General features: G+C 62.6%; 205 protein-coding genes, 4 tRNA genes, 2 pseudogenes and 1 riboswitch (2 of these 212 running past the window's edge). Of the genes and pseudogenes, 87 read left to right on the plus strand and 124 right to left on the minus strand.

The features are described from left to right. The 4 genes from CKW35_RS10065 to trmJ form a co-directional block, all read right to left on the minus strand. Positions 1-840, minus strand: partial view of an IscS subfamily cysteine desulfurase gene (locus CKW35_RS10065; RefSeq protein WP_016484971.1) — the 5' portion only. The gene continues 375 nt to the left of window position 1, outside the view; the window shows 840 of its 1,215 coding nt (coding positions 1-840); it begins with the start codon at positions 838-840; its stop codon lies off the left edge, out of view. A 46-nt stretch (positions 841-886) separates the two neighbouring features. Further along, positions 887-1,378 (minus strand): Fe-S cluster assembly transcriptional regulator IscR, encoded by a 492-nt coding sequence (gene iscR, locus CKW35_RS10070; protein WP_008092572.1) that lies wholly within the window; start codon positions 1,376-1,378, stop codon positions 887-889. 178 nt (positions 1,379-1,556) lie between these two features. Beyond that, on the minus strand, positions 1,557-2,342 hold the full coding sequence (cysE, locus tag CKW35_RS10075) for a serine O-acetyltransferase (protein ID WP_095115819.1): 786 nt from the start codon (positions 2,340-2,342) through the stop codon (positions 1,557-1,559). A gap of 3 nt (positions 2,343-2,345) precedes the next feature. Beyond that, positions 2,346-3,101 (minus strand): tRNA (cytosine(32)/uridine(32)-2'-O)-methyltransferase TrmJ, encoded by a 756-nt coding sequence (gene trmJ / locus CKW35_RS10080; protein ID WP_016484969.1) that lies wholly within the window; start codon positions 3,099-3,101, stop codon positions 2,346-2,348. Positions 3,102-3,252: 151 nt separating this feature from the next. On the opposite strand from trmJ, the gene suhB reads away from it, so the two are divergent. Next, positions 3,253-4,071 carry an inositol-phosphate phosphatase gene (gene suhB / locus CKW35_RS10085; protein WP_019472646.1) on the plus strand — a complete coding sequence of 273 codons (819 nt, stop codon included), beginning with the start codon at positions 3,253-3,255 and terminating at the stop codon, positions 4,069-4,071. Between the two features lie 169 nt (positions 4,072-4,240). On the opposite strand, the gene CKW35_RS10090 is transcribed toward suhB, so the two are convergent. The 6 genes from CKW35_RS10090 to queA form a co-directional block, all read right to left on the minus strand. Continuing rightward, entirely contained in the window at positions 4,241-4,783 is a 543-nt protein-coding gene (locus CKW35_RS10090; protein WP_016501403.1) for a glycine zipper 2TM domain-containing protein, read from the minus strand. A gap of 122 nt (positions 4,784-4,905) precedes the next feature. After that, on the minus strand, positions 4,906-5,814 hold the full coding sequence (gene secF, locus CKW35_RS10095; protein WP_016484966.1) for a protein translocase subunit SecF: 909 nt from the start codon (positions 5,812-5,814) through the stop codon (positions 4,906-4,908). A gap of 10 nt (positions 5,815-5,824) precedes the next feature. Beyond that, positions 5,825-7,687, minus strand: coding sequence for a protein translocase subunit SecD (gene secD / locus CKW35_RS10100; protein WP_016484965.1), 1,863 nt, complete (start codon positions 7,685-7,687; stop codon positions 5,825-5,827). A 63-nt stretch (positions 7,688-7,750) separates the two neighbouring features. Continuing rightward, positions 7,751-8,086 (minus strand): preprotein translocase subunit YajC, encoded by a 336-nt coding sequence (gene yajC / locus CKW35_RS10105; RefSeq protein WP_016484964.1) that lies wholly within the window; start codon positions 8,084-8,086, stop codon positions 7,751-7,753. A gap of 42 nt (positions 8,087-8,128) precedes the next feature. Beyond that, positions 8,129-9,244, minus strand: a complete 1,116-nt coding sequence (tgt, locus tag CKW35_RS10110; protein ID WP_016501406.1) for a tRNA guanosine(34) transglycosylase Tgt — start codon at positions 9,242-9,244, stop codon at positions 8,129-8,131. Between the two features lie 14 nt (positions 9,245-9,258). Continuing rightward, on the minus strand, positions 9,259-10,308 hold the full coding sequence (queA, locus tag CKW35_RS10115) for a tRNA preQ1(34) S-adenosylmethionine ribosyltransferase-isomerase QueA (RefSeq protein ID WP_016484962.1): 1,050 nt from the start codon (positions 10,306-10,308) through the stop codon (positions 9,259-9,261). Between the two features lie 107 nt (positions 10,309-10,415). Between queA and CKW35_RS10120 the strand changes: the two genes are divergently transcribed. The 4 genes from CKW35_RS10120 to CKW35_RS10135 all read left to right on the plus strand — a co-directional run bounded on the left by CKW35_RS10120 (position 10,416) and on the right by CKW35_RS10135 (position 13,241). Continuing rightward, positions 10,416-10,500 (plus strand) — tRNA-Leu (locus CKW35_RS10120). Positions 10,501-10,808: 308 nt separating this feature from the next. Continuing rightward, positions 10,809-11,456, plus strand: coding sequence for a trypsin-like peptidase domain-containing protein (locus tag CKW35_RS10125; protein ID WP_060517701.1), 648 nt, complete (start codon positions 10,809-10,811; stop codon positions 11,454-11,456). Between the two features lie 115 nt (positions 11,457-11,571). Beyond that, the gene (locus CKW35_RS10130; RefSeq protein WP_016484960.1) at positions 11,572-12,051 is read left to right on the plus strand and encodes a GNAT family N-acetyltransferase; all 480 of its coding nucleotides are present in this window, start codon (positions 11,572-11,574) and stop codon (positions 12,049-12,051) included. Positions 12,052-12,347: 296 nt separating this feature from the next. Continuing rightward, on the plus strand, positions 12,348-13,241 hold the full coding sequence (locus CKW35_RS10135; protein WP_016484959.1) for a bestrophin family protein: 894 nt from the start codon (positions 12,348-12,350) through the stop codon (positions 13,239-13,241). Between the two features lie 16 nt (positions 13,242-13,257). Here CKW35_RS10135 and phnE read toward each other — a convergent pair whose 3' ends face one another. From phnE to CKW35_RS10155, 4 genes are read right to left on the minus strand one after another with little or no spacing between them, the layout of a single operon-like run. After that, a complete protein-coding gene (gene phnE / locus CKW35_RS10140; protein WP_095115821.1) occupies positions 13,258-14,025 on the minus strand; it encodes a phosphonate ABC transporter, permease protein PhnE in 768 nt (255 codons plus the stop codon). Then, on the minus strand, positions 14,022-14,849 hold the full coding sequence (locus CKW35_RS10145) for an ABC transporter permease (protein ID WP_060517650.1): 828 nt from the start codon (positions 14,847-14,849) through the stop codon (positions 14,022-14,024). The genes phnE and CKW35_RS10145 overlap by 4 nt, the downstream gene beginning before the upstream one ends. Next, positions 14,843-15,652 (minus strand): phosphonate ABC transporter ATP-binding protein, encoded by an 810-nt coding sequence (locus tag CKW35_RS10150; RefSeq protein WP_095115823.1) that lies wholly within the window; start codon positions 15,650-15,652, stop codon positions 14,843-14,845. Before CKW35_RS10150 ends, CKW35_RS10145 begins: the two co-directional genes overlap by 7 nt. Beyond that, positions 15,649-16,503 (minus strand): putative selenate ABC transporter substrate-binding protein, encoded by an 855-nt coding sequence (locus CKW35_RS10155; RefSeq protein ID WP_016484955.1) that lies wholly within the window; start codon positions 16,501-16,503, stop codon positions 15,649-15,651. The genes CKW35_RS10150 and CKW35_RS10155 overlap by 4 nt, the downstream gene beginning before the upstream one ends. 126 nt (positions 16,504-16,629) lie before the next feature. On the opposite strand from CKW35_RS10155, the gene selD reads away from it, so the two are divergent. Together selD and mnmH are read left to right on the plus strand one after the other, a co-directional pair. Beyond that, entirely contained in the window at positions 16,630-17,664 is a 1,035-nt protein-coding gene (selD, locus tag CKW35_RS10160; protein ID WP_016484954.1) for a selenide, water dikinase SelD, read from the plus strand. Then, a complete protein-coding gene (gene mnmH, locus CKW35_RS10165; RefSeq protein ID WP_060517653.1) occupies positions 17,664-18,776 on the plus strand; it encodes a tRNA 2-selenouridine(34) synthase MnmH in 1,113 nt (370 codons plus the stop codon). The genes selD and mnmH overlap by 1 nt, the downstream gene beginning before the upstream one ends. A 123-nt stretch (positions 18,777-18,899) precedes the next feature. On the opposite strand, the gene CKW35_RS10170 is transcribed toward mnmH, so the two are convergent. The 15 genes from CKW35_RS10170 to hmpA all read right to left on the minus strand — a co-directional run bounded on the left by CKW35_RS10170 (position 18,900) and on the right by hmpA (position 32,422). Next, entirely contained in the window at positions 18,900-19,286 is a 387-nt protein-coding gene (locus CKW35_RS10170) for a lysozyme inhibitor LprI family protein (RefSeq protein WP_016484952.1), read from the minus strand. A 20-nt stretch (positions 19,287-19,306) separates the two neighbouring features. Further along, complete coding sequence (locus CKW35_RS10175) at positions 19,307-19,846, minus strand: hypothetical protein (protein WP_095115825.1); 540 nt, start codon at positions 19,844-19,846, stop codon at positions 19,307-19,309. Between the two features lie 105 nt (positions 19,847-19,951). Continuing rightward, complete coding sequence (locus CKW35_RS10180) at positions 19,952-20,515, minus strand: GNAT family N-acetyltransferase (protein WP_016484950.1); 564 nt, start codon at positions 20,513-20,515, stop codon at positions 19,952-19,954. 196 nt (positions 20,516-20,711) lie between these two features. Further along, positions 20,712-20,963 (minus strand): DUF3077 domain-containing protein, encoded by a 252-nt coding sequence (locus CKW35_RS10185; RefSeq protein WP_060517655.1) that lies wholly within the window; start codon positions 20,961-20,963, stop codon positions 20,712-20,714. Then, on the minus strand, positions 20,960-21,181 hold the full coding sequence (locus CKW35_RS10190) for a hypothetical protein (RefSeq protein WP_095115827.1): 222 nt from the start codon (positions 21,179-21,181) through the stop codon (positions 20,960-20,962). The genes CKW35_RS10185 and CKW35_RS10190 overlap by 4 nt, the downstream gene beginning before the upstream one ends. Positions 21,182-21,666: 485 nt before the next feature. Beyond that, positions 21,667-22,050 (minus strand): YkgJ family cysteine cluster protein, encoded by a 384-nt coding sequence (locus CKW35_RS10200; protein WP_016501425.1) that lies wholly within the window; start codon positions 22,048-22,050, stop codon positions 21,667-21,669. 126 nt (positions 22,051-22,176) lie between these two features. Next, positions 22,177-23,304 (minus strand): hypothetical protein, encoded by a 1,128-nt coding sequence (locus tag CKW35_RS10205; RefSeq protein WP_095115831.1) that lies wholly within the window; start codon positions 23,302-23,304, stop codon positions 22,177-22,179. A gap of 115 nt (positions 23,305-23,419) precedes the next feature. Beyond that, positions 23,420-24,628 carry an alanine transaminase gene (gene alaC, locus CKW35_RS10210; protein WP_019473730.1) on the minus strand — a complete coding sequence of 403 codons (1,209 nt, stop codon included), beginning with the start codon at positions 24,626-24,628 and terminating at the stop codon, positions 23,420-23,422. Positions 24,629-24,962: 334 nt separating this feature from the next. After that, positions 24,963-25,850, minus strand: coding sequence for a heme o synthase (gene cyoE, locus CKW35_RS10215; RefSeq protein WP_016484944.1), 888 nt, complete (start codon positions 25,848-25,850; stop codon positions 24,963-24,965). An 11-nt stretch (positions 25,851-25,861) separates the two neighbouring features. Further along, positions 25,862-26,194 (minus strand): cytochrome o ubiquinol oxidase subunit IV, encoded by a 333-nt coding sequence (cyoD, locus tag CKW35_RS10220; protein ID WP_016484943.1) that lies wholly within the window; start codon positions 26,192-26,194, stop codon positions 25,862-25,864. Further along, on the minus strand, positions 26,194-26,820 hold the full coding sequence (gene cyoC, locus CKW35_RS10225) for a cytochrome o ubiquinol oxidase subunit III (protein ID WP_095115833.1): 627 nt from the start codon (positions 26,818-26,820) through the stop codon (positions 26,194-26,196). Before cyoC ends, cyoD begins: the two co-directional genes overlap by 1 nt. Before the next feature lie 3 nt (positions 26,821-26,823). Next, positions 26,824-28,842, minus strand: a complete 2,019-nt coding sequence (gene cyoB / locus CKW35_RS10230; protein ID WP_016484941.1) for a cytochrome o ubiquinol oxidase subunit I — start codon at positions 28,840-28,842, stop codon at positions 26,824-26,826. 3 nt (positions 28,843-28,845) lie between these two features. Beyond that, positions 28,846-29,787, minus strand: a complete 942-nt coding sequence (gene cyoA / locus CKW35_RS10235) for a ubiquinol oxidase subunit II (RefSeq protein ID WP_016484940.1) — start codon at positions 29,785-29,787, stop codon at positions 28,846-28,848. A 560-nt stretch (positions 29,788-30,347) separates the two neighbouring features. Beyond that, positions 30,348-30,854: a disulfide bond formation protein B gene (locus CKW35_RS10245; RefSeq protein ID WP_016484939.1), complete on the minus strand. Its 507-nt coding sequence runs from the start codon at positions 30,852-30,854 to the stop codon at positions 30,348-30,350. Positions 30,855-31,243: 389 nt separating this feature from the next. Beyond that, positions 31,244-32,422 (minus strand): NO-inducible flavohemoprotein, encoded by a 1,179-nt coding sequence (gene hmpA, locus CKW35_RS10250; protein ID WP_023047741.1) that lies wholly within the window; start codon positions 32,420-32,422, stop codon positions 31,244-31,246. A 154-nt stretch (positions 32,423-32,576) separates the two neighbouring features. Between hmpA and norR the strand changes: the two genes are divergently transcribed. The 15 genes from norR to CKW35_RS10325 all read left to right on the plus strand — a co-directional run bounded on the left by norR (position 32,577) and on the right by CKW35_RS10325 (position 72,216). Then, entirely contained in the window at positions 32,577-34,133 is a 1,557-nt protein-coding gene (norR, locus tag CKW35_RS10255; RefSeq protein ID WP_016484937.1) for a nitric oxide reductase transcriptional regulator NorR, read from the plus strand. A gap of 189 nt (positions 34,134-34,322) precedes the next feature. After that, a complete protein-coding gene (locus CKW35_RS10260) occupies positions 34,323-54,797 on the plus strand; it encodes a BapA/Bap/LapF family large adhesin (RefSeq protein WP_095115835.1) in 20,475 nt (6,824 codons plus the stop codon). A gap of 63 nt (positions 54,798-54,860) precedes the next feature. Continuing rightward, the gene (locus tag CKW35_RS10265; protein WP_095115837.1) at positions 54,861-56,297 is read left to right on the plus strand and encodes a TolC family outer membrane protein; all 1,437 of its coding nucleotides are present in this window, start codon (positions 54,861-54,863) and stop codon (positions 56,295-56,297) included. Then, complete coding sequence (locus tag CKW35_RS10270; protein WP_016484934.1) at positions 56,294-58,462, plus strand: type I secretion system permease/ATPase; 2,169 nt, start codon at positions 56,294-56,296, stop codon at positions 58,460-58,462. The genes CKW35_RS10265 and CKW35_RS10270 overlap by 4 nt, the downstream gene beginning before the upstream one ends. Beyond that, entirely contained in the window at positions 58,459-59,643 is a 1,185-nt protein-coding gene (locus CKW35_RS10275) for an HlyD family type I secretion periplasmic adaptor subunit (protein WP_023048372.1), read from the plus strand. The genes CKW35_RS10270 and CKW35_RS10275 overlap by 4 nt, the downstream gene beginning before the upstream one ends. Positions 59,644-59,847: 204 nt before the next feature. Beyond that, complete coding sequence (locus CKW35_RS10280; protein WP_016484932.1) at positions 59,848-60,747, plus strand: chemotaxis protein; 900 nt, start codon at positions 59,848-59,850, stop codon at positions 60,745-60,747. A gap of 88 nt (positions 60,748-60,835) precedes the next feature. Continuing rightward, the gene (locus CKW35_RS10285) at positions 60,836-61,147 is read left to right on the plus strand and encodes a hypothetical protein (protein WP_016484931.1); all 312 of its coding nucleotides are present in this window, start codon (positions 60,836-60,838) and stop codon (positions 61,145-61,147) included. Further along, positions 61,144-61,878, plus strand: coding sequence for a YkgJ family cysteine cluster protein (locus CKW35_RS10290; RefSeq protein ID WP_095115839.1), 735 nt, complete (start codon positions 61,144-61,146; stop codon positions 61,876-61,878). The genes CKW35_RS10285 and CKW35_RS10290 overlap by 4 nt, the downstream gene beginning before the upstream one ends. A 256-nt stretch (positions 61,879-62,134) precedes the next feature. Continuing rightward, entirely contained in the window at positions 62,135-63,298 is a 1,164-nt protein-coding gene (locus CKW35_RS10295; RefSeq protein ID WP_016484929.1) for an efflux RND transporter periplasmic adaptor subunit, read from the plus strand. Continuing rightward, positions 63,295-66,387, plus strand: a complete 3,093-nt coding sequence (locus CKW35_RS10300; RefSeq protein ID WP_095115841.1) for a multidrug efflux RND transporter permease subunit — start codon at positions 63,295-63,297, stop codon at positions 66,385-66,387. Before CKW35_RS10295 ends, CKW35_RS10300 begins: the two co-directional genes overlap by 4 nt. Positions 66,388-66,396: 9 nt before the next feature. After that, complete coding sequence (locus tag CKW35_RS10305) at positions 66,397-67,071, plus strand: heavy metal response regulator transcription factor (protein WP_023047985.1); 675 nt, start codon at positions 66,397-66,399, stop codon at positions 67,069-67,071. Further along, positions 67,046-68,449, plus strand: a complete 1,404-nt coding sequence (locus CKW35_RS10310) for a heavy metal sensor histidine kinase (RefSeq protein WP_016484927.1) — start codon at positions 67,046-67,048, stop codon at positions 68,447-68,449. The genes CKW35_RS10305 and CKW35_RS10310 overlap by 26 nt, the downstream gene beginning before the upstream one ends. A 287-nt stretch (positions 68,450-68,736) precedes the next feature. Then, the gene (locus CKW35_RS10315) at positions 68,737-68,961 is read left to right on the plus strand and encodes a hypothetical protein (protein WP_023047986.1); all 225 of its coding nucleotides are present in this window, start codon (positions 68,737-68,739) and stop codon (positions 68,959-68,961) included. Positions 68,962-69,167: 206 nt separating this feature from the next. Then, positions 69,168-70,502, plus strand: coding sequence for an OprD family porin (locus CKW35_RS10320; protein ID WP_016484925.1), 1,335 nt, complete (start codon positions 69,168-69,170; stop codon positions 70,500-70,502). Between the two features lie 223 nt (positions 70,503-70,725). Further along, positions 70,726-72,216 (plus strand): sensor domain-containing diguanylate cyclase, encoded by a 1,491-nt coding sequence (locus CKW35_RS10325; RefSeq protein WP_016484924.1) that lies wholly within the window; start codon positions 70,726-70,728, stop codon positions 72,214-72,216. On the opposite strand, the gene CKW35_RS10330 is transcribed toward CKW35_RS10325, so the two are convergent. Beyond that, entirely contained in the window at positions 72,213-72,689 is a 477-nt protein-coding gene (locus CKW35_RS10330) for a PA2169 family four-helix-bundle protein (RefSeq protein WP_016484923.1), read from the minus strand. The two genes, CKW35_RS10325 and CKW35_RS10330, sit on opposite strands and share 4 nt — an antisense overlap. A gap of 201 nt (positions 72,690-72,890) precedes the next feature. Here CKW35_RS10330 and CKW35_RS10335 point away from each other — a divergent pair, with 201 nt between their 5' ends. Then, positions 72,891-73,112 carry a DUF3820 family protein gene (locus CKW35_RS10335; protein WP_016484922.1) on the plus strand — a complete coding sequence of 74 codons (222 nt, stop codon included), beginning with the start codon at positions 72,891-72,893 and terminating at the stop codon, positions 73,110-73,112. Between the two features lie 119 nt (positions 73,113-73,231). On the opposite strand, the gene CKW35_RS10340 is transcribed toward CKW35_RS10335, so the two are convergent. From CKW35_RS10340 to ptsP, 3 genes are read right to left on the minus strand one after another with little or no spacing between them, the layout of a single operon-like run. Continuing rightward, positions 73,232-74,971, minus strand: coding sequence for a PTS fructose-like transporter subunit IIB (locus CKW35_RS10340; RefSeq protein ID WP_095115843.1), 1,740 nt, complete (start codon positions 74,969-74,971; stop codon positions 73,232-73,234). Next, complete coding sequence (pfkB, locus tag CKW35_RS10345; RefSeq protein ID WP_060517667.1) at positions 74,968-75,915, minus strand: 1-phosphofructokinase; 948 nt, start codon at positions 75,913-75,915, stop codon at positions 74,968-74,970. The genes CKW35_RS10340 and pfkB overlap by 4 nt, the downstream gene beginning before the upstream one ends. Beyond that, positions 75,916-78,768 (minus strand): phosphoenolpyruvate--protein phosphotransferase, encoded by a 2,853-nt coding sequence (gene ptsP / locus CKW35_RS10350; RefSeq protein WP_095115845.1) that lies wholly within the window; start codon positions 78,766-78,768, stop codon positions 75,916-75,918. A 284-nt stretch (positions 78,769-79,052) separates the two neighbouring features. Here ptsP and cra point away from each other — a divergent pair, with 284 nt between their 5' ends. Together cra and CKW35_RS10360 are read left to right on the plus strand one after the other, a co-directional pair. Beyond that, positions 79,053-80,048 carry a catabolite repressor/activator gene (gene cra, locus CKW35_RS10355; protein WP_024717667.1) on the plus strand — a complete coding sequence of 332 codons (996 nt, stop codon included), beginning with the start codon at positions 79,053-79,055 and terminating at the stop codon, positions 80,046-80,048. A gap of 2 nt (positions 80,049-80,050) precedes the next feature. Continuing rightward, positions 80,051-80,839: a TatD family hydrolase gene (locus tag CKW35_RS10360; protein WP_095115847.1), complete on the plus strand. Its 789-nt coding sequence runs from the start codon at positions 80,051-80,053 to the stop codon at positions 80,837-80,839. A 79-nt stretch (positions 80,840-80,918) separates the two neighbouring features. Here CKW35_RS10360 and ampE read toward each other — a convergent pair whose 3' ends face one another. The 3 genes from ampE to CKW35_RS10375 form a co-directional block, all read right to left on the minus strand. After that, positions 80,919-81,749, minus strand: coding sequence for a regulatory signaling modulator protein AmpE (gene ampE / locus CKW35_RS10365; protein ID WP_024717666.1), 831 nt, complete (start codon positions 81,747-81,749; stop codon positions 80,919-80,921). Then, entirely contained in the window at positions 81,746-82,318 is a 573-nt protein-coding gene (ampD, locus tag CKW35_RS10370; RefSeq protein ID WP_016484915.1) for a 1,6-anhydro-N-acetylmuramyl-L-alanine amidase AmpD, read from the minus strand. The genes ampE and ampD overlap by 4 nt, the downstream gene beginning before the upstream one ends. Positions 82,319-82,406: 88 nt before the next feature. Continuing rightward, complete coding sequence (locus tag CKW35_RS10375; protein WP_095115849.1) at positions 82,407-84,563, minus strand: DUF1631 domain-containing protein; 2,157 nt, start codon at positions 84,561-84,563, stop codon at positions 82,407-82,409. Positions 84,564-84,803: 240 nt separating this feature from the next. On the opposite strand from CKW35_RS10375, the gene nadC reads away from it, so the two are divergent. Further along, on the plus strand, positions 84,804-85,652 hold the full coding sequence (nadC, locus tag CKW35_RS10380; protein ID WP_016484912.1) for a carboxylating nicotinate-nucleotide diphosphorylase: 849 nt from the start codon (positions 84,804-84,806) through the stop codon (positions 85,650-85,652). A 59-nt stretch (positions 85,653-85,711) separates the two neighbouring features. Here the strand turns inward: nadC and trxB are convergent, their stop codons facing one another. Then, complete coding sequence (trxB, locus tag CKW35_RS10385; protein ID WP_016484911.1) at positions 85,712-86,674, minus strand: thioredoxin-disulfide reductase; 963 nt, start codon at positions 86,672-86,674, stop codon at positions 85,712-85,714. Between the two features lie 331 nt (positions 86,675-87,005). Between trxB and cysZ the strand changes: the two genes are divergently transcribed. Continuing rightward, a complete protein-coding gene (gene cysZ / locus CKW35_RS10390) occupies positions 87,006-87,734 on the plus strand; it encodes a sulfate transporter CysZ (RefSeq protein WP_095115851.1) in 729 nt (242 codons plus the stop codon). A 177-nt stretch (positions 87,735-87,911) separates the two neighbouring features. On the opposite strand, the gene CKW35_RS28840 is transcribed toward cysZ, so the two are convergent. Both CKW35_RS28840 and CKW35_RS28845 read right to left on the minus strand, forming a co-directional pair. Further along, complete coding sequence (locus CKW35_RS28840) at positions 87,912-88,343, minus strand: methyl-accepting chemotaxis protein (RefSeq protein WP_371262304.1); 432 nt, start codon at positions 88,341-88,343, stop codon at positions 87,912-87,914. A 156-nt stretch (positions 88,344-88,499) separates the two neighbouring features. Beyond that, positions 88,500-89,252: pseudogene (locus CKW35_RS28845) on the minus strand (PAS domain-containing protein); the annotation flags it as partial. A 154-nt stretch (positions 89,253-89,406) separates the two neighbouring features. Between CKW35_RS28845 and CKW35_RS10400 the strand changes: the two are divergent. Further along, the gene (locus CKW35_RS10400; protein WP_016484908.1) at positions 89,407-90,597 is read left to right on the plus strand and encodes a glycosyltransferase family 1 protein; all 1,191 of its coding nucleotides are present in this window, start codon (positions 89,407-89,409) and stop codon (positions 90,595-90,597) included. Positions 90,598-90,661: 64 nt separating this feature from the next. Here the strand turns inward: CKW35_RS10400 and CKW35_RS10405 are convergent, their stop codons facing one another. After that, the gene (locus CKW35_RS10405) at positions 90,662-91,144 is read right to left on the minus strand and encodes a glutathione peroxidase (protein WP_016484907.1); all 483 of its coding nucleotides are present in this window, start codon (positions 91,142-91,144) and stop codon (positions 90,662-90,664) included. Positions 91,145-91,288: 144 nt separating this feature from the next. Next, positions 91,289-91,774 (minus strand): peptidylprolyl isomerase, encoded by a 486-nt coding sequence (locus CKW35_RS10410; protein ID WP_016484906.1) that lies wholly within the window; start codon positions 91,772-91,774, stop codon positions 91,289-91,291. Here CKW35_RS10410 and CKW35_RS10415 point away from each other — a divergent pair. After that, positions 91,773-92,075, plus strand: coding sequence for a DUF3565 domain-containing protein (locus tag CKW35_RS10415; RefSeq protein ID WP_024717665.1), 303 nt, complete (start codon positions 91,773-91,775; stop codon positions 92,073-92,075). The two genes, CKW35_RS10410 and CKW35_RS10415, sit on opposite strands and share 2 nt — an antisense overlap. Positions 92,076-92,106: 31 nt before the next feature. Next, a complete protein-coding gene (gene pta, locus CKW35_RS10420; RefSeq protein ID WP_016484905.1) occupies positions 92,107-94,194 on the plus strand; it encodes a phosphate acetyltransferase in 2,088 nt (695 codons plus the stop codon). Positions 94,195-94,311: 117 nt separating this feature from the next. Here the strand turns inward: pta and CKW35_RS10425 are convergent, their stop codons facing one another. The 8 genes from CKW35_RS10425 to CKW35_RS10470 all read right to left on the minus strand — a co-directional run bounded on the left by CKW35_RS10425 (position 94,312) and on the right by CKW35_RS10470 (position 106,818). Next, complete coding sequence (locus tag CKW35_RS10425; RefSeq protein ID WP_016501466.1) at positions 94,312-95,034, minus strand: OmpA family protein; 723 nt, start codon at positions 95,032-95,034, stop codon at positions 94,312-94,314. Between the two features lie 109 nt (positions 95,035-95,143). Next, positions 95,144-95,788 (minus strand): MBL fold metallo-hydrolase, encoded by a 645-nt coding sequence (locus CKW35_RS10430; protein WP_024717664.1) that lies wholly within the window; start codon positions 95,786-95,788, stop codon positions 95,144-95,146. A gap of 144 nt (positions 95,789-95,932) precedes the next feature. Beyond that, a complete protein-coding gene (locus tag CKW35_RS10435; protein WP_016484902.1) occupies positions 95,933-96,625 on the minus strand; it encodes a sensor histidine kinase KdpD in 693 nt (230 codons plus the stop codon). After that, positions 96,622-98,229: a tetratricopeptide repeat-containing response regulator gene (locus CKW35_RS10440; protein ID WP_016484901.1), complete on the minus strand. Its 1,608-nt coding sequence runs from the start codon at positions 98,227-98,229 to the stop codon at positions 96,622-96,624. The genes CKW35_RS10435 and CKW35_RS10440 overlap by 4 nt, the downstream gene beginning before the upstream one ends. A gap of 159 nt (positions 98,230-98,388) precedes the next feature. Next, complete coding sequence (locus CKW35_RS10445; RefSeq protein WP_016484900.1) at positions 98,389-101,106, minus strand: LuxR C-terminal-related transcriptional regulator; 2,718 nt, start codon at positions 101,104-101,106, stop codon at positions 98,389-98,391. A 420-nt stretch (positions 101,107-101,526) separates the two neighbouring features. Further along, the gene (locus CKW35_RS10455; RefSeq protein ID WP_016484899.1) at positions 101,527-102,891 is read right to left on the minus strand and encodes a DUF1329 domain-containing protein; all 1,365 of its coding nucleotides are present in this window, start codon (positions 102,889-102,891) and stop codon (positions 101,527-101,529) included. Between the two features lie 25 nt (positions 102,892-102,916). Next, entirely contained in the window at positions 102,917-104,803 is a 1,887-nt protein-coding gene (locus tag CKW35_RS10460) for a DUF1302 domain-containing protein (RefSeq protein WP_016484898.1), read from the minus strand. A gap of 332 nt (positions 104,804-105,135) precedes the next feature. Then, on the minus strand, positions 105,136-106,818 hold the full coding sequence (locus CKW35_RS10470) for a fatty acid--CoA ligase (RefSeq protein ID WP_095115853.1): 1,683 nt from the start codon (positions 106,816-106,818) through the stop codon (positions 105,136-105,138). Between the two features lie 161 nt (positions 106,819-106,979). Between CKW35_RS10470 and CKW35_RS10475 the strand changes: the two genes are divergently transcribed. The 3 genes from CKW35_RS10475 (at position 106,980) to CKW35_RS10485 (ending at position 109,848) form a co-directional block, all read left to right on the plus strand. Further along, complete coding sequence (locus CKW35_RS10475; RefSeq protein WP_070086912.1) at positions 106,980-107,945, plus strand: 2-hydroxyacid dehydrogenase; 966 nt, start codon at positions 106,980-106,982, stop codon at positions 107,943-107,945. Between the two features lie 52 nt (positions 107,946-107,997). Continuing rightward, on the plus strand, positions 107,998-108,996 hold the full coding sequence (locus CKW35_RS10480) for a class I SAM-dependent methyltransferase (RefSeq protein WP_023049459.1): 999 nt from the start codon (positions 107,998-108,000) through the stop codon (positions 108,994-108,996). A gap of 39 nt (positions 108,997-109,035) precedes the next feature. Further along, positions 109,036-109,175: riboswitch (yybP-ykoY riboswitch) on the plus strand. An 88-nt stretch (positions 109,176-109,263) separates the two neighbouring features. Further along, positions 109,264-109,848, plus strand: a complete 585-nt coding sequence (locus tag CKW35_RS10485) for a TMEM165/GDT1 family protein (RefSeq protein ID WP_016484894.1) — start codon at positions 109,264-109,266, stop codon at positions 109,846-109,848. 137 nt (positions 109,849-109,985) lie between these two features. On the opposite strand, the gene CKW35_RS10490 is transcribed toward CKW35_RS10485, so the two are convergent. The 5 genes from CKW35_RS10490 to CKW35_RS10510 all read right to left on the minus strand — a co-directional run bounded on the left by CKW35_RS10490 (position 109,986) and on the right by CKW35_RS10510 (position 113,777). Then, the gene (locus CKW35_RS10490; protein WP_016484893.1) at positions 109,986-110,801 is read right to left on the minus strand and encodes a M48 family metallopeptidase; all 816 of its coding nucleotides are present in this window, start codon (positions 110,799-110,801) and stop codon (positions 109,986-109,988) included. A gap of 202 nt (positions 110,802-111,003) precedes the next feature. After that, a complete protein-coding gene (locus CKW35_RS10495; protein ID WP_083283754.1) occupies positions 111,004-112,593 on the minus strand; it encodes a M60 family metallopeptidase in 1,590 nt (529 codons plus the stop codon). Between the two features lie 105 nt (positions 112,594-112,698). After that, on the minus strand, positions 112,699-113,319 hold the full coding sequence (locus CKW35_RS10500; RefSeq protein WP_016484891.1) for an SOS response-associated peptidase: 621 nt from the start codon (positions 113,317-113,319) through the stop codon (positions 112,699-112,701). A gap of 15 nt (positions 113,320-113,334) precedes the next feature. Then, the gene (locus CKW35_RS10505) at positions 113,335-113,595 is read right to left on the minus strand and encodes a putative signal transducing protein (protein WP_016484890.1); all 261 of its coding nucleotides are present in this window, start codon (positions 113,593-113,595) and stop codon (positions 113,335-113,337) included. Continuing rightward, positions 113,595-113,777, minus strand: a complete 183-nt coding sequence (locus CKW35_RS10510; RefSeq protein ID WP_016484889.1) for a CPXCG motif-containing cysteine-rich protein — start codon at positions 113,775-113,777, stop codon at positions 113,595-113,597. The genes CKW35_RS10505 and CKW35_RS10510 overlap by 1 nt, the downstream gene beginning before the upstream one ends. Positions 113,778-113,898: 121 nt before the next feature. On the opposite strand from CKW35_RS10510, the gene CKW35_RS10515 reads away from it, so the two are divergent. Then, the gene (locus CKW35_RS10515) at positions 113,899-115,068 is read left to right on the plus strand and encodes a 1-acyl-sn-glycerol-3-phosphate acyltransferase (RefSeq protein WP_080640993.1); all 1,170 of its coding nucleotides are present in this window, start codon (positions 113,899-113,901) and stop codon (positions 115,066-115,068) included. A gap of 121 nt (positions 115,069-115,189) precedes the next feature. Here CKW35_RS10515 and CKW35_RS10520 read toward each other — a convergent pair whose 3' ends face one another. Next, positions 115,190-115,450, minus strand: a complete 261-nt coding sequence (locus CKW35_RS10520; RefSeq protein WP_016484887.1) for a hypothetical protein — start codon at positions 115,448-115,450, stop codon at positions 115,190-115,192. Between the two features lie 159 nt (positions 115,451-115,609). On the opposite strand from CKW35_RS10520, the gene CKW35_RS10525 reads away from it, so the two are divergent. Beyond that, entirely contained in the window at positions 115,610-115,816 is a 207-nt protein-coding gene (locus CKW35_RS10525; protein ID WP_016501484.1) for a hypothetical protein, read from the plus strand. A 167-nt stretch (positions 115,817-115,983) separates the two neighbouring features. On the opposite strand, the gene CKW35_RS10530 is transcribed toward CKW35_RS10525, so the two are convergent. Beyond that, entirely contained in the window at positions 115,984-116,568 is a 585-nt protein-coding gene (locus CKW35_RS10530; RefSeq protein ID WP_016484885.1) for a YajG family lipoprotein, read from the minus strand. A gap of 145 nt (positions 116,569-116,713) precedes the next feature. On the opposite strand from CKW35_RS10530, the gene CKW35_RS10535 reads away from it, so the two are divergent. Together CKW35_RS10535 and mqo are read left to right on the plus strand one after the other, a co-directional pair. Continuing rightward, entirely contained in the window at positions 116,714-116,947 is a 234-nt protein-coding gene (locus CKW35_RS10535) for a hypothetical protein (RefSeq protein WP_060517690.1), read from the plus strand. A gap of 600 nt (positions 116,948-117,547) precedes the next feature. After that, a complete protein-coding gene (gene mqo / locus CKW35_RS10540) occupies positions 117,548-119,056 on the plus strand; it encodes a malate dehydrogenase (quinone) (RefSeq protein WP_016484883.1) in 1,509 nt (502 codons plus the stop codon). Positions 119,057-119,112: 56 nt separating this feature from the next. Here mqo and CKW35_RS10545 read toward each other — a convergent pair whose 3' ends face one another. The 3 genes from CKW35_RS10545 to CKW35_RS10555 form a co-directional block, all read right to left on the minus strand. Next, positions 119,113-119,403 (minus strand): PA4642 family protein, encoded by a 291-nt coding sequence (locus CKW35_RS10545; RefSeq protein WP_016484882.1) that lies wholly within the window; start codon positions 119,401-119,403, stop codon positions 119,113-119,115. Between the two features lie 68 nt (positions 119,404-119,471). Continuing rightward, positions 119,472-119,942 (minus strand): hypothetical protein, encoded by a 471-nt coding sequence (locus tag CKW35_RS10550; protein WP_016484881.1) that lies wholly within the window; start codon positions 119,940-119,942, stop codon positions 119,472-119,474. Positions 119,943-119,992: 50 nt separating this feature from the next. Beyond that, a complete protein-coding gene (locus CKW35_RS10555) occupies positions 119,993-120,550 on the minus strand; it encodes a hypoxanthine-guanine phosphoribosyltransferase (RefSeq protein WP_012270498.1) in 558 nt (185 codons plus the stop codon). Between the two features lie 160 nt (positions 120,551-120,710). Between CKW35_RS10555 and upp the strand changes: the two genes are divergently transcribed. Both upp and CKW35_RS10565 read left to right on the plus strand, forming a co-directional pair. Then, on the plus strand, positions 120,711-121,349 hold the full coding sequence (gene upp / locus CKW35_RS10560) for a uracil phosphoribosyltransferase (protein ID WP_016484880.1): 639 nt from the start codon (positions 120,711-120,713) through the stop codon (positions 121,347-121,349). A 2-nt stretch (positions 121,350-121,351) separates the two neighbouring features. After that, positions 121,352-122,626, plus strand: coding sequence for a uracil-xanthine permease family protein (locus tag CKW35_RS10565; protein ID WP_016484879.1), 1,275 nt, complete (start codon positions 121,352-121,354; stop codon positions 122,624-122,626). 132 nt (positions 122,627-122,758) lie between these two features. Here CKW35_RS10565 and hemH read toward each other — a convergent pair whose 3' ends face one another. After that, the gene (hemH, locus tag CKW35_RS10570) at positions 122,759-123,775 is read right to left on the minus strand and encodes a ferrochelatase (RefSeq protein ID WP_016484878.1); all 1,017 of its coding nucleotides are present in this window, start codon (positions 123,773-123,775) and stop codon (positions 122,759-122,761) included. A gap of 13 nt (positions 123,776-123,788) precedes the next feature. After that, positions 123,789-124,694, minus strand: coding sequence for a TIGR01777 family oxidoreductase (locus CKW35_RS10575; RefSeq protein ID WP_016484877.1), 906 nt, complete (start codon positions 124,692-124,694; stop codon positions 123,789-123,791). Positions 124,695-124,881: 187 nt separating this feature from the next. On the opposite strand from CKW35_RS10575, the gene CKW35_RS10580 reads away from it, so the two are divergent. The 5 genes from CKW35_RS10580 to CKW35_RS10600 all read left to right on the plus strand — a co-directional run bounded on the left by CKW35_RS10580 (position 124,882) and on the right by CKW35_RS10600 (position 129,954). Then, the gene (locus tag CKW35_RS10580) at positions 124,882-125,868 is read left to right on the plus strand and encodes an NAD(P)/FAD-dependent oxidoreductase (RefSeq protein ID WP_095115855.1); all 987 of its coding nucleotides are present in this window, start codon (positions 124,882-124,884) and stop codon (positions 125,866-125,868) included. A 100-nt stretch (positions 125,869-125,968) separates the two neighbouring features. Then, positions 125,969-126,937, plus strand: coding sequence for a DUF523 and DUF1722 domain-containing protein (locus CKW35_RS10585; RefSeq protein WP_016484875.1), 969 nt, complete (start codon positions 125,969-125,971; stop codon positions 126,935-126,937). Continuing rightward, positions 126,927-127,826 (plus strand): MerR family transcriptional regulator, encoded by a 900-nt coding sequence (locus tag CKW35_RS10590; protein ID WP_095115856.1) that lies wholly within the window; start codon positions 126,927-126,929, stop codon positions 127,824-127,826. The genes CKW35_RS10585 and CKW35_RS10590 overlap by 11 nt, the downstream gene beginning before the upstream one ends. Next, the gene (gene phrB / locus CKW35_RS10595) at positions 127,817-129,244 is read left to right on the plus strand and encodes a deoxyribodipyrimidine photo-lyase (RefSeq protein ID WP_095115858.1); all 1,428 of its coding nucleotides are present in this window, start codon (positions 127,817-127,819) and stop codon (positions 129,242-129,244) included. The genes CKW35_RS10590 and phrB overlap by 10 nt, the downstream gene beginning before the upstream one ends. A gap of 11 nt (positions 129,245-129,255) precedes the next feature. Continuing rightward, a complete protein-coding gene (locus CKW35_RS10600) occupies positions 129,256-129,954 on the plus strand; it encodes an SDR family oxidoreductase (RefSeq protein ID WP_023047683.1) in 699 nt (232 codons plus the stop codon). A gap of 108 nt (positions 129,955-130,062) precedes the next feature. Here the strand turns inward: CKW35_RS10600 and CKW35_RS10605 are convergent, their stop codons facing one another. The 6 genes from CKW35_RS10605 to hemA form a co-directional block, all read right to left on the minus strand. Beyond that, positions 130,063-130,581, minus strand: a complete 519-nt coding sequence (locus CKW35_RS10605) for an acyloxyacyl hydrolase (RefSeq protein ID WP_024717663.1) — start codon at positions 130,579-130,581, stop codon at positions 130,063-130,065. Between the two features lie 104 nt (positions 130,582-130,685). Next, on the minus strand, positions 130,686-131,483 hold the full coding sequence (gene murI, locus CKW35_RS10610; RefSeq protein ID WP_016484870.1) for a glutamate racemase: 798 nt from the start codon (positions 131,481-131,483) through the stop codon (positions 130,686-130,688). Continuing rightward, positions 131,476-132,231 (minus strand): molybdopterin-synthase adenylyltransferase MoeB, encoded by a 756-nt coding sequence (locus tag CKW35_RS10615; protein ID WP_016484869.1) that lies wholly within the window; start codon positions 132,229-132,231, stop codon positions 131,476-131,478. Before CKW35_RS10615 ends, murI begins: the two co-directional genes overlap by 8 nt. Further along, positions 132,225-133,055 carry a peptide chain release factor N(5)-glutamine methyltransferase gene (gene prmC / locus CKW35_RS10620; RefSeq protein ID WP_016484868.1) on the minus strand — a complete coding sequence of 277 codons (831 nt, stop codon included), beginning with the start codon at positions 133,053-133,055 and terminating at the stop codon, positions 132,225-132,227. The genes CKW35_RS10615 and prmC overlap by 7 nt, the downstream gene beginning before the upstream one ends. Continuing rightward, complete coding sequence (gene prfA, locus CKW35_RS10625) at positions 133,055-134,137, minus strand: peptide chain release factor 1 (RefSeq protein WP_016484867.1); 1,083 nt, start codon at positions 134,135-134,137, stop codon at positions 133,055-133,057. Before prfA ends, prmC begins: the two co-directional genes overlap by 1 nt. Further along, on the minus strand, positions 134,134-135,411 hold the full coding sequence (hemA, locus tag CKW35_RS10630) for a glutamyl-tRNA reductase (protein WP_016484866.1): 1,278 nt from the start codon (positions 135,409-135,411) through the stop codon (positions 134,134-134,136). The genes prfA and hemA overlap by 4 nt, the downstream gene beginning before the upstream one ends. Positions 135,412-136,311: 900 nt before the next feature. Here hemA and CKW35_RS10635 point away from each other — a divergent pair. From CKW35_RS10635 to CKW35_RS10675, 9 genes are all read left to right on the plus strand, one after another. Next, on the plus strand, positions 136,312-138,033 hold the full coding sequence (locus CKW35_RS10635) for a tetratricopeptide repeat protein (protein WP_016484864.1): 1,722 nt from the start codon (positions 136,312-136,314) through the stop codon (positions 138,031-138,033). A gap of 4 nt (positions 138,034-138,037) precedes the next feature. Continuing rightward, positions 138,038-138,655, plus strand: a complete 618-nt coding sequence (gene lolB / locus CKW35_RS10640; RefSeq protein WP_016484863.1) for a lipoprotein insertase outer membrane protein LolB — start codon at positions 138,038-138,040, stop codon at positions 138,653-138,655. Between the two features lie 4 nt (positions 138,656-138,659). Further along, positions 138,660-139,520: a 4-(cytidine 5'-diphospho)-2-C-methyl-D-erythritol kinase gene (ispE, locus tag CKW35_RS10645; protein WP_016484862.1), complete on the plus strand. Its 861-nt coding sequence runs from the start codon at positions 138,660-138,662 to the stop codon at positions 139,518-139,520. 20 nt (positions 139,521-139,540) lie between these two features. Further along, a tRNA-Gln gene (locus tag CKW35_RS10650) sits at positions 139,541-139,615 on the plus strand. A 48-nt stretch (positions 139,616-139,663) separates the two neighbouring features. Beyond that, positions 139,664-140,605 (plus strand): ribose-phosphate pyrophosphokinase, encoded by a 942-nt coding sequence (locus CKW35_RS10655; protein ID WP_003247410.1) that lies wholly within the window; start codon positions 139,664-139,666, stop codon positions 140,603-140,605. A 118-nt stretch (positions 140,606-140,723) separates the two neighbouring features. Next, complete coding sequence (locus CKW35_RS10660) at positions 140,724-141,317, plus strand: 50S ribosomal protein L25/general stress protein Ctc (protein WP_016484861.1); 594 nt, start codon at positions 140,724-140,726, stop codon at positions 141,315-141,317. Positions 141,318-141,396: 79 nt separating this feature from the next. Continuing rightward, positions 141,397-141,981 carry an aminoacyl-tRNA hydrolase gene (gene pth / locus CKW35_RS10665; protein ID WP_009686183.1) on the plus strand — a complete coding sequence of 195 codons (585 nt, stop codon included), beginning with the start codon at positions 141,397-141,399 and terminating at the stop codon, positions 141,979-141,981. Positions 141,982-142,004: 23 nt separating this feature from the next. Beyond that, entirely contained in the window at positions 142,005-143,105 is a 1,101-nt protein-coding gene (ychF, locus tag CKW35_RS10670) for a redox-regulated ATPase YchF (protein ID WP_095115861.1), read from the plus strand. A gap of 173 nt (positions 143,106-143,278) precedes the next feature. Continuing rightward, entirely contained in the window at positions 143,279-144,283 is a 1,005-nt protein-coding gene (locus tag CKW35_RS10675) for a SulP family inorganic anion transporter (protein WP_023048693.1), read from the plus strand. A gap of 144 nt (positions 144,284-144,427) precedes the next feature. Here the strand turns inward: CKW35_RS10675 and ppk2 are convergent, their stop codons facing one another. Then, a complete protein-coding gene (gene ppk2, locus CKW35_RS10680) occupies positions 144,428-145,246 on the minus strand; it encodes a polyphosphate kinase 2 (RefSeq protein ID WP_023048692.1) in 819 nt (272 codons plus the stop codon). Between the two features lie 105 nt (positions 145,247-145,351). Continuing rightward, complete coding sequence (gene ycaC / locus CKW35_RS10685) at positions 145,352-145,972, minus strand: isochorismate family cysteine hydrolase YcaC (protein ID WP_016484856.1); 621 nt, start codon at positions 145,970-145,972, stop codon at positions 145,352-145,354. A 268-nt stretch (positions 145,973-146,240) separates the two neighbouring features. On the opposite strand from ycaC, the gene CKW35_RS10690 reads away from it, so the two are divergent. From CKW35_RS10690 to CKW35_RS10705, 4 genes are all read left to right on the plus strand, one after another. Further along, positions 146,241-146,630: a nuclear transport factor 2 family protein gene (locus CKW35_RS10690; RefSeq protein WP_095115863.1), complete on the plus strand. Its 390-nt coding sequence runs from the start codon at positions 146,241-146,243 to the stop codon at positions 146,628-146,630. A 93-nt stretch (positions 146,631-146,723) separates the two neighbouring features. After that, the gene (locus CKW35_RS10695; protein WP_016484854.1) at positions 146,724-148,223 is read left to right on the plus strand and encodes a cytosine permease; all 1,500 of its coding nucleotides are present in this window, start codon (positions 146,724-146,726) and stop codon (positions 148,221-148,223) included. A gap of 13 nt (positions 148,224-148,236) precedes the next feature. Then, entirely contained in the window at positions 148,237-149,667 is a 1,431-nt protein-coding gene (locus CKW35_RS10700) for an aldehyde dehydrogenase family protein (RefSeq protein WP_095115865.1), read from the plus strand. Positions 149,668-149,884: 217 nt separating this feature from the next. Next, positions 149,885-151,102 (plus strand): DUF3422 domain-containing protein, encoded by a 1,218-nt coding sequence (locus CKW35_RS10705; protein WP_095115867.1) that lies wholly within the window; start codon positions 149,885-149,887, stop codon positions 151,100-151,102. Positions 151,103-151,234: 132 nt separating this feature from the next. Here CKW35_RS10705 and CKW35_RS10710 read toward each other — a convergent pair whose 3' ends face one another. The 3 genes from CKW35_RS10710 to CKW35_RS10720 form a co-directional block, all read right to left on the minus strand. Next, on the minus strand, positions 151,235-153,646 hold the full coding sequence (locus tag CKW35_RS10710; RefSeq protein ID WP_016484851.1) for a DUF3772 domain-containing protein: 2,412 nt from the start codon (positions 153,644-153,646) through the stop codon (positions 151,235-151,237). Positions 153,647-153,702: 56 nt separating this feature from the next. Then, positions 153,703-154,755 carry a bifunctional DNA-binding transcriptional regulator/O6-methylguanine-DNA methyltransferase Ada gene (gene ada, locus CKW35_RS10715; RefSeq protein WP_095115869.1) on the minus strand — a complete coding sequence of 351 codons (1,053 nt, stop codon included), beginning with the start codon at positions 154,753-154,755 and terminating at the stop codon, positions 153,703-153,705. A 147-nt stretch (positions 154,756-154,902) separates the two neighbouring features. After that, positions 154,903-155,529: a DNA-3-methyladenine glycosylase gene (locus CKW35_RS10720; RefSeq protein WP_016484849.1), complete on the minus strand. Its 627-nt coding sequence runs from the start codon at positions 155,527-155,529 to the stop codon at positions 154,903-154,905. 171 nt (positions 155,530-155,700) lie between these two features. Here CKW35_RS10720 and CKW35_RS10725 point away from each other — a divergent pair, with 171 nt between their 5' ends. Further along, entirely contained in the window at positions 155,701-156,216 is a 516-nt protein-coding gene (locus CKW35_RS10725) for a sigma-70 family RNA polymerase sigma factor (protein ID WP_016484848.1), read from the plus strand. Further along, a complete protein-coding gene (locus CKW35_RS10730) occupies positions 156,209-157,159 on the plus strand; it encodes a FecR domain-containing protein (protein WP_016484847.1) in 951 nt (316 codons plus the stop codon). The genes CKW35_RS10725 and CKW35_RS10730 overlap by 8 nt, the downstream gene beginning before the upstream one ends. A gap of 29 nt (positions 157,160-157,188) precedes the next feature. Here the strand turns inward: CKW35_RS10730 and CKW35_RS10735 are convergent, their stop codons facing one another. From CKW35_RS10735 to CKW35_RS10740, 3 genes are all read right to left on the minus strand, one after another. Further along, the gene (locus CKW35_RS10735; protein ID WP_095115871.1) at positions 157,189-158,349 is read right to left on the minus strand and encodes an MFS transporter; all 1,161 of its coding nucleotides are present in this window, start codon (positions 158,347-158,349) and stop codon (positions 157,189-157,191) included. Positions 158,350-158,431: 82 nt separating this feature from the next. After that, positions 158,432-158,569, minus strand: coding sequence for a hypothetical protein (locus CKW35_RS28365; RefSeq protein WP_016484845.1), 138 nt, complete (start codon positions 158,567-158,569; stop codon positions 158,432-158,434). A gap of 190 nt (positions 158,570-158,759) precedes the next feature. Beyond that, positions 158,760-159,974, minus strand: coding sequence for an MFS transporter (locus CKW35_RS10740; RefSeq protein WP_016484844.1), 1,215 nt, complete (start codon positions 159,972-159,974; stop codon positions 158,760-158,762). Positions 159,975-160,165: 191 nt separating this feature from the next. Here CKW35_RS10740 and CKW35_RS10745 point away from each other — a divergent pair, with 191 nt between their 5' ends. Together CKW35_RS10745 and CKW35_RS10750 are read left to right on the plus strand one after the other, a co-directional pair. Next, positions 160,166-161,089 carry a FecR domain-containing protein gene (locus CKW35_RS10745; RefSeq protein WP_095115873.1) on the plus strand — a complete coding sequence of 308 codons (924 nt, stop codon included), beginning with the start codon at positions 160,166-160,168 and terminating at the stop codon, positions 161,087-161,089. Positions 161,090-161,184: 95 nt separating this feature from the next. After that, positions 161,185-161,261 (plus strand) — tRNA-Met (locus CKW35_RS10750). 107 nt (positions 161,262-161,368) lie between these two features. On the opposite strand, the gene CKW35_RS10755 is transcribed toward CKW35_RS10750, so the two are convergent. After that, entirely contained in the window at positions 161,369-161,983 is a 615-nt protein-coding gene (locus CKW35_RS10755; RefSeq protein WP_016484842.1) for a LysE family translocator, read from the minus strand. A 246-nt stretch (positions 161,984-162,229) separates the two neighbouring features. On the opposite strand from CKW35_RS10755, the gene CKW35_RS10760 reads away from it, so the two are divergent. Further along, entirely contained in the window at positions 162,230-163,147 is a 918-nt protein-coding gene (locus tag CKW35_RS10760) for a LysR substrate-binding domain-containing protein (protein WP_016484841.1), read from the plus strand. Here the strand turns inward: CKW35_RS10760 and CKW35_RS10765 are convergent. The 3 genes from CKW35_RS10765 to CKW35_RS10775 form a co-directional block, all read right to left on the minus strand. Continuing rightward, positions 163,087-163,662 carry a D-Ala-D-Ala carboxypeptidase family metallohydrolase gene (locus CKW35_RS10765; protein ID WP_016484840.1) on the minus strand — a complete coding sequence of 192 codons (576 nt, stop codon included), beginning with the start codon at positions 163,660-163,662 and terminating at the stop codon, positions 163,087-163,089. The two genes, CKW35_RS10760 and CKW35_RS10765, sit on opposite strands and share 61 nt — an antisense overlap. Positions 163,663-163,727: 65 nt before the next feature. Then, positions 163,728-164,183 (minus strand): ribosomal protein S18-alanine N-acetyltransferase, encoded by a 456-nt coding sequence (gene rimI / locus CKW35_RS10770; protein ID WP_016484839.1) that lies wholly within the window; start codon positions 164,181-164,183, stop codon positions 163,728-163,730. Next, a complete protein-coding gene (locus tag CKW35_RS10775) occupies positions 164,180-164,965 on the minus strand; it encodes an energy transducer TonB (protein ID WP_095115875.1) in 786 nt (261 codons plus the stop codon). Before CKW35_RS10775 ends, rimI begins: the two co-directional genes overlap by 4 nt. Before the next feature lie 211 nt (positions 164,966-165,176). On the opposite strand from CKW35_RS10775, the gene mksB reads away from it, so the two are divergent. The 3 genes from mksB to mksF are packed head-to-tail and all read left to right on the plus strand — an operon-like array spanning position 165,177 to position 169,991. Further along, positions 165,177-166,466, plus strand: a complete 1,290-nt coding sequence (mksB, locus tag CKW35_RS10780) for an Mks condensin complex protein MksB (protein WP_016484837.1) — start codon at positions 165,177-165,179, stop codon at positions 166,464-166,466. Then, positions 166,456-167,163, plus strand: a complete 708-nt coding sequence (mksE, locus tag CKW35_RS10785; RefSeq protein WP_016484836.1) for an Mks condensin complex protein MksE — start codon at positions 166,456-166,458, stop codon at positions 167,161-167,163. The genes mksB and mksE overlap by 11 nt, the downstream gene beginning before the upstream one ends. Beyond that, complete coding sequence (mksF, locus tag CKW35_RS10790) at positions 167,160-169,991, plus strand: Mks condensin complex protein MksF (RefSeq protein ID WP_095115877.1); 2,832 nt, start codon at positions 167,160-167,162, stop codon at positions 169,989-169,991. The genes mksE and mksF overlap by 4 nt, the downstream gene beginning before the upstream one ends. Positions 169,992-170,440: 449 nt before the next feature. Here mksF and CKW35_RS10800 read toward each other — a convergent pair whose 3' ends face one another. The 5 genes from CKW35_RS10800 to rplU all read right to left on the minus strand — a co-directional run bounded on the left by CKW35_RS10800 (position 170,441) and on the right by rplU (position 174,128). Further along, a complete protein-coding gene (locus tag CKW35_RS10800) occupies positions 170,441-170,902 on the minus strand; it encodes a CreA family protein (protein WP_016484834.1) in 462 nt (153 codons plus the stop codon). Next, the gene (gene proB, locus CKW35_RS10805) at positions 170,899-172,017 is read right to left on the minus strand and encodes a glutamate 5-kinase (RefSeq protein ID WP_016484833.1); all 1,119 of its coding nucleotides are present in this window, start codon (positions 172,015-172,017) and stop codon (positions 170,899-170,901) included. The genes CKW35_RS10800 and proB overlap by 4 nt, the downstream gene beginning before the upstream one ends. 85 nt (positions 172,018-172,102) lie before the next feature. Continuing rightward, the gene (cgtA, locus tag CKW35_RS10810; RefSeq protein WP_016484832.1) at positions 172,103-173,329 is read right to left on the minus strand and encodes an Obg family GTPase CgtA; all 1,227 of its coding nucleotides are present in this window, start codon (positions 173,327-173,329) and stop codon (positions 172,103-172,105) included. A 188-nt stretch (positions 173,330-173,517) separates the two neighbouring features. Further along, positions 173,518-173,775, minus strand: coding sequence for a 50S ribosomal protein L27 (gene rpmA, locus CKW35_RS10815; RefSeq protein WP_003247464.1), 258 nt, complete (start codon positions 173,773-173,775; stop codon positions 173,518-173,520). A 38-nt stretch (positions 173,776-173,813) separates the two neighbouring features. Then, complete coding sequence (gene rplU, locus CKW35_RS10820) at positions 173,814-174,128, minus strand: 50S ribosomal protein L21 (protein WP_003247466.1); 315 nt, start codon at positions 174,126-174,128, stop codon at positions 173,814-173,816. Positions 174,129-174,372: 244 nt separating this feature from the next. On the opposite strand from rplU, the gene CKW35_RS10825 reads away from it, so the two are divergent. From CKW35_RS10825 to CKW35_RS10835, 3 genes are all read left to right on the plus strand, one after another. Then, positions 174,373-175,341 (plus strand): polyprenyl synthetase family protein, encoded by a 969-nt coding sequence (locus CKW35_RS10825; protein ID WP_016484831.1) that lies wholly within the window; start codon positions 174,373-174,375, stop codon positions 175,339-175,341. A 164-nt stretch (positions 175,342-175,505) separates the two neighbouring features. Beyond that, a complete protein-coding gene (locus CKW35_RS10830) occupies positions 175,506-175,847 on the plus strand; it encodes a zinc ribbon domain-containing protein YjdM (RefSeq protein ID WP_016484830.1) in 342 nt (113 codons plus the stop codon). 84 nt (positions 175,848-175,931) lie between these two features. After that, entirely contained in the window at positions 175,932-176,177 is a 246-nt protein-coding gene (locus tag CKW35_RS10835) for a hypothetical protein (RefSeq protein WP_016484829.1), read from the plus strand. A gap of 136 nt (positions 176,178-176,313) precedes the next feature. On the opposite strand, the gene CKW35_RS10840 is transcribed toward CKW35_RS10835, so the two are convergent. The 5 genes from CKW35_RS10840 to CKW35_RS10860 form a co-directional block, all read right to left on the minus strand. Continuing rightward, positions 176,314-176,931 carry an FKBP-type peptidyl-prolyl cis-trans isomerase gene (locus CKW35_RS10840; RefSeq protein ID WP_016484828.1) on the minus strand — a complete coding sequence of 206 codons (618 nt, stop codon included), beginning with the start codon at positions 176,929-176,931 and terminating at the stop codon, positions 176,314-176,316. Between the two features lie 85 nt (positions 176,932-177,016). After that, on the minus strand, positions 177,017-177,322 hold the full coding sequence (locus CKW35_RS10845) for a DUF6482 family protein (protein WP_016484827.1): 306 nt from the start codon (positions 177,320-177,322) through the stop codon (positions 177,017-177,019). A 128-nt stretch (positions 177,323-177,450) separates the two neighbouring features. Continuing rightward, positions 177,451-177,939, minus strand: coding sequence for a TIGR00645 family protein (locus tag CKW35_RS10850; RefSeq protein ID WP_003247486.1), 489 nt, complete (start codon positions 177,937-177,939; stop codon positions 177,451-177,453). A gap of 197 nt (positions 177,940-178,136) precedes the next feature. Further along, positions 178,137-178,475 carry a hypothetical protein gene (locus tag CKW35_RS10855; protein WP_016484826.1) on the minus strand — a complete coding sequence of 113 codons (339 nt, stop codon included), beginning with the start codon at positions 178,473-178,475 and terminating at the stop codon, positions 178,137-178,139. A gap of 161 nt (positions 178,476-178,636) precedes the next feature. Next, positions 178,637-181,075 carry a Lon protease family protein gene (locus CKW35_RS10860; protein WP_016484825.1) on the minus strand — a complete coding sequence of 813 codons (2,439 nt, stop codon included), beginning with the start codon at positions 181,073-181,075 and terminating at the stop codon, positions 178,637-178,639. Between the two features lie 250 nt (positions 181,076-181,325). Here CKW35_RS10860 and CKW35_RS10865 point away from each other — a divergent pair, with 250 nt between their 5' ends. The 4 genes from CKW35_RS10865 to CKW35_RS10880 all read left to right on the plus strand — a co-directional run bounded on the left by CKW35_RS10865 (position 181,326) and on the right by CKW35_RS10880 (position 184,752). Continuing rightward, entirely contained in the window at positions 181,326-181,814 is a 489-nt protein-coding gene (locus CKW35_RS10865) for a DUF3015 domain-containing protein (RefSeq protein ID WP_016484824.1), read from the plus strand. A 70-nt stretch (positions 181,815-181,884) separates the two neighbouring features. Further along, complete coding sequence (locus tag CKW35_RS10870; RefSeq protein WP_095115881.1) at positions 181,885-183,738, plus strand: DUF4105 domain-containing protein; 1,854 nt, start codon at positions 181,885-181,887, stop codon at positions 183,736-183,738. Between the two features lie 91 nt (positions 183,739-183,829). Then, the gene (locus CKW35_RS10875) at positions 183,830-184,186 is read left to right on the plus strand and encodes a hypothetical protein (protein WP_016484822.1); all 357 of its coding nucleotides are present in this window, start codon (positions 183,830-183,832) and stop codon (positions 184,184-184,186) included. Between the two features lie 68 nt (positions 184,187-184,254). Next, positions 184,255-184,752: a GreA/GreB family elongation factor gene (locus CKW35_RS10880; RefSeq protein WP_016484821.1), complete on the plus strand. Its 498-nt coding sequence runs from the start codon at positions 184,255-184,257 to the stop codon at positions 184,750-184,752. A 33-nt stretch (positions 184,753-184,785) separates the two neighbouring features. Here CKW35_RS10880 and gdhA read toward each other — a convergent pair whose 3' ends face one another. From gdhA to CKW35_RS10895, 3 genes are all read right to left on the minus strand, one after another. Beyond that, the gene (gene gdhA / locus CKW35_RS10885; protein WP_016484820.1) at positions 184,786-186,126 is read right to left on the minus strand and encodes an NADP-specific glutamate dehydrogenase; all 1,341 of its coding nucleotides are present in this window, start codon (positions 186,124-186,126) and stop codon (positions 184,786-184,788) included. Positions 186,127-186,347: 221 nt separating this feature from the next. Further along, positions 186,348-188,015, minus strand: coding sequence for an energy-dependent translational throttle protein EttA (gene ettA, locus CKW35_RS10890; RefSeq protein ID WP_016484819.1), 1,668 nt, complete (start codon positions 188,013-188,015; stop codon positions 186,348-186,350). Positions 188,016-188,317: 302 nt separating this feature from the next. Beyond that, positions 188,318-188,722 carry a hypothetical protein gene (locus CKW35_RS10895; RefSeq protein WP_016484818.1) on the minus strand — a complete coding sequence of 135 codons (405 nt, stop codon included), beginning with the start codon at positions 188,720-188,722 and terminating at the stop codon, positions 188,318-188,320. Positions 188,723-188,938: 216 nt separating this feature from the next. Between CKW35_RS10895 and CKW35_RS10900 the strand changes: the two genes are divergently transcribed. From CKW35_RS10900 to CKW35_RS10920, 5 genes are all read left to right on the plus strand, one after another. Next, on the plus strand, positions 188,939-192,769 hold the full coding sequence (locus CKW35_RS10900; RefSeq protein ID WP_016484817.1) for a bifunctional diguanylate cyclase/phosphodiesterase: 3,831 nt from the start codon (positions 188,939-188,941) through the stop codon (positions 192,767-192,769). 283 nt (positions 192,770-193,052) lie between these two features. Next, positions 193,053-194,306 carry a serine hydroxymethyltransferase gene (gene glyA, locus CKW35_RS10905; protein WP_012270418.1) on the plus strand — a complete coding sequence of 418 codons (1,254 nt, stop codon included), beginning with the start codon at positions 193,053-193,055 and terminating at the stop codon, positions 194,304-194,306. Between the two features lie 136 nt (positions 194,307-194,442). Further along, on the plus strand, positions 194,443-195,036 hold the full coding sequence (locus CKW35_RS10910) for a hypothetical protein (protein WP_016484816.1): 594 nt from the start codon (positions 194,443-194,445) through the stop codon (positions 195,034-195,036). 120 nt (positions 195,037-195,156) lie between these two features. Continuing rightward, complete coding sequence (locus CKW35_RS10915; RefSeq protein WP_016484815.1) at positions 195,157-195,723, plus strand: hypothetical protein; 567 nt, start codon at positions 195,157-195,159, stop codon at positions 195,721-195,723. Positions 195,724-195,824: 101 nt separating this feature from the next. After that, on the plus strand, positions 195,825-196,781 hold the full coding sequence (locus tag CKW35_RS10920) for an arsenic resistance protein (RefSeq protein WP_016484814.1): 957 nt from the start codon (positions 195,825-195,827) through the stop codon (positions 196,779-196,781). 5 nt (positions 196,782-196,786) lie between these two features. Here the strand turns inward: CKW35_RS10920 and CKW35_RS10925 are convergent, their stop codons facing one another. Next, complete coding sequence (locus CKW35_RS10925; protein WP_060519445.1) at positions 196,787-198,760, minus strand: choline BCCT transporter BetT; 1,974 nt, start codon at positions 198,758-198,760, stop codon at positions 196,787-196,789. 164 nt (positions 198,761-198,924) lie between these two features. Then, entirely contained in the window at positions 198,925-199,809 is an 885-nt protein-coding gene (locus CKW35_RS10930; protein WP_016484812.1) for a homocysteine S-methyltransferase family protein, read from the minus strand. Between the two features lie 118 nt (positions 199,810-199,927). Between CKW35_RS10930 and CKW35_RS10935 the strand changes: the two genes are divergently transcribed. Then, positions 199,928-200,749, plus strand: coding sequence for an ABC transporter substrate-binding protein (locus CKW35_RS10935; RefSeq protein WP_023047457.1), 822 nt, complete (start codon positions 199,928-199,930; stop codon positions 200,747-200,749). Then, the gene (locus CKW35_RS10940) at positions 200,746-201,567 is read left to right on the plus strand and encodes an amino acid ABC transporter permease (protein WP_095115885.1); all 822 of its coding nucleotides are present in this window, start codon (positions 200,746-200,748) and stop codon (positions 201,565-201,567) included. The genes CKW35_RS10935 and CKW35_RS10940 overlap by 4 nt, the downstream gene beginning before the upstream one ends. Positions 201,568-201,618: 51 nt before the next feature. Here the strand turns inward: CKW35_RS10940 and CKW35_RS10945 are convergent, their stop codons facing one another. After that, positions 201,619-202,548: a malate dehydrogenase gene (locus tag CKW35_RS10945; RefSeq protein WP_095115887.1), complete on the minus strand. Its 930-nt coding sequence runs from the start codon at positions 202,546-202,548 to the stop codon at positions 201,619-201,621. Between the two features lie 235 nt (positions 202,549-202,783). On the opposite strand from CKW35_RS10945, the gene CKW35_RS10950 reads away from it, so the two are divergent. Then, positions 202,784-203,377 (plus strand): hypothetical protein, encoded by a 594-nt coding sequence (locus CKW35_RS10950; RefSeq protein WP_095115889.1) that lies wholly within the window; start codon positions 202,784-202,786, stop codon positions 203,375-203,377. Between the two features lie 541 nt (positions 203,378-203,918). On the opposite strand, the gene CKW35_RS10955 is transcribed toward CKW35_RS10950, so the two are convergent. The 3 genes from CKW35_RS10955 to CKW35_RS10965 form a co-directional block, all read right to left on the minus strand. Further along, complete coding sequence (locus CKW35_RS10955; RefSeq protein WP_024717660.1) at positions 203,919-204,146, minus strand: hypothetical protein; 228 nt, start codon at positions 204,144-204,146, stop codon at positions 203,919-203,921. Between the two features lie 612 nt (positions 204,147-204,758). Next, the gene (locus tag CKW35_RS10960; protein WP_095115891.1) at positions 204,759-205,229 is read right to left on the minus strand and encodes a helix-turn-helix domain-containing protein; all 471 of its coding nucleotides are present in this window, start codon (positions 205,227-205,229) and stop codon (positions 204,759-204,761) included. Further along, on the minus strand, positions 205,226-206,632 hold the full coding sequence (locus tag CKW35_RS10965; RefSeq protein WP_256583386.1) for a type II toxin-antitoxin system HipA family toxin: 1,407 nt from the start codon (positions 206,630-206,632) through the stop codon (positions 205,226-205,228). The genes CKW35_RS10960 and CKW35_RS10965 overlap by 4 nt, the downstream gene beginning before the upstream one ends. 763 nt (positions 206,633-207,395) lie before the next feature. On the opposite strand from CKW35_RS10965, the gene CKW35_RS10970 reads away from it, so the two are divergent. Continuing rightward, entirely contained in the window at positions 207,396-207,689 is a 294-nt protein-coding gene (locus CKW35_RS10970; protein WP_095115893.1) for a transposase, read from the plus strand. Then, positions 207,686-208,549: an IS3 family transposase gene (locus CKW35_RS10975; protein WP_095115895.1), complete on the plus strand. Its 864-nt coding sequence runs from the start codon at positions 207,686-207,688 to the stop codon at positions 208,547-208,549. Before CKW35_RS10970 ends, CKW35_RS10975 begins: the two co-directional genes overlap by 4 nt. Before the next feature lie 127 nt (positions 208,550-208,676). Here CKW35_RS10975 and CKW35_RS10980 read toward each other — a convergent pair. The 5 genes and pseudogenes from CKW35_RS10980 to CKW35_RS27850 all read right to left on the minus strand — a co-directional run. Continuing rightward, positions 208,677-209,240, minus strand: a pseudogene (locus CKW35_RS10980) (Fic family protein); the annotation flags it as partial. 618 nt (positions 209,241-209,858) lie between these two features. Next, entirely contained in the window at positions 209,859-210,884 is a 1,026-nt protein-coding gene (locus CKW35_RS10985) for a hypothetical protein (protein ID WP_095115897.1), read from the minus strand. A 267-nt stretch (positions 210,885-211,151) separates the two neighbouring features. After that, positions 211,152-211,385 (minus strand): hypothetical protein, encoded by a 234-nt coding sequence (locus CKW35_RS10990; RefSeq protein ID WP_095115899.1) that lies wholly within the window; start codon positions 211,383-211,385, stop codon positions 211,152-211,154. 266 nt (positions 211,386-211,651) lie between these two features. Continuing rightward, positions 211,652-211,867 carry a hypothetical protein gene (locus CKW35_RS10995; RefSeq protein WP_095115901.1) on the minus strand — a complete coding sequence of 72 codons (216 nt, stop codon included), beginning with the start codon at positions 211,865-211,867 and terminating at the stop codon, positions 211,652-211,654. 564 nt (positions 211,868-212,431) lie between these two features. Beyond that, positions 212,432-212,620, minus strand: a complete 189-nt coding sequence (locus CKW35_RS27850; RefSeq protein WP_143499769.1) for a hypothetical protein — start codon at positions 212,618-212,620, stop codon at positions 212,432-212,434. Between the two features lie 595 nt (positions 212,621-213,215). On the opposite strand from CKW35_RS27850, the gene CKW35_RS11000 reads away from it, so the two are divergent. The 3 genes from CKW35_RS11000 to CKW35_RS27855 all read left to right on the plus strand — a co-directional run bounded on the left by CKW35_RS11000 (position 213,216) and on the right by CKW35_RS27855 (position 215,769). Continuing rightward, a complete protein-coding gene (locus tag CKW35_RS11000) occupies positions 213,216-213,599 on the plus strand; it encodes a DUF2513 domain-containing protein (RefSeq protein ID WP_095115903.1) in 384 nt (127 codons plus the stop codon). A gap of 357 nt (positions 213,600-213,956) precedes the next feature. After that, entirely contained in the window at positions 213,957-215,264 is a 1,308-nt protein-coding gene (locus CKW35_RS11005) for an AAA family ATPase (protein WP_095115905.1), read from the plus strand. After that, on the plus strand, positions 215,218-215,769 hold the full coding sequence (locus CKW35_RS27855; RefSeq protein ID WP_143499771.1) for a hypothetical protein: 552 nt from the start codon (positions 215,218-215,220) through the stop codon (positions 215,767-215,769). The genes CKW35_RS11005 and CKW35_RS27855 overlap by 47 nt, the downstream gene beginning before the upstream one ends. A gap of 141 nt (positions 215,770-215,910) precedes the next feature. On the opposite strand, the gene CKW35_RS11010 is transcribed toward CKW35_RS27855, so the two are convergent. The 21 genes from CKW35_RS11010 to CKW35_RS11105 all read right to left on the minus strand — a co-directional run bounded on the left by CKW35_RS11010 (position 215,911) and on the right by CKW35_RS11105 (position 227,946). Next, positions 215,911-216,264 carry a hypothetical protein gene (locus CKW35_RS11010; protein ID WP_095115907.1) on the minus strand — a complete coding sequence of 118 codons (354 nt, stop codon included), beginning with the start codon at positions 216,262-216,264 and terminating at the stop codon, positions 215,911-215,913. Between the two features lie 59 nt (positions 216,265-216,323). After that, a complete protein-coding gene (locus CKW35_RS11015) occupies positions 216,324-216,785 on the minus strand; it encodes a hypothetical protein (protein WP_095115909.1) in 462 nt (153 codons plus the stop codon). Beyond that, entirely contained in the window at positions 216,782-217,384 is a 603-nt protein-coding gene (locus CKW35_RS11020; protein ID WP_095115911.1) for a tail assembly protein, read from the minus strand. Before CKW35_RS11020 ends, CKW35_RS11015 begins: the two co-directional genes overlap by 4 nt. A gap of 71 nt (positions 217,385-217,455) precedes the next feature. After that, positions 217,456-218,394 carry a hypothetical protein gene (locus tag CKW35_RS11025; RefSeq protein WP_256583387.1) on the minus strand — a complete coding sequence of 313 codons (939 nt, stop codon included), beginning with the start codon at positions 218,392-218,394 and terminating at the stop codon, positions 217,456-217,458. A 3-nt stretch (positions 218,395-218,397) separates the two neighbouring features. Continuing rightward, complete coding sequence (locus CKW35_RS11030) at positions 218,398-218,997, minus strand: hypothetical protein (RefSeq protein ID WP_095115912.1); 600 nt, start codon at positions 218,995-218,997, stop codon at positions 218,398-218,400. Next, entirely contained in the window at positions 218,994-219,296 is a 303-nt protein-coding gene (locus CKW35_RS11035) for a hypothetical protein (RefSeq protein ID WP_095115914.1), read from the minus strand. Before CKW35_RS11035 ends, CKW35_RS11030 begins: the two co-directional genes overlap by 4 nt. A 336-nt stretch (positions 219,297-219,632) precedes the next feature. Beyond that, complete coding sequence (locus CKW35_RS11040) at positions 219,633-221,432, minus strand: DUF927 domain-containing protein (protein WP_095115916.1); 1,800 nt, start codon at positions 221,430-221,432, stop codon at positions 219,633-219,635. Next, positions 221,419-222,309 (minus strand): toprim domain-containing protein, encoded by an 891-nt coding sequence (locus CKW35_RS11045; protein WP_095115918.1) that lies wholly within the window; start codon positions 222,307-222,309, stop codon positions 221,419-221,421. Before CKW35_RS11045 ends, CKW35_RS11040 begins: the two co-directional genes overlap by 14 nt. Beyond that, on the minus strand, positions 222,306-222,533 hold the full coding sequence (locus CKW35_RS11050; protein WP_095115920.1) for a hypothetical protein: 228 nt from the start codon (positions 222,531-222,533) through the stop codon (positions 222,306-222,308). Before CKW35_RS11050 ends, CKW35_RS11045 begins: the two co-directional genes overlap by 4 nt. Continuing rightward, the gene (locus CKW35_RS11055) at positions 222,530-222,808 is read right to left on the minus strand and encodes a hypothetical protein (RefSeq protein WP_095115922.1); all 279 of its coding nucleotides are present in this window, start codon (positions 222,806-222,808) and stop codon (positions 222,530-222,532) included. Before CKW35_RS11055 ends, CKW35_RS11050 begins: the two co-directional genes overlap by 4 nt. 3 nt (positions 222,809-222,811) lie before the next feature. Further along, the gene (locus tag CKW35_RS11060; protein WP_143499773.1) at positions 222,812-223,156 is read right to left on the minus strand and encodes a hypothetical protein; all 345 of its coding nucleotides are present in this window, start codon (positions 223,154-223,156) and stop codon (positions 222,812-222,814) included. Beyond that, positions 223,153-223,368, minus strand: a complete 216-nt coding sequence (locus CKW35_RS11065) for a hypothetical protein (protein ID WP_095115924.1) — start codon at positions 223,366-223,368, stop codon at positions 223,153-223,155. Before CKW35_RS11065 ends, CKW35_RS11060 begins: the two co-directional genes overlap by 4 nt. Then, positions 223,365-223,658, minus strand: coding sequence for a hypothetical protein (locus CKW35_RS11070; RefSeq protein WP_095115926.1), 294 nt, complete (start codon positions 223,656-223,658; stop codon positions 223,365-223,367). The genes CKW35_RS11065 and CKW35_RS11070 overlap by 4 nt, the downstream gene beginning before the upstream one ends. Then, complete coding sequence (locus tag CKW35_RS28370; protein ID WP_177434963.1) at positions 223,655-223,804, minus strand: hypothetical protein; 150 nt, start codon at positions 223,802-223,804, stop codon at positions 223,655-223,657. Before CKW35_RS28370 ends, CKW35_RS11070 begins: the two co-directional genes overlap by 4 nt. Next, a complete protein-coding gene (locus tag CKW35_RS28375; RefSeq protein WP_177434964.1) occupies positions 223,804-224,358 on the minus strand; it encodes a hypothetical protein in 555 nt (184 codons plus the stop codon). The genes CKW35_RS28370 and CKW35_RS28375 overlap by 1 nt, the downstream gene beginning before the upstream one ends. Further along, positions 224,355-224,708 (minus strand): hypothetical protein, encoded by a 354-nt coding sequence (locus CKW35_RS11080; protein WP_095115928.1) that lies wholly within the window; start codon positions 224,706-224,708, stop codon positions 224,355-224,357. The genes CKW35_RS28375 and CKW35_RS11080 overlap by 4 nt, the downstream gene beginning before the upstream one ends. Then, a complete protein-coding gene (locus CKW35_RS11085) occupies positions 224,709-224,966 on the minus strand; it encodes an AlpA family transcriptional regulator (RefSeq protein ID WP_095115930.1) in 258 nt (85 codons plus the stop codon). It lies immediately after the preceding gene. 95 nt (positions 224,967-225,061) lie between these two features. Next, positions 225,062-225,850 carry a DUF6387 family protein gene (locus CKW35_RS11090; protein ID WP_095115932.1) on the minus strand — a complete coding sequence of 263 codons (789 nt, stop codon included), beginning with the start codon at positions 225,848-225,850 and terminating at the stop codon, positions 225,062-225,064. Positions 225,851-225,905: 55 nt separating this feature from the next. Next, positions 225,906-227,228: an integrase arm-type DNA-binding domain-containing protein gene (locus CKW35_RS11095; RefSeq protein WP_095115934.1), complete on the minus strand. Its 1,323-nt coding sequence runs from the start codon at positions 227,226-227,228 to the stop codon at positions 225,906-225,908. Positions 227,229-227,388: 160 nt separating this feature from the next. Next, a tRNA-Thr gene (locus CKW35_RS11100) sits at positions 227,389-227,464 on the minus strand. 71 nt (positions 227,465-227,535) lie between these two features. Beyond that, positions 227,536-227,946, minus strand: a complete 411-nt coding sequence (locus tag CKW35_RS11105) for a pilin (protein WP_016484801.1) — start codon at positions 227,944-227,946, stop codon at positions 227,536-227,538. Positions 227,947-228,162: 216 nt separating this feature from the next. Between CKW35_RS11105 and CKW35_RS11110 the strand changes: the two genes are divergently transcribed. Both CKW35_RS11110 and CKW35_RS11115 read left to right on the plus strand, forming a co-directional pair. Continuing rightward, positions 228,163-229,371 carry a type II secretion system F family protein gene (locus CKW35_RS11110; protein WP_070086710.1) on the plus strand — a complete coding sequence of 403 codons (1,209 nt, stop codon included), beginning with the start codon at positions 228,163-228,165 and terminating at the stop codon, positions 229,369-229,371. Between the two features lie 2 nt (positions 229,372-229,373). Further along, on the plus strand, positions 229,374-229,410 hold the 5' end (the start) of the coding sequence (locus tag CKW35_RS11115) for an A24 family peptidase (RefSeq protein WP_070086709.1). 830 nt of this gene lie beyond the right edge of the window; the window shows 37 of its 867 coding nt (coding positions 1-37); it begins with the start codon at positions 229,374-229,376; its stop codon lies off the right edge, out of view.

Below are 229,410 nucleotides of genomic sequence, written 5' to 3' on the forward strand. Positions count from 1 at the left end.
CTGCTTGAAGAAGCGGTCGCTCAGGGCCTTGATGCGCACGTTTTCGGCGGCCATTTCCTGCTTGGCGATGGCGAAAGCTTCGCCCATGCCGACAATCTGGTGGGTTGGCAGGGTGCCCGAACGCATGCCGCGCTCATGGCCACCGCCGTGAATGATGGCTTCAAGGCGTACACGCGGCTTGCGGCTGACATACAGCGCGCCGATGCCTTTCGGGCCGTAGGCCTTGTGCGCCGAGAACGACATCAGGTCGACTTTCAGCTTTTGCAGGTCGATTTCGACCTTGCCGGCCGACTGGGCAGCGTCGACGTGGAACAGGACGCCGCGTGCGCGGGTCAGTTCACCGATGGCGGCGATGTCGTTGATCGAGCCGACTTCGTTGTTCACGTGCATCAGCGAGACCAGGATGGTGTCGTCGCGCAGCACCGCTTCTACCATGGCCGGGGTGACGATGCCGTCTTCGCCCGGTTCCAGGTAGGTCACTTCGAAACCTTCACGCTCCAGCTGGCGAGCAGTATCCAGGACCGCCTTGTGCTCGATCTTGGAGGTGATGATGTGCTTGCCCTTGGTCTGATAGAAGTGCGCGACACCCTTGAGTGCGAGGTTGTCGGACTCGGTGGCACCGCTGGTCCAGACGATTTCGCGCGGATCGGCGTTGATCAGTTCGGCAACCTGACGACGGCCGTTCTCGACCGCTTCCTCGGCTTTCCAGCCGAAGACGTGGGAGCGCGAAGCCGGGTTACCGAAGTTCCCGTCGACCAGCAGGCAGTCGGCCATTTTCTGGGCCACACGTGGGTCGACCGGGGTGGTCGCAGAGTAATCGAGGTAGATCGGCAACTTCATTTGTCTCTCCTATCAGGCGGTGGCGTCGCTCGTCGTCCCAGGGGGATCAATCGACGGCTGACGTCTCAATCTTGTCCAGCTGGGCGGTTCGGCCTGCGACACGACGCAGGTCCTGGCGCTGGGCAACTTCCTGCACCTCACGGCGCATGACGAGGTCGGCCAGGCTGATGCCGCTGAGGAATTCATGGATCTGCTGGCTGAGGTCGCACCACAGGTGGTGAGTCAGGCAGGTATCACCGGCATGGCAGTCCCCAAGGCCCTGGCACCGGGTAGCATCGACCGATTCATTGACCGCATCGATGACCTGGGCCACCTGGATGGTTTCCATGCCCCGCGACAGCTGGTAGCCACCGCCTGGACCGCGCACACTGGAAACCAGGCTGCTACGGCGCAGCTTGGCGAACAGCTGTTCCAGATAAGAGAGGGATATGCCCTGGCGCTCGGAAATGTCGGCCAAAGACACCGGCCCATGCTGCGCGTGCAACGCCAGGTCAAGCATGGCAGTCACGGCGTATCGGCCTTTGGTAGTCAGTCGCATGGCTATTGGGTACCACGGGAGTTTCGGGATGTGTCGAGTATGCGATTCCCGAGCATTTAAGTCAACTATTAGACCTACTGCTTTAGTCGGGTTTGCATCAGGGAGGCGGGCGCGATTGTAGCAGACGAGGGGCGTGAGCACACGCCCCGTATGTCACCATGGGTTCAGTGCGGCGTAATCAATGCGACTGAGTGTCGCGCTGGACCACCTGGGCAACCTCGGTGAAATCATCTTCCGGCAGCGCGGGCAGCTCCTTGGCGCAGTAATCGCTACCCATCTTGGTCAGGGCGCCACACATGCCCTCCAGCCGCTCGTCGACCGCCTGTAGATGATCGAGCATCTGGCCGATGGCACGCGCCACCGGGTCGGGCATGTCACCACTGACACCGTAGGCATCGAAGCCTATCTTCTCGGCCATGGCCTTGCGCTTGGCCTCGACTTCGGTGTCCTCGCTCTTGACGATGATGCGCCCCGGGATACCCACCGCCGTAGCGCCGGGCGGTACCGCCTTGGTCACCACCGCGTTGGAGCCGATCTTGGCCCCGGCGCCGACGGTGAACGGGCCCAGCACCTTGGCCCCCGCCCCCACCACCACGCCGTTCTCCAGGGTAGGATGGCGCTTGCCTTTATTCCAGCTGGTACCGCCCAGGGTCACGCCCTGGTAAAGGGTGACGTCATCGCCGATCTCGGCGGTTTCGCCGATGACGATACCCATGCCGTGGTCAATGAAGAAACGCCGGCCGATTGTGGCACCGGGGTGGATCTCGATACCGGTCAGCCAGCGCCCGAAGTTGGACACCAGCCGGGCCAGCCACTTGAAATCACGCTTCCACAGGGCACTGCCCAGGCGGTGCAGCCAGATGGCATGCATACCCGGGTAGCAGGTGAGCACCTCGAAGGCATTGCGCGCAGCCGGGTCACGGTGGAATACGCTTTGAATATCTTCACGCAGGCGTTCGAACATCTGTCAGTCCTTCCGTTTATGCGGCTCGCCCCGGACCACTTTCTGGGTCTCGGTGAGGATGCCGCGCAAAATGCTCATTTCCGAACGCTCGACCGCCACCCGCCCATAAAGCCGGCGCAAGCGCGGCATCAGGTGCTTGGGCTTTTCGGGGTCGAGGAAGCCGATGCCCACCAGGGTTTTCTCCAGGTGGTCGTAGAACAGCTCCATTTCGTCCATCGTCGCCAGCTCGCTGGCGTCAACCTTCTCGACTTTGCCCGGCGCTTCGCCGGCGGCCAGCCAGGCCATGCGCACCTCGTAAGAGAGCACCTGGACAGCGGCCGCAAGGTTCAGCGAGCTGAAGTCGGGGTTGGAGGGAATGTGCACGTGGAAGTGACATCGCTGCAGTTCTTCGTTGGTCAGGCCGGCGTGTTCACGCCCGAACACCAGGGCGATCTCTTCACCACCCTTGGCATGCTCCACCGCCTTGGCCCCGCACTCGCGCGGGCCAATCAACGGCCACGGGATGCTGCGCTCACGGGCGCTGGTCCCCATAACCAGGTTACAGCCGACCAGCGCCTGTTCAAGGCTGTCGACCACCTGGGCGTTATCCAGCACGTCGTCGGCACCCGAGGCGCGGGCACTGGCATCCAGGGCGGGGAATTCTTTCGGCTGTACCAGCACCAGGCGCGACAAGCCCATGTTTTTCATGGCACGCGCAGCGCCGCCGATGTTGCCGGGGTGGCTGGTACTGACCAGAACAACACGAATATTTTGCAGCAAGGTGTTGTGCTCACAGATGCAGGAATCAGGGCATCCGATCTTACAGAACCGACAGACGTAACGCCATGAAAGCAAATGTGACACTTCTGCCGACAAAGTTTTCTGCTAGAATGATCGGCTTTCTTCTTTAACATCTCCAGGTGACCCGCCCATGCAGCCTATGCTGAATATCGCCCTGCGCGCCGCTCGCAGCGCCAGTGAACTGATTTTCCGCTCCATCGAACGCCTGGATAGCATCAAGGTGGACGAGAAAGAGGCTAAGGACTACGTTTCCGAGGTTGATCGTGCCGCCGAGCAGAAGATCGTCGACGCGCTGCGCAAGGCCTACCCGAACCACTCCATCCAGGGTGAAGAGACGGGCATGCACGCGGGCACCGGCGAAGAAGGTAAAGACTACCTGTGGATCATCGACCCACTGGACGGCACCACCAACTTCCTTCGCGGCATTCCCCACTTTGCCGTCAGCATCGCCTGCAAATACCGTGGCCGCCTTGAGCACGCCGTGGTGCTCGACCCCGTACGCCAGGAAGAATTCACCGCCAGCCGCGGCCGTGGCGCCCAGCTCAATGGCCGCCGCCTGCGTGTAAGCTCGCGCACCAGCCTGGAAGGCGCCCTGCTGGGTACCGGCTTCCCGTTCCGTGATGGCCAGATGGCCGACATGGACAACTACCTGGGCATGTTCCGCGCCCTGACTGGCCAGACCGCCGGCATCCGCCGCGCCGGCTCCGCCAGCCTGGACCTGGCCTATGTGGCCGCTGGCCGTTTCGACGCCTTCTGGGAGTCGGGCCTGGCCGAGTGGGACATGGCAGCCGGCGTGCTGCTGATCCAGGAAGCCGGTGGCCTGGTGAGCGACTTCAACGGTGGCCACGACTTCCTCGACAAAGGCCACATCGTTGCAGGCAACATCAAGTGCTTCAAGGCCGTACTGACCGCTATCCAGCCACACCTGCCGGAAAGCATGAAGCGCTAAGCGCGGATTGCCAGAAAGCCAAAAGCACCCCTCGGGGTGCTTTTTTTATACCTGACAGCTTCGCATTGCCTGAGCCGGCCTCTTCGCGGCTAAACCCGCTCCCACAGGGATCGCATTACATGTGTGGGAGCGGGTTTAGCCGCGAAGAGGCCGGCTCAGGCGACACCGATCACTGGGCAGCTTCGCTCAGGATCAACTTGCCATTCTTGTCCAGAGGAATGGTCGCCCCTGGCTCGCGGTCCATCTTCACCTTGCCTACCTGATCACCGATGGAGTAGGTCACGTTGTAACCCACCACCTTCTCGCTGATGTCGTTGACCGTGTTGCAGCGTGTTTGTGTGGTGGTATAGGTGTCACGCTGCTGCATGCCTTCTTGAACCTTGTTACCGGCATAACCACCACCGACCGCACCGGCCACGGTAGCGATCTTCTTGCCGGTGCCGCCGCCAATCTGATTGCCCAGCAAACCACCCGCCAGCGCACCGACCACGGTACCGGCAATCTGGTGCTGGTCCTTGACCGGCGCCTGACGCGTCACGGCCACGTCCTTGCACACTTCACGCGGGGTTTTCACCTGCTGCTTGATCGGCTGCACGTCCGTCACCTGGGCGACTTCGGGGCCTTTGTTCACCAAGCTGTAGGTCGCCACAGCACCTCCGGCAGTTACACCGACAGCACCCAGCACCGCACCCACCAGCATTGATTTGTTCACGTGAACCTCCTGATCGTACCAGCGGGTCTCAACCCGCGCTTCTCCCAGCCTTGGAGCAAAAAAAAAGGCGCGAGTTCAACACTCGCGCCTTTTTGCTCGCCGTACGGCGTAGGGACGGGGCCTTATGGGCGCTCGTCCACACCTTCAGCCTTGACTGGAGGGATCAGGTCTTCGCTGTTCAGGTTCAGCCAGATCAGTACCACGTTGGCGATGTAGATCGACGAGTAGGTACCGGCCATGACACCGATGAACAGGGCCAGCGAGAAGCCGAACAGGTTGTCGCCACCGAAGAACAGCAGCGCGGCAATGGCCAGCAAGGTCGAAACCGACGTGGCGATGGTGCGCAGCAGTGTCTGGGTGGTCGAAACGTTGATGTTCTCGATCAGCGAGGCCTTGCGCATGACGCGGAAGTTCTCACGCACCCGGTCGAACACGACGATGGTGTCGTTCAGCGAGTAGCCGATGATCGCCAGCACCGCCGCCAGCACCGTCAGGTCGAAGGTAATCTGGAAGAACGACAGGATACCCAGGGTAACCACCACGTCGTGGATCAGCGAAACGATCGCACCCACGGCGAACTTCCACTGGAAGCGGAAGGCCAGGTAGATAAGGATGCCGCCCAAGGCCATGAGCATGCCCATGCCGCCCTGGTCGCGCAGCTCTTCACCCACCTGCGGGCCTACGAACTCGACACGCTTGAGGGTAGCCGGGTTGTCGCCGCCGGCCTTCTGCAAGGCAGCGGCCACCTTGTTACCCAGCTGCGGGTCGTCGCCCGGCATACGCACCAGCAGGTCGGTGGTAGCGCCAAAGCTCTGCACCACGGCCTCGTGGAAGCCGGAATCGACCAGCTCGGCACGCACCGCCTTGAGGTCGGCCGGGCGCTCGTAAGTCAGCTCGATCAGCGTACCACCGGTGAAGTCCAGGCCAAAGTTGAGACCCTTCTGCCACCAGCTGAACAGCGCCAGTACGGTGAGGAGCACGGTAATGGCGAACGCAACATTGCGCACGCCCATGAAGTTGATGGTTTTCATCGCAGCTCCCTCAAACCCACAGCTTCTTGATGTCACGCCCGCCGCAGGTCAGGTTGACCATTGCACGGGTCACCATGACGGCGGTGAACATCGAGGTGAAAATCCCGAGGGACATGGTAACCGCAAAGCCTTTGACCGGGCCGGTACCCATGGCGAACAGGATGCCGCCGACCAGCAGGCTGGTCAGGTTGGCGTCGATGATCGCGGTGTAGGCGCGGTTGAAGCCTTCGTGGATGGCGCGCTGTACCGACATGCCGGCTTTCAGCTCTTCGCGGATACGCGAGAAGATCAGCACGTTGGCGTCCACCGCCATACCCATGGTCAACACGATACCGGCAATACCCGGCAGCGTCAGGGTAGCGCCCAGCAGCGACATCAGCGCCAGCAGCAATACCATGTTGCCCGCCAGGGCGATGGTGGCAATGACGCCAAAGCCGCGGTAGATGGCGATGATGAACAGCGAGACGAACAGCATGCCCCACAGCGAAGCATCGATACCCTTGGTGATGTTGTCGGCACCCAGGCTTGGGCCAATGGTACGTTCTTCGGCGAAGTACATCGGCGCGGCCAGACCACCGGCACGCAGCAGCAGGGCCAGCTCGGACGATTCGCCCTGGCCATTCAGGCCAGTAATGCGGAACTGGCTGCCCAGCGGCGACTGGATGGTTGCCAGGCTGATGATCTTCTTCTCTTCCACGAAGCTTTGTACGGCAACGTCTTTCTCGACGCCGTCGACGGTCTGCTTCACATAGCGGGTCACCGGCTTCTGCTCGATGAAGATCACCGCCATGCTGCGGCCAACGTTGCTGCGGGTAGCACGGCTCATCAGCTCGCCACCGTGGCCATCCAGGCGGATGTTCACTTGTGGGCGGCCGTGCTCGTCAAAGCTGGCCTGGGCGTCGGTTACCTGGTCACCGGTGATGATCAGGCCGCGCTCGACCGGGGCAGAACGGCCGCCTTCACGGAATTCGAACACTTCGGTCGTGGCCTTGGACGCACCCGGTTCGGCACCAAAGCGGAACTCCAGGTTGGCGGTTTTACCGAGGATACGCTTGGCTTCGGCAGTGTCCTGCACGCCTGGCAGCTCGACCACGATACGGTTGGCGCCCTGGCGCTGTACCAGCGGCTCAGCCACGCCCAGCTCGTTGACACGGTTGCGGACGGTGGTGAGGTTTTGCTTGATCGAGTATTCGCGGATCTCGGCAACTTTTGCCTGAGTCAGCGCCAGACGCAGCACGGCGAGGTCGTTGCGCTCGGTGGTGGTCAGGTCGAAATCATTGAAATTCTTGCGGATCAGGGCACGGGCCTGTTCGCGGGTTGCATCGTCAGCAAAGCCCAGCATGATGCCGCCATCCTGCTGGGGCAGGCTGCGGTAGCGGACGCGCTCTTTACGCAGCAAGGTCTTGACCTCGCCTTCGTAGACTTTCATGCGGGCCGTCATGGCCTTGTCCATGTCCACTTCCAGCAGGAAGTGCACACCACCGGACAGGTCCAGGCCCAATTTCATCGGGCTCGCACCCAGGTTGCGCAGCCATTGCGGGGTAGTCTGGGCCAGGTTCAGGGCCACGACATAATCATCGCCCAGTGCCTTGCGCACGACATCCTTGGCTGGCAGCTGGTCTTCCTGGTTGGTCAGGCGAATCAGCCCGCTGCCCTTCTCACCCAGGCTCGCGCCCTTGACGGCGATCTTGGCATCGAGCAGCGCCTTGCTGACGCGATCGAGGTCGGCCTGGTTTACCTGCAGCGCCGAACTGGCACCGCTGATCTGCACCGCCGGGTCATCCGGGTAGAGGTTAGGAGCGGAATAAATGAAACCGACCACCAGTACCAGCACGATCAGTGCATATTTCCACAGAGGGTATTTGTTCAGCATCACGCCGCCCGTTCAAGACGCGGGGCGCGTTGCGCGCCCCGACTGGAAAATAAAACCGGTAACTCAGATAGCCTTGAGCGTACCTTTTGGCAGGGTGGCCGCGATGGCGCCCTTCTGGAACTTCAGCTCGACAGTGTCGGAGACTTCCAGCACCACGAAATCATCGGAAACCTTGACGATCTTGCCGGCGATGCCGCCGTTGGTGACAACTTCGTCACCTTTCTGCAAGTTGCCGAGCAGGTTCTTCTGCTCTTTGGCGCGCTTGGCCTGAGGGCGCCAGATCATCAGGTAGAAGATGACCAGGAAACCGACCAGGAAAATCCACTCGAAGCCGGTACCGGCTGGGCCAGCGGCAGGTGCTGCAGCGTCCGCGTATGCGGCGGGGATGAAGAAGCTCATTGGGCACTCCTAATGTAATTTTCTAATAATGGATGCAGACAGTCAGTCCAAAGGCGGTACAGGAAGCCCGCGCTTGGCGTAGAAGGCGTCGACAAAGGCGGCCAATTTACCCTGTTGAATAGCCTCGCGTAAACCGGCCATCAAGCGCTGGTAATGGCGCAAGTTGTGGATGGTATTCAGCATGCTGCTCAGCATTTCGCCGCACTTGTCCAGGTGATGGAGATAGGCACGGGAGAAGTTGGTGCAGGTGTAGCAGTCACAGGTCGGATCCAGCGGCGATTCATCATGGCGATGGAACGCATTGCGGATCTTGATCACCCCTGTATCGACAAACAGATGGCCGTTACGTGCGTTACGCGTAGGCATCACGCAGTCGAACATGTCGACGCCGCGGCGCACACCCTCAACGAGATCTTCCGGTTTGCCTACCCCCATAAGGTAACGAGGTTTGTCAGCAGGCATCATGCCCGGCAGGTAATCCAGCACCTTGATCATTTCGTGCTTGGGTTCGCCCACCGACAGGCCGCCGATGGCCAGGCCGTCGAAGCCGATGTTTTCCAGGCCTTCCAGCGAGCGCATGCGCAAGTCCTGGTACATGCCACCCTGGACGATGCCAAACAGCGCCGCCGTGTTGTCGGCGTGGGCGTTCTTCGAACGCTGGGCCCAGCGCAGCGACAGTTCCATGGAAGTACGTGCCACGTCGTGCTCGGCCGGGTACGGGGTGCACTCGTCGAAGATCATCACCACGTCCGAGCCCAGGTCACGTTGCACCTGCATCGACTCTTCAGGGCCCATGAACACCTTCGAGCCATCGACCGGCGAGGCAAAGGTCACGCCCTCTTCCTTGATCTTGCGCATGGCGCCCAGGCTGAACACCTGGAAGCCACCGGAGTCGGTGAGGATCGGGCCTTTCCACTGCATGAAGTCGTGCAGGCCGTTGTGCTTCTTGATCACCTCGGTGCCCGGGCGCAGCCACAGGTGGAAGGTGTTGCCCAGGATCATCTCGGCGCCAATGGCCTCGATATCGCGTGGCAGCATGCCCTTGACCGTGCCATAGGTGCCCACCGGCATGAACGCCGGGGTTTCCACCGTGCCACGTGGGAAGGTGATGCGACCACGACGGGCCTTGCCGTCGGTAGCCAGCAGTTCGAAGGACATTCGACAGGTGCGACTCATGCTTGATCCTCGGGGCCGCGTGGCGCCGGATTGCGGGTGATGAACATGGCATCACCGTAACTGAAGAAGCGGTACCCGTGCTCGACCGCCGCCGCATAGGCGGCCATGGTCTCGGGGTAACCGGCGAAGGCCGAGACCAGCATCAGCAGCGTGGACTCCGGCAGGTGGAAGTTGGTGACCAGGGCATCGACCACATGGAACGGTCGGCCCGGGTAGATGAAGATGTCGGTGTCGCCGCTGAAGGCCTTGAGCACGCCATCGCGCGCCGCGCTCTCCAGCGAACGCACGCTGGTGGTGCCGACCGCGACCACCCGGCCGCCACGTGCGCGGCAGGCCTCGATGGCATCGACCACATCCTGGCCCACTTCGAGCCATTCTTTGTGCATGTGGTGGTCTTCGATCTTGTCGACCCGCACCGGCTGGAACGTGCCCGCGCCCACGTGCAGGGTAACGAAAGCCCGCTCCACACCTTTGGCAGCAATCTTTTCCAACAGCGCTTCGTCAAAGTGCAGGCCCGCAGTGGGCGCGGCAACCGCACCGGCGCGCTGGGCGTACACGGTCTGGTAGCGCTCACGGTCGGCGCCCTCGTCGGGGCGGTCGATGTAGGGCGGCAGCGGCATATGGCCGACGCGGTCGAGCAGTGGCAGCACCTCTTCGGTGAAGCGCAGCTCGAACAGCGTGTCATGGCGCGCGACCATTTCGGCCTCGCCACCGCCATCAATGAGGATGACTGCGCCTTCTTTCGGCGCCTTGCTGGCACGCACATGGGCCAGCACCCGGTGGCTGTCGAGCACGCGCTCGACCAGCACTTCCAGCTTGCCGCCAGAGGCTTTCTGGCCAAACAAGCGCGCCGGGATCACCCGGGTGTTGTTGAACACCATCAGGTCGCCGGGGCGCAGGTATTCGAGCAGGTCGGGGAATTGCCGGTGCGCCAGCGCGCCGGTCGGCCCATCGAGTACCAGCAGACGGCTGCCATGGCGCTCGGCCAACGGGTGGCGGGCGATCAGGGAATCAGGGAGTTCGAAGGAAAAATCGGCGACGCGCATGATGATGTTCGGTTCGGCAGGGCCGGGAAGTTTAGCCCAATGTGTGAAAATTGACCATGAAAGCCGATTGACCGACTAGCGGCAGCTCTCTATACTGCGCGCCACACGCCCTGATGGCGGAATTGGTAGACGCGGCGGATTCAAAATCCGTTTTCGAAAGGAGTGGGAGTTCGAGTCTCCCTCGGGGCACCAAGATCCGGAAAAAACCGACCTTACTGGTCGGTTTTTTTATGCCCGAATTTTGATCTGATGCAGAGCGTGCGGCTTGCACGGTCACGTCAGGAGCGGCACGAAATAATTGACGGCACCCTAATGACTCCGGGGCCTGTAGCCATGTCTGCATTCTATTGGCCGCAGTCGGGATTAATACTTAAGCTGTCATTCGTCGGATATATGCCGAAAGCATTGCTGGCGTAATGGCACTTAGCCATAGTTGCGCTCCCATTTCTCCACGCCCTGTGTGACCCATGAAAACAATCGCGCCCTGCATGGCGGCAATGATGCTGCTCAGTGGGTGCAATGGAGTGCCAACGTCGTACGTTTCAGACCCCGTCTACAGCCAGGCTTTCGTGGTCACCTCGGGTGCGCCGCTGCCGATGTTGCTGATGGCCAGTGCCATCCAGTGGAACGAGGATTACGCAGTAACCGCCAAACACACCCCCTTCCTGCGCAACGTGGTCCACGAGGGCCTCGGCGATGTGGTGTTCTTCAAGCACAAGGCCAGCAGCGTGCCGCGCTGGCGCCAGTACGTGCCTGGGGAAGCGGTGACGGCGGTAGGTTTCAACAGCTTTATGATGCCGATGCAGGGTAAGGGCCATGCCTTGCCGTCATTGGTACGCCTTGAAGGCACGCCTGGCAGTGTCTTCTACTCGGTGCATGACGGCCCGATCACCAAGGGCATGTCGGGCGGGCCCGTGTTTGCGGATGACGGCACGGTAGTGGGCATCAACGTCGCCATCATTCCCACCAGCGAGATTGACGCCGGCAAGCGTCCCGACCTGGCCGGCAAGGACCGTATCAGTGTGTTCATGTCGTTCAGCGAAATCGACAAGGAATGGCGGCGCTATCAATACCTGCTGGCGCACAAGACAAAGCCCCAGGCACCGGCTTCGGTCAAAGGCTATGTGGCGGTGGCCGCCAAGCCTTGAGTTGACTGGCGGCTCGCATCTGCGGCTGCAAAGGGGCTTATGATGCAAGGCTGATGGCCTCTTCGCGGGTTCACCCGCGAAAAGGCCCGATCCGCCAGCGCAAGAGGGACCTGCCATGCACCTGACCCACCGCCCCATCCACCCTGACGACATCCTCGTCATCTGCAACTTCCCGCAGGGCCCGGACGAACTGTTCTACATGTTCCCCAAAGCCACCTATCCCTTCACCCCTGCCCAGCTGAGCGACGCCATAGCCCAACGCAGCGGCTCCACGGTGGTGGAAGGCAACGGTACTGTCCTGGCCTTTGCCAACTTCTACAAAGCCGAACACGGCGGCGCGTGTGCCCTTGGCAATGTGGTCGTGGCCCCTGCCGCCCGCGGCCATGGCGTAGCGCGTTACCTGGTAACCACCATGATCGACCTCGCCCGCCAGCATTACAGCGCTCGGGAGGTGTGGGTGTCATGCTTCAATCACAACACCGCGGGCCTGCTGCTTTATCCACAGCTGGGCTTCACACCGTTCGGCATCGAGGAGCGGCAGGCGTGGGACGGCACGCGGGTAGCGTTGGTGCAGATGAAGCAAATACTGACTTAACCGAGCTGGATCAGCGGGCCATTGCATGTGGCTGAACGAGAAGGTCCACCCCCAGGGCACGAATGACCCTCAAGACAGTGTCAAAACGACGTATTCTTATGGATACACCCATTCAAGGATTGAAGCGACCTACCCTGTCGTTTTTCCGCTGAATCAGGAATTCAGGCAAATCCTCTAACTTGGTCAGACTTTTCTCTTCACGTCAGCTTCTAAATCCCTTGCAACATTCGGCACGCGAACCTTCGCCCCCCCCTCGACGTCCCATCCTCCATCACCCACGCCTTGAGGTTACCCGCGTGAAAGACATCATCACCCGCAAGTACCGCCTGGTCGTGAAGACCATCGGCTACATCGGCTGGTCGCTGTTCTGGCTGCTGATCTGGGATGTGCTGGTCACCATCGACTTCATGCTGTTTCTCAACAGCAAGTTCACTCTACCGCTTATCCCGCTGACCCTACTGGGCTCGGCGCTGGTGGTGCTGGTGAGTTTTCGCAACAGCAGCGCCTACAACCGCTGGTGGGAGGCACGCACGTTGTGGGGGGCGCTGGTGAACGGTTCGCGCAGCTTCGCCCGGCAGACGCTGACCCTGATCGACGACCCGGATGATGGCCTGAACCCGGTCAAGGCTACCCTGCTGCGCCGCCATATCGCCTACGTGAACTGCCTGGCGGCGCACTTGAAGGGGGAACGCTGCCCCGAGGAGCTGATGGCATTCATCCCGCCCGCAGAGTTCGAACGCCGCAACCGTTCAAACAACTTCGCCAATGACATTCTCGGCGGCTCGGCGGCCTTGCTGGCGCGAGAATACAAAGCCGGGCGGCTGGACAGCATTCGCCTGGCCCGGCTGGAGTCGACCCTGGTGGACCTGTCCAACGCCCAGGGTGGCATGGAGCGCATTGCCAACACACCGTTGCCCTACCCTTACGTGTATTTCCCGCGGCTGTTCATTACTTTGTTCTGCCTGATCGTGCCGGTGGGGCTGGTGGAGTCGCTGGGCTGGTTCACACCGCTGGCATCGACGGTGGTGGGGTTCATGCTGCTGGCTATCGAGCGGATCGGCACGGATTTGCAGAGCCCGTTCCGTTTCAGTGAGCACCAGATCCAGATGGATACCATTTGCGAGACGATCGAACGTAATCTGGAGTCGATGCAGCGGGAAGCGCAGTGTGCCGAGGCAGTGGATGCGTGAGGGATTTTGCTAGGTGTCAGGCCCGTACATAACGCTGGCGCACCACGTCGCTCAACACATCCACCAGCAACACCAGCACCAGCATCCCGATGATCACCGTGCTGGCCTGGGCCTCCTGGAACAGGCTCAAGGTGGTGTACAGCATCTGCCCCAAGCCACCCGCCCCGACAAACCCCAGCACACTGGCCATACGGATGTTGTTTTCCCAGCGATACAAGCTGTAGGCCAGCAACTGCGGCCACAGGTTAGGCAAGGTGCCAAAACAGAACGCCGCCACCTGGCTGCCGCCCTGCAGGCGGATAGCCGCTGCCGGCTCCGGTGGTGCGTTCTCCAGCGCCTCGGCAAACAAGCGCCCCAGGACGCCAGCGGTATGCAGCGCCAGGGCCAGGGTGCCCGCATTGGGACCGAGGCCTGCCGCCAGCACTGTCAACGCCGCCCACACCAGTTCCGGGATGGCCCGCAGGGCGTTCAGCAACAGCCGCGCCGCGCCTTGTAACGGCCAGCCGAAACGCCCCGCCGCCGGCAGCGCCAGCAGTATCCCAAGCACCATTGCCAACAAAGTCCCCAGGCCTGACATGGCCAGTGTCTCCAGTGCCCCACGCCAGACCGCCTCAAGGTGCCCGGCAGACACATCTGGCTGCAGGAAACGCCCGGCATATTCGCCCATCTGCCCCAACCCGCCGTTGCCGACCAAGGCGCGCAAGTCCAGTTCCAGGAAGGCGAACGAGGCCACTACCGCCACCGCGATGGCGCCAAGCAGCAGCAGGTTGATGGCGCGGTTCATGCCAGCCTCCAGCGCAGCAAGCGGCTGAGCAGGTCGGCCAGCATCACCAGCAGCAAGAACGTCAGCAGCATGCTCGCCACTTGCGCACCATCGAACATACGCATCGACAGGTCGATCTGTTGGCCCAGCCCGCCCGCCCCGACAAAGCCCATCACCACCGACGCCCGTACCGCACACTCCCAGCGGTACACGGTGTAAGACACCACTTCCGATGCAGCATTGGGCAGGATGCCGTAGAGAAACGCCGCCAGCCGGCCACTGCCCGCCTGCAACAAGGCATGCGCAGGGCGCTGGTCGACCGACTCGAAGATTTCGGCGTAGACCTTGCCAAGCATGCCGCTGTAGGTAATGGCGATCGCCAGTACGCCCGCCGTCGGCCCCAGCCCCACGGCGCGCACAAACAGCAGCGCCCAGACGATCTCTGGCACGCTACGCAGGAAAATCAGAAGCCCGCGCACCGGCAGGCGCAGCAGCCGCGACCAGAAGCCGGCCCGCCCGCCGCGTGAAGCGGCACGCAAAGACAACGCACGGCTGGCCAGCAAACCCGCCGGAATAGCCAACACCAACGCCAGCGCCATACCGGCAGTCGCCACGGCCAAGGTCTGCAAAGTGGCCTCATACAGTAGCGCAAGAAAATCGGCATCATGTGCCGGAGGCCAGAAGGCGCCAGTGAAACTGGCTATCTGCTGCCGGTTCTCGGCCTGCAGCAGTACCCACGGGTTCAACTCGCTCAAGCGGATGCCAGGCCACAGCACGGCCACTGCCAGCAAGGCCAGCAGCAACCGCGGCAGCAGGGCCGGGTCGCGGGTATCGGCCTTCAGCACCGCGGTATCTGCACGGTCAGGGTCGGCCCCTGGGTTGGCGGCGAAACGAGTTGTTCGTTGGCGTATAGCGCTTCCAGCAATTGCTCGGTAACGGCCTGGGCCGGGCAGTCGAACACCACCTGCCCTTCGCGGATACCGATTACCCGCGGAAAATGTGCCAGCGCCAGCTCAACGGCATGCAGGCTCGCCACCAGCGTCACGCCGTTGGCCTGGGCATGGCGGTTGAGCAAGGCCAGGCTGTGGTCGGCCAGTACCGGGTCCATGGCCGATACCGGTTCATCGGTCAGCAGCACCTGCGGTCGCTGGTACAGCGCCCGGGCAATGCCCACGCGCTGCAACTGGCCACCGGACAATTGCCCACACTGCACGAACAGTTTGTCGGCCAGCCCCAGCTCCGCCAAAACCTGGCGCACGCCCGGCACATCGCCGGGGTATAGCAGGTTGAGCAAACCGCGCATCACCCCCCACTGCCCCAGGCGGCCGGCCAGTACCGCTGTCACCACCCGCTGGCGTGGTGGCAAGGGCGGCGCCTGATGCACCAGGCCAACCCGCGCCCGCAGGCGCTGGCGTGCCCGGGCCGACAACGCCCAAGGCTGCTCGGCGAGCAGTTCCAGGCGCCCGCCGCTGGGCTGGATGGCCGTGGCCATCAGGTGCAGCAAGCTGGACTTGCCCGCCCCCGACGGCCCGATGATGGCAACCCGCTCGCCCTGCTCAATGCGCAGGCTCACCGCGTCAAGCGCGCGGACCTGGCCATGGCGCAGGCTGGCACCGTGCAGATGGATGGCTACATTCGAAGCGGTCACTTGAGCAGGCCGGCCTCACGTGCAGCTTGCTCGGTGCCCAGGTAGTTCTCAGGCTTGGTTTCGATGAAGCGGCTGGCGGCCTGCAAGTCCAGAATCGCCTTGTGCTCCGGGTTGGCCGGGTCGAGTTCAAGGAAGGCTTTCTTGATCTTGTCCTTCAACGCAGGGTCCATGTTGCCGCGCACGGTCCAGTTGTAGTCGAAGTAGGTCGGGGTGGTGGCGAACACCTTCACCTTGCTGGTATCCACCTTGCCGGCATCCACCAGCTTTTGCCACACACTGGCGTTGAGCACGCCACCATCTACCTTGCCAGCCTGTACCCAAGCCACGGTGGCGTCATGGGCCCCCGAGTAGGCCACGCGGCTGAAGTACGCTTCAGGCTTGATGTTGTCCTGCTTGAGCATGAAGTAGCGTGGCATCAGGCTGCCCGACGTGGACGAAATGGAACCGAAGGCAAACGACTTGCCCTTGAGGTCGGCCAGGCTCTTCACGTCGGGGTTGGCAGTAATGAACTTGGAGGTGAACTGCGCGTCCTGCTCACGCTGCACCAGCGGCGTGGCGGACGGGTCCTTCAGGTGAACCTGCACAAAGGTGAAGCCACCCAGCCAAGCCAGGTCCAGGCGGTCGGCGGCCAGCGACTCGACCACCGCCGGGTAATCGGCCACCGGTACGAACTTCACTTCCATGCCCAGCTGCTTGGCCAGGTATTCACCCAATGGCTTGAACTTGCGCTGCAGTTCGGTAGGCGCTTCGTCGGGAATGGCGCTGACCCGCAGGGTTTCAGCGGCCTGAGCGGCAACGGCACAGCAAGACAGCACGAGACCGGCGGCGAGCGCCAGGGGGCGTTTGAGCATGGGTATTCTCCGGTTCAATAGCGGGGAAATGCCGACAAATCCGCCGACAACGTGAATTATAAGAGGCAAGGGCCCAAAGGCCAGCTTTGCTACAATCGCGCGACAATTTGACCTGCTGAGGTACACATGAGCGAGCCGATTCGCCTGACCCAGTACAGCCATGGTGCCGGCTGTGGCTGCAAGATCTCCCCCAAGGTGCTGGACGTGATTCTCGCCGAAAGCGGCACCCAGGCCCTGGACCCGAAACTGTGGGTCGGCAACGCGTCGCGCGACGATGCCGCAGTGTACGCGCTCGACGATGAGCGCGGCGTGGTCTCGACAACCGACTTTTTCATGCCCATCGTCGATGACCCCTACGACTTCGGCCGCATCGCCGCCACCAACGCCATCAGCGACATCTACGCCATGGGCGGCGACCCGCTGATGGCCATCGCCATCCTCGGCTGGCCAGTCAACGTACTGCCACCGGAAGTGGCACGGGAAGTGATACGTGGCGGCCGTGCCGTGTGCGCCGAAGCCGGCATCCCGCTGGCTGGCGGCCACTCCATCGACGCGCCTGAGCCAATCTTCGGCCTGGCCGTCACCGGTGTGGTCAGCAAGCGCCACCTCAAGCGCAACGACACCGCCACTGCCGGCTGCCAGCTGTACCTGACCAAGCCACTGGGCATCGGCATCCTCACCACTGCCGAGAAAAAGGCCAAGCTGCGCGAACAAGACCAGGGCCTGGCCCGCGACTGGATGTGCACCCTCAACACCCCCGGCAGCCGCTTCGGCAAGCTCGACGGGGTCATGGCCATGACCGACGTGACCGGTTTCGGCCTGCTCGGCCACCTGGTCGAGCTGGCCGAAGGCAGCGGCCTTACCGCGCACCTGGACTACGCCGCTGTACCACGCCTGCCCAGTGTCGACCACTACCTGGCGGAGGGCTGCATCCCCGGTGGAACCCTGCGCAACTACGACAGCTACGGGCACAAGATCGGCACCCTCACTGATGACCAGAAGCACCTGCTGTGCGACCCGCAGACCAGCGGTGGCCTCCTGGTGGCCGTTACCCCGGAGGGTGAAGCCGGGTTCCTCACCGTGGCGGCCGAACTGGGCCTGCAACTGTCGCCAATCGGCAAGCTGGTCGAGCGACAGAGCCACGCGGTCGAGGTGATCTGATGCGCCCCGACTGCACCGACTTCCGTCAGCTGTTCCTCGACGATGTGCCGATGATGGACATGCGCGCCCCCGTGGAATTCGCCAAAGGCGCCTTCCCGGGCGTGGTCAACCTGCCATTGATGAACGACCAGGAGCGGCAGAAGGTCGGCACCTGCTTCAAACAGCAGGGCCAGGCCGCCGCCATCGCCCTTGGCCACCAGTTGGTCAGCGGCACCACCAAACAGGCTCGGATGGATGCCTGGGTGGCGTTCACCCAGGCCAACCCGCAAGGTTACCTGTACTGCTTCCGGGGCGGCCTGCGTTCGCAGATCGTGCAAGGCTGGCTACGCGATGAGGCGGGTATCCAGTACCCGCGTGTCAAAGGGGGCTACAAGGCCATGCGCACCTTCCTGCTGGAAACCACTCAGCAGGCTGTAGCGCAATGCGATTTCGTGCTGGTAGGTGGCCTGACCGGTACCGGCAAGACCGATGTGCTGCACCAGCTGGACAACGTGCTCGACCTGGAAGGCCATGCCAACCATCGCGGTTCCAGCTTCGGCAAACGCGCCACTGCACAACCGGCACAGATCGATTTCGAAAACCAGCTGGCCATCGATGTGCTTAAAAAGCGCGCCCGCGGCTGCGAGCAGTTCGTGCTGGAAGATGAAGGCCGCATTGTCGGCAGCTGCACGGTGCCGCTGGAGTTGTACCAGGGCATGCAGCAATACCCGCTGGTGTGGCTGGAAGACAGCTTCGCCAACCGCGTGGAGCGCATCTTGCGCGACTATGTGGTCAACCTGAGTGCCGAGTTTATCGCCGTGCATGGCGAAGAGGATGGCCGCCGGTTGTTTGCCGAGCGCATGCTGCAAAGCATGGCCAACATCTACAAGCGCTTGGGTGGGGAGCGCTATCAGCGGCTTTCGGAGATCCTGCGCCTCGCCCTTGAAGAGCAACAGCGCAGCGGCGCAGTGGACCTGCACCGGGGCTGGATCGAAGGCTTGCTGAACGAGTATTACGACCCGATGTATGCCTACCAGCGTGCTGCCAAGGCAGAGCGTATCGAGTTTGCCGGGGATGCGGTGGAAGTGCGCGAATACCTCAAAGCTCGGGTGCTGCGCGAACCGCGCAAGTAAAAGCGGGGCCGCTTCGCGCCCCATCGCCGGCAAGCCAGCTCCCACAGGTTGAGTGCCATCTTCTGCCTGTGAGCTTTACCTGTGGGAGCTGGCTTGCCGGCGATGAGGCCGGTACAGGCATCGTCATTGCCCCGGGCTGAGCACCCGTTCCAGCTCTGCCGCCCGGTCGCGGGTCATGTCCATCATGCATGACCCTCCCTCCAGCTGCGCCATGGTCCCGCCACTGGCCTGCACATGGAACTGACAATTGCCATCGCGGTAGGCAAGCCATTTACGCTGCACATCCCGCAGGCTTTTCTGCTGCCCGGCATCCAGCTTGCCCATCAACTGCTTGTACACCCGGTTCAGGCGCTGGTCCTGCACGTGCGTCTCGGCCTGGATGCACTGGCTCATGGCCACGGTGCTGGAGGCCTTGTCCATGCACTGGCCGTAGGCCGGCGTGTAATCGTCCGCCACGGCCAGCGGCAAAATGCCGGCCAGTGCCAGGCCTGTCAGGCAATGCTTGATCATGCAAACCCTCCTTGCGGGTATCAAAACGACTGCGGCTGTTCCGGCGGCATCAGTACCTTGCCTGGCTGGAAGCGCAACGATGGCATCTGCGTTGCCGAATAAAGCGCCACGCCCAGCGCCGCAATCAACGCCACATCCAGCCAGTTCCAGCCCGGCATGTCGTCGGCGCTACGTGCCTTCCAGCAATGCCAGGCCTGCCCCAGGCAAAACACCCCAATGGCCGCCAGCCATAGATAAAAGCCAGCACCGAAACCGGTCAGGTCGTGGAACTCATAGCTCTGGTTGTCCGGAAGGCGGGTGATGCCGAAACTGCTGGCCGCCAGGTACGCCGCCACCAACCCGGCCAGCAATGCCAGGCGGCGGAACCGTCGATGGGCAAGAATGGCCAGGGCCAGCAGCGGGTTGGCAAACCATTGGTACAAGCCGAACGGCATACCCCATGGCCCGTACAGCAACATTTGCAGGGCCGGCATGTGGCGATCGCCACTCATCAGCGCGCCATCGAAAAACAGGGCGAGCAGATACAGCAGCAGGCTGATGCTAAGGTAGAAAACGGGCAAGGGGCACACCTGGAGGAAACGGGACAGCCTACGACCTTAACCCAGGCCCTGCCCCGCTTCCAGACCCTGGATGGTTGCCGCACGGAGACACCATGCGGCGCAAGACTATGCAACGGGTGGCTCAAGCAACAAGCCATAGATACCCGAGTCAGACAATTCACCGGCCACACACCAGCGTGCCCGCAGGGTGCCCTCCAGCACGAAGCCCTGGCGCTCGAGTGTGCGCGCCGAGCCTTGGTTGCGGGGGTCGATTTCGCCTTCCAGGCGGCGCAGGTGCAGGGTGTGAGCGAGGTAATCGATGAAGCAGGTCAATGCTTCGTCCATGTAGCCCCTGCCCTGCACGGCACTGGCCAGGCAGTAGCCGATTTCGCCGCGGCGGGACACATCGTCGATGTTGAACAGCTGCACCATGCCGATGAGCTCACCATTGTCACGGCGATACATGCCGAGCTTGAGCTGGTCGCCATTGGCATAGGCTTCGCGGTCGGCGGCCAGGGCGCTTTCGGCTTCGGCCAGGTCTTGCCAGGGTGCATGGTGCCAATAACGCATGACCTCGGGGTCGGCCATGATCGCCAGCCATTGCGCGGCATCGGCATGGCGCATGGGGCGCAATTGCAGACGCGGGCTGTCGAGGCAGAGGTCACTGGGGAAACTGCGGGGTGGGGTCACGCCGGATCTCCTGTCCATTGCTGGGGAGATGACAGTTTAACGTCAAGTGCAGGGTTCAGGCAGCCCGGGGCTGCTTTGCAGCCCATCGCTGGCAAGCCAGGCTCCCACAGGTTCACCACAGGCCCGGAGCCTTGCACGCACCCTGTGGGAGCCTGGCTTGCCGGCGATGGAGCCGCAAAGCGGCTCCAAAAATCGCTCAGGCGCCTCGGTTCAAGCCCATTTCCATGTCATTGATCAGCGCCTTGGCCATGGCACTGAGAATCCGCGCTGCGCTGCCGGCGATCTTGTCGCCCTCCATCTCGGCTTCCTCGTTCAGGTGCTTGATGCAGCCGATCAGTACCGACAATTCATCGAATGCCAGATCAAGCGGTACACCTGGTTCAACCCGGTACAGCTCAAGGAATTTTTCCACGCCTGCGGTGGTGCGGGATTTGAGGTGGTTGGTCATGCCTTTGCCTCCAGCGCTTTCATATGGGCTAGCAGGGCATGCAGCTGGCTGGTCTGGGCCGACATGGCTTCGAGCAGTGAAGCACGCAAAATCGGCGCTTCGGCGTCGAGATACTGGATGATGATGCTGGAGAGGGTGTCCATTACCTGGGTGGCCTGGGACTTGGCGGCTTGGTAGGTCAGGTCTGTAACGGGTGGATCAGGGACAAGTTTCTTCATAGTCACCTCGAAATATTTTCAGAAGCAACCACTCGCATCCTTCTCACAGATAAGGTGGCAGCCGTACGCGAGGTGAGAAGACCGTGTTACGAGGTATTCACGGCCAGACCGAAGTCTGCACGCGCACGGCTGCCATAACTGGCAAGCCCTCTCGAAACGACGGGCTTCTCACACCCGGTCGCCGATTTTGTATGGCGACGCTGGAACGTTATCTCTGAGGTAGGTACTTGCCTATCAGACGGCATCCGACTGAGGTCGTAGGATAATTCCCAATCCCTGGCAACCTGAAGCATTTGGTTTCAGGTTCAGAATTTTCTTACAGCTGATGGCTAGCGCGATCCCTGTGGGAGCGGCCTTGTGCCGCGAAAGGGCCGCACAGCGGCCCCTAGGTATCAGCGGCGCTGCGGGAATTGCCGGGGCTGCTGTGCAGCCCTTTCGCGGCACAAGGCCGCTCCCACATTGACCGCGTCAGGCTGATCAATACTTCAGGCCACCTCAGCCCCATCATCCGGCCAATGCGGCTCGTTGGCGCCTGGCGGCGTCAGTGGTGGCAGCCCATACGCCGCCCGCGCATCGTCGCAGCTGGGGTTGTGCACCCCACCCTCCCACGATGCTTCGAACTCGCGGCAAGGGCTGGAGCGGTTGGCGTAAATGGTACAAGCAACTTCCTTACCGATCTCGCCTTCAAGGCTGACGCAACGGCAGGGCTTGGCATCGGTGCCGATCATGGCAACGCGGGTGGGGTTGATCTGTACCACCAGATCGTCCGGCACAACGCCCCCGGCAGACTGGCATTCGCCCCAGAAGAAGGACACACGGAAGTACCCGCAGCAGGCGCCGCAGTCAAGGCAAGGGTTATATTCAGACATGATGCCACGGAGGGAAGGTTGTTGTTATCGGGGCTGGCCCGCCGCGCCATTTTCAATCGAACCGAGGGCGGCTGGATAGAGGGCACATGCAAAAAATTTTGCCACTGATCCGGCCGCCTGCTTCATTCAGCGCAATGCCTTGTAGGTGGAGGCATCCCAACGCTGCAGCGCCAGGCCTTCGGTCGGGTCATAGGCATCACCACACACCTTGCTGAAGTGCGTGCGGGCTTCGCCGCAATGCACCAACCGGTCGTGCTTCTCCCCCTCGGTCAGCACCGTATACGATTTGCTGCGCATGGCTTGGTACTGCGTTTCGGCTGCGGCCATGGCCTGGTGATATTCCATCACCTGGCGGTCATCCAGGGCCAGTCGCTTGCCCAGTTGAACACCCCAGCGGGTCAGGCAGACTTCGGCGAAATGGCGAACGATAAGCCCGGGTTCCTTGAGCACCTTGCCATCGCCGGCACCATCGACCGATGCATTACCCACCAGCGTGGCATGACGCCCCGGCATTGGATAAATGCAGATTTGCGTGCCACTGGCGACGGTAGGAATTACGCAGGCAAACCCTTTGGACCGCTCATCCCGCGAATAGAAGCCGACGTATTCACGCACGTTCTGCGCTAGCGCGATGCGCTCGGCCTGCACATTGCCAACACCCGGCACCGGGTCGATGGCGAAGATATTCACCGGCACCTCCCGCAGTACCGGGTCATTTGCCATGGCGTTGGCCAGCATGTGGCAGCTGATACCACCCCGGCTCCAGCCCACCAGGTTCACCTGGGTTGGAATGCGCGGCTTGCGGAACATGCTGATGATGCGCTCTTGCAACGCCTGCGGGGTTGGCTGGCGATCACCGTAGTCGTAGGTGCGCCAGAACCACGAGGCCGTGGAGGAAACGTCCGGTACAGGTACGCCAGCGTCCTTCAGCCGCTGGTATTCTTCCTCGCTCAGCTTGGTGCGCTGCCAACTGCTTTCGCCTTTGATCACCTGCAGCACATGGTTGACGTTTTCTTCCCAGCCGCGGCCGAAAAATTGGCCGGTCCAGTTGAAGTAGCCACCGGGTTCTACGAACAGGTTGTCATCCTGAAGGTTGCCGCTGCCTGGGCCGTCTACGGCAATCCAGTGGGCAAATTCGCGGCCCTCGTCATTTGCGGCCAGGGTCGAGACCAGCTCGCCGTTCCAGAAGTTGGGGTTTGCGTCGTCGAAACGGTGAGAACCGGTACCGCAGAAATAGGCGGTGAACACACTCATTGGGGAGTCTCTGTGGTGAGAAATGAGTGCTGAAGATAGGTAGGCAGATCGGGGAAATGCAGGCGGAAAGCTCGCCCTGGGGTAGATATGGGGCTGCCAGGCAGCCCCAACTGGCTTATTTGCGAGCCAGCCCATCAGCCCGGAACATCTGCCGGATCCCGCGGATGGCCTGGCGTATGCGGTCCTGGTTCTCGATCAGGGCAAAGCGCACATGGTCATCACCATATTCGCCAAAACCGATGCCCGGCGACACGCACACCTTGGCCTCGGCCAGGAGTTTTTTGGCAAACTCCAGCGACCCCATATGTGCATATTGCTCAGGGATCTTCGCCCACACGTACATCGACGCCTTGGGGTTCTCAACCATCCAGCCCAGTTCGTGCAGCCCTTTCACCAGCAGGTTGCGGCGCTGGCGATACTGTTCGGCAATGTCGCGCACGCACTGCTGATCGCCTTCCAGCGCGGCAATGGCAGCCACCTGCAACGGGGTAAAGGTGCCGTAGTCGTGGTAGCTCTTGATGCGCGCCAGGGCGCTGACCAGTTCGGGGTTGCCGACCATGAAGCCGATCCGCCAGCCCGCCATGTTGTAGCTCTTGGACAGGGTAAAGAACTCTACGGCAATGTCCTTGGCACCAGGCACCTGCATGATCGACGGGGCCTTCCAGCCGTCGTAGACGATGTCGGCGTAGGCCAGGTCATGCACCACCAGCACGTCGTACTGCTTGGCCAGGGCCACCACGCGCTCGAAGAAGTCCAGTTCCACGCACTGAGCAGTGGGGTTGGACGGGAAGCCGAGGATCATCATCTTCGGCTTGGGGATCGACTCACGGATCGCCCGCTCGAGTTCGTTGAAGAAGTCCACACCCGGTACCAGCGGCACTGAACGCACCTGGGCACCGGCGATGACCGCACCGTAGATGTGGATGGGGTAGCTGGGGTTGGGCACCAGCACCGTGTCGCCCTGGTCGAGCGTGGCCAGCATCAGGTGGGCCAGGCCTTCTTTCGAGCCAATGGTGACGATGGCTTCGCTTTCCGGGTCGATGTCGACCTCGTAGCGTTCCTTGTACCAGTTGGAAATGGCCCGGCGCAGACGCGGGATACCGCGAGAGGTGGAATAGCCGTGGGTGTCTTCCCGCTGGGCAACCTGCACCAGCTTCTCGACGATGTGCGGCGGTGTAGCGCCGTCGGGGTTGCCCATGCTCAGGTCGATGATGTCTTCGCCACGGCGGCGGGCAGCCATCTTGAGCTCGGCAGTGATGTTGAAAACGTAAGGGGGGAGACGATCAATGCGCGCAAAGCGGCGCGGCGAACCTGGGTTAGCCATGGCTTCCTCTGAGGACGTAAGCGCCCGGAACCGTCCGAGCGACGTTGGCCGATGTGGCGGCCTGACTCAGAAGATAATGCCGAAACATAAAATATGTAAAGGACATTTTCCTGTTTTGTCATATATTTTCAGACGTATTATTTGAAAAGCCAGATTTCATGTTTCCTGTGCTGGCCTCTCCGCGGGCTCGCCCGCTCCCACAGGGTTACTCACAGCCCTGGGACCTGCGCCCGACCTGTGGGAGCGGGCAAGCCCGCGAAAGGGCCGGCACAGGAAGACAGGCATAAAAAAACCCCGGCACATGGCCGGGGTTTTCGTGAAACAGGCAGCAGTTTCAGCGTGCGTAGGTCATCAGCACGTCCGCAGCGGTTTGGCTGTCCACGCCCATCATCACGCTCAGGGCAGTGACGGTGAGGATCGAGAAGCCGAACACCTTGCGGGCCCACTTGCTGTCGTCCTCTGCCTTGTAGCCACCCCAGGCCATGTACAGCCAGTACAGGCCCATGGCAGCTGCCACGGCCAGGTAGCCGAGGCCGGCGTAACCGCCGAGGGTAAGCATCAAGGTGGCGAGCACGAAGGCCAGCACGTACAGCACGATCTGCTTCTTCGCCGCGAGGATGCCACGTGCCACCGGCAGGACCGGGATGTTGGCAGCGCTGTAATCCTTGAAGCGGAAGATGGCGATGGCAAAGCTGTGCGGCATCTGCCACAGGCTGAACATCACCAGCAGGGTTACCGCAGCCAGGTCGAAGCTGTTGCTTACGGCGCAGTAGCCGATCACCGGAGGCATGGCACCCGACAGGCTGCCGACCAAGGTGCCGTGCACCGATTTACGCTTCAGCCACAGGCTGTAGAAACCGACGTAGACGATGAAGCCTACAGCTGCGCAGAACGCCGACAGCGGGTTGGCCTGGACATACAGCAGGCTGAAACCCGCCACCCCGAGCAGGGTGGCGTAGATCAGCGCGAGGGGCAGCGACATGCCGCCCTGCACCATGACGCGGTTCTTGGTGCGCTCCATCTTGTGGTCGATGTCACGGTCGATGCAGTTGTTGAACACGCATCCGGACGCAACCACCAGCGAAGTACCGATCACCACCGCCAGGAACAAGGCGAAGTCCACATGGCCCTTCGAGGCAAGGAAGAAACCGCCTGCCACGGAAAGCACGTTACCGAAAATGATCCCCGGTTTGGTGATTTGGATAAAGTGCTTAACGGACATGCAGTCTTACCTCACTTGGCCATCATTTCGATGTGGATGTTGAACATGATCCACAGCGACAGGCCGACCAGCAGTGCAATTACCAGTACGGTGAACAGGAACGTCGACACGTTGTTGCGTTGCTCTTTCGAGCGGTCCATGTGCAGGAAGTACACCAGGTGTACAACTACCTGGATCACGGCCATGGCAACAATGATCAGAACGGTCAGGTTCTTCGGCAGGCTGGCGGTCATGGCCAGTGCGAACGGGATCGCAGTCAGGATGATCGACAGGACAAAGCCGATCATGTACGACTTGACGCTGCCGTGGTTACCTTCGTGATGAGTGTCGTGTGCGCTAGCCATTACAGAACCCCCAGCAGGTAGACGACGGTGAACACGCAGATCCAGACCACGTCCAGGAAGTGCCAGAACAGGCTCAGGCAGCTCATGCGGGTCTTGGCGGTCGGCGTGATGCCATGCTTGTTGATCTGGTACATCATGATTGCCATCCAGACCAGGCCGGCAGTCACGTGCAGACCGTGGGTACCTACCAGGGCGAAGAACGCCGACAGGAAGCCACTGCGCTGCGGGCCGAAGCCCTCGCTGATCAGGTGATGGAACTCATAGATTTCCATCGCGATGAAGCCTGCACCGAACAGGAAGGTCACAGCCAACCAGCCCAGTACACCGGCTTTCTTGCCATCGAACATCTTCAGCATGGCGAAGCCGAAGGTGATCGAGGACAGCAGCAGGAACAGCGTTTCAACAGCTACGAAATCGAGCTGGAAGATGTCATGACCCGACGGGCCGCCGGCAAAACTGCCGGACAGCACCGCGTAGGTGGCGAAGAGCGACGCAAACAGGATGCAGTCGGTCATCAGGTACAGCCAGAAACCCAGTACGGTCATCTGGCCCGAGTCGTGGTGGTGGTCGTCATGCCCATGGTCGTGACCATGAGCAGCGCCGCCGTGCATTACTTGACTGGACATTGATTACACCCGCTCAAACGATTCGACACGTGCGCCGGCAGGCAGAGCACCTGCTTTGGCCAGCGCTTTCATACGCTCGCCTTCGATGCGCGCCACTTCTTCGGCCGGAACCATGTAGCCCTGGTCGTCACGTGCAGCGTGGCGAACGAAGACTGCGATGGTTGCCAACAGGCTCGCGCCCACCAGCCACCAGATGTGCCAGATGAAGGCGAAGCCGAACACGGTCAGGAACATACCCATGAACAGACCGGTGGAGGTGTTGCTCGGCATGTGGATCGCTTCGTACTTGGCCGGGACCTTGTACGCAACACCGGCTTCCTTGGCTTCGTGCCAGGCGTCCAGACCAACTTTCTCAGGCATGTGAGCGAAGTTGTAGAACGGCGGTGGCGACGAAGTGGACCACTCGATGGTACGGCCGCCCCATGGGTCGCCAGTGACGTCCATGTTGTCTTTGCGGTCGCGAACCGACACGAAGATCTGGATCAGCTGGCAAGCGATACCGAACAGGATCAGCACGGCGCCGACAACGGCTACGTACAGGTAGGGTTCCCACAGTGGGTTGTCGGAGTGGTTCAGACGACGGGTCATGCCCATGAAGCCCAGGGCGTACAGCGGCATGAACGCAACGTAGAAGCCCGACAGCCAGAACCAGAAGGCAGCTTTGCCCCACTTCTCGTTCAGGGTGAAACCGAAGGCTTTCGGGAACCAGAAGGCGAAACCGGCGATGTAGCCGAATACCGCGCCACCGATGATCACGTTGTGGAAGTGCGCAATTACGAACAGGCTGTTGTGCAGAACGAAGTCAGCACCCGGAACGGCCAGCAGTACGCCGGTCATGCCACCGATGGAGAAGGTGACCATGAAGCCCAGGGTCCAGAGCATCGGTGCGGTGAAGCGCACACGGCCTTGGTACATGGTGAACAGCCAGTTGAACAGCTTCACACCGGTCGGGATGGAGATCAGCATCGTCGCCAGGCCGAAGAAGGTGTTGACGCTGGCGCCGGCACCCATGGTGAAGAAGTGGTGCAGCCATACCGCAAAGCCAAGGATGGCGATCGCGCCCGATGCGTAAATCATCGAGTGATGGCCGAACAGGCGTTTGCCAGAGAACGTCGAGGTAACTTCCGAGAACACGCCGAAGGCCGGCAGGATCAGGATGTAAACCTCAGGGTGACCCCACGCCCAGAACAGGTTGACGTACATCATCGGGTTCCCACCAAGCTCGTTGGTGAAAATGTGGAAGTCCAGATAACGGTCAACAGTCAGCAGAGCGAGTGCAGCAGTCAGAATCGGGAACGAAGCAACGATCAGTACGTTGGCCCAGGTGCAGGTCCAGGTGAAGATCGGCATGTCCATCAGCTTCATGCCAGGTGCGCGCATCTTCATCACGGTGACGAGGAAGTTCACGCCGGTAAGCGTCGTACCCAGTCCGGATAGCTGTAGCGCCCAGATGTAGTAGTCGACACCCACCCCAGGGCTGTACTGAATGCCTGCGAGCGGCGGATAGGCAACCCAGCCGGTCTTGGCGAATTCACCAACGCCCAGCGAGATGTTGACCAGCAGCACGCCTGCCAGCAGCAGGTAGAAGCTCAGGGAGTTCAGGAACGGGAAGGCAACGTCACGTGCACCGATCTGCAGAGGAACCGCCAGGTTCATCAGGCCGGTGAAGAACGGCATCGCCATGAAGATGATCATGATCACACCGTGAGCGGTGAAGATCTGGTCATAGTGTTCAGGCGGCAGGTAGCCTTCGGAGCCACCGGTAGCGGCAGCCAGCTGGGTACGCATCATGATGGCGTCGGCAAAGCCGCGCAGCAGCATGACCATCGCGACGATGATGTACATCACGCCGATCTTTTTGTGGTCGACAGTAGTCAGCCACTCGCTCCACAAGTAGGTCCACTTGCGGAAATAGGTGATAAGACCGACGACAGCGATACCGCCGAGCGCGATCATGGCAAGCGTCACCATGACTATCGGCTCGTGATAGGGTATCGCCTCCAGGCTTAATTTACCGAACATCTCTTACTCCTCTGCACCGGCAGCTGGTTGCATACTCGATTCCACACCCTTGGTTGTGGCCAGATCTTTGCTGCCTGCTTCTTCGTGGCTACGACCGCGGTTCATGCCTTCGTACTTGTCGACGATCAGCTGGAACTGCTCTGGCGAAGCCTCGCTATACAGCGCGACCGGGTTGTTTTCGCTTGGTTTGGCCAAGGCGTCGTATTCAGCCTTGTCCAGCTTCTTCGGCGACTGCTTGACTTCAGCGACCCACTTGTCGAAGTCTTCCTGAGAGGTGGCAGTAGCCTTGAATTTCATGCCGGTGAAGCCAGCACCGCTGTAGTTGGCGCTGATACCGTCAAACACACCGTTTTCGTTGGCGATCAGGTGCAGCTTGGTGGTCATGCCGGCCATGGCGTAGATCTGGCCGCCCAGGCCCGGGATGAAGAACGAGTTCATCACGGCGTCGGAAGTGACGCGGAAGTTGACCGGGGTGTTAGCCGGGAAGACGATCTTGTTGACCGTGGCAATGCCCTGTTCCGGGTAGATGAACAGCCACTTCCAGTCCAGTGCGACAACGTCGATCTGGATCGGCTTCACGTCCGAGTCCAGCGGACGGTACGGGTCCAGCTTGTGGGTGGAGTGGTAAGTGACGTAACCCAGGGCGATGATGATCAGGATCGGGATGATCCACACCGCAGCCTCGATCTTGGTCGAGTGCGACCAGTCAGGGGTGTAGGTGGCTGCCTTGTTGGAAGCACGGTACTTCCAGGCGAACGCCAAGGTCATGATGATCACAGGGATAACCACCAGCAGCATCAGGCCGGTAGCGATCAGGATCAGGTTCTTTTGCTCAATGCCGACCTGTCCCTTCGGGTCGAGCAGGGTCCAGTTGCACCCACTGAGTAAAAGCATGCCTAAAAAGGGCAATATGCCAAACAGTCTGGGGTAACGCTTTTTACTCATCTCACGACCTCTAGATCAGCTTGCTTCAATGCAATTTGTGTTTTGGTAGCCAACACTTCGTCCTGCCAAGTGAGGCATTTTGCGCCCGTACTCGCTCCTGCCTGGGGTCCGACTGCAGGACCTTGGCTTCAAGCGTTGTTAGCGGTGCTTATGGTTTCGTAGGCAACAGGCCTGTACTTCAGACCAAGTCCATTTGGTGCGGGAAAACGCGGAGGGGGGTCCGCCCGGTATCGCCGTTGGGCGAAACTTGACGAAGTCAGCAAAAAGGAGCGCTGGGGCTTCCTTCAATCCTGCGACTCGCAAGCAGTGCCGAACGGAAATTGGGGGCGATTGTAGTGAGGTCGCCAACCCTTGACTATGACTTATTGAGCAACAGTCTTTTACAGAATGTGCAACAATGCTGCTCGATAATTCAACTTCGCGACAGTTTGTCGCACCCCGCTTGCCAGGCCTCAAAGCCGCATTCTACAAGGCTTTGTGATTGATCTGGATCAAGCGGTGAGCGACTTTTCCCTCTTCACATGCGCTGTAAAAGACCCTATGCGATTCGGGACTTTTGTCTAAGCCTGGCGTCGGTTGCGGTAGATCCCGAGCGGCACCAGGATGGCGGTGAGCACGAACGCCACAAGCGCCCATTGCGCCAGCGACAAACCGAGGAGTGGCGGGTACGGGGTGCTGCAGAAGCCGTCGACCTGGAATGCCAGCGGCCACAGCTTGGCCAGCGGCAGGTCATCCACGATCGGCTGGAGGGTGTCGATGCCGCAACTGACCATGGGGTTGGCGAGTATATACACATGGTTGCCGGCCGCAATGATTCCGCCAATCGCGCTGAGCACAACCAGTGCTTCGAAGAAGGTCAGGCTGCGGCGCCCGGGCATCGCTGCGGCGATGAAGGCAAACACGGCAATGAACAGCAGCGCGTAACGCTGCAGGATACACAACGGGCACGGTGCCTCGCCCAGTACCACTTGCATGTAGAGGGCGCCGCCAATCAGCGAAAGGCAGATCAGGCCCAACAGCACCAGAAAGCGCCGTTCCCGATTCAGGCGCGATGTTTGTTCGTTCATTGCCGGTTCCTTCGATGGATAGTGGCAGCGTGGTCCGCCTGCCTGGGCGCAAGTCTACACGCTGGGCAGGGCCTTTGAGCGTGCCGAGGAAGCGGCGTGACAGCACTGCGCAGGGCTATCCGGTGTGGCTGAGACCGGCCGCAACAACGTCGGTTCAACGCCGGGCGGCAAAAAAACGGCTGCACGGGTACCGCGCAGGGGCAAGCCCCTCGACACCCGGGAGTGAAGGATACCGTGATTAAAGGAGGATTAAAGATGAAAGCTGAGCAGGTGCTTTTCATCTCTCCTTATATATAGGCAGGAAGGAGTACTGTGGCTGGGATACATATTTGTGCCTGTACCGGCCCCTTCGCGGGCAAGCCCGCGAAGGGGCCGGTACAGGCGTTGCATCAATCCAGGGCAGCCGCCGGCCCGAAGAACTCGTAGCGGCTCTGCTGCTCCGGCACACCCAGGCCCTTCAACTGGCGCTTCACCGCCGCCATGAACGCCTTTGGCCCAAGGAAGTAGGCATCCACATCCCGCTCCTGCGGCAGCCACTCGGCCAGCAGGTCCTCACTCAGCAGGCCGACGGCATCGGCCTCGGCGCCCTCCGCAGGCTCCGCATAGCAGTAGAAGCGCTTGAGCTGCGGATAACGCGCCGCCAGGCCATCGACCCAGTCACGGAAGGCATGCACCGCACCGTTACGCGCACAGTGGATGAAGTGCACCTCACGCCGGGTTTGCAGCGCGGCCTGCAACATCGCCAGGGTCGGTGTAATGCCTACGCCGCCACTGATCAGCACCAGCGGCTTGTCGCTGGCTGCCAGGGTAAAGTCACCCGCAGGCGGGAACAGTTGCAGGGTCTCGCCCACCACCAGCTGATCGTGCAGGTAATTGGAAACCTTGCCGCCCGCCTCGCGCTTGACGCTGATGCGGTACTCCTTGCCATCGCACAGCGCCGACAGGGAGTAGTTGCGGCGCTGTTCGGCTCCGTCAATGTCCAGTTTCAGGCCGATGTACTGGCCTGGCTCGGCCTTGAGCACGGGCTTGCCATCCACCGGTACAAAGTAGAACGAGACGATCTCGCTGCTTTCCTGCTCGCGGCGTACCAGGCGGAATGCGCGGGTACCGCGCCAGCCGCCCTCGGCCTCTTCCTTCTGTTTATAAAGGTTTTCCTCTGCACCCATCAGGATGTCGGCCAGCTGACCATAGGCCGCGGCCCAGGCATCGATCACTGCCGGGGTGGCAATTTCCTTGCCCAACACTTCTTCGATGGCGCGCAGCAGGCAACTGCCGACGATCGGGTAGTGCTCCGGCAGAATCTGCAGGGCAACATGCTTGTTGATGATCTGCCCAACCAGGCCGCCCAACTGCTCCAGCTGGTCGATGTGGCGGGCATACATGAGCACGCCGTTGGCCAAGGCGCGTGGTTGGTCACCACTGGCCTGGTGGGCCTGGTTGAACAGTGGGCGTACCTCTGGGTACTCGTTGAGCATCATCTTGTAGAAGTGGGTGGTCAGTGCTTCGCCGCCGCTTTCCAGCAGGGGGACAGTGGCCTTGATGATTGCACGTTGTTCGGCATTGAGCATTGCAGCAACTCCTGAGCCTGTGGCTTCAAATGACTGCCCTTGCCGTTTCAGCATTCGTGCCAACTTTCACAGCCAGCAAAATCAAGGGTTTGATGCAGCCCATGTCAAAATGACTCGGCTCGATGTATAGTCATATGGACCTACAGGAGTCAATATGACTACAAAGCCGTTGCTAACCGCCCTGCTGCCCCTCGTCAGTGATCTGTCCCGCGATTTGCCCGATCAGGAGCGCTACCGCCGCCTGCTGCAGGCCATGCGCAGCCTGCTGCCGTGCGACGCCGCTGCGCTGCTGCGCCTGGACGGTGAATGGCTGGTACCCCTGGCTGTGGACGGCCTGAGCCCCGACACCCTGGGCCGCCGATTCCGGGTCAGTGAGCATCCGCGGTTCCAGATTTTGCTCAGCCGACCGGAACCCACCCGGTTTGCCAGCGACTCCGAACTGCCCGACCCCTACGATGGCCTGGTCAACGCCGCGGATGCCGACCTTGAAGTGCACGACTGCATGGGCTGCCCATTGATGGTCGATGAACGCCCGTGGGGCCTGGTCACCCTCGACGCCCTCACCCCCGGGCAATTCCAGAGCCTGGAGCTGGATGCCCTGCAGGCCTTCGCCAGTTTGGCGGCCGCCACCGTTACCGTGGCCGAGCGCATCGAGCACCTGGCCCTGCGTGCTGAAGACGAACACCTGCGCGCCGAGATCTACCGTCAGGCCAGCGGCCAGGACAAAGAGCTGATTGGCCAGAGCGCCGCACACAAGCGCCTGGTAGAAGAAATCCGCTTGGTCGGCGGCAGCGACCTCACCGTGCTGATCACCGGCGAAACCGGGGTTGGCAAGGAACTGGTGGCCCAGGCCCTGCACCAGGCCAGCAGCCGCGCCGACAAGCCGCTGGTCAGCCTCAACTGTGCCGCCCTGCCCGACACCCTGGTCGAGAGCGAACTGTTCGGCCATGTACGCGGTGCCTTCACCGGTGCGCACGGCGAACGCCGTGGCAAGTTCGAACTGGCCAACGGTGGCACGCTGTTCCTCGACGAAGTGGGCGAACTGCCACTCACCGTGCAGGCCAAGCTGCTGCGGGTGCTGCAAAGCGGCCAGCTGCAACGCCTGGGCTCGGACCGCGAGCACCGGGTGGACGTGCGCCTGATCGCCGCTACCAACCGCGACCTGGCTGCCGAAGTGCGCAATGGCAACTTCCGCGCCGACTTCTACCACCGCCTCAGCGTATACCCGCTACACGTGCCGCCCCTGCGCGAACGTGGTCGAGATGTACTGCTGTTGGCTGGCTATTTCCTTGAACAGAACCGATCGCGACTTGGCCTGAACAGCTTGCGCCTGAGCCACGACGCCCAAACCGCGCTGGTCGCCTACGACTGGCCAGGCAATGTGCGCGAACTGGAACACCTGATTGGCCGTTCGGCACTCAAGGCGCTCGGCCAGCACCCTGACCGGCCACGTATCCTCACCCTCGAAGCCATCGACCTGGACCTGCGCGTTACCCCCCCGACAACGGGCTCACAACCCTCCTCTGCAGCCCCGCTGCAGGTGGCAGCATTGCCTGAAGGCGGCTTGCGCGAAGCGGTCGATATCTACCAGCGCCAGGCGATAGAAGCCTGCCTGCAACGGCATCAGGACAACTGGGCGGCGGCCGCCCGTGAGCTGGGCCTGGACCGCGCAAACCTGAGCCGATTGGCCCGCCGGCTGGGGCTTCGCTGAGGTTCACCTACAAAAGGATTAACCCAGAAAGCCATCTGGTTGCTTCCTGCCCGGCTGCTATATCTCCCTAACCACCCGTTTTTCGACTGCCTGGTCGAGACTGCGCCTAACAACCCTGAAAGGGTGTGTTACGCCGGTTGTGGCCCGAACAGTCGGGCCGGGGGATCCGGATACCAGCAGGGAGCATCCATGGACAACATCGTCGTCGCCGATAAGCAATCCGAAGTCGCCACGCAGAGCGCCTGGGGCAATATCAATCTCAAAGGGCCAGGCGTCGTGCAGATGCCGGTATCTCCCGACAAGGTGGCTACCGTTACCCAGCGCGGGCAGGACCTGATCGTCACCCTCAAGTCGGGTGAAAAGGTCACCATCGGCAACTTCTTCGCCGTGGACCAGGCCGGGGTCGGCAGCGACATGGTCTTCGTCGGCGAAGACGGCACCCTGTGGCATGCCCAGTACGATGCGGCAGCGTTCACCGGCTTTACCTTCGAAGACGTGGCCTCGCTGGACGAACTGGTGGCGGGTATCGGCACCGCCGGCAGTGCCATGCCGACCTGGGCGATTGCCGGGCTCAGCCTGCTCGGCGTGGGCGGCGCAGCGGCAGCGGCAAACAACGGCGGCGGTGGCAGCAGCGGCGGTTCCGACCCCGACACCGCCGCACCGGCCACGCCTATCGACCTGCTGGTGTCGCCGGATGGCCTGCGCCTGAGCGGCCGCGGTGAAGCGGGCACCACGGTTAACATCCGCGATGCCGCTGGCAACCTGATCGGCAGCGGCACCGTGGGTGCCGACGGCAGCTTCAACGTGACGTTGAACCCACCGCAGGTCAACAGCGAGAACCTTGAAGTCACCCTGACCGATGGCGCCGGAAATGTCTCGGCGCCAGGCACCGTCACCGCCCCGGACGCAACCGCGCCACTGGCACCGACCGACCTCGCGATCAATGAACAGGGCGCCAACCTTACCGGTCGCGGCGAACCCGGCGCCACCGTGCAGGTGCGCGATGCCGCCGGCAACCTCATCGGCAGTGGCCTGGTGAACGCCGACGGTACCTTCAGCCTCACCCTTTCGCCCGCCCAGGCCAATGGCGAGGTACTGGACATCCGCCAGGTCGATGCCGCTGGCAACAGTTCGATACCACTGGAATTCACAGCCCCGGACATCACCGCCCCAGGTGCCCCGACCGAGCTGGCCGTCAGCGCGGATGGCACCGTCCTGACCGGCCGTGCCGAACCGGGCAGCACTGTGCGTATCGTGGCTGCCGATGGCACCGAACTGGGCACGGCTGTAGTCGGCCCAACCGGCGTGTTCAGCATCAACCTCAACCCCCCACAGGTTGACGGCGAAGTCCTGCAAGCCACCGCGACCGATGCCGCTGGCAATACATCCGTAGCCAGCGCGGTCACTGCGCCGGATATCGACGGGGGCGACACCACGCCGCCTGAGGCCCCGACCAATCTGGTCATCGGCCTGGCCGGCAGCCAGCTGAGCGGCCGTGGCGAAGCCGGCACCACCGTGCAAGTGCGTGATGCCGCAGGCAACATCATCGCGACGGGTACCGTTGGTGCGGATGGCACCTTCGTCATCGCCCTGGCCCCTGCCGTGAACGACGGCAGTGCCCTGCAAGTGACCCTGACCGACGCTGCTGGCAACGTGTCCCAGCCGGGCTCGGTCACCTCAGCCGACCTGCTGCCGCCGGCTCAACCAACTGACCTGGCCCTGGCCGACGGCGTGACCTTCACCGGTCGCGGCGAACCGGGCGCTACCGTGCAGGTGCGTGATGCCGGTGGCAACCTCATCGGCACGGGTGTAGTCGGCGCCGATGGCCTGTTCAGCTTGACCCTGAACCCTGCTCAGGCCAATGGCGAAGCCTTGGATGTGCGCCTGGTGGATGCCGCCGGCAACACCTCGGCGCCGCTGCAGTTCGATGCCCCGGACATTACCCCACCCGCTGCCGTGAGCAATATCGTGGTCGGCCCTGATGGCCTGGCCCTGAGCGGCCGCGGCGAACCGGGCGCCACTGTCGAGGTGCGCGATGCCAACGGCACCGTGATCGGTACCGCTGTGGTCGGTGCCAACGGCACCTTCCTGATCAACCTCGACCCGGCTGTGCAGCCAGGTGAGCAACTGAGCCTGGTGCAGACCGACCCAAGCGGCAACGCTTCCGTGGCAGTTGAGTACGACGTACCGCTGACCACCGCGCCGGACAGCCCGAGCAATCTGGCCGTCGATGCCGACGGCACCACCCTCACTGGTTCCGCCCCTGCGGGGACGCGCGTGGAGGTGCGTGACGCCAACGGCACCCTGATCGGCAGCGCCATCGCCAATGCCGATGGCACCTTCAGCATCGAGCTGAGCCCGGCCCAGGCCAACGGCGAACTGCTGGATGTGGTCGCCATCGATGACAGTGGCGTTTCCTCGTTGCCCGCACAGATCACCGCGCCGGACATCACCGCGCCGGCCGCACCGACCGAACTGGCCGTCAGCGCTGACGGCAGCGTCATCACCGGCCGTGCCGAACCCGGCAGCACTGTGCGTATCGTTGCTGCCGATGGCACCGAACTGGGCACGGCTGTAGTCGGCCCAACCGGCGTGTTCAGCATCAACCTCAACCCCCCACAGGTTGACGGCGAAGTCCTGCAAGCCACCGCGACCGATGCCGCTGGCAATACATCCGTAGCCAGCGCGGTCACTGCGCCGGATATCGACGGGGGCGACACCACGCCGCCTGAAGCCCCTACCAATCTGGTAATCGGCCTGGCCGGCAGCCAACTGAGCGGCCGTGGCGAAGCGGGCACCACCGTGCAGGTGCGTGACGCAGCGGGTAATCTGCTGGCTACAGGAACCGTCGGCCCGGATGGCACCTTTGTGATGTCCTTGAGCCCTGCCGTGAAAGACGGCAGCGCTCTGCAAGTGACCCTGACCGATGCCGCTGGCAATGTCTCGCCACCCGCTTCGGTCATCTCGCCAGACCTGCAGGCCCCTGCCCAGCCTACCGAGCTGGCCCTGGCTGACGGCGTGACCCTCACCGGTCGCGGCGAACCGGGCGCTACCGTGCAGGTGCGTGATGCCGCAGGCACTCTCATCGGCACTGGCACTGTGGGCGCCGATGGCCTGTTCAGCTTGACCCTGAACCCTGCACAGGCCAACGGCGAAGCCTTGGATGTGCGCCTGGCGGATGCCGCCGGCAACACCTCTGCACCGCTTCAGTTCGATGCCCCGGATATCACGCCACCTGGCGCAGTAAGCAATATCGTGGTCGGCCCTGATGGCCTGGCCCTGAGTGGCCGTGGCGAGCCGGGCGCCACTGTCGAAGTACGCGATGCCAACGGCACCGTGATCGGTACCGGTGTGGTCGGTGCCAACGGCACCTTCCTGATCAACCTCGACCCGGCTGTGCAGCCAGGTGAGCAACTGAGCCTGGTGCAGACCGACCCAAGCGGCAACGCTTCCGTGGCAGTGGAGTACGACGTACCGCTGACCACCGCGCCGACTAGCCCAAGCAACCTGGCCATCGATGCCGACGGCACCACCCTCACTGGTTCCGCCCCTGCGGGGACGCGTGTGGAGGTGCGTGACGCCAACGGCACCCTGATCGGCAGCGCCATCGCCAATGCCGATGGCACCTTCAGCATCGAGCTGAGCCCGGCCCAGGCCAACGGCGAACTGCTGGATGTGGTCGCCATCGATGACAGTGGCGTTTCCTCGTTGCCCGCACAGATCACCGCGCCGGACATCACCGCGCCGGCCGCACCGACCGAACTGGCCGTCAGCGCTGACGGCAGCGTCATCACCGGCCGTGCCGAACCCGGCAGCACTGTGCGGATCGTTGCCGCCGACGGCACCGAACTGGGCACGGCTGTAGTCGGCCCAACCGGCGTGTTCAGCATCAACCTCAACCCCCCACAGGTTGACGGCGAAGTCCTGCAAGCCACCGCGACCGATGCCGCTGGCAATACATCCGTAGCCAGCGCGGTCACTGCGCCGGATATCGACGGGGGCGACACCACGCCGCCTGAAGCCCCGACCAACTTGGTCATCGGCCTGGCCGGCAGCCAGCTGAGCGGCCGTGGCGAAGCCGGCACCACCGTGCAGGTGCGTGACGCAGCGGGTAATCTGCTGGCTACAGGAACCGTCGGCCCGGATGGCACCTTTGTGATGTCCTTGAGCCCTGCCGTGAAAGACGGCAGCGCTCTGCAAGTGACCCTGACCGATGCCGCTGGCAATGTCTCGCCACCCGCTTCGGTCACCTCGCCAGACCTGCAGGCCCCTGCCCAGCCTACCGAGCTGGCCCTGGCTGACGGCGTGACCCTCACCGGTCGCGGCGAACCGGGCGCTACCGTGCAGGTGCGTGATGCCGCAGGCACTCTCATCGGCACTGGCACTGTGGGCGCCGATGGCCTGTTCAGCTTGACCCTGAACCCTGCACAGGCCAACGGCGAAGCCTTGGATGTGCGCCTGGCGGATGCCGCCGGCAACACCTCTGCACCGCTTCAGTTCGATGCCCCGGATATCACGCCACCTGGCGCAGTAAGCAATATCGTGGTCGGCCCTGATGGCCTGGCCCTGAGCGGCCGCGGCGAACCGGGCGCCACCGTCGAGGTGCGCGATGCCAACGGCACCGTGATCGGTTCCGCTGTGGTCGGTGCCAACGGCACCTTCCTGATCAACCTCGACCCGGCTGTGCAGCCAGGTGAGCAACTGAGCCTGGTGCAGACCGACCCAAGCGGCAACGCTTCCGCTGCCCTCGAATACGACGTACCGCTGACCACGGCGCCGACTAGCCCAAGCAACCTGGTCATTGATGCCGACGGCACCACCCTCACCGGCTCCGCCCCTGCGGGTACTCGCGTGGAGGTGCATGACGCCAACGGCACACTGATCGGTAGCGCCATCGCCAATGCCGATGGCACCTTCAGCATCGAGCTGAGCCCGGCCCAGGCCAACGGCGAACTGCTGGATGTGGTCGCCATCGATGACAGTGGCGTTTCCTCGTTGCCCGCACAGATCACCGCGCCGGACATCACCGCGCCGGCCGCACCGACCGAACTGGCCGTCAGCGCTGACGGCAGCGTCATCACCGGCCGTGCCGAACCCGGCAGCACTGTGCGGATCGTTGCCGCCGACGGCACCGAACTGGGTACGGCCGTGGTTGGCCCGACCGGCGTGTTCAGCATCAACCTTGCTCCGCCACAGGTAGACGGTGAAGTCCTGCAAACCACTGCGACTGATGCTGCTGGCAACACGTCCGTGGCCAGCTCCGTCACTGCACCGGATATCGACGGTGTGGATACCACACCGCCTGAAGCCCCGACCAATCTGGTAATCGGCCTGGCCGGCAGCCAACTGAGCGGCCGTGGCGAAGCGGGCACCACAGTGCAAGTGCGTGATGCCGCAGGCAACATCATCGGCACGGGTGTAGTCGGCGCCGATGGCCTGTTCAGCCTGACCCTGAACCCTGCGCAAGCCAACGGCGAAACACTGGACGTACGCCTGGTGGACGCGGCCGGCAACAGTTCGATACCACTGGAATTCACAGCCCCGGACATCACCCCGCCCAATGCCGTAACCGACATCCTGGTCGGTGCGGGTGGCGCGGCCCTGAGCGGTCGTGGCGAACCGGGCGCCACGGTCGAAGTGCGCGATGCCAACGGCAGCGTGATCGGCACTGGCGTAGTCGCTGCCAACGGTACCTTCCTGATCGACCTCAGCCCAGCTGCGCAGCCTGGCGAACAGCTGAGCCTGGTGCAGACTGACGCAAGCGGCAACGCTTCCGTGGCAGTGGAGTACGACGTACCGCTGACCACCGCGCCGGACAGCCCGAGCAATCTGGCCGTCGATGCCGACGGCACCACCCTCACCGGCTCCGCCCCTGCAGGGATGCGCGTGGAGGTTCATGACGCCAATGGCACCCTGATCGGCAGCGCCATCGCCAATGCCGACGGCACCTTCAGCATCGAGCTGAGCCCGGCCCAGGCCAACGGCGAACTGCTGGATGTGGTCGCCATTGATGACAGTGGCGTTTCCTCACTACCTGCGCAGATCACCGCGCCGGACATCACCGCGCCGGCCGCACCGACCGAACTGGCCGTCAGCGCTGACGGCAGCGTCATCACCGGCCGTGCCGAACCGGGCAGCACTGTGCGTATCGTTGCCGCCGATGGCACCGAACTGGGTACGGCCGTGGTCGGCCCGACCGGCGTGTTCAGCATCAACCTCGCGCCGCCACAAGTCGATGGTGAAGTGCTGCAAGCCACCGCAACAGATGCCGCCGGCAACACATCGCCCACCAGCGTGGTTACCGCACCGGACATCGACGGTGTCGATACCACGCCACCGGTAGCCCCGACCGACCTGGTAATCGGCCTGGCCGGTAGCCAGCTGAGCGGGCGCGGCGAGCCTGGCACCACTGTGCAGGTACGCGATGCGGCAGGTACTGTGCTGGCCACCGGCACTGTCGGCGCCGATGGCAGCTTTGCAGTTACCCTGACCCCTGCCGTGAACGACGGCAGCGCCCTGCAAGTGACCCTGACCGATGCCGCTGGCAATGTCTCGCCACCCGCTTCGGTCACCTCGCCAGACCTGCAGGCCCCTGCCCAGCCTACCGAGCTGGCCCTGGCTGACGGCGTGACCTTCACCGGTCGCGGTGAACCGGGCGCTACCGTGCAGGTGCGTGATGCCGGTGGCAACCTCATCGGCACGGGTGTAGTCGGCGCCGATGGTCTGTTCAGCTTGACCCTGAACCCCGCACAGGCCAACGGCGAAGCACTGGACGTACGTCTGGTGGATACCGCCGGCAACAGCTCTGCACCGCTGCAGTTCGATGCACCGGACATCACTCCGCCGACGGCGGTCAGCAACATCGTGGTCGGCAACGGCGGCCTGGCCCTGAGTGGTCGTGGCGAAGCCGGCGCCACTGTCGAAGTGCGTGATGCCAACGGCACCGTAATCGGCACCAGTGTGGTAGCCGCCAACGGCACCTTCCTGATCAACCTCGACCCGGCTGTGCAGCCAGGTGAGCAACTGAGCCTGGTGCAGACCGACCCAAGCGGCAACGCCTCCGAAGCGCTGCAGTTCGAAGTGCCGGTCACCACTGCCCCGGCAAGCCCCAGCGACCTGGTGTTCGCCGAAGACGGCAGCAGCATCAGCGGTACGGCACCTGCCGGCACCCGCGTGGAAGTGCATGATGCCAACGGCACGCTGATTGGCAGTGTCGTGGCGAGCCCCGATGGCAGCTTCACCGTGGCCCTCGACCCGGCCCAGGCCAATGGGGAACTGCTGGACGTGGTGGCCATCGACGATGCTGGCGTAGCGTCCCTGCCAACGCAGGTCACCGCACCGGACATCACCGCACCTGCCGCCCCGAGCGACCTGGCCGTCAACGCTGACGGCACAGTAGTCACCGGCCGTGCCGAACCGGGCAGCACCGTGCGTGTGCTGGCCGCCGATGGCACCACCGTGCTGGGTAGCGTGGTGGTGGGCGCCACGGGCAGCTTCAGCATCACCCTGGACCCGGCACAGGTCGACGGCGAAGTGCTGCAAGTCACCGCCACCGATGCGGCAGGCAACACCTCGACCGCTGGCTCGGTCACCGCGCCAGACATCGACGGGGGCGATACCACGCCACCTGACGCACCGACCAACCTGGTGATCGGCCTCGCCGGCAGCCAGTTGAGCGGGCGTGGCGAGGCCGGCACCACCGTACAGTTACGCGATGCGGCAGGCACTGTGCTGGCAACCGGCACTGTCGGCCCGGATGGCACCTTCGCGGTAACCTTGTCCCCTGCCGTGAACGACGGCAGCACGTTGCAAGTCACCCTCACCGATGCCGCTGGCAACGTCTCGCAACCGGGCTCGGTCGCCTCTCCAGACCTGCAAGCCCCGACACAACCGACCGAACTGGCCCTGGCCGATGGCGTCACCTTCACCGGCCGCGGCGAACCTGGCGCCACGGTGCAGGTGCGCAATAGCGCCGGCAACGTGATTGGTACCGGCCTGGTCAACGCAGACGGCACCTTCAGCGTCACCTTGTTCCCGGCCCAGGCCAATGGCGAGGCGCTGGACGTGCGCTTGGTGGATACCGCTGGCAACAGCTCTGCACCGCTGCAGTTCGATGCACCGGACATCACCCCGCCTGCGGCGGTCAGCAATGTCGTGGTCGGTACCGGTGGCCTGGTGCTCAGCGGTCGCGGCGAGGCCGGTGCCACTGTTGAAGTGCGTGATGCCGGCGGTACCGTCATCGGCACTGCCACGGTCGGCGCCAACGGCACCCTTGTGGTCAATCTCGACCCGGCAGCCCAACCGGGCGCCGCACTGAGCCTGGTACAGACCGACCCGAGCGGCAACGCGTCCGAAGCCTTGCAGTTCGAGGTGCCCGTTACCCCTGCCCCCGCCAGCCCAAGCGACCTGGTAGTGGCCGCGAATGGCACCAGCATCACGGGTGCTGCACCGGCCGGCAGCCGCGTGGAAGTCCACGATGCCAACGGCACGCTGGTGGGCAGTGTGGTAGTGGGCGCTGAAGGCACCTTCACCGTCATCCTCAACCCGGCCCAGGCCAACGGCGAGCTGCTGGATGTGGTCGCCATCGATGGCACAGGTGCATCGTCCCTGCCGGTGCAGATCAGTGCGCCGGATATCACCGCCCCGGCCGCCCCGAGCGAACTTGCGATCAACGCCAACGGTACCGTCGTCACTGGCCGCGCGGAAGCGGGCAGCACCGTGCGCGTGCTGGCCGCCGATGGCACTACCGTGCTGGGTACGGCGGTGGTAGGCGCCACCGGCAGCTTCAGCATCACCCTCAGCCCGGCACAAGTGGACGGTGAAGTGCTGCAAGTCACCGCCACCGACACCGCCGGCAATGCCTCCAGTGCCGGTAGCGTCACGGCCCCAGACATCGACGGTGTCGATACCACGCCACCCCAGGCGCCGACCAACCTGGTCGTCGGCCTGGCCGGTGGCCAACTGAGCGGCCGTGGCGAAGCGGGCGCCAGCGTGCAAGTGCGCGATGCCCAAGGTAACGTGCTGGCCAGCGGTACGGTCAACCCGGATGGCACCTTCCAGGTCAGCCTGGCCCCGCCGGTGAACGATGGCAGTACCCTCCAAGTGGTGCTGACCGATGCCGCCGGCAATGCCTCCACCCCTGGCACGGTGGCCACCCCAGACCTGCAGGCCCCCGCCCAGCCGACCGGCCTGGACCTGGCCGGCGGCATTACCTTGACCGGTAGCGGTGAGCCTGGCGCTACCGTGCAGGTGCGCGACGCCTCGGGCAACGTGATCGGCAGCGGCGTAGTCAACCCGAACGGCAGCTTCAGCGTTACCCTGTCCCCTGCCCAAGCCAATGGCGAGGTCCTCGACATCCGAGTGGTGGACGCCGCGGGTAATGTCTCCACCCCATTGCAGTTCGATGCGCCGGACACCACGCCCCCAGCCGTAGTCGGCAACATCGTGGTCGGTACCGGCGGCCTGACCTTGAGCGGTCGCGGCGAAGCCGGTGCTACCGTTGAAGTACGCGACGTCAATGGCACCGTGATCGGCACTGGCACGGTGACCGCCAACGGCACCTTCCTGCTCGACCTGGACCCGGCCGCGCTGCCGGGCGAGCGCCTGAGCCTGGTGCAGACCGACGCCAGCGGCAACGCGTCTGGGGCCTTGACCTTTGATGTACCGCTGGTGGCCACACCGGCAAGCCCGAGCGACCTGGTAGTCGCTGCGGATGGCACCAGCGTCAGCGGCTCCGCGCCGGTCGGCAGCCGTGTGGAAGTGCAGGATGCCAATGGCGCGGTGGTGGGCAGCATCGTGGTCGGCGCCGAGGGCACCTTCACCGTTGTGCTCAACCCGGCCCAGGCCAACGGCCAATTGCTGGACGTGGTCGCCATCGACAACAACGGGGCTTCGTCACTGCCGGTACAAGTGACCGCGCCGGACATCACCGCACCTGCCGCCCCCAGCGAACTCGCTGTCAGCGCCAATGGCAGCGTGGTGACCGGGCGCGCCGAAGCCGGCAGCACCGTGCGCGTGCTGGCAGCCGACGGCACTACCGTGCTAGGCAGCGTCGTGGTGGGGGCCGGCGGTACGTTCAGCATCGGCCTGACCCCGCCTCAAGTGGCCGGCGAGCAATTGCAGGTAACCGCCACCGATACCGCAGGCAATGCCTCCGCAGCCGGCACCGTCACTGCACCGATCGTTGATAACGGTGGTGATACCACACCGCCAGCGCCTGCCACCCAACTGGTCATCAGCGTCGATGGCCGCACGGTCTCCGGCCGGGGTGAAGCAGGCACCACTGTGGAGGTGCGCAACGACCAGGGCCAGGTGCTGGTGAGCGGCACCGTGCAACCGGATGGCAGCTTCAACTTGCAACTGCCAACCCCGGTGGTGGATGGCTCGTCCCTGCAAGTGACCCTGACCGATGCCGCCGGCAACGTCTCGACACCTAGCCCGCTGACAGCGCCGGACCAGGTGGCACCGCTGCAACCAACCGACCTGGTGCTGAGCAATGGTGACAGCCTGGTCGGCACTGCAGAAGGGGGCGCCCGGGTGGAGGTGAAAGATGCCTTGGGCAACCTGATCGGCAGCGCCATTGCCGGGCCCGATGGCAGCTTCAGCCTGACCCTCGACCCGCCTCAGGCCAATGGCGAAACCCTGTCCATCACTGTGACCGATGCGGCCGGCAACACCTCGGTGCCGCTAAGCTACACGGCGCCAGACATCACCGCACCGGCGATCGTCACCGACGTGGTGGCAGGCGATGGCAGCCTGGCCGTGTCTGGCCGTGGTGAGCCCGGTGCCACAGTGCAAGTGCGTGACACCCAAGGTGTCGTGCTCGGTTCCGGCATCGTGGCGCCCAATGGCACCTTCGTGGTTGACCTGGAGGCACCGCTGGCCGCAGGTGAGAACATCGTCCTGGTGCAGACCGATGCCGCCGGCAATACCTCGGCAGGGGTCAGTGTGACCGTTGCCGATACCCCGCTGCCCGAGAGCCCGAGCGGCGTGCTGGTGGCCGGCGACGGCTCCAGCGTTTCCGGTACCGCACCGGCCGGTACGCAGGTGCAGGTGCGTGACGCACAGGGCAATGTCCTGGGCAGCGTCCAGGCTGGCCAGGATGGCAGCTTCACCATCGGCCTGAGCCCGGCCCAGGCCAATGGCGAGACCCTGGATGTGGTGGCGGTTGATGGCGCTGGCAACAGCTCGCTGCCGACCCAGATCACCGCCCCTGACATCACCCCGCCCAATGAAGCCAGCGAACTGCAACTGAGTGCCGACGGCGGCCTGCTCACCGGCCGCGGCGAACCGGGCACCACCGTGCAGGTCATCAGTGCCGACGGCACTGTGCTGGGCAACGCCCAGGTCGGTAACGATGGTGTGATCAGCGTGGTCCTGAACCCACCGCAGACAGACGGCCAGGAACTGGACGTGGTACTGCGCGACCCCGCTGGCAATACCTCGACCGCCACCATCGTGGCGCCCGATACCGATGGCCCGCTGCAACCCTCGGGGCTGGCCATCGATACCGCTGGCATTCACCTCACCGGCCAAGGCCAGAACGGTTCCATCGTCACCGTGCGTGACGCCGATGGCAACGTGCTGGGCACCGCCACCGTAGGCGCCGACGGCCGCTTCGATGTCACCCTCAATGCACCGCAGCGCAATGGCGAAAGCCTCACAGTCGAAGCCACTGACAACCTGGGCAACAGCGCAGGGCCCGTAGACTTCACTGCACCCGATTCCACCCCTCCGCAAGTGGTCACCACCCCGGCCATCGATGGCACCGGCACCACGGTCACCGGCAACGGCGAACCCGGTGCCACCGTCACCGTGCGCGGGCCGGACGGCAGCGTGCTGGGCAGCACCGTGGTCGGCACTGGCGGCGCATTCGAAATCACGCTCGACACGCCTCAGACCAACGGCCAGGCACTGACCGTGGAGCAACGCGACCCGGCTGGCAACCTGTCAGCGGCGGTCGACTTGCCAGCACCGGATACCCAGGCACCCGATATACCCACCGGCCTGATTCTGGCTGGCGACGGCAGCAGCCTGAGCGGCAGCGGCGAGCCTGGTGCGCAGGTGACCGTGACCGGCGCGGGTGGCGCAGTACTGGGTACCGCAACGGTCCAGCCCGATGGCACCTTCCAGGTGACAATCGACCCGCCACAGCTCAATGGCCAGACGCTGTCTGTCACCCAGGCAGACAATACCGGCAACGACTCGCCCGCCGGTACCGTCACTGCACCTGACCTGGAGGCGCCACTGCCGGCGCAAGGCCTGGGCCTTGACCCTACCGGCACAGTGCTCAGCGGCCAGGGCGAAGCCGGGAGCACCGTCGAGGTTCGCAACGCCGCCGGTGACCTGCTGGGCACCATACCGGTGGCGGCAGACGGCACCTTCGAAGTTCTACTCACCCCCGCCCAGACCAATGGCGAGGTGCTGTCGGTGGTGCTGATCGATGGGGGCGGCAATGCCTCGCCGTCGGCTACTTTTACCGCCGACGACAGCACTGCACCGGCCGCACCGACCGGCCTCACCATCACCCCGGGCGGCAACGCCATCCAGGGTACGGGTGAAGCTGGCTCTACGGTGGAAGTGCGGCTGGCAGACGGCACCGTGGTCGGTACCGTAGTCGTGCCGGCAGGCGGCAACTTCACGGTACCGCTGTCGCCTGCGCAACTGGACGGCCAGGCCCTGAACGTGACCTTGACCGACGCGGCGGGTAATGAGTCCCTGCCCGGCCAGATCACTGCGCCGGACATCACGCCACCGGCTGCGCCCACAGGTGTGCTTGTCAGCGACGACGGCACCACGGTCACCGGTAACGCACCTGGCGCGGACTCGGTCACCGTGAGCGATGGGGCTGGCAATGTGATCACTGTCCCGGTCAACCCGGACGGCAGTTTCAGCGTGCCACTGGATACAGCGCAGAACAACGGCCAGACCGTGACCGTGGTAGTGACCGACGCTGCCGGTAACGACTCGGCACCGGTCTCTGTCACCGCCCCGGACACCACTGATCCACTGCCGGCCACCGGCATTAGCGTGAGCCCGGACGGCGGCACGGTCGGCGGCACCGCCGAACCCGGCAGCACGGTAGAAATCCGCAACCCGGATGACACCGTGCGCGGCACAATCACCGTAGGGCCAGACGGTACCTTCGTGGTGCCGGTCGACCCGCCACTGACAACCGGCGAAACTGTCGCTGTGGTGGTGATCGACCCTGCCGGCAATGAGTCACCCCAGGTGCCAGTAGCAGGCCCGACTGGCACGGAAGTGGCCACACCGTCGGCCCTTGCCATCAGCGCCGACGGCTTCCTGCTGACCGGCCAAGGTACAGTCGGCTCGCTGATTACCGTGACCTCCGGGGGCACTACCCTGGGCACCGCCACGGTCGGCAGCGACGGCACCTTCCGGGTGTTCTTCCAGAACGCCCAGCTCAATGCCCAGACCTTGCAAGTCAGTGCCAAGGCTACTGTCGACGGCCAGCCTTCGGTGCCGGCCATCGTGGTGGCCAATGACACCACGGCACCGAACGCGCCGGCCCAGGTAACCCTCAACGCCACCGGCAGCACACTGACCGGCCAGGGCGAAGTGGGCGCAACCGTGCGCGTGACAGACGCTCAAGGCACGCTGCTGGGGACTGCTACCGTCGGCAGCAATGGCCTGTTCAGCGTCAGTTTCTCGCCGGCCGTGGCCAATGGGCAGAACCTGATCGTGACCCAGGCCGATGCTGCGGGTAACGTTTCGCTCGCGGCCACGCTGCAAGCACCTGACCTGCAAGCACCGCTGGCGGCCAGCAACCTCAGCCTCAACAGCGCGGCCACCGTGCTCAGCGGCCAGGGTGAAGCCGGCGCCAGCGTCACCGTCCGCGACGCCAGTGGCGCCATCCTGGCCACCGGCACCGTCAACCAGAGCGGCCAGTTCCAGATCACCCTGCCCAGCGCGCAAACCACCGGCAGCCCGCTGCAAATCACCCTCAGCGATGCTGCCGGCAACGTCTCCGGCCCGGCCAGCCTGGCCACGCCCGACCGCACGCCACCCGCCGCCATCACCAATCCGCTATTGAGCCAGGACGGCCGCCAGCTGTCCGGCAGCGGTGAAGTGGGCGCTACCGTGCAGGTGCGCAACGCCGCCGGCACCGTGCTGGGCACCGCCACCGTGGGCGCCGACGGCCGCTTCACGGTGACCTTCGACACCCCGCAAGCCAATGGCCAGGCCATCGGCGTCACGCAGGTGGATGCCGCCGGCAACACGTCGCCAGCCATCAACGTGTCGACCCCGGACCTGACCCCACCCGCGCCGCTGACCAATGTGGTGCTGAACAACAACGGCCTGACCCTGACCGGCTTGGGCGAAGCCGGCGCCACAGTCACCGTGCGCGGTCCGGACGGCACCATCATCGGCAGCGGCCTGGTGGCGGCCAATGGCAGCTTTACCCTGACCCTGAACAGCGCCCAGCTCAACGCCCAGCACCTGAACGTTACGCAGACCGATGCGGGCAACAACACCTCAACCGCCGTGGCGGTCACTGCGCCGGACTTCACCCCGCCTGCGGCACCGACCACACTCGCCCTGTCCGGTACCGGGCTGCAACTGACCGGGAACGCCGAAGCCGGCAGCACCGTGACCGTACGCGATGCCAGCGGCAACGTGTTGGGCACGGCGGTGGCCGGCAGCAACGGCACCTTCCAGGTCACCCTGAACAGCGCCCAGACCAATGGCCAGACGCTGCAGGTGACCGCCACCGACGCCGCCGGCAACGTGTCGCCGGCCGCGCCTTACAGCGCAGCCGACACCACGCCGCCAGCGGCCGTGACCAATCTGGCGGTCTCCGCCAATGGCGCGACCCTGACAGGCAATGGCGAAGCAGGCGCAACAGTCACTGTGCGGGCACCCGACAATACCGTGCTGGGCACCGCCACGGTCGGGGCCGACGGCCACTTCAGCGTGGCCCTGTCGCCGGCCGCGATCACCGGTGAAAGCCTGAGCGTGATTCAGGCGGATGCCGCACAGAATGTCTCCCCTGCGCAAAACGTCACCGCGCCGGGTGTTCTGGCACCGGCAACCCCGGACAACCTGGTCCTGGCCGCTGACGGCCTGTCGGTGACCGGCACCGCAGCGGCGGGCAGCACAGTCAAGGTGTATGGCCCCAATGGCGTCTTGCTGGGCAGCAGCCCGGTCGCCAACGACGGTACCTTCACTGTCAACCTGGGCAGTGCACAGGCCAATGGTGAAGTGCTGCAGGTCAGCGCAACGGGCACCGATGGCAGCGTATCGCTGCCTGCCACCTTGCAGGCACCGGACACCACGGCACCGCAACCACTGACCAACCTGGTGCTGTCCAACGACGGCCTTGTCCTCAGTGGCCGCGGCGAGGCAGGTGCCACCGTTACCGTGCTAGGCGAAGGCGGTATCGAGCTGGGTACTGCCGTGGTCGATGCCAGTGGCAACTTCAGCGTCAACCTGAGCGCGCCGCAGATCAATGGCGAACAGCTCAACGCGAGCCAGTCCGATGTGGCCGGCAACGAGTCCAACAGCGTCAGCTTGATCGCCCCTGACCGCGTCGCCCCGGATGCTGCCGGCAACCTGGCCTTCGCAGGGGGCGGCAGCTTGCTGAACGGTACCGGCGAAGCAGGTGCCGGCGTGCGCGTGCTCGCCGCCGACGGTTCGGTGCTGGGCAGTGCAACGGTGCGCGCGGACGGCACCTTCCAGGTCAACCTTGCATCGCCTCAGGCAAACGGCCAGCAAGTGCAAGTGGTACTGACCGATGCGGCTGGCAACCAGTCCGCCGCCAGCGCCATTACCGCACCCGATACCACGCCGCCAACGGCACCAGCCGAACTGGCCGTTTCCGGGGATGGCGTCACCCTCACCGGCCGCGGCGAAGTTGGCGCGCTGGTGACCGTGACCAACCCGGCCGGCGACGAAATCGGCAGCGCCACCGTCGATGCCAGCGGCCACTTCACCATCACCCTGAACCCGGCACTGGGCAACGCCGAGCTGCTTAGCTTTACCCAGGCCGACGCAGCCGGCAACGTGTCGGCAGTGGCAACCCTGCAAACCCCGGACTTCACCCCACCCGCCCCGCTCACCCAAGTGGTGATCAACGCAGACGGCAGCGTTGTCAGCGGCCTGGGCGAAGCCGGCGCGACGGTCATCGTAAGCAATGCCGCCGGCACGGTGCTGGGTACTGGCACGGTGCTCGCCGATGGCAGCTTCCGTGTCGAACTTACGCCTGCGCAAATCAACAACCAGTTGCTGTCGGTACTGCAGGCCGACCCACCCGGCAACGTCAGCCTGCCGGTCAGCGTACTGGCGCCGGACCACACGCCGCCTGCTGCGGCAACCGAGCTACGGCTCAATGCGGCGGGTGACGAACTGGGCGGTGTCGGCGAAGCAGGCGCCACGGTGCGGGTCTACGTTGGCACCACGCAGGTCGGTACCGGTACGGTGGGAGCCAGCGGCACCTTCGTGGTCGAGCTGGATACCGCAAAACTCAATGGCCAAGTGCTGCAAGTGACCCTGACCGATGGTGCCGGTAACATCTCGCCAATCAGTTCGGTCACGGCTGTGGACACCACGCCACCGGCCACCGTGATCGCCACCATCAACGACAGCGGCACCCAGGTGATCGGTACCGCCGAAGCCGGCACCCGCGTCACCGTGGTCAACAACAACGGCGACCTGCTGGGCCAGGTGACGGTCGATCCGGACGACACCTTTGTCCTCAACCTGAACAACCCGCAGATCAACGGTGAAGTCCTCACCGTCATCGCCCAGGACGCCACGGGCAACCCGTCGGCGCCCCTGCAGGTGAACGCGCCAGACCTTACGCCGCCAGTGCAACCCGATAACCTGTTGCTCAACCCGGCAGGTACGTCGATGACCGGTACGGCAGAAGCCGGCACCACCATCACGGTGCGTGACCCGAACAACAACGTCGTAGGCACCGTGGAAGTGGGTGCAAACGGCCAGTTCACCGTGCCGATCAACCCGCCGCAGAACAACGGCCAGTTGCTCACAGTGGTGTCCACGGACGATGCCGGCAACGCCTCGGTGGTTGTGCCCTATCAGACCAACGACACCTCACCGCCTGGGGTGGTCACCGACATGGCCATCAACAACACGTTCAACGTGCTGACCGGCAAGGGCGAGCCGAATGCCACCGTCACCATCAGCCGCGGCGGATTGGTTATCGGCACGGGTACGGTAGATGCCGCGGGTAACTTCCAGATAACCCTGGTGCCGGCGGCGGGCTCGCTCGCCACCTTGGCAGTGACGCAATCCGACGGCATCAATACCTCTGCGGTCGCCACGTACATCACACCACTGATCGCGCCACCAGTGCCCCCCACCAATGTGACGCTGGGCAGCGACGGGCTGACCTTGGCCGGTAATGCGCCAAGTGGCGTGGGCATTCGGGTCTACGATGCCGCAGGCAACCTGATCGGCACAGGCGGCGCTACCCTGAACGGCACCTTTACCCTGACGCTGAACACAGCGCAGCTCAACGGCCAGCATATTTCGGTGACAGCTGTAGCACTGGTAGGCGGTGAATCGCAGCCAACCTTCCTGCAAGCCGCCGACATCACACCACCGGCCAACCCGCTGGTGACCGGGCTGTCTCTGAACGGCCTGGTGCTGACCGGTACCGGTGAAGCCGGCGCCACGGTGACCGTGCGCGACGCCAGCAACAACGTGCTCGGCACGGCGGTGGTGAATGGCGGTGGCGTGTTCACCGTCAACCTGAACGCCGCACAGCTCAACGGCCAGGTACTGGGCGTGAGCCAGGCCGACGCTGCGGGTAATGTGTCCGGCAGTACCAGCTACACCGCCACGGACGTGCAACCACCTGCAACACCGACCAACGTCACCATCAACGGCGCGGGTACCGTGCTCACCGGTAACGGTGAAGCGGGCGCCACCGTGACGGTGCAAGGCCCGAACGGCCAGGTCGGTACCGGTGTGGTGCAAGCCGACGGCACCTTCACCATCACCCTGACCTCGCCACAGAACGACGGGCAACTGCTGGTGGTGCGCCAGGCCGATGCTGCCGGCAACCTGTCCGGTAGCACCAGCCTGACCGCGCCCGACACCACCCCGCCAGCCGCCCCGCTGGCCACCATCAACGCCAACGGCACCTCGGTCAGCGGTTCTGGCCAGATCGGCAGCACGGTCACCGTGCGCAACAGCGCCGGCACCGTGCTGGGGACAGCAACGGTGGGCAGCAACGGCCTGTTCGTGGTCAGCCTGACTGCGGCGCAGATCGACAACCAGGCGCTCAGCGTCACCCTCACCGACAGCGCCGGCAACGTCTCCACCGGCACTACGCTGACCGCACCAGACCTGACCCCACCTGCGGCTGCCGGCAACCTGCTGATCAGTGCCGACGGCGGTACCCTGACCGGTACTGGCGAAGTGGGCGCCACCGTGACCGTGCGCAGCGCCAACGGTACCGTGCTGCAAACCGCGACGGTGCAGCCGGGCGGCACCTTTACCGTGACCCTGAGCCCGCCTCAGGACAACGGCCAGATCCTCTCGGTGACCCTCAGCGACCCGCGCGGCAACGTGTCGGGCAACGTCAACGTCACCGCGCCGGATGTGGATGCCAACGCGCCGGTCATCGCCAGCGACAACCTGGCCACGGCCACGGTCAACCTGGCAGCGGTCAGTGCCACCAAGACCTACACCGACAGCTTCACCACGCTGCTGTCGGGCTTCTCCAAGACCTACACCTGGACGGTGGCGGCAGGCACCACGGCCGACCCGACCCTGACACTGACCACCAACAGCGTGCTGGCACTGCTCAACAACACCAGCTTCACCCTGCAGGTAAAAGACGCCAGCGGCGCCTGGGTGACCCTCGCCACCGGCAACACGCAGGGCCTGCTCGACCTGATCGTGCTGCCGATCGGCTTGCAGGTGGACATCGGCGTGCTGCAAGCCGGTGACTACCGGTTGACCGTGGGCAGTGGCGGCATCGGCCTGGTCACCAACGTGAGCACCGCGCTGGACATCACCTCCACCAGCCTGACCCAGTTCACCGGCACCGGCACTGCCACCACCGGCAACGTCATCACCGACGTGGGCACCGATGGCGCGGTGGATGCCCGCGGCCCGGACAGCGCCGCCGTGCTGCAAGTGCTGAAAAACGGCAGTTATGTCTCGGCCGGTACATCGACCACGGTTCAGGGCCAGTACGGCACCCTGGTGATCAGTGCGGATGGCAGCTACACCTACACCCCGAACGGCAGCCCGAACAGTGTCGGCAAGGTGGATGTGTTCAGCTACCAGCTGGTGCACCCGAACGGCCTGTCCGACACCGCCAACCTGTACGTACGCATCGACAGCCCGCAAGCCACGGAGGTCTGGAGCAACACCAACTACGCTGCACCGGCCACGGTGGTCGACGCGGTCAACGATGTCGGGACCAGCCATGTCACCCTGGCCAACCGTGTTGACACCAGCAGCAGTGCGCTGGGCTCGCTGAGCCTGCCGGTGATCGGTACCCGCCAGGCCACCTACACCACCACGGTTGCCGCCGATACCACGGCCAACCTGCAGGTGGTGGTCAACTCCGCCAACCTGTTGAGCCTGCTCAACGGCACCACCATCGAACTGCTCAAGCTCAACCCGGCCACCGGCCAGTACGTACTGGTGCAGTCGGTACCGGGGGGGTCGCTGATCAGCCTGCTCGGTGGCGGCGCGGGCTATACCTTCCAGAACCAGGGGGCCGGCACCTACCACGTACGTGTCACCGCCGGCGGCATCGGCCTGCTCAGCTCCATCACCACCAGCCTCAACGCCACCACCACGCACCTGACCGAGTTCGTGGTCAGCGGCGCAACGGCAGCCACCGGCAACCTGCTGAGTGACGACAACGTCGGTTCGGCACTGACCGTGCTGAGCGTGCTGACAGCGGCCAACACCTACACCATCCCGGGCTACAACGGGGTGAGTGTGGCCGGCACCTACGGCACGCTGCTGGTGCATGCCGACGGCAGCTACACCTACACCCTCAACCCAGGGCTTACCTCGGCGGTGGTCGGCCAGCACGACACCTTCACCTACGAGCTGACCCACCCGAACGGCACCACCGACACCGCCACGCTGACCGTCAACCTGGACAATGCTGCCGGCCTCACCACCTTCACTTCGCTGCAGGCCGACACCGGTGACGAGGCGGTAGCGCTGGCCAGCCTGGCAGCCGCCACCGATGTCATCGCCGGCACCGACGGCAACGACCACCTCGATGGCAGCCAGGGTGGCCACATCACCCTGCAGGGTGGTGCGGGTAACGACACGCTGGTGGTGGTCGACCAGAACTTCGCCAGCGTCGAGGGCGGCACAGGTACCGACACCCTGCTGTGGGGCGGCGGCGATGCCAGCATCGACCTGGGCAACCTGGCCGGGCGCGTGCACGACATCGAAGTCATCGACCTCAACGACACCAGTTCGGTGGCGCTGACGCTCAACCTGGCGGACGTGGTGGCAATCACCGAAACCGGCACCGACACACTCATCATCAAAGGGGACAACAAAGACTCGGTTCACATGACGGACAACTGGACGCTGGTCGGGAACCAAACTGCCGACGGTATCGACTATAACCAATACACGGCCCAGGAGGATCCAAGCCATCACCTGTGGGTACAGAACGGTATCCATGTGGTCTGAGGCCGCTGCAAACCCGCCGGGCAAATGCCCGGCGGCAAGGACGACCAGCAGTAAGGGAACTATGTGAAGCGAAGCAGTCCGCTGTCACCGCTGTTGCTGGGAGCCTTCGGGCTCCTGGCCCTGAACTTCCACCCGGTTGCCCTGGCAGCCGATGACATAGACCCCCAACTGCGCCAGATCGGGCCATCGCTGCTACGCGATGCGCCCGAAGCAGTGCCCGCACGCCCCGCCACCGGCATGGCCCCGGTCGCCAGTGGCGAGCGGCTGGGGCTGACCGACGCGGTGCTGCAGGCCGCTCAATGGCACCCCAGCATCGCCGAGGCCATCGGCAACCTCTATAAGCAGGGCGAAGGCATCAACGTCGCCCGCGCCGGGTATTACCCGCAGATTTCCGGCGGTATCCGCACCGGTTATGACACCGGTTATGGCGGCGACCGCAACAGCCAGGCGCTGAACCTGTCGCTCAAGCAGATGCTCTACGACTTCGGCAAGGTCGACAGCGCCGTCAGCGCGGCACAAGCTGCTGCCGCCCGCGCCCAGGCCAATATCCTGCTGGTGGTCGACGACCTGGCCCGCGACACGGCTTATGCCTGGATCGAAACCCGCCGCTACGAGCAACTGATGACCATCGCCCGCGACCAGATTCGCGGGGTCGGTGACATTGCCGGCATGGCCCGCCAACGCAGCGACATGGGCGCCAGCACCCGTTCCGACGTGGTGCAGGCCGAGTCCCGTGTGGAAAGCGCCCGCGCCACGCTGGAGGAATACCAGTCGCAGTACGAGCGCTGGCGCTCGACCCTGGCGGCACTGATGGGGCGCATCACTCCACCGGCGCTGGCCGAGGATTCGCCAGCAGCGCTGAACCAGGCCTGCAAGCGGCCCTCGCAAGGCGATGACCGCCTGCCTGCCGTGCTCATGGCCCTGGCCCAGCGCGCCCAGGGCCAGGCCGAGCTGGCCCAGGCCAAGGCCGAGGCCTACCCGACACTGTCGTTGCAACCACAGGTCAACCACTACCTGGACAACGACTACAACCGCGACAACTCACGGATGGACCGCACCCAGGCAGGCATCTACCTGAACGTCGAGGTACCTATCTATCAAGGGGGTGCCATCAGCGCCCGCAGCCGCGCTGCCGGCCACGCCCTGACCGCCGCCGACTCCGCCGAAGACGCGGCCCGCCTGCAAGCCCGTCGTGGCCTGGCCGAGGCCATGGCACAAACCTCCGGGCTAGACCGCCGGCTGACTTCGCTGGAAGCCCGCCAGGTCAGCATTCAGGAAGCACGCATGCTTTACGGGCGCCAGTACCTGGACCTGGGCACGCGGCCCCTGCTCGACCTGCTCAACGCCGAGCAGGAGATCTACCAGTCACGCTTCGAACTCGCCGGCACCCGCTCCGACCTGCTGCGCCTGGATGTCGACTGCCTGTACAACACCGGCGCCCTGCGCACGGCCTTTGGCCTTGAGGGGCGCAACCTGCAAGGGGTGGAGATCCAGCCATGACCGATTCGATCAATGTGACCCTGCCTGAACAGCCCACTGCCCCCGCGGCCGAAGCGCCTCATCGACCGGACCTTGGACCGTGGCTGGAAGTGATGCTGCAGGTGGCGCACCACTACCGCCTGGACGTGTCGCCCCAGCGTATTCGCCTGGCCGCCGTCGAGGACGCCCGCCCGCTGGATGAAATCCTTCGCCACATGGCGCGCCAGGCCGGCCTGGCCCTGCGCTTCGTGCGCTTCGACGCCAAGGGCTTGCGACAGTGGCGTACACCGCTGGTACTGGAACTGGATGATGGCCAGTTGGCGGTGGTCGAGTCGGTCACCGAAGAGGACGACCTGGCGGTGGTGTTTGCCGGTGACCAGGGCCTGACCTCTCGCCTGCCCCGCGACAGCCTCAAGGGCCGCATCAACCGCGTTGCGCTGCTGCGCCCGGCACGGCCGCTGCGCGATGTGCGCACCGATGACTACACCGCACCCTACGACCGCCACTGGTTTGCCCGCATCGTGCTGCGCGACCTGCGCCCGTATGGGCAGGTGATGGTCGCCTCGCTGGTAGCCAACGTCTTGGCCCTCGCGGGGGTTTTGTTCTCGATGCAGGTGTACGACCGGGTGATCCCGGCCGAGTCGCTGCCCACCCTGTACGTGCTGTTCGGGGGGGTAGTGCTGGCGCTGGTGTTCGACTTCAGCATGCGCCTGCTGCGGCTGAAGGTGACCGACCTGCTGGGCAAACGCGCCGACCTGCGGGTGAGCGACCTGGTCTACGGGCATGCCTTGCGCCTGCGCAACTCGGTGCGCCCTAAGTCCACCGGGTCGTTCATCTCGCAACTGCGCGAGCTGGAATCGATCCGCGACCTGATCACTTCCAGCACCGCCACGGCGCTGGCCGACCTGCCGTTCTTCCTGTTGTTCCTGTTCGTGTTCTGGCTGATCGGCGGCGTGCTGGTGTTCATCCCGCTGGTCGCATTGCTGGCCATGGTGGTGCCTGGGGTACTGGCCCAACGGCGCCTGGCGCGGCTGGCCAATGCCTCCATGCGCGAGTCGGCGCTGCGCAACGCCATGCTGGTAGAAAGCATCCAGGGCCTGGACGAAATCAAGGCACTGCAGGCCGAAGCACGCTTCGAACGGCAGTGGAACCAGTACAACGCCGCCTGCGCCCATACCAACCTGCGCCTGCGCACCCTCACCAACGGCCTGGTGACCTGGACCCAGAACGTGCAGGGCGCGGTGTTTGCTGTGGTCATCGTGGTCGGCGCACCGATGGTCATCGCCGGCGACCTTACGACCGGTAGCCTGGTGGCGGCGTCGATGCTGTCGTCACGGATGATGGCGCCGCTGGCGCAACTGACCCATGTGCTGACCCGCTGGCAGCAGGCCAAGGTGGCCCTGCAAGGGCTGGACAAGCTGATGCAGTCACCGGTCGACCACCCCGAAGGCGAAGCCCGCGTACACCTGCCGGCGATTCGTGGCGAGTACCGCCTGCGCCAGGCCAACTTCCGCTACAGCGAGGAGTCCCCGCCAGTGCTGAACATCGGCCAGCTGGATATCCAGCCGGGCGAGCGCATTGCCGTGCTCGGGCGCAACGGCGCCGGCAAGTCGACCCTGCTGCAAGCGCTGGGAGGGGCCATGGACCTGGTGCAAGGCGAGGTCAGCCTGGACGGCATCGCCATGGGCCACCTCGACCCTGCCGACCTGCGCCGTGACGTGGGCCTGCTGCCACAGTACGCGCGCTTGTTCCACGGCACCCTGCGGGAAAACCTCACCCTCGGTGCCGGCCAGGCCAGCGACCAGGAACTGGTGGCCGCACTGGCTGCCACGGGCGCGCTGGACTTCGTCCGCCGCCTGCCCAAGGGCATGGACCACCTGATCCTGGAAGGCGGCCTGGGCTTGTCTGGCGGCCAACGCCAGGCCCTGGTGCTGTCGCGCCTGCTGGTGCGCCAGCCGCAAGTGTTGCTGCTGGACGAGCCGACTGCGTCGCTGGACGACATGACCGAGCGCAAGCTGCTGGATAACCTCGAACGCTTCTGCCAGGGCCGCACCCTGGTGATCGCCACCCACCGCCTGAGCGTGCTGCAACGGGTCGACCGCATCCTGGTGCTGGACGGCGGGCGCATCGTCATCGATGACACCCGCGATGCTGCGCTGGCCAAACTGCAAGGAGCCCAGGCATGAGCAACCATGAACTCCCGGCCTCCTACCTGGATGGGCAGGACGACCAGGCGGTGTTCCGCGCCGGCCGCATCATCACCATCTGTGCCTTGATGCTGGCCGCATTCCTGGCCTGGGCCGCCTGGTTCGAGGTGACCGAAGTGTCCACCGGCACCGGCAAGGTGATCCCCAGTTCGCGGGAGCAGGTGATCCAGTCGTTCGAGGGCGGCATCGTCGCGCAGATGAGCGTGGCCGAAGGCGACCTGGTCGAGCGCGGACAGGTGCTGGCCCAGCTCGACCCGACCAAGACCGCCTCCAGTGTCGGCGAGAGCGAAGCCAAGTACCGCGCTGCCAAGGCCAGCCAGGCCCGCTTGCAGGCAGAGGTCACTGGCAGGCCGCTGACTTTCCCGGACAGCCTGCGCGACTCACCCGACCTGATCGACGCCGAAACCGCGTTGTACCAGACCCGCCGCCGCGGCCTGGAGCAGACCCTGGCGGGTATCCAGGACTCGCTGCAACTGGTGCGCAGCGAGCTGAAGATCACCGAGAACCTGGCAAAGATGGGCGCCTCCAGCCGGGTCGAAGTGATCCGCCTGAACCGCCAGCGTTCAGAGCTGGAGCTCAAGGCCAACGAAGCCCGCTCCGACTACCTGGTGCGTGCCCGGGAAGAACTGGCCAAAGCCAGCGCCGAGGCCGACAGCCTGTCAGAAGTGGTCCGCGGGCGCAGCGACTCGCTTACCCGCCTGACCTTGCGCTCACCGGTGCGTGGCATCGTCAAGGACATTGAGGTCAACACCCTGGGCGGCGTGGTGCAGCCCGGTGGCCAGGTCATGAAGATCGTGCCGATGGACGAACGCCTGCTGATCGAAACCCGCATCGCCCCGCGCGATATCGCGTTCATCCACCCCGACCAGGCGGCCAAGGTCAAGATCAGTGCCTATGACTATTCGGTGTATGGCGGACTGGATGGCAAGGTGGTGGGGATTTCGCCGGATACCCTGCAGGATGAGGTGAAACCGGAAATCTACTACTACAGGGTGTTCATCCGCACCGAGCAGGACAGCCTGCAGAACAAGGCCGGCAAGCACTTCGCGATCGTGCCGGGGATGATTGCCACGGTGGATATCCGCACCGGCGAGAAGACCATCCTCGATTACCTGATCAAGCCGCTGAACCGGGCCAAGGAGGCACTGCGCGAACGCTGATCCAGGCGTTTACACACATCACCTGTGGGAGCGGGCATGCCCGCGAACACCGGCGGAGCCGGTGCCATGTACCGCGTCGCACGCTTCGCGGGCATGCCCGCTCCCACAGGGTCCCAAGCATCCCCAGGTTCTGTGCAAAATGCCTAAAGCCCGACCAAAACGGGCCGATAACCGGTTATCCCCTGTTCCCCACCGAAGGTCACCATGGCCACGCAAAATGCCCGCGCGGACTCGTTGTCCCTGCTGCTGTTCACCCTGCGCAGCGGCAAGTTGATGGCAATCAACCTGCTCAAGGTCAGCGAAATCATCCCCTGCCCGCCGCTGACCAAGCTGCCGGAGTCGCACCCCAACGTGAAGGGTGTAGCGACCCTGCGTGGCCATTCGCTGTCGGTCATCGACCTGTCACGCGCCATCGGCGAGCGGCCCCTGGAAGACCCGCAAGGCGGCTGCCTGATCGTCACTGAAATCAGCCGCTCGCGCCAAGGCCTGCATGTGCAGGCGGTCAGCCGCATCGTGCATTGCCTGAGCACCGACATCAAACCGCCACCCTTTGCTTCGGGCAACCGCTCGTTCATCACCGGCGTGACCCGGGTCGACAACACCCTGGTGCAGGTGCTGGACATCGAAAAAGTCATCCACTCCATCGCCCCACCGCCGGCCGAACCCGCACACGGCACCTTGAGCGAAGAAGACGCCAGCCTGCTGGCCGCCGCCAACATCCTGGTGGTGGACGACAGCCTGGTGGCCCTGCAGCAGTCGGTGCACACCCTGCGCAACCTGGGCATCGAATGCCACACCGCGCGCAGCGCCAAAGATGCCATCAACGTGTTGCTGGAGCTGCAAGGCACCGCGCAGGAGATCAACATCATCGTCTCCGACATCGAAATGAGCGAGATGGATGGCTACGCCTTCACCCGCACCCTGCGCGAAACCCCTGATTTCCAGCACCTGTACGTGCTGCTGCACACCTCGCTGGACAGTGCCATGAGCAGCGAGAAGGCAACCCAGGCCGGGGCCAACGCCATCCTCACCAAGTTCTCCTCGCCAGAGCTGACCGATTGTCTGGTGGTGGCCGCGCGTACCGTGGTGTTTGCCGAGCACTGATATATTAAGCGACAAACTCCCCGGCTTGCCGCCGGGGGTGAGTCGGGCATAATTCGCGCCCCTCGCAAGCAAATTGCCGGAATCGCGTATGAAGTTTTTCAGCTCTATCCTGATCACCTGCGCCCTCCTCAGCGGTATCGCCCAGGCCTCCAGCAGCCAGGCCTGGAACGAGCAGCGCCAACAGATGCTCAAGGCCTGCCTGGCCGCCAGCCAGTTCAAGGATGCCCACGCCCGCGGCAAGCCCGCCGAGTTCGATGACCAGGTCGGCATGAGCGCCCTGCTGGTCGAAGGCGTCTACCCGCAGAAGCACATGCAGCAACGCACCGGCACCGAGCTGTGCCTGTACGACCGCCAGCACCAGCGTGCCTTCATCAGCGAGTGGAGCCCGGAAGCCAAGTGACCGACAACTTGCGATTCGGTTGTACCGGCTGCGGCAAGTGCTGCACCGGGCACCACGTGCCCCTGACGCTGGCTGAGGCACGCCGCTGGGCAGATGATGCCGGCCAGGTGATAGTGCTGATCGAAGCCTTCGTGGCCGATGGCCCCGGCATGCCGCCTGAGCAGCGCGAACATGTGCTGCGCCGCTCGTATCCGGTGGCCTGCGGCGACGGTGAGGCACGCGTGTCGGTGACCTTTGCCGCGTTCAACCCCGGGCGCTGCCGCAACCTGGACGACGACGACCTGTGCACCATCTATGAACAGCGCCCGCTGGTCTGTCGCATCTACCCGGTGGAAATCAACCCGCACATTCCGCTGCGCCCGGACAGCAAGGACTGCCCGCCGGAGGCCTGGCAGCAAGGGCCGGAACTGATTCACGGCACGCAACTGGTCGATGCGGAACTGCAAGCGCTGGTGCAAGCGTCACGGCAAGCCGACCGCGATGACATAGCTGCCAAGGTGGCGGTGTGCCAGGCGCTGGGCATGACCACCAGTGCGCTCAAGGGCAATGGCTTTACCGCCTACCTGCCAGACATGGGCGCGTTTGCCACGGCGCTGGCGCAGGAGCCCATACCTGACGCTGCACAGTGGACCTTGCATGTGCAGGATGAACCGCTGGTCGCGAGCTTGCAGGGGCTTGGTTTGCGCACTACCCACGAAACCCCGGTGTACTACGCCTTCATAGGCTTTTAGCCTGAGCGACTTCAGCAAGCATTCCACGGTAACCTGTGGGAGCGGGCGTGCCCACGAACACCGGCGCAGCCGGTGCCATCCACCGCGTCGTCTTCTTCGCGGGCACGGCCGCTCCCACAGTGGTCCCCTGTCGCATGCCACCCGGTGAAACTGACAGCGCTGTCAGCCAGCCGTCACGCTGCCGACCCGGTGCGGGGGCTATAAGATTGAGTACAGACAACCGTTTCCCTCCCACCTGGCCAAGGTGCCCGCACCGATGCGACGTCCGTCCCGCTCTGCCTTCCTCGCCGCACTGGCGCTCCTGGCCCTGGTGGTAGCAGGCACCTGGTTCAGCCAGCACCAACCCGCACCGGCCGCCCGCGCGCAAACCGCCGTACCGGTGCGCGTGGTCAGCGTCGCCCAGCAGGACGTGCCACGCTATGCCAGCGCCATCGGCTCGGTATTGTCGCTGCACAGCGTCGAGGTCCGGCCCCAGGTCGAGGGGATACTCACCCAAGTGCTGGTCAAGGAAGGCCAATGGGTCAAGGAAGGTGACCTGCTCGCTACCCTCGACGACCGCAGCATCCGCGCCAGCCTCGATCAGGCCCGCGCACAACTCGGCCAAAGCCAGGCACAGATCCAGGTGGCCGGCGTCGACCTCAAGCGTTACCGCCTGCTCAGCAGCGATGACGGCGTGTCCAAGCAAACCCTCGACCAGCAACAGGCGTTGGTCAACCAGCTGCAAGCCACGGTCAAGGGCAACCAGGCGGCCATCGCCAACGCCGAGGTGCAACTCTCCTACACACAGATACGCTCACCGGTAACCGGGCGCGTGGGCATCCGCAATATCGACCCGGGCAACCTGGTGCGCACCAGCGACACCCAGGGGCTGTTCAGCGTGACCCAGATCGACCCGATCGCTGTGGAGTTCTCGCTGCCGCAACAGATGCTGCCAACCCTGCAAGGCCTGCTCAAGGCGCAAACGCCGGCGCTGGTCGAGGCCTACATGGATGCCGATGGTGAGCGCAACCTGCTCGGCGCAGGCCACCTTGCCCTGATCGACAACCAGATTTCGGCCAACACCGGCACGGTGCGCGTCAAGGCCGAGTTCGACAACAAGGACGGCCTGCTATGGCCGGGGCAACTGGTCACCGTGCGCCTGCGCACGGCGATGGACCAAGACGCCCTGGTGGTGCCGCCCCCCGTGGTGCAACGCAGCATCGATGGCCACTTCGTCTACCGCGTCGACGGCGACAAAGTCACCAACGTGCCGGTCAAGGTACTGTATCAGGACAGCACGCTGAACATCGTCGCCGGGGTCAAGGCCGGCGACCAGCTGGTACTCGATGGCCAATCGCGCCTCAAACCCGGCTCCAGGGTCGAGATCACCCCTGACGCCCCGCCGCCTGCCGAGATGGCCGAGCGCAGGAGCCAGCCATGAACACCCGCAATGGCGTCTCGGCGTGGTGCATCGACCACCCTATCGCCACCCTGCTGCTGACCTTCGCCTTGGTCCTGCTCGGCGCCATCGCCTTCCCGCGCCTGCCGGTGGCACCCTTGCCAGAAGCGGACTTCCCGACCATTCAGGTCACCGCCCAGTTGCCCGGTGCCAGCCCGGAAACCATGGCCTCGTCGGTGGCCACGCCGCTGGAGGTGCAGTTCAGCGCCATCCCCGGCATGACCCAGATGACCAGCAGCAGCGCGCTGGGCTCGACCACGCTGATCCTGCAGTTCACCCTGGACAAGAACATCGACACCGCCGCCCAGGAAGTGCAGGCAGCGATCAACACGGCCACCGCCCGCCTGCCCCAGGACCTGCCCAGCCCGCCCACCTGGCGCAAGGTCAACCCGGCCGACAGCCCGGTGGTAATCCTCACCGTCAGCTCCGCACAGATGCCCGGCAACGAGCTCAGCGACTACGCCGAAACCCTCTTGGCGCGCCAGCTCAGCCAGATCGACGGGGTCGGCCTGATCAACATCACCGGCCAGCTGCGCCCGGCCATACGGGTGCAGGCACAACCCGAGAAACTCGCGGCCATCGGCCTGACCCTGGCCGACGTGCGCCTGGCTATCCAGCAGACCAGCCTGAACCTGGCCAAAGGCGCGCTGTACGGCGAGCACAGCGTGTCGACCATCGCCGCCAACGACCAGCTGTTCCACCCCGAAGACTATGCGCAGCTGATCGTCAGCTACCGCAATGGCGCCCCGGTGCACCTGAAGGACGTGGCCAAGGTAATCAATGGTGCCGAGAACGCCTATGTAAGTGCCTGGTCAGGCAACCAACCGGGGCTGAATCTGGTGATCTTCCGCCAGCCTGGCGCCAATATCGTCGACACCGTGGACCGGGTGCTCGACGCCTTGCCGCGCTTGCAAGAGATGCTGCCGGCCTCGGTTGAAGTGTCGGTGCTGCAGGACCGCACCCAGACCATCCGCAGTTCGCTGCACGAGGTCGAGCTGACCCTGATGATCGCCGTGGCGCTGGTGATCGGGGTGATGGCGCTGTTCCTGCGTCAGTGGTCGGCCACCTTCATCGTCTCCAGCGTGCTCGGCGTCTCGCTGATCGCCACGTGCGCGCTGATGTACGTGTTCGGCTTCAGCCTCAACAACCTGACCTTGGTGGCCATCGTCATTGCCGTCGGCTTCGTGGTCGATGATGCCATCGTTGTGGTGGAGAACATTCATCGCCATCTGGAAGCCGGCGACGATAGCCGCACCGCTGCGCTCAAAGGCGCCGGCGAGATCGGCTTTACCGTGGTGTCGATCAGTTTCTCGCTGATCGCCGCGTTCATTCCGCTGCTGTTCATGGGCGGTGTGGTGGGCCGGCTGTTCAAGGAGTTCGCCCTGACCGCCACGGCCACCATTTTGATCTCGGTGGTGGTATCGCTGACCCTGGCCCCCACCCTTTCGGCGCTGTTCATGCGCCGCCCACCCGGCGACCACCAGGGCGGTTTCGGCCAGCGCCTGCTGGGTTGGTACGAAAAAGGCCTGGACCGCGCGCTGGCCCACCGGCGGATCACCCTGGGGGTGTTCGGCATTACCCTGGCGCTGGCCGTGGCCGGCTACGTGGGCATCCCCAAAGGCTTCTTCCCGCTGCAGGACACCGGCTTCATTCTCGGTACCACCGAGGCAGCTGCGGACGTGTCCTACCCGTCGATGATCGACAAGCACCTGGCGCTGGCGAAAATCATCGGTGACGACCCGGCAGTGCGCGCCTATTCGCACTCGGTGGGGGTGACTGGCAGTAACCAGACCATCGCCAACGGCCGTTTCTGGATCTCGCTCAAGCCCCGCGGCGAGCGCGATGTCTCGGCCAGCGAATGGATCGACCGGATTCGCCCGAAACTCGCCCAGGTGCCGGGCATCGTCCTGTACATGCGCGCCGGCCAGGACATCAACCTCAGCTCCGGCCCGTCACGCACCCAGTACCAATACGTGCTCAAGAGCAACGACGGCGTCGCGCTCAACCTGTGGACCCAGCGCCTTACCGACCGCCTGCGGGAAAACCCGGCGCTGCGTGACCTGTCCAACGACCTGCAACTGGGCGCCAGCGTCACCCGCATCGATATCGACCGCCAGGCCGCGGCGCGTTTCGGCCTGACCACCACCGACGTCGACCAGGCCCTGTACGATGCCTTCGGCCAGCGCCAGATCAGCGAATTCCAGACCGAGACCAACCAGTACAAGGTCATCCTCGAACTGGACGCGCAACAGCGTGGCAAGGCTGAAAGCCTCAACTTTTTCTACTTGCGCTCACCACTGACCAACGAGATGGTGCCGCTGTCGGCCCTGGCGCATGTTGCCGCGCCAAGCACCGGGCCGCTGTCGATCAGCCACGACGGCCTGTTCCCGGCCGCCAACCTGTCGTTCAACCTGGCGCCCGGCGTGGCCTTGGGCGATGCGGTGCAGATCCTGGAGCGTGCGCAGCGCGAGCTGGGGATGCCCGACTCGATCACCGGCAACTTCCAGGGCGCCGCCCAGGCGTTCCAGAGCTCGCTGTCGAGCCAGCCCTACCTGATCCTCGCCGCGCTGGTGGCGGTGTACATCATCCTCGGTGTGCTCTACGAGAGCTTCGTTCACCCGCTGACCATCATCTCCACCCTGCCCTCCGCAGGCCTGGGCGCGATCATCCTGCTGTGGGCCAGCGGCCAAGACTTCAGCATCATGGGGCTGATCGGCGTGGTACTGCTGATCGGCATCGTCAAGAAGAACGGCATCCTGCTCATCGACTTTGCCCTCGAAGCCCAGCGCCACCACGGCATGACACCCGAACAGGCGATACGCCAGGCATGCCTGGTGCGCTTCCGTCCGATCATCATGACTACCCTGGCCGCGCTACTGGGCGCGGTGCCGCTGATGTTCGGCTTTGGCACCGGCGCCGAGCTGCGCCAGCCACTGGGCATCGCCGTGGTGGGTGGCCTGCTGGTGAGCCAGGCCCTGACGCTGTTTACCACCCCGGTCATATACTTGGCCCTGGAGCGCCTGTTCCACCGCCGCCAGGCTGCCCGCGCGGCAGCGCCAAGTCCCAGTTAGGACAAGACCATGCGTGTGCTGATCATCGAAGACGAAGAAAAAACCGCCGACTACCTGCATCGCGGCCTGAGCGAACAGGGCTTTACCGTTGACCTGGCACGGGACGGTATCGATGGCCTGCACCTGGCCCTGGAGGGCGACTACGCGGTGATCGTGCTGGATGTGATGCTGCCTGGCCTGGACGGCTATGGCGTGCTGCGCGCCTTGCGCGCGCGCAAGCAGACGCCGGTGATCATGCTGACCGCCCGTGAACGGGTCGAAGACCGCATTCACGGCCTGCGCGAAGGCGCCGACGACTACCTGGGCAAGCCGTTCTCGTTCCTTGAACTGGTCGCCCGCCTGCAGGCCCTGACCCGGCGCAGCAGCAACCATGAACCGTTGCAGGTGCAGGTGGCAGACCTGTGGATCGACTTGATGGCCCGCAAGGCCACACGCGCCGGGCAGCGCCTGGACCTGACGGCCAAAGAGTTCTCGCTGCTCAGCGTGCTGGCCCGGCGGCAGGGTGAAATCCTGTCGAAAACGGCGATTGCCGAACTGGTCTGGGACATCAACTTCGACAGCGACGCCAACGTCGTGGAAGTGGCAATCAAACGCCTGCGCGCCAAGCTCGACGGGCCCTTCGACAACAAGCTGCTGCACACCATCCGAGGCATGGGCTATGTCCTGGAAAACCGCGCGGGGTAATTCCATCGCCCTGCGCCTGTCGGCGCTGTTCATCCTGGTGGCGCTGGGCGTGTTCCTGCTGATCGGCTCGGCGCTGTACCGCCAGGTCGACCGCAGCCTGGACCTGCTGCCGCAGGCGGAACTGGATGCGCGCTTCAGCGTGCTCGAATCTACCCTCAACCGCTTCGGCACGCAGGAACACTGGGCCAAGATCAACAACAAGCTCAACCTGCTCAGCGAAGAAGACAAGCGCATCCGCTTCTGGGTAGTCAGCAGCAACCCGGCCTACGAATACGGCCACCCCAGCGAGCTGGTCCGTGCCTTTGCCGAAGGCCCGCAGGGTATGCGCGACCTGCGCCTGCCCGACCGGCCCTACCCTTACAAGGTGCTGGTCAGCGAGCTACCGGGCCTGGGCGAGCGGCCACCGCTGCGGTTTTTGATTGGCATCGACACCGAAACGTTCTGGCAGGCCCAGCACAGCCTGCTGCTGGCGATTGTCGGGCTGGCGGTGCTTGGCGTGCTGCTGGCTTCAATGCTGGGGTACTGGGTCGCGCGCATTGGCCTGCGCCCGCTGCTGGCGTTGTCCAACGAGGCCCAGGCCCTGGCCCCGCCACGCCTGGATGGGCGTTTGCAAACCCACGCCCTGGCCCCGGAACTGGCACAGTTCGCCGGCGCCTTCAACGCCGCGCTCGACCGGGTCAGCCAGGCCTACTCACGGCTGGAAGCCTTCAACGCCGACGTAGCCCACGAACTGCGCTCGCCGCTGACCAACCTGATCGGCCAGACCCAGGTAGCGCTTACCCGTGGCCGCAGTGCCGAGCATTACTTCGAAGTGCTGCAATCAAACCTGGAAGAGCTGGAGCGCCTGCGCAGCATCATCAACGACATGCTGTTTCTGGCCAGCGCCGACCAAGGCAGCAAGGCCACCGCCCTCACCCAGGCCTCGCTGGCCGAAGAAGTGGCAACCACCCTCGACTACCTGGACTACATCCTCGAAGACGCCCAGGTCAGCGTGAGCGTGATCGGCGACGCCCAGGCGCCCATCGAAAAGGCCCAGTTACGCCGGGCGCTGATCAACCTGCTGAACAACGCCGTTCAGCACACCGCGCCGCACCAGGTGATCCAGGTGCAGATCGATGCCGGGCCCGAGCAGGTCAGCATCGCCGTGAGCAACCCGGGGCCGGCGATTGACGATGAACACCTGCCGTTGCTGTTCGAACGCTTCTACCGCGTGGATGCGGCGCGCAGCAACAGCGGTGGGGGCAACCATGGGCTGGGGTTGGCGATCGTCAAGGCGATTGCGCTGATGCATGGGGGGGAAGTGTTTGTGCGCAGTGGGGCCGGGCTCAATACCTTTGGTATCCAGTTGCCGACCTTGAGGCCTGCGCGCTCTGTGTAGGAGCGGCCTTGTGCCGCGAAAGGGTCGCGAAGCGGCCCCAGACGCTTTGGCAGGGCCAAGATTGCCGGGGCTGCTGCGCAGCCCATTCGCGGCGCAAGGCCGCTCCTACAAGGACCGCGCAGGCTCTCTAGCGCGGGAGTTTGCGGCCAAAGTACTATTGCTTTTTCTTGGATCGTTACCTTTTGCGCAACAGTGCTTATCGCACTTCGCTCTGTTTCAAGTGCACTGAAAGGACTAACTTTACCCCCGTCCTCATTAGCACTTGCACCGCAAGAAGGTAGTTTCAAATGTCCAACAGTATGGGTATTGCCAGCGTCTTCGTTCTGTCTTCCCTGTTGTTGTCGCCCCTGGCCATGGCCGAAGAATCCAGCGCTTTCGTCACCCGTAATGCAGAGCTCGCCGCCGTCCATCAAGAGGCCCGCGACGCTGTAGCAGCAAACAAGGCAGAAGCCGCCAAATCCCCAGAACAGACCGCTTCCAAAGTTTCTGTCGATGCCAATGCCGACAGCTGATCAAGCGCTGTTGCTGCTCCCGATTTCCCTTGGCTACACCATGGGCACCACCGGTGCCGATATGTTAGCCTTTTAAAGCCGCTGCCGATCAGCGGCTTTTTTTATGTGCTTTAAACCTCAGCCCGGCTGTAACGTCTACCTAAAAAAAAAGACGCACATTCAAAAATAAAAACTGCCCCACCGTCAGACCAAAGGAGCTAGTACCGGTGCCTTCCGCGTTTCGCTTTACCCCGCTGTTCATTGCGTTGACTGCAACGATCCCTGTCGCCGCCCAGGCAGATGAAGACAAGGCTGATGGCTTCATTGAAGGGTCGTCCTTCAACCTGCACTTTCGTAATGCCTACTTCAACCGCGACAACCACAACGCTGGCGTGCGTGACACCCGCGAGTGGGGCCAGGGCGCGGTTGCGCGCTTCGAGTCGGGCTACACCCCAGGCGTAATCGGCTTCGGCCTGGATGCCCACGCCATGCTGGGCCTCAAGTTGGACGGCGGTGGCGGCCATGCCGGCACCAGCATCCTGCCCGAGCACATCAAGGACGACGGTGAGCTGGGCGCTGCCCCGCATTCGTTCTCCACTGCCGGTGCTGCGGTCAAGCTCAAGGCATTCGACACCGAGCTGAAAGCCGGTGACCTGTTCCTCACCAACCCGGTGATCGCGGGCGGCGAAACCCGCATGCTGCCGCAGACCTTCCGTGGTGTGAGCCTGACCAACACCAGCATCGACGGCCTGCTGCTCGAAGGCGGCCAGGTGAGCTTTACCCACCCGTACAACCAGAGCGGCCACCGCCGCATCGACACCTACTACGGTTCGCTGGACGAGCACGACAAGAGCAAGCACCTGAACTGGGCCGGCGCGTCATGGAGCGGTACCGAGAACATCACCAGCAACCTTTACGCCGCCGAGCTGAAGGACATCTGGAACCAGTACTACGCGGACTTCGACTACACCTACGTGGTCAACGACCTGGTCAGCCTGAACCCGGGCGTGCACTTCTACCACACGCAGGACACCGGCCAGGCCCTGCTGGGCAAGATCGACAACAACACCTACAGCGTGCACTTCACCGTCAATGCGGGCTTCCACAGCGTCACCGCCGCCTACCAGCGGGTCAATGGCAATACGCCATTCGACTACATCAACCTGGGCGACAGCGTGTACCTGGACAACTCGCGCATGTACTCGGACTTCAACGCGCCAAACGAGCGCTCGTGGAAGCTGCAGTACGACTATGACTTCGCCGGAGTAGGCGTGCCTGGCCTGACCACCTCGCTGTCGTACTCGCGCGGCGAGGCCGATCTGACCAAAGCCACCCAGGACACCAGCCACTACGACTACTACCGTGAAGATGGCAAGAACGCCATGCACTGGGAACGTGACCTGGACGTGAAGTACGTGTTCCAGGAGGGTGACCTGAAGGACCTGTCGGTACTGGTGCGCTATGCCACTCACCGTGGCAGCCAGGGGTATGCGTCGATCGACAGCAACAGCGACAACGATGAAGTGCGGGTGATCGTCGACTACCCACTGAACGTGTTCTGATCCAGGACCGCTAGCGAGGGCTGCGCCCTCGATCGCCGGCAAGCCAGCTCCCACAGGTACTGCATAACCGCTAAGCCTGTTGCTGTACCTGTGGGAGCTGGCTTGCCGGCAAAGGGCTGCGCAGCAGCCCCAGACGTGATTCCGTCGGACAAATCTTGTCCGACAATCACTGCTTCCCTAGAATATCGCCGCCGCGAATGGCCCTGCCCACGCAGTAGCGAGCATGCCCACCCGATTACCGCGTTTCGCATTTCTCAGGTCGCACCCCGAGCTGGCCCTCAACCTGGGCAGTTGCCTTGCCGTGCTCGCCATCGTGGCCATCGTCAGCTTCCTGCTGGCGCGTGAACGTGACAGCGTCGAGCTGTCAGCCATTCGCTCGTCAAGCAACATTGTCCAGCTGATCGAAAGCGACATCCTGCGCAACGCCGAACTCTACGACCAGTCACTGCAGGGCCTGATCTGGGCCGTCGGGCGCAAAGAGCTGCCGGAAATACCCGGCCCGCTGCGCCAACGCCTGCTGTTCAATGAAGCCTTCGTCGACCGCAAACGCGGCGACGTGCTGTGGCTGGACAAGCAAGGCAATGTGGTGGGCGACTCCACCAGCAGTGTGCCGCGCAAGGCCAACTTTGGCGAAACCGGGGTGTTCAAGGCACACCAGGCCAACGCCAATCTGGGCTTGCTGGTAGGCCCGCCATTCAAGGCCAAGCTCGGCGACCTGGACTGGTGTATCAGCTTCAGCCGGCGTATCTCCGGCCCCGATGGCGAGTTTGCCGGACTGGCAGCAGGCGCATTGCGCCTGTCGTATTTCAGTGAGCTGTTCCAGCGCCTGGACATCGGCGCCGACAGCAGCATCAACCTGTTCAATACCGATGGGCAGCTCCTCGCCCGTCAGCCCTCACGCCCGCAAGACCCGCTGATCGGTTCCAACTATGCCGAGCGGCCCAACTTCAAGCGCATTCTCAGCGAACAGAGCGGTAACTTCACTGCCCGCTCTGGCAGCAACGGCAATCCGCAGATCTACACCTTCGCCCGGGTCGCGCAGCTGCCACTGATCGTGCTGGTGGTGCACTCGGCCGACGAGGTGTTCCAGTCCTGGCGCCGCACTGCGGTTCTGGTCAGCGTCGCCACCGGCGTGCTGTGCGTGGGCATCCTCTGGCTTACCCTGCTCCTGGGCCGCGAACTGCGCCGCCGCCAAGAGGCCGAACAAGGTCTGGCAACGTTGGCCGCCACTGATAGCCTGACCGGCCTGGCCAACCGTCGCCGTCTGGACCAGGTGCTGCGCCAGGAGTGGGCGCGTGCGCAGCGCAATGGCAAGCCGCTGGCGGTACTGATGGTGGATGTGGACCATTTCAAGGCGTTCAACCAGCGCCATGGGCATGCCGGCGGCGACCACGCGTTGCGGGAGGTAGCCAAGACCATCGAGGCGAGCATCCGCCGGCCGGCAGATCTGGCTGCTCGTTATGGTGGGGAGGAGTTTCAGGTGGTGCTGCCGGAAACCGATCTGGCCGGCGCGCGGCTGCTGGCCGAGCGCATTCGTACAAGTGTAGAAGCGCTGGCACCTTTTGCCGATGACGCCCACGCGGTAACAGTGAGCATCGGCATCGGCCTGTCCGGCACCCAGCACGAACTGAGCAGTGTGCTGGGCGCTGCGGACGAAGCCCTCTACCGGGCCAAGGCCAAGGGCCGCAACCGGGTAGAGGGGCCCGACGCTTAAGAGCGGGCGCGGGCGGCGTTGCGCAGGGCTTTGACCTGGTCATGGTTGCGCTGCACGCCTTGCAGCTGTTTTTCCACCAGGCCATAGGTCATGTCACTGGCGCTGCGGCCCAGCTTTACCAGCTTCTCGCGGGCTTCCTTGTAGGCTTTGAGGGCGTGGTCTTCACCGCGTTCAACCTCGTTCAGCACCGCTTCTTCGTCCTTGCCGGTGACCAGCGACTTCAGGTTCACCCAGCCGCGATGCAAGTCGCCGCTGATGCTGGTGGATGTTTCCGGGTCGCCGCCCAGCCGGCGCACTTCGCTTTGCAGTTCGCCGGCAGCGTTGGCGCATTCACCGGCACGCTGAACGAAGAACGCTTTGAGCTCGGGATTCTTCACATCATCGGCCGAGGCTTTGAATCCTTTCTCGCCATCCTTGCTGTATTCGATCAGGTCGTTGAGTACGTCAATCACGTCTTTGTTGGGGTTGCTCATGGTCGAACTCCTTGGCAGGTGATAGTCATCTACAGAGTTGCAGCGTTCGTGCCATGCTTTCGAGTAAAATAAATCCTTTGTTTTTCAATTACTTATCTAATATTCAAGAATGGCTGATACCGGCGTTCTGCATGATCGCCGCTTGGGGCTTCGTGCAGATTGCAGTATGGTCGGCACTTTTCCACTCAAGGCGCGCCGAAGATGAAGCCGGAAATGCTCGAATTGCTGGTGACCCGCAGCATGCCGTTCGGCAAGTACCAAGGGCGCATCATTGCCGACCTGCCGGGGGACTACCTGGCGTGGTTTGCGCGCAAGGGTTTCCCCACGGGTGAGCTGGGCGGGTTGCTGGCGTTGATGCATGAAATCGACCACAACGGGCTGGGGGATCTGCTGGTACCGTTGCGCAACAAGCATGGGCGTTGACCTGCTCCGGCCTCTTCGCGGGCATGCCCGCTCCCACAGGTCTGCATGATCTCGAAATGTGCAGGAACCTGTGGGAGCGGGCGTGCCCGCGAAGAGGCCAGTAAAGGCTACAGAAGTCGCTAGCCTTTGACGGGCGCCACGGCCAACTCTACCCGCTCGCTCTTCTTGATCACTGCATACACCACCGCCGTCACCAGGCTACCCGCGACGATAGCCAACAAATACAGCAAGGCATGGTTGATGGCATTGGGGATCAGCAGCACGAACAAGCCGCCATGCGGCGCCATCAGCTTGCAACCGAAGTACATCGACAATGCCCCGGTCAGCGCACCGCCGGCCACGCTGGCGGGGATCACCCGCAGCGGGTCTTTGGCAGCAAACGGAATAGCCCCTTCGGAAATGAAACAAAGCCCCAGGGCCAATGCGGCCTTGCCCGCCTCGCGCTCACTCTGGGCGAACTTGCGCCGGGCCAGGAAGGTGGCGATACCCAGGCCGATCGGCGGCACCATGCCAGCGGCCATGGTCGCCGCCATCGGCGCGTAGCTCGACGATGCCAGCAGCCCCACCGAGAAGGCGTAGGCGGCCTTGTTGATCGGCCCGCCCAGGTCGACACACATCATGCCGCCCAGCAACAGCCCCAGCAGAATGGCATTGGTGGTGCCCATGCTGTCGAGGAAGTGCGTGAGGCCTTCGAGCATGGCTGCCACCGGCTGGCCGACCACGTAGATCATCACCAGGCCGGTGACCAGGCTGGCCAGCAGCGGAATGATCAAGATCGGCTTGAGCGCTTCCAGGCTGCTGGGCAAGCGTGCCCAGCGGGCAATGGCCTTGGCGCTGTAACCGGCAATGAAGCCGGCGACAATGCCACCGATGAAGCCGGCCCCCAAGGTACTGGCCAGCAGGCCACCGATCATGCCCGGCGCAAGCCCCGGGCGGTCGGCGATGGACCAGGCGATGTAGCCGGCCAGCAGCGGCACCATAAGCTTGAACGCCGCCTCACCGCCTATCTGCATCAACGCAGCCGGCAAGGTGCCCGGCTGTTTGTAGGCCTCAATACCGAACACGAACGACAGCGCAATCAGCAGGCCGCCAGCCACCACCATGGGCAGCATGAACGACACGCCGGTGAGCAGGTGCTTGTACACACCGGTCTTTTCACCCTTCGCCGTGGTAGCAACCGCTGCGGCATCGGCGCTGTTTTCCACCTTGGCTTCGGCCAGGGCCTTGTCCAGGGTGGCACGTGCCTGCTTGAGTGCAATGCCGGTGCCGCATCGGTAGATGCGCTTGCCGGCAAACCGCGCGGTCGGCACTTCAATGTCAGCAGCTAGCAGCACCACATCCGCTTCAGCAATGGCCTGGGCAGACAACGGGTTACGCGCACCGACCGAGCCTTGGGTCTCGACCGTGAGCTGATAACCCATTAGTTGCGCGGCTTGCTGCAAGGCCTCCGCCGCCATGAACGTGTGCGCGACGCCCGTCGGGCAGGCGGTGACCGCGACAATGCGTGCGCCCGTGCTGCCAACCTCGGGCGGTGCACCTGCTGCGGCCAACAGCGGTTGGGCGTTGGCCGCCGCTTCATCGAGGAAGCCCTCGCGGTCGGCCAGTGCCTGGGCGGGCGTGCTCTGGTAAACCCGCTTGCTGACGAAGCGGGCCAGGTCCACCGGGCCGGTGCTGACCACCAGCACCCAGTCGGCCTCGGCGATCTGCGCGGCACTCAGTTGCCGTTCGGGGTGCCCGGCATCCTGCACTTCTACACGGGTGCTCCAGCCGCGCCGCTGGGCAGCGGCAGACAGCAAGCGCGCGCTCAGCACGCTCGACACCTGGCCGTTGGGGCAGGCGGTGACAATGGCAATGTTCATCGGCAACCCTCTTGTTGTTCTGTCAGTTGCACGGCAGCTTCCAGACACGTCAGTTGCTCACGGTCATGGATGCCGAAGCCAACCTGGGTGACGGCCTGGGCGGCAATCGCGGTGGCGCGGATCAAGGTCTGCGCAGGCGCCTCGCCCTGCAGCAGGCCATGGACCATGCCAGCCACCAACGAATCCCCCGCCCCCACTGTACTGGCAACCCGCACGCTGGGCGGGCAGGCATGCAGGGCCAGGTCGCGGGCGAACCAGCTGACGCCCTGCTCGCCGGCAGACACCACCACGTGTTCCACGCCGCTGGCCAGCAACTGCTCGGCGGCGACGCGTTGCTGCGCCGGGTTATCCACGGCCTGGCCAAGCACTTCGCCAAGTTCTTCGGTATTGGGTTTGACCAGCCAGGGCGCGCTTTGCAGGCCGGCGCGCAGGGCTTCGCCGCTGCTGTCCAGCGCCACCTTGAGGCCAAGGGCCTTCAACTGGTCAAGCAACTGGCGGAACCAGTCGGCGCTGATCCCTCGCGGCAGGCTGCCCGCCACCACCACGGCATCGTGCCCCGGGGCGACCTGCTCCAGCCGCTGCATCAAGGCAATGCATGCCGCTTCGTCGACCTCGGGGCCTTGGCCATTGATGTCAGTCACGCGGCCATCGGCTTCTACCAGCTTGATGTTGCTGCGGGTTTCGCCGGGGACGCGAACAAAGCAGTCGGTAAAGCCACGCCATTCAATCAACGATTCAAACGGCTGCAGGTTATCGCGCCCGAGGAAACCGCCAACGGTCACGCGGTGCCCCAGGTCGGCCAGTACCTGGGCAACGTTCAGCCCTTTGCCCGCCGCGTGGCTCTGCTGTGCATGGCTGCGGTTGACCTGCCCCGGGCGCAGGGTATCAAGGCCGATGGTGATATCCAGCGCCGGGTTCAGGGTGAGGGTAAGGATCTTGGCCATTCAGTAACGCTCCACCAGCGCGCGAACCGCTGCGGCGCTGTCTTGTTGCAGGGCCTCTCGCGCCAGGGCGCGGGCCGTCTGATGATCGGCCTGGCGAACCAGGGCCTTGACTTCGGCAATGCTGCGCGCAGACACGCTGAGTTCGTCCACGTCCAGCCCGAGCAGCACAGGCACCGCCTGCGGATCTGCCGCCAGCTCACCGCATACGCCCACCCACTTGCCGTGGGCATGGGCGGCGCGCACGGTCATGTCGATCAGGCTCAATACTGCCGGGTGCAGGCCGTCGGCCTGGGCCGAAAGGCTGGGGTGGCCACGGTCGATGGCCAGGGTGTATTGGGTCAGGTCGTTGGTGCCGATACTGAAGAAGTCCACTTCGCGCGCCAGTTGCCCAGCCAACAGGGCCGCCGAAGGCACCTCGACCATGATGCCCAGCTGCAGGTCGGCCACGGGAATTTCTGCCCGCAGGCGCTCGACCATGGCCCGCGCCTCGCGCCACTCATGCACCTGGCCCACCATGGGGAACATGATGCGCAGCGGGCGCTGGTCGGCAGCCCTGAGCAAGGCGCGCAGCTGGTCCTCCATCACTTGCGGCCGTTGCAAGGTCAGGCGTACGCCACGCACGCCGAGGAACGGGTTTTCCTCAGCGGTAATCGGCCAGTACGGCAGCGGCTTGTCGCCGCCGACATCGAGGGTGCGCACCACCAGCGGTCGCCCGTCCAGGCCATCGAGCACGCGACGGTACTCAGCCTCCTGGGTGGAAACGTCCGGGGCCTGGGGGTGGGCCATGAAAATCAGTTCGGTGCGCAGCAAGCCGACACCTTCGGCGCCCTGCTCCACCACCTTGGCGATACCGCTGCTCTCACCGATGTTGGCGAACACCTCCACGGCGTGGCCATCGCGGGTGACGGCCGGTTCAAAACGGTTGGCCCAGGCGGCCTGCAAACGCTGTTCGCGCGCATCTCGCTCGGCCAGGGCGCGCTGCAATTCATCCTCCGGCGGTGCCACGCTGACCACGCCGCGCTGGCCATCAAGCAGTAACGGTGTGCCTGCTTCCAGCAGCAAGATCGCCGCACCCGCCCCCACCACAGCCGGGATGCCCAAGGCACGGGCGACAATGGCGCTGTGTGCAGTGGCGCCACCCTGAGCAGTGACGATACCGGCGACCCGGCCTGGGTCCAGCCGGGCAACATCGGACGGGCCGACTTCGGTCATCACCAGTACGTAGGGTTGCTCGGGCTCAGCCTGGGCCTGGACACCGCACAACTGCGCCAGCACGCGGCGGCCAACATCGCGCAAGTCAGCGGCGCGCTCGGCCAGCAGGGCATCGTGCAACGCCTCTTGCTGGCGCGCCGCGGCCTCGATCACGGCCATCCACGCTGCCGCAGCGCTCTCCCCCTGGGCAAGGCGCTGCTCGACATCATCGGTCAAGGCCGGGTCGGCGAGCATTTCCTGATGCGTGACGAATATCTCGCCAATGGCCTTGTCGCTGCGCTGTACCAGCGCCTGAAGCTCGCTGGCCACCGTTGCCAAAGCCTGGTGCAACTTTTGCCGTTCCTGGGCGCAGGATTCGCCGCGCAGTGGGTAGTCGAACTCGCGCTCGACACACACATGGGCAGGTCCACTGGCAATGCCGGGCGCAGCGCCCACGCCCTGCACACGGCTACCGGCGGCGGGGGCTTGCAGCACCTGGGCCGCAACAGTGGCAATGGGCTCCATGCTCTGCGGCAGCGGCTCTACCTCTTCACCCAGGCCCTGTTCAATGGCAGCCAACAGCACCGGCAAGGCGTCGGCGGCAATACCCGGCTCGGCCACCAGTTCCAGGAGCTGGCCACGACGGGCGCCAAGGCTGAGCAGCTTGCTCAGGCTCTTCACCGACACCGCCGGCTGCGCGCTGTCGACCAGGCGTACACGGATTTCCCCGTCGAAGCCTTTGGCCAGTTGCGCCAGCACCTTGGCCGGGCGGGCATGCAAGCCATGTGGGTTGGCCAGCACGACGCGCGCGCTGGGCCAATCCGCCGGCGCCTCGCCCCCCAGCACTGCCAGCACAGCTCGGCTGCTGGTGGCCTGATAGAGCATCTGCCCGCGGCCTTCGATCAGCACTTCGCACAGGCGCTCAAGCAGGGCCTGGTGAGCGGCGCCAAGGCTGGCCAGGCAGAACAGGCCATTGAGCGGCTGGTCGCGATAACGCAGGGGCTGCTGTGGAGTAACGAAGGCCAGGCCCGGCTGGCGCACCTGGCGCTCGCTGTGCAGCCACCACAGGCCCTCGCCCAGCGGCAGCGGCTCGGCCTGCTGCAGCACCGCGGCAAAACCACTGTCGACGCAGTCGGCACGCTGCAACAGGCGGGCGCCGCGCCAGGCCAGTTCGTCAAAGTCTTCAGCCGGCAGGTTCAGGCCGACCAGTTGTGCATCCAGTGCCAGCTCCTGTGGCGCGCCTTGCAGCAGCTTGAGCAGCGCTTCGGCGGAACTGGCCCGGCGCAGCGCTTCGGCCAGGTCGGTTTCGCCCAAGGCGCGGGTCAGCAGCTGCAGCAAGCGCAGGTGTTCGTCGGAACGGGCGGCTATGCCGATGGCCAGGTAGACCATTTGCCCATCGCCCCAGTCTACGCCCTCGGGAAACTGCAGCAGGCGCACGCCGGTGGCATAAACCAGGTCACGGGTTTGCGGCGTGCCATGGGGAATGGCGATGCCCTGGCCAAGGAAGGTGGAGCCTTGCCCCTCGCGGTCCTGCAGCCCTTGCAAGTACCCCTGTGCAACCAGGCCATCAGCGACCAGCCGGTCCGCCAGCAGGCGCAACGCCTCGGCCTTGTCGGCGGCCGTCTGGCCCATGGCTATCTGCTCCTTGGCGAGTTCGAGCATGACCTTCTCCTTTTGCAGTTCCCGGTCGGGTACTGGAGTATTGTTGTGAAATTCACATGAAGGGCCAGTTCAACAGCCTTGCACAGATGGCAGCCGAGGCAGAAAATTCGGCAGCTGAAACGTTTAACCTGACCAGGCGGCCACGTTACTCGATAATCTGCCCGGTAAAAAGCCCCATCCTGTCGGACAATTGCGACAATGGTCGTCTGCGCATGGCGCCAGTACCGGGTCAGAATACCCGGTCCGGCCTCACAGCCAGCCCCGGAAATAACAAGGAAAATTCGGTGAAACTCAGCGATATCGCCCGCCTGGCCGGTGTGTCCGTGACCACTGCCAGCTACGTCATCAACGGCAAGGCTGAACAGCAACGCATCAGTAACAGCACTGTAGAACGGGTACGCGCGGTGGTTGAAGCCCACGGCTTTACCCCCAACCCGCAGGCTGCGGGCCTGCGCAGCCGGCACACGCGCACCCTGGGCTTCATTCTCCCGGATCTGGAGAACCCCAGCTACGCCCGCATCGCCAAGCAGCTGGAACAAGGTGCCCGCGCCCGTGGCTATCAGCTGCTTATCGCCAGCAGCGATGACCAGCCCGACAGCGAGCGCCAGTTGCAGCAACTGTTCCGCGCGCGCCGTTGTGATGCCCTGTTCGTCGCCAGCTGCCTGCCGCCGGAAGACGACAGCTACCGCGAAATGCAGGACAAAGGCCTGCCGGTGATAGCCATCGACCGCCGCCTGGACCCTGCGCACTTCTGCTCGGTTATCAGCGATGACCGCGATGCCAGCCGCCAACTGGCCGCCAGCCTGCTCAGCGCAGCCCCGCGCAGCATTGCCCTGATTGGCGCACGCCCCGAGCTGTCGGTCAGCCAGGCACGTGCCGGCGGGTTCGACGAAGCCCTGCAAGGCTATGCCGGTGATGTGCGTCGCTACCAGGGAGAGGCATTCAGCCGTGAGTGCGGCCAGCGCCTGATGCAACAGCTTATCAATGACCTGGGCGGCCTGCCGGATGCCCTGGTGACCACCTCGTACGTGCTGCTGCAAGGGGTGTTCGACACATTGCAGGCGCGCCCTGCCGACTCGCGCCAGCTGCAGTTGGGCACCTTTGGCGACAACCAGTTGCTCGACTTCCTGCCGCTACCGGTCAATGCCATGGCGCAGCAGCATGGCCTGATTGCCGCCACTGCGCTGGAACTGGCGCTGGCCGCAATCGAGGAAAAACGCTACGAACCTGGCGTGCATGCTGTCGGCCGCACCTTCAAGCAGCGCATCACGGCAGCCTGAGCATGCGCCTGATCGACACCCACACCCACCTGGACTTCCCCGAGTTCGACGCCGATCGCCCGCGCCTGTTGGCCAACGCGGCGGCGCGCGGGGTGGAACGGATGGTGGTGCTGGGGGTTTACCAGGCAAATTTCCAACGGGTGTGGGACCTGGCCTGCGCCGATCAGCGCCTGTTCGCGGCACTGGGCCTGCACCCGGTGTACCTCGACCAGCATCGCCCGGAGCATTTGACGCAATTGCGCGAATGGCTGGAACGCCTGCACGGCGACCCACGGCTCTGCGCCGTGGGTGAGTTTGGCCTGGACTACTACCTCGAAGACCTGGACAAAACGCGCCAACAGGACCTGTTCGAAGCGCAACTGCAAATGGCCTGCGACTTCGAGCTGCCCGCGCTGTTGCACGTACGCCGCAGCCATGCCCAGGTGATCGCCACGCTCAAGCGCTACAGGCCGGCGCGGGCGGGAGTGATTCATGCGTTTGCCGGCAGTTACGAAGAGGCGCGTGAATATATCAAGCTGGGCTTTCGGCTTGGGCTTGGCGGTGCCGGCACCTGGCCACAGGCGCTGCGGCTGCGCAAGACGCTGGCGCGGCTGCCACTGGAGAGTGTAGTGCTGGAGACCGATGCGCCGGATATGGCGCCGGTGATGTATGCGGGGCAACGGAACAGCCCGGAGCATCTGCTGGACATTGCCGGGGCGCTGGCCCAGGTGATGGGAGTGGATGTAGAGGCGCTGGCGCAGGCCAGTAGCCGCAATGCTTGCGAATTGTTTGGCTGGTGCTGGCCTTTGTAGTTGCTGCGCCTGGCAGATCGAGCGCCGCCCGGGCGGCGCTCGATCTGCCAGGCGACGCCAATAGCAAGGCGACCCTAGGTCAGACCAGCACGGTCCACAGCGCAAACCCGGCATACCACAGCACTGCACAGCGCAGCAGCAGCTCCCAAAGGCTGTCCAGCCGCCCCAGGCCACGCTGACTGTCTTCTTCCTCGGGAATGTCATCGGCAATACGCCCCACCCGCGCCACCAGGTGTGCAGCGCTGATGTGCCAGTTGAGCACCTCGTGCAGCATCACCCGGGTCACTGCGAGGAAGTTGCCCACCAGCGCAAAGCTCATTGCCATCAAGCGCACCGGTAGCCAGTCCATGATGTGCCGCAGCTGTTCGGCACGCGCCTTCAGCGCAGGCTGCTGGCTGTGCTCGCCGCACAGCGCCACCAGTCGATAAGCCAGCGCCGCACCAGGGCCTAGCACGAAATACCAGAAGATCACCGCAAAAAACCCTTGGTACACCTGCCACAGCAAGTTGCCCTGCACGCGCACCAACAGGCTGTGCGGCTCATCCGCCACCACGCCCAGGTCGCGCTCTGCAACATGCAGCGTCGCTTGGTCGTCACCCCGCCGCCAGGCATCACGGAACGGGCCCAACGACGCCTTGGCATCGCCACGGCCCAGGCTGTAGACCAGCACCAGCAAATGCACCGGCAAGGCCAAAAGCCCATAGGCCACCGGTTCCAGCACATGCAGCAGCAACACCAGCAGCGCTACCGGTGCCAGCACCACGACGGCCAGCGTCCACCAGGGGTGCACCTTGCCGCTGCGCTCCAGGCGAAGCAGCTCGCCAAGGAAGAACCCGTCACGCTGCACTTGATGCCGCAGGGCCGAAAACTTCTCGACCCACAGCGCCAGCAACAACACCAGAAAACTCATGCCTTGTCCTCGTTGTGCAACAACGCTTCGCGGTAGCGCGGCCAATCGAAAGACGGGCCGGGGTCGGTCTTGCGTTGTGGGGCAATGTCGCTGTGGCCCTGAATACGGCCCAGGTCGATGGCCGGCCAGGCGCTACGAATGTGCCGGGTAAGCTGCTCCAGCACGGCGTACTGAGCATCGGTATAGGGCAGGTCGTCGGTGCCTTCCAGCTCTATGCCGATGGAAAAATCGTTACAGCCTTCACGCCCGTCGAAGCACGACACACCCGCGTGCCAGGCACGCTCGAGCAACGAAACGAACTGGGTCACCGCGCCGTCACGCTCGACGAACAGGTGCGCCGAAACGGTGAGGTGGCTGATGCTGGCGAAATAAGGGTGTTCGTTGGGGTCCAGGCGGTTCTGGAAGAACTGCTGCACCTTGCCGGTACCAAAACAGGCCGGCGGCAGGCTGATGTTGTGGATCACCAGCAGGGAAACCGATTCGCCTTCGGGGCGGGCATTGAAGTTCGGCGAGGGGCAGTGGGTGATTCCGATTCCGTGGAACCAGCCAGTGGCACGGTCCAATTGCATGGGGCAAATCCTGAAAGCGCCTTGAACAGACCCACAGTATGCCCTGCCGCCAACACCGTTTGCATGTGAATGATTGTAATGTTGCCGCCTACCTCACCGGTGGCTGCCGCAGCCCATCGAGCACCGCTTCCAGCGCCCGCTCGAACAACAACCCGTCATCCAGCAGCCGCACGTCCCCTCGCTGTAGCGCCTGGGCCAGGCCGGCACCGTTCCACTCTCTCACCTTCATGCCGGTGCGGTTGGCAAACACCAGCCTGTCGCTGCTGCCGATACGCGCCACCAGTTTGCAGCGCAACGGTTCGTCGTCATCAAGTACTTCGACCCAGTTACCGATGCGCAAGCGCTGCACCTGCCGCAACGCGGCTGCCTGGCCTTCGGCAACGTGCAGCGGCGCGCAGGACGGTTCTTCGGCAATCGCCAGCACAATATCTTCGTCCACCCGCACTTCGGCCAAGGGTTGCTCATGGCCAACCGGTAACTCAGCGCCTGTGCAGGCACGCAAGTGCAATTGCTCCAGTTGCAGGAAGAACTCGCGGGTTGCCGCCGAATTCAGGGCCACACTGGCCAACCCATCGCGCAGCGCCTTGAGCAGCCCAGGTACCTGCTGCAACAGCGCTTGCGGTTCATGCCCAGGGGTGATGCTGGCCAATAGCGTGTCCAGCGTGTGCAGGGCATCCCGCCAAGCCTGGGAGGCCTCACCTTGCTTGAGCCAGGCTAGCAGCAGCACCTGGCTCCAGGCCTGTACCAGCATTTGCACCACCACCAAAGGCAGTACCCGGCCCCGCAGGCGCTGGTTGAGCACCCGCTGCACCTGCTGCCGGGCCTGCAGGGCACGGGCGCGTCCTTCTTCGGCGTCGCGAGTGCGCTGCTCAAGCAACTCGTTGCGCCGCCGCTCCTCCTGGCTGAACGCAAGAAACTCGTCGAGCAGGTCGGTGAAAATGCCGACATCTTCGGCAAAATCATTGATCAAGCGCTGGACCACGCGCTCTACCCGTAAGTGCAGGCTGTCGCGCAGACCTTCGCCGCTGCACTCCCAGCCAATAGCTGCGCGAGCGATTTCGTTAAGCAGCCGGCGTGCAGGGTGGCTGGCCCGACTGAACAGCCCCTTGTCCAGCAGTGCCACCTTTAACAATGGGATATGCAACCGCGCGATCAACGCACGCAGGCTGGCCGGCAGGTTGTGATCGCCCTGAATACAGGCGAACAGCAGGCCAACCAGGTTGATCGTGTCTTCGTCGGCCACGGCTATGCGCCGCCGGGTGCCGCTGCGCACGCTGACCCTCAGCAGCAATTGTTCAAGCTGTTGGCCGAGTTCAAAATCCTCAGCCTCGCCGGCAGCGGGTACGTAGTGCTGCAAATGCGAAAGCAGGCGGACCAGGTCTGCGGTGCTGATGGACTGGGCGGCAGCCACCGCCTGCAATCGGGGTGCGAACTGCCCACGCGCCGGGGCCAGCAAGGTTTGCAAAGAGGCAAAGAACGCCTGCCCTGCCGCATCTGCGCTCGCTCCCTGGCCTTGGCTTGCCACCCGCTGGCTTGCCATCATGCGCTGATCGTCGGCGCGACGGCGCGGGGCCGGTTGCAACTCGGGCAGCACACCGGCGACGGCCAGCAATTGATTGGCTTCGGCATAGATGACGTCCAGATCGCGCAAGACATAACGCTCGAACAGCTTGAGCAGGACCAGTTTGACCCTCAGGCCAACCCCCAGGTTCCGGCCAGCCTCGAGGAAGTAGCCGCACAGCGCGGCAGGGCCCAGTGGGCTGCATTGCTCATGCACGGGGCGATCGAGCAGGGCCTGCAACCGCAGGCCCAGTTGCTGCAGGGCAATGCCATCACGCGACAGCACCCGCGCAACCATGCATTCGATGGCCGCAGCCCGCTCGAGTTGCATCTTGTTGCGCAGGTTGCCCGGTTCGGCGAGAGGCGCCAGCAGGTCGACATGGCCGATGCGGGAATAGGTGTCATAAAACGTATCAAGGAAGCCGCGTTCGATACTTTTTCGCTTCAGACGCAGATCGCGCATGGCCTCGAAATACAGGTTCTGGTCACAACGGTCCACGGCCTTGTCGGCCATTCCGAACAAGGTGTCATCGGCATTGTCGAAAAGCGCCTGCAAGCCCTGACGCAGTTGCAACGCAGCCTTGTCGCGCACTTGCAGGAGCAATACCGGAAGGCAAGGAAGAGGCGTGCGCCCCCCTCGGTCGATGGCTGCCGCCAGGGGCACCACCTTGCCTTCGTTTTGCATCCTGGACTCCTTGCAGGTTGTCATGCCCGAAAGGGCTGAAAATCGTCAAAGCTATGACGCCAAATACTGGTCGCCATTATCGGTAAAAAATCTCACAGCTGCCAGCGCCGATTCATGGGCGGTCAACGCCCTCATTTGCAGTCATCGCTCAGCAAGACCGACCAAGGGTCATAACCCAGGCAGCTGTACACATCTGGCCCCTGCCCTATAATCGCCGGCATCTTGCTTGTGGAGCCGACCATGCCGAACCTACGCCTTGCCGACCTGACCGCTGAAATCGAAGCCAACGTGCGCCGCGCACTGTTGGAGGACATCGGCAGTGGCGATATCACCGCGCAGCTGATCCCGGCCGAGCGCCTGGCCAAGGCGACCATCATCACCCGCGAGGACTGCGTGATTGCCGGCACTGCCTGGGTCGACGCCGTGTTTCGCCAGCTCGACCCGCGCGTTGCAGTGCACTGGCAGGTGGCCGACGGTGAGCGGGCTACTGCCAATCAGCCGCTGTTCCACCTGGAAGGTCCGGCCCGCTCGCTGCTCAGTGGTGAACGCAGTGCGCTGAACTTCCTGCAGTTGCTGTCGGGCGTGGCCACCCGCGCGCGCGCGCTCGCCGACCTGGTGGCAGGCACGCAAGTGCGCCTGCTGGACACCCGCAAAACCCTGCCAGGCCTGCGCCTGGCGCAGAAGTACGCGGTGACCTGCGGCGGTTGCGACAACCACCGCATTGGCCTGTACGACGCCTTCCTGATCAAGGAAAACCACATTGCCGCCAGCGGCGGCGTAGCCCAGGCAGTGGCAGCGGCGCACCGCATTGCGCCGGGCAAGCCGGTGGAAATCGAGGTGGAAAGCCTGGATGAACTGCGCGAGGCGCTGGCCGCTGGCGCGGATATCATCATGCTCGACGAGCTGAACCTGGACGAAATGCGCGAAGCGGTACGCATTACCGCTGGCAAAGCCAAGCTTGAGGCCAGTGGCGGGGTGAACGAGACGACCTTGCGGGTGATTGCCGAGACTGGGGTGGACTACATCTCGATTGGCGCCATGACCAAGGATGTGAAAGCCGTGGACCTGTCCATGCGGTTGAGCCTGTGAGCTGACCGCAGGCAATAAAAAACCGGCCTTTCGGCCGGTTTTTTTGGGGCGCTATCTGATCAGAACGAGGCGTTGGCCAGCCCGTCCAGGTAACGCTCCACGTCAAGGGCCGCCATGCAGCCAGCGCCGGCCGAGGTAATGGCCTGACGGTAAACGTGGTCAGCCACGTCACCCGCAGCGAACACACCTTCAACGTTGGTGGCGGTGGCGTTGCCTTCACGGCCGCCGTTGACTACCAGGTAGCCGTCCTTGAGGGTCAGCTGGCCTTCGAACAGCGACGTGTTCGGGGTGTGGCCAATGGCAATGAATACGCCGTCGACCTTGATTTCGTCACTGCTGCCGTCGTTGTTCTTCAGGCGCGCACCGGTCACACCCATGTTGTCACCCAACACTTCGTCCAGGGTGGCGTTGAGCTTGAGCTCGATCTTGCCTTCGGCCACACGGGCGTTGAGTTTGTCGACCAGGATCTTCTCGGCGCGGAAGGTCTCGCGGCGGTGCACCAGGGTTACCTTGCTGGCGATGTTGGCCAGGTACAGCGCCTCTTCCACGGCAGTGTTGCCGCCGCCAACCACGGCGACTGGCTTGTTGCGGTAGAAGAAACCGTCGCAGGTGGCGCAGGCCGAAACGCCCTTGCCCATGAAGGCCTCTTCCGACGGCAGGCCCAGGTAGCGGGCGCTGGCACCAGTAGCGATGATCAGTGCGTCGCAGGTGTACTTGCCGCTGTCACCCTGCAGGGTGAACGGCTTGTTGGCCAAGTCGACGGCGTTGATGTGGTCGAAGACGATTTCGGTTTCGAAGCGCTCGGCGTGTTCCTGCATGCGCTGCATCAGGGCCGGGCCGGTCAGGCCGTGTGGGTCGCCCGGCCAGTTGTCGACTTCGGTAGTGGTAGTCAGCTGGCCGCCGGCCTGCATGCCGGTGATCAGCAGCGGCTTGAGGTTGGCGCGGGCCGCATAGACCGCAGCGCTGTATCCGGCAGGGCCGGAACCGAGAATGATGACGCGCGAATGACGTACTTCAGACATGTCGAACTCCTGTCGAGCCGGCCGCTCGGGCCGGCATCGGTGTACCGGCTGCGCCAGCTGGAAAATTAAAACGGACCCACGCAGCACTTGGGGAAGGCTACAACGCGCAGGCCCTGAAAGCGAAAAGTTGAGCGCACTGTAGCGAGGTCGCAAAGATTAAGGAAATATCCTTAGACAATCCACCTCATAGGCACCGTCTATTCACTGTTTTCATCGATAGCCCAGACCCCGGCGCTTTTGTTACAGCCCGTGTCCGGCTTGCCAGCCACCTTTCGTCGGCGATGCAAACTCGGTAAGGTCAGCGCGTTTTCCTTCTCTGCGGAGTCTCCCGATGCAAGCCCCTGTCCTCTCCGGCCCCCAATACCTGCGCGAAGGCCTGAAACTGGTGCTGAGCCCCAACCTGCGGCTGTTCGTGCTGCTGCCGCTGGCGATCAACCTGCTGCTGTTCGGTGGCATGGTCTACTTCGCCGGCCACCAGTTTGCCCTTTGGCTCGATGCCCTGATGCCGACGCTGCCAGACTGGTTGAGCTTCCTCAGCTACATCCTCTGGCCGCTGTTCGTTGCCTTGCTGGTGCTGATGGTGTTCTTCACCTTCACCCTGGTGGCCAACATCATTGCCGCGCCGTTCAATGGCTTTTTGTCGGAAAAGGTCGAGGTTGTGGTACGGGGCGAAGACACCTTCCCGGCGTTCAGCTGGGGCGAGCTGGTGGCCATGGTGCCACGCACCTTCAGCCGCGAAATGCGCAAGCTGGGCTACTTCCTGCCGCGGGCAGTCGGCCTGTTCATTCTGTCGCTGATCCCGGTGGTCAACGTCGTCGCCGCGCCACTGTGGCTGATGTTCGGGGTATGGATGATGGCCATCCAGTACATCGACTACCCGGCGGACAACAACAAGATGAGCTGGCAGGACATGCTGGCCTGGCTGCGCAGCAAGCGCTGGCAGTCGCTGGGCTTTGGCGGCATCACCTACCTGGCGTTGATGATTCCGGGGGTGAACGTGCTGATGATGCCGGCGGCGGTGGCCGGGGCTACGTTGTTCTGGGTGCGGGAGCGCAACTGATCCCGGAGCGCATGCGAGATTCTCTGCAGGAAATCGCTCGGTCCTTTGAGGTGCCCTGTGGGAGCGCCCGCGAATGGGGGCACGCGGCGCCTGGCACCGGCTTTGCCGGTGTTCGCGGGACAAGCCCGCTCCCACAAAGTGGACTGCTCACAGAAAAGAACCAAGCTGGCCTGGGGCTTACTGCCCCAACCGGCTGGAGAACTGCCCCACCACATCCACCACCCGTTTCGCCCCGTCCTGGATCTCGACAATCACGCTACCTGTCTCGTCAGCCAGCGCCAGCCCCTGCTCGGCCTGGCGCTTGCTGGTGTCGATGATCGCCACTGCCGCCTGAGCCAGCTGTTCGTTCTGCTGTACCACCCGGGCAATTTCCTCGGTGGCGGTACTGGTGCGCGACGCCAGCTGGCGCACTTCGTCGGCAACCACGGCAAAGCCCCGCCCTTGCTCGCCCGCGCGGGCCGCTTCAATGGCCGCGTTAAGGGCCAGCAGGTTGGTCTGCCCGGCAATGTCGCTGATGGTCTTGATGATCGAACCGATCACCCGCGACTGGGTGTCCAGCGCCTGGATGCCCTCGGCCGCCTCTTGCATCGAGGCCTCCAGGCCACGCATGACGCTGACGGTCTGGGTAACCACCTCGGTGGCTTTGCGGGCGCTGACATCGGTACCCAGCGAGGTGCTGTAGGCGACATCTGCTGCCTGGGCCACGGCCTGCTCCTGGTTGACCTGGTCGGTGATCACAGTGGCGAACTTGACCACCTTGTACAGGACGTCGTGGGCATCGAAGATCGGGTTGTAGGAAGCCTCCAGCCAGATCACCCGGCCATGAGCATCGATACGCTTGAAGCGCTCGGCGACATATTCACCACGGCGCAGCTTGTCCCAGAACGCCTGGTAGCCGGCCGAGTGGGCCTCCTCCGGCTCGCAGAACATGCGGTGATGCTTGCCGCGAATCTGCTCCAGGCGGTAACCGACAGTGGCCAGGAAACGCTCGTTGGCCGTGAGGATGGTGCCGTCGAGGTCAAACTCGATGACAGCGGTAGAACGCATCAGCGCCTTGATCAGGCTTTCATGCTCGCGGGATGCCTCGATAGTGCGGGTAAGGTCGCTGGAATGCAGGGTGAAATACTTGATGCGCCCCTCGCCGTTCTTGACCGGCTGCAGAATCGAGCGCAGCCAGGCTTCCTGGCCGTTGCCGCGCAGCAGGCGGAAGGCACCATTAAGGTGCTCGCCCCGGCTGATAGCGCTCTTCATGCGTTGATAGAAATCCAGCGACTTCACATGGGAAGGGACGATGTCCTCGATGTTGCGTCCAAGCAATTGTTCGGAACGGTAAAACATTTCGCTCTCGAAATTACCGTTGACCATCTCGATCCGTCCCTGGGGGTCGAGCTGAAGTACCAGCATCTCGCTGTCGAGACTGCTCTTGACCTGTTCCACTGACATCAGGTCTTCGCGCAGCTGCCGGATTTCTTGCTTGAGCTTGCTGTTGAACATCACCGCACTCCTGGAGCGCATCATCTAATCGAATGCATCTTCATCGGCTGCCGGTTGCACCTTCTTGAGCACCGGGCAACGAAATATTCATGAAGGCAAAAGCGTCAGTGGTCAGGCGTCATCTCTACGTCACATAACCGTCAAATTGGCGCAACCCGGCAGGCGGAAACTTTTTGTCATGAATACAGCCGCCCTGCGCATCACCCTGGTCAGCGAGACCTTCCCACCCGAAATCAACGGCGTGGCCAACACACTTGGCCGCCTTGGTGAAGGGCTGCGTCAACGCGGCCATGAGGTCGAGGTGGTACGCCCGCGCCAGGCCGGCGAAGCACCTGTGCACAACGACCCGCATCTGATGCTGTGTCGTGGCTGGGCACTGCCCGGCTACCCGGGTTTGCAGTGGGGCGAAGTGTCCATGCACACGTTGCTACGCCGCTGGCGGCGGCAGCGCCCGGACGTGCTGTACATCGCCACCGAGGGGCCACTGGGGCTCAGCGCCCTGCGCGCCGCCAAACGCCTGGGAATCGCGGTCGTCAGCGGCTTCCACACCAACTTCCCGCAGTATTCCGGTCAGTACGGGCTGGGTTTGCTGGCGCGCCTGCTCACCCACTACCTGCGCTGGTTCCATCGCCGCACGGCAATCACCTTGGTGCCCAGCCTCAGCCAGCGCCTGGAGCTGGAACGCCGTGGTTTCGAGCGCCTGGAACTGCTGGCCCGGGGTGTCGATGCCTGCCTGTTCAACCCCGCCCGGCGCAACCAGGCGTTGCGCGAAAGCTGGGGGCTGGGCCCGGACGATATCGCCGTGTTGCATGTCGGACGGCTGGCAGTGGAAAAAAACCTCGGATTACTACGCCCATGCGTTGAAGCATTGCAGAAGACTTATCCACAGAAACGCCTGCGCCTGATCCTGGTGGGTGACGGGCCACAGCGCGCCGCCCTCCAACAGCAGATACCGGATGCCATGTTCTGCGGCGCCCAGCGCGGTGAGGTGCTGGCCGAGCACTACGCCAGCGGTGACCTGTTCCTGTTCCCGAGCTTGACCGAAACCTTTGGCAATGTGGTGCTCGAAGCCATGGCTTCGGGGTTGGCGGTGGTTGCTTATGACGAGGCAGCCGCAGCGCAGCACATACGCCACGGTCACAGCGGCGTGCTGGCGATGCCGGGGGACCAGGCGGGGTTTGTCGACGCGGCCTGCTGGCTGCTGGAGGAAGAGGAAACGTTGCGCCGGGTGCGCCTTAATGCTCGCCAGCATGCCAGCCGTCAGGGTTGGCCGGCGATTGTCGAAGAATTTGAGGGGTACCTGTGCAACGCTTGCAGGCAACCAGGTGTTGCGGCTGGGCGTTCTGCGCCATTTTTGCAGCGCCTGTGAGATCGAGCGCCGCGCGGGCAGCGCTCGATCTCACAGGCGCCAAACGTTTCGCGACAGGCACTCTTCAGGCCAACGCCTTCTCGATCGCCTGCACCACCGCCGGGTCATCCGGCGCCGTGCGCGGCGAAAAACGCGCCAGCACCCGCCCATCCTTGCCCACCAGAAACTTCTCGAAGTTCCAGGTGATATCACCGGGGAACTCGGCCCCCTCACCCGCCAACAGGCGGTACAACGAATGACGTTGCGGCCCGTTGACCTCCAGCTTGCCGCCCAGCGGGAAGCTCACCCCGTAGTTGAGGCTACAGAATTCCTGGATTTCCTTTTCGCTGCCCGGCTCTTGGCCGGCAAACTGGTTGCACGGCAGGCCAAGCACGTTGAAGCCCTTGTCCTTGTAAACCTGGTAGAGGTTTTCCAGGGCCTTGTACTGCGGCGTGAGACCACATTTGGAGGCAACGTTGACCACCAGCACCACTTGGCCCTTGAACGGTGCGAGGGACAGCTCCCCGCCGTTCAGCGCCTCCAGTTTCAGGTCGTGAAATGCACTCATGACGAATCCCCTCTCAGGTTCCCGGTTGCCGCACAGGCGAATTGCGCCCACTAAAAAGGCGCCCGTTCAAACCGTCCACCTCCCGTAGGAAGGCAAATCGGCTTGCCCGAGCGCCTGGCGACTTTCTGAGCTTAGCGCAGAAAATCAGTGGTGATGGCCACCCTCACCGTGGATGTGGCGGTGAGCGATTTCTTCTTCGCTGGCGTCACGCACGTCGACTACCTTGACCTGGAAGGTCAGGCGCTGGCCGGCCAGCGGGTGGTTGCCGTCAACGGTGACGTCGTCGCCGTCGAGGTCGCGGATGGTCACGATCTGCATCTGGCCGTCCGGCGCCGAAGCGTGGAACTGCATGCCCACTTCCAGCTCGTCAACGCCTTCGAACAGGCTGCGGTTCAGGGTGCTGACCAGCTCGGCCAGGTATTCGCCGTAGGCGTCTTCCGGCTCGATGGTAACGTTCAGCTCGTCACCGGCCTGTTTGCCTTCCAGGGCTTTTTCCAGGCCCGGGATGATGTTGCCGGCACCGTGCAGGTAAACCAGCGGCGCGCCACCGGCGGAGCTGTCGATGGTCTCCCCGGCGTCGTTGGTCAGGGTATAGTCGATGGAGACAGCCTTGTTGGCGGCGATCAGCATGGGGCAAGACCTTTTGCAAAAGTATGTAGAGCGGACAAGTGTAACCAAGCCATCGTCCGATTGCGAACGCACTGCGGACGAGCAACGGCCCATCAGTCGGATCACCGGCTTCCACCAGGACGAAGAAGGCCACTGGGTGGTCGAGCTTTCGTGCGGTCACACACAGCACCTGCGCCACCAACCGCCGTGGCAGGCACGCCCCTGGGTGCTCGATCCGGCTCAACGTACGCAGCGCATAGGCCAACCTTTTAGTTGTGGCTGGTGCGCACAAGGGACCGATAGCGCTACCCTTGGCCGTTAATTTCTTGCACCGCTTATTTCGAGAAGCACGCATGCAGACATTTTTCATTGCGCCGACCGACTTTGGTGTCGGCCTGACCTCCATTAGCCTGGGCCTGGTGCGCACCCTGGAGCGCGCCGGCCTGAAAGTCGGTTTTTTCAAGCCGATCGCCCAGCCCCACCCGGGCGACACCGGCCCCGAGCGCTCGACAGAACTGGTGGCGCGCACCCACGGCATCAAGCCACCCGTGCCTCTGAGCCTGGCCCAGGTCGAGCGCATGCTTGGCGACGGCCAGCTGGACGAATTGCTCGAAGAAATCATCCGCCTCTACCAGCAAGCCTGCGTTGGCAATGACGTGGTGGTGGTCGAGGGCATGGTGCCCACGCGCCACGCAAGCTACGCGGCGCGGGTCAACCTGCACCTGGCCAAGAGCCTGGATGCCGAGGTGATCCTGGTGTCGGCGCCGGAAAACGAAGTGCTCAGCGAACTGTCCGGCCGGGTTGAACTGCAGGCACAGCTGTTCGGCGGCCCACGCGACCCGAAGGTCCTCGGAGTAATCCTCAACAAGGTGCGCACCGATGAAAGCATGGCGGACTTTGCCACCCGTCTGCGCGAGCACTCGCCCTTGCTACGCGGCAACGACTTCCGCCTGCTCGGCTGCATCCCCTACCAGCCAGAGCTGAACGCCCCGCGCACCCGCGACGTGGCCGATCTGCTCGGCGCCCAGGTGCTCAACCCCGGCGACTACGAGCAACGGCGCATGAGCAAGATCATCATCTGCGCACGCACCGTGGCCAACACGGTGCCGCTGCTGACGTCGGGTACCCTGGTGGTCACCCCGGGCGATCGCGACGACATCATCCTCGCCGTCAGCCTGGCCGCAATCAATGGCGTACCACTGGCCGGGCTGCTGCTAACCAGCGACAGCAAGCCCGACGCGCGTATCCTCGGCCTGTGCCGCGGCGCGCTGCAGGCAGGCTTGCCGATCCTGTCGGTCAGCACCGGCTCGTACGACACTGCCAACCAGCTCAATTCGCTGAACCGCGAAATCCCGGTCGACGACCGCGAGCGCGCCGAGTTCATCACCGACTTTGTCGCCAGCCACCTCGATGCAGCCTGGTTGCACCAACGCTGCGGTACGCCGCGCGAAATGCGCCTCTCGCCAGCGGTGTTCCGCTACCAGCTGATTCAGCGGGCGCAGCAGGCCAACAAGCGCATTGTCTTGCCAGAAGGTGCCGAGCCGCTGCTGGTGCAGGCCGCAGCTATCTGCCAGGCGCGCGGCATTGCCCGCTGCGTGCTGCTGGCCAAGCCCGAAGATGTCGAGGCCGTAGCCCGTGCGCAAGGCATTACCCTGCCGCCTGGCCTGGAAATTCTCGACCCCGAGCTGATTCGCGGGCGCTACGTGGAGCCGATGGTCGCCCTGCGCAAGAGCAAGAACCTCAACGCGCCAATGGCCGAGCAGCAACTGGAAGACCCTGTGGTGATCGGCACCATGATGCTGGCCCTGGACGAGGTGGACGGCCTGGTCTCGGGCCTGGTGCACTCCACCGCCAACACCATCCGCCCGGCCTTGCAGTTGATCAAGACCGAGCCGGGCTCCAGCCTGGTGTCATCCGTGTTCTTCATGCTGTTCCCCGAACAGGTGCTGGTGTACGGCGACTGCGTGATGAACCCTCACCCGAGCGCTTGCGAACTGGCCGAGATCGCCCGGCAGAGTGCTGAATCGGCGCAGGCCTTCGGCATCGCGCCGCGGGTGGCGATGATCAGTTATTCAAGCGATTCGGCCAGTGATGAAGAGGTTGGGAAAGTGCGCGAGGCGACACGCCTGGCACAGGGTGCAGCGCCGCAGCTGCTGATTGATGGGCCGCTGCAGTATGACGCGGCAGCCAACCCGGCGATTGCACGGGAGCTGGCGCCAGGTAGCCCGGTGGCAGGGCGTGCCACGGTGTTCGTGTTCCCCGACCTCAATACCGGCAACACTACGCACAAAGCAGTGCAACGCAGTGCCGACGGGGTCAGCCTGGGGCCAATGCTGCAGGGGTTGCGCAAACCGGTGAACGACTTGCCGCGCGGGGCTCAGGTTGACGATATCGTGCATACCATCGCCCTGACGGCGATTCAGGCCAGCGTAGCGCGCTAAAAGCTGGGGCTGCTTTGCAGCCATTCGCGGCACAAGGCCGCTCCTACAGGGATCGTGTAATGCCCGTGGGAGCGGCCTTGCGTCGCGATAGGGCCGCAAAGCGGCCCCGGGGGTCAATCAGGGATACTGCTGAACCTGGCCTTGCTGCTGGTCATATTGCTGACCCGGAATCGGCTTCAGGTTCACTTCCACCCGGCGGTTCTGCGCACGGCCATTGGCATCGGCGTTGCTGGCGATCGGCTGGTCCGGGCCCATGCCACGCACCGAGATACGCGAAGCATCCACACCCTGCGAGGTCAGGTAGGTGCTGACCGCCTGCGCACGGCGCTGGGACAGGTCCATGTTGTGCTGGCGGCTGCCAGTGCTGTCGGTGAAGCCGACCACTTCGATGGTGTTCTGGTTGAACTGCTTGAACGAGCCTGCCAGGTTGTTCAGCGGCGAGTAGAAGCTTGGGGCAATGTTGGCCGAGTCGGTAGCGAAGGTGATGTTGCCCGGCATGATCAGTTTGATCTGGTCGCCCTGGCGTTGAACTTCAACCCCAGTGTTGGCCATCTGGGCGCGCAGCTCGGCCTCTTGCTTGTCGGCATAGTAGCCATAACCTGCGGCTGCAGCACCTACCGCAGCGGCACCGATCAGCGCACCCTTGCCACGGTTGTTGTGGTCGATGGCAGCACCGGCGATGGCACCAGCCAGCGCGCCCAGGCCGCCGTATTTGGCAGTCTTGCTCATCCCCGTGGAGCCCTGCGCCTGACCTTGGTTGTCATAAGGGTTCTGGCCGGCGCAGCCGGTCATCAGGGCCGCGGCAGTTGCGACGATAATCAGACGACGCATGGTGAACATGGACAAGCTCCTACTGAAATTCATAAATGCGGCAGATCACAAGCGGATCTATGCCAGCCTTGGATTGCATCGGCAATGAAAAATTCCATGAAAGAGCCTTCATGTGCCTTCAGGCACGGACAAAGGGGTTTTCACGCATCTCATCGCCCAGTCGGGTATCGGGCCCGTGGCCGGTCACCACGATAGCCTCCTCGTCCAGCCGGTACAGCCGCTCCTTGATGGAACGCACGATAGCCCGCTGGTCACCCCCCCACAAATCAGTGCGGCCAATGCCACGGCGGAACAAGGTATCGCCGGCAATCAACAGCTTGGCGTCGGCGAACCAGAAGCTCATCGAGCCTGGGGTATGCCCTGGCGTATGCAAGGCCACGCCACAGCCGCAGGCCAGTTCTTCGTCATCGCCCAACCAGCGATCGGGAGCCGGCACCGGCGTGTAGGGAACGCCGAACATCTGGCACTGCATCTCCAGGTTGTCCCACAGTACCTGGTCGTCCTTGTGCAGGTGCAAGGTGGCGCCGGTCAGCTCCTTCAATTTGCCCGAGGCAAGAAAATGGTCGAAGTGCGCGTGGGTGTGGATGATGCTCACCAGCGTCAGGCCGTGGGCCTGCAGGCGCGCGAGGATCTTGTCCACATCCCCACCTGGGTCGACGACGATGGCGTTTTTGGTCAGCGGGTCGCCGATCAGTGTGCAGTTGCACTGCAGGGGGCCTACGGGGAAGGTTTCGCGGATGAGGGCAGGTGGGGTCTGGGTCATGATGAGCTCTAAAGCAAAGCCTGGGTCTTTGAAGAGCGTGACAGGAAAATGGGGTGGGCGCACGCGGTTCATGCCTTGCGAGGTGTTGCGCCTGTGAAATCGAGCGCCGCGCGGGCGGCGCTCGATGTATGCACGCCACATATCCTAAGGCAGGAACAACCTGAACAACCCGCCACCCAGCGCGCCGCCATTGGAAATCTCGATCCGCCCCCGCACCCCGCCACTTTCATGCAGCGCTGCAATGCGCGCCGCAAAATACAGCCCCAGGCCAGTACTGCCGCTGGTCGAGTCAATGCCCTGGATATACTCCTCCTGGCGCTCGAGCATGTGCTTTGGGTAACCCGGGCCGTCATCGTTGACGCAAATGGCCAGCTGGTTGTCGGCCTCTTCAATGGTGATCAGCAAGGCGTGCCCGGCAAAGCGGGTGGCGTTGGTGATGACGTTGGCAATCACCGAGGCCACCAGTTCGCGGTCGAAAAAGCCCAGCGGGTTGTCGGTGTCGATGCGCCAGGTGGCGAGGATGTCGTTGTGTTTCAGTACTTCCTGGTGCGCCGCCAGCTGGGCTTCGATGAAGTCATCCAGCTCGTGATAGTCCGGGCATACCGGCAATTGGTTCACACCCAGTTTGTACAGCCCCAGCAACTGCACCAGCATGCCGTTGAGGTGACGAAACTCGTGCTCCATGATCCCCTGTTCGGCACCACCGCGCAGCTCTTCAGGCAAGCGTTCCACCCACTGGTTGTGGGACTGGATCAGCGCTGCCAAAGAGCTTTTGAGGTCGTGCACGGTGGAGGCGATCACCGTGGAAAAATCCAGCCCCTGATTGTCTTGATTCATGCGCCGAACACTCGGATGTGCAGTTTGCGGTAACGGTCATAGCGATTGTCGCTGGCAGGGATACCGGCCACGCTGGTCAAGGCGTCCTGGCATTCCTGCATGATCGCGGGCTGAGGGTTTTCACCGCCAATGCGCAGCAGCGCCTGGGCGGTGTTAAGGGCGATGCTGATGTTCTTCGGCTGCATACCCAGCGCCTTGCGGAACAGTTGCAACGCCTCGCCAAGCTGCCCTCCCTGGTAACTGCGCACACCCTGGCGATTGAGGGTGACCGCTTCGGTAATGGCGTTGAGCACGCTGGGGTCGTCCGTCAGCTTGCCGACTTTTTCCATGACCTTGGGGTCATCGCCATAACTTTCCACACAGTTCTTCAGCACACCGAGGGCGGCGGTTTCCTGCCCCATTGCCTGCAACTGCGCGGCAACGGTCAGGGCCGCATCGACCGAGAAGAACTGGTTCATCTTGTCCAGGCGCTGGATCGCCTGTTCGGTCAGCTTGCCGGCTGTTTCCGGGTCGCCCGCCTGCTGCAGGCTGGCCGCCTTCATCATCCGCGCACGCACCTGCAAGCCTTGGTCTTCGGGGTTTTCCTTGGCCACTTCGCTGAGCGTGGTGTTGATTTCGACCCGGGTACGGGCGTCCAGGCCAAAGCCTGCGTTCTTGCTCATCAGCGCCTGCACCAGGCCAAGGTTGTTTTCAGCATCCTTGTAGCGCGAGCTCTGCCCCTGATTCACGGCATGGCGGAACGCCTTCGACGCGCTCTCGAAGTCTTGGTTTTCCAGCGCCAGCTTGCCCAGCGTCGACTGCCGACGGACCGACAGTGGTGAGAGGCGTACGGCTTCTTCAAGCAGGTTTTGTGCGCGCCTGGTATCGCCCTGAGCCACCAGCACTTCGGCCATGCCGTCGTAAAGGCCGGGCATGATCGGGAACGCCTTGAGCGCCTGCTCGTACACGCCCTGGGCCTGGGCATTCTGGCCACGCTTGTGCATCAGGGCGCCCAACGCGGCATACACCCAAGGCTGCGGGCGGCTGGCCAGGATGGCCTTGAGGAACTTTTCCAGTTCCTCGAAGCGGTTGAGGTTGCGCAGGGCGTCGGCCCGATAACGCAGGCACAGCGGTGCCAGGCGCGGGTCCTTCTTGCACAGTTCGGCACAGGCAGCCAGCACTTCGGCCGGGCGGTTGCGGTCCAGTGCCTGCAGGATCGGCTTGAGCAGCGTCTTGCGCTGGAACAGTTTCTCGACGCGCTGGGCCAGGCCAACGCGGTTGAACGGCTTGGTCAGGTAGGCATCGGGCTCGTGCTCGATGGCGCTGAGGACAATGGCCTGGCTGCTCTCGGCCGTGACCATGATGAACACGCACTCATGGCTGATGTGCTTGTCGATGATCAGGTCTTCGAGCACCTGTTGGCCGTTCTTCTTGCCGTCGCCCAGGTGGAAGTCCTGCAAGATGAAGTCATAGCGCTTCTGTGCGCACATGCGCAGCGCCTGCTCGCCGCTGTCGGCGGTATCCACGTCGCGCACGCCCAACTCGCGCAACATGGAACGAGTCGACGTGCGAAAGTCGGTAAAGTCGTCGACGATCAGAAAGCTCTTTTGCCCGTACTGCAGCATCAACACGACCTGCCTTGGAATGATTGAAAAATCGCGCGAGGCGATGCCACCGATCGCTGTATCGGCAGCTGGTCGGGAAAGATGAGGGTAGAGCATTGCCGGCCACAATCCATGGCCTCAGGCCATCACTTTAGCGGGCAAAGACCTCAAGGGCCAGTATCACGCCAGCAGCCCCAGAGATTTGGCCTTGGCCACCGCCTGGGTGCGCCGCTCGACCCCCAGCTTGCTGTTGATATGGCTGGCGTGGGTCTTCACGGTGTGCAAGGAAATGAACAACCGCTCGCTGATCTGCTGGTTGGAACAGCCTTGGGCAATCAGTTCGAGCACTGCCATTTCGCGGCCACTCAGGGCTTCACCGGTACCGGTGTTAGCGCTCGGCAGTTGCGGCAGGCGCTTGAGCAGCTCGGCCTGAACCGGGCAGGCGGCACCTGCCTGCAATTGCTCATGAAGCCATTGCGGATGCTTTTGCAGCAGGGGTTGAAACGGTTGCAGCACTCCGCCCCGCGCAGATTCCAGCAGGCTGGGTAGCAACTGCGCGGCCTGCCCTTCCCGGCCTTCGTCCAGCAGCAGGGAAAGCCATTGGCACAGGGCGCTGACGGTGAGCATCATGCCGCCACTGGCCCGGCCGCACTCGACCAGGCTTGCCAGCCGTTGCACGGCATCGTCGCCACGTAACTGGATGCGCTCGAGCAGCGCCTGCTGCAACGCAATGTGCAACGGCAGCAGCGGGTGGAACTCCGGTGCTGCTGCCGGCTGCTCGCCGCCGTAGGTCTGGCCCAGTCGCAGCAGCCAGGACTCGGCCAGGTCGGTACGCCCCTGGGCCAGCCAGAGTTCGCATTTGACCAGGGTAATCATGGCCAGGTAGTAGACCGGGGGCACGTCCCAGATATGCATCAGGCGCTCGGCCTCGGCCAACTCGGCAAAGGCCTCGGCAAAGTGCCCTTCCCGGCCATCGAGGGTCGCTATGACGCAATGGCCGATAAGCACACTGATATCCCGACAGGCCCGCGCCTCGCCCAGCCCCGCGCGCAAACGCGCACGGCCCTGGGCCGGCTGCAGGCGCGAGACCAGCAGGTAACCTTCGTAAAGCGTCAGGCGCGCACGTACGGCATACAGCCGCTGCGCCGAGAGCCCTTGCAGGCGCTGAAGCCCTTGGCGCACTTCGTCCAGCGCCCGCAGTACCTCGCCGCGGGCGTGCAGCACACGTGCCCGGTCGTAATGGGCCAGCGCCTCGAACAACGGGTTGCCAACCCGCTGGGCCAGCTCCAGCGCTTCGCGGTTCCAGCCCCTGGCCCGCCAGAAGTCGCCATCGGCAATGGCCAGATTGGACAGCGTCGACAAGCACACCAGGCGTTGGCCATAGCGCTTGCTCGGCAGGCTCTGCAGCGCTTCGCCGCAATAAGCCAGGGTGCGTTCGCGGTCGCCTCGGCCACGGGCGATGACCCCACTCAGCGCCAGCCATTGGGCCAGCATCGATTTTTGCGCGGTCGCCGAAGGCGCGGGCAGAAAGCGGCTGAGGTAGCCGGCCAGTTCCTCGGCTGCGTCCAGCTGGCAAGCCAGACCCAACGCCCAGCTGTACAGCACGATCAAGCGCGGTGTGCTGATCAGAAGACTGTCGGGCAGGTCCATCTTCCAGCGCAGCAACATGCCGACGTTCTGTTCAGCCAGCAGTTGCTCCTCGGACAGGCTCTGCACCAGGTCGGCCGCGACATCGAGGTGGCCGGCACGCAACGCCTGCTCCACCGCTTCGTCCAGCAGGCCCTGGCTTTCAAACCAGCGACAGGCACGCAATTGCAGGCCGGCCAGTGGTTCATTGGCTTGCCGGCTGCGCAGCAGATCGGAGAACAGGTGATGGTAGCGGAACCAGTGGCCATGCTCGTCCAGCGGCACCAGGAATACCTGGTGTGCCTGCAGGAAGCGCAACACTGCGGCGCTGTCGTGGCGGCCACGCAAGGCATCGCACAACGGGGCGCAGAAACGCTCCTGACAGGCCGTGTCATACAAGAACGCCTGCACGTCGGCGGGCAGCATATCGATGACTTCTTCAAGCAGGTAGTCGCGGATCAGGCCTTCGCCGCCATGCAAGGCCTGGGGCAAAGCTTGCTCGTCCGCCGATTCGCTGGCGGCCAGTTGCCAGAAACGCAAACCGGCCACCCAACCGTCGCTGCGCTGGATCAGATTGTCCAGTGCCTGCCCGCGCAGGCCCGGTGGCTGCCGGCCGATCACCGCCAGCGACTCTTCGGCGGTGAGGCGCAAATCCTGTTCGTTCAGTTCGACAAGCTGGCGCGACAGCCGCAAACGCGCCAGGTGCCAGTCCGGGCGCTGGCGACTGGTAACCAGCAACACCAGGCCGGCAGGCAGGTGGTTGAGGAAGAACTGCAGGCAGCGGTCGAGCACGGGCCCCTGGGCCAGGTGATAGTCATCCAGCACCAGCAGCAAAGGGGTATCGGTTTGCAGGTAAAGCGCCAGCTCGTCGAGCAGGCCGTCGATCCACTCCTCGAAGGCGAACGGCTGGTGACGCTGGCGCATTTTCAGCAAGCCCATGGCCTGCCCGCCCAGTGCCGGGCAGTACTGCTGCAGGCCTTCGAGCAGGCGCTCGAGGAAGCGGCCAGGGTCGGCATCACGTTGGCTCAGGCCCAGCCACAGGCTGCGCCAGTGCTCAGGTAGCGCTTCGCAAAACTCGATGGCCAAGGAGCTTTTGCCGAAACCCGCCGGGGCATTGACCAGCAGCAAACGACCGCCCAGCCCGGCGTGCAAGCGCTGACACAGGCGCAGGCGCGGCACATGGCCGTCCGGCAGCGGTGGCCGGAAGAAACGCCCGTCCAGCAGGCCCAAGGCCTGGCTGGCGAATCCATGCGTACGGGACAAGTCTGTCATGGCCGGCTCGTTCTGGGTGGAAGACTACGGCGGTATGGATGCTTGCGAGACTAGCCGGTAACGCAGCGCATTTGAAGATGATGGGCACAATTGCCCCGGAAAAGACTGCGACAAAAAGCAACATGGCTGATGGACAGGAGGCTGGGGCGGGGTTTGGGTGGGTATTCAGCAGATTGATTGCCCGCTCACACAGGGATTGCACAGCTTTCAAGGCCAGTGCAGTACCGGTAGGAGCAGCCTTGTGCTGCGAAGAGGCCATTGCAGCCGAAGATAGTCTTTAGCCTTACCGGCCTCTTCGCAGCACAAGGCTGCTGCTACAGGGCCTGTGTTTGACTGGAAATTATCGCCGGAGCAGGAAACAGAAACGCCCCGGGCAGGCCGGGGCGTTCTGGAGATCACATGCAGTGGGGAGTGTTCAGATCAACGAATACCCGACTGGCGCAACGCCGCAGGCTGGAAGTCCGCCTTGCTGGCACTGAAGCCAAAATCGTAGGCGCGCTTCTCTTCGTTTTTCATGCCCAGGGCCAGGTAACGACCCGACTGCAGGTCGTAGATGGTTTCCAGGGTGTACCAAGGCACCTCTTTGTTGTAATACGGCTGGGAATGGGCTTCGGACACGCGCCACAGCTGGCCACGGCCGTCGTACTGGTCGATCACTGCGGCCTGCCAGGTGTCTTCGTCGATGTAGAAGTCACGCTTGGCGTAGATGTGCCGCTGGCCCGGCTTCAGGGTTGCGACCACATGCCAGACGCGGCGCAACTCGTAACGGGAAAGGTCCTGGTTGATGTGCCCGGCCTTGATGATGTCGGCGTACTTCAGCTTGGGGTCATCCAGCTTGAAGGCGTTGGAGGCGATGTACAGTTCCTTCTTGCCTTCCAGCTTCCAGTCGTAGCGGTCCGGCGCACCGTTGAACATGTCCAGGTTGTCCGAGGTACGCAGGCCGTCGGCGGCGGTACCCGGGCCGTCGTACGACACTTGCGGCGCCTGGCGCACGCGACGCTGGCCGGCGTTGTAGATCCACGCCTTGCGCGGCTCCTTCACCTGGTCGAGGGTTTCGTGCACCAGCAGCACGGTCCCGGCCAGGCGCGCTGGCGCGGTCACTTCCTGCTTGAAGTAGAACAGGATGTTGCCCGGGTTTTTTGGGTCGTAATCCTTCATCCTGTCGCGGAACACGAACTGGTCGGAGAAGTAAACCGGGCTGAAAGAGCCGTTCTGCTGCGGCGTGGCCTGGATCACCAAGCGGCTGACACTGCCCCCCCGGTAACGGGTGATGTGGTTCCAGATCACTTCCAGGCCGTTTTTCGGGATCGGGAACGGCACCGCCGTGTCGAAGTTGTTCAAACCGTTGCCGCCTTCCGTCAGCGTGGTCTGGGTGGCGTTTTTCTTGATGGCAGCGAACACGTCCGCAGGTACCGTGGAGCCGCGATGGGTTTTGAATACAGGGATCTTGAAGGTATCCGGGTAGCGCTTGAGCATGGCCATCTGGCCCGGCGAAAGCTTGTCCTTGTACTGCTCGGCGTTTTGCGCAGTGATGGTGAACAGCGGCTTTTCACTGCCATACGGGTCGGCCAGGAAACCCTTGCCGTCGACGCTGCCCGCACTCTTCGACAGCGGCTCCCAAGGGCCGATCGAGCCATCGGCATTGCCAGCCTTTTCAGCCCCCATCGGGGTCAGGGTACTGCCCAACTTGGCCGCTTCGTCGGCGGATACCGCAGCCATGACGCTGGTCGCCAGCAGGGACAGGCCCAGTACACCGGCTTGCAGCAGACTTCTGGTCTTGTTCATGTCGTGTCGTCCTGGATCTGTGTGCTTAGAAGTTCACGCCGAAGCTGAGCGCGACGAAGTCACGGTCATCCACGGTGCTGTACTTGCCATCGAAGAAGTTGGTGTACGACAGGCTCGCCGTGTAGGTGTTCTGGTACTCGGCGTCCAGGCCCAGGCTGACTGCCTTGCGCCCTTCCTCGAAGTTGGCACCAGGGCCAGGCGAATAGCCGGAAACGTCATGCGACCAGGCCACGCTGGGCTTGAGGTTGACCCCGGCGAAGACGTCGTTGTAGTCCCAGATGACCCGGGCGCGATACCCCCAGGAGGTGCTGGTGGTATAGCCGTCGTTCTCGCATTTGCGATTCAGGTTGGTGGTGGACGCCCCGGCCCCTGCGCCGGCGATGGTGCTGGTATTGAGTGCCTGGCAGGTGTCCGCGCCGCCGGTGGCAGGCAGCGGGCCGGGCCCGAAGACCGGGTCGCGGCCATAGCGGGTCTCGCGGGCGTTCTCCAGGCCACCCACGTGGGTGACCCCCACTTCGCCCACCACTGTCATGCGGCTGGCGCCCATGACCTGGTCAAAGAAGTGCGTCAGAGTGGTCTGGAACTGAGTGATTTCCTTGCGACGGTAGCCGTGCAGGTCTTGCCCGGGGGTACCGGTGAGCAGCGAAGCGTTGCTCAGTGCGCCACCAATCGGACGCACACCCGCGAACAGGATATCGGTGGTATTCAGCTGCACGGGGGCGTTGGGGCGATAGCTGACTTCACCGCTCCAGGCCGTACCCGTGGGCAGCGTAGTGGAGAAGCTCAGGCCGTACAGGCGAATGTCCTCGGGGTACTCGACGAAGTATTCGGAGTTACCGGCCACAATCAGCGGAGCCAGCGCCCGCAACTGTGCAGGCAGCGCGCTCAGGCCGGCGAACACCGACGGTGGGGCACCGGTGGCGCTGAAGATCGGCGCGCGGCTGTGGTAGTTCATGAAGTAGGCACCGAACTCGGTGTCCAGCGGGTCGAACATATAGCGCAGTGCCACGCCGAACTGGCCGCTGTCGCGGGCATCACGGTCGGCCCCGCGGCGCACCATTACCCCTTCCTCGTTGATGTTCACACCCCGCGTGGCGAGGAACTGCTGGGCCGCACCAGGCACCGTACGGCTGCTGTTGAGCACACGCAGGTTGTCGGTGCAGCCGTCGGCAATGATGTCCGGCTGGGAGAAGAACGTACCGCAGTTATCAACAACCGTCTGGTCCCACTCGATCTGGTAGAAGGCCTCTGCCGACAGGTTGTCGGTCAGGCTCTGCGAGATGTAGAACATGTTGACCGGGATCAGGCCTTCCTTGATCTCGGCCCCCGGGCGGCGGAACGCCGACACGTCGATGGGGTTGATCGAGTTGATGCCGCCGCCGATGAAGGTACTCTCACCCCAGCTCACCACCTGCTTGCCCAGGCGCACCGAGCCCGGCTGATCGCCGATGGAATAGTTGTGGTAGACAAAGGCGTCGAGCAACTGGGCCCCGGACGACTTGGCGCCCTCCTTGCGGCCAGAGTCGCTGATGTCCTTGAACTCGCGGCCTTCGTCCTTCAATTCGAAGTCGTACCAGTACTTGCCCCGCACGAACACGCCAGTATCGCCGTACTTGAGTTCAAGGTCGTGGATGCCCTTGAAGATCTTGGAGAAGGTTTCGCCCTTCTTGAAGTTCAGGTGGCCATCGTCAGAGGTCTGCGACAGGCCCTTGCCGCCGTTGTTCACCCCGATCAGGTTCTTGTTGGGGTTGGCCGTCGACCAGCTGGCGCCGATGGAGAGCGACGAGTCGAACTGCCCTTCGATTTCACCAATGTTGAAACTGACAGCGAAAGCAGGACTTGCGAGCGTGGAAGCAAGGCTGACGGCCAAGGGCAACTTGGCCCGGCGCCAGAACAGGTTTGCAGATTTCATCGACGCTACTCCATGTACTTTATTGTTATGGCAGTGAGTCCTTTCAAGAACGGCCCGAGCGACCGGTTTGCAGGTTTTCACCTGCGGCGACACGGCTTGCGCGTATCGCCCTCCCCCATTCCTGAAAATCCCCTGGCCCCGACTATAGCCAGCAAGGCACAGGCGCTTGATCCCTCTAAAGTGTGATTTGCGCTCCATGCCGCCAACTCGCTGCAGTGTTGTCCCGGTTGCGGGCTGGCAGAGCTCAAGGATGGCGCATTTCTGCCATTTGGCAAGGTGCCGAGGCCTCTAGCGTGCGGGTCGCGTTCTGACGCGCGCGACCCGCACGGCGTTTACAGCGTGGACAGGAACGCGCTATTGCTGGCCTGCCACTGGACGATGTCCTGGCGGATGCGTTTCTTGTCGAGCTTGCCGACACTGGTCTTGGGAATTTCAGTAACAACGGCGATCTGGCTAGGAATCGCCCACTTGTTGATGTGCCCTTGCTCGACAAATGGCTTGAGATGGTCCTTGAGCGCCTTGGCATCGATGGCCTGGCCGTCGCGCAGCACCAGCAAGGCGAACGGGCGCTCGCCCCACTGCGGGTCGGCCACCCCCACCACCGCCACTTCGCGCACGGCCGGGTGACGGCTGATCAGGTCTTCCAGGTCGAGCGAAGAAACCCACTCGCCACCGGTCTTGATCACATCCTTGATGCGATCACGAATGTCGATGTAGCCCATGCCGTCGAGGGTGGCGACATCGCCGGTGTGCAGCCAGCCCCCCTGCCACAGCTCCTTGCTCTTTTCCGGCTCCTTGAAGTAGCCCATGGTCAGCCACGGCGCGCGCAGCACCAGCTCGCCCTGGGTTTCGCCGTCTGCCGGCAGGAAGTTGCCGTCGCCATCGACAATGGCCGCCTCGACCAGCGGCACAGGCACACCGGCCTTGATGCGGTAGGTGACGCGCTCATCCTCGCTGCCGGCCTGCAGCTCGTCGTTCAGGTGCGCAGCGGAGATCAGCGGGCAGGTTTCGGACATGCCATACGCGGCAGTCAGCTGGATGCCACGCGCCAGGGCAGCCTGGTAAAGCGAACGGTTGAGCGAGCTGCCGCCAATGATGATCTTCCAGCCGCCGAAGTCCTGCCCTTGCGAGGTCGGGCAGTTGAGCAGCATCTGCAAAATGGTCGGCACGCAGTGGGAGAACGTGACCTTTTCTTCGCGCCACAGCTTGACCAGCATGTCTGGCTCGTAGCGCCCCGGGTATACCTGTTTCATGCCAAGCATGGTGGCAGCGTAGGGAATGCCCCAGGCATGTACATGGAACATCGGCGTGATGGGCATGTACACATCGTTGCTGCCCAGCAGGCGTACGCTGTCGATGCTGCCGGTGACCGAAGCTTCGGCCAGGGTGTGCAGTACCAGCTGCCGGTGGGTGAAGTACACACCCTTGGGGTTGCCGGTGGTGCCGGTGGTGTAGAAGGTGGTGGCCACCGAGTTTTCATCGAAATCCGGGAAATCGTAGCGGGGGCTGGCGGCTGCCAGCAGCTGCTCATACTCACCCACCAGGCCGGGCAGCTCGGCAGTCTTGTCCGGGCCATCGGTCAGCAGCAGGGTCTTGTCAACGGTGGTCAGTTGCCCGGCAATGGCCTGGTAGAGGCCGACAAAATCGCTGTTGACCAGCACCACGCGGTCTTCGGCGTGGTTCATGGTGTAGAGGATCTGCTCGGGCGACAGGCGCACGTTGATGGTGTGCACAATGGCGCCGATCATCGGGATGGCGAACATGCACTCCAGATAGCGGTGGCTGTCCCAGTCCATTACCGCCACAGTGTCACCGGCCTTTACCCCGGCCTCGGTCAGCACATTGGCCAGGCGCGCGATGCGTTCGTTGAGCTGTAGGTAGGTCAGGCGCAACTGGTCGCGGTAGACGATTTCGCGGGTTTTTTCATAACGGCTGCCGGACATCAAAAGGCGTTTGATCAGCAGCGGGTAGTCGTAGGCGCCATCGGTGGGCTTGATGATGCGGGTCTGCAGCATGGGTATCCCTTTTCTGAAAAGCGGGCCGGAAAAGTCTGGGAACTACTGTAGTTCGCGAATGTGACGGCTAAATCAGCCGAAGGAATGATTTGGCTGCGCGGGGTATGAGTGGCATTGTCCGGGGGATGGATCATCCCTGCCCTGCCAACGGAGCCTTACTGATGCCCAGCCCGCGTCGCGCCGTGTTTCTCGATCACCAGTCCCTGGACCTTGGTGACCTCGACCTTTCCCCGCTACGAAGCCAGTTCGATGAACTCGAGCTGTTCGATGCAACCCGCCCTGACCAGGTAAGCCAGCGTCTGCAGGGCGCCGTGGCGGTGGTCAGCAACAAGGTCATGCTCGACGCCGCGACCCTGGCCGCCAACCCACAGCTCAAGCTGATTCTGGTCGCTGCCACCGGCACCAACAATGTCGACCTGGCAGCAGCGCGAGCCCAAGGCATCACGGTATGCAACTGCCAGGGCTATGGCACACCGTCCGTCGCGCAGCATACCCTCGCCCTGCTGCTGGCCCTGGCCACTCGCCTGTGCGACTACAACCAGGCGGTAGCCGACGGCCAGTGGGCCAAGGCCAGCCAGTTCTGCCTGCTGGACTTCCCCATCGTCGAGCTGGAAGGCAAAACCCTCGGCCTGCTCGGCCACGGCGAACTGGGCGGCGCAGTGGCGCGGCTGGCCGAAGCGTTCGGCATGCGCGTGCTCAGCGGGCAAATACCTGGCCGCCCGGAGCGCGCCGACCGCCTGCCGCTGGACGAACTGCTGCCACAAATCGATGCCCTGACCCTGCACTGCCCGCTGAACGAGCACACCCGGCACATGCTCGGCGCCCGCGAACTGGCCCTGCTCAAGCCCGGTGCCCTGGTGGTCAACACCGCCCGTGGCGGCCTGATCGACGAGCAGGCACTGGCCGATGCCCTGCGCAGTGGCCACCTGGGCGGCGCGGCCACCGACGTGCTGAGCGTGGAGCCGCCGGTCAACGGCAACCCGTTGCTCGAACCCCGCATCCCGCGGCTGATCATCACCCCGCACAGCGCCTGGGGGGCAGTGGAGTCGCGCCAACGCATCGTCGGCCAGCTCAGTGAAAACGCCCAAGCCTTCTTCGCCGGTCAGCCGCGCCGCGTGGTCAGCTGAGCGGGGCGCCCGCCTCTGCTACACTGCGCCACTTTTTCAGGAGGCGTCGTCCATGGACCCGCGCAGTGAAGTATTGCTCCGCCAGGCAGAGCTGTTCCAGGGCCCGCTGCTGATCGCCGGCGCCCCCGCTGATGGCCTGCTCGGCCAATTGCCGCAGGCCCAGGCCTGGACATGGCATGCGGGCGATCACGCCATGCTCGAAAGCCGCTTTGCCGGTCGCAGCCACTATGGTGTCGAGCCACCCGAGGTGGCCTTCGACAGCGCCGTGCTGTTCCTGCCCAAGTCCCGTGAACTGGCTGCCTACCTGCTCAATGCCCTGGCGTCGCGCCTGGCCGGCGGTGAGCTGTACCTGGTTGGCGAAAAACGCGGCGGCATCGAAGGCGCGGCCAAACAGCTGCAGGCCTTTGGCAGACCGCGCAAGCTGGACAGCGCCCGGCACTGCCAGCTGTGGCAAGTCACGATCGAGCAGGCGCCCGTGGCCAAACCGCTGGAAAGCCTGGCCGAACGCTTCGAGCTGGCCCTGGAGGACGGCCCGTTGCAAGTGGTCAGCCTGCCTGGCGTATTCAGTCATGGGCGCCTTGATCGCGGTACGGCCCTGCTGCTCAAGCACCTCGACGGCCTGCCGAGCGGGCATGTACTGGACTTTGGCTGTGGCGCCGGGATATTGGGCGCAACGGTCAAGCGCCGCTATCCGCAAAGCCGGGTCACGCTGCTTGACGTGGATGCCTTCGCCGTCGCGGCCAGCCGCCTGACGCTGGCTGCCAACGGCCTGGAAGGCGACGTTATCAGCGGTGATGGTATCGACGCGGCCCCCACCGAACTGAGCCTGATTTTGAGTAACCCGCCGTTTCACACCGGGGTGCACACCAACTACCAGGCTTCGGAAAATCTGCTGAAAAAATCGGCCGTTCATCTGCGAAAAGGCGGTGAAATGCGCCTTGTTGCCAACAGCTTCCTGCGCTACCAGCCGCTGATCGAAGGGGCGCTGGGCAACTGCCAGGTGCGCGACGACGCTGACGGTTTCCGTATCTATCAGGCAACACACGGATAAAAACAGCGCTTGCCGAAAGCGTTTTGCCTAGGCAGAATCCGCACCGTCCTAGGGGAGTAGTCTCCCGCGAGCACCCTGCTCGCCCGGTACGCGTCAACATACTTGGTCAACAGACCATGGCGCGTGCGACCCACCATGCCAGCACGCATGGAGAGATCCGCAAAGACGGATCCAGGGTTTGACAAGACCTATGACACGCACACCTTACCCGGGGCGGGGAGGCTGTACGTGTCATAGCCGTGTCGACCCGCCCCCGTAGGAATCCTGATGCTGGAATCTCTGTTGGTCCCCACCGCTATCGTTGCCCTCGCCGAAATCGGCGACAAGACGCAACTGCTCGCGCTCATTCTCGCTGCCCGCTTCCGCAAGCCGTGGCCGATCATCGCCGGCATCATCGCCGCCACCCTGGCCAACCATGCTGCGGCCGGTGCCGTGGGCGCCTGGTTCGGCAGCTTTTTCAGCGACTCGGCATTGCACTGGATCCTCGCCGCGAGCTTCACCGCCACTGCGCTGTGGACCCTGGTGCCGGACAAGATGGATGATGACGAGAACCCGGCGCGCCGCTTCGGGCCGTTCCTGACTACGCTGATCGCGTTTTTCCTGGCCGAAATCGGTGACAAGACCCAAGTCGCCACCGTCATGCTGGCGGCGCAGTACCCGCACCTGATCATGGTCATTATCGGCACCACGCTGGGCATGCTGATTGCCAACGTGCCGGTGGTTCTTGCGGGTAACTTTGCAGCAGACAAACTGCCGTTGACCCTGATCCGTCGCCTGGCGGCCACAGCGTTCTTCGTGCTGGCAATTGTGGCCGTGTACTCGGCGATGAAAGCCAGTGGCTGGGTTGGCTAAATGCTGAAGGGGCCGCGCTGCGCCCCAATCGCCAGCAAGCCAGCTCCCACGCCGACCGCACCGGCCTCAAGCCATGTGCAGTACATGTGGGAGCTGGCTTGCCGGCGATTGGGCTGCAAAGCAGCCCCCTTGCGGTCTTACTGCTTTGCCGCCTGATACAGCGGCATCACCTTCGGAATCGCCGCCTGCAGCGAAGCAATACGGCTCGCGGATGCCGGGTGAGTACTCATGAACTCGGGCGGTGCACCTTCGGAAGCCTTGCTCATCTTGTTCCACAAGGTGATCGCGGCATTCGGGTCGTAACCGGCACGCGCCGACAGCTCCAGGCCGATCAGGTCGGCCTCGTTCTCGTTGGCCCGGCTGTTGGGCAGGGTCATGGCGTAGTTCACCACCGTGTCGGCCATGGCCATGCTGCCTTGGCCGAGGCCGAAAATGGCGCCGGCACCCTGGCGGGCCATTTCCACGCCATACGCCTTGGACATGGCCTCGCGGCTGTGCTCACGCAAGGCGTGGGCAATCTCGTGCCCCACCACTGCGGCAATTTCCGCATCGGTGAGCTTGAGCTGATCGATCAGCCCGGTGTAGACGATGATCTTGCCGCCCGGGCCGCAGTTGGCGTTGAGCTCGTCGCTTTTGATGACGTTTACCTCCCAGTTCCATTGCGCGGCATCCGGGCGGAACTTGGGCGCCTGGGCGATCAGGCGGCTGGCGATCGCCTGCACACGCTTGGCATCGGCGCTGGACTTGTCGAGCACACCCTTGCTCGATGCCTCACCCAGGGTCTGCTGGTAAGACTGGGCGTACATCTGGTTGACCTCATCGGTCGAGAGCATGCTGAACATGTACTGCTGGCGCTCGACGCCAACGGCACCGCCGCTGGTGGTGTTCACTGCCTGGCAGCCGGCCAGCAGGATGCCAGCACTGAGCAGGCTGACGACAAAAGACTTACGCATGAAAACACTCCCTTTTTACATGCGCCGTATCCTAGGCCGAGTCGCCAGTGCCCGCTATAGCCGTAGGGAAGATTCTTCACATCCGGGTACACCTGCGCCCACACCCGATCGCGCGTAGGCAGCTTGTCTTGTAATGCATCACACCGGCGTTTCGCTGGCGTGATGACTGCCACTAGCCCCAGTTATCGACTATCACCGAAAGTCAATGATCGGCACCGGTTTCATGTTCCGTACAGCAAGAGAATTCCGCAGCCGTGCCCTGCAGGTTCACTGGCACATGGTTCGACTCGCCCAACGCCTCTCCTGTTTGCGGGTCATAGGATTTGACCACTGCGTTGCCATCGACCAACCTTCGAGTGACCACAGAAAAATCGCCTGAAGCGTTGGCGTAGGTAATCCCGCCTTCTGGGTCATACCAACCCATATCAGGATCATTGGTGGTTTTCAGGCGGCTCCCAGGGCGGGCAACCCCCCTTATTTCGATACCATCTGAATGCGGTTCAACTGCGTCGATCTGCGTTTCGGCCTTCACGTGGAGGGTGGACGGGTCCGGCTCTGGCATAGGCAGCCTCAAATCTCGGATCGCATCAAGTGTGCGCGAGGTTGGATGCCAACCCCATCGAGTGAAGAATGTTGTGAGATCGTGCTGCGCAGCCCATGCGCTGGTGACCATGAAGTAATGACGGTATTGAGCGTCACCCTGGCCAGGTTCATGGTTGCCATGACTACGGCTTTCACGATGGAGCCGATGAAAGAACGCGTCGCCGTAAGCTGTCCTCAATTGCTCCCACATGATGAGGCGAACAAACTCGTCATTGTCTTCAAACTTCTTATTCGGATCGGAACTATTCAAAAAGGCATGCGCTTCACGGTCGTAAGGCACCACCCTTGAATATTTTTTTTGCGCGCGCTGCACTGCAAGGGAAAATATATTAACGGAGTTCTCAGTCAACGCATTTGCGCTCCATGAAATTTGGTGCTGCATATGACCCAACTCATGCCAGATTCCCCAGTCGCCGCGCACACCGTCGGGAGTCAATAGCGACCTGCCGTATTGCGGTAGACTTATTCGATAGTGAGTGGCATTAGGGTTGCCACTTTCCTTCTCCGAGACCAATATGCGCAGCGGACTGGGTGGTTCTTGTTCCGCACCATAACCAATTGCACCGATTTCATTTTCAACTCTTAGAATTTCTTTGTACTCGTCTAATACAGCCGAGGGATCGTGACTCTTATAGGCATAAGCCGTCTCCCACCACGCGGTGATAACAACTTTATCACTCATGAGCTGCACTGGCGCTCGCCCATGCTCCTTGGCAGCCTCAAGCATCTGGCCCCACTGATCTACGGACGTTTCGCCTTGTATAAATACAGGTACTCGATGTGAGTTAGCAATGCATTCAAAATTAATCGTTACCTCCTCGACGGTCGGGCCCACCCCATCAGGTATTACCCGCACCCATAATAACCCGCCTTCCGGATCAGTGACGATTCCAGGGTATTCTGGCATTTCATGGGTACGAGGGCATTCAGTCTCGGAGCCTTGTGTATTGAAGCCGGGAGTTCCGACGAGGAGTTGCATCTTCACGTTTGCCCTAGGCGGCAGCGAGAATTGATACCGGACATAACCTCCGGGCTCGAGGAAGATGCCCGTGGGCTGAAAATCAGCATAACCGAACCAACGGCCAAAGACTCTTGTATCTGAATCCGTCGAAGGTAAAACCCTGAATGCCGTGAGCGCAGACGAAACAGCAAGTTTTTCCTGGCCTGACAATGCATTATTTTTCATCATCAATCCCCTCAACAGCTGCACCAAGTAGGTACGATCAACCTTATGGCGGGCCCTGGAGGTGGTCAACTAGCAGAAATACTAGGCGTTATAGGCAGTCCACTACAGTCATAACGGCGTCAAACACTCCGGCGCATCCAGTTTCGGGTCATTGACGAAATTGGCCAAGGCCCGCTCTCGCAATATTGCCGAGGGGCTGGCCAGCAACTCGTGCAGGCGGGTGATCGGCGTATCCGGGTCAAGCCACGCCGCCTGCGCGGCCTCGTCCAGTATCAGCGGCCGACGCTGGTTCATGGCTGCCTGGGTCACCACAGCACAGCTCAGCCACACTTGGTCCTGCACCGGATAGGCCTCCCACACCGCTGCAAAATACAGCGACGAGCCCTCCCCCGGGGTCAACCAGTACGGGCGTTTACGCACGCTGCCACGCCACTCGTAAAAGCCGTTGGCCGGCATCAGGCAGCGACGCTGGCGAAAGGCATCGCGAAACATCGGCTGCTCGGCCAGGGTTTCGGCGCGGGCGTGGGCAGGTGTGCGGGACAGGTCAGTGAGCCAGGCCGGGGTAAGCCCCCAGCGCGCCTTGGCCACTTGCTGCTGGCCCTCGAGCTGGCGCTGGATCAGCACCGAAGCCCCGGGGGAAATGTTCCATTGGGCCGGCTGGCCTTGGGGGAAGCCAGGCAGGCTGGCAAGCGCCTGGGGCCAGCGAAACAGGGCATAACGTCCACACATGGGCGAATTCAGAACCTAGCAGATCAAGGTACCGGGGAAGCTCTCCGGTTCGTCGCCAACCAGTGGCTGGGCATCATTGTACGCATCGATCAGCTGCCGTGCGTACTCGGCCTGCTCATCCGCCACCGCAAGCCCCAACAGACCTTGCAGGGGCAGTTCGCCTACGCCCCCCATCAAGTCACGGCCCACCAGCTGCACGTTGATGCCCTCACTGGCCAGCATACCGAGCAGCATTTCGGCCTCGAGCAGGTTTTCAGGTTCGTAGATCCGTCGCATCAGTCATTCTCACCGAAGACATCCAGCATCCATTCCTCGCCATGCACCTGCAGCAAGAAGCGGACAGGCTTGCAGCACACCTGACAGTCCTCGAAGTACTCCTGATCGCCACCGGACAGATCCACCGTGGTTTCGACTTCTTCGCCACAATAAGGGCAATCGTAGTTGGCAGTTTCCAGCATCGCGGCCTCCGGGGTGACTTATGCGTATAATTGCCGGTCTGTTTACAGGGCCTGTGTGTGTCCGAGCCGTTTTTCGGAGCCCGCCCCTACCTATTACCCTAGCCGTTTCCAACAAGAGAGCATGATGGGCGAATTCGATGCCATCCGACCGTACGACGACGCTGAGGTGCCTGCCGTCCTGGCACGCCTGCTCAGCGACCCGGCATTCCTCGATATCCTCACCCACTTCCGCTTCCCGCGTGCGGCCGGTGCTCTCGGCTGGTTGCTCAAGCCGCTGATTGCCCGCCGCCTGCGCAAGGAGTTTGCCGGCGTCACCTGCGTTTCGACCTTGCAGGACAAAGTCGAGTACTACGTCGACCAGACCATCGACCGCGCCACCGACGGCGTTACTTATTCGGGCGTGGAACAGCTCAAGGCAGGCACCGCCTACCTGTTCCTGGCCAACCACCGTGACATCGTCATGGACCCGGCCTTTGTCAACTACGCGGTGTACCACGCAGGCTTGCCCACCCCGCGCATTGCCATTGGTGACAACCTGCTGCAAAAGCCCTTTGTCAGCGACATGATGCGCCTGAACAAAAGCTTCATCGTGCACCGCTCGATCAGCGGGCGCCGCGAGAAGCTGGCGGCTTACCAGTTGCTCTCGGCCTACATCAACCACTCGATCCGCAACGACGCCACATCGATCTGGATCGCCCAGGCCGAAGGCCGCGCCAAGGACGGTGACGACCGTACCGATTCGGCGATCCTCAAGATGTTCCACATGAGCCGTAAGGACGAGCCGTTCGGTGCGGTGATCCAGAGCCTCAACCTGACGCCGGTGTCGATCAGCTACGAATATGATCCGTGTGACCAGGCCAAGGCCCGCGAGCTGTACATCCGCGCCACTACCGGTACCTACACGAAGGCACCAGGCGAGGATGACAACAGCATCGCCAAGGGCATTACCGGCTACAAGGGCCGCGTGCACATCAACTTCACCGCGCCGGTGACCGCGTACCACGAGGATACCAAGCAGCTGGCAGCGGAAATCGACCGGCAGATCCTTGGCGGTTACCGCCTGTTCCCGGTGCACTACCTGGCCTATGCGATGTGGGAAGGCAAGGACGAAGCGTTGCAGGTGCCGAGTGCCGAGAAGGTGTTCCCGGCGGACGAGCTGGCCAAGGCCAAGGAAGAATGGCAGCGTCGGCTGGATGCCTGCCCCGAAGAGCAGCGGCCTTACCTGGTGCTGCAGTATGCGACGCCAGTGCGTAACCAGTACCAGGTCAGGCAGCAGGCACCTGTAGCCTGATCGATCCCGGGGGCTGCGTTGCAGCCCAATCGCGACACAAGGCCGCTCCCACAAGGAGTACGCAATTCCCTGTGGGAGCGGCCTTGTGTCGCGATGGGCCGCAACGCGGCCCCAATGGTTCTCAGACCCAGGTACTGAACCAGGACAACAGCAACGCCATCGCCAGGCACGAAAAACCAAGAATGTAGAAGTAGCGTGGCACCCGCAGGTCGAACGCGTCCACCACCCCCTCCTCCACAGCCATGTATTCGCGGGTCTCGGCCTCGCGTCGCCGGGCACTGTGCAGCAGCAACCCGCCGGGGCAGGTCAGCAGCAGCGCCAGCAGGTTGATCAACTTGGTGGGATGGGCGGCCAGAAACCCCCAGAGCACTTGCAAGGACATCACGCAACCTCGGTGTGAGAAGCGGCAAAGGCCCGCATTCTACCCAACTCGCTGCCCCGCGCCCGGTATGGGCGACAAACTGTCATTAAATTTCATCTGTCATCCGCTCGTCATCTGAACAGGCCACCCTGTCGGCCTTTCATGACCCGGAGCTTGTTCATGTTGCACGCCGAAAACCAGGACCGCCTCTACCTCGTTGCCCAGAGCGATGAACAACAGGCTTTGATCGATGGTTTTGCCATCAATGTGCAGGACCGCCAGTGGCTGGTCTACTGTGCGTTGGGCGGGCATGTGCATGAAGATTTGCCGGAGGTGGATGCCGGGACGGGCTTCAGCTTGCTGGATTTCTACGTAGAAGCAGCGTAAGCCTGAACCGGCCTCTTCGCGGGTGAACCCGCTCCCACAGGGACCGCACCGGATCCGAGGCCTGCGCTGGACCTGTGGGAGCGGGTTTACCCGCGAAGAGGCCAGCACAGGCAACAAAAAACCCGCTACCTGACACAGGGAGCGGGTTTTTTCATGCAGCCAAACGCTTACTGGCCCAGTACCTGCCCGATGGTCGGGTCTTTGAACAGGCGGGTCAGGGCATCGCTCAGCACATCGCCCACCAGCTGGGTGTTGGTGTCCTGGTTCGGCGCCATGCCGAAACGCTGGTCCAGCGAAGCGCCGTAACGGCCGCTGTAGCTACGGCCGCCATTGCGCACGTCGGCACGGAACGTGGCGCCGATGGTGGCCTCGGTCACGTACAGGTTGTCTTTGGGCGACTGATATTTCAGCTCGGCCAGGGTCACGGTCAGCTGGGGTGCACCAGAGGCGTTCGGCGTAGGGGTGAAGCCGAGCAGACGCACAGCAGCTTCGGCCTGGGCCTGCAGCTTGGGCACCACGTCATTACCGCTGACGCTGATGGTGCTGGTCTCGGGGTACATGCCACCACGGGTACCCAAGGATTGCGAAGGCCGGCCGTCAACCACCCGGACCACGACCGGCTGGCCGTGGCCCACCGGGGCGAGCTGAGCCTTGAGCGTGGGTTGCGGGTTAAGTTGTTGCGGGCTGTGGGCACAACCGACCAGGCTGAGGCTGGCCACGGCGATCAAACCGAACAACAGACGTTGCAACATGCGCGTTTCTCCAGAAAATGCGGCAAAGGCCCACAGTATACCTAGCCAGGCACAGACCAGTCATCGGCCCGACCCGCTTGTCACAATCGTTTCATGGCCACGCCCTTATCCTTGCGCCAAGCCCTCACGCAAAGGACTCGCCGCCATGGCCTCGCTCTGGACTCTGCTCTTCCAACGCCCGCGCCACACCGCCTACGCCCGCCTCGATGCCCAAGGCAAATGCCTGGCCTTCAAGCAATGCAGCCAGGTACCGAGCGGCAGCGGCTGGGTTCAGGTCAGTGAAATCCAGCTGGCCTGGCTGGGTCGCGAACTGCCCGCCGACGCCAGGGTTTGCGCCCGCGCAAGCCGCCGCTGGCACCAGCGCATCCTCGCGGCCTGACAAACGCTGCAATAAAAACCACGAATGGCGACATTTCTGCCCGCGACATCGCTATAATCTCCCCCCGATTATAAGGACGTCTCCTGATCGGGCCCCGCACTCGCCGATTGACCCCGGCAACTTCACCGCTTCGCCCACAGAGAGCCTTCCACTCAGGTCTTGCATCGGCTGTCGTGCCTGCTTTTCCGGCCCTTCACACTGCATGAACCTGCGGGTTGCCATCGCGCAGTCCCCTTTTGAGGTTCACGTCTCCAAAAGAGCGTGAAAAAACGGTTTTCACAACTTCACAAGAGTGTGGCGAGCAAATGAACAGTCTGGCATGTGCAAAAGCGGCAGATGTGTCCCGAACAGCCCTGAACAGGCGGCAACTGCGCTCATCCCGTATGAGTGTCTGAACCGTTCCATAACGCACGCACGACACCTTGACCATAAGTCGAATTGCCGCACCCGTGGCAAACGGCGTTCAATAGCTGAACCCGAAGACTGATTGGCGGTGTCCGCGGAAGTTGCAAGAACTGCGAAAAGTCGGACATGGCGACCCTGGCTACCCCAGGTCCTATGCTGTCAATTAGGTAGCTGTAGATTGTGGAGACGCGTTAAATGGCGCAGAACGAATCGGTTGATGTAGTACTGGTAGGCGCGGGCATCATGAGTGCCACCCTGGCCGTACTGCTGAAGGAGCTTGACCCGACCCTGAAGCTTGAGGTCGTCGAGGCGATGGACTCCGGAGCCGCGGAAAGCTCCAACCCCTGGAACAACGCAGGTACCGGCCACGCTGGTCTGTGCGAGCTTAACTACACGCCCCAGGCCGCCGATGGCAGCATCGACATCAAGAAGGCCGTGCACATCAACGCCCAGTTCGAGGTTTCGCGCCAGTTCTGGGCTTACCTGAGCAAGAAGGGCAACTTCGGCTCGGCGCGTGCATTCATCAACCCTGTCCCGCACCTGAGCTACGTCGAGGGTGACAAGGGTGTTTCCTTCCTCAAGAAGCGCTTCGAGCTGCTCAAGCAGCACCATGCCTTCGCCGAGATGGAATACACCGAAGACAAGGCGGTGATGAACGACTGGATGCCGCTGATGATGCCTGGCCGCCCAGCCGACCAGCACATTGCAGCTACCCGTGTAGCCAAAGGCACCGACGTCAACTTCGGCGCCCTGACCAACAAGCTGCTCAAGCTGCTGGGCGACTCGCCGGACGCGCAGGTGAAGTACAGCAAGAAGGTCGTCGGCCTGCGCCGTAACGGCAGCGGCTGGACCGTGAGCATCAAGGACGTCAACAGCGGCGGCAGCCGCGAAGTCGACGCTCGCTTTGTCTTCCTCGGTGCCGGTGGCGCGGCCCTGCCGCTGCTGCAGGCGTCCGGCATCCCGGAAAGCAAAGGCTTCGGCGGCTTCCCGGTCAGCGGCCAGTGGCTGCGTTGCGACAACCCGGAAATCGTCAAACAGCACCAGGCCAAGGTCTACAGCCAGGCCGCCGTGGGCGCCCCGCCGATGTCGGTACCGCACCTGGATACTCGCGTTGTGGACGGCAAGACTTCGTTGCTGTTCGGCCCGTACGCCGGTTTCACCACCAAGTTCCTCAAGCACGGTTCGCTGATGGACCTGCCGCTGTCGGTGCGCATGGGTAACATCGGCCCGATGCTGGCCGTGGCCCGTGACAACATGGACCTGACCAAGTACCTGGTCAGCGAAGTGATGCAGTCGATGGAGCAGCGCCTGGAAGCCCTGCGTCGCTTCTATCCGCAGGCCAAGGCCGAAGACTGGCGCCTGGAAGTGGCTGGTCAGCGCGTGCAGATCATCAAGAAGGACCCGAAAAAAGGCGGTGTGCTGCAGTTCGGTACCGAGCTGGTCTCGGCCCAGGACGGCAGCCTGGCCGCGCTGCTCGGTGCCTCGCCAGGCGCTTCGGTGACCGTGTCGATCATGCTGGAACTGATCGAACGCTGCTTCCCCGAGCAGGCCAAGGGTGCCTGGGCTGCCAAGCTCAAGGAAATCTTCCCGGCGCGCGAGAAAACGTTGGCAACCGATGCTGCCCTGTACCACAAGATCAGTGCCGAAAACGACGTGGCGCTGGACCTGGTGGAAAGCAGCCCGGCGGCCAAGCATTACGCCTGAACCGACCGGTAACGAAAAAACGCCCCTCGGGGCGTTTTTTTGTGCCTGGATCTCTATCAACCGCGGGCGCGGTCGATGATCTCGATGTACTCAGGCGCATTGCGCTGGTCGGCGATCTGCTCAACGAAGGTTTTACCGTGCTCGTCCTTGCCATCCAGGTCCAGGCCAGCTTCGACAAAGAAGCCGACAAAGCGCTCGAAATCGTCTACGCGCAGCCCACGGTAGGCCTTGACCAGCTTGTGCAGCGACGGCGAGGTCACACCATCGGCCGGTTCGAACTGAAGGAACGACTTGATGTAGTCGTCGCTGATTTCGTCGCCGATTACCTGTTTCTTGTCTTTACGCATTGCCGACTCCAACTGGACCATCACGGGATTTCGAAGGCCGGCAGTTTACCCCTCGCAGGCCGCGTGCCTCAACGCGTACGTACGGTACCAGTGTGCAGGTCGGCCCAGATGTGACCATTGCCGTAGGTGAGAAACTGCACATACAAGGTTTCGTTGCGTAGCAGGTCCATGATCACCCGGTAGTCACTGACCGGGTAATTCAGGCTCAAGGTGCGGCTTTTTTCGTCATACACAGGCTTCTTCAGGCTCTTGGCCGCTTCGCCATCGAAGGTCAGCAGCACCTGGGCGATGGTCGCACCTTTGCTCAATGGCTTTCCCTTCAGGCGCACCTGCAACGAAGAGGTGATCGGGATAGGCTGCTGGTCGGACTGGCGCTGGGCCCCCACCACCACCGAGTAATCGGTCACTTGCAGCAGTTGCTGGCCGGTCGGCGCTTCCTGACGCAGTGACTGGTCGTCAGGCGGCAGGAACTGGCTGTGCAGCGGTGCGGCGGCCAGTGGCAGGCTGACCGCCAACAGGAGGGGAAGAATCGCACGCATGTGAGGCTCCTTGAATGAAGGAGCACTCTAGCATGCAGGGCGGCGCTTGATTACAGCCCCTTGACGGCGAAAATGCCGTTGGCATTGCGCCAGTAGCCTTTGTAATCCATACCGTAACCGAAGATGTAGCGGTCGACACACGGCAGGCCCACGTAGTTGGCCTTGAGGTCCGGGCTGGCCTTGCGGTCGTGGTCCTTGTCGATCAGCACCGCGGTGTACACCGAGCGTGCGCCGGCATGCTTGCAGAACTCGATGATGGCGCTGAGGGTGTGGCCTTCGTCGAGGATGTCGTCGACGATCAGCACATCACGGTCGATGAACGACACTTCCGGCTTGGCCTTCCAGAACAGCTCACCGCCGCTGGTCTGGTTGCGGTAGCGGGTGGCGTGCAGGTACGAAGCTTCGAGCGGGAACTGCAAGTGGGTCAGCAGTTTGCCGGAGAAGATAAGGCCACCGTTCATCACGCAGAACACCACCGGGTTCTTGTCGTGCAGGTCCTTGCAGATCTGCTCGCCGACGTTGGCGATGGCCGCTTCGACTTCGGCTTCGGTGTACAGGCAGTCAGCTTCACGCATGACTTGACGGATGTGCTCGAGATCGGCGGACATGGCGCTCTCCGGGGGTGCATTTTGGAAAAGCGGGCAAAGGTACGCATCCGCTCGTCCCAGATCAAGCATTTATGGACTAACGTCCAAAATGACCAGACGACAGCACAGGTTGAATAGATTAATCTAGCGCGGTTTTTTTGCCCGCCTTTCGGAGCCCCCTATGCCCACTCGTGAGATCCGCCACCCGCTGATCCGCCACAAGCTCGGCCTGATGCGCCGTGCCGATATCAGCACCAAGAATTTTCGCGAACTCGCCCAGGAAGTCGGCGCGCTCCTGACCTATGAAGCCACCCAGGACCTGCCACTCGAAACCTACGAGATCGACGGCTGGTGTGGCAAGGTGCAAGTTGAAAAAATTGCCGGCAAGAAGATCACGGTAGTCCCCATCCTGCGCGCCGGCATCGGCATGCTCGACGGCGTGCTCAGCCTGATCCCAGGTGCCAAGGTCAGTGCCGTCGGCGTTGCCCGCAACGAAGAAACCCTCGAAGCCCATACCTACCTGGAAAAACTCGCGCCGGACATCAACCAGCGCCTGGCCCTGATCATCGACCCGATGCTGGCCACCGGCGGTTCGATGGTCGCCACCATCGACCTGCTGAAAAAGGCCGGCTGCAAAGAGATCCGGGCCATGGTCCTGGTCGCCGCGCCAGAAGGCATCGACGTGGTGGAAAAAGCCCACCCGGACGTGAAGATCTACACCGCCTCGATCGATCAGCGCCTGAACGAACACGGCTACATCGTGCCGGGCCTGGGCGATGCCGGTGACAAGATCTTCGGCACCAAGCAAAAGGACGCCTGACCATGCAGGACGGCTTCAACGACCCGCTCTGGCGCCAGGTCGTTTCGGGCGCGCAGATGCTCTTCGTGGCATTTGGCGCGTTGGTGCTGATGCCACTGATCACCGGCCTCGACCCGAACGTCGCGTTGTTCACCGCCGGCATCGGCACGCTGCTGTTCCAGCTGGTTACCGGCCGCCAGGTACCGGTTTTCCTGGCCTCCAGCTTTGCCTTCATCACCCCGATCATCCTCGCCAAGGGCCAGTTCGGCCTGGCCGAGACCATGGGCGGCGTGATGGCTGCAGGGTTCGTGTACACCTTCATGGGCCTGATGGTAAAAATCAAAGGCACCGGTTTTATCGACCGCATGCTGCCGCCTGTGGTGATCGGCCCGGTGATCATCTCCATCGGCCTGGCCATGGCACCGATTGCCGCCAACATGGCAATGGGCAAGGGTGGGGACGGCGTTGCGTTGATGCCCTACAAGACCGCCATGCTGATCTCCATGCCAGCCCTGCTGACAACCTTGATCGTCGCCGTGTTCGGCAAAGGTATTTTCCGCCTGGTCCCGATCATCTCCGGCGTGCTGGTGGGCTTTGCCCTGTCGTTCGCCTTTGGCGTGGTCGACACGGCCCGGATAGCCGCCGCACCGTGGCTGGAAATCCCCAATTTCACCGCACCGGCGTTCAACTGGCAGGCCATCCTGTTCATCGTCCCGGTTGCCCTGGCGCCGGCCATCGAGCACATCGGCGGGGTGATCGCGGTCGGTAGCGTGACCGGCCGTGACTACCTGAAAAAGCCTGGCCTGCACCGTACCTTGCTAGGTGACGGCCTGGCCACCACGGCAGCCGGCCTGTTCGGCGGCCCGCCCAACACCACCTACGCGGAAGTAACTGGCGCGGTGATGCTGACCAAGAACTACAACCCGAAGATCATGACCTGGGCGGCGGTCTTCGCCATTACCCTGGCGTTCATCGGCAAGTTCGGCGCGCTGCTGCAAAGCATCCCGGTGCCAGTGATGGGCGGTATTCTGTGCCTGCTGTTTGGTTCGATCGCGGCGGTGGGCATGAACACCATGATCCGCCACAAGATCGACCTGGCCGAAGCGCGCAACCTGGTGATCGTGTCGGTAACCTTGGTGTTTGGTATCGGCGGCGTACTGATCGGCAGCGGTGACGGCCCGGACGACTGGGGCCTGAAGGGCATCGCCCTGTGCGCCATCGTGGCGATTGCCCTGAACCTGATCCTGCCGGGTAATGATGGATGGAAGCACAAGCAGCTGGATGATCACTTGCCTTGATCCGGCTTTAACCCGAACCGCCCCTATCGCCGGCAGGCCCGCCCCCACAGGTACACCACAGGCTTCAGATACTGTGTTGCTCCTGTGGGAGCGGGCTTGCCGGCGACAGGGCCGGTACAGGCAGCCGCAATGTCAGGCCTTTTCGCACATCTGCGCCAGCACCCTCACCCACTCCGGGTGATCATTCAGGCATGGCACCAGCACCAGCTCCCGCCCGCCAGCCTCGACGAACTGTTCGCTGCCCCGCATACCGATTTCTTCCAGCGTCTCGATGCAATCGGCCACGAACGCCGGGCACATCACCAGCAACTTTTTCACACCGGCCTTGGCCAGCTCATCCAGCCGCGTCTCGGTGTACGGTTCGATCCACTTGTCCCGACCCAGCCGTGACTGGAACGATACCGACCATTTGCCATCCGGTATGCCCATGCTCTGCGCAAAGGCTTTGGCCGTAGCCAGGCATTGCCCGCGGTAACACACCGCACGCACCTCGGCGGATGCACCGTGACAGCAATCGGCGGTACGCAGGTCGTGCTTGCTGCCCTTCGGAAACAGCTTCTTCAAGTGCCGCTCGGGCAAGCCATGGAAGCTCAGCAACAGGTGGTCGTAATCCTGTTCCAGGTAAGGCCGGGCGCTGGCAGCCAGCGCCTCGATGTATTCAGGGTGCTCGTAGAACGGCTGCAGCACGCGCATCTGCAGCGGCAGCTGGCGTTCGTTGACCACCTGTTTGGCCAGCTCGACCACAGTGGTCACGGTACTGTCGGCAAACTGTGGATAAAGCGGTGCCAAGGTCACCTTGCGCACGCCTTGAGCTGCCAGGCGTTCCAGCACTTCGGGCAAGGCTGGCTGGCCATAGCGCATGGCAATCTCCACCGGGCCATGGGGCCAGTGCTCGACCATTGCGGACTGTAAACGGCGGGTCAGCACCACCAGCGGCGAGCCTTCCTCCCACCAGATCGAGCCGTAGGCATGCGCCGACTGCTCCGGGCGTTTGAGCAGTATCAGCGACACCAGCAAGCGCCGCACCGGCCAGGGCAGGTCGACAACATACGGGTCCATCAGAAACTGGTTGAGGTAGCGGCGCACATCGGCAACCGAGGTGGATGCCGGAGAACCCAGGTTGACCAGCAGCAGGGCGTGATCGGTCATGCAGCGTCCTATGTCAGAGGCGGCTGGACAGGTCGTCCAGGGCCGATTGCAGATCGTTGAAACGGAAGGTGAAGCCAGCCGCCAGCAAGCGTACCGGGCGTGCCCGCTGGCCGCCCAGCAGCAAGGTCGACATCTCCCCCAGGCCAGCCTTGAGCAACAATGACGGCACCGGCAGCAGCGCCGGCCGATGCAGGGCCCGGCCCAGGCGCCTGGCGAACTCACGGTTACGCACCGGCTCCGGGGCGCAGGCATTATAAGGACCGCTGGCATCCTTTTGCTGCAAGAGAAAATCAATCAGGGCGACCTGATCGTCTATATGGACCCACGGCATCCATTGCCGCCCATCACCCAATGGCCCGCCCAGCCCCAGCTTGAAGGGCACGCGCAGGCGCGACAAAAAGCCGCCATCGCTGGCCAGCACCAGCCCGGTGCGCACCAGCACCACGCGGATCCCCTGTGCCAGGGAGCGCTGGGCCGTTTCTTCCCAGGCAATGCACAACTGGCTGGCGAAATCTTCGCGTACCGGTGGCGAAGCCTCGGTCAGCTCGCGTTCGCCACCGTCACCGTACCAGCCCACCGCAGACCCGGAGATCAGCACGTCCGGGCGTTGCTCACGGGTGCCCAACCAGGTCAGTAATTGCTCGGTCAGGGTGACCCGGCTAGCCCACAGCAGGTTGCGCCGGGCAGCCGTCCAGGGCCGATCGGCAATCGGCGCACCGGCCAGGTTGACCACCGCATCAAGGTGATCGTCCGCCTCCAGTTGCTCCAGCCGGGCGATGCCACGCACGCCACTGCCACATATTTTCGCCACCTGTTCAGGTCGCCGGCTCCAAACCGTAAGCCGGTGCCCCTGGCCAAGCCAGTACTGGCAAAGATGCTTGCCAATCAACCCGGTGCCGCCTGTCAGCAATATATGCATGGCTGTGTCCTCGCAGAATGCGGCGGTGGTCTATTTTTAACATCAAGGCACTTTTTTGACCCGACGCTCTCGGATAAACATAGGCCAACCTGACCGCCAAAGCGGTATAACCTTATACAGAATTTCTGGATTGTACAGGTTTGCCTGACAGCGTAGTCTGCTAACAGCAAGGTTTGAAGAGGCCATCATGACAGTACCTATTGCCATCATCGGGGCCGGTATCGCCGGCTTGTCAGCCGCCCAGGCCCTACAAAAGGCCGGGCAATCCGTGCATCTGTTCGACAAAGGCCACGGCAGTGGCGGGCGCATGGCCAGCAAGCGCAGCGAGGCCGGCGCGCTGGACCTCGGCGCCCAGTACTTCACTGCCCGGGACCGGCGCTTCGTCGAGCAGGTGCAACAGTGGGTTGCCGCCGGCTGGGCCGAGCAGTGGAAGCCACAGCTGTACGACTACCGTGATGGCGAGCTCACTCCCTCCCCTGACGAACAGACCCGCTGGGTAGGCGTGCCACGCATGAGCGCCATTACCCGTGGCCTGCTCAAGGATGTGACGGTGAACTTCGGCTGCCGTATCGCCGAGGTGTTCCGTGGCAAGCAATACTGGCACCTGCAAGACACCGAAGGCTGCAGCCATGGCCCTTACAGCCGGGTGGTGATTGCCGTGCCGGCACCGCAGGCCACGCCACTTCTGGCCTCCACCCCAAAACTTGCCGCGGTGGCTGCGGGCGTGCAAATGGAACCTGTGTGGGCGGTCGCCCTGGCCTTCCAGACACCTTTGGACACCCCGATGCAAGGCTGCTTCGTGCAGGACAACCCGCTTGACTGGCTGGCCCGTAACCGCAGCAAGCCCGGCCGCGATGAGCAACTCGATACCTGGGTGCTGCACGCCACGTCTGACTGGAGCCGGCAGCACATCGACCTGCCCAAGGAAGAAGTGATCGAACAGCTGTGGGGCGAGTTTGCCGAGCTGGTCGGCTGCGTGGTGCCGGCGCCTAACTTCGCCCTGGCCCACCGCTGGCTCTATGCGCGCCCCAGCAGCAATCACGAGTGGGGCGCACTGGCCGATGCTGACCAAGGCCTGTATGCCTGCGGCGACTGGTGCCTGTCCGGGCGAGTCGAAGGCGCGTGGCTCAGCGGCCAGGAAGCGGCGCGCAGACTGCTCGAACACCTGGAATGATTTAGCGCCATACACAAATTCTAGTTTGCATAACTTCCGGGCTGTGCTGGAATAAACCTGTACAAGATTTTAGACTCGTACAGGTTTACGGGAGACAGCCATGCACGACACTTCAGCCCACAGCAAGCCGCGTATCGCCATCAGCGCCTGCCTGACCGGGCACAGCGTGCGTTACAACGGCGGCCATAAGGCCTCAGACCTGTGCCGTACGCAACTGGACGCCCATTTCGACTGGCTGCCGGTGTGCCCGGAAGTTGCCATCGGCCTGGGCATACCGCGCGACCCGATCCGCCTCGTCGGCAATCCCGAACGACCGGAAGTGGTCGGTACCCGTAACCCAGGCATGGACCTGACCGGCCCGCTACGCAACTATGGCGAGCAGATGGCCGCCGAGCTCGACAGCATCTGCGGCTATATTTTCATGCAGAAATCGCCCTCTTGCGGCCTGGAGCGGGTCAAGGTGTATCAGGACAATGGCCACCCGGCCATCCAGGGGGGGCGCGGCGTGTATGCCCAAGCGTTCTGCGCAAGACGCCCGGACCTGCCTGTGGAAGAAGAAGGTCGCCTGCATGACCCGGTGCTGCGCGAGAACTTCATCAGCCGCGTGTACGCCTACGCCGACTGGCAGCGCCTGCTGGCCGAGGGCCTTAGCCGTGGAAGCCTGGTGCGCTTTCATTCGCGTTACAAATACCTGGTGATGGCCAACAACCCCCAGGCCTACCGCACCTTGGGCCGCCTGCTCGGCAGCATGAGCAAGGATGACGACCCACAAACCATCGGCCCACGCTACTTCAGCCAGCTGATGCAGGCCCTGAGACGCTGTGCCAGCCGCGGCACCCATTGCAATGTGCTGCAGCACATCAGCGGCTATTTCAAGGACAACCTCACGCAGCAAGACAAAGCCGAGCTGCAGACAATCATCAGCCAGTACCAGCAAGGCGTGGTGCCGCTGGTGGTACCGCTGACCCTGCTCAAGCACCATTTGCGCAAGCATCCAGACCCGTACCTGCTGCAACAGGCCTACCTGCAGCCGCACCCGGAAAGTCTGGGCTTGCGCAATGCAGTCTGAAACCTTGCTGCCCATCGGCGAACTTGCCCGTCGCACTGGCGTGAATCCGGTCACCCTGCGCGCCTGGGAGCGCCGGTATGGCCTGCTCAAGCCGCAGCGCACCGCCAAGGGGCATCGCCTGTATCCGCTGGATCAGGTGGAACGGGTCGAGGCAATCCTTGGCTGGCTGCAGCGTGGAGCATCGGTCGGCCAGGTACGCGAGCTGCTGGACAAACCCTCCGGCACACCGCCCAAAGGTGACTGGCAGGCCCGACAATTCCAGCTGGTCGAGGCCATTGCCAACCTGTCCCAGCGCGCCCTTGACCAGCAGCTCAACCAGGCCATGGCCCTGTACCCGGCCGTTACCCTGTGCGAACAACTGCTGCTGCCGCTGCTCGACCTCCTCGACCTGCGCTGGCGTAGTTACTTCAATGCGCAGCTGGAACAGGCGTTTTTCCACAGTTGGCTACGCAGCAAGCTAGGTGCCCGCGTCTACCATGACAACCAGCTGCTGCAGGGCCCTGCGGTGTTGCTGGTGGAAGACAGTGAACGTGTCTTCAGCCCCGGTTTATGGCTTTGCGCCTGGCTGTTCACCAGCAACGGGTTCCCGGTCGAGGTGCTGGAGCGCCCCGTTGCCGGCCCGCACCTTCAACGCGCCGTCAGCACGCTCAGCCCCCGCGCCGTACTTCTGCACCTGGGGCCCCGCATCGATGGCAAGGCACTGCAACGCACCCTGCACAACCTGCCCATGCCAATCCTGGCCGGCGGCCCGACGCTGTTGCTGCATGAAGCGCAGCTGCGTGCCCTCAAGTTGCCCAACCTCGCCCTGTTCGACACCCCGCAAGTGGCATTGAGCTTGCTTCAAGCCCATGACCGCCTGCCTGTAGAGATGAATGCCCCATGCACCTGACCTGGCTGCGCAGTGACCTGCGCATCGATGACAACACCGCGCTCAGCGCCGCCACCGAGCGCGGGCCCACCATCGCCCTGTGGCTGATCAGCCCCGGGCAATGGCAGGCCCATGATGACGCCGCCTGCAAAGTCGATTTCTGGCTGCGCAGCCTGCGCGACCTGCGCCAATCGCTGGAAGGCCTGAATATCCCCCTGCTGATCCGCAAGATAGACACCTGGGAGCAGGCACCACAAGCCGTGCTGGAGGTATGCCGCCAACATCAGGTGGCAAGCGTTCACTGGAACGAAGAGTACGGCATCAACGAGCAGCGCCGCGATGATGCCACCCGCGCCCTGCTAGAAAAGTCGGGCATTCAGGCACACAGCCACCTCGACCAGCTGTTGTTCCGCCCGGGCACCATCCTCACCCGCAGTGGCGATTATTTTCAGGTTTTCAGCCAGTTCAAGAAAACCTGCCTGGAGCACCTGCATCGCAGCCTGCCCGCGTTGGCCCACCGGGTTAAGCGGCAGGCACCGCTGCACATCCCTGCCGACCCTGTTCCGCAACACGTGGACGGTTTTGAAACACCCGCCCGCGCTCTGCGTGAACACTGGCCAGCGGGTGAAGCGCAGGCGCAGGGGCGGCTGTCCCGCTTTCTCGACGAAGCCATTGATGACTACCAGCAACTGCGTGACCTGCCTGCCAAACCTGGTACCAGCCAGCTTTCGACTTACCTGGCCGCCGGCGTGATATCGCCTCGCCAGTGCCTGCACGGTGCACTGGCCAGCAACCGGGGCGAATTCGACAGTGGCAGTACGGGCGTGCAGACCTGGATCAACGAGCTGCTCTGGCGCGAGTTCTACAAGCACATCCTGTGCGGTTACCCTCAGGTCTCGCGACACCGTGCCTTCCGCGCCCAGACCGAAGCCCTGCCCTGGCGTGATGCACCGGCCGACCTTGAAGCCTGGGAACAGGGCCGTACGGGTTTCCCGATCATCGACGCCGCCATGCGCCAGTTGCTCCACACCGGATGGATGCATAATCGGCTGCGCATGATCGTGGCCATGTTCCTCAGCAAGAACCTGCTGATCGACTGGCGCAAGGGCGAGCGGCACTTCATGCGCCACTTGATAGACGGTGACCTGGCGGCCAACAATGGCGGCTGGCAGTGGAGCGCGTCCACCGGAACGGACGCAGTGCCCTACTTCCGTATCTTCAACCCGATTTCACAGTCTCAGCGTTTCGACCCTCAGGGGCATTTCATTCGGCACTGGCTGCCGGACCTACGTGACATAGATGAGAAAAATATCCATGAACCGATGAAATCCAGGGATCTATTTGCTACTAATTTGTATCACAGTCCTATGGTCGATCTCAGCAGCAGTCGCCAGCGTGCAATAGAAGCTTTCAAGGGCCTTCCCCGCCGGCAGGATTAGAGGACAACGTCTTGACTAACTCACGCAGTTTTTGGGTTACGGGCGCCAGCAATGGGCTAGGTCTGGCTTTGGTGGAACGCTTGCTCGAACAGGGCCACCGCGTTGCCGCCAGTACGAAGGAAAGCGATGAACTGGAAAGATTGGCAGCACAACATGGTCGGCGTTTCTTGCGCCTGCCCTGGCAGTTGCATGCCGAGCCAAATGCAGCGGATGCCTGCCAGCAGATAGGCCATGCCTGGTGCTCGCTGGATGGTCTGATCATCAATGCCGGTACCAGCGATTATCTGCCAGACGACGTAGCGGACAGCGACCTGTTCGAGGCGATCGTCACAAGCAACCAGCTGGCGGCTGAGCAGTGCCTTGGCCATGCCTTGCCCCTGCTGGCCAAGGGGGATTCACCGCAGGTGTTGGCAGTGTTCAACCGCTATTCGGCATTGCAATTGTATGCCCCGACGCAGGTAACTGCAGGCTGGAACAACCTGCCGCAGTGGATGCGTGAGCAGCGCCAGGCCTTGAAAGCTCAAGGGGTAGGCCTGACCATAGTAGGGCCACAGTCGCTCAAGGTAGCGGTGACGTCGGCGCAGGCGATACCGGAGCAATGGACGCCACAGAGCGTTGCTGAAGCGTTGTTGCGTCGGTGGCCGCAAGCTGAACCGGAACTGGTTCTGGAGGCGCTGGAACTCAGCAGCCTATGGCCGTTGACGCGCTAAGCCCCTGAAATCGGCGTTAGCCCCGCCCCCACAGAACGCACACCCTTTGAGGATCGTGCATTCCCTGTGGGAGCGGGTTCACCCGCGAAAAGGCCTGTGCAGGTGAACTCAGAGCGCCATGCGGTAGTGCAAGCTATAGCTCTCCACACCATCGTTAGGCTCTTTGATGCCCGCATTGGAATAATGGATCGCCCGCACCCCGATCTCATGCCCCCCTGCAAAGCGCAAACCAAAGCCGATGCGGTCCTCGAACTGGAATGCCGAGCCCAGCTCGTTGCTTTCCAGCTCGGTGCTGGAGAACGCGGCTACACCGATCCCCGCTTCGATGTAGGGCTTCACCGACTCCCCGGCAAATTCGTAAACGAACACTGGCGCGAACGACAAGCTATGGTTGCTCGCCGTCTCGTCGCCGTCCCAATACGTATAGGCCCCATCCCAATATCCGGTCAGCCGACCAACACTGGTCTGCCACCAGCTTGCGTCCCAGTTCGATTGCAGCCCTAGCCGGTAGACCATGGTCGAGTCACCGGTCTGCCCCACCGAAACCGAAATGTCGGCAGCCTGTGCCGACATTGCTTGACCCAAAGTAAAGGCGGCAGCCGCCGCCAAGCCGAGCAGTTTCCTCATGAGAAACATCCTTCTTCCTGATGCTGTTATTAGTGTCCGCCTCAATCAGGCAAGCGGTAGAAAGCAGAAGTGGAACGATAGTTCAGCTGTTTTTCACGTTTTTTTCACAACGCAAAGCTTTGCACATCGTCGGACTTATGCCACAGCACAGGCAGGATTTTTCGGAGGAATTCTGGGTCAGCGCTGGTCCAGAAGCGGGTGTCGCCGGCCGGGCCTTCGGCTAACAGGTCATTGGCACCCAGCAGCCTTTGCAGTTGACGCGCCACAGCGGCGCCGGTGTCGATGATCGCCACGTCCGCTGGCACCAGGTCGGCCAGTAACGGGCGCAAGAAGGGGTAATGCGTGCAACCGAGGATCAGCGTATCGCAGCCGGCGGCCAGCAACGGCTGCACATAGCCAAGCAGCATCTGGCGAAGCGCCGGGCTGGCCAGGTCACCGGTCTCGATCAGCTCGACCAGCCCAGGGCATGGCTGAGTAATCACCTGGACGTCATTGGCGAAGCGGTCCAGCAGCGCTGCAAACTTGGCACTTTGCAAGGTACCGGTAGTTGCCAGTACACCGACCACGCCCGAGCGGGTGGCGGCAGCAGCAGGCTTCACGGCCGGCTCCATGCCCACCAGCGGCCAAGTCGGGTACAGCTCGCGCAAGTCAGCCACCGCCGCCACCGTGGCGGTGTTACAGGCCAGGACCATGGCTTTGGCGCCTTGTGCCTGGAAGAACCCGGCAATATGCCGGCAGCGCTCGCGTATATAGTCCGGCGACTTCTCACCGTAAGGCACATGGCCGCAGTCGGCCACATACAGCAGCGTCTCGTTGGGCAGCAGGCGCTGGATTTCGGCGAGTACCGACAAACCGCCGACCCCCGAGTCCATCACGCCGACCGGCGCCGAACGCTCAGCCATCGCGCTTGCCGCAAACTGCGCAAGCCGGGTCGCGCTTGACGCGCAGCTCACGGATACGGGTGCCGAGAGCATCGATCAACAGCAGACGACCCACCAGCGGTTCGCCGAAGCCGGCCAGCAGCTTCATTGCCTCCAGCGCTTGCAGGCTGCCCACCAAACCCACCAGCGGGCCGATCACGCCAGCTTCGCTGCAGGTCAGTTCATCGTCACTGCCATGCCCGTACAGACAGTGGTAGCAGGGGCTGTAGTCGCGCCGAGGGTCAAACACCGACAACTGCCCTTCAAGGCGGATCGCCGCGCCGCTCACCAGTGGTTTGCCAGCAGCCATACAGGCCGCGTTGACCGCTTCACGAGTAGCGAAATTGTCGGAGCAGTCCAGCACCAAGTCGACTGCCGCCACAGCGGCAGCCAGCGAATCTTCGTCCAGGGCTTGGCGATGGGCAACCAGACCGATCTCCGGGTTTATTGCCTGCAAGCGCTGCAAGGCCGAATCGACCTTGCTCATGCCGACGCTGGCACTGTCGTGAATCACCTGGCGTTGCAGGTTGGTCAGGTCGACGGTGTCGAAGTCGGCCAGGTGCAGCTCACCCACCCCGGCGGCAGCCAGGTACAGTGCCACCGGGGAGCCCAGGCCGCCAAGGCCGACAATCAGTGCCTTGCTCTGCTTGAGCCGTAACTGGCCGTCGATGTCGATCTGGGCCAGCAATACCTGCCGGCTGTAACGCAGAAGTTCCTGATCACTCAGCATGGCAGGCGCCCCAGGGTAATGCGTTCATGGCCGCCCAGGTCCGTTCGGCTGGCGACCTCGATAAAGCCTTGCTCAGCCAGCAAAGCGCGTACCGCCGCTGCCTGGTCGTAGCCATGTTCCAACAGCAACCAGCCACCGGGCAACAGGTGCGCGGGGGCCTGGGCAACGATCACGCGCAGGTCGTCCAGGCCATCGGCACCGGCCACCAGTGCACTGCTGGGCTCGAAGCGCACGTCACCGGCCACCAGGTGTGGGTCTGCGGCGGCAATATAGGGGGGGTTGCTGACAATCAGGTCGAAACGCTCGCCGGCCAGGCTGTCGAACCAGTGGCTTACCCGCACCTGCGCGTTGCTCAGACCCAAACGTTGGCGGTTGCGCTCGGCCAGGGCAGCGGCTTCTTCCACCCGGTCAACTGCAGTCAGCTGCCAGGCCGGGCGATCGCTGGCCAGGGCCAGGGCAATCGCACCGGTACCGGTGCCCAGGTCAAGGACCTTGGCCGGCGAGGCGGGTTGCAGCTCAAGGGCAGTCTCGACCAACAGCTCGGTATCCGGCCGCGGGATCAGGGTATGCGGTGCCACTTCCAGGTCGATCGTCCAGAAGCCCTGCTGCCCGAGGATGTAAGCGACCGGCTCGCCGCCACGGCGGCGCTGAAGGTAACCGGCGTAAGTCTGGGCATCCTCGCTGCTGACGATTCGCTCGGGCCAGGTGTGCAGGTAGCTGCGCGACTTGCCGATGGCAGCAGCCAGCAGCAATTCGGCATCCAGCCGCTCGGTGGGCGACTCGGGCAACTGCGCGTTGCGCAGCAAGCTGGCGATGATGGTCATCAGTCCCCCAGGGCAGCCAGTTGATCGGCCTGGTATTCGGCCAGCAGCGGTTCGATCACTGCGTCCACGCCACCGCTGAGGATGTCGTCCAGCGAGTACAAGGTCAGGTTAATACGGTGATCGGTTACCCGACCCTGTGGATAATTGTAGGTGCGGATGCGCTCGGAACGGTCACCGGACCCCACCAGCAGTTTGCGCTCGCTGGCAATGGCATTCTGTGCTGCGCTGGTCTGCATGTCGTTGAGCTTGGCCGACAGCCAGGACATGGCACGGGCGCGGTTCTTGTGCTGCGAACGCTCTTCCTGGCACTCGACCACGATACCGGTGGGCAAGTGGGTAATACGGATCGCCGAGTCGGTCTTGTTCACGTGCTGACCACCCGCGCCCGATGCACGGTAGGTGTCCACGCGCAGATCGGCCGGGTTGATTTCGATGGCTGCTTGTTCGTCCGGCTCGGGCAGCACCGCCACGGTGCAGGCGGAGGTGTGCACGCGGCCTTGGGATTCGGTTTCCGGCACGCGCTGAACACGGTGTGCGCCAGACTCGAACTTGAGCTTGCCGTACACGTGCTCACCCTCGACACGGGCGATGATTTCCTTGTAGCCGCCGTGCTCGCCTTCGTTCTCGGACAAGATCTCCAGGCGCCAGCCGCGTTTTTCGGCGTAGCGCGAATACATGCGGAACAGGTCGCCAGAGAAGATGGCCGCCTCGTCGCCACCCGTACCGGCGCGAATTTCGAGGAACACGTTGCGGCCGTCGTTGGGGTCTTTGGGCAGCAGCATGCGTTGCAGCTTCGCCTCCAGCGTCAGCAGCTGTTCCTTGGCTTCACGCACTTCTTCCACGGCCATTTCACGCAGGTCCGGGTCGCTGTCCTTGAGCAATGCCTGGGCGCCCTCAAGGTCACCCTGGACTTTGCACCACTCTTTATAAGCAGCGTAGACCGGCTCGACCTCGGCATATTCACGGGAATACGCGCGAAAGCGCGTCTGGTCGGAAATGACCTCAGCATCACCGAGCAGTGCGGTGAGCTCTTCGAAGCGGTCCTGGAGGATATCCAGTTTGTTCAGCAGCGACGCTTTCATTGCGGGGATTTGTCCGTGGAGCCCTCGTTGAGGGCAAAGAGTTCCTGGGCCATGGCCAGCGCATCAAGGCGGCCCTCGGCCGAGAGCTTTTTCAACTGCACGCTGGGCGCATGCAGGAGTTTGTTGGTCAGCCCCCGGGCCAGTTGGGCCAGTACGTCCTCGGGGTTGCCGCCGTTGGCCAGCAGGCGCTGGGCCTTTTGCAATTCGTCGTCACGCAGGCGCTCGCTCTGCTGGCGGTAGGCCTTGAGCACGTCCACCGCCGCCAGTTCACGCAGGCGCAGCATGAAATCCTCGGCGCCCACCGAGACCAGTTCTTCAGCCGCCTGGGCTGCGCCCTGGCGGCTCTTGAGGTTTTCCGCCACCACGTCATGCAGGTCATCGACAGTGTACAGGTACACGTCGTCCAGCTCGCCGACTTCAGGTTCGATGTCGCGCGGCACGGCAATGTCGACCATGAAGATCGGCTTGTGCCGGCGCTGTTTCAGCGCACTCTCGACCGCGCCCTTGCCCAGGATGGGCAACTGGCTGGCGGTGGAACTGATGACGATGTCGCTGTTGGCCAGTTCCTGGGGGATGTCGGCCAGCAGTACGGCGTGTGCGCCAAACTGCTCGGCCAGGGTACTGGCCCGCTCCAGGGTACGGTTGGCCACGACGATACGCCGCACGCCTTGCTCATGCAGGTGGCGGGCGACCAGGGTGATGGTTTCGCCGGCACCGATCAACAAGGCCTGGCTGCGGCCCAGGTCGCTGAAAATCTGTTTGGCCAGGCTGACTGCGGCAAACGCCACCGATACCGGGTTTTCACCAATGGCGGTGTCGGTGCGCACCTGCTTGGCGGCGCTGAAGGTGGCCTGGAACAGGCGCCCGAGCAACGGGCCGACGGTGCCGGCCTCCCGCGCCACGGCGTAGGCTGACTTCATCTGGCCGAGGATCTGCGGCTCGCCGAGCACCAGCGAGTCCAGGCCCGAAGCCACGCGCATCATATGCTTGACGGCATCATGCTCTTCATGCACGTAGGCACTGGCGCGCAACTCGTCCAGGCTGAGGCGGTGATAGTCGGCCAGCCATTGCAGCACGGCGTCGGCAGACAAGTGGTCCTGCTCTATATAGAGCTCGCTGCGGTTGCAGGTCGACAGGATCGCCGCTTCGCGGCTGGAAGTCAGCCGGCAGAGCTGCTGCAGGGCGTCTACCAGCTGCTCTGGGGTAAACGCCACGCGCTCGCGTACGTCTACCGAGGCAGTCTTATGGTTGATACCAAGTGCAAGAAAGGCCATGCAAGGTCGCTGGTTGTGACGGGAAGCCGATAATTGTCCTCTTTCACAGGTATTAGAACAACCACCGTTCGCTATTGCGCTGATAGCGCTGCGGCTATCGCCGCTCGCGGGCAAGGATGAGCGTTGATTTCAGCTATCACTCCCGCTTTTGATCTGCTTTTGATCTGGCTTTTGATCTGCTTTTGATTTTCGCGACTTCAGGAGGCCGAACGCAGGCCTTGCGAAGGGAGGTGACGGGCATGGATGCCCGTCAAGCGCTGGGCCCCAGGATGGGGCCTGCAGCGCGGTCCTCCCGGGAGCAAGGCCGGAGTGAGGGAACCCCGGAGCGAAGCGCAGGGGCCGGATGATGGGAGCGCAGCGTTTTTTGGTTACTTTTTGTCGCGTTTGACAAAAAGTGACTCGCCGTAAGGGCGAAAAGGTGAGTCAGCGTCGCCATCGCAAATGGACTGTTCGCTGAACCAAAACAGCCAGATCCGCTTTTCGCTTCTTGCGATGTGGGCCTTAGCACAGTGTAGACATTCGTTCGCGCAGGTGGCGCCAAGTCACCTTTCCGCCCTTCCGGCGGGTTACTTTGGTCTTGGCCAAAGTAACCAAAGCCGTCCGCTCCCATCATCCGGCCCCTGCGCTTCGCTCCGGGGTCCCCTCGCTCCGGGCTTGCTCCCGGGAGGACCGCGCTGCAGGCCCCATCCTGGGGCCCAGCGCTCGGCCTCCTGAAGTCGCAATCTGCGTCGCTTGAACTATCGCGCGCTTAGAAGCAGAAGCAGAAGCAGAAACAAGAGCGTGAGCGCGCGCTGCGCGGTCTGCATGTGCTGAGCGTAGCTTCATACCTTCGCAGGTGGGTTTGCCCCCGCGCTTGTGTCATCATGCTCCGACCGCCGGTGAGTCCTCCTAAAGCCTTCTATGAACAAACCATACGCATTGCTGCTTGCCTTCGCCCTGCTCCAGGGCTGCCAGAACCTGGCCCCGCAAAAGGCCGAGCCTCCCATCGCCGAAGCCGGCAAGGGCGAGGCGGAAAAGCCCGTGGTGTATGGCTCGTTCAAGCAGGACACGCTGTACAGCCTGCTGGTCGCGGAACTGGCTGGCCAGCGCAACCGCTTCGATATCGCCTTGGCCAACTACACCGACCAGGCAGCAAAAACCCAGGACCCCGGGGTTTCCGAGCGTGCCTACCGCATTGCCGAATACCTCGGCGCCGACGAGCCGGCGCTGGATAACGCGCTGGTCTGGGCCCGCAATGACCCGCAGAACCTCGACGCCCAGCGCGCCGCCGCCATCCAGCTAGCCCGCGCCGGCCGTTATGACGACGCCATGGCCTACATGGAAAAAGTGCTGCAGGGCCAAGGCGACACTCACTTCGACTTCCTCGCCTTGTCAGCTGCCGAAACCGACCAGAGCACCCGCGACGGCTTGCTGCAAAGCTTCGAGCGCCTGCTGGTGAAATACCCCGACAACGGCCAGCTGATATTCGGCAAGGCACTGCTGCTGAACCAGGACGGCAAGGCTGAAGAGGCGCTGGAGCTGCTCGAATCGCACCCGACGCAAAACGGCGAAATTGCCCCGATCCTGCTGCGCGCCCGCCTGCTTCAGGCCCTGGACCGTGGCCCCGAGGCCCTGCCGCTGCTGCGCGGCGCGATCCGCGACAACCCGGATGACAAGCGCCTGCGCCTGACCTATGCCCGCACCCTGGTCGAACAGGACCGCATCGGCGATGCCAAGGGCGAGTTCCTCAGCCTGGTCCAGCAATACCCCGACGATGACGAGCTGCGTTACTCACTGGCCCTGGTGTGCCTGGAAAACAAAGACTGGGATGAAGCCGAAGGCTACCTGCAGGAGCTGGTCGAGCGCGACAGCAACGTCGACGCCGCACACCTGAACCTGGGCCGCATCCGCGAAGAACGCCACGACCCCGCTGGCGCCCTGCGCGAGTACGCCCTGGTCGGCCCTGGCCCCGATTACCTGCCGGCGCAGCTGCGCCAGGCCGACATCCTGATTGCCAACGGCCGCGGCACCGAGGCTTCACGCCTGCTCGCCGAGGCCCGCGAAGCCCAGCCGGACTACGCCATCCAGCTGTTCCTGATCGAATCGGAAAGTTACAGCAACAACAACAAGGACGCCCAGGCCAGCCAGGTGCTGCAGCAAGCCATCCAGCGCTACCCGGACGACCTCAACCTGCTGTACACGCGCGCCATGCTGGCCGAAAAGCGCGACGACCTTGGCCAACTGGAAAAGGACCTGCGCGCCATCATCGCCCGCGAGCCGGAAAATGCCATGGCCTTGAACGCCCTGGGCTACACCCTGGCCGACCGTACCACCCGCTACACCGAAGCCAAGGCGCTGATTGACAAGGCCCACCAGCTGACCCCGGACGACCCGGCGGTACTCGACAGCCTGGGCTGGGTCAATTACCGTCTGGGCAACCTCGACGAGGCTGAAACCTACCTGCGCCAAGCCTTTGCCAACTTCCCCGACCACGAAGTGGCCGCCCACCTGGGCGAAGTGCTGTGGGCTAATGGCAAGCGCCGCGAAGCCCGCCAGGTATGGGCCAAGGGCTTCGAAGCCCAGGCCGACAGCCCCATCCTGCGCAAAACCCTTTTGCGCCTGACCGGATCCGAGACCCTTTAACGCCATGTTCCTGCGCCATTGCATCACCTTCACCCTGATCGCCCTGCTGGCTGGCTGTGCCGGCTTCGGTAGCCGCGAGGCCCTGCAAGGGCACGGCGACCCGCAGCAGTGGCGCGCCCATAAAGCGCAGTTGAGCAGCCTTGATGGCTGGCAGATCAACGGCAAAGTCGGCATCCGCGCGCCGCGCGATTCAGGTAGCGGCACGCTCTTCTGGCTGCAGCGCCAGGACTATTACGACATTCGCCTGGCTGGCCCACTCGGCCGTGGTGCCGCACGACTGACCGGCCGCCCCGGTGGCGTTGTGCTCGAAGTGGCCAACCAGGGCCGCTTCGAGGCCACCAGCCCGGAAGCCCTGCTGGAAGAGCAGCTCGGCTGGCAGCTGCCAGTATCGCACCTGGTGTGGTGGGTCCGCGGCCTGCCCGCCCCCGACAGCAAGAGCAAGCTGACTCTGGACGGCGACAGCCGCCTGGCCAGCCTTGACCAGGATGGCTGGCAGGTGCAGTACCTGAGCTACACCGAACAGAATGGCTATTGGTTGCCCGAGCGCCTGAAACTGCACGGCAAGAATCTGGACGTGACCCTGGTGGTCAAGGACTGGCAGCCACGCCAGCTGGGGCACTGATTTCATGCACACGCTGACCCTGCCCGCCCCGGCCAAGCTCAACCTGTGGCTGCATATCATCGGCCGTCGCGCGGATGGTTATCACGAGCTGGAAACCGTATTCCAGTTTCTCGACCATGGCGACGAACTGAGTTTCGCCGTACGTGACGATGGCGTGATCCGCCTGCACACCGAGATCGAGGCAGTACCGCACGACAGCAACCTGATCGTGCGTGCTGCGCGCAAGCTGCAGGAACAGTCCGGCAGCCCATTGGGTGCCGATATCTGGCTGACCAAAGTGCTGCCCATGGGTGGCGGCATCGGCGGCGGCAGCTCGGACGCCGCAACCACCCTGCTGGCCCTCGCCCACCTGTGGCAACTGGACTGGGACGAAGACCGCCTGGCCGCACTGGGCCTGAGCCTGGGTGCCGACGTACCGGTATTCGTGCGCGGCCATGCGGCGTTCGCCCAGGGTGTGGGCGAACAGTTGACCCCGGTCGACCCTGAAGAGCCTTGGTATGTCGTGCTGGTGCCGCAAGTGTCTGTCAGCACAGTAGAAATTTTTTCACATCCGCAGTTGACACGTGATTCCCTCCCCCTTAATATGCGCCCCGTTCCCGAGGGAAACAGTCGAAATGACTGCCAACCGGTGGTAGAGCAGAGTTACCCAGAAGTTCGCAATGCGTTGAATTCACTGGGTAAATTCACTGAGGCTCGACTAACCGGCACTGGAAGTTGTGTGTTTGGGGCCTTCCCAAGCAAAGCCGAAGCTGATAAAGTTCTGGCCCTTCTTTCAGCGACCCAAACAGGGTTTGTGGCGAAAGGAAGCAATATTTCGATGTTGCATCGCAAGCTGCAAAGTCTGGTCAAGAAGTCGAGCGCATAAGCGTTCGCAGCAACAGATACAGGGGCGTCGCCAAGCGGTAAGGCAGCAGGTTTTGATCCTGCCATGCGTTGGTTCGAATCCAGCCGCCCCTGCCATTTTCCTTATACTCATCCAGGTATACCCTCAGCCTTCAGGTACTGCGCGTGTCCAAGATGATGGTCTTTACGGGGAACGCTAACCCCGATCTGGCTCGGCGTGTCGTACGTCAGCTGCATATCCCTCTCGGTGACGTCTCTGTCGGTAAGTTCTCCGACGGCGAAATCAGCACTGAGATCAATGAAAATGTTCGCGGTAAAGACGTTTTCATTATTCAGCCGACTTGTGCCCCGACCAACGATAACCTGATGGAACTGGTAGTGATGGCCGACGCCTTCCGCCGTTCCTCAGCATCCCGAATCACCGCCGTGATTCCTTACTTCGGATATGCCCGCCAGGACCGCCGTCCGCGTTCGGCACGTGTAGCCATCAGCGCCAAAGTTGTCGCTGACATGCTCACTGTCGTGGGTATCGACCGTGTTCTCACCGTCGACCTGCACGCTGACCAGATCCAAGGCTTCTTCGATATCCCCGTCGACAACATCTACGGCTCGCCCGTACTGGTAGACGATATCGAAGACCAGCGTTTCGAGAACCTGATGATCGTCTCCCCGGACATTGGTGGTGTCGTGCGTGCACGTGCAGTCGCCAAGTCCCTGGGTGTCGACCTGGGTATCATCGACAAACGCCGCGAAAAGGCTAACCACTCCGAGGTTATGCACATCATCGGCGACGTCGAAGGGCGCACCTGCATCCTGGTAGACGACATGGTCGACACCGCCGGCACCCTGTGCCACGCGGCCAAAGCCCTGAAAGAACACGGCGCTGCCAAGGTTTACGCCTACTGCACGCACCCTGTCCTGTCGGGCCGCGCGATCGAGAACATCGAGAAGTCGGTACTGGACGAGCTGGTGGTGACCAACACCGTTCCGCTGTCCGCCGCTGCTCAAGCCTGTGACCGTATCCGCCAGCTGGATATCGCACCGGTTGTCGCTGAAGCGGTACGCCGCATCAGCAATGAAGAATCGATCAGCGCGATGTTCCGCTAAGCGGAACGCGTGTTGATGTGAAGCGCCCCGCCCCAACATGTGTTGGGGCGGGGCTTTTTTGCCATCCCCGTTGGCGCTGGTCGCAAACGCTCTCGGGGGGCTATTTTGGAGAAACAAAATGACTGATTTTATCCTGAACGCCCAAGCGCGTACTGACCTGGGGAAAGGTGCGAGCCGCCGCCTGCGTCATGCGCTGAGCATCCCTGCCGTTGTCTACGGTGGTGATAAAGAAGCTCAATCCCTGACCATCCTGGCCAAGGAAATCACCAAGCTGTTCGAAGACGAAGCTGCCTTCAGCCACGTGATCGAGCTGAACGTTGACGGCGTCAAGCAAAACGTCATCGTCAAGGCCATGCAGCGTCACCCGGCCAAGCAGTTCATCATGCACGCTGACTTCATCCGCGTCGTTGCTGGCCAGAAGCTGACCGCTGTTGTTCCAGTGCACTTCATCAACGAAGAAGCACCGGTCAAGAAAGGCGGCGAGATCTCGCACGTTGAATCGCAGATCGAAGTTTCCTGCGAAGCCAAAGACCTGCCTGAGTTCATCGAAGTTGACCTGGCCAACGCTGAAATCGGCACCATCATCCACCTGTCGGACCTGAAAGCTCCGAAAGGCGTAGAGTTCGTAGCTCTGGCCCACGGTGATGACAAAGCTGTTGCCAACGTTCACGCTCCACGCGTTGCTCCAGAAGCAGAAGGCGCTGCCGAGTAATCCACTCGCACGCCGGCGTTGATCGGGTTACAGTGCCGCGCGCACTGTGACCCACCAACTCCAAGGAAGAGCCCCTGACGTGACCGCCATCCAGTTGATCGTTGGCCTGGGTAACCCCGGCCCCGAATACGAACAGACCCGGCATAACGCAGGGGCTCTTTTCGTTGAACGCATTGCCAGCGCCCAGCGTGTATCGCTGACTGCTGACAAAAAATATTTCGGCCTGACGGCTAAGTTCAGCCATCAGGGCAACGACGTTCGTTTGTTGATCCCCACCACCTACATGAACCGCAGCGGCCAGGCCGTGGCGGCCTTGGCCAATTTCTTCCGCATCAAGCCGGAAGCAATCCTGGTGGCGCACGACGAACTCGACCTGCCTCCGGGCGTTGCCAAGCTCAAGCGCGGCGGCGGCCATGGTGGGCATAACGGCCTGCGCGACATCATCGCGCAGCTCGGCAACCAGAACGACTTCCACCGCCTGCGGCTTGGCATTGGCCACCCGGGTGACGCCAAACTGGTATCCAACTTCGTCCTGGGCCGCGCGCCGCGCGCCGAGCAGGAGAAGCTCGACGCCAGCATCGATTTTGCCCTCGGCGTGCTGCCGGACGTGCTTGCCGGCGACTTTGCCAAGGCGATGCGCGAGCTGCACAGCCAGAAGGCCTGATTCCTTTAGAGAGGGGAATACCCATGGGTTTCAATTGCGGCATCGTCGGCCTGCCCAACGTCGGCAAGTCCACCCTGTTCAACGCCCTGACCAAGTCTGGCATCGCGGCGGAGAACTTCCCTTTCTGCACCATCGAGCCAAACAGCGGCATCGTGCCGATGCCTGATGCTCGTCTGGCTGCGCTGGCTGAAATCGTCAAGCCAAACCGCATCCTGCCGACCACCATGGAATTCGTCGATATCGCCGGCCTGGTTGCCGGTGCCTCGAAAGGCGAAGGCCTGGGCAACAAGTTCCTCGCCAACATCCGCGAGACCGACGCCATTGCCCACGTGGTGCGCTGCTTCGAAGACGAAAACGTGATCCACGTTTCCAACAGCGTCGACCCCAAGCGTGACATCGAGATCATCGACCTCGAACTGATCTTCGCCGACCTCGACAGCTGCGAAAAGCAACTGCAGAAAGTAGCCCGCAACGCCAAGGGCGGCGACAAGGAAGCCTTGGCGCAAAAGGCCATTCTGGAAAAGCTGATCCCGCACTTCACCGAAGGCAAGCCTGCACGCAGCCTGATGAAGAACATGGCTGACGACGAAAAAGCCGTCATCCGTGGCTTCCACCTGCTGACCAGCAAGCCGGTGATGTACATCGCCAACGTCGCCGAAGACGGCTTCGACAACAACCCGCACCTGGACGTGGTCAAGGCCATTGCCGAGGAAGAGGGCGCGGTCGTTGTACCGGTGTGCAACAAGATCGAAGCAGAAATCGCCGAGCTGGACGACGGCGAAGAGAAGGACATGTTCCTCGAGGCCCTGGGCCTGGAAGAGCCTGGCCTGAACCGCGTGATCCGCGCCGGTTACGAGCTGCTGAACCTGCAGACCTACTTCACTGCCGGCGTGCAGGAAGTACGTGCCTGGACCGTACGCGTCGGCGCCACTGCACCACAGGCTGCTGGTGTTATCCACACCGACTTCGAAAAAGGTTTCATCCGCGCTGAGGTGGTGGCCTATGACGACTTCATCCAGTTCAAGGGTGAGAGCGGTGCGAAGGAAGCCGGCAAGTGGCGCCTGGAAGGCAAGGATTACATCGTCAAGGATGGCGACGTGATGCACTTCCGCTTCAACGTCTGATTCAGCAGACGTTCACAGCGTCTCTAGAGACGACCCAGCCCTGAAACAGGCGAAATGTCTGTTCAGGACGGGTCACTCAACACGAAGAAGCCGCGCACCTGCGCGGCTTCTTCGTTTCTAGGGGCATAGCATCTAAGCTGAAACTCAGCACCCTCCTCCCCTGAGCCCGCACCATGCCCGAACCAACGCGCTTCGACTGGCAACGCTGGCTACCCGGCCTGGTGACCCTGCTCCACTATCAACGCGCCTGGTTAGCCAAGGACATCGCCGCCGGCCTGGTGCTGACCACCATGCTGGTACCGGTGGGCATTGCCTACGCCGAAGCGTCCGGCGTACCCGGAATCTACGGCCTGTACGCCACCATCATCCCGTTGCTGGTCTACGCCCTGTTCGGCCCCAGCCGAATCCTGGTGCTGGGCCCGGATTCGGCGCTGGCCGCGCCGATCCTGGCGGTGGTGGTGCAGCACGCCGCCAGCGACCCACAGCGGGCAATCGCCATCGCCAGCATGATGGCGCTGATCGCCGGGGCGTTCTGCGTGATTGCCGGGCTGCTGCGCCTGGGCTTCATCACCGAGTTGCTGTCCAAGCCGATCCGCTATGGCTACATGAACCGCATGCAACAGTGGGAGTTCTGGCTGTCGTTCACCTGCTTCGTCGGTGTGGCGGTGTTTGGGGCCATTCCCGGTATCTGCATTGCGGTGGCAATCGCGGTGATCGAGTTTCTGTGGGACGGCTGGCGGCCGCACCATGCAGTGCTGGGCCGGGTGGATGGCACTCGGGGCTACCACGATGTGCAGCGTTATCCACAGGCTCGACGTATTCCGGGGCTGGTGCTGCTGCGTTGGGATGCGCCGCTGTTCTTTGCCAATGCCGAGCAGTTCCAAAGTACCGTGATGGCGGCCGTGGACGAGTCGCCGACGCCGGTGCAGCGGCTGATAATAGCGGCGGAACCAGTGACCAGTATCGACATCACCTCGGCAGACATGCTGGCCGAACTGGACCGGGCACTGGAGGCTCGAGGGGTGGAATTGCAGTTTGCCGAGATGAAGGACCCGGTGAAGGACAAGATGCGGCGGTTCGAGTTGTTTCAGCATATGGGGGAGACGGCCTTTCACCCCACAGTGGGTGCCGCTGTGGATGCTTATCTGGAAGAAAGTGGGGTTGATTGGCAGCCTTAGGTTCCTTGTACTGGCTGCTTCGCGGATTCCCCCCCTCCGAAAAACTCACGCCGACTCCGAAGGCGGTCCCACCACCGTCGCCTGCAGCAGGCTGCCGTCCTGTGGCATGAGCGCTAACCCTCGCAGCGCCCCACAGGGAGGGGTTCAAAAGCGTTCTTCGACGACCTTGAACGGGTAGGCCACGGCCTTGTACTTGCCGACCTTGCCGCGTTTGGGCAGCTTCACCACCCGGTCACGGGTGATGTCCTTGTACGGAATACGGCTGAGCAAATGGCTGATGATGTTCAGGCGGGCACGACGTTTGTCGTCCGAGTGCGCCATGAACCACGGCGCCCAGGCTGTATCCGAGGCCTGGAACATGTCGTCCCGTGCCTGGGTGTAGTCATCCCAACGGGTATACGATTTGAGGTCCATGGGCGAAAGCTTCCACAGCTTGCGACCATCGTTGATGCGATCCTCCAGGCGGCGGGTCTGCTCCTCGGCGCTGACCTCGAGCCAGTACTTGATGAGGATGATGCCCGACTCGACCATGACCTTTTCGAACACGGGCACCCCGGCGAGAAACTTGTCGACAAGGTTGCCGGAGCAAAAGCCCATGACCCGCTCAACCCCCGCACGGTTGTACCAGCTGCGATCGAAGATCACCACCTCGCCCGCGGCGGGCAAATGTCCCACATAGCGCTGCAGGAACATCTGGGTTTTTTCCCGATCGGTCGGTGCCGGCAGCGCCACCACGCGAAACACCCGCGGGCTGACCCGCTCGGTAATGGCCTTGATGGTGCCGCCCTTGCCGGCGCCATCACGGCCTTCGAAGACAATGCATACCTTCAGCCCCTTGGCCACCACCCACTCCTGCAGCTTTACCAGCTCTACATGCAGATGCTTGAGCGCTTTTTCGTAGGCCTTGCCGCCCAGTTTTTCTGGCTGTTGCTGGGTGGATTTCTTCCTGGACGGCTTCGACATGACACTCTCCTGAGGGCGAATGAAGAGTCAGTATGGTCGATTCATACCGGTTTGCCGCTTCGCTTGCAGGTTGAGGGGGGGCTGCGGTGCAGCCCCGAGGAGGCGCTACTTGGCCAGCTTGTTGTAACTGGTCATCAGGTTGCGGTAGTCCGGTATATGGTTGGAGAACAGGGTACCCAAGCCCTCGACGTCGTTGCGCCAGTCGCGGTGCAGCTCGCAAGCCACGCCGAACCAGGTCATCAGCTGCGCCCCGGCAGCCTCCATGCGCCGCCACGCCGAGTCACGGGTCAGTTCGTTGAAGGTGCCAGAGGCGTCGGTGACGACGAACACCTCAAAGCCCTCCTCCAGCGCCGACAGGGCCGGGAAGGCCACGCACACTTCAGTGACCACACCGGCAATCAGCAGCTGCTTCTTGCCGGTGGCTTTTACGGCTTTGACAAAGTCTTCGTTGTCCCAGGCATTGATGTTGCCGGGGCGCGCAATGTAGGGGGCGTCGGGGAACTGCTCTTTCAGTTCCGGCACCAGCGGGCCATTGGGGCCGGTCTCGAAGCTGGTGGTAAGGATGGTCGGCAGCTTGAAGTACTTGGCCAGGTCGGCCAGGGCCAGTACGTTGTTCTTGAAGCGGTCGGGGTCGATGTCCCTTACCAGCGAGAGCAGGCCGGCCTGGTGGTCGACCAGCAGTACGGCGGCGTTGTTCTTGTCCAGACGCTTGTATTGGAAGGTCACGGTGAACTCCTTGCTTCAGCGGGTTGGGAGTATCAGCGTAGGCAAGGATGAACGGTGGGACAGACCGTCAGTCGGTTCGCCTGTTGTTGCCTGTACTGGCCTCATCGCCGGCAAGCCAGCTCCCACAGAGTGGCGCCCGGGCAGAACCTGCGCCCCGCCATCACTTCACAAATTCCTGAACTGATTATTTGCCTTCAGCGATTTTTCCCCTCGCCAACCGCCACCAGAATCGCTTCACCATAATCACAAAAACCGTGAGGCCACTCCCGTGGACCAGACACTTCAGGTGCGCCAAGCCGCCGCCGACCTCGTTGCCGCGTTCGCCAGCAACGACACCGCCCGCTATTTCGCCTGTTTCAGGGAAGACGCGACGTTCCTTTTCCACACCTTGCCGCAACCGCTGCTGTCGCGCCGTGCCTACGAAGACCTCTGGGCCCAGTGGCAGGCCGAAGGGTTTGCAGTGCTCGCCTGCGAATCGGCCAATGCCCACGTGAGCCTGCACGGCGATGTGGCGATCTTCATGCACGATGTGGCCACGCATATCCGCATCGCCGGTGAAGAACACCGCATGAGCGAGCGCGAGACTATCGTCTTCCGCCGCCAGGGTGACCAGTGGCTGGCCTGCCACGAGCACCTGTCGGTCGTCTCGCCGGCCTGATCACTTTTTTACGCGGCCCTGCCGCCCTGCCATCGCACCCACAAGAAGGCCCGCGCACTGCGCCGGCTACAACAACCGCGCTGGAGCATCACCATGAGCCACTCGACCGGTATCGAGACCAACGGCGTCGAACAGATCCCTGATGATCAACGCGACGCCTCCCCGCTGGACCTCTTCCGCCTGATCTTCGGCGGCGCCAATACCTTCGCCACCGCAGTGCTGGGCAGCTTCCCCGTGCTGTTCGGCCTGTCGTTCCAGGCGGGCGTTTGGGCCATTCTGCTCGGCGTTGGCGTGGGCGCCCTGATTCTTGCGCCGATGGGTTTGTTCGGCGCACTCAACGGTACCAACAACGCCGTGTCGTCGGGCGCGCACTTTGGTGTGCACGGGCGTATCGTCGGCTCGTTCCTGTCGCTGCTCACGGCCGTGGCGTTCTTCTCGCTGTCGGTGTGGAGCTCGGGCGACGCCCTGGTCGGCGGTGCCAAGCGCCTGGCCGGCCTGCCGGAAACCGACCTCACCCTGGGCCTGGCCTACGGCCTGTTCGCGGTGCTGGTGCTGGTGGTGTGCATCTTTGGCTTCCGCTTCATGCTGTGGGTGAACAAGATTGCCGTGTGGGCTTCAAGCCTGCTGTTCCTGCTGGGCATCGTGGCCTTTGCCGGGCCGTTCGATGCCGGCTACGCAGGCAGCGTCAACCTTGGCCAGGCAGGCTTCTGGGCGGCGTTCGTCGGTGCGGCGATCCTGGCCATGAGCAACCCCGTGTCGTTCGGCGCTTTCCTGGGCGACTGGTCGCGCTATATCCCGCGTGAAACACCCAAGGCGCGCATCATGCTGGCGGTGATAGCAGCCCAGGGCGCAACGCTGATTCCTTTCCTGTTCGGCCTTTGCACCGCCACCTTGGTAGCGACCCAGGCACCGGACTACATCGCCGCCAATAATTATGTGGGTGGCCTGTTGGCAGTGGCGCCAAGCTGGTTCTTCCTGCCGGTGTGCCTGATTGCGGTGATCGGCGGCATGTCCACCGGCACCACTGCGCTGTATGGCACCGGCCTGGACATGTCCAGCGTGTTCCCGCGCCTGCTCAGCCGCGCCGGCGCCACGCTGCTGATCGGTGTGCTGGCAATCGGCTTCATCTTTGTCGGCCGTTTCACTTTCAACCTGGTGCAAAGCGTGTCGACCTTCGCGGTACTCATCATCACCTGCACAAGCCCATGGATGGTGATCATGATCCTCGGCCTGATCACTCGCCGCGGCTTCTACCACGCCGATGACCTGCAGGTATTCACCCGCGGCCAGCGTGGTGGCCACTACTGGTTCCAGCATGGCTGGAACTGGCGCGGCATGGGGGCGTGGCTCCCCAGCGCGGCGGTCGGCCTGTGCTTCGTCAACCTGCCCGGGCAGTTCGTCGGCCCGCTGGGCGACCTGGCCGGCGGCATCGACCTGAGCCTGCCGGTCACCCTGGGGCTGGCTGGCGTGCTGTACCTGCTGCTGCTCAACCTGTTCCCTGAACCTGCGGGCGTGTATGGCCCCCAGGGCCCGCGCTGGGTGCGGTGCAAAAGCACCGCGCACACGCCTGTGACCACTGCCGAAATGGCCTGACTGGAAACCGACCATGACCAACTCCCACTACATCGCCGGCCGCTGGGTCGAAGGCCAAGGCAACGACTGCATCAGCGTCAATGACCCTGCGCTGGGGCAACCGTTCGCCGAGTTCATGGCTGCCAGCGTGGCCCAGGTCGACCAGGCCGTAGCCGCTGCCCGCAGCGCCCTGCCCGCCTGGAAAAGCACCAGCGCCAGCGAACGTGCAGCTTTCCTGCGCGGCTTTGCCGAGCAGCTCGGGCAGCGCCGTGAAGCGCTGATCGCCTTGCAGATGCGCAACAACGGCAAGCCCCGTCACGAGGCGGAAATCGACCTGGATGACGCCATCGCCACCTTCGGCTACTACGCCGAGCTCGCAGAGCAGTTGCCTGCGAAGCATCGCGACGTCCCGCTGGCCGCCCCAGGCTTCACTGCGCGCACCCGCCTGGAGCCGGTGGGTGTGGTCGGCCTGATCGTACCGTGGAACTTCCCGCTGGTGACCAGCGCCTGGAAGCTCGCGCCGGCCTTGGCTGCCGGGTGCACCGTGGTGCTCAAGCCATCGGAGGTCACCCCGCTGATCGAGCAGGCCTACGGCCAGATTGCCGACGCTCTGGGCCTGCCGGCGGGGGTGCTGAACATCGTCAACGGCAAGGCCGAGACCGGCGCCGCGCTGAGCAATCACAATGGCCTGGACAAACTGTCGTTCACCGGCAGCAACAGCGTCGGCAGCCAGGTGATGCGCAGTGCGTCGGCACAGTGCCGGCCGGTGACGCTGGAGCTGGGCGGCAAGTCGGCGATCGTGGTGTTTGACGATTGCGATGTCGACCAGGCGGTAGAGTGGATTGTCGCCGGCATCAGCTGGAACGCCGGACAGATGTGTTCAGCCACGTCACGGCTGCTGGTGCAGAACGGTATTGCCGATACGCTACTGCCACGCTTGCAGGCGGCACTGGAAAACCTGCGGGTTGGCAACCCGTTGACCGAAGAGGTCGACATGGGCCCGCTGACCAGCCAGGCGCAGTGGCTGAAAGTGGCCGGTTACTTTGCCACGGCCCGGGAAGAAGGCTTGCAGTGCCTGGCCGGTGGCAAGGCGCTTGACCGTGACGGCTGGTTCGTCAGCCCGACGCTGTATACCGACGTGCCGAAACACAGCCGCCTGTGGACCGAGGAAATCTTTGGCCCGGTGCTGTGCGCACGGCGGTTTGCCAGTGAGGAACAGGCGATTGCCGAGGCCAACGACAGCCGCTTCGGGCTGGTCGCAACAGTGTGCTCTGCCGACCTGGCGCGTGCCGAGCGCGTGGCCGATGCCCTGGAGGTTGGCCACGTGTGGATCAACTCGGTGCAGGCGGTGTTCGTCGAAACCTCGTGGGGCGGTACCAAGGGTAGCGGCATCGGCCGTGAGCTGGGGCCTTGGGGGTTGTCGGCCTACCAATCGGTCAAGCATGTGACGCGTTGCCTCGGCTGATATCGCAAGGGGCCGCGTTGCCGCCCATTCGCGGGTAAACCCGCTCCCACAAGTACGGTGCTGTCCTTGAAAATTGCACTGAACCTGTGGGAGCGGGTTCACCCGCGAAGAGGCCGGTACAGGTAGAACAAAACTCCGCCCCGCGTGACTTTCTCCGCCCGCTGCAAAGTCCCACTTCCTGGTACCCCAACAATCACAACACCAGGCCGGACCACCCATGCACCCTCAACGCACCGCCTTGCACAACGAACTGCACGCCCGCCCGTCGCTGTACTTCGACGGCCCGGCGTATGTCTTCCACCTGGCCTTGCTCGGCGGTGATGCTGCCTGTGCAGCGCTGCTGCAACGCTGCTGCCCGGAGGCCCTGGACACCGCTGCCGCGCAAGGCATCACCTGCCTGGATGGCCACCCGTTCAAGTGGGAACGCCACACCGAGTTCTTCACCCTGACACTGGTGGTGCCGTGCGCTGCCACCGACACCGAATGGCGGCCCCTGCCTCCCGTGCTGGCCGAAGCCATCGCCCCGCAGGTGGCGCAGGTGATCAACGCCGTGCAGGTGCTGGTGCGTGACGAACAGGGGCTTGACCTGCCTCGCTATGGTTTCAAAGATCCGTGCGGCTCGTGCGTTGGCGGGGGCGATGCGGTGGTGTGGAGCGATTTCCGCCTGACCGAAGATGGTACCAACCGTTTCCTGTTCATCAACCGCCGCCTCAATGCCTACCGCCAGGGCCGCATGATCCGCCGTCTGCTGGAAATCGAGACGTACCGCATGATGGCCTCGCTGACCCTGGCCACGGCCAAGGCTCTGAGCCAAGAACTGGATACTTTCGACAAGACGTTGGTCAGCCTCTCGGAGCGCAGTGCCGGGGGGGACGGCCATGACTCCAAAGGGTTACTGGACGCCATTGCCCACTTGTCACGCCAGGTGGTCAGCCACACGGTAAAAACCCGCCACCGCTTCGGCGCCACCCAGGCCTATGCGCAACTGGTGTTCGAACGCCTGGGCGAGCTGCGGGAAAGCCATGTAGGCGACTGCCAGCGCCTGGGGGTGTTCATCGAGCGTCGGTTCAAGCCGACTGTGCGCTATTGCGCGGCGACCGAGCAGCGGCTGGAGCAATTGGCGAAAAACGTGGCGAACCTGGGCGACCTGTTGCAGGCGCGTGTTCAGGTAGAAATGGAAGAACAGAACGCCGAGATCCTGCGCAGCCTCAATGCCCGGGCCGATGCCCAGGTGAAGATCCAGCGGGCGGTAGAGGGGCTGTCGATCATTGCCATCACCTACTACCTGCTGAATTTGTTCAAGCTGCTGTATGGCGGGCTGAATGTGCTGGGGTTGGGGCTGACGGCGCGGGATGGATTGCTGGCCATGGCGCCTCCGGTGCTGCTGGTATTGTTGGTGATTCTGCTGAGGATCAAGCAGGCCAAGCAGCATTGAATTCGGGGGCGCTATGCGCCACTTTCGCGGCACAAGGCCGCTCCTACAAGGGATCGCGTGCCCTGATAGCGTTCGCATTCCCTGTAGGAGCGGCCTTGTGCCGCGAAAGGGCTGCGCAGCAGCCCCCGCTCTTTACACCGACTCGTCAGCGGGGCGCGTACCCTCCTGCACCAGCACCATGCTCTGCGGCGAAGACAGCGGAATGCCTTCATCACGCAGCCGCCCAAGAATGGTGAACAGCAAGTCGCTACGGGTGCCTGACACCTGCCGCGGCCCCGCCACGTAACCACTGACGCCAATCACCATGCCACTGGCAGTCAGGTCCTTGAACGACACCGAAGTGGCGGGCGCATCCAGAATCGCCTCATGCTCGTGGTACGCCGTCAACAACAGCTCGCGTACCCGGTTGGCGTCGGTCTCCAATGGCAGGGTCAAGGTAATGCCGACCACGCCCAGCGCATTGCCCATGGTCACGTTGCGCACGTTCTGCGAAATGAACTGGGAATTAGGCACGATCACCGTCGAGCGGTCGGACATCTGAATTTCGGTGGCGCGCACATTGATGCGGCGGATATCCCCCTCGACGCCCGCCAGGCTGACCCAGTCGCCCACCTTGACGGGGCGCTCGGTGAGCAGGATCAGGCCGGAGATGAAGTTCTGCACGATTTGCTGCAAGCCAAAACCGATACCCACCGACAGGGCACTGACCACCCAAGTCAGGCTGGTGAGGTTGATGCGCAGGGTCGACATTACCAGCATGGCCAGGAACAGGAAGCCCAGGTAGCCCACCAGGGTCACCAGCGAGGCACGCATGCCGGCGTCCATGTCGGTTTCCGGCAGCAGGCGGTCACTCAGCCAGCGCTTGACCACGCGAATGGCGAACAGGCCACCGAAGAAGATCGCCAGGGCCAGCAGGATATCCTGCGGCACGATGTTGAGGTTGCCAAGCAGCTTGCCGCCGGTGCCGTCCCAGTCGCCCAGGCTCATCAGCAGCTCGCTGGGGCTGGTGCCCGACGGCATCAGCACCAGCAACAGCGCCAGGAACAGGATGACGGTACGGCCGATGCCGGCCAGGACAGTGCTGGCCTGTGCCTGGTGGCGAGGCGCCAGGCCCAGGGTCGAGGCCAGCGCCAGACCACCTGGCTGACGTGGCGACAGCAAGGTTTCGCACAGGTCACCGAAGAAGGTGGTCAGCAAGTAGGCACAGGTGACCACCAGGCTGACCCACAGCAATTTGGCGGTGAGGAAATAGGCGAGTGTCAGATAGCCGGTGAGCAGGGCCAGCAAGATCAGCGTCAGCCAGATCACCATCACGAACGGGATCAGCCCGGTCAGGCCAGTGGGGCGCTCCAGATCATGCTTGCGCAGGGTTCGGCGATAACCTAGCAATGCGCCGGCAAAGATAAGCGCCACCACCAGCGCGGTGAGGCCATTGACCGCCACAGTCAGTGCCAGGCTGGCGCCGATGACGCTGTTGATGCGCTCCATGGTCATCATGACCATCAGCGCCAACGCCAGTACCTTCGGGAACCAACCGAGCGCACTGGCCACTTCGTCATGGATCGGCGGCAGGCGCCAGGACGGGCGCTGCAGCATCAGCATGGCGCGGCCCAGGCCGGTGATGAAGGCGCTGAACACCACCAGGGTAAGGATGTGGTTGACCAGGCTTGCGATATCGGAGCCTAGCTGTGCGCTGCTCTCCAGGCCCCAGCGCAGCAGCGATACAGAGCCGGCAATGGTACCCAGGGTTGCCAGGCTGACGCCAAGCGCCAAGGCGCTGCGGCGCAAGCGGCCCTCGGGCAACCAGCCGACCATGGCACTGGCCAGCAGACGCTCGAGCACACGGCGCACCAAGGTCCAGACCAGAATCGCCGCCACCAGGCTGGTAATGAACAGCCAGCGGTTTTCGGCGCTGAGGGCACTGCCAATGGCATCGGCCGCCTCGCCGCGCAGGTCACGCACACGCGCCACGTCGTCCTGGGTAGGGCGGATGATGCTTTGCCAGAACGCCGGGCTTAGTGGCGAAGCCGCACGGCTGGTGATTTGCGAATTGAACTGGCTACGGCGCAGGTTGACGATTTGCGTGGAAAGGTCGCGAGCCGACTGATTCAGCTTGGTGGCCTGATCCTGCTGGGCTACCAGCGCCTTTTTTTCGGCCTCCAGCGCTTTGCGCTGCTGCGTGAGGGTGGCGGCCTCGTCCGGCTGGGCCGGGCCGATGACCTTCAGCTTGTCCTCGAGTTTTTCCAGGTCGGCGGTGCGCTGGGTACTCAATGCATCAGCCTGGCGCTGAACCTGCATCGCCGCCAGGCGCAATTGCGACAGCAGGTCGTCGTTGGCCTCGCTGGTGACGCCCTGGCGGATCAGGTCCAGCCGGTCGCTCAGCTGTTCGATGCTGGCGTTTTCATCCAGCGCTGGCGCATCGGCAGCCACCAGATTGGACAATGGCGTGGCCGGGGCCGACCAGGCCGGGCTGGCAATGGCCAGCATCAGGGCCAACAGGACCATCAGGCCTGGGCAAAAACGGGCAAGGCTGACACGCCTCATCGAAGTATCCTCTTTACAACTCGATTTGGCGGGGGATTCTACGCGGCTTCAGGCTATCAGGAGAGTGCCGTCTCTCGCGTGAGCAGTTGCTGTTTGCGCTCGACACCCCAACGGTAGCCACTGATATCGCCGTCCCGACGCACCACCCGATGGCAAGGGATGGCCACGGCGATGTGGTTGGCCGCACAGGCCATGGCCACCGCGCGCACCGCTTTGGGCGCACCGATTCGTTCGGCAATGTCGGTGTAGCTGACCCGGCTGCCGGCCGGCACCTCGCGCAGGGCCTGCCACACCCGCTCCTGAAACGCCGTACCTTGCACATCCAGTGGCAACGCCAGGCCCAGTGCCGGGGCTTCGACAAAGCCCACCACTTCGGCGACCAACTGTTCGTAGGCACTGTCGCCGCCGATCAGGCGGGCCTTGGGGAACTGGTCCTGCAGGTCGTGCAACAGGGACTCGGGGTCGTCGCCCAGCAAAATCGCGCAAATGCCCTTCTCGCTCTGGGCCACCAGGATCGCCCCCAGCGAACACTGGCCGAGGGCGAAGTGGATGGTGGCCCCTGCGCCACCGGCACGGTACTGGCGGGGGAGCATGCCCAGGCGCTGATCGGCGCTTTCGTAGAAGCGGCTGTTGGAGTTGAAGCCGGCATCGTAGATGGCGTCGGTGACTGAACGCTGGCCATCTTCCAGGTGCTCACGCAGGCGCCGGGCACGGAAGGCAGTGGCATAGGCCTTGGGGGTAACGCCGGTTTCGGCCTTGAACAAGCGGTGCAGGTGGAAGGCGCTTACGGCCAGTTGCGCACTGAGCTGGTCGAGGCTGGGCGCAGGGTCGATGGTTTCGATCAGGCGGCAGGCGCGGGTGATCAGTTGGCTATGGCGGGCGGCGCTGGCCTTGCTGATACAACGTTTGCAGGCACGATAGCCCGCGGCTTCGGCAGCAGCCGGGGTGTCGTAGAATTCGACATTGGTGCGCTTGGCCATGCGAGATTTGCAGCCGGGGTGGCAGTACACGCCCGTGGTACGTACGGCGTAGACGAAGTGGCCTGTGGCGGTGGAGTCGCGGGACGCCACGGCTTGCCAGCGTTGGTCGGGGGTGGTGTAGAGATTCATGGGTTAGCATCCAGATAAGTTGTCGCCTGTACGGGCCTCTTCGCGGGCACGCCCGCTCCCACAGATCCTCTGCAGGGTTCGAGCCTTGCGCGGTCCCTGTGGGAGCGGGCATGCCCGCGAAGGGGCCCGTACAGGCGATGCAAAACTTCAGGCCCGCCACAGGTACCAGGCCGCCACGGTCCGAAACGGCCGCCAGCCGCCGCCCAGGGAGCGCATCTGCGCCGGTGTCGGCGCTTTGTCCAGGCCCTTTAGCCGTCGGTATCCCTCGCGAACGCCAAAATCGTCCACCGGCAGAATGTCCGAACGCTCCAGGCTATAAATCAGCAGCATCTCCACCGTCCATCGCCCTACCCCACGCAAGGCTACCAGGCGTTCGATCAGTGCTTCGTCGGCCATGGTCAATGCCTCTTCACGCGTTGGTACCAGGCCTTCCAGCCGCGCCTGGGCAATGCCCTGAATCGTCGCCAGCTTGCTCGCCGAAAAGCCGCAGGCACGCAGGATTTGCGGGCTGACCGTCAGCAATTGCTCTGCCGTCGGGAACGCACTCTCCGGGAACAACGCCAGCAACCGGCCAAGGATTGCTTCGGCAGCACGGGCATGCAGTTGCTGGTAGGCAATGGCCCGCACCAACGCCTCGTAAGGCTCCCGCCCCGGCGTGGCCTGGTGCAGGCAAGGCCCGGTCGCAGCAATGTGCCGCGACCAGTCCGGGTCGAGTGCTGCCAGGTATTCAGTGGCCTTGCGGTAGGCCTCGGGTGAAAGGTCGGCCAGTATCATGGCGCCTCCAACAGGTTGAATGCAGGGCCAGCTTAGCCCAACCATTCATCGGTTAAACGCCGGTTCTTGCGCGGCGAATTCCTGGCATACCATTGCCCTGTGCCGTTATCCCCGCATAGAATTGAGAACTATTCACAATCGCACAGTTCACAGGACCGGGCCCTCGTTACGATGCAGATCAACGACACGTTCAAGCCGACCGAGGTCGCTCTGCTCTATCAGGCCCACCATAGCTGGCTTCGCGGCTGGTTGCGCAACCGGGTGGGGTGCAGCGAGCATGCGGCCGACCTGGCCCAGGACACCTTCGTGCGGCTATTGCGGGCCCGCCAGGTTTCGCCGCTTAAAGAGCCACGCGCCTATCTCAGCAGCATCGCCCGTGGCCTGATGATCGACCAGTTCCGCCGTCGCGCACTGGAACACGCCTACCAGCAAAGTCTGGCCCACCTGCCCGAAGCCGAGGCACCCAGCGAAGAGCACCGGCTGGTCATTCTCGATGCCCTGGACCGCCTCGACCGTGCCCTGAACCAGCTCAAGCCGCGTGTTCGCCAGGCGTTTCTGCTGGCTCAACTGGACGGCTTGAGCATCGTGCAGATCGCCCAGCAGCTGGAAGTGTCGCGGGCCACCGTCGAGCGGGACCTGGCCAAAGCCTTGGGTGTCTGCTACCGGTTGCGTTACGCCGATGCATGAGCACGCCCCGGCACAGGCACAGGTCGACCAAGCCATCGACTGGCTGGTGAAGCTGCGCTTCGACCGCCCCACCCCCCGTACTGAGCAGCAATTCCAGCACTGGCTGGCCAGCCACCCGCACAACCCGCTGGCCTGGCAACGGGTCAGCCAACTGGGCGACGAACTGGCCGGGCTGCCCAAGGACCTGAGCCGGCGCACCCTGGACGGCAGCCAGCGCCAGCGCAGCAGCCGACGAGACCACCTCAAGCTACTGGCGCTGCTGGCCGTGAGCGGCAGCCTGGGCTGGGCCATGCGCGAACCTATGGGCCTGCCGCAACTGCTGGCCGACAGCAGCACCGCCACAGGTGAACGGCGCCAGTGGCAAGCCAGCGATGGCAGCCACATACAGCTCAACACAGCCAGCGCTATCGACCTGCATTACAGCGCCGGGCAACGCCAGCTGGAACTGGTACGTGGCGAGGTCAGCCTGGACAGCAACCCCAACGACACTCGCCCGTTCCACATCGACACCCGCGTCGGGCCGCTGACCACCCTCAACGGCCAGGTGCTGCTGCGCGAAAACAGCCAGGGCCTGCTGCTGGCGGTGCGCCGTGGTGCAGTCACGCTGTTCCCCACATCGCCCTCGCCGCGGCAGGTGCATTCGGGCGAAACCGTGCAGGTGGGGGCCAATGGCAGTATTCACGCGGTGACGCTGCACAGCGACCCGTGGGGCTGGACCGACGGGGTGCTCAGTGTGCAGCAAATGCCACTGGCCGAGTTTGCCGCAGAGCTCGCCCGCTACCGCCCCGGCCTGTTGCGCTGCGCCCCTGAGGTGGCGAATTTGAAGGTGTCAGGTACCTATCAGTTGGGCGACACCCGTCAGATTTTGCAGCTGCTCACCCGCAGCCTGCCGGTGCGTATCGACTACCGCACGCGTTATTGGGTAAGCATCGGCGCGGCGTGAACGTCTGTCTGACCGGCTACCTCCTGCAGTTATCGGTCCGCCACTGGCCGCATCCGCCCATGGCGCCGGTATGACTGCCTGGCAAAGCACACGAACAGCCCGGCCATCAGCGCCAGCGCCATGGGCAGGCCATGCGGGGCCACATCCATCGCAGCGCCACTGACCAGCGGTCCGATCAGGCTACCCACCCCCCACAGCAAACCCACGCTGGCATTGGCAGTGACCAGGTCCTGGCCCTTGAAACGTTGCCCGATCAGCACCAGCGCCAGGGTATAGATGCCCCCCGCAACCGCTCCAAGCACCACCAGCAGCGGCCACAGCAGCCAGGTCATGTTCAGCAGCCACGGCAGGCCGATGCCAATCGACATCGCCACCAGCCCGCACGCCAGGTGCAGCCCGGTGCGCTCCACCCTGTCGGCCAACCAGCCCAGCGGCAGCTGGAACAGCATGTCGCCGGCAAACACCACGGTCACCATCAGCGCCGCCACGCCCACGGCAAAGCCATGGCTGGAGGCGTACACCGGCAACAGCGACAGCACCACCGCATCGAAGAACGAGAAGAACAGCACCGCCACACACAACGCCGGTGCCACGCGGAAGAACCCCGCCAGGCCGAAGCTCTTGTCGCCCTCTTCATGCTCGACATGATCATTGGGTACGGTCAGCACGATGCACAGCAACGCCAGGCCATAGCAGGCGGTGACCACACCGGTGATCCACGGGCTGTTGGCGCCCAGCACCGCGAGCATGGCCGGGCCGAGTACCTGGAAGCCGGTAAAGCTGGTGGCATAAAGGGCCATGATCTTGCCGCGATTGTGATCAGGGCACAGTTCGTTGACCCACGACTCGCCGAGGATGATGGCGATGCCCATCCCCAGCCCCAGGCCCAGGCGCAGCAGCCCCAGCAGCCACAGCGAGGCGAAAGCCGACTCGAGCAAGGCGATGCTGACGGTGCACAGGCTGAAACTCAGCAGGTAGATGGTGCGCCGGGTGAAGTGGCGGCAGCAGGCGTCGACCAGGAACGCCGAGAGCATCATGCCCGCAGCGGGAATGGCCGAGATGATGCCGATTTCCAGGGTACTGGCCCCGGCCTCATGCAGGCGCAACGACACCAGTGGCAGGCTGGCCCCCAGGCTGAAGCCCACGACAGAAACGGCGAACAACAGGCCCGCCAGCAAACGCATGTTCATGTACCACTCCTTGCAAACCAGAAAGACGTGCAGACACAGGCGCGCACGCCGGGGGGCGAGCGACGCAAAAGCGCAGATCAGTTCAGGCGAGGTGTGGCGAGAAGGTGAAGGCAAACAGCACGCTGCGGCGACGCTTGAGCACCGTGTCGCTCGGCCAGGCACGACGCAGGGCCTGGAGGGCAGGCTGGCGGGCATGTGGGAGGGACGGGTTACGGCGCATTGCTTTGGCTACTACGCAGGTGGTGGGTAAAAAGAGGCGGCACTCTAGCTACCTCAAGGGGGGGTAGTCAATCGGCCAGGGGCCTCTACGAGGCCCATTCGCAGCACAAGGCTGCTCCTACAACGAGCGCGTGCTGCCTGTAGGAGCAGCCTTGTGCTGCGAATGGGCTGCAAAGCAGCCCCCAGCAATTTCAGCGTTTACCTGTAGACGGCAAGAACACCGCCAGCAACCCGAACAACGGCAGGAACGAGCACAGCCCGTACACATACTCGATACCGCGCAGGTCCGCCACATACCCCAGCAGCGCCGCCCCAATGCCGCCAAAGCCGAACATCAGCCCGAAGAAAATGCCGGCGATCATGCCCACGCTACCCGGCACCAGTTCCTGCGCATACACCACGATCGCGGAAAACGCCGAGGCCAGGATAAAGCCGATCACCACGCTCAGCACGGTGGTCCAGAACAGGTCCGCATACGGCAGCGCCAAGGTGAACGGCGTCACCCCCAGGATCGAGAACCAGATCACGGCCTTGCGCCCGATGCGGTCCCCGATCGGGCCGCCAAAGAACGTGCCCGCCGCCACTGCCCCCAGGAACAGGAACAGGTGCAACTGCGAGCTGGCCACCGACACATCGAACTTCTCGATCAGGTAGAAGGTGAAATAGCTGGTGAAGCTGGCCATGTAGAAGTACTTGGAGAACACCAGCAGGCCCAGCACGATCAGCGCCGCGATCACCCGGTTGCGGGAAATGCCATGGGTGGCCTGCACCGCCTTGCGCGCCTTGGCCTGGTTGAGGTGTTCCTTGTACCAGCTGCGCAGCATCAGGGTTACACCGAGGAAGAACAAACCGGCCAGGCCGAACCAGGCCACGTGGGTCTGGCCGAACGGAATGACGATGGCCGCCGCCAGCAGTGGGCCCAGAGCAGAACCGGTGTTGCCACCAACCTGGAAAGTCGATTGGGCCAGGCCGAAGCGCCCGCCAGAGGCCAGGCGCGCAATACGCGAGGTTTCCGGGTGGAACGTCGACGAGCCGATCCCCACCAGCGCCGAGGCCAGCAGAATCATCGGGAAGCTGCCGACGAAGGCCAGCATCACGATGCCCACCAACGTGCACAAGGTGCCCAGCGGCAACAGGTTCGGCGTTGGCCGGCGGTCGGTAAAAAAGCCGACCCAGGGTTGCAGCAGCGAAGCGGTGATCTGGAACGTCAGGGTAATCAGGCCGATCTGGGCGAAGCTCAGGTCGTAATTGGCCTTGAGCATCGGGTAGATCGCCGGCAGCACCGACTGGATCAGGTCGTTGATCAAGTGCGCCAGGGCGCAGAAGCCGATGATGCGCATTACCAGCGGCGTCGCTTGGCTCGCCGCTGCGCTGGTGGACGCCGGGGAGGCGCTACTGGTGGCCATGTGCCTGAATCTCCGTCCGCAGTTTGGGATCCGATTATCGGGAAACAAATAGATACATAGCTACCTTTTTTATCCCTCTGTCGCAACGTACTTGAAAATGGTTCTCAATATAATTAGCATCCTCGACTTATATCCCTGTCATCGTTGGGCGAAACGGCCCCTATCGTGAGCAGACCGACCCCATGAGCCCGATGCCCGCCAAGCAGCTGCAGCCCGACCCACAGCAGGAAGCGCTGGAGTGGTTCTCGCTGTTGCGCCAGCCCGGTTGCGACGACACCCAGCGCCAGGCATTTGCAGCCTGGTGCCAGCTACCAGACAACGCCCATGCCTATGCCGAGCTGGAGACTTTCTGGCAACAGCTGCAACCACCCCCCGCCCGCCCCCGCCCACGGCACGTAAATGAACGCCGCAGCCACCAGGGCAAATGGTTGGCGCTTGTGTTTCTGCTCGGGTTGGGCGCGGCGGCCTACCTCTACTGGCCGCTGATGCAGCGCCTGGCCAGCGAGCTGCACACCGATGTGGGCGAGCGGCGCAGCACACGCCTGGCTGATGGCACGACCCTGAACCTGGACAGCGCCAGCGCAATGAACGTCGACCTGCGCGGCCGCACCCGTCAGCTGCACCTGGTGCAGGGCCAGGTGTTCCTGGAAGTCGTGCTCGACGGGCGGGCCATGGAAGTGGAAGTGGGCAACGCCCGCATCCAGGTGTTCGGTACCCGCCTGCAGGTAGCCCGCCATGCCGGTCATGATGAACTTGTCGTACTCAGTGGCAAGGCCATGGTTATCCAAGGGGGTGAACAGCGCATGGTATCGGCCGGTGAGCAGGTCACCTTCGATGACACCCGCATTGGCCCGGTGCACAAAGCTGACCTGAAAACCGCTGACAGCTGGCGCACCGGCCGCCTGAAAGCCACCGACATGCCTTTGGGGCAGGTGCTAAAGCGCCTTGCCGCCTACCAGGGGCAGCGGTTATGGATACTGGATGAACAAATGGCCCATCGGCGCGTGAGCGGCAATTTCAACCTCGACCGGCCTGGCGAAAGCTTGCAAACTCTGGCGGCGGCCCAGCATCTGCAGCTTCAAGGCGTGCTCGGGCACTGGCTTGTGGTGCGCTGAAACCACGCCCGGCGGCTAAGTTTTTGAAAGCGTGCAAATTTTTTTTGAAATGAGTGTTGACAGAGGGCCCGTTCAAGAGAATAATGCGCGCCATCGGCTACATAGCTCAGTTGGTTAGAGCATAGCATTCATAATGCTGGGGTCCGGGGTTCAAGTCCCTGTGTAGCCACCAAACAAGACGAAGGGCTTACCGCAAGGTAAGCCCTTTTTCTTTGCCTGCGAAAAAGCTGACACGCTTTCAGTTGGAGCAAGCAGTTACCCTCAACATGCAATCGCCCTTCAACGAATCCCCGTCACCGCCACCGCCAGCCCAAGGCCGATCAACGCCAGGCCGATGACTCGGTCCACCAGCGCTTGCCGGTCGATCATCGCCTTGCGCAAAACGGCACTTGAGAAAAACACCGCCACCAGACTGAACCACAACCAGTGGGCAAAGGACATGAATGCGCCGTAGGCGAAATCAAGTGCCAGGGGGCTGCCTGGTTGCACCACCTGGGTGAAAGCACTGATAACGAACAGCATGGTCTTGGGGTTCAGGGCATTGGTCAGAAAGCCAGTGCGCAGGGCTTGCAGCACGCTGGCGGTCGATTGACTGCCACCCTCGAGGTTGATGCGCTGAGTGTTGGTGAGCGACTTGTAGCCCAGGTAGATCAGGTACCCCGCCCCCAGCACTTTCATGGCCAGGAACAGCGCGGGGCTCTGGCTGATGATCACGGCAATGCCCAGCACCGTGTACAACACGTGCACCTGGACACCCAACGCGATACCCATCGCAGCGGCCAGCCCGGCCTTGCGGCCTTGTGCATAACTGCTACGGGTGACCATGGCGAAATCGGCGCCAGGGCTGATGACGGCGAGCAAGGTGAACAGGGCGACGGCGATGATTTCGGTCATGCTGATGGCTCTCGATAGGCTATGAAAATGCACAGGCCTGGGGATTATCGAGGGCTTATGAACCAGGAAAAATCGATTTATAGTGAGGCATATCTGATAGTTTTTTTCACAGAAAAATAACGCCTGTGCCGGCCTCTTCGCGGGCACGCCCGCTCCCACAGGGACCCCACCACACCTGAGAAAAGCACATTACCTGTGGGAGCGGGCATGCCCGCGAAGAGGCCGGCACAGGCCAAAAGGGATGCCATGAAACTGCCGCCGCTCAACGCCTTGCGCTACTTCGACATCGCCGCCCAGACCGAGAGCTTCGTGCGCGCCGCCGAGCACTTGCACGTCACCCACGGCGCGGTCAGCCGGCAAATACGCCTGCTTGAAGAAAGCCTTGGCGTGGAGCTGTTCGAGCGCCGTAACCGGGCCATCTTCCTCACCCCCGCCGGCCGTGCCCTGCAAGGCACCACCCAGGCGATTTTCGAACAGCTCGAAGGTGCCGTGCAGCGTTTGCAACAACAGGCCCGCGACAATGTGCTGGTGTTGTCCTGCGAGCCGACCATCGCCATGCGCTGGTTGATCCCGCGCCTACCCCGCTTCCATGCCGACCACCCCGACCTGCAGCTGCACCTGGTGGCCGCCGGCGGCCCACTGGACTTCGCCCGCAGCGGTGTCGACCTGGCCATCCGCCGCGATGATTTCCACTGGGACAACCAGCTGTATAACCAGAAAATCTGTGATGAATGGATCGGCCCGGTGTGCCACCCCACCGCCTCCACTCAGCTCGACGGCCAACGCCTGCTGCACAGCGCCACCCGCCCTGGCGCCTGGCGCACCTGGCTGCGACACAGCGGCCAACAGGCGCGGCGTAACGAACGCAGCGACTACGAGCACTTCTACCTGTCTATCCAGGCCGCCAGCGCTGGCCTGGGCCTGGCCATGGCCTCAGCCCTGATGGTGCGCGACGAACTCGACAGCGGGCAGTTGCAGGCACCGTTCGGTTTTGTGCGTGATGGCTCGGCCTACCACCTGCTCAGCCCACAGCCTCTGAACGACAGCGGCAAGCGCCAACGCTTCACAGAGTGGGTAATGGGCGAATGCCAGCGTTGCCTGGCTCACTTGGGCTTGAGGCAGAACGACGACCCCGCGCTACCATCGCCGCCCCAGGTGCGATAGCCAGCGGTATCCAGATGGATCCGCCCGGACGGGTAGCGCCCCAGGCCCATGCTCCAGGCCTGGCCATGCTGCTGCCAGAAACGGCAGAGCGGATTGGGGTCGGTCCAGGCCGGCAGCAGGATATCGACGGCGAAGGCGCGGGTATGGGCGCTGTTGGCAGCACCGCCTGCGCACGTATTCAGACGAGGGTCGCGGTAGGCCGAAACCACCTCGAACTGGCGCAGGATGCCTTGGTCGTTCAGCATCTTGATCAGCGAAAGGGTGGAGCGCACAGCCGGCCAGTTGCCGGTAGGCGGTACGGCAAAAGGAGACGCTCTACACAGCTTCCAGTCCGAGGCCGAACGCAGCAGTTGATGGATAGGCACAACACCGTAAAGACGGGCATCCACCAGCATTTCACGGAAGGGACGGGTTTGATGGTCGCCGGCCCACTGGGCGAACATCCACAGGTCGCGTTCGTCGGCGTGGGCAGCACCCGCTATCAGCAGGCCTGCCGCCAGAAGCAGTTTTTTCATTCTTCATCCATCCCTGCATAGAGAACAAACAAAGCTACGCGGTGGATGGCACCGACTACGCGAGGTCAATCCTCAAGCAGGGTGCAAGCCATCACCAGGGCGTCTTCACGGCCGCCGGCAATCGGATAATAGTCGCGGCGGCGGCCGATTTCGTTGAAACCGTAGCGCTCGTACAAACGATAGGCCGACTGGTTGCTGGCGCGCACCTCAAGGAAACACTCGCGGCCATTGAGCTGGTAGGCCCTGGCCATCAGGTGCTCCAGCAAGCGCAGGCCCAGCCCGCGCCCCTGGTTTTCCGGTTTGACGGTGATGTTGAGCAGGTGCGCCTCGTCGATGATCACGTTGATCACCCCATGGCCAACCTGCTGCTGGCCATCGAACATCAGCCAGACTTCGTAGGACTTGAGCGCATCCTGAAAGATCCCGCGGGTCCAGGGGTGACTGAACGCGGCATATTCGATCTTAAGTACGGCTTCCAGATCCGCCTCGGTCATCGGGCGGAAACTGATCGATTCACTCATTCAACGCTCTTCCAGCGCGCCATCAGCTGGCGCATGGCTTTCCAGACCTCCGCCTTGCGCTGCGGCTCGTCCATCAACAGTTCAAGGCCCGGCAGCGCCCAGGCGTCGCCCAGGCCGTCCAGCTTGAGGGTTTGGTAATAGGCCGCAGCATCGGCGTTGCCGGCAAAGCGCAGCGCCGGCATGCCAATCAGCCACAGGCAGGTACTCGGTGCATCTTCCAGGCGCGCCTGGACAAAGCCCTGAACGAAATCGCGCGCGGCTTCGGGGCCCTGGTCCATGTTGCCGCGGACCAGCAACGGCCAGCGCACCGGCTCGCCGATGATCTGCGGGGCGTCTGGCAGGCCGGCGGCGCGCAGCATGTCCTTGAGCAGCAGGTAGGACGGGTCACGGCTCTGGAAAGGCTGGCCGGTGGCCAGTTCCACCAGCAGCAGGCAGCTGCCAGCGCGCAACAACTGCAACGAGAAGCGCGGTGGCGGCACAGGGGCCGGGCGTGGTGGTACGGGCTGCTCTTCGGCCTCCACGGGCTTGGCGGCAGGCTTGGGCAGGCTGCCTGGGCGCGGGATCTCGATTTTCGGCCGCTCACCGGAACGGGCCTGAGGAATCGCGGGCGCTTCGTTTGCAGCCGGTGCCGGCATGACCTCGAAATCGATGTCCTCGACCTGCGCCACCGGCATTAGCAGCTCGGGGCGCGACGGTGCGGCGAACGGCAGTTCGGCGCGCGGCAGCCAATGCACCACTTGCATGGCGGAAAGGTAGGCGCGGCGACGGGGTTCGGTCAGCAAGGGGCGGGTATCCGAGGGGCTCAAGGCAGTTGGGCATTCTAACGTGTACGCCGTGGTTTTTGCAGCGCCTATCAGACCGAGCGCCACCACAAAAACAACGCCATACACACACAAGCAAAAAGGTTATCCCCCATTACAGACCAAGGGGTGAAAACCTCCCCCCCGTATGCAGTACAATCGCCCCCTTTTTCTTGGCAACGAGTCGAAGCCAATGATCGAACCCAAGCGCGTCCTGCGCGCCCTAGCCGAACACTGGGCCCTGATCGAGCCGCTGTGCGAGCGTTTCGACCAGGGCACCCTGAGCCTGGTAGAACTGCGCCAGCATGTGGCCCGCCAGCAGCTCGAAAGCACGCCGCAGGACATCACCCAGCTACTCGACGTGTGGATCCGCCTGGATATCCTGGTCCCGGTGGCCAAAAGCCCGAACCGCTTCGAGCTCAACGCGCAGATCCACGACTTCCTTGCGTACCTGCGCCGCGAACACCGGCTGGGCCTGTGCCTGGAGATCGAAGCCTACCTGCGCCACCTTGAACGCCTGGCCGGCCATATCCAGGACGCCTTCGACAACCGCGACAGCGACGACCTGGCGCGCCAGCTGCGCCTGCTCGACATGCGCGTGCGCGATGTGCTGAAAAAGCTCGATAACGACGAACAGGCCCTGGTAGCCGTGGCCGAGCGGGCCAAGACCAGCAACCGGCAGATCCCGCTGCGCCAGCGTTACGCCGAAGTACTGGCCACCTGGGACGAATACGTCGAGCCGATGATCCAGCTGGTGAACGCTGACGGCGCCTTCGAACAAGGCGTGCGCAAGGTCGAGACCGTGCTGCTGAAGCTGCTGGGCGAACAGGCGCGCCTGGGCCACCTGGTCGACGACGACATGCTGCTGCGCACCCACGCACGCATCCTGGAAATGCAGACCAGCGCCCAGCTGACCCTGCGCCACGCCCGTGAACTGCTGCTGCCGCTGCGCGAAGAAGCCCGCCGTCACAACGCCGTGACCCGTGGCGCCGCGCTGGCCCTGTCGGTGATCCGGCGCAAGGGCATCGACGCCGTGCCGCAGGCGGCCATGCCGATGTTCACCCGCCCGCAGAGCACTTTCCTCGGCAGTGCCAGCCAGGTCGAAGCCTATGTGTACGCCCTGGCGCGCTTCGAGCCCAAGCCGGCGCGCTTCCCCAAGGCCCACAAGACCCAGTCCGGCGACTTGCCCCGTGCACCGCGCACGGTCAAGGAAATGGCCGAACGCTGCGAACAGGCCCTGCCGCTGCCCGACCTGATGGTCTGGCTGCTGGAACAGGAACCCGAAGGCGCCACCGACGAACTGCTGTACTGGTTCTCGCGCCTGTCGCGGGAAAAGCGCTTCAAGCGCGAACGCCTGGAACGCCGCGAGTACACCACCCAGGAACACTTGGTCAGCCTGCGCTCGTTCGCCCTGACCTCCAGCCGCGAAGACGCCACCAGCGCGCCTACCGAACCCAACGCGAGCCCAGCCCATGCATCTTGATCTTTCCGAACTGTCCCAGCTCGCGCCGATCTTCCGCGAGCTGTTCAAAGGCTTCCACGTCAGCCGCCGCGACCCCGAGCTGTACGCCCAGCTGTCGAACTTCCAGGACCAGTACCGCACCCTGTTCAAGGCCCTGGGCTTCGAGCTGGTGTGCGACACCCGCGGCTTTTATTACTTCGTGCCGGACATGACCGCCGCGCAGGTCAACAAGACCGCGCAGCGCCTGTCGCTGTTCACCTTCATCCTGGTTGAGCACCTGGCCGACCAGGGCCGTGACCCGATGGCGGTGCTCGACGGCGGCAGCATCGGTCGCGACGAACTGCCCTCGCTGCTGGACAAGTACCGCGACCTGTTCCTGCAGGCCGAAGTGCAGACCGTAGACGAGCTGGAAGAAAAAATCCTGCGCCGCATGACCCAGCTCGGCTTCGCCCATGAAGAAGGCGGCATCTACCGCTTCCTGCCGCCGATGCACCGCTTCCTCGATGTGTGCCTTTCGGTCCAGCAGGACCGCGATCTGGCCGCCACCCTGCACAGCGTCCTTCCGCTGCCGACCCCGGTGCTGGTCGAGGAAGAAAGCCCCGAAGAACTCAACCGCACCGACGACCCGCTCGACCTCACGCCTTTCGAGGGCGAGGAAAGCGAAGAGGACGCCCTGGCCCGGGCCATCCGCGAAGAGCAACAGGAGATTGACGCATGAGCCAGGAACGCTACGGCATCCGCCGCTTCGCACTGCTCAACACCGCTGGCTACAGCCTCGGCCTGTTCCCGCTGGAGCATCCGCTGTCGGTATACGGTGCCAACAACCTGGGTAAGTCGGCGTCGATCAACGCCCTGCAGTTCCCGATCCTGGCGCGTATGTCGGACATGAGCTTCGGCAAGTACAGCCTCGAGCAGTCACGCCGCTTCTACTTCGCCAGCGATACCTCGTACATTCTCTGCGAGCTGAGCCTGCCCCACGGCCCGCACGTGATCGGCGTGGTTGGCCGCGGCCCGGGCGGCGGCTTCGGTCACCAGTTCTTTGCCTACAAAGGTGAACTGGACCTGGCCCACTACCAGAAAAACGACACCTGCCTGCGCCAGAAAGAGCTGTTCACCAACCTGGAACGGCTGGGCATCAAGGCCTACGAGCTGAAGCCGGACGAACTGCGCCGCCTGCTGGTTGGCGGCCACACCTCGGTGCCGCTGGACCTGACCATGATCCCGCTGCGCTCCACCAGCGAGCAAAGCCTGAAAACCTTCCGCGCGCTGTTCATCAACCTGCTGCACATGCGCGAAATCACCGCAGCCAAGCTCAAGCAGCTGTTCCTTGACGCCTTCGAGCACAGCCTGCGTTCGGGCAGCGTCGACTATATCGCCGCGTGTGAGGAAGCCTTCCGCGACGTGCGCCGCATGGAACAGGACTACAACGCCCTGGTGGCTGCCGGCCCCCTGGTCGAGGCCCTGGCCGGTGGTGTGGCCCAGCGCGACATACTGCGCGGCAAGCTGCACCGCATTTCGCCGGTGCTCGATACCCTGCTGGGCACCTGGCAGGAATACGCCATGGCGCGCAAGGAAGAGCTGGTTATCCAGTCCGAGCACTACCGCGGCGAGCAGGACCGCCTGCAGAACGACCAGCGCGGTGGCACTCAGGAGCTGATGCGCCTGGAGCGCGAAATCACCGGTATCCAGCGCTGGCTGGGCGAGCTGTCGGTGCTCAAGCACCGCTTTGCCTTGGTCGATGACGTCAAGGTGCTGGAACAGCAACTGCTGGCGGCCAAGGATGCCCACGACGAACTGGCCGGCGCCCTGGCACAGTCGCGCCAGTTCTCCGCCGAAGACCTGGATGAGCGTGTACGCGACCTGGAAAAACGCCTGAAGCAGGTCAAGCAGCAGCTGGACCACGCTGACAACAACAGCTACGCCCGCCTGCGCGAGGAGTTCTCGCAACAGGACGTCGACCGCCTGATGCGCCTGTTCAACGGTGCGCTGTTCAGCCTGCCGCTGGGCGACCGTGGCATCGAACTGGACGACAGCGACCTGTGGGTAAAATCGTTGGAAGCGGTACTGGACGGCTTCAAGGGCGAACGCTTCGAAGCGCCGGGGCTGTCCATCGACCTCACCCACATTGATCCACCGGCGCTGCAGGCCCTGGCCGACCGCGCCGCCCTGCGCGACCAGAAAGAGCGCCTGGAAAAAGAGCTGAAACAGCTCAAGACCCAGCAGGCGGTCACCGCCGACCGCTCCGCCTCCAAGGCGCAAACCGAAACCCTGTACCAGCAAGTGCTGGACGCGCAGAAGGCGCTGGAAGATTTCCGCCGCAGCGAAACCCTGGCCGCCGAAGAGCCCGAGAAGCTGGAGCAGCTGTCGCAACTGGAAGCCGCCCAGGACGAACTCAAGCGCTCCAGTGATGCCTTCACCGAGCGCGTCCAGCAGCTGTCGGCCAAGCTGCAGCTGGTCGGCCGACAGATCGGCGACCTCGAGTCCAAGCAGCGCACCCTGGAAGACGCCCTGCGTCGTCGCCAGCTGCTGCCGGCCGACCTGCCCTACGGCACACCCTTCATGGAAGCCATCGACGACTCGATGGACAACCTGCTGCCGCTGCTCAACGACTACCAGGACAGCTGGCAGAGCCTGCAGCGGGTAGACAACCAGATCGAGGCGCTTTACGCCCAGGTGCGCCTCAAAGGCGTGGCCAAGTTCGACAGTGAAGACGACATGGAGCGCCGCCTGCAACTGCTGGTGAACGCCTATGCGCACCGCACCGAAGAAGCCCTGACCTTGGCCAAGGCACGCCGCGCGGCGGTCACCGACATCGCCCGGACCCTGCGCAACATCCGCAGCGACTATGACAGCCTCGAGCATCAGCTGGCCCTGTTCAACCGCGAGATCAACAAGCGTCAGGTCTCCAACCTGGAAAGCTTCCGCGTGGTGCTGGCGCCGAACAAGGAAGCGCTCAAGCACATCGACCAGATCATCCACAGCGCCGGCCAGTACGAAGAAGGCGAAACCCTGTCGGTGTTCGACCTGACCCAAAGCGCCGATCAGGACAACAAGAACGAAGAGGCCAAGGAGTACCTGGCACGCCTGGTGGCGGCCAACCACAACCAGCTGGGCCTGAAAGACCTGTTCGAGCTGGCGTTCGAAATCACCAAGGTCAACGGCCAGCCGATCATCCACGCCGACATCGACGGCGCTGCCTCCAACGGCACCACCATGACCATCAAGGCGCTGACCAACATGTACTTGTTGCTGCACCTGATGGACCGCGACCTGGCCGGGCGCATCCGCCTGCCCTACTACCTGGACGAAGCAGCAGACATCGACGAACGCAACCAGGCGGCACTGCTGGAGACCAGCTTGCAGCTGGGCTTCGTACCGATTCTGGCGAGTGTGAAGCCACAGGTATCGGCGCACGTGGCGATCGACCTGGAGGGCGGCAGCGGGCCGAACGGCATCTACATCGACGAGGCGGACTGGAAGTTCATCAGCCGGCTGGATGAGGTGAAGGCGGTTGTGCGTGAGGATCAGGCCGAGGAACTGGCCTGACATCGGGGTATTGGGGCCGCTTTGCGGCCCATTCGCGGGGCAAGCCCGCTCCCACAGGTACTGCACAGAGCTTGAACCTTGTGCAGTACCTGTGGGAGCGGGCTTGCCCCGCGAATCGAGGCCGCAGGCCTCCCACAATCTACCAGGCTATCAATGCGCCCAAGGCAGGATCGGAATTGCGGTCACCGCGTTCTGCGGCCTACCTTCAATCACTTACGAGGCGGACTGGAAGTTCATCAGCCGGCGGGATGAGGTGAAGGCGGCTGTGCGTGAGGATCAGGCCGAGGAACTGGCCTGACATCGGGGTATTGGGGCCGCTTTGCGACCCATTCGCGGGGCAAGCCCGCTCCCACAGGTACTGCACAGAGCTTGAACCTTGTGCAGTACCTGTGGGAGCGGGCTTGCCCCGCGAATGGAGGCCGCAGGCCTCCCGGCAATCTACCAGGCTATCAATGCGCCCAAGGCAGGATCGGAATTGCGGTCACCGCGTTCTGCGGGCTGCCTTCGATCATGCGGTCGCTGTACACCAGGTACACCAGCGTGTTGCGCTTCTTGTCGAGAAAGCGCACCACCTGCATGGTCTTGAACACCAGCGAGGTGCGTTCCTTGAACACTTCCTCGCCATCTTTCAACTCCCCCTTGAAGTTGATCGGCCCGACCTGACGGCAGGCAATCGACGCCTCCGCACGGTCCTCCGCCAGCCCCAAGCCACCCTTCATGCCGCCAGTCTTGGCCCGGGACAGGTAGCAAGTCACGCCCTCGACCTTGGGGTCGTCAAACGCTTCGACCACGATGCGGTCGTTCGGCCCCAGGAACTTGAAGACAGTGGACACCTGGCCGACTTCTTCGGCCCCTGCCAGCATTGGCAGCACCAGTGCCGCCACGCCAATCACCCGCTTGAACATGCTCATACCAGCACCAGATTGTCGCGGTGCACCAACTCGGGCTCCGCACTATAGCCAAGGATGGACTCGATGGTATCGGACGACTGACCAATGATCTTCTGCGCCTCCAGGGCGCTGTAGTTGGCCAGCCCGCGTGCCACTTCAACACCGTCCGGGCCAACACACACCACCATCTCGCCACGGCGGAAGCTGCCCTGCACGGTCTTCACGCCAACCGGCAGCAGGCTCTTGTTGGCCTGGCGCAGTGCCTGCACGGCACCGGCATCCAGCACCAGGGTGCCACGGGTCTGCAGGTGGCCGGCCAGCCACTGTTTGCGCGCGGCCAGCATGCCACGCTCGGGCGACAGCAAGGTACCCAGGCGCTCGCCTGCCTTGAGGCGGTCCAGCACGCGCTCGATGCGGCCACCGATGATGATGGTGTGGGCACCGGAACGGGCGGCCAGGCGCGCGGCGCGCAGCTTGGTCTGCATGCCGCCACGGCCCAGGGCACCACCGGTACCACCGGCCACGGCATCCAGCGTCGGGTCGTCGGCACGGGCTTCGTAGATCAGCTGGGCTTCGGGGTTGTTGCGCGGGTCGGCGTCAAACATGCCATCGCGGTCGGTGAGGATCACCAGCAGGTCGGCCTCGACCAGGTTGGCCACCAGCGCCGCGAGGGTGTCGTTGTCGCCGAAGCGGATTTCGTCGGTGACCACGGTGTCGTTCTCGTTGATCACCGGCACCACGCCCAGGTCGACCAGGGTGCGCAAGGTGCTGCGGGCGTTCAGGTAACGCTTGCGGTCGGACAGGTCGTCATGGGTCAGCAGGATTTGCGCGGTGTGCTTGCCATGCTCGCCGAAGCTCGACTCCCAGGCCTGCACCAAACGCATCTGGCCAAGCGCGGCAGCCGCCTGCAGCTCGTTCATCGCGCTCGGTCGCGTGGTCCAGCCCAGCTGGCTCATGCCGGCAGCCACGGCCCCGGATGAGACCAGTACCAACTCCACACCTGCCTCACGCAGCGCGACCATCTGCTCGACCCAAACGGCCATGGCGCCGCGGTCGAGGCCTTTGCCATCGGCGGTCAGTAGAGCACTGCCAATCTTCACGACCCAGCGCTTGGCGCCCGTCACCTTGCTTCGCATCTTCTTCCAACCTATGTCGAATCTGTAGATACCGTGGATACAAAAACGCCGCTCCAGAGAGCGGCGTTTAGTGTACTGCAACCGGTCAGTCGCGCACGTAAATGATTTCCGGACCGTCTTCGTCGTCCTCGAAATCATCATCCCAACCGTCATCGTCGCCGATGTCGTGCACGCTCTTGACGCCAGTACGGCGCAAGGTACGCGCGTCGTCCAGGGCCTGCAGCTGGGCGCGGGCTTCGTCTTCGATGCGCTGGTCGAGGTCGGCCAGTTCTTCGGCGTAAGCCGGGTCGTTGGCCAGGCGGTCGGCGCGGTCTTCGAGGTAGCGCATCAGGTCGTGGCTGAGCTTGTCGGTACCCTGCTTGGAGATAGCCGAGATCACGTAGACCGGGCCTTCCCACTCCAGGCGGTCGATCACCTCCTGAACACGCGCATCGCGCTCGTCGTCCATGACCATGTCCGACTTGTTCAGTACCAGCCAACGCTCACGCTCGGCCAGCGACGGGCTGAAGCGGGTCAGCTCGTTGACGATCACTTCGGCAGCATCGGCCGGGCTGCTTTCGTCCAGCGGCGCAATGTCCACCAGGTGCAACAGCACACGGGTACGCGCCAGGTGCTTGAGGAAGCGGATACCCAGGCCGGCACCTTCGGACGCGCCTTCGATCAGGCCGGGGATGTCGGCAATGACAAAGCTCTTCCAGCGGTCGACGCTGACCACGCCCAGGTTTGGCACCAGGGTGGTGAACGGGTAGTCGGCCACTTTCGGCTTGGCGGCCGATACCGAGCGGATGAAGGTACTCTTGCCGGCGTTCGGCAGGCCCAGCAGACCAACGTCGGCCAGCACTTTCATTTCCATCTTCAGGTCGCGCTGGTCACCCGGCTTGCCTGGCGTGGTCTGGCGGGGTGCACGGTTGGTGCTGGACTTGAAACGGGTGTTGCCCAAGCCGTGCCAGCCGCCCTGGGCGACCATCAGCTTCTGGCCAGGGGTGACCAGGTCACCGATCACTTCCTGGGTGGAAGCATCAATCACGGTAGTACCGACCGGCACGCGCAGGAACAGGTCTTCACCCTTCTTGCCGGTGCAGTCGGTGCTGCCGCCATTGGAGCCGCGCTGGGCTTCGTGGTGACGGGTGTAGCGATAGTCGACCAGGGTGTTCAGGTTTTCGTCGGCGACCATGTACACCGAGCCGCCGTCACCGCCGTCACCGCCGTTAGGGCCACCGTTCTCGATGAATTTTTCGCGACGGAAGCTCATGCAACCGTTGCCGCCGTCACCGGCCTTGACCCGAATGGATACTTCGTCAACAAACTTCATTAAAACCGCCTCTCGTCGGTAGACGAGTTGAATGACTCAAAAACATGAGGCTCTTGCAAAAATGAGCGCGGCGGCCCCGTACGACCGTAGAAACCAACGCCGGCAACCCAGACAAACAGCTTTGCAAGAGGCTCACCACAAACGAAAAAGCCCCGTCGCATGACGGGGCTTCTGGAGCGACGTCGCGATTAAGCGGCGACAATGCTCACGTAACGGCGCATGAACTCGCCTTTCTTCTCGAACTTGATCACGCCTTCGATCTTGGCGAACAAGGTGTGGTCCTTGCCCATGCCAACGCCGTAGCCAGCGTGGAATTCGGTGCCGCGCTGACGGACGATGATGTTGCCTGGCTTGATAACCTGGCCGCCATACATCTTCACGCCAAGGCGTTTAGATTCTGAGTCGCGACCGTTACGAGTACTACCACCAGCCTTCTTGTGAGCCATGGTTCAATTCTCCAAATAAATTCAGGGGATCTAGGGGATTAAGCCTGGATGCCGGTGATTTTGATCTCGGTGAACCACTGGCGGTGGCCCATACGCTTCATGTGGTGCTTACGACGACGGAACTTGATGATGCGAACCTTGTCGTGGCGGCCTTGCGAAACGACTTCGGCCACTACTTTAGCGCCAGCAACAACTGGAGCACCGATGGTGACTTCTTCACCGTTGGCGACCAGCAGAACGCGATCGAAAGTCACGGATTCGCCAGTGGCGACTTCCAGTTTTTCGATCTTGAGGAATTCACCTTCAGCGACTTTGTACTGCTTGCCGCCGGTAACGATTACTGCGTAAGACATGGTATTTCTCCGATAATCCTGCTCACCCAGCGCTTTATATGATGAGTATTGGCTGGCATGGCTGCACAAGGCTGGAACGGCCCGGCGCAATTGCGTAAGGCAGGTGCTGCCCAGGAAGTTAGGGTGCGCGATTGTACGCAACCCTGGTTTTGCTTGCAAGTGCCGCCCCCGGCCCGCTGGCACCGCGCCTTGACACACCGGTACCCGCGACCTAGCATGCCGCGCAACCTCACTGGAGCAGCCGATGCAACCCCAAACCTTCTACCGTGCGGTGGCTGATGATTTCAGCGCCGTCGACGAGATCATCAAGAAGCAGCTGACCTCGCGCGTGCCGCTGGTATCGAAGATCGGCGACTATATCACGTCCGCCGGTGGCAAGCGCCTGCGTCCCCTCCTGGTACTGCTGTGTGGCAAGGCCCTGGGCCGAGAAGGCGACGACCTGCGTCTGCTGGCCGCCACCATCGAATTCCTGCACACCGCCACCCTGCTGCACGACGACGTGGTCGACATGTCGGGCATGCGCCGTGGCCGCTCCACCGCCAACGCCCTGTGGGGCAACGCGCCGAGCGTGCTGGTGGGCGACTTCCTTTATTCGCGCTCGTTCGAAATGATGGTCGAACTGGGCTCGATGCCGGTCATGCAGATCCTGTCCAAGGCCACCCGCGTGATCGCCGAAGGTGAAGTGCTGCAGTTGTCGCGGGTACGCGATGCCAGCACCACCGAGGAAATCTACATGGAGGTCATCCGCGGCAAGACCGCGATGCTGTTCGAAGCCTCGACCCACAGCGCCGCCGCGCTGGCCCAAGCCACCGACGAGCAGCGCGAAGCCCTGCGCACCTTCGGTGACCACCTGGGCGTGGCCTTCCAGCTGGTCGACGACCTGCTGGACTACAAGGGCGACTCGCAAACCCTGGGCAAGAACGTCGGTGACGACCTGGCCGAGGGCAAGCCTACCCTGCCGCTGATCTACACCATGCGCGAAGGCACTGCCGAGCAGGCTGCGCTGGTACGCCAGGCGATCCAGAAAGGTGGCCTTGAGGATCTGGAGCAGATTCGCGTGGCGGTCGAAGCGTCGGGCGCACTGCAGTACACCGCCGAACTGGCGCGCGACTATGTGAAGCGCGCCATTGCCTGCCTCGAAGTGCTGCCAGCCAGTGAATACCGGGATGCCCTGGTTGAGCTGAGCGAGTTTGCGGTCGCGCGCACTCACTGACAGGCCGAGTCGTCTTCATTCGCGGGCAAGCCCGCTCCTACAGGATTCGCCTGTTAAGAGCGGGCTTGCCCGCGATGCTTTTTGTCCGGACATAATCACTTCTGGGAAAATACCTTTTACAATGTGGTTTTTTAACCGCCCGTCTGTTTGTTTGAGGAACCGAAGTGAGCACTCTGCCACCCTGCCCAAAATGCAATTCCGAGTACACCTATGAGGATGGCACTCAACTGATCTGCCCTGAATGCGCTCACGAGTGGTCAGCCAGTGGCGACGCCGAAGCGGCCAGCGACGAGGCAGTGAAGAAAGACTCGGTCGGCAACATCTTGCAGGACGGCGACACCGTCACCGTGATCAAGGACCTCAAGGTCAAGGGTTCATCTTTGGTGGTGAAGGTTGGCACAAAGGTCAAGAACATCCGCCTGTGCGACGGCGACCACGATATCGACTGCAAGATCGACGGCATCGGCGCCATGAAGCTGAAGTCCGAGTTCGTTCGCAAAGTCTGATTACACAAAAAAAGGCCAATAGGCGCTTGCTATTCTGATAATAAGAATTATTCTCATTGGAACTGGTATCCAAGGAGAATAGCCATGACTTATCTGATTGACGCCTGGCTTGACCGCCCTCACCCCTACCTGCGCATTCTTCACCGCGAAACCGGCGAAGTGTGCGCGGTGCTTGAAGAAGAAGCACTCGACGAACTGCGTGACCAGGGCGACCTGGACATGAGCGGGCTGAATTCGAGTGAACCTGGGGTGCTCAAGGAGCTGGTGCGCAACCTGTTTCTGTTCTGCTATGCGCGGGCATTGCGCCCGATGGGAACAGACTGGAACTGACAGATCTGGCGAGGGCTTCGCCCTCGTTCGCGGCACAAGGCCGCTCCTACAGGGGTACGCATTTTCCCATGGACATGCATACCCCTGTAGGAGCGGCCTTGTGCCGCGAATGGGCCGCAACGCGGCCCCAGCGGTGTTACAGAACGTCGAGCAGCTCGACGTCGAACACCAGCACGCTGTGCGGCGGGATGCTGCCAACGCCTTGGGCGCCGTAGGCCAGCTCGCTTGGCACGTACAGGCGCCATTTGCTGCCAGCGTTCATCAGCTGCAGGGCTTCGGTCCAGCCAGCAATCACGCCACCCACCGGGAATTCAGCCGGCTGGCCACGCTCGTAGGAGCTGTCGAACACGGTACCGTCGATCAGGGTGCCGTGGTAGTGCGTACGCACGTTGTCTTCGCGGGTCGGCTTGGCGCCTTCGCCTGCGGTCAGGACTTCAAACTGCAGGCCAGAGGCCAGCGTGGTGATGCCATCACGCTTGGCGTTTTCAGCCAGGAATTCCTTGCCAGCGCCAGCTGCGGCTTCAGCCTTGGCAGCCGCTTCGGCTTGCATGATGTCGCGGATCACTTTGAAGCTGGCCGACAGGTCGGCTTCGCTGACACGGCTGTCGGCGCCATTGAAGGCGTCGGTCAGGCCGGCCAAGATGGCTTCCAGGCTTACACCTGGTGGCGGGTTGTCGCGCAGCTGGCCGCCCAGCTGACGGCCGATACCGTAGCTGACGCGCGTTTCGTCGGTAGACAGATTGAGTTCGGACATTGTCGTGCTCCACTGCAGGGCGCAGTGCAGCCGCGCCCTTGATGAAAAGGGCGAGCAGCCTAGCACACTGGGCAGCTGCGAGCAGCTACCACGCCGAACGCTGGGAAATCGGCACCTTGAGGTCTTCTTCCGGGTGTGAACCCATGCCGCACATTTCGTCCTGCACCGACCAGTGCACCAGGTTCATCGAGACCAGGGGAATGGTTTGCAGCAGCTTGCGGGCATCTTCCACCGAGTGCACGCGCAAGCGCTCGCCACGGGTGTCAGACAGGGGATGGGCGTGCCCTTTGAGCCGGGCTTCAATGAGATAATCGCCGCCTTCGATGGCGATCAGGTTCACTTCGTCGACATGGCCAGCCCTGGCCTCGAGATTAAGCTGATGCAGGTTCATGTAAGCACCTCGCGATGAGAACCAGGCATGAGCGCTCATTTTTTGTACAGGCGGGCTGAAAGCACAAGCCAGAAACGACACCGCCCGTCCGTTTTGCAACAGACGGGCGGTGCATGCAGCAACCGGACTCAGTGCTTGGTCAGCTTGTCCAGGTAGCCCATGCAGAATGCCGAAACCACAAAGGTCATGTGGATGATCACGTACCACATCAGGTAGTCGGTGGAAATGTTCTGCGCATCCATGAACACCCGCAGCAGGTGAATGGAAGAAATCGCCACGATCGACGCAGCAACCTTCATCTTCAGTGACGAAGAATCCATCTTGCCCAGCCAGTTGAGCTTTTCCTTGCTCTCGTCGATGTCCAGTTGGGAGACGAAGTTTTCGTAGCCGGAAATCATCACCATCACCAGCAGGCCACCCACCAGCGACATATCGATCAGCGACAGGATCACCAGGATCAGGTCAGCTTCGCTCAGGGCGAATACGTTGGGCAGGACGTGGACCACTTCCTGGAAGAATTTCAGCGCCAGGGCCAGCAGGCCCAGTGACAGGCCGAAGTAGATCGGTGCGAGCAGCCAACGCGAGGCATACATCGCGTTTTCGAGAATACGTTCCATGGAGGGTTTTGGACTCGTCAGGTGACTAAAAAAACGACAGCGAGTATAGCCAGCCACCTGTTACAGCAAAAGCCCGGTGAATGCGGGCTGCTTTGCCGCCCATTCGCAGCACAAGGCTGCTCCTACAAGCGACCGCGATCTCCTGTAGGAGCAGCCTTGTGCTGCGAATGGGGCGCAAAGCGGCCCCCCGGCATCAATCAGGTCTCAGGATGAAACTGATAATCCCCCAGATTTCGGCACCGCTCGCCATTGATCCGCCGCAACTGGGCCTGCAGGTGCAAACACCAGATCTGCGGGTCTTCGGATACCTGGTAGCCATGCAAGGTCAGGCTGTCGACAATGGCGTTGAGCACCGATTCGGCCACCAACGGCCCATGAAACGGCCCTTGAGCCTTGATCGCGGAAGGTTGCTCACCGGCCATGCCGGCGGCGAACAGTAACGTCCACATGCCGTTGTCACCGGCCAGTGGGCGGATGCTGCATTCGATGCGGGTCACCAGGCCCAGGCACTGGCGTGTGAGGCTGAGGTTGCGCATGGCCGCGTCCCCTCCAATAAGCCTTGTTCAGCCTGACCACCAGGCTGTTTCCATCCTGAACGCTGATACTGTCCTTAAGTTCCAGCATAGAATAACCGTATCGAAAGATGGAAAACCGGCGCTGAACGGTAGCACATCGCCGCCAGCGCCGATTTATTGACTCAGGCCGGCTTGGCCTGTGCAATTACCTCTTCGAGGCGTTCCTTTTCTGCCTTCTCGATGTCTTCCTCGCTGATCATTTCGGCAATTTCCCGCAGGCGTTCCACCACGCGGGCATTGACGCTGCCCTCGGCAAACTGGCCTTGCTCATCGAGCACCCCGGCCTCCTCGCCCACCAGCAGGCTCAGCGCCTCATCAGCCTGGCTGACTGCGTAGACGTGGAACATGCCATTCTCCACGGCCTGCAGCACGCGCTCGTCAAGCATCAGCGTGGCCACGTTGGCACGCGGAATGATCACCCCCTGCTCGCCGGTCAGGCCACGCGCCTCGCACAGGCGGAAGAAACCTTCGATCTTCTCGTTGACCCCACCCACCGCCTGCACTTCACCAAACTGGTTGATAGAACCGGTGATGGCGAAGCACTGCTTGAGCGGCGTGCGCGACAAGGCTGAAATCAGCGTGCAGGCTTCGCCCAGCGAGGCACTGTCACCGTCTACATAACCGTAGGACTGCTCCAGGGCAATGCTCGCGGAAATCGCCAGCGGGAACTCCTGGGCATACCGGCTGCCCAGGTAACCGGTGAGGATCATCACACCCTTGGAGTGGATCGGCTGGCCAAGGTTGACCTCACGTTCGATGTCGACGATGCCGCTGCCGCCCGGGTACACAGTGGCAGAAATACGCGCCGGCATACCGAACGCCGAGTCGCCCACTTCCAGCACGGTCAGGCCGTTGCACTTGCCAATGGCCGCACCCTCGGTGTCGATCAGGATGATGCCGGCCAGCATGTCGTCCAGCACCCGTTGCGAAACGCGCCCGGTGCGGGTGGCCTTGGCTTTGAGCGCACGTTCGATGTGCCCGGCGTCGGTCATTTCGTCACTGGCCAGCTGACGGATAAAGTCGGCTTCGCTGACCAGCTGGAACAGGTCGCCGATGCGCGCCGACAGGCGTGACTGGTTCTCTGCCAGGCGGGCGCTGTAGGTGGCCAGGCGTGCGACCGCGTCACTGGTCAGCGGCGCCATGCCCTCCTCGTTGGTGCGGGTGCGCAACAGCTGGGCGAACTGCTCCAGGTTTTCGTCGACCATGGGCATGTCTTCGTCGAAGTCCACCAGCACGCGGAACATCTCCTGGAAGTCCGGGTCGTGGTCCTGCAGTGCGTAGTACAGCTGGCGGGAGCCGATAATCACCAGCTTCACGTTGAGCGGAATCATCTGCGGCTGAAGGCTGACGGTGGCAACACGGCCCAGCTCGCCGATCGGGGATTCCATCTTCAGCTTGCGCGACTGCAGGGCACGCTTGAGCGCATCCCACACGAACGGCTCGCCCAGCATCTTCTCCGCTTCAAGAATCAGGAAGCCGCCGTTGGCCCGGTGCAACGCGCCTGGGCGCAGCTGCCGGTACGAAGTGTACAGCGCGCCCTGGTCGGTGCTGTATTCGATACGGCCGAACAGGTTGTCGTAAGTCGGGTGCGGCTCGAACACGACCGGCGCGCCGCCGGCGGCATGGTGGCCGACCACCAGGCTTGGGGCGTACTGCTCTTCAAGCAGCTTGCGTGCGGCGGCGTCGGTCTTGCTGTCGTCGACCAGTTGCTCGACCACGGTGCGCAGCAGGTTCAGCTGCACCGACTGCAGGTAGGCGCACACCGCTGCGTTCTCGGCGTACTTTTCTGACAGCGGCGCCAGCAAAGGCTGCAACGCGAGGGTGATGGTTTCTTCGTTGAGCTGGCGCAGCTGGTTGTTCGACTCACGCTTCCATTGCGGCAGGCTGGCCAGCTCTTCGTTCAGCTGTTCCTCCAGCAAGGCAATGTCTTCGTGAAACTGCTCGCGCACCGCTTCGGGCAACTGGGCGAACTCGGCTTCGTCCAGCGCCTTGCCATCGGCCATCGGCGTAAAGGCGACGTTGCTGGCATCGCGGTACAACGCAACGTCCTTTTCCAGCGAGGCCCGCTCGATCACATCCAGGGCGCGGTCATAGCGCTGGTTGAAGGCACGGTCGATGGCACCTTTTTTCTGCTGATACGACGGGTGCTCGAACACGGCCGGGAAGGTCGACAGCAGGTTGTCGATCAAACCGCCCATATCGCTGATGAACTCGGCGGCGCTTCCAGACGGCAACTCCAGCGCGCGTGGTTCCCGAGTGTCGTCGAAGTGGTTGACGTAAACCCAGTCGGCCGGGGTCTGCTGGCGCTTGCCCTCAGCCTTGAGGTAGCGCTTGACGAACGAGAAGCGCCCGGTGCCGGGCTCGCCCATCACATACACGTTGTAACCGGGGCGCGGCATGGCCACGCCGAACTGCAGGGCCTCGACAGCACGTTCCTGGCCCAGGACTCCGCGAAACGGCTCCAGATCGTCGGTGTGGGTAAAAGCAAACTGCTCGGGGGAGAAACGCCGGGTCAGGGCTTCAGGCGCGAGACGCAGGCGCGCAGCGACAGGATCGGGCATTGGGTTTCCTTACTTCGGCGGGCAGATGAGCAGCATTCTGGCGCTGCCCGCGCGCGCCTTGCAAGGCTCCACAGGACTTTATGTCGCAGCCGGTGCAGGTCATGTAGCAGCAAATTTTTCGCAATCAACAACGCAACCTTTAGATCGTGCCTAAACTCCAAGCTGCGCGGGTGGGTGAAAAGCTTTCCCGACCTGGCAACCGAGTTGCCAGAAACCCTGACCCTTGGTTAAGACAAAGAGAACAAATGCTATGAAACGGATTCTTCTGGGTACTCTGTTCACCGTGGTCTCGCTGAACGCCATGGCAGAAGCGCCAGGCGGCCCGAACTGCGGCTGGGGCAACATGCTGTTCGAAGGCCAGCGTGGCACGCCGGCACACTTCCTTGCTTCTACTACCAACGGCACCTCCGGTAACGCCACCTTCGGCATGACCTCCGGTACCAACGGCTGCTCTACCAAGGCTTCGCTGACCTACGGCGGCAAGTCCTGGTTTGCCATGAACGGCATGATGAACGAGCTGTCCGAAGACATGGCCATGGGCCAGGGCGAAGCGCTGACCACCTATGCCGTAGTGCTCGGCGTGGCCCCGGAAGACCGCGTCTACTTCAACTCGGTTACCCACCAGCACTTCAACCAGATCTTCAGCAGCGCCGATGTCACTGCCGAAACTGTCCACAGCAACACCCTGGCGGTTCTGAAGAGCGACCCACGCCTGGCCAAATACGCTACCGAGGCCTAAGCACTGCTGTTCCCGCCCCCACGGGGGCGGGTTTCGCCTTTTCGGCATCGTGAAGAAGTAGTTGCCCGATATGCTCAAACGCCTCGCTTCCCTGGCGCTGTGTGCCTGCGCCCCTGTTCATGCCGCGCCCGTGCTGGATCAAGGCCGTCTCCAGCAACTGGCCAATACCCCTTACTGGCTCGCCATTGGTCACTACGAAACCGCCAAGCTCGGCGGCTGGCGTAGCTATGTGGACGACGATGCGTTCTTCCTCGCCGCAGACGGTGCGCACCACCCGGATCAAGAACTCAAGGCTACGGTCGATGCGCTGTATGCCCCGGCCAGCCTAGGCGACAAGCACGCGCAGTGCGTGTTCCCCGCGCGCACCCGCTGGCTGCGCGAACAGCTCGACCTGCCAGGGTTGCCGCAGCCGGACTGCCAGGAATTCAAGACCTGGTACCAGTCGATCGACCCGCACAGCGCCGCGCTGATCTTCCCGGCGGCCTACCTGAACAGCCCGTCGTCGATGTTCGGCCACACCCTGCTGCGCATCGACCAGTCCAGCACCCGCAACGACGACACCACGCTGCTGAGCTACGCAATCAACTTCGGCGCCTACATCGAAGGCAGCGACAACAGCATCCTGTACGCCTGGAAGGGCCTGATGGGCGGCTACCCGGGGCTGTTCGCCCTGATGCCCTACCAGGAAAAACTGTCCGAATACCGCAGCCTCGAAAACCGCGACCTGTGGGAATACCAGCTGGACCTCACCCCCGAAGAAACCGGGCGCATGGTCGAGCATGTGTGGGAGTTGAAGCAGATCCAGTTCGACTATTTCTTCTTCGACGAAAACTGCTCGTATCGGTTACTGGAGCTGCTGCAAGTGGCTCGGCCGAGCCTGGACCTGACCTCGCAGTTCCCGCTGACCGCCATCCCCACCGATACGGTGAAGGCCTTGAAGCAGTCCGGCCTGGTCGCCAGCGAGGTTTACCGCCCCTCTCGCGAACGTGAGTTGCTCGCCCGGGCGGAGCCGCTTGATCACAATGAAAAGCATCAGGTGCTGGCCGTGAGTGCCAATACCGCACAGTTGCAGAGCCCCGAATTCAAGGCCCTGCCCCGTGAACGCCAGGCGTTGGTGCAGGACGCCGCATATCGCCTGGAGCGCTACCGGGCCAACGGCCAGGAGCGCGACCCCGGCCAAGCGAAGCGCAGCTTCGAACTGCTGCGCGCGATCAACAGCAACCCGCCGCCGCCCTTGCAGATCGAGCGCCCCGGCCTGCCCGAGGATGGCCATGACTCTCGCACCTGGCAGCTGGGCGTAGGCACCCGTGAAGACCGCGCTTACGCCGAGTACGGCCTGCGCATGGCCTACCACGACCTGAACGACAATGCCTATGGCTTCCCGCTGGGTGCGCAAATCGAGATCCTGCAGCTGAAGGTACGCCAGTACGAGGGTAATGACTGGCAGGTGCAGCGCCTGGACCTGGCCACCATTCGCTCGCTGACGCCCCGCAACGAACTGCTCAAACCCTGGTCGTGGCAAGTGGCCGGCGGCCTGGAGCGGGTGCCAGGCAAACATGATGACGAGGTGTTGGTCAGCCACGTGAACGGCGGCGCCGGCGGCACCTGGCAATTGGCCGACGGGTTGCTGGGTTTTGCTCTGGGTACGGTGCGGGTCGAGCATCACAACGACTTCGCCCAGTTCATCGCCCCGGCGGCAGGGTTCAATGGCGGCCTGCTGTGGCGCAACGGCTTGGGCAACATGACGCTGGAGGCCAAGGGTGATTACTTCACCAATGGCGAGGTGCGGCGCAAAGTGAGCCTGAACCAGCAGTGGGAAATCAGCCAGAACCTGGGGTTGAGGTTGAGTGCTTCGAGAGAGTTCAGCCACCTCGCTACTGCGCAGAACGAAGTCATGCTCGAATTGAAGTGGTACCACTACTGAGTGATCCAATCGACTCTTTGACACTGTTTTGACAGCTCCTCGACAAATGGCCACCTAGACTTTCCACCATCAACTGGAGGGTTTTGTGGTCATGTCGCGGTACTGGTTCGGCGTGTGCATTGCGTTGTTGCTGTCAGGTTGCGAAACCACCCACGAGCAGATGCTCACCCATGGTTATCCCCCTGCCTATGCCGATGGCTTTCAGGACGGTTGCAGCAGCGGCCGCCAGGCGGCCGGGCTGATGGTGGGCGGCTTCAGCAAAAACGTGCCGCGCTACCTGCACGAGCGCCAGTACGAAACCGGTTGGGACGACGGTTTCCGCCAGTGCCATGCCATGCAGAACAGTGAAGAACAGCGCGCGTACCACGAACGCTTCTGGGACCAGCGCGACCGCGAGTGGGAGCAGGAAAAGGACCGAGGCGCTGCCAAGGCTTATCGCCACAACTGAGTCGCAAACGGACATCCCTTGAAACCGACGGCCTGCCATGATGGTCTCCTGCACACAGGAGGCCCCGCATGAGCCGAGCATTCGTCAACGAAGACCAAGCTGCCGCCCAGGCCGACCAGCCGGTGGAGCGACGCGTCAGCGAACAACCCAACTACGTCACCGCCAACGGCCTGCACCTGCTGCAAACGCGCGTGGCCGGGCTGAATGCCTTGCGCAGCGAACTGCAGGCGCAGGGCGAGCGTGGCGACAAGCAGCGGCTGGCCGATACCGAGCGGGACCTGCGTTACTTCAGTGCACGGGTGCAGAGTGCCCAGGTGGTGCCGGCAGCCACTTCACGCAGCAAGGTGCAGATTGGTAGCCGCGTACGGTTTGTCGATGCGCAGGACCAGGAGCAGGTGGTGCAGCTGGTAGGCGAGGATGAAGCGGATGCTGGGCGGGGGCTGATCAACTGGGGTTCGCCGCTGGGACGGGCGTTGCTGGGCGCGCGGCCTGGGGATGAGGTGGTTTGGCGGCGGCCGGCGGGGGATCAGGTGATTGAAGTGGTCGAGATCGAAGGTGAGCCCTGAAGGGGCCGCTATGCGGCCCCAAAAAACTTCAGGTCAGACTACGCCTTGGGCCAGCATCGCATCAGCCACTTTCACAAAGCCTGCGATATTCGCACCTTTGACGTAGTTGATACGGCCATCCGCCTCTTCACCGTAGTGCACGCAAGCATGGTGAATCGACTGCATGATGTTGTGCAGCTTGCTGTCCACTTCACCGGCAGTCCACAGCAGGCGCATGGCGTTCTGCGACATCTCCAGGCCCGACACGGCCACGCCGCCGGCGTTGGAGGCTTTGCCCGGGGCATAGAGGATGCCGGCGTCCAGGAAGATATCCACAGCTTCGAGGGTGGTCGGCATGTTGGCACCTTCGGCCACACAGATGCAGCCATTGCGCAGCAGGGTGCGGGCGTCTTCGGCGCCCAGCTCGTTCTGCGTGGCGCACGGCAACGCGATGTCGCACTGCAGGCTCCACGGGGTCTGGCCCTTGCGGAACTCAAGGCCGAACTGCCCGGCCAGCTCGCTGATGCGGCCACGCTTGACGTTCTTCAGTTCCATCAACGCGTCCCACTGGGCATCGGTCAGGCCGGCTTCGGCGTACAGCGTGCCTTCGGAGTCGGACAGCGAGATCACCTTGCCGCCCAGGTCCATCACTTTGCGCGCCGCATACTGGGCCACGTTGCCCGAACCGGAAACTGCCACGCGGCGGCCGTCGATACGCTTGCCTTGGCGCTTGAGCATTTCTTCGGCGAAATACACGCAGCCGTAGCCGGTGGCTTCCGGGCGGATGAGGCTGCCGCCGTACGTCATGCCTTTACCGGTCAACACCGAGGTGAACTGGTTGGCCAAGCGTTTGTACTGGCCAAACATGAAGCCGATTTCGCGGGCACCCACGCCAATGTCACCGGCCGGCACGTCGCAGTCAGCGCCAATGTGGCGGTACAGCTCGCTCATGAACGCCTGGCAGAAGCGCATCACTTCGGCGTCGCTCTTGCCTTTAGGGTCGAAGTCCGAGCCACCCTTGCCGCCGCCCATGGGCAGCGAGGTGAGGGAGTTCTTGAACACTTGCTCGAAGGCCAGGAACTTCAGCACGCTGAGATTCACCGACGGGTGGAAGCGCAGGCCGCCCTTGTAAGGACCGATGGCGCTGCTCATCTGGATGCGGTAGCCGCGGTTGACCTGCACCTTGCCCTGGTCATCGACCCAGGAAACGCGGAACAGCACCGCGCGCTCAGGCTCTACCATACGCTCGAGAATGCCCGATTGCAGGTAGTGAGGGTTGGCTTCAAGGAATGGCCACAGGGTGCGCAGCACCTCTTCCACCGCCTGGTGGAATTCCGGTTGGCCAGGGTCACGCTGCTGCAGGCGTGCAAGGAAATTGTCGACAGATTCGATCATGGTAGACATCTCACCAAGAGGATTAGACTTATTGGTTTTTTTTCGAATGTACCAAGAAGCAATCGCACTGGAATAGGGCGAAATGTCGTTTTTTTGAAATTATTTGGTGCGTTTTATATAAGTGTATACAAAGAACGCGCCCCATAAGCTGTTTACCCGCGTATGGCAGGCACAAAAATGGGGCCCCGAAGGGCCCCATTCTTGTGCATCAGAACGCCGGCTTACTGGGCCAGTTTCTTGTGCCGTACACGGTGCGGCTGGGCAGCAGCATCACCCAGGCGCTTCTTGCGGTCGGCTTCGTACTCGGTGTAGTTGCCTTCGAAGAACACCACGTTCGAGTCGTCTTCGTACGCCAGGATGTGAGTAGCCACACGGTCCAGGAACCAACGGTCGTGGGAAATCACGATCGCGGCGCCCGGGAAGTCCAGCAGGGCTTCTTCCAGCGAACGCAGGGTTTCGACGTCGAGGTCGTTGGACGGTTCGTCGAGCAACAGGACGTTACCGCCCTCCTTCAGGGTCAGGGCCAGGTGCAGGCGACCGCGCTCACCACCGGACAGGTCCTTGACGAACTTCTGCTGGTCGCCACCCTTGAAGTTGAAGCGGCCAACGTAGGTACGCGACGGGATCTCGTAGTTGCCGATGCGGATCTGGTCGGAACCGTCGGAAATCTGCTGGAACACGGTCTTGGCGCCGTCCAGGTCTTCGCGGCTCTGGTCCACGCAGGCCAGTTGCACGGTTTCACCGATCTCGATGCTGCCCGAGTCCGGCTGCTCCTTGCCCATCAGCATGCGGAACAGGGTCGACTTACCAGCACCGTTACCGCCGATCACGCCGACGATGGCGCCTTTTGGCATGGAGAACGACAGGTTGTCGATCAGCACGCGGTCGCCGTAGCCTTTGGATACGTTCTTGAACTCGATGACCTTGTCGCCCAGGCGCGGGCCAGCCGGGATGTAGATCTCGTTGGTTTCGCTGCGTTTCTGGAATTCCTGCGACTGCATTTCTTCAAAGCGCTGCAGACGGGCCTTGGATTTGGACTGGCGAGCCTTGGCGCCTTTGCGCACCCACTCCAGTTCCTCTTTCATGGCCTTCTCGTGGGCGCTCTGCTGCTTGGATTCCTGCGCCAAGCGGTCCGACTTGGCTTCCAGCCAGCCCGAGTAGTTGCCTTCGTACGGAATGCCGGCGCCGCGGTCCAGTTCCAGGATCCAGCCAGCAACGTTGTCGAGGAAGTAACGGTCGTGGGTAATGGCTACCACGGTGCCCGGGAAGTCGTGCAGGAAGCGCTCAAGCCACGCCACCGAATCGGCATCCAGGTGGTTGGTCGGTTCGTCGAGCAGCAGCATGTCGGGGGCCGACAGCAGCAGGCGGCACAGGGCCACACGGCGCTTTTCACCACCGGACAGGTGTTCGATTTTTGCGTCCCAGGCCGGCAGGCGCAGGGCGTCGGCGGCCACGTCCAGCTGGCGCTCCAGGTTGTGGCCGTCAGCGGCCTGCAGGATGGCTTCCAGCTTGGCCTGCTCGGCGGCCAGCTTGTCGAAGTCGGCATCCGGGTCGGCGTAAGCGGCGTAGACCTCGTCCAGGCGGGCCTGGGCGTCCTTGATCACGCTGACCGCTTCCTCGACCACTTCGCGCACGGTCTTGGTCGGGTCCAGTTGTGGCTCCTGCGGCAGGTAGCCAACGTTGATGTCGGGCATCGGACGGGCTTCGCCGTCGAATTCCTTGTCGACGCCCGCCATGATCCGCAGCAGGGTCGATTTACCGGCGCCGTTCAAGCCGAGCACGCCAATCTTGGCGCCTGGGAAGAACGACAGGGAAATGTTCTTGAGAATTTCCCGCTTCGGCGGCACGACCTTGCTCAGCCGATGCATGGTGTAGACGTATTGAGCCAAAACCAAGCCCTCTAATTCAGATAGGTAAAGACATCGACGATCGCCCAGGCAGCATGGCCAGGGGGATGCGTGTTCGGGTGTCATTGGACAAAGACGACCATTCTACGCCAACGCGCGGCGTTGCATAGGAGGGGCCGTGGGTGGGGTGGGATCGGTGTTGTCCCTGGGGGGCATTTGTTGGCTTTGCCGGCCTCTTCGCGGCTAAAGCCGCTCCCACAGGTACTGCATTGCCCTTGAAGGCAGTGATATCCCTGTGGGAGCGGCTTTAGCCGCGAAGAGGCCGGCACAGCAGCCGAGATGGCTCAGACGTGGCGCTGTTTGGCCTTGCCCCGCGGCAACCGGCAACGGTCGCCCTGCTCGGCCAGGCGCGCGGCCCAGGCGGACTTCACGCTGAAGCCGCCGCTGCGGGCAGGTTGCTGCTCGGCCACATGAGCCGGCCTGGCAGCCGCAGGCGCAGTGCCGACCACCTTGGCAGCAGCCTTGGCCGTAGCCACTGCCGGCGCTGGCGCTGCTGCCGCTTTGGCGGTCTTGCGCAGTTCAGCCAGCGATGGCGCTTTGCTCTTGGCGCTGGCGCCAGCGTCAGGTTTGACCAGCGAGCGCTGGCAAGACTTGCAGGATACGTCCTCGGTCACGGCAGTGCTGACAAGGGTCTGACTGCTGCGCCCGCAGGCGGAATCGAGGCCATTGGAGGAAAAGTGAGTAACCAAAACCGAACATCTCCGATGCGTTGTCATGTGAAGCGGCGGCTATTCTCGCACAGGTTGCAGGGGCTTGCCGAACCACCGGGCAGGCACCATCGGTCAACATGGCTGGCACTTTGCCATAATCCTAGGCATGCTAGCCGGTTTCGGGTGTCCGGCTTATAGTGCGCCACCGTGCATGATCCTTCCCTGCCATCGCCAGCCCAATCGCAGGATCAACGCTTGACCAACCTTACTCATCCGTCGACATTGCGTACCGCGCCACAGGCGCCCGCCGCTACCCTGCGCGGGTCGGTCAAGGGTGCGCTGGCGATGCTTGCCCTGATCCTGCTGGGCCTGCTGCTGTGGCAGCTTTTCGCCCAGTTCAACCACACCCAGGCCGACCTGCGCAAACAAAGCCTGGATGCCACTGCAGAACTGGCCGACCACCTGAGCCTGAACATGGCGTTCAAGGCGCAGCAGGCGGTGAATGTGCTGCAGCCTTACGTAAATGCGCCGCAGCCTGCCGCCCTGCCGAGCCTTCTGCATACCCTGCGCGAGCGCCTGCCTGCGCTGCAGAGCGTGGCCTGGCTGGACAACGCAGGGCAACTGCGCGCCGACAGCCTGCCCGGCAGCCCCGACCGCCAGTTGCTCGGCGAGTTGCTCACGCTGAACCTGGGCCGCCCGTACTTCTTCACCAATTCAGCCGACAACCGTACCCTCTATCTGCTGCTGCGCCAGTCCCCCGAGCAGGACCGTGGCTACTGGCTGCTGCGCCTGTCGCCAGACTATTACAGCACCCTCACCACCCACCTTGATGGCGCCGGCCACCCCCTGTGGCTGCTGGAAAACAGCCGCAGCGGCGAGGTACTGCAGCGCCACGCGCCAACCGACACCGGCAGCGAGCCGCTGCAGAGCGTGATGCTGGCCTTTATAGACAACAGCACCTGGCAACTGCGCGGCCTGTTCGACGCGCAACTGACCCAGCAGAAACTGCTGCCTGCACTGATCGGCAAGTGTCTGCTGGTGCTGTTCTGCGCCCTGCTGCCGGTGCTGGCCCTGATCAATATGCGCCGCCGCCAGCGCGCGCTGCAGGAGGACCGCCGGCGTTACCAGGAAATTTTCGAAGGCACCGGCGTGGCCTTGTGTGTGCTCGATCTGTCCAGCCTGCCTGGCCAGCTCGACCGCTACCACCTGCGCAACCGCGCCGCGCTCAAGCACAGCCTGGCGCTGGACCCAAACCTGCGTCGCTCGCTGCTGCTGGAACTGAAAATCACCGAGGTCAACCAGGTCGCGCGCCAGCTGCTGAACATCGACTGCCACGCAGGAGCCTGGCAGCGGCTGATCGACGGCACTGGCGATGGCCGCGACAGCATCGGCATGCAACTGATCGACGCGCTGATCGAACAACGCCCGCTGCTGGAGCTGGAAGTACGCCTGCCGGCTCCGCTGGGCGGCGAGTTGCATCTGTGGCTGATGGCACGCCTGCCGCAGCAGCGCCGCGACTACCAGGCAGTCATTCTCAGCATCAGCGACATCACCAGCCGCAAGCAGGTGGAACTGTCGCTGCTGGAGCGTGAAAGCTTCTGGTCGGATGTGGTGCGCACCGTCCCCGACCAGTTGTACGTGCAGGACGTGCACAGCCAGCGGATGATCTTCAGCAATCGCCACCTTGGCCAGACCCTGGGTTACGACCGTACCGAGCTTGCGCAAATGGGCGACCGCTTCTGGGAGTTGCTGCTGCACCCCGAAGACGCCGCGCACTATCAGGCCTTGCGCCAGCAACAGCGTGACAGCGGCCATGACCAACCGCTGCACTGCCAGTTGCGCTTCCGCCACCATGATGGCGGCTGGCGCTGCTATGACATCCGCGAGCAGGTGCTGACCCGTGATGCCGAAGGCCTGGTAACGCGCATCATCGGCGTGGGCAAGGACGTGACCGTGCAGATCGAGGCCAGCCAGTCGCTGCGCGACAGCGAACAGCGCTACCGGATGCTCGCCGAAAGCATCAGCGACGTGATCTTCTCCACCGACAGCCTGCTCAGGCTCAACTATGTCAGCCCTTCGGTGCAGAGCGTGCTGGGCTACCGGGCTGACTGGATTTTCGCCAACGGCTGGCAGTCGATCGTCGCCAACCCGGCCCAGCTCACCGGCATCTACAGCCTGATGGAACGCGTGAGCAAGGCCATGGGCGACCCGGTTCAACTGGCCCAGCTGCGCAGCCAGCTGCCGACCCAGCTGTTCGTGTTCGACTGCCTGCGCGGCGATGGTCGCAAGATCCCCATCGAACTGCGCCTGGTGCTGGTGTGGGACGATGACCAGCGCTTCGAAGGCGTGCTTGGGGTGGGCCGTGACATCAGCCAGCAACGGCGTGCCGAAAAAGACCTGCGCATGGCCGCAACGGTATTCGAGCATTCCACTTCGGCCATCCTCATCACCGACCCGGCCGGCTATATCGTGCAGGCCAACGAGGCGTTCAGCCGCGTCAGTGGTTATGCCGTCAGTGAAGTGCTCGACCAGTTACCGGGCATGCTCACCGTCGACGAACAGCAGGAAGGGCACCTGCGCTATGTGGTCAAGCAACTGCACCAGCGCGGCAGCTGGGAGGGCGAGGTGTGGCTCAAGCGCCGTGACGGCGACCACTACCCGGCATGGGTCGGCATTACTGCGGTACTGGACGACGAGGGCGACCTGGCCAGCTACGTGTGCTTCTTCACCGACATCAGCGAGCGCAAGGCCAGCGAACAGCGCATTCACCGCCTGGCCTACTACGACGCCCTCACCCACCTGCCCAACCGCACGCTGTTCCAGGACCGCCTGTACAACGCCCTGCAGCAGGCGGAGCGGCAGAAGGCCTGGGTGGTACTGATGTTCCTCGACCTGGACCGTTTCAAGCCGATCAACGACTCCCTCGGCCATGCCGCGGGCGATCGCATGCTCAAGGACATGGCCCTGCGCCTGCTGGCCTGCGTGGATGACGACGACACTGTGGCGCGCATGGGCGGCGACGAATTTACCCTGTTACTGCAACCGCGCCCCAGCCGCGAGCTGGCACTGAACCGCGCCATCCACGTGGCCGAGAACATCCTCGGCAGCCTGGTGCGGCCATTCGTGCTGGAAAACCGCGAGTTCTTCGTCACTGCCAGTATCGGCATCGCCCTCAGCCCGCAGGATGGCAGCGAGCTGAGCCAGCTGATGAAAAACGCCGACACCGCCATGTACCACGCCAAGGAACGCGGCAAGAACAACTTCCAGTTCTACCAGGCCGAGATGAACGCCAGCGCCCTGGAGCGGCTGGAGCTGGAAAGCGACCTGCGCCACGCCATGGAGCAGAACGAATTCATCCTCTACTACCAGCCGCAGTTCAGTGGCGACGGCAAACGCCTGACCGGTGCTGAAGCACTGCTGCGCTGGCGCCACCCAACCCGTGGCCTGGTACCGCCAGGCGACTTTATCCCGGTGATCGAGGAACTGGGCCTGGTCGTGGACGTGGGCGACTGGGTCCTGCGCGAGGCTAGCCGCCAACTCAAGGCCTGGCACAAGGCCAAGGTGCGGGTGCCGAAAGTGTCGGTGAACATTTCGGCGCGGCAGTTCTCCGACGGCCAGCTGGGCACGCGGATTGCCAACATTCTTGAAGAAAGCGGCCTGCCGCCGGCCTGCCTGGAGCTGGAGCTGACCGAAAGCATTCTGATGCGCGAGGTGAGCGAGGCGCTGCAGATTCTTGCCAGCCTGAAAAACCTGGGCCTGAGCATTGCGGTGGACGACTTCGGCACCGGCTACTCATCGCTCAACTACCTCAAGCAGTTCCCCATCGACGTGCTCAAGATCGACCGCACCTTCGTCGACGGCCTGCCCGAGGGCGAGCAGGACGCGCAGATTGCCCGGGCGATCATCGCCATGGCCCACAGCCTCAACCTGGCGGTAATCGCCGAGGGCGTGGAAACCCACGAGCAGCTGGAGTTCCTGCGCGAACATGGCTGCGACGAAGTGCAGGGCTACCTGTTCGGCCGACCGATGCCGGCACACCAGTTCGAGGCGCAGTTCTCCAACGAAACGCTGTTCATGTTCCATTGATGCGGTACCTGCACTGGCCTCATCGCCGGCAAGCCAGCGCCCACAAGTGATGCATCAGCCTCAAGGCCAGCGCAATCCTGTGGGGGCCGGCTTGCCGGCGATGGGGCCATATGCGCCCCAAAAAACGGACCTGAAAGTCAACTCGGACGCCCGCCCAGCCCAGACACGGCGCGGGATGCAACATGAGCCCCATTGGTCCGCGACTTGATGCCACTTCATATGCCAGCCGCGAATCAATCGGTTAGAATGCCCCCCCAAACTACCCCGATCCTTGAGGACCGCCATGTTCAGCCGTGATTTGACCATTGCCAAGTACGACGCCGAGCTCTTCGAAGCCATGCAGCAAGAAGCCCTGCGCCAGGAAGAGCATATCGAGCTGATCGCTTCGGAAAACTACACCAGCCCGGCAGTCATGGAAGCTCAGGGCTCGGTCCTGACCAACAAGTACGCCGAAGGCTACCCAGGCAAGCGTTACTACGGTGGTTGCGAGTACGTCGACATCGTCGAGCAACTGGCCATCGACCGTGCCAAGGAACTGTTCGGCGCCGATTACGCCAACGTCCAGCCGCACGCTGGTTCCCAGGCCAACGCAGCTGTCTACCTGGCCCTGCTGTCGGCCGGTGACACCATTCTGGGCATGAGCCTGGCCCACGGTGGCCACCTGACCCACGGTGCTTCGGTAAGCTCGTCGGGCAAGCTGTACAACGCCATCCAGTACGGCATCGACGGCAACGGGCTGATCGACTACGACGAAGTCGAGCGCCTGGCGGTCGAGCACAAGCCGAAAATGATCGTTGCCGGCTTCTCGGCCTACTCGCAGGTTCTGGACTTCGCCCGCTTCCGCGCCATCGCCGACAAGGTCGGTGCCTACCTGTTCGTCGACATGGCCCACGTTGCCGGCCTGGTTGCCGCTGGCGTGTACCCGAACCCTGTTCCGTTCGCCGACGTGGTCACCACCACCACCCACAAGACCCTGCGCGGTCCACGTGGCGGCCTGATCCTGGCCCGTGCCAACGCCGACATCGAGAAGAAGCTGAACTCGGCTGTATTCCCGGGCGCCCAAGGCGGCCCGCTGGAGCACGTGATCGCCGCCAAGGCCATCTGCTTCAAGGAAGCCCTGCAGCCTGAGTTCAAGGCTTACCAGCAACAGGTCGTGAAAAACGCCCAGGCCATGGCCAGCGTGTTCATCGAGCGTGGTTTCGACGTGGTGTCCGGTGGCACCCAGAACCACCTGTTCCTGCTGTCGCTGATCAAGCAGGAAATCTCCGGCAAGGACGCTGACGCCGCCTTGGGCAAAGCCTTCATCACCGTCAACAAGAACTCGGTACCGAACGACCCACGTTCGCCGTTCGTCACCTCGGGCCTGCGTTTCGGCACCCCAGCCGTCACCACCCGTGGTTTCAAGGAAGCCGAGTGCAAGGAACTGGCTGGCTGGATCTGCGACATCCTGGCTGACCTGAACAACGAAGCGGTGATCGACGCCGTACGTGAGAAGGTCAAGGCCATCTGCAAGAAGCTGCCGGTGTACGGCAACTGATTGGCATTAGCCTGATGTGAAAAGCCCGGCCTCTGTGCCGGGCTTTTTCATGTCTATCGGAAACAGGGCCAAATGGGCATCCCGCTGAGGCTGCCCTAGCCTGCGGTCTCCTTACTACGCCCACCTGGAGCCCGCAATGGCTGATCATCAAGCGCTGTCCTTCACCGCTACCTTGTTAGTCAACGGTCACCCCCTGACCATCCTGAGCGAAGCCACCGAAGGCACCATCAGGGTTGCCCACCCCGACACTAACCTGGGGTTGATGGACGTGACCCATGCACTGGGCGTGCTAAGCACACCCGATGACGCTTGGGACGATGCCCGAGAAGCAGGGCATGTCGATTTTCACGTCACAGGCGACGTGGCGCCCGTGCTGTTCTACTTCCGTCACACCCCTGAAGGCTACCGCCTGTACATCAGGGGCGGCGAGCATGACGGCCAAGGCGTGTTCAAAAGCAAATATGGCGTTGCCATGGTCAGCCCTATTGAGGGCAGCGACCCGACCCCGTGGCAGATGCGCAATCCCCACACCCAGCACCCCCTCGACCTTGCAGGCATGGCTGTCGACTTTTCCATCATCAACCTGGCGTGCGCTGCGTCCGGGCAAAGCTTGGCCACCCATTTGATTGCCAATGGCGAAGGGGGCTATCTGATCACCCTGCGTTCCAAGCCTGCCACCAGCTTACGGCTGAACATTACCGAGCGCGGAGTGGACTGGGCGCGACGCTGAGTCGCTTGCCCCACATGCGCAAACAGTGCCGGGGCTTTCACATCAGGGAACGATCACCCGCTGCGGCGGTGTGGGAGGCGACTCTTAAGATCGCCTCTTTCCACAGCAAGGGTCATCACCATGTATAGCCACCGGCAACAATCATTCATCGCCCAGCTCAGTGCCCCAGGTGCGCACCTGAACTTCCTGGATGTGCTGCTGGGGCAGCCAGCCAGAATCCTGCTCGCAGGTAGCGGTGGTGGTGTTTTCAGTGGCAGGTTCAGCGAGCGGGATGACTCGCACCTGTTAGGCCACCTGCCCGTTGAAAACGCGCCGCCCCCTCCGACGCTGTACTTTCGCCACTCCGAAGAAGATTACTACTTGTATGTAAGAACGCCTGGCAACCATTTCGGCAAAGGCATCAGCCGAGGCAGGCATGGGGAAATCGGTGCCTACCCAACCCAAACTCTCGCCCCCGCCTGCTTCGAGCTGCTCGGCCCTAACGGCGCGCTGATACTCTCGGACATTCCTGTGAACGCCTTCCACTGCGTGTTACGTGAGCGTGCCTCCGGTATGTGCCTGCATCGCCACAAGCGTTTCGACGCTGCGCACACCTATGTATTTGCCAAGCGCGATGAGAGGATGCGCCTGACCCTCAACATTCTGGAGCGTAACGCCGCATGGTTGAGCGACCCGGATGAGATATAGGTAGCTGGGGGGCCAAGGCCGCAAGAGCAATGATTCAGGCGAGCACCCAATGCCGCCAACGATTACCCTGTGCTCTTTAGCTTTTGAGCACAGGCCTCCTCTTGACCAGAGAACAACTCGAAACCCATCAGACCCTGATCTACTTCGCCGCAGTGTTTGCCGCCATCGCCTTCGGCTTGCTGGCCAGTGACAGCGCCCGCCACCTGGAGGCACTGGTCACCCCCGCCATCGCCGTGCTGATGTACGCAATGTTCCTGCAGATCCCTTTTCTCGACCTGCGCCAGGGCCTGGGCAACCGCCGGTTCATCGCTGCCCTGCTGCTCGCCAACTTCATCCTGGTGCCGCTACTGGTCTGGGGCATCACCCGCGGGCTGGTCGAACACCCGGCGTTGCTCATCGGCGCCCTGCTGGTACTGCTCACACCCTGCATCGACTACGTGGTGGTGTTCACCCACATCGGCAAAGGCGACTCGCGCCTGACTTTGGCCGCCACCCCCGTGCTGCTGCTGGTGCAACTGGTGCTGCTGCCGGTGTATCTGGCATTGATGCTGGGCGACAGCAGCCAGGTGGCCATCTCCATCACCCCGTTCGTGGAAGCCTTCGTGCTACTGATCGTGATGCCAATGGCCCTTGCGGTGCTGACCAGCGCCGGTGCCCGCCACTCGCGTAAAGTCGCAACCTGGAATGACGCCTGGGCGTGGTTACCCGTACCGGCGATGGCCTTGGTACTGATGGTTGTGATCGCTTCGCAAATTGCCGTGGTGCTACGCGATTTCGACCGCTTGCTGCCGGTGATCCCGGTGTACATCGGTTTCATGCTGCTGGCGCCAGCGCTCGGGTTCGTTTCGGCCCGTCTGCTGCGCCTGCCAGCCACCGAGGCGCGTTCGGTGATGTTCAGCGCATCGACCCGCAATTCGCTGGTGGTGTTGCCGCTGGCACTGGCCTTACCCGAGCATTTGCGCACCCTGGCAGCAGCTGCCGTGATCACGCAGACGCTGGTGGAGCTGGTGTGCGAGCTGGGTTACGTGCGGGCCATACCTCGCCTGACCCGCACGTAAGGGGCTCAACTGACCACGTGCAGGTAGTGCAGGTGGCGCTCGTACTGGTCCAGGATGTCGCCAATCACATCTTCGCGGCTCCAGCCCATCACGTCGTAGTCCTGCCCGCCCTCACGCAGATACACCTCGGCGCGGAAATACTTGCGAGCATCGTTGTTATCGTCAGATTCGCGAAGGACGAAGCTAGGGGTATTGTACGCACGCGGCCGAACTTCATATTTGAAGCGACCCTCGCCCGCGTGGGAAAGCTCGAGCGTGACCCGGCCATCGTCGCGTTCCTCAACCGTAACCTCGTAACCTTGCTTGCGCAGCTCCTGGGCCACTTCGTCGCAGGCGGGCTTGACCACATCATTGATAAAGCGGGTAACGTGGGCCCTGCGCGGCATCATGGCGATGTTGCGCAGGCGCCGTTGCCAGCCACCGTGATTCTGCCGGTGCTGGCGCTGGCCAGGCAGCGACTGGGTGCGCAGGCCGCGACGGGTGGCATCCAGGCCCAAGGCCTTGAACAGGCCCCAGATCGCCACCAGCAGGATGACCGCGAATGGCAAGGCACTGGCGATGGTGGCTGCCTGCAGCGCTTTCAGGCCGTTGGCCAGCAACAAGGCAATGGCAACTGCGCCCATGGTCACCGACCAGAACACCCGCTGCCACAGCGGCGAGTGGCCTTTGCCCGAGGAGGCAAGCATGTCTACCACCAGCGCCCCGGAGTCCGCGGAGGTGACAAAGAACACCACCACCATCAGCACCGCCACTAACGATACCGTTGTCGACCACGGGAAGTGTTCGAGAAACGCGAATAACGCAAGCGAACTGTCCTGATCGACAACCGCCGCCAGCTCCCTCACACCCCCGTGCAGGATCATGTGAATGGCGGTGTCGCCGAACACAGTCATCCACAGCAGGGTAAAACCCGCCGGTACGAACAACACGCCGCAGACGAATTCGCGAATGGTGCGACCACGGGAAATACGCGCGATAAACAGCCCTACGAAAGGCGACCAGGACAGCCACCAGCCCCAATACAGCAGGGTCCAGCCACCGATCCAGTCGGTGGGTTCGTAGGCGAACAGGTTGAATGTCTTGTTGACGATATCGGACAGGTACGCGCCGGTGTTCTGAACATAGGCCTGCAGCAGGAACACGGTCGGGCCAACGACCAGCACGAACAGCATCAATATCACTGCCAGGCCAAGGTTGAGCTCGGAGAGAATGCGAATGCCTTTATCCAGCCCGCTGGCCACCGACAGCGTGGCAAGGGCACAGGTGGCGGCGATGAGAACGACTTGCACAGTGGTGCTGACGGGCAAACCGAACAGCTGGTGCAGGCCGCTGTTGATCTGCAGCACGCCGTAGCCAAGCGAAGTGGCCACGCCAAATACCGTCCCCAGAATGGCAAAGATATCCACAGCGTGCCCGATCGGGCCGTAGATGCGCTCGCCAATCAAAGGATACAGCGCCGAACGCAGCGTCAATGGCAGCCCGTTGCGGAAACTGAAGTAAGCCAGGATCAGCGCGACGATGGCGTAGATGGCCCAGGCATGCAGGCCCCAGTGGAAGAACGTGATGTTCATGGCTTCACGTGCTGCCGCGATGGTATTTGGCTCACCGACCGGGGGGTTGATGAAATGCATCACAGGCTCGGCTACGCCGAAGAACATCAGGCCAATACCCATGCCTGCCGAGAACAGCATGGCGAACCAGCTCTTGTTGGGGTAGTCCGGCTCGCTGTGGTCCGGGCCCAGCTTGATATCGCCGTAGCGGCTGACCGCCAGGAACACCACGCTGATCAGTACCAATGCCACGGTAAGGATGTAGAACCAGCTGGCGTTGGTGATGATCCATTGCTGCACGTCTTCGAACACACGCTGAGCGTGCTCCTGGAAAACCGTGGCGTACAGCACCAACAGCAGCACCAGAATGGCACTGGTAAAGAAAACGGGAGGGTTGATGGTGCTCCTGCGTTTTTGCTCTGCATTCATAGGCAGTATGACTCCTGGTGTTCAGCGCTGCGCATCAGGTGAGAGCGGTCAAGACTCGACCACCCTCGCCGCGTGGTGAATGAGAGATGCCCAAACCTTAGCGTCAGTTCAGGCATTTCCCAAAAATTACCGCTGCGCTTTACTGCCAGCCCCGCGCTGAAACATCAGCCCAGGTTACGTTTGAGCTCGGCAATGTGCTCCGGGCCGATACCACAGCAGCCGCCTACCAGACTGGCGCCGCGCTCACGCCAGTCGGTGGCCCAGGCCAGGTAACCAGGTGGATCGAGGTCTTCGCGCAGCTCATCCAGGCCATCGTTGGCGGTGGCTTCCTTGGGCTGTGGCGGGAAGGCGTTGGCATAGGCACCGATTGCGATGTCGGCGTTGTGCTGCTGGGTGAGCTCGCGGGCGACATCGATTGCAGCACCAATCACTTCCGGCTGGCTGCAGTTGAACAGCACCGCCGCAGCACCCAGGCCGATCACGGCCTCGATGGCATCGGCTACCGGCTCGCCGGAGCGCAGCCGAGGCACAGCGTCCACCTCTTCATCCTGCAAGGTGAACGACACCCAGAACGGCCGGCCGTCTTCAGGCAGGTGCTGATGAATGGCCCGCACTTCGGCAATCGAGCTTTGGGTTTCTGCCAGCCACAAGTCCACATGAGGGGCCAGGCCTTGCAGCAGGGGGAGCAATACCTCGGCCACGCGCTCAGGCTGGAACAGGTCCGGGCGGTAAGAACCGAAAAGCGGTGGCAAGGAACCTGCCACCCTTACCGGGTGCGCGCCGGTATCGGCCGCATGCCGCGCGAGCTGGCCGGCGATATTGGCCAGTTGCTGCCCTTCCTTGGCAAAGCGCTCCTCGCCGATGTGAAAGGGCACTACCGCATAACTGTTGCTGGTGATGACTTGTGCACCGGCGGCAATAAACGCTGCGTGCACGCCAACCACCGCCTCCGGCGCCTCGCTCAGCGCCAGTGCCGACCACTCGGGCTGGCGGAACGGCGCCCCACTGCGCTGCAGTTCACGGCCCATGCCGCCGTCGAGAATGACCATCGCTCGCTCTTTCATATAACTTCTCTGCAGGTTCTTATGAATAAAATTCATTAGTTCATGAACGTTTATAACTATTAAATACCCTATCACTCCTTTGCCCAACATATCAGGTATGTACATGCGATTTTCTACCGTGCTCGGTGCGGGCCTCGTGCTGCTCGCCACTGCTTCCCAGGCCTTTGCTGGCGCCACGCTGGAGCGGGTTGAATCGCGCAAGGAACTGGTCAACGTGCTGATGGAAAGCTACCCGCCGTTCTCCTTCCTCAACGACCAGAACCAGCTGGACGGTTTCGATGTGGACGTGGCCAAGGCCGTGGCTGACAAGCTGGGCGTCAAGCTGCGCCTGGAAACCCCGTCCTGGGACGTGATCGCCGCTGGCCGCTGGAGCGGCCGCTACGACATCTGCATCTGCTCGATGACCCCGAGCAAGGCCCGCGCCGAAGTGTTCGACTTCCCGGTGGAGTACTACGCCTCACCGGCGGTGATCGTGGTCAATGCCAAGGATGAGCGCATCCATGGCGCCAAGGACCTGGAGGGCCGCAAGGTGGGCCTGACCAGTGCATCGAGCTACGAGAGCTACCTGAACAAGAATCTGGTCATTGAAGGCGACGAAGACAAGAAACTCGAATACCCCTTCGACTTCGTGCAGATAGCGCCCTACGACACCGACAACGTCGCCTTCCAGGACCTGGGCCTGGGGGCTGGGGTGCGCCTGGATGCCATCCTCACCAACCTGGTGACCGCGCAGCCGCGCCTGAGCCAGGACAAGCGCTTCAAGCTGGCCGGCGCACCGCTGTATGAGGAGCCGAACTCGGTAGCCATCGAAAAAGGCGACCCTGAGTGGGACGCCAAGGTGCGCCAGGTATTTGCCGAGCTGAAGGCTGATGGCACCCTGGCCAAGCTGTCGCAAAAATGGATTGGCGCCGATATCAGCAAATGAGCAGCTTCCCCCCCTCCCCCAAGCCCGTGGTCAAGCCGGCGGGCGCCGGCCTGTTCAGCTTCCGTACCCGGTTACTGCTGACCTGGCTGGCGCTGTTCGGCCTGTTTGTGGCGTTTTTCCTCAGCTTTGACCTGAAGTTCGCGATCATTCTGGAGAAGTTTCCGAACCTCGCCGGCTTCAAGCTGGGGCCTAACGGCTTTCTCCAGGGCGCGGCGCTCACCTTGTTCCTGTGCCTGTGCTCAATGGTGGTCTCGGTGCTGCTGGGCTTTGCCGCCGCGCTGGCGCGGTTGTCGAACAGCGCTGTGCTGGTGGGTGTTGCCAGCTTCTACACCTCGTTCTTTCGCGGCACACCGCTGCTGATCCAGATCTTGCTGATCTACCTGGGCCTCCCGCAACTGGGCCTGGTCCCGGGCGCCATCAGTGCCGGCATCATCGCGTTGTCGCTGAATTATGGGGCCTACCTGAGCGAGATTTTCCGTGCGGGGATCCTCGGCGTCGCGCGCGGGCAACGTGAAGCGGCGCTGGCCCTGGGCATGCGCACGCGGCAGATCTTCTGCCACGTCATCCTGCCCCAGGCCATGCGGGTGATCATTCCGCCCACGGCCAACCAGTTCATCTCGATGCTCAAGGACTCCTCGCTGATTTCGGTGATGGGCGTGTGGGAGGTCATGTTCCTTGCGCAATCCTACGGGCGGTCGAGCTATCGTTACCTGGAGATGCTGACCACGGCGGCAGTGATCTACTGGGTGCTGTCGATCCTGCTGGAGCTGGTGCAGGCACGGCTGGAGCGGCATTTCGGCAAGGCTTACCAGCGGTAGCGCCAGCGTTTGCCGCGCAGGGGCTGCCAGGCAGCCCCTCACGGCCATCGCTCAAAGCGTCTTCATCTCGGCAATATCCCGCGCCACCTGATCCGCAGAATGGTCGAACATCGCCTGTTCCTGCGCATCCAGTGGCAACTCGATCACCCGCGCCAGCCCTTGGTCTGACAATACACAGGGCACACCCATGGCAATATCCGTGCGCCCGTACTCGCCCTCCAGAATCGCCACAGCCGGCAAGATACGGTTTCGCCCATTGGCGATGGCATCCACCATCTGCGCAATGGCCACGCCCGGCGCATCGCAGGCGCTGCCCAGCTTCTTCAGGCCCAGAATCTCGCCGCCGCCCTTGCGCGTGCGCTCCACGATCCGCTCTATCTGGTCATCGGACAGGAAGTGCGACAGCGGCACCGAGCCGATCTGGCAGTAGCGCATCAGCGGCACCATGCTGTCGCCATGCCCGCCGAGCACCAGCGCCGTGATATCCCGAGCGGAAAACCCGGTCTGCTCGGCAATGAAGCACTTCATGCGCGCGGTATCCAGCACCCCTGCCTGGCCAAATACCTTGTCGCGCCCAAGGCCGCTGAGGCTCCAGGCCCGATAAGTCAGCACATCGACCGGGTTGGACACCACCAGCACCGTGGCTGTCGGCGCACGGTGTTTGATGTCGGCCATGATGCTATCGAGAATGGGCAGGTTGATACTCAGCACATCCTGGCGCGACTGCCCGGGCTTGCGCGGCACGCCTGCGGTAATCACCACCAGCTCGGAACCGTCGAGCATTTCGGCTTGGGCACCACCGTAGACCCGGGTATCGGAACCAGACTCCACAGCGGCCTGCCACACATCCAGCGCCTTGCCCTGCGCCAGCTCGCCCTGTACATCCATCAACACCAGTTCACGGCACAACTCATCCCGGGCGATGATCTGCGCCGCCGCCTCGCCGACCAGGCCGGCACCCACGATTGTTAGCTTGTTCACCTGACACCTCCCAGCGGCGCGCGCCACCAGGAACACGCCTGCGTATACAGGGAAGTATTGACCGCTGAAGCGAAAAGACCACCCAAGGTGATGCCTGGCTTAATCCATGAAGCAGCGCCCCACACGATGCGCGAGTAGAGCCCGGCTCCCGCCGCTGCGCGGAACCAGTTCCGGATGGGTGTGCCATTCAGGTCAGCTTAGCCTGTCCGTCTTGCTCACCAACCGGAAACGCACCATGACCGATCACAAGAAACTTTCTTTCACCGCAACCCTGCAAATTGCCGGCTGCCCCCTGAATACCCTGGACAGCATGTGCACAGGGCCAATTATTCTCAGCAGTCCCATCAACAATTTGAATCCTGTCATGGATGGCGGCCGTGCCATTGGCATGTTCAATTGCTCAGACGAAGACTGGCACCTAGGTAGGGACAGCGGGCTGATTACCTTTGACAGGGGTGCCAGTGCGCAATCGCTGGTGCTGTATTTCCGCCATTTTGATAGCGGCTATCGGCTTTACCTACGCAGCGGCGAGCATCTGGGCGAAGGCGTATTCACCAATGCCAATGGCGTGGTAGATGTCCAGCCCATAAAAGCCAGCGATCCTTCCCTATGGAAAATTGTCGATGCCCAAACCGGTCAACCTTTCGACCTGACGCAGTGTGAAGGCCCTGATTGTGATATCAAGCTTACAAGCGCCGACGGGCACCCAGTCGAATCTCATTACCTCTACCCGGTCGGCGCCTTCCTGGCTTGTTACCCCGCTGCACATCAAGGTGACCTGAGGTTGATCATTCAGGAGCGGGAAGTCGACTGGCTCAATGCAGACTGATCTATACCTGCGCACCAAACACAGGGCGTACGAAGAGCTGCCCTGCTCAACAGCTAGCCGGCGGCGCACTGCGCAGGAAGCGCCAAACAGCAAAGCCCCACCCTGACCAGCCGGGGCCTGACCACTCTGCTCCATGGCGGGCCTCCGATTGGACGGAGACGAAGCGGGATTGGCTGACATTGAAGTCGCTAATGACCGCACAAAAAAAGCGCCTGCGATGAAGACTGGGGGCTGATGCGCCTTTCGATTCCGACCGGCCAAGGTCGCGTCGCTGATTCGGCGACTGAGGGTCTTTATTGCTGGGTGGCTGTTTTCGCAAGTTTTCGAGGGTACGAATGTACTGCGTATTTCGTAGAAAATTGCTCGCCACAAGCAACGCACACACTCCAGGCCATATGCGGTCCGTGTAGGAGCTGGCTTGCCTGCGATGGGCTGCGCAGCAGCCCCATACCCCGGCCTGGCAGGAATAACCCACCATCGGCCTCAACAGAGGAGCCAGCTGCAACCCCCACATCTGGCCCCCACTCATCAACGACCTCCTCTAACCCTCCAACTCATGGCCGTTCCCCTCCATCACCTTCCCACACTGCTCACTGGCCAACCGGCTGATGATCCGAATCGCCTGATGGATACCGGCCGTGTTGCGAAAGCTCAATTGCGGGTTGTGTTCGCACTCCAGCATTTCATCGTGCTGGACCAGGGCCTCGCCTAGTAGCTCGAGGGTCCAGGCGTAGCTTTGGATGGTGGAGAGGCGTTCTTGGTCAGTCATGGCGTACCTCCGAATGACCGGGGACGGAGTGGGATTGGCTGACGGTGAGGTAGCCGGGGACTGTCGAGGTACGACGGTGGAGAACGAATGCGAGGATCCTGGATGGACTTGAGATGAGCATGCATGCGGTCCTTTTCGATTGAAGCACCACGCTAACCGTCGCCAAACGATTAGGGTGGCAGCTGTACGCAGGTTGGCGAACCGAGGAAAAGGAACTCGGCAGACCCGAAGGTCTCCCACGCACAGCCGCCATTACACGAAACTGCGGACGCAAAAAAAGCGCCTGCAATCGTGGTCGGGGGCGCCGATGCGCCTTTTCGTTCGGGTCGCCAAACCCGGTCGCGGAATTGGCCGCGACTTGAGTACGGTATCGCTGCGGGGGTTGCAATGCAAGGTTCGGGGCTATGTGAATAGCCGCTCGAGATCGTAGGAAAAGTCAGAGAGAACGAGCTGGAAGATATTGCCCACCACCTCAAGCAACTGGCCTGCTCCCTTTGGCTTTGCTTTCGATGCCGTCGTGGTTTGGAACTACTGCGAGCAACCAGACTTAATGCTGCAATCGATCAGTTAGATGAAATTGGGATGAGACTTTATTTGCATCCCACATCAATCTCACTTTTCCTGACTGCTTTTCCGTGCCCGTGGCGATGGCGGTCTCGACACTGCCTTCTTCGCTTTGACCGCAGCAGGGCTTTTCCCTCTTTTCGGTCCGGCCACCACGTGGGAACCAGCCAGCGGCGCGGCCACAGCGATTGGCCCACCCGCCTGCAACTGGCCAGCATTGTTGCCGACGAGCGTTGCAGTGGGCTTATCTTTAGCCGTCATCACCATACCCATCCGCACGCCAAAGAGGCGCAGCACGGCATCCAAAGTGCTGAGCTTCGGATTCGACTTCCCGCTTTCCAATTCATACAGGCTTTTCGTGGACATCTTGCACATGGCCGCGAAGGTCTCTTGGTCAAGCCCGGTGACTTCGAGCCGCAGACGGCGGATGGATGCCCCAATGGGATCCAGCCCCGCCGCGTTGCGCTTGACGATATCCTCTACGAGCTGGGCGCGCTCTTCAGGCTGTAGTTTTTTCATCGCAGTCCCCACTCTACGAGTCGCTTATCCAGATTATTCACGGGTAGAGAGGCTGCATTGCGCATTGATTCAGGAGCATCGGTCAGCAGATCGGGCAACGCCCTGAATTCCTCAGCCGCATTCATCAACCGTTGCAGCAGAACATCGGGATCTGTGTAACCAACAAGCTCAGCGCAGTTGTCGCGCCAATCAGAAGACCCCTTGCGCTCCGCCGCCCACTTCGTCGTCCGTGTGATGCCCTCTTCATCCAGGATCATTGGCGCGAGGTCATAGATTGGCGCCAACCGAAACCGCCCACCCACACGCATGATGGAGGTGTTGCGGCCGTGGTTATCGGTGTTCCCTAGAATGCGGTTCAGCAGATCGCGCCGCACGTACTCGAACACCAGGTCGTCCACCTCATCCTGCTGGCCGTTATCGATCCATAGACCTACCAGTCGGTGAACCACTTCGGCATGCGCCATCGGATGCGCGTAGCCGGTAATGCCGCAGATCGAGTACACCGACTCCAGCGGTATCCGCTCCAACACGCCATCCACTACTCGGCGATCAAATCGTGGCATCCAGAGGCTTGGCTTCACTGCCTCTTCAAGCGCCAAACCATCAGTGGGAACCGTATCAAGGCCGAGTGCAGCAACCGCCTTGTAGTAATGAAACTCTGTTCGCAGGATGTCTTGGTCGCGCTCGCCGCCTCGATTACGCGCGAACTTGATCAGCCAGTGACGGCACGCTTGGTCATCGGGCAGCATCGCATCAGCGTACAGAGCACCGTCGTGGGCTTCGGTCATGACCAGCTTGGGGGCTTGCCCGTTGGCACCGGTAGCACCGCCTAACGCCGCGCCGGTTTCATAGGCGTACTCAAGAAATTCGTTCGTCCTGTCCACGACCTCAGCATGCGCGAAAGCCTCTTTCCGATCTGGCTGAAGGCCTTCCACTGACTCCTTGATGCGCAGATGCCCAATAGGGGCCGGCGTGAAGCGTTCTAGAAGGTACAGCCCCATTTCCACGCCTTCGGGCTTAAGGCGCCCGTAGCGGGATTCAAGAGACTCCTTGGCAGCACCAGAGGGAATGATGTCGTAGAGGAACGCTGGATACCCTTTGGCGTCATGGTGGTCCCAGTTCAACGGAAGGTTAACGCTTAGGGCCAGTTCGCAACGATCTTCCATGCGATCAAAGTTCGCGATGATGTAGTCATCGTCGTATGCGACAAGGCACCTTCCATCAGCAACACGCTCGGGGTTCTCAACCGTGAGTGTCGCTGCATCGCTCCATGCACCATCGGAGAAAGCCTGGATCGTGAGTCTGAGCGGCATCGTGACACCATTAATCAGCATTTTAATGCTGATTATAATAGGGCACACAGGATAAACCGGCAATGCCTTGCCGATTAAAATCTTCAGCATGGGTAAAACCGGCACCACACTACCGATTATGCAGCCACAGTGCGCGGAAGGGTGCTAGAGGTAGTTGCTGCACCTGGGAAGCAGGAACTGCCTGTGGTTGGCCTTGGGGTTATAGGGCCATGTTTATTTGCGTTGGGTCAGGTGGTGGGTGGCATGGGCTGCGCCCGTGATCGCGGGTAAACCCGCCCCTACAGGGGCTGCCTTTAAACATTGGTCGCGTGCTAGCCCTGACTACAGGGGTTGGACCGGTTAAGTCCGAGGTTCGCAGGGCTGCTGAGAAAAGACAGGCGCAAGAAAGCCCGCACTAGGCTCTGTACGAAAAGAGATGTCGCAAACACCGCATGGAACACCCGTGTTCGCGGGCAAGCCCTAATGCCAGTCAGTTAACGTTTTCTGGCTTGATTGGGGCTGCTTTGCAGCCCTTCGCGGGCTTGCCCGCTCCCACAGGGATCGCGCTAGCTTTTAGAAATTGAGCAAGACACTTGGCTCATACACGTACGGGGGAATGTTCCGGGTAGCGATACCTGTTCGACTGCCCGGCTGCGCATGCTTTGAAGAGCTGTTCCGAAGTATCTTGAAAGGAGTTCGTGGGGAGAGGGAACTGTGTTGCAGCGCGCAGTTCAGCAGTGGAACAAGAAATTGCCGGGGCCGCCTTGCGGCCCTCTCGCGACACAAGGCCGCTCCCACACAGAGCGTGGGTGGGCCTGCCCCGTGACAACGGACGCCAAGAAGCGATACTTACATCGCTATCTTGGAGGTTGTCATGTACCCAACCACTCGCCGCAATTACACCGATGAGTTCAAGATTCAGGCCGTTGCGCTGGCTGAAACGCTTGGCAGGACGGAAGCTGCTCGCCAGCTGGAGATGTCTGTGAAAATGCTGGACAACTGGGTCAACGCTTCCCGCAACGGCCAGCCGTTGAGCTCTCCTGACCGGCGCGCAATCACCCGAGAGGACAGCGAGTTAGCACGATTGCGAGCCGAGAACGCCGAGCTGAAACTGGAGCGTGAAATCCTAAAAAAGGCGGCGGTATTCTTTGCCAAAGAGTCCAGGTGAGATACGCCTTCGTCGCTGAAGAACGGGCTCAGTTCCCGGTGCGTCTGTTGTGCCGAGTAATGGGTGTCTCGGTTTCAGGGTTTTACGACTATCAGCATCGCCAAGGCCGTCCAGATCCGGATGCACAAATTCGCATCGATCTTCATAAGGTTTACGCGGCTAGCCGCAAGACCTATGGCCGACCACGGCTAGTCGAGGCGCTACGGCAGCAGGCCTATGCGGTAGGTCACAAGCGCATTGACCGGCTAATGCATGAAGAACATATACAGGGCCGATCCAAGGGCGGTTTCAGACCGTGCACCACCGACAGTCACCATGCGCTGCCAGTGGCGAGCAATTTATTGGGTCGCCAGTTCTCCGCTCAAAGCTCCACCCCAGCCTGGGTCAGTGATATCACTTACATCGCTACGAAAGAGGGCTGGCTTTATCTGGCAGTGGTACTGAGCATCCAAACCCGCCAAGTGCTGGGTTACAGCCTGGCGGACAGGATGCCTGACGACTTGGTCGAGCGCGCTTTCATGAACGCTTGGAACGCATGTTTGGGCGTCTACGGAGTGATTTTCCATTCCGACCAAGGGCGCCAGTACGCGAGCAGCAGGTTTCGTCTCGCTTTGGCCAAGAAGGGCTTCGCGCAAAGCATGAGTCGGAGAGGAAACTGCTGGGATAACGCCGTAGCTGAGAGTTTCTTCGCTACATTGAAGAGAGAGGAAGCCTGCGCGGTCTACCCCACAAAGAAACAGGCTCACCTGGCAATTGCCAGCTACATCCATGGGTTCTACAACAGCTGTCGACTGCATTCAGCACTGGGTTACCGTTCACCGAACGAATACGCAAAAGGCTTAAGGCAGTTGGCTCTGTAGCCAGCTTCTTGGCGTCCGCTGTGACGGGGCAGGCCCAGGGATATTCGAGCATCGTGCTTACATTCGGGCCTTAATGTTCACGAAAGGAGACGAACTCAAGCTGAATTAGTGCCGACCTTGCGATTATTCAAGGCCTGTCGAGTGGCTCTGGAATGAACCCCTGCTCCCTCAGTGCCTTGATGACCCTACGCACCAGATAATTCTTGGAAAAGCCAATGGTGTATTGCCTCGAACCTGGGTTGATTGGCAGAAGCATGCCTTGCTCTACCATACCCTTGATCTGATAAGTCGGTTGGTTAGCCGTGAGCGCGGGGAGTGCCTGAGCAATGTCACTCGACTTCACGACCTTCATCTTTATGACGCTGACCAGAATCTTTTCCTCGGCCTCGGTAATCCACTCCCGACTGCGTGCAAAACTCACCGCCGGCAACAGAATGCACTTCGTGAGGTAGCCATAGTCGGTGAGCTTGTCCACCTTCTCCAATTCGTCGCGGATGCCCTGCAGCACATAGGTACACTATGCCTCCAGCCCTGCTGTGGGGTTGAGTACCCGACCACCCGTGTTCACGTTGAAGCCGTACTTCATCAACAGCGCATAGGTCAGCAGCCTTACCACCCGCCCATTTCCATTGCCGACTGGGTGAATCCAACCGAAACGGTGGTGCGCCAGGGCGACCTTCATCAGCGCGTAATTATCTCTAAACAGGAAAATCATTATCTAGAAAAATTTTGGTTCTCACCCCGTAAACACTGGCCAAAACCTGATCGACAGCTAGCCATTATCTAAAAATACGCGCAACCCTAAGGGAAAAACTGCGGACCATAAAGTCAAAAACACGCAGATCCGTGGGGAAAAAAGCGGGAACAAAAAAGCCCGCATAAGGCGGGCTTCTATTGGTGCCAGGTAGCGAGAAATCGCCATAGGCCAACTGATTCTGGTGCGGAGACAGGAGTCGAATCGGGCACCCTTAGCCCAACAAAATAGGGCTTCAAGATAGCCTGAATACACCACTGTATACCTAAACATATACCTAAACAGAAATGTCCCCATGGGCTCGCTGGCACAGCATGCACAAAAAAGCCCCCTAATGGGGCCCTTTGCAAGCATGTGCGTTACGCGAACTCTACTGTGCCGTTTCTAAACGTAGCTTGTCGATGCTCCCCCATACGAGTGCTGGAGGTCTCTTGCTTATGATCCTGCGAAGAAGGGATGGCGCCGCTTCGCACTGTGTACGCAGCAGCCAGCGCACACGCTCTCTCTCTCTCCGCTGTGGGCGGAGCGCCGATCTGGCCTGAGATGTCGCGATATTCATAAGTCATGTGAGTAGCCCGTATGGTTATGTTGCAATTTCGGCTCATTGAGCATTGCGAATTTCTCACCACGTTTCAGGACGCCAACGTGTGTACGTCCCCCAACTGTAGCAACCCCATTCGCAAAGCGCTGCATACCCGACTGAAGGTTGACCAGAAGCTCAACCAGATCGACTGCATATTGAGTGGGTAGGTTGGCAAAATCTATGTTGGCAACGTAATCACGCCAGGGAAGATCGATGTATTCCTGCTGCAAGTCGAACTGAAACCCCTCTGGGATCTCGACACCTGCCTGCTTGAGCTGTTCCGCGAATCCTGCAGTCAGCCGTGAGGCATAACTGCCCATCTCCGCGTACACGCGATAGTTCACCCCTTGAATCAACCGTTGGTCGACCCCAACCAGAAGGCGCTCTACGAAATCAGCCTGCCCGCCAAAGCAGGTGCCGGAGCGCGTCTGCCAAGTGAATTGTTCCTCAACGCTTTCATTACACACCGAAAGCTTAAACACCTTAGCAGTTTCGTCATCCTTGCCATACCCGCCAACGATGAACTGCACATCAGGCAGGTATGGGCGTTGCTCTGCCGGCACCTGCGCGAAGTCGAACTGTCGTTCCCACTCGGCCCTCGTGTAGGTCAAAAAAGCCTCAACAACCGCACGAACAGTCGTGAACGAAGCTTGCTCAGTCGTGTTTTTCTTACGAAACCGAGCTGCAATACTCGCGATAGTCACGCCTGAAAGGGTAGCCATGCCAGCCGTTACCGCGGCAACAGAGGTGTCATCATCCTCATAGAGGAGAAACATCTTTTGGGCGCCCCCGAAGACGTTGGTAACGAAAGGCTGAACATTTGCGAGAGACACCACCTTGCTACCCGAGGCGTCGATCAACTCATTACCTTGGGCATCGCGAGCGAAAACACCATCACCGTAACGGAATGGAAGGATGGCCTGCTCAACAATGCTCGAAAGGCTATCGCACCCCAAAACGATCGCATCATACGTCGCGATGGCTATGTTGATGGTCAAGGCGCAACATCCTTGTCAGAAAAATTCGAGCGAGTATCGAGGAATGGCACAATGACGGCAAATTCGAATTAGCTATAACCATCCCTGAAATCTGCTATGGGGTAGCCGACGATGCCCGGGGTGTCCTGTATAGCCATTGTTTAAGCGATGGCCAGGGGGTGGTGTATAGCCGGGCACCACGACCCAGCGACGGTGGGTTGGCGCTTCACCATTCAACGACCGTCGCTGGTCGCTGGAGGGTGTTGCGATCTAACAGCAACCCCATGCTCAAGCAGATACCGGAAAATTTGCCGGGATCTGAAGCCCAATCTGCCTGATGATCCTGCGCGGCTCCATTCCATCGCGCAGCGCCCTGCTGGCGTCCATGGTCATTCGATCGAGCGCCTTGCTCTCGAATGCCTCGGCCATGGCAGCGGCCTTCCTGACAATCAGTAGCGCCAGCTCTGGCGGGAACTGGACCGGCTCCGGTTGGGGCAGGTAGTCGCAGTCGATAACGGACATGGTGCGGCCCTCGATGTGGTTGTGCTCAGAGAGTGAGCCTGGCGCCTGATTATCTGATAACTGCCCAGTATCCGGGTAGTTTGCACCAGGTTGCCGGGCCACCTGTTCCGACCTGCTGTCAAAGCTGTAAACCTTGGCGCGGGCTGTGCGTATATGTAGGTACCACTGCTGGCGTTAGCTCGCCAAAGCGGGGCGAGACTACCAATATCAGTCGAGATTGCCGGAATTGGGAGTTTCGCCAAGGCTGGCCAGCCCGCTCTGCCGGGCTATCGAACACTCGCCGCCACCAGCTCTGCAATTCCCTGTCGCACGGCATCGATGTTGTCATCCATGGTCGCCAACGCGCCGTTGACGTTACCCACCACCGCATCCGATCCCCGCTCGCCAACCCACTTGGCCAGCTCCTCTACAGAGGCTCGCAGTGCGTCCTGGTTATGACTGAGGCGCTCAAGCACCTCAGCAACAGTGCGTAATTCTTTCATCCATGGCTCTCCACTGAGTTGTCGAGGAACCATAGTTGATCGGCAACGGCTGGCAAATGCACTGGGCATCTCCGTCTCGGAGACACCTTTGCCGCCAGGGTCTGGTGATATCCGCCATACCTTAGCCGTGGTGGTGGCCATGGCCCGCTGCGCAGTGGTGGATCACTTTGGCTCCCCCCTTTTGCAGGCCCGGAGTGTCAGGTTTTGTCAGGTCCTGGACTGCCTGGCTTCTCTTGACGAACATGCACGGAAATTCTTGACGGCCCCCGCTCCCACAGGTCTTCCGGATATAGCACCAGCCCTTGTACAGCAAGGCTTACAGCTAATCATGCTCAAGCGCCAGCGTTTCAATCCGTCAAGACTGGTCAAGAATTTCCGTCAGGGGCGGGTCAGAGTTACGGCGATTCTGGACAGCCATTCGACCAAGACCCAGCGGCACCGGTGCGCACCACCTATCTGACGTGCTCCCCAGCCCGCCCGTCCACTTGCTGACGCCCTGAAATCGTCCAGAGCCTGTCCAGAATTGGGGCTTCGGCATTAGACGGGAATGTCCGCGCCAACCCATCACGCATAGGCCCAGGCCAAGCCCGGCCAGTGATCCAGCGAATGGGGCCGCCGACCACCATCTAGCACGGTCTTGTGCTGGTCTAGCTTCACCAGACTATTCTGGACGAGCATGCGGCCGGAGCAGACCACCACCACGCCGGCAGCCCAGCCATCACAGGCCATAGCGCCAGCACCATTGCGCAACACCAGCGGCGATCCGTCCAAAGCTGTCCAAAGCTGTCCAAAATCCGTCTTAGGCCTGTCAGGGGTATGAGACGGCCACGGGCTCGACTTTGACGGCCTCCCGCACCGGACATACCTCAGACGCCCGGCCACATGCGCCACCGCCATCTGCCTGGCCCGTGATCCGTCAAAGTGTGGTCAAAGTAGCGTCCAGCATCACCAGCAATGTGAGACGGCGCCGACCACCAGCTTTTTACCGACAATGCTTGGCACTTGGCCTCGGATGCCCAGACCATACGGGTTCCGTCTCATGCCTGTCTCACATTCGGTAAAGGCCCGGTAAAAGTTGCTGGCCAGCCTGCCGTGCTGATTCCTACATAGTGGAACCTGAGAAAACCTGAGATCGGATCGGCTGGCGCTGGGGCCACCGGGAGCCTGCAATACCGTGGAAACCAGAGTGGCAACTCCCGCCTGGAAACCATAACTTTTGATAACAGGCAGGCCCGCAGGTTCGCGCCTGAAGATTGCGCTTCAGCTCTGCGACACCGTGGTGCGAAATGGTGAATACTCAGCGGGCAGTTGACCTGTGAGCCTAGCCTTCAGACCAAGGAGATGTGTGATGCAACGTGATATGGACTTACTGCGCTTGCTTTTGCTCCGCCTAGAAGGAGCGAGCACCAAAGCTGACTCAATTTTGATATTTCGCAACGGTGAACTGGCCATCGAAGGATATACCGACGATGAAGTTCGGTACCATCTCAAACTAGCTGTACAAGCTGGGCTGGTCGATCAGGGTGGCAAAGGGCTATTGAACGGATTTCAGTTCCGGCAGCTCACTTGGTCTGGCCATGACTTTGTGGACGCCGTTCGAGATGACGAGATATGGCGCAAAACACGCCAAGGTGCCAAAGCTGCGGGTGGGTTCAGCGTTGACTTACTGAAGGATTTAGCCAAAGGCTTTATCCGGAAGAAAATTGCCGAGCACACTGGGGTAGAGATCTGACGCCAGCCGGCTATGACTGGCGCCCAGGTTCGCGCCATGGGGGTTGCGAACCCGGCGCGCGAACCACCGGTGCGAACTGGCCCGGCTTGCAAGCCGAATCGCCTGCCATTACTCGTTGCCTGGCCAACCTCCTTACGGTTCGCAGCATGACGAGCGCCAACTCCCCTCTCAAGGGTTCCCTGGACAGAAGGCACTCAAGGCGGTGGCATCCGATGGGTAACGTTATAGCCAGCCGAGCTAGCACTGTCGCCTCAACCCCTTAGATGCCCATATCTCCAGGCTTCCTAGGCTAACGTCCAGTTCCCTTTTGAACGCGGCGAATGATATAAATGCACAATTTTTCCCCAAGGAGGGGCCATGAAGATAACAATTGAAGGCTACAAATCCATAGCCAAACCGCGCTCTATTGAAATTGGCGGATTAACAATACTTGCCGGTGCTAATAGCTCAGGCAAATCTAGTTTTATGCAGCCTCTTCTATTAATGAAGCAGTCGATTGAGAATGAATTTGACTCGGGCTCGCTTCTTCTAGATGGTGCAAATGTCAGACTAACTGACTCCAGCGAAATCATATCAAAAGTTCCTGAATCGAATCTGAACTCATTTAGCGTCACGCTTGAATCAGCTGAAAAGAGCATCACCGCGTCTTACAAATTCAATGCAAAACGCGGAATAACCGTTGAAAAAATGAGCATGAGCGGAGGTGATTTCAACCAAGGATCTGAAATACGCCTAGGTATGAAAAACACTGAGATCGAATCCATTCTGACAAACGAAAAGTTTGAACCATTCAAGAGTGTATTTGAAAGCTTTGAAGGACTGAGTTGGCGAGTGGTTAGGGATCGTTGCTTTTTGGGGCTGAAACTCCACTCTTCCAAAAGATTACCATTCTCCGCAGGCATACTGCCAGCAGAGGGTTTGAAGAGACTAACCTCAGAGTTGATTCACGTTCCCGGACTACGAGGAAACCCGGAAAGATCGTACAAAGTAGCCTCATCTGAATCAAAATTCCCCGGCTCTTTTGAAAGATACATAGCTAGTATTATCAGTCGTTGGAAAAATACACGAACCAACCAGCAGAAATTTAAAACCTTGATTGCCCAATTGAAAGATCTGGGCCTGGCTACATCCATTGACATTTCTCCGATAAATGATACGCGCCTCGAGATTCTAATCTCCCGACATAGAGGGTGTGCGGCGGCCAAATCGGATTATGTGAATATTGCCGATGTAGGGTTTGGCGTCTCACAAACCCTGCCCGTGCTCGTTGCACTGCTTTCAGCTAAGAAGGGGCAAGTTGTATATGTGGAGCAACCGGAACTTCACTTACACCCTCGAGCTCAGTATGAACTATCCAAAATAATCGCAAGCGCTGTGATTGAAGGCGGCGTACACGTAGTCATCGAAACTCATAGCTCCATACTAATTCGCGGAATTCAAATATTGGTTGCAAAAGGCTTGCTCAAAGGCGAACAAGTTAATTTAAATTGGTTCACTCAAGACCCAACAACGGGTCAGACTCAGATAAATAAATCAAAGTTGGATAACTTTGGCGCGTTTGGCGACTGGCCCGAAGACTTCGACAGCGTGGCCCTAGACGTAGAGCAAGAATATCTTGATGCCGTTGAAGAGGCCGCTGAAGAGGCCGCTGAAAATGAAAATTAAGTGCCAGAGTTTTGTAGTCGATGCTGACGTGGCAAGGGCAGCAGGGGCATCAGAGAACCCAGTATCAAAAGGGGCTCGAGAGGTACTAAAAGCCATATTAGAGTCGGAGGCGAGAGCTGTATTCTGCCCAACTTTAAGAGAGGAATGGAACAAGCATAAATCTCTATATTCGACTAGATGGCACTCGTCAATGACCGCGAAGAAAAAAATAGACCGAGTTAAGATAGCATCTAGTGTTTCGGAAATAATTGACGCAGCACAAATTAGCGACGCACAGAAGCTGATTGCAAAGAAAGACGCACACGTTGTGGATGCTGCCATTCTGGTTAAAAGCATTATAGCGTCTAATGACAATGCTGCTCGTGCGGTATTTAAAATACTAGGACAACACTCCGGAACTATCGGCGAAATAATTTGGGTTTCCCCTACGTCTGAGTGCGAACGTATTGTGGCCTTAGTTGGAAACGCGGACTATATACCTACAGAATGGATCTTGAAAACATAATTACGCAATCCATTACTAAAGCGCAGTGAAAGCACTCCTTTATTTTAAAAATTGGAGCAATAGACAACACAGTTCAAAGGCTCCCCTTTGCCTGTCTCGCGCCACAAAACGGTGAGGTCGCATTTCGTGGCGCGGCAACATTCACAGGCAGTTCTTTGTCGATTCCAGCGCCGTCGCCTTGCCAGCCCCAAAATCGAGATACGAGCGCTGATAGAACTTCACATCGCTCCCCATTGCGGTTTTGCTGACCTGCAGAACTTCATTGGTGTTCATGTCGTTCCCGCTCAACAACCTGTAGCCGTTCTCCGTCTCGCTCAAGGTCGCATCCGGCCTCGATTCCTGCCATTGAGGAAAAACACACAAGGCATATTGCTTGGGAGACTTGTGGGTCTGAGCAGCATAGGTTGGCCCCTTCTGGATCAGCTCACCGGGCGAATAACACCCGGCAATCAAAAGGGTAACGGCTGCGGTCAAAGCGAGGCTGGCACAGCGCATGGTCGGTCATCCATTACGAAGAAAACTGAAAACCTACCATGCGCCTGAGCAAAGCCCAATCAGTGGCGTCGTTCGCCTAGCACCTCTCCACTGGCCGCTATGGCGAACGCTTGCCGCCAGTAGTCCACCAATTCTCCTTTTGGTTTTGGAGTCATACCGGTCAGATAGGCCACGGCAGGATGATGGCCACCCATCGTTCCGAGCAGGTCGTCTGCACACACATTGAAATCATCGCAGAATTCCGCAAAGGCTTGATTCGCCGCGGCCACCTGGTCAAGGCAATCCGTGATCCCTCCAGCGTCATTCCCCATAGCGGTACTTGCGAAGTTCAGGGCTAGCCCGCGCATTTCGCATTCGAACAGCTGGGCTACACGACACAGCATCCTTGTCGTATTGAGAAACTCTAGGCTTGCAACCTCCACATGCTCAGTGGGGCAGCTGTCTACCAACTTGCGGACCTGGGCGTAATCTTTCTGAGCGATGGCCTTGATTGTGAGACTGATCCTTTCTCGCACCTTCACACCTTATCCTCCGCAACAATTGATGCAGAAATGATTGCTCCGCCCCAACGTCGATGGCCGATGCAGATTGGTACGGGGTTTCCACTCGCCACAGTATTCTTGGCGCCGCCGAACGCGTAACTAGGAAGGTTCTCCGGCGCTCCGCTCTGTGAGAGGCCACCAGCCTGCGGGCTAAGCATCTGAATTACGCCTCCAGCGGTATTTGCAATGCCGGCTCCCATAACTGCCGTTGCGGCTGCCCCCGCGGTCATGAACGAAGCTACGACGATCAACGCTACGCCTATCACTGTCTGAAGAAGACCTGCGCGCTTGCTCCCATGGACCACAGGCACGAACCGCAGCTCTCGAGCGCCTCCCATGCCAAGTTCCTCCTCCCCGATGTTTCTGCCATTTTTGAAAACCGCGAAACGTAGCCCTCGGCTTTCAGCATCGGCAACATCCTGGGCAAAGCCTGGATAGTTCACGTCGATCGCTTTGACTGCCTCCCTGGGGTCTCCCCGGTCCAACAGGAAACTTTGCTCCTTGAAATATTTTCGACGTAGGAAGCCTCCAAGACGGACAGCTGTCCTTGGGGTGTAGTGAGCTGCTGTAGCTGCCATAAGTGAACTCCTTGATGCGCCGCTGGCGCTTGTTGTGGGCAGATGCCCGGTGGTGTGATCGATCGAGCTGGTCACCCGATCAGGTTGCAAAGAATTGCCTCTGACTCCGCCATGTCGTCGCGCTGGCTGGCGATCAGATAGCGGAACACAGCCAGCGCTTCGGCCTTGTCTCGGGGCCGGATCTGCGCCAGCAGCCCGAATACGAACCAATCCCGCGCCGTCGCCTCGGCCGGCCCGTCGCTGGCGTCCCGGTCGACGGCGTTGCGCAGCTGGTAGAGCTGGTCCCAGTAGCCCAGCTCGTACAGGCAATCCGCCAAGGTGTGGGGTAGCAGCTCAGGGTGGGCGCTGAACCGGGCAGCCACTTCGCTCTGGTCGAAGTCACCGAATTGGCCGGTAGCCTCCAGCCCGCGCAGCGCTGCGATACAGAACGATTCCGCCTCGGTGTCGGCCAGCAGGGCATCACCGAAGCGGGCGGCGCCTTCCAGACGTAGCCGGTGCTGCTCGATGGCCCGCGTGGCCAGCGCATCCAGGTCAGCGAAGCCGAACGACGACATGGCGGCGAATGGGTGGCCAGGGTTTGTGGCCACCAGGTAATCCCGGTACCGCTTCTCCAGCGCATCGAGCGGCGTCCTGATCTTCTTGGCGCCCTCCATGGCCCGTTCAATCAGGGCGCTCTGCCCGGTGCTGATGATCGAGCGCAGCCAGAGCACCGCATCCACCTCCTTGTCGCCGGTAACCACCTCCTGCGGCGGCAGCTCGGGCACGCTCGGCAGCGTCTCGGTGCTGGCGCTGATCGGCGGCAGGGTGAACAAGGCGCGGTGCTGCTCGTTGTCGCGGAACGCCCCGGAGCGTGAAACCAGGGTCTTCACCGTTCCCAGCGGTAGGCCGGTAATCTCGGCCACCTCACGCAGCGAGTGACGGCGGCGCAGATCCAGCACCAGGCGCCGTTGCTCGTCTGAAACCCGGTGTCTCATTTTTTCGGCTGAATCAGCCTGTTTCAGCATGGCCATGGCTTACACCACCCTCAGCTTGGGCGGCAGCTTCGGCCCGAATGGCGCCCCAGGTGCGAACGGGTCAGGCAACACGCCATCCGGACAATCCCTGATGAAGTCCGCCATGGCCGCGTGGCAGGCGTTGAACAGCGGCGCGTCATTCCAGTCTTGCCCTCGGCGCTCTGCGCTGTCCTCCAGCGCATGAGTGAACACCAGGCCTTCTAGACTGGTGACGCCCTCCCGCCTGGCCTGTTCGCGCTCCACCATGTTCACGCTCAAGAGGTCGCACAGGCGCTCGAACCCCAGGACGACGGCCAGGCCGTCACGGTCGAACAAGAGCGATTGGCCGAAGCCCGCAAGCGCCACCAGCGCTTTGGCGCGCTCAACCGATCGGTGCGTCTGCGCCTGCTCCTCCAGATCGGCAATGGCCTGGCGGGTGAACGGCAGGAACGCTTTCAGCTTGCCCGCCTGGCGGCGCATGGCACGTCGCTCGGCCTGGATCGCATCGAGGTTGCGGCTGATGTTGCGGCAGATGCGCCGGGTGGTGATGAGCTGCGTGCTGGCGCTGATCCCTGGCTTCAAGGCGATATCGCACAGGCGCATGGTCGGTGTGGACGTCATGGGTGTGCCTCCATGGGCGTGGTGTCGTAGGCGGTGCGCAGCTCGGCGCCGACCAGGCAGTGGCGACCACCAGGCGCATAGCAGCCCCGGCAGGTCATGACATGGCTGATGTACCGGTCGCGGGCCTGACGCCATTCAGGCGTGGCATTGGCGGCGTTGGCGTAGGGGCTGGACGGCAATAGCGCAGGCTCGACCAGCACCAGGCGCGGACGATCCGGGGCGCGTTTCGCTATGGGCGGTTTGCCAGCGCCAGCAACGTTCGGCGGCATGTGATTGAGCAGGTCGGCAAGGAGGCTCATGGCGTCACCTCGTCCTGATTCCCATAGCGCCCAAATGTGTCTGTGAAAAAAAATCGGGGGAACGGGGGAACGCGGGGAACACCCAGTGTTTCCGGGGCCTCCAGCGGGGGTACGTGTTCCCCACCCGAAAAACGGGGGAACAGTGATAACCAAAAATCAGGAAAGGCACAGGCGCTTATATTCAAAAGCATGGTTGTGTTCCCCCTGTTCCCCAACACTTCAATAAGGGGGAACGGCTACAGGCCGCGTATTTGCTGGCTGTTCCCCCGTTCCCCCTGTTCCCCACGTTTTTAGGTTCCTGTGGATTCGGGCATTGGCGTTGGATGGTGATGACGGTCATAGGCCACCGCCTTCGCTATCTATGGCGTCGGGATCGATCACATACAGACGGGCAGACCCGCCAGCAGGCAGGCGGTACTTCTTGGTCCTGCGGCTGTCCCGGTCAGTGTCGTGCTTGGCGAGCGCACCAGCGCTTTCCAGCGCCTTCACGACACGCGCCAGCCCGTGCCCGTGGGCGGCCTCAGTTAGTGCGGACTTGTTGAACAGGTACAGGCGCTTAGCACCTACCACTTCCCAGTACCCGGCGCGGTTGAACACCTTGGTGTCCGGCGTCTGGTCTTCTACGTTCGAAAACCGGCTGCTACCGTGCTTGTCGATGAAGTCGAGGATGCCGACCAGGATCTGACGGTCCTCGGCGTTGCCACCGCCCACCCGGCTCAACCACTCGCCGTACAGCAACTGGCAGTCGGCTAGAGCAGTGCCCGGCGTCCAGGGCAGCAAGCCGTAGGCAATGGCCATTTCGCAGGCCAGGGCGATCACCGCGAAGCGATCCGCCACCCGCCCGGCCTGGGCGTTGTCCTCGACAAACTGGGCGCGGATACCGGCGAAGTCCTCCAGGAGGCCGGGGCGGTCATCGCTGGCCAGCAGCTTCTCCACGAATGCCGGCCCGATGTGCCCATGGTTCGCTCCTACGGCCACCGTGAGCTGGCGGTGGAAGTCGGCGCCCTCCAGGCCGTGCAATTCATCGAAGGCGCGGTGTGTGCGGGTACCGGCGTTCACGTCGACCATGCGTAGCTCAGCGCCAGCGTGTGCGGCATTGCCGCTGATGGCCGCGTGCTCGGATAGGGAACGCTCACCGCTGGACAGCGCCAGCAGGCGCCAGCTCAGTTTGCCGCGGGCTTCACGGTCGCGGGTCATGGTGCCCTTGCCTTGGCCGTTGGCGAGCGAGTAGGCCATCTCCTGTACGCGCTTGGGGTCGGCCCGCTTGATCTCGTCCAGGGGCAACATCGTGTCGTTGCGGCTGGACGCCTCGATCTCCAGTCCGCCCTTGGTCATGTCCCAGGACGCCGCGAAGATCCCTGGGTCGCCCCATACGGACGAGCCGATCAGTTGCGCCAGCGACTTGCCGCTGGAACTGTCGCCCACCAGGTGAACACCACCACCCAGCACGCCCACCAAGCTCAGCAGCGGGCCAGCGAGGGCGCAGCCAATGGCCAGGGTCAGTACCGGGTTGCCCTCGCACTTGGCCGCCACTTCGGTCTTCCAGGCGTCGAAGCTACCCCGCACGCTGAACAGGTTCTGCCCCTTGGCGCTGGCCTGGTAGCGCACTTTGTCGCTGCCAATGGTGCGCCCAGGCAGCACAAAGGCACCTGACTCATGCCAGCCGGGCCGGCAGGTGGTCGAGAACACCTCTGCAGGGCGCTGGTCCAGCAGGTACTCCATGAACTGGCCGCGCTTCTTCAAGGCGATGATGACGCCCATGCCGAACAGCGTCCGCCTGGCGTCCTCGCCGCTCCCACCGAACACCTCCATGGGAATGATCCATTCCTTGGGGCCGCTGTCGGTGAGCAGGCGCAGAAACCGGCCTTCGCTGCCGTCATCGCTGTTGGTGGTGCGAGCGGCGACGGTCACGGGCGTGGCGATCCACTCGTCAGTGATGGGGCGGTCGGCCTTGTCGTCGTCGTTGTCGTCGTCGCCGGCGCTGCGCTTAAAGCCGTGCCAGTACACACCGGGCTTGATCCTGCGGCCCTTCTCATTGGTTACCCAGTGTTCGTACACGCCCCAGCAAGGGCGATCAGGCTCGACCTTGGGCGCTTCGGGGCGCAGGTTGATGACGTTGTTATCAGGCGGACGCATGGCGGCACCTCCAGGCGGCGAGGTCGTTGAAGTCGGAAAGGGTCAGCGGCGCATCGGCCGGCCACTCGGGGAAAGTCACCAGACCACCACATGCGGCTGCGGCGTCATGGGCGGCGGTGCGCCCCGGGTTACCCTTGCCCTCGGCCTCGGTTTCGCGGTCGTCGTCGCCGGCGATGATGATTTCGGTGCCGGGGTGGTCGGCCCGTAGCGCCACCGCCACCGGTTTCAGGTTCCCGGCGTTCATTGCACAAGCGACCGTGTAGCCGCTCTCGTGGAGCGTGGCTCCCGTGGCCCAGCCCTCGCAGATGCACAGCGGTTTGCCCGGAGTGATGCGCCCCAGGGGCGAATAGACGCCCTTGATCCGCCCGCCATACAGGAAACGCTTGTCACCGTCCGGGGCGATACGTTGCAGGTTCGCCAACACGCCACCGGCATACAGCGGCACCAGCAGATCGTCACCACGCTGGCGCAGGCCGTGGGCACGAATGCCCTTGGCGACCAGGTAAGGGTGGGCCGGGTCAGCACGGCGGGCATCACGCCACCAGTGCTGTGCCAGGCTGGCCGCTCTGAGCTGGCGCCGCTGCCGTTCGGCCTCCCGCTGGCGCCGGGCTTGCTCGATACGCTGGCGCACCTGATCGGCTTCGCGGGCGTCCACAGGCTCACGGCTACACCAGGTGCTGGTGCCACCCGTCTTCCAGCTACCGAACGCACCCGAGGCGATGCCATCGGCAAACAGGCAGTACCAGCCATTGAGCGTGCCTGGCTTGTCGCCGGGGACGTGGAAGCGGTGGATATCGCCATCGTCCAGGGGCAGCCAATCGAGCGGCCCACAGGCCGACTGGAGCACGTCACGAAACAGGATCTTCGCGTCGGTCATGCGGCCCCCTGCGGTGGCGTGAAGCGCTTGGCCAGCCGTTCCAGTTGGATGGTCAGGCGCTCCAGCTCAGGGCAGTGACGGCCAGCGTCACCCTCGGCAATGCGCAGTTCGAGGAAGCCCACTAGGGTTTCCACCAGCAGGGCATAGCTGGCGCTGTCGATGTAGGCACCAGCAGTCGGTGGGCCACCGGCACCATTGCGGCGAATGGGCGTGACCTTACTCATGGCTCACCCCCCTTAGCGCCAGCAAAAGACCGGCAGACCTGGCCATTGTTCACCGCGTGCCAGTAGGTCAGCTCGTCCATTGAGTCGACGAGACAGGCCGTCACCACGGCTTCAGCACTACGCAAAACTACGCGCCCACACTCGGCATCGGCCTGGCTCAGGAACGGCCCCAACAAGGCCCGATCGGCCTTCGGATGGCTCACGTAAAACAGCTCGGTGGCTTTCTTTGGGCAAGCCGATCCCATCAGCGCTTGCGCACTGTTTTGATTTTGCATGGGTTACTCCCCGTCGAAGTCGATAGGCGCGAAGCGCTCGGTGCCGCTGCGCATTGCTCGCAGGCCCAGGGCGGCGGCCTTGGCCACGGCGTCTGCAAAGCCCAGCTCTAGATTGGTGGTACGACCGCCCATGTCGGTGATGGCGAACCTGATGGCCTCATACGCCGCGGTTTCATCATTGGCCGACAGTTCGGCAATCTCACTATCGAAAAAGGCGATGCCCTTTCCCCAGTCAGCCGCCACGCCGGGGTTATTGCGTGGCCAGTTGACCATCCGCCCACAATTGTCGCGGCTAGTGAAAGTGAGATCGTCCCGGCAAGTAATGGGCGCTTTGTTTACGACACTCATAGCTCACCCCTTTGCTCAGCAATCACGCCGTCCAGCATTTCAGCCCAGGCCATGGCTGTGTGCTGCGCCATTACGGCGGTGACGCGGGCGACGATGAGGGGCGTGGTCGGTGCGGCGATCACCGCCAGGGCCATGCTCAGCAGCACCAGCACGCTTTGTACGTCACGCAGATCGTCCTGGGTGTCGTCAGCCATGTGGATGATGGAGGTCATACGATCACCTCGTCATCCATGCCTGCGCGCTCGCCCACAACGCCATACGAGGCTCCCAGGTGGCGATGAGCCCAGCAGAAATTACGGCTGAAAATTCGGACCTGCTCCAGGTGCCGTGCAATGTCGCACATCGGCCCTTCCGTATGGCTCGAACACATGGGGTAGAGCAGCTCGTAAAGCTTGTTGAATTCATCCCTGGCAAAGTTCATCGAGCACATGGCGCGGGCGTCGAGCACCGCCTCTGAGAGCACCTCGCCTTCAAGGGTCGCAAGGCTTGGGAAGTGGTTCATTGGGCACCACCTTGCGCTTCCAGGTCGCGTGCGATCTCGGCGTGATGGTTGTAGCGGGCGAGACGGACAGATAGGGAAGAGTTTGCGCGAAGTGCGGCCAGGGCCAGGCGGCGGTGGGCGTATGCGCGAAGGCTGAAGTTCTTCATCACTGGGCACCACCCTTCAACCAGAAGCTGCGGTAGACCTCATAGCTTGCATCATTGAGACCGGGGACGAAGCGAGTCGCCAAGGTCTTCGCCACCTCCCCTTCCAGGGTGGCGGTGATGCGGGAAAGCTCAGATGGAGTTGAGTAGCGCAGAAGTGTCTTCAACAGTTTCGAGCAGTATGCGCTCTGGTGCTCGCGGGATATTTCGGACGGATTGAGGGCGTGCATGGGTCGAGCTCCTTGGGTATTGGAGCTGCCACGAACCGTCGCCAAACGATTATGGGTGGCAGCTGTACGCAGGTTGGCGAACCGGTACCCAAGGAAACCGGCAGACACGAAGGTCTCCCACGCACAGCCGCCATAACACGAGACTGCGGGCATAAAAAAAGCGCCTGCAATCGTAATGGGGGCGCTGTTGCGCCTTAGGTAGTTCGAGTCGCCAAACCCGACCACGGGATTTACCGTGGATTTGGGCGAACCATACCGAGCATCACGATTGCCTGCAACCAAAAATATCGACCGCTCATCGCGGTTCTTGAGCGCCAAGCCGATCATGCCGCCACCCGCTGGCGCTGGTTCAGGGGCGAGCACAGCATGTCCAGCACGGCGCTGGCGCGGCCGTGCTCACTGGCAGGGAGGGTGTACCTGGTCACGGTGCAAGGCTCGCCCCAATGATTCGGCACGCGCTCGAGCTGGCGCTGGAACTTCAGGCCATAGCCGTGGGCCAAGCTGCTGATGGTCGAGTGCAAGCAGTGGTCACCCAGACGTTCGGCCTCGAAGCGTTGCAAACTGCCGTCACTCAGCATATACGCCAGTACCCGGGCGATCTTGCTGGGCGGTTTGCTGGTGGTAACATTGCCTTGCGACGGGCTGGCCTGCTTACTTTGGGGCTGGCTCTTTTTCATTTAGGCCACCTCGCGCAACGCGATGCGCTGGCGTACCCACAGTTGGATTTCAGCCAGGACAAAGCCTACGGGCGAGCCACGCGACTTGCTGTTGCTCAGCGATACGGGCTTGGGGAAAGTAGGATCATCCTTGAGGCGCTTGTAGACGGTGGCGCGGGCCAGGCCGGTGATGGCCTCGACCTCGGGAAAGCGGATGATCGTATTAGCTGGATCGAACTGGACTACAGGTTGGATTTGGGTGGGCTTGAGCGTGTTCATATCTGCTTCCCGTTGTGGTTAGGACGGGTTCAGATTAAGAAACGGGCCCGATCAGTACGATCCGAGTTTATGCAGCCAAAACTGTCCGGAAGCTTTTATCCCTCAAAACTTTCCGAATTCGCAGATGAGTTTTGCACTCCTTCCATCGCAGCAAGTGCCTGCAGGGCAGAGAGATCGAGCAACAAATCCTTGGCAAGCGGCACGACAGTCTTCCGCAGGTTGGCTTCGCCAGCGTCATAGGTGGTAATAGCGGCTGACATGACCCGGTCAGGAATGTGGTTCCCCGTCTCAATGGACCATATCCAGAGGTCAATGTATGGGAGCAGCCCATACCTGGCCCAACGCCGCCAGTTTGGTTTACTTCGACTGGGAGCGGAGGCCGGTTGAGCCCTTCTTGCCTCAGCAAGCCAAACAGCAAAGGCGGCCTTCAGAGTTGAATCGGTCGCTCCCAGATCGACCACCACCACGGGCTGCTTCGCATTCGATCCAGGTGTAAGCACCGAAATCTTCGTCTGCCACGAGCGGTCAAATAGCACGTGATAGTCAACCCCACTCGAATTATCGCGGCCTAGCCTGTGCATTTCCTCAAAAGCGGTGATTCGCAAGTCATATGCTCGGAGAGAGCTGACGGCGAGTCGCTTCACCTCTACATCATTAATCGACTCGGGCAGCTCAAGTGGCGACTCACGAAGGTCACCGACTGCTCCCGGGTACCAGTCAGGTAGAAGCGAATTCGGCTCTCGGCTATCCAAAGCCTCTATGAACAAGCTCTGCCGTTCCAGCAGCTGCCTGTACCACTCCACCGCATTAAAGCGAGCAGAAGCCTCGTATTTGACGAGACTGAACCAACGCGGCAGATCCTTCACACTTTCAATCTTGGCCATAGCCAGACCTCCCCATATACCAGCGCCGGCAGTCTATCCGAGGAGCCGCCGGTCTTCACGCTCGCCTACCGAAGATGCCTCGCACGGCATTCGCAACGTGTCCATCCCTATGCGCAAAGTCGTAGGGTGTGATGTGTGTCTCTTTGTTCGCTTCGAGATAATCCGCCCACCACTGAACCATCAGCCGGCGCTCCTCGATGTACTCGGCCTTGTGGATGTAGGCCGCCCGCACGCTGTTACGCTCCTGGTGGCTCATCTGCCGCTCTACCGCGTCCTTGCTCCACAGTCCCGATTCGACCAGGGCAGAACAGGCCATAGCCCTGAACCCGTGGCCGCACACCTCGGTTTTGGTCTCGTAGCCCATGCGCCGAAGCGCCTTATTCACCGTATTCTCGCTCATCGGCTTCCAGTGGTTGCTGTCGCCGGCAAACACTAGATCGAAGCGCCCGGTGAGCTGGCGCACCTGCTCAAGTGTGGCCAAGGCCTGGCGACTCAGCGGCACCAGGTGGGGAGTGCTCATCTTGGAGCCTCGGTGCGAGTTCTTCACGCCTTCGATCTGCTGGCGCTCGCCGGGGATTTCCCACATGGAGCGACCGGCGTCGATCTCTGGCCAGCGAGCAAACCGCAACTCACTGGAGCGAATAAAGACCAGCAGGGTGAGTTGGGTGGCCAGCCGGGTCAGCGGGCGACCGGTGTCGCTGTCGATTCTTTGCAGCAGTTCAGGCAGCCGCTCGAGCGCCAGCGCAGGCCGGTGGACGGTCTTGCGCGTGGCGGTTGCGCCCTGTAGGTCGACTGCAGGGTTCGTGTCGATGTGCCCGTGCTGGACAGCCATGCGCATGATCCCGGTCATGTACTGCCGTAGCCGGCCGGCAGTATCCAGAACTTCGCGCTTCTCCACAGCCTTGAGCGGCGCCAGCAGGTCGCGGGTCTTCAGGCCGGCTACCGGGCGCTGGCCCAGGGCCGGAAGCAAGTAAGTTTCGATCCGCCGCCACACCGTTGCGGCATGACCTGGTGACCATTTCTTAGAGCAGGCGTCATGCCAGTCCTTGGCCAGCACGCCGAAGGTGTTGGCCCTGGCATTCGCCGCCTCGACCTTCTCCTGCCTGGCGTTCTCAATCGGGTCTTTGCCGTGCGCCAACAGCTCCAGCGCTTCTGCCCGCCTCTCTCGGGCAGCCTTGAGAGACAACGCGGGGTAGTTACCGAAGGTGGCCAGCCCCTCCCTACCATCCGGCCGCTTGAACTTCATGCGCCAGATCTTGCTGCCGTTCTTCTTGACCAGCAGGAACAGGCCCTGGCCGTCGAACAGAGTGTAGTCCTTGTCCCGCGGCTTGGCGGCCTCGCATTTGGGGTCTGAGAGGGGCGTAACAGTGCGTGCCATAGGTATACGTTTTCTCGTCGAACCGGCGTATACCCTAACGTATACCTAAAATTGGTATATGCATAGAGACAGATCGAGACGGGTAGAAACAAGAAAGCCCGCACTGGGCGGGCTTTTCAGAGGTTCCGTATACAGGGAGAGACGTATCGGAACAGCTGGATGGTGCCGGAGACAGGAATCGAACCTGCGACCTTCGCGTTACGAGTGCGCTGCTCTACCGACTGAGCTACACCGGCGTGTAGCGCAACGTACCACTGCTCACACCCGCAACGCAAACCCCTGTTTCCGCTAGTTTATTGCCCTGCCCTCAAGCCCCCTTGCACCCCTTGGGCGCCAGGTCTTCCTCGATGTCGGTGGTGCACGCCCAGCCGCTGGCGGAACGCGTCAGGGTCAGTGCCTTGCCCAGCACGTTTGCCGGCGCATCCACCAGCGTGCAAGCAATGCTGCCGCTGCCATCTGCGGCCTTGCCGCTAGCGGTAATCGCACAATGCGCCGTTGCCGGCTGGCCACCCAGTTCGGCCACGGCCGCTACGTCTTTCCCGTCATTCAACCGCAAATCCATCGCCGTCTTCAGCGCGCTGATTTCCAGCAGCCCGGCCGCGGCCTTGGAGCGTGCCTGGTGGTTGGTGTACATCGGTAAGGCGATGGTCGCCAGAATGCCGATGATCGCGACAACGATCATCAGTTCGATCAGGGTGATACCGCGTTGCCCTTTCATGAACATCTTTCCTTTTTGATTCGCTTACACATTGAGGTGGGTTGCGCCCCAACCGGCAGCGGCGCAGTAGGCCTGAACAGACACCTTTTGTCACCCCTGCCCGCTTGGGCGTCATCTTCGCTGAACTACTCTAGTGAGCATCATGGACGCGCGCCCTGGCATGGACGCGGCAAGCTGTTTCCAGGCTTGTCGCCGGGGCTGAAAAAGGACCTTTGCATGACGTCAACTTCACTGCTCTACAGCTGGCACGGCACAGACGCGAACGGCACGCCGGTCAGCGGCCAAACACCTGGGCGCAGCCCGGCTTATGTGCGTGCCGGGCTGATTCGCCAGGGCATCACGGTGGCCAGTTTGCGGCCAGTCAGCGGGCTGACATTCAGTTTGCCGAAGCGGCGGGCGAAGGCGGACCCGGCGGGTTTCAGCCGGCAGTTGGCGACCTTGCTCAAGGCCGGGGTGCCGCTGCTGCAGGCATTCGAAGTGATGGGGCGCAGTGGTTGCGATGCGGCACAGGCGGCGTTGCTGGATAGATTGAAACAGGATGTGGCCTCGGGCCTTGGGCTGGCAGATGCGTTGCAGCGCCACCCGGCGTGGTTTGACCCGCTGTACTGCAACCTGGTGCGTGTGGGTGAGCAGTCGGGCACGCTTGACCGGCAGCTGGAACAACTGGCGGGCATGCTGGAACAGCGCCGGGCGCTGCACAAGAAGGTGCGCAAGGCGATGGTCTATCCGCTGCTGCTGTTGCTGACCGGGCTGGGGGTGTCGGCGATCTTGTTGCTGGAGGTTATCCCGAAATTTGAAAGCATGTTCTCGGGCATGGGCGCGGCGTTGCCAGCATTTACCCAGTGGGTGATCGACTTGTCCTCAGGGCTGAGCCGGTTTGCGCCGCTGTTGCTGGTGATGGGGGTGGTGCTGGGTTTGGCCGTGCGCCAGCTGTACCGGCAGCATGCGCCAGCGCGCCTGTGGATATCTCGGCGGGTGCTGGGCTTGCCGGTGTTCGGCAAGTTGCTGAGGGAGGCGGCGCTGGCGCGGTTTGCGCGTAGCCTGGCAACGTCGTACGGCGCCGGGGTGCCGTTGCTGGATGCGCTGGGCACGGTGGCCAGGGTGACCGGGGGCGAGCTGCATGAGCAGGCGGTGCTGCGGCTGCGCCAGGGCATGGCCAATGGGCAAGGGCTGAACCAGGCGATGGCAGGCGAGATGCTGTTTCCACCGTTGCTGGTGCAGCTGACGGCCATCGGTGAGTCCAGCGGCACTCTGGACCAGATGCTGGAAAAAGCCGCCAGCCATTACGAGGAACAGGTCAGCCAGGCGCTGGACCAGTTGACCAGCCTGCTGGAGCCGGCCATCGTGCTGATACTGGGCCTACTGGTGGGTGGCCTGGTGGTGGCGATGTACCTGCCGATCTTCCAGTTGGGTAGCCTGATCTGAACATGACTCTATGGACTTTGCTGGCTGAGCAGCCGGCGT

Origin of the sequence: Pseudomonas sp. Irchel 3F3 (genome assembly GCF_900187545.1) — a bacterium.
Lineage (GTDB): Bacteria > Pseudomonadota > Gammaproteobacteria > Pseudomonadales > Pseudomonadaceae > Aquipseudomonas > Aquipseudomonas fortuita.

Excerpts from the sequence above, each read along its gene's own strand:
- CKW35_RS10870 (WP_095115881.1), top strand. The coding sequence starts at position 181,885 with ATGCTCAAACGCCTCGCTTCCCTGGCGCTGTGTGCCTGCGCCCCTGTT.
- CKW35_RS10910 (WP_016484816.1), top strand. The coding sequence starts at position 194,443 with ATGGCTGATCATCAAGCGCTGTCCTTCACCGCTACCTTGTTAGTCAAC.
- CKW35_RS11110 (WP_070086710.1), top strand. The coding sequence starts at position 228,163 with ATGACGTCAACTTCACTGCTCTACAGCTGGCACGGCACAGACGCGAAC.
- CKW35_RS11045 (WP_095115918.1), bottom strand. The coding sequence starts at position 222,309 with ATGACCGACGCGAAGATCCTGTTTCGTGACGTGCTCCAGTCGGCCTGT.
- CKW35_RS10325 (WP_016484924.1), top strand. The coding sequence starts at position 70,726 with ATGCCCACCCGATTACCGCGTTTCGCATTTCTCAGGTCGCACCCCGAG.
- CKW35_RS11105 (WP_016484801.1), bottom strand. The coding sequence starts at position 227,946 with ATGAAAGGGCAACGCGGTATCACCCTGATCGAACTGATGATCGTTGTC.
- CKW35_RS10275 (WP_023048372.1), top strand. The coding sequence starts at position 58,459 with ATGAGCAACCATGAACTCCCGGCCTCCTACCTGGATGGGCAGGACGAC.
- alaC (WP_019473730.1), bottom strand. The coding sequence starts at position 24,628 with ATGGCTAACCCAGGTTCGCCGCGCCGCTTTGCGCGCATTGATCGTCTC.
- CKW35_RS10550 (WP_016484881.1), bottom strand. The coding sequence starts at position 119,942 with ATGCGTGCGATTCTTCCCCTCCTGTTGGCGGTCAGCCTGCCACTGGCC.
- CKW35_RS10615 (WP_016484869.1), bottom strand. The coding sequence starts at position 132,231 with ATGCTGAGTGATCAGGAACTTCTGCGTTACAGCCGGCAGGTATTGCTG.
- CKW35_RS11020 (WP_095115911.1), bottom strand. The coding sequence starts at position 217,384 with ATGGCAGCTACAGCAGCTCACTACACCCCAAGGACAGCTGTCCGTCTT.
- mqo (WP_016484883.1), top strand. The coding sequence starts at position 117,548 with ATGGCGCAGAACGAATCGGTTGATGTAGTACTGGTAGGCGCGGGCATC.
- CKW35_RS10710 (WP_016484851.1), bottom strand. The coding sequence starts at position 153,646 with ATGAGGCGTGTCAGCCTTGCCCGTTTTTGCCCAGGCCTGATGGTCCTG.
- CKW35_RS10995 (WP_095115901.1), bottom strand. The coding sequence starts at position 211,867 with ATGAAAGAATTACGCACTGTTGCTGAGGTGCTTGAGCGCCTCAGTCAT.
- CKW35_RS10825 (WP_016484831.1), top strand. The coding sequence starts at position 174,373 with ATGCAACCCCAAACCTTCTACCGTGCGGTGGCTGATGATTTCAGCGCC.
- CKW35_RS10440 (WP_016484901.1), bottom strand. The coding sequence starts at position 98,229 with ATGCTGCAGTACGGGCAAAAGAGCTTTCTGATCGTCGACGACTTTACC.
- cyoB (WP_016484941.1), bottom strand. The coding sequence starts at position 28,842 with ATGTTCGGTAAATTAAGCCTGGAGGCGATACCCTATCACGAGCCGATA.
- norR (WP_016484937.1), top strand. The coding sequence starts at position 32,577 with ATGACTACAAAGCCGTTGCTAACCGCCCTGCTGCCCCTCGTCAGTGAT.
- CKW35_RS10735 (WP_095115871.1), bottom strand. The coding sequence starts at position 158,349 with ATGAACATGCGTTTGCTGGCGGGCCTGTTGTTCGCCGTTTCTGTCGTG.
- CKW35_RS10280 (WP_016484932.1), top strand. The coding sequence starts at position 59,848 with ATGGCCACGCAAAATGCCCGCGCGGACTCGTTGTCCCTGCTGCTGTTC.
- CKW35_RS10400 (WP_016484908.1), top strand. The coding sequence starts at position 89,407 with ATGAATACAGCCGCCCTGCGCATCACCCTGGTCAGCGAGACCTTCCCA.
- cyoA (WP_016484940.1), bottom strand. The coding sequence starts at position 29,787 with ATGAGTAAAAAGCGTTACCCCAGACTGTTTGGCATATTGCCCTTTTTA.
- CKW35_RS10955 (WP_024717660.1), bottom strand. The coding sequence starts at position 204,146 with ATGACTGACCAAGAACGCCTCTCCACCATCCAAAGCTACGCCTGGACC.
- yajC (WP_016484964.1), bottom strand. The coding sequence starts at position 8,086 with ATGAGCTTCTTCATCCCCGCCGCATACGCGGACGCTGCAGCACCTGCC.
- CKW35_RS10925 (WP_060519445.1), bottom strand. The coding sequence starts at position 198,760 with ATGAATGCAGAGCAAAAACGCAGGAGCACCATCAACCCTCCCGTTTTC.
- CKW35_RS11070 (WP_095115926.1), bottom strand. The coding sequence starts at position 223,658 with ATGAACCACTTCCCAAGCCTTGCGACCCTTGAAGGCGAGGTGCTCTCA.
- CKW35_RS10315 (WP_023047986.1), top strand. The coding sequence starts at position 68,737 with ATGTCCAACAGTATGGGTATTGCCAGCGTCTTCGTTCTGTCTTCCCTG.
- CKW35_RS11095 (WP_095115934.1), bottom strand. The coding sequence starts at position 227,228 with ATGGCACGCACTGTTACGCCCCTCTCAGACCCCAAATGCGAGGCCGCC.
- CKW35_RS10260 (WP_095115835.1), top strand. The coding sequence starts at position 34,323 with ATGGACAACATCGTCGTCGCCGATAAGCAATCCGAAGTCGCCACGCAG.
- tgt (WP_016501406.1), bottom strand. The coding sequence starts at position 9,244 with ATGTCCTTCGAACTGCTGGCTACCGACGGCAAGGCCCGTCGTGGTCGC.
- iscR (WP_008092572.1), bottom strand. The coding sequence starts at position 1,378 with ATGCGACTGACTACCAAAGGCCGATACGCCGTGACTGCCATGCTTGAC.
- CKW35_RS11050 (WP_095115920.1), bottom strand. The coding sequence starts at position 222,533 with ATGAGTAAGGTCACGCCCATTCGCCGCAATGGTGCCGGTGGCCCACCG.
- CKW35_RS10865 (WP_016484824.1), top strand. The coding sequence starts at position 181,326 with ATGAAACGGATTCTTCTGGGTACTCTGTTCACCGTGGTCTCGCTGAAC.
- mksF (WP_095115877.1), top strand. The coding sequence starts at position 167,160 with ATGAGCCAGGAACGCTACGGCATCCGCCGCTTCGCACTGCTCAACACC.
- hemA (WP_016484866.1), bottom strand. The coding sequence starts at position 135,411 with ATGGCCTTTCTTGCACTTGGTATCAACCATAAGACTGCCTCGGTAGAC.
- CKW35_RS11010 (WP_095115907.1), bottom strand. The coding sequence starts at position 216,264 with ATGCGCTGTGCCAGCCTCGCTTTGACCGCAGCCGTTACCCTTTTGATT.
- CKW35_RS10970 (WP_095115893.1), top strand. The coding sequence starts at position 207,396 with ATGTACCCAACCACTCGCCGCAATTACACCGATGAGTTCAAGATTCAG.
- CKW35_RS28840 (WP_371262304.1), bottom strand. The coding sequence starts at position 88,343 with ATGCGTGGCCTGGAGGCCTCGATGCAAGAGGCGGCCGAGGGCATCCAG.
- CKW35_RS11005 (WP_095115905.1), top strand. The coding sequence starts at position 213,957 with ATGAAGATAACAATTGAAGGCTACAAATCCATAGCCAAACCGCGCTCT.
- glyA (WP_012270418.1), top strand. The coding sequence starts at position 193,053 with ATGTTCAGCCGTGATTTGACCATTGCCAAGTACGACGCCGAGCTCTTC.
- CKW35_RS10585 (WP_016484875.1), top strand. The coding sequence starts at position 125,969 with ATGCACGACACTTCAGCCCACAGCAAGCCGCGTATCGCCATCAGCGCC.
- ptsP (WP_095115845.1), bottom strand. The coding sequence starts at position 78,768 with ATGCTCGAACTCGCCAAGGAGCAGATAGCCATGGGCCAGACGGCCGCC.
- pfkB (WP_060517667.1), bottom strand. The coding sequence starts at position 75,915 with ATGGCCAAGATCCTTACCCTCACCCTGAACCCGGCGCTGGATATCACC.
- CKW35_RS10205 (WP_095115831.1), bottom strand. The coding sequence starts at position 23,304 with ATGAGTGTGTTCACCGCCTATTTCTGCGGTACCGGTTCTCACCGTTTC.
- secD (WP_016484965.1), bottom strand. The coding sequence starts at position 7,687 with ATGCTGAACAAATACCCTCTGTGGAAATATGCACTGATCGTGCTGGTA.
- CKW35_RS10310 (WP_016484927.1), top strand. The coding sequence starts at position 67,046 with ATGTCCTGGAAAACCGCGCGGGGTAATTCCATCGCCCTGCGCCTGTCG.
- suhB (WP_019472646.1), top strand. The coding sequence starts at position 3,253 with ATGCAGCCTATGCTGAATATCGCCCTGCGCGCCGCTCGCAGCGCCAGT.
- trxB (WP_016484911.1), bottom strand. The coding sequence starts at position 86,674 with ATGTCTGAAGTACGTCATTCGCGCGTCATCATTCTCGGTTCCGGCCCT.
- rpmA (WP_003247464.1), bottom strand. The coding sequence starts at position 173,775 with ATGGCTCACAAGAAGGCTGGTGGTAGTACTCGTAACGGTCGCGACTCA.
- CKW35_RS10360 (WP_095115847.1), top strand. The coding sequence starts at position 80,051 with ATGCGCCTGATCGACACCCACACCCACCTGGACTTCCCCGAGTTCGAC.
- CKW35_RS10125 (WP_060517701.1), top strand. The coding sequence starts at position 10,809 with ATGCTGCTCAGTGGGTGCAATGGAGTGCCAACGTCGTACGTTTCAGAC.
- CKW35_RS10545 (WP_016484882.1), bottom strand. The coding sequence starts at position 119,403 with ATGCGTAAAGACAAGAAACAGGTAATCGGCGACGAAATCAGCGACGAC.
- CKW35_RS10475 (WP_070086912.1), top strand. The coding sequence starts at position 106,980 with ATGCCCAGCCCGCGTCGCGCCGTGTTTCTCGATCACCAGTCCCTGGAC.
- CKW35_RS10555 (WP_012270498.1), bottom strand. The coding sequence starts at position 120,550 with ATGTCCGCCGATCTCGAGCACATCCGTCAAGTCATGCGTGAAGCTGAC.
- secF (WP_016484966.1), bottom strand. The coding sequence starts at position 5,814 with ATGAAAACCATCAACTTCATGGGCGTGCGCAATGTTGCGTTCGCCATT.
- CKW35_RS10740 (WP_016484844.1), bottom strand. The coding sequence starts at position 159,974 with ATGGCCACCAGTAGCGCCTCCCCGGCGTCCACCAGCGCAGCGGCGAGC.
- mnmH (WP_060517653.1), top strand. The coding sequence starts at position 17,664 with ATGCGCCCCGACTGCACCGACTTCCGTCAGCTGTTCCTCGACGATGTG.
- CKW35_RS10835 (WP_016484829.1), top strand. The coding sequence starts at position 175,932 with ATGACTTATCTGATTGACGCCTGGCTTGACCGCCCTCACCCCTACCTG.
- queA (WP_016484962.1), bottom strand. The coding sequence starts at position 10,308 with ATGCGCGTCGCCGATTTTTCCTTCGAACTCCCTGATTCCCTGATCGCC.
- CKW35_RS10695 (WP_016484854.1), top strand. The coding sequence starts at position 146,724 with ATGAGCCACTCGACCGGTATCGAGACCAACGGCGTCGAACAGATCCCT.
- CKW35_RS10305 (WP_023047985.1), top strand. The coding sequence starts at position 66,397 with ATGCGTGTGCTGATCATCGAAGACGAAGAAAAAACCGCCGACTACCTG.
- CKW35_RS10705 (WP_095115867.1), top strand. The coding sequence starts at position 149,885 with ATGCACCCTCAACGCACCGCCTTGCACAACGAACTGCACGCCCGCCCG.
- CKW35_RS10935 (WP_023047457.1), top strand. The coding sequence starts at position 199,928 with ATGCGATTTTCTACCGTGCTCGGTGCGGGCCTCGTGCTGCTCGCCACT.
- gdhA (WP_016484820.1), bottom strand. The coding sequence starts at position 186,126 with ATGATCGAATCTGTCGACAATTTCCTTGCACGCCTGCAGCAGCGTGAC.
- pta (WP_016484905.1), top strand. The coding sequence starts at position 92,107 with ATGCAGACATTTTTCATTGCGCCGACCGACTTTGGTGTCGGCCTGACC.
- rimI (WP_016484839.1), bottom strand. The coding sequence starts at position 164,183 with ATGAGTGAATCGATCAGTTTCCGCCCGATGACCGAGGCGGATCTGGAA.
- CKW35_RS11025 (WP_256583387.1), bottom strand. The coding sequence starts at position 218,394 with ATGGCCATGCTGAAACAGGCTGATTCAGCCGAAAAAATGAGACACCGG.
- CKW35_RS11055 (WP_095115922.1), bottom strand. The coding sequence starts at position 222,808 with ATGCAAAATCAAAACAGTGCGCAAGCGCTGATGGGATCGGCTTGCCCA.
- CKW35_RS10950 (WP_095115889.1), top strand. The coding sequence starts at position 202,784 with ATGACCGATCACAAGAAACTTTCTTTCACCGCAACCCTGCAAATTGCC.
- CKW35_RS10445 (WP_016484900.1), bottom strand. The coding sequence starts at position 101,106 with ATGACAGACTTGTCCCGTACGCATGGATTCGCCAGCCAGGCCTTGGGC.
- CKW35_RS10915 (WP_016484815.1), top strand. The coding sequence starts at position 195,157 with ATGTATAGCCACCGGCAACAATCATTCATCGCCCAGCTCAGTGCCCCA.
- CKW35_RS10330 (WP_016484923.1), bottom strand. The coding sequence starts at position 72,689 with ATGAGCAACCCCAACAAAGACGTGATTGACGTACTCAACGACCTGATC.
- CKW35_RS10285 (WP_016484931.1), top strand. The coding sequence starts at position 60,836 with ATGAAGTTTTTCAGCTCTATCCTGATCACCTGCGCCCTCCTCAGCGGT.
- murI (WP_016484870.1), bottom strand. The coding sequence starts at position 131,483 with ATGGCTGAGCGTTCGGCGCCGGTCGGCGTGATGGACTCGGGGGTCGGC.
- CKW35_RS10575 (WP_016484877.1), bottom strand. The coding sequence starts at position 124,694 with ATGCATATATTGCTGACAGGCGGCACCGGGTTGATTGGCAAGCATCTT.
- CKW35_RS10495 (WP_083283754.1), bottom strand. The coding sequence starts at position 112,593 with ATGATGAAAAATAATGCATTGTCAGGCCAGGAAAAACTTGCTGTTTCG.
- cyoC (WP_095115833.1), bottom strand. The coding sequence starts at position 26,820 with ATGTCCAGTCAAGTAATGCACGGCGGCGCTGCTCATGGTCACGACCAT.
- CKW35_RS10155 (WP_016484955.1), bottom strand. The coding sequence starts at position 16,503 with ATGCTCAAACGCCCCCTGGCGCTCGCCGCCGGTCTCGTGCTGTCTTGC.
- CKW35_RS10565 (WP_016484879.1), top strand. The coding sequence starts at position 121,352 with ATGCAGGACGGCTTCAACGACCCGCTCTGGCGCCAGGTCGTTTCGGGC.
- CKW35_RS10170 (WP_016484952.1), bottom strand. The coding sequence starts at position 19,286 with ATGATCAAGCATTGCCTGACAGGCCTGGCACTGGCCGGCATTTTGCCG.
- mksB (WP_016484837.1), top strand. The coding sequence starts at position 165,177 with ATGATCGAACCCAAGCGCGTCCTGCGCGCCCTAGCCGAACACTGGGCC.
- CKW35_RS11090 (WP_095115932.1), bottom strand. The coding sequence starts at position 225,850 with ATGGCCAAGATTGAAAGTGTGAAGGATCTGCCGCGTTGGTTCAGTCTC.
- ppk2 (WP_023048692.1), bottom strand. The coding sequence starts at position 145,246 with ATGTCGAAGCCGTCCAGGAAGAAATCCACCCAGCAACAGCCAGAAAAA.
- CKW35_RS10725 (WP_016484848.1), top strand. The coding sequence starts at position 155,701 with ATGCAGATCAACGACACGTTCAAGCCGACCGAGGTCGCTCTGCTCTAT.
- CKW35_RS10200 (WP_016501425.1), bottom strand. The coding sequence starts at position 22,050 with ATGTCTGAATATAACCCTTGCCTTGACTGCGGCGCCTGCTGCGGGTAC.
- CKW35_RS10530 (WP_016484885.1), bottom strand. The coding sequence starts at position 116,568 with ATGTTGCAACGTCTGTTGTTCGGTTTGATCGCCGTGGCCAGCCTCAGC.
- CKW35_RS10270 (WP_016484934.1), top strand. The coding sequence starts at position 56,294 with ATGACCGATTCGATCAATGTGACCCTGCCTGAACAGCCCACTGCCCCC.
- CKW35_RS10880 (WP_016484821.1), top strand. The coding sequence starts at position 184,255 with ATGAGCCGAGCATTCGTCAACGAAGACCAAGCTGCCGCCCAGGCCGAC.
- ampD (WP_016484915.1), bottom strand. The coding sequence starts at position 82,318 with ATGCAATTGGACCGTGCCACTGGCTGGTTCCACGGAATCGGAATCACC.
- CKW35_RS28365 (WP_016484845.1), bottom strand. The coding sequence starts at position 158,569 with ATGCGCCGTAACCCGTCCCTCCCACATGCCCGCCAGCCTGCCCTCCAG.
- CKW35_RS11040 (WP_095115916.1), bottom strand. The coding sequence starts at position 221,432 with ATGCGTCCGCCTGATAACAACGTCATCAACCTGCGCCCCGAAGCGCCC.
- CKW35_RS10720 (WP_016484849.1), bottom strand. The coding sequence starts at position 155,529 with ATGATACTGGCCGACCTTTCACCCGAGGCCTACCGCAAGGCCACTGAA.
- prfA (WP_016484867.1), bottom strand. The coding sequence starts at position 134,137 with ATGAAAGCGTCGCTGCTGAACAAACTGGATATCCTCCAGGACCGCTTC.
- CKW35_RS10745 (WP_095115873.1), top strand. The coding sequence starts at position 160,166 with ATGCCCGCCAAGCAGCTGCAGCCCGACCCACAGCAGGAAGCGCTGGAG.
- CKW35_RS27855 (WP_143499771.1), top strand. The coding sequence starts at position 215,218 with ATGCCGTTGAAGAGGCCGCTGAAGAGGCCGCTGAAAATGAAAATTAAG.
- ada (WP_095115869.1), bottom strand. The coding sequence starts at position 154,755 with ATGAATCTCTACACCACCCCCGACCAACGCTGGCAAGCCGTGGCGTCC.
- rplU (WP_003247466.1), bottom strand. The coding sequence starts at position 174,128 with ATGTCTTACGCAGTAATCGTTACCGGCGGCAAGCAGTACAAAGTCGCT.
- CKW35_RS10505 (WP_016484890.1), bottom strand. The coding sequence starts at position 113,595 with ATGCGACGGATCTACGAACCTGAAAACCTGCTCGAGGCCGAAATGCTG.
- CKW35_RS10590 (WP_095115856.1), top strand. The coding sequence starts at position 126,927 with ATGCAGTCTGAAACCTTGCTGCCCATCGGCGAACTTGCCCGTCGCACT.
- CKW35_RS10930 (WP_016484812.1), bottom strand. The coding sequence starts at position 199,809 with ATGGTCATTCTCGACGGCGGCATGGGCCGTGAACTGCAGCGCAGTGGG.
- CKW35_RS10520 (WP_016484887.1), bottom strand. The coding sequence starts at position 115,450 with ATGTCCTTGCAAGTGCTCTGGGGGTTTCTGGCCGCCCATCCCACCAAG.
- CKW35_RS10875 (WP_016484822.1), top strand. The coding sequence starts at position 183,830 with ATGTCGCGGTACTGGTTCGGCGTGTGCATTGCGTTGTTGCTGTCAGGT.
- CKW35_RS11085 (WP_095115930.1), bottom strand. The coding sequence starts at position 224,966 with ATGAACACGCTCAAGCCCACCCAAATCCAACCTGTAGTCCAGTTCGAT.
- CKW35_RS11065 (WP_095115924.1), bottom strand. The coding sequence starts at position 223,368 with ATGACCTCCATCATCCACATGGCTGACGACACCCAGGACGATCTGCGT.
- CKW35_RS28375 (WP_177434964.1), bottom strand. The coding sequence starts at position 224,358 with ATGATCGGCTTGGCGCTCAAGAACCGCGATGAGCGGTCGATATTTTTG.
- CKW35_RS10635 (WP_016484864.1), top strand. The coding sequence starts at position 136,312 with ATGAACAAACCATACGCATTGCTGCTTGCCTTCGCCCTGCTCCAGGGC.
- CKW35_RS28370 (WP_177434963.1), bottom strand. The coding sequence starts at position 223,804 with ATGAAGAACTTCAGCCTTCGCGCATACGCCCACCGCCGCCTGGCCCTG.
- phrB (WP_095115858.1), top strand. The coding sequence starts at position 127,817 with ATGCACCTGACCTGGCTGCGCAGTGACCTGCGCATCGATGACAACACC.
- CKW35_RS10860 (WP_016484825.1), bottom strand. The coding sequence starts at position 181,075 with ATGCCCGATCCTGTCGCTGCGCGCCTGCGTCTCGCGCCTGAAGCCCTG.
- CKW35_RS10455 (WP_016484899.1), bottom strand. The coding sequence starts at position 102,891 with ATGAACAAGACCAGAAGTCTGCTGCAAGCCGGTGTACTGGGCCTGTCC.
- CKW35_RS10760 (WP_016484841.1), top strand. The coding sequence starts at position 162,230 with ATGAAACTGCCGCCGCTCAACGCCTTGCGCTACTTCGACATCGCCGCC.
- CKW35_RS10435 (WP_016484902.1), bottom strand. The coding sequence starts at position 96,625 with ATGAATCAAGACAATCAGGGGCTGGATTTTTCCACGGTGATCGCCTCC.
- nadC (WP_016484912.1), top strand. The coding sequence starts at position 84,804 with ATGCCGAACCTACGCCTTGCCGACCTGACCGCTGAAATCGAAGCCAAC.
- CKW35_RS10415 (WP_024717665.1), top strand. The coding sequence starts at position 91,773 with ATGGGGCAAGACCTTTTGCAAAAGTATGTAGAGCGGACAAGTGTAACC.
- CKW35_RS11060 (WP_143499773.1), bottom strand. The coding sequence starts at position 223,156 with ATGAGTGTCGTAAACAAAGCGCCCATTACTTGCCGGGACGATCTCACT.
- CKW35_RS10185 (WP_060517655.1), bottom strand. The coding sequence starts at position 20,963 with ATGACCAACCACCTCAAATCCCGCACCACCGCAGGCGTGGAAAAATTC.
- CKW35_RS10755 (WP_016484842.1), bottom strand. The coding sequence starts at position 161,983 with ATGACCGAAATCATCGCCGTCGCCCTGTTCACCTTGCTCGCCGTCATC.
- CKW35_RS10480 (WP_023049459.1), top strand. The coding sequence starts at position 107,998 with ATGGACCCGCGCAGTGAAGTATTGCTCCGCCAGGCAGAGCTGTTCCAG.
- CKW35_RS10405 (WP_016484907.1), bottom strand. The coding sequence starts at position 91,144 with ATGAGTGCATTTCACGACCTGAAACTGGAGGCGCTGAACGGCGGGGAG.
- cyoE (WP_016484944.1), bottom strand. The coding sequence starts at position 25,850 with ATGTCCGTTAAGCACTTTATCCAAATCACCAAACCGGGGATCATTTTC.
- CKW35_RS10410 (WP_016484906.1), bottom strand. The coding sequence starts at position 91,774 with ATGCTGATCGCCGCCAACAAGGCTGTCTCCATCGACTATACCCTGACC.
- cysE (WP_095115819.1), bottom strand. The coding sequence starts at position 2,342 with ATGTTCGAACGCCTGCGTGAAGATATTCAAAGCGTATTCCACCGTGAC.
- cgtA (WP_016484832.1), bottom strand. The coding sequence starts at position 173,329 with ATGAAGTTTGTTGACGAAGTATCCATTCGGGTCAAGGCCGGTGACGGC.
- CKW35_RS10990 (WP_095115899.1), bottom strand. The coding sequence starts at position 211,385 with ATGTCCGTTATCGACTGCGACTACCTGCCCCAACCGGAGCCGGTCCAG.
- CKW35_RS10425 (WP_016501466.1), bottom strand. The coding sequence starts at position 95,034 with ATGTTCACCATGCGTCGTCTGATTATCGTCGCAACTGCCGCGGCCCTG.
- CKW35_RS10675 (WP_023048693.1), top strand. The coding sequence starts at position 143,279 with ATGCCCGAACCAACGCGCTTCGACTGGCAACGCTGGCTACCCGGCCTG.
- cysZ (WP_095115851.1), top strand. The coding sequence starts at position 87,006 with ATGCAAGCCCCTGTCCTCTCCGGCCCCCAATACCTGCGCGAAGGCCTG.
- CKW35_RS10535 (WP_060517690.1), top strand. The coding sequence starts at position 116,714 with ATGGCCTCGCTCTGGACTCTGCTCTTCCAACGCCCGCGCCACACCGCC.
- CKW35_RS10525 (WP_016501484.1), top strand. The coding sequence starts at position 115,610 with ATGTTGCACGCCGAAAACCAGGACCGCCTCTACCTCGTTGCCCAGAGC.
- CKW35_RS10300 (WP_095115841.1), top strand. The coding sequence starts at position 63,295 with ATGAACACCCGCAATGGCGTCTCGGCGTGGTGCATCGACCACCCTATC.
- prmC (WP_016484868.1), bottom strand. The coding sequence starts at position 133,055 with ATGACCATCATCGCCAGCTTGCTGCGCAACGCGCAGTTGCCCGAGTCG.
- CKW35_RS10460 (WP_016484898.1), bottom strand. The coding sequence starts at position 104,803 with ATGAAATCTGCAAACCTGTTCTGGCGCCGGGCCAAGTTGCCCTTGGCC.
- CKW35_RS10840 (WP_016484828.1), bottom strand. The coding sequence starts at position 176,931 with ATGTCCGAACTCAATCTGTCTACCGACGAAACGCGCGTCAGCTACGGT.
- CKW35_RS10190 (WP_095115827.1), bottom strand. The coding sequence starts at position 21,181 with ATGAAGAAACTTGTCCCTGATCCACCCGTTACAGACCTGACCTACCAA.
- ampE (WP_024717666.1), bottom strand. The coding sequence starts at position 81,749 with ATGAGTTTTCTGGTGTTGTTGCTGGCGCTGTGGGTCGAGAAGTTTTCG.
- CKW35_RS10510 (WP_016484889.1), bottom strand. The coding sequence starts at position 113,777 with ATGCTGGAAACTGCCAACTACGATTGCCCTTATTGTGGCGAAGAAGTC.
- CKW35_RS10485 (WP_016484894.1), top strand. The coding sequence starts at position 109,264 with ATGCTGGAATCTCTGTTGGTCCCCACCGCTATCGTTGCCCTCGCCGAA.
- CKW35_RS10800 (WP_016484834.1), bottom strand. The coding sequence starts at position 170,902 with ATGAGCATGTTCAAGCGGGTGATTGGCGTGGCGGCACTGGTGCTGCCA.
- CKW35_RS10340 (WP_095115843.1), bottom strand. The coding sequence starts at position 74,971 with ATGAACATTGCCATTGTCACCGCCTGCCCCAACGGCCAGGTGTCGAGC.
- ispE (WP_016484862.1), top strand. The coding sequence starts at position 138,660 with ATGCACACGCTGACCCTGCCCGCCCCGGCCAAGCTCAACCTGTGGCTG.
- CKW35_RS10490 (WP_016484893.1), bottom strand. The coding sequence starts at position 110,801 with ATGCGTAAGTCTTTTGTCGTCAGCCTGCTCAGTGCTGGCATCCTGCTG.
- CKW35_RS10660 (WP_016484861.1), top strand. The coding sequence starts at position 140,724 with ATGACTGATTTTATCCTGAACGCCCAAGCGCGTACTGACCTGGGGAAA.
- CKW35_RS10765 (WP_016484840.1), bottom strand. The coding sequence starts at position 163,662 with ATGAAAAAACTGCTTCTGGCGGCAGGCCTGCTGATAGCGGGTGCTGCC.
- CKW35_RS10515 (WP_080640993.1), top strand. The coding sequence starts at position 113,899 with ATGATGGGCGAATTCGATGCCATCCGACCGTACGACGACGCTGAGGTG.
- CKW35_RS10580 (WP_095115855.1), top strand. The coding sequence starts at position 124,882 with ATGACAGTACCTATTGCCATCATCGGGGCCGGTATCGCCGGCTTGTCA.
- CKW35_RS10940 (WP_095115885.1), top strand. The coding sequence starts at position 200,746 with ATGAGCAGCTTCCCCCCCTCCCCCAAGCCCGTGGTCAAGCCGGCGGGC.
- hmpA (WP_023047741.1), bottom strand. The coding sequence starts at position 32,422 with ATGCTCAATGCCGAACAACGTGCAATCATCAAGGCCACTGTCCCCCTG.
- mksE (WP_016484836.1), top strand. The coding sequence starts at position 166,456 with ATGCATCTTGATCTTTCCGAACTGTCCCAGCTCGCGCCGATCTTCCGC.
- CKW35_RS10430 (WP_024717664.1), bottom strand. The coding sequence starts at position 95,788 with ATGACCCAGACCCCACCTGCCCTCATCCGCGAAACCTTCCCCGTAGGC.
- upp (WP_016484880.1), top strand. The coding sequence starts at position 120,711 with ATGCCCACTCGTGAGATCCGCCACCCGCTGATCCGCCACAAGCTCGGC.
- CKW35_RS10605 (WP_024717663.1), bottom strand. The coding sequence starts at position 130,581 with ATGAGGAAACTGCTCGGCTTGGCGGCGGCTGCCGCCTTTACTTTGGGT.
- CKW35_RS10855 (WP_016484826.1), bottom strand. The coding sequence starts at position 178,475 with ATGCGCAACCTCAGCCTCACACGCCAGTGCCTGGGCCTGGTGACCCGC.
- CKW35_RS10245 (WP_016484939.1), bottom strand. The coding sequence starts at position 30,854 with ATGAACGAACAAACATCGCGCCTGAATCGGGAACGGCGCTTTCTGGTG.
- CKW35_RS10960 (WP_095115891.1), bottom strand. The coding sequence starts at position 205,229 with ATGAAAAAACTACAGCCTGAAGAGCGCGCCCAGCTCGTAGAGGATATC.
- selD (WP_016484954.1), top strand. The coding sequence starts at position 16,630 with ATGAGCGAGCCGATTCGCCTGACCCAGTACAGCCATGGTGCCGGCTGT.
- CKW35_RS11035 (WP_095115914.1), bottom strand. The coding sequence starts at position 219,296 with ATGAGCCTCCTTGCCGACCTGCTCAATCACATGCCGCCGAACGTTGCT.
- CKW35_RS10965 (WP_256583386.1), bottom strand. The coding sequence starts at position 206,632 with ATGCTGAAGATTTTAATCGGCAAGGCATTGCCGGTTTATCCTGTGTGC.
- CKW35_RS11000 (WP_095115903.1), top strand. The coding sequence starts at position 213,216 with ATGCAACGTGATATGGACTTACTGCGCTTGCTTTTGCTCCGCCTAGAA.
- CKW35_RS10850 (WP_003247486.1), bottom strand. The coding sequence starts at position 177,939 with ATGGAACGTATTCTCGAAAACGCGATGTATGCCTCGCGTTGGCTGCTC.
- hemH (WP_016484878.1), bottom strand. The coding sequence starts at position 123,775 with ATGACCGATCACGCCCTGCTGCTGGTCAACCTGGGTTCTCCGGCATCC.
- CKW35_RS10700 (WP_095115865.1), top strand. The coding sequence starts at position 148,237 with ATGACCAACTCCCACTACATCGCCGGCCGCTGGGTCGAAGGCCAAGGC.
- cyoD (WP_016484943.1), bottom strand. The coding sequence starts at position 26,194 with ATGGCTAGCGCACACGACACTCATCACGAAGGTAACCACGGCAGCGTC.
- CKW35_RS10295 (WP_016484929.1), top strand. The coding sequence starts at position 62,135 with ATGCGACGTCCGTCCCGCTCTGCCTTCCTCGCCGCACTGGCGCTCCTG.
- CKW35_RS10845 (WP_016484827.1), bottom strand. The coding sequence starts at position 177,322 with ATGAACCTGCATCAGCTTAATCTCGAGGCCAGGGCTGGCCATGTCGAC.
- CKW35_RS10730 (WP_016484847.1), top strand. The coding sequence starts at position 156,209 with ATGCATGAGCACGCCCCGGCACAGGCACAGGTCGACCAAGCCATCGAC.
- phnE (WP_095115821.1), bottom strand. The coding sequence starts at position 14,025 with ATGAACCGCGCCATCAACCTGCTGCTGCTTGGCGCCATCGCGGTGGCG.
- CKW35_RS10375 (WP_095115849.1), bottom strand. The coding sequence starts at position 84,563 with ATGCAAAACGAAGGCAAGGTGGTGCCCCTGGCGGCAGCCATCGACCGA.
- CKW35_RS10470 (WP_095115853.1), bottom strand. The coding sequence starts at position 106,818 with ATGCTGCAGACCCGCATCATCAAGCCCACCGATGGCGCCTACGACTAC.
- ychF (WP_095115861.1), top strand. The coding sequence starts at position 142,005 with ATGGGTTTCAATTGCGGCATCGTCGGCCTGCCCAACGTCGGCAAGTCC.
- proB (WP_016484833.1), bottom strand. The coding sequence starts at position 172,017 with ATGCGAAGCAAGGTGACGGGCGCCAAGCGCTGGGTCGTGAAGATTGGC.
- CKW35_RS10500 (WP_016484891.1), bottom strand. The coding sequence starts at position 113,319 with ATGTGTGGACGTTATGCCCTGTTTCGCTGGCCCCAGGCGCTTGCCAGC.
- CKW35_RS11030 (WP_095115912.1), bottom strand. The coding sequence starts at position 218,997 with ATGACGTCCACACCGACCATGCGCCTGTGCGATATCGCCTTGAAGCCA.
- CKW35_RS10335 (WP_016484922.1), top strand. The coding sequence starts at position 72,891 with ATGAAGCCGGAAATGCTCGAATTGCTGGTGACCCGCAGCATGCCGTTC.
- CKW35_RS10130 (WP_016484960.1), top strand. The coding sequence starts at position 11,572 with ATGCACCTGACCCACCGCCCCATCCACCCTGACGACATCCTCGTCATC.
- CKW35_RS11080 (WP_095115928.1), bottom strand. The coding sequence starts at position 224,708 with ATGAAAAAGAGCCAGCCCCAAAGTAAGCAGGCCAGCCCGTCGCAAGGC.
- lolB (WP_016484863.1), top strand. The coding sequence starts at position 138,038 with ATGTTCCTGCGCCATTGCATCACCTTCACCCTGATCGCCCTGCTGGCT.